Source organism: Achromobacter sp. D10 (assembly GCF_035282245.1).
GTDB lineage: Bacteria > Pseudomonadota > Gammaproteobacteria > Burkholderiales > Burkholderiaceae_B > Achromobacter > Achromobacter insolitus.
Genome location: NZ_JAYJLE010000010.1, coordinates 1 through 230,686 on the forward strand (window position 1 = coordinate 1; position 230,686 = coordinate 230,686).

The window sequence follows — 230,686 nt, forward strand, 5'->3', positions numbered from 1 at the left end:
GTTGGTCTGGAAGGCAATGCCATCGATGACCGACACGATCTCGGAAATCTTGCGCGAGCTGGCGGAAATGCCTTGCATCGTGCTTACCACTTCCGACACTGCCGAGCCGCCACGCTCCGCCACGTCCGAGGCGCTGGCGGCCAGTTGATTGGCCTGGCGGGCATTGTCGGCATTCTGCTTCACCGTGGAAGCCAGCTCTTCCATCGACGCCGCGGTTTCTTCCAACGAGGCGGCCTGCTCTTCGGTACGGCTGGACAGGTCCGTATTGCCTGCGGAAATCTCGCTCGAACCGACGGTGATCTCGTCCACGCCGCGACGCACCGCCGATACGGTGCGCGTCAGGCTCTCCTGCATGCGCTTGAGAGCGGCAAAGAGCTGACCGATTTCGTTGTGCGAACGCACTTCAACGCGGCTGGTCAGGTCTCCGGCGGCAATCTTGTCGAAATGCTGGCCAGCCTCCACCAAGGGGCGCACCACCAGACGACCAAACACCAGACGGGCAAGAATCATCAACAACACCGCCAGGCCGACAGCGACGCCCACCGCCACCATGGCGAGGTTGAAATTGGCTTCAGCTTCGTCAATCGTGGCTTGCTGTTGATCGCCGATGTACTTGCCGAACTCACTGATCGCTTCGATGAATGCGGCGCTTCGCGGCGTGCCGTACTCGTTGTTCACCATGTAGAAGGTGGAATAGTCTTCGCTGCGCAACGCCTCGACCATAGTGTCCACGCCATCATCGATGTACGAGCGATAGCGGCGCACCAGGTTCATCGACAGCTGGCGGCCCGTGTCGTCCTGCAGCATGTTCTTCTGGAAATCGGCGAAGCGGCTACGCACCCCGGTCAGCAGGTCGGTTGCCCCCTTCAGTGCCGCGGCCGCATCCCGGGCCGAGTTCTCCCCGCTGCCCCAGCCGGATTCCTGCAGGTGGCGCGCCGCAACCATCAACGCAACGCGCGCGCGCAGCATGTCGCTATTGATCACCTCGACCTGCTTGGAACGCTCGGTCAGCGCATTGACCTCGCGGATCGACTCATAATTGCTCTGCAGGAAATATGCGGCCAGGCCGCCAACCGCCGCGATCAATACCGCAAAAAACGCCATGACCCACAGCAGCATCGTGCCGACGCGGGCATCGCGCAACCGCAGCTTGCGCTTTACCTTGGGCGCGCGCGCGGCCTTCTTCTTGCCGACCTTGCCGGATTTCGCACCGGATTCGAGACTCGCTTCCATATTATTTCCCCATCCCTCAGGAACTACTTTGACCAAATGAAAAACCACCCGGTGGACATGCCTTGTTACACAGGGCATGCACTCCGGGCGACGTACATCGCGGCGCGCGCCGCGATGCTCCCCGCTGGACTACAGGGCCTTACTTGCCCTGAGGCTGCAACCCGGTCGGTTCACCCGGACCCGGAATGTAGATGGTCTGCACCTCGGGCGCCGCTGCGGGCGGCACCCACTCCTGACGCATGTCAGGAGCAGGCGCGGGTCCCAGCAGCTTCTGGCGTTCCCAGGGTTCCAGCAAGATATTGGTGCTATCGACGAGGCGCAGCAGACGGCCGTCCTGGCCGAACTGCAACAGCGCTTCCTTGCGGCTGTACAAGCCGTCGGCGACGAAAGTGATTTTGTAGGCCCAGAGCGCGAGGGTCGTGCCGTCGGTCTGCTTATAGAGTTTGTCGGGCGGCGCGGTGAGCGCGCGCGAAGCCTCTTCCAGCGTCGTCTGCCCCGGAGTCAGCGTCGACAGCTTGTCCGGGTCGAAGTTGTGCCCCGCCGCCGTGCAGGCGGCCAAAAGCACCGCAATCGCGGCCGCAGCCAGAAGATGTATATAACCTCGCATACCCTACCCATTTACCGGCCAGGCCGGTGTCAGAAAGATTCCCAATCGTCATCCGAGGGCGCAGCCCTGCGGCTGGATGCCGCGGCAGGCTTGATCTCCGGCGTGGCCGCGGCACGCACCGCAGGACGGCGCAGCGGTCTTGCCGCGGTCGCGCCTTCGGCCGATGCCGGCTTGGCACGCGTGGAGTGCGTCAAACGTACGGCGGGCGCGGCCTTTGCATCCGCAGAGGGCGCTTCCGGCTGCGCGGCGGGCGTCGCCGGAGCCATCGGAGCGGCCACGCGCGGCGCGGGGCGCCGGCCAGCAAGTTGATGTGCGGGGACTTCGATCACTTCACCCGCGTTGATCTTGAACACCGCCACCGCTTCGGCCAGGCGTTCCGCCTGTTCCTGCAGGGAGCCGGCAGCCGCAGCCGCTTCTTCCACCAACGCCGCGTTCTGCTGTGTTACCTCGTCCATCTGCGACACGGCACGGTTGACCTGATCGATGCCGCTGGACTGCTCTTCGGACGCAGCCGAAATCTCGCCCATGATGTCCGTCACGCGCTTCACCGATGCCACGATCTCCTGCATGGTGGCCCCGGCACGCTCGACCTGCTGCGAGCCCGCCCCGACCTTGGCAACGGAGTCCTCGATCAGGCCCTTGATTTCCTTGGCCGCCTGCGCGCTGCGCTGCGCCAGCGAGCGAACTTCGCCCGCCACCACCGCAAAACCCTTGCCCTGCTCACCCGCGCGCGCCGCTTCCACCGCGGCATTGAGCGCCAGGATGTTGGTCTGGAATGCAATGCCGTCGATGACCGAGACAATCTCGGAAATCTTGCGCGAGCTGGCCGATATCTCCTGCATCGTATCGACCACTTCGGACACTGCCGAACCGCCACGCTCGGCCACGTCCGACGCGCTGGCCGCCAGCTGATTGGCCTGGCGGGCGTTGTCGGCATTCTGCTTTACCGTGGAGGCCAGCTGTTCCATCGATGCCGCCGTCTCTTCCAGCGAAGCCGCTTGCTCTTCCGTGCGGCTGGACAAATCCGTGTTGCCCGCAGAGATCTCGCGCGAGCCCACGTTGATTTCGTCCACGCCGCGACGCACCGCCGATACGGTGCGCGTCAGGCTTTCCTGCATGCGTTTGACCGCCGCCATCAGCGTGCCGATTTCGTTGGTGGAGCTCACCTCGACGCGGACGGTCAGGTCGCCGCCGGCAATCTTGTCGAAACTCTCGCTGACCGCGCGCAAGGGACGCAGGACCACGCGATTCATGAACAGGAACGCTGCCAGCCACACCGCGACGATCACCACCGCCAGCACGGCATATACGACCGCCATTGTGGCCGCCTGCGAACGGGCAGACGACACCATCTCTTCGCTATAGGAGGTAATACCCTGTGCGAACTCGGTCAGTTGTTTGGAAAATGCACCGCTTGCGGCACCGGCCCGCGTGTTCTTCAGGTCCAGGTAGGCAGCCGAATCGCCCTTGTCCAGCGCGGACATCATGGCTTGCAGCGCATCGGCAAAGCCATTGAAAGACGAAATAAGGTCGCCTTCCGTGGTCTTGCCCAGCGCCGTGGTCTTCGGAATGGCCTTGAAGGTTTCCATCTTCTTCTTGGCGTCGGCAACCAGTTGCTGCACCGTGCGCGTGTTCTCGCTGGCGCCGCTGGCGTCACCAGTGGCGCGTTGCGCAGCGGCAATGTCAGCGCGTATGGTGGCGCGCAGCATCTGCGTATACGCGTCCTTGATCAGGGTGGCCTGCTGGACGCTCAGAGTGTCCAAAGCGTTGATCGCCTCGGCATTGGACCGCATGCTGTTCCACCCGAGGACGATGGCGACAAGCGCCGCCAGCGCCACAGCCAACTGAGCGAGCATCAAGCCCGTGCGCACCTTCAGATTGCTAAACATTTCTATTTTTTCCGGTAGTCGTCCTGGCGGTATTCATGTGGCCAAGCCGTAAATAGGGGTAGCTTTACTGCTGTGCTGCGCTGACGGATCACTCCGTCAGAAAGACTCCCAATCGTCGTCCGACGGCGGTGACCGTCGGCTCGCCGGCGGTGCCGCAGGTGCGGCGTCCGTGGCGCGAGCGGGTCGGCTGGCCGACCGGCGTAGCGGACGAACCGTGGTCGCCGCTGCCGCCGCGGGTTTGGGGCGGGCAACTTGCGTCAGGCGTGGGGCGGGCGCTGCCTGTGCAGCGGATTCCGCCGGCTTCGGCGATTCCGGCTTCGCGGCTTCGGCTGGCGCTTGGCCAGCCGCCGTGGCAGACGGGGCCGGCATACGCGGTGCGCTGCGTTGGGCCGCCAGTTGCTGCGCCGAAACCTCGATGACTTCGCCCGCATTGATCTTGAATACGGAGACGGCCTCCGCCAGGCGTTGCGCCTGCTCCTGCAGGGAACCAGCAGCCGCGGCCGCCTCTTCCACCAGCGCCGCGTTCTGCTGCGTCACTTCATCCATCTGCGACACGGCACGGTTGACCTGATCAATGCCGCTGGACTGCTCCTCGGACGCGGCCGAGATCTCGCCCATGATGTCCGTCACCCGCTTCACCGAGGCCACGATTTCCTGCATGGTTGCGCCAGCGCGCTCGACCTGTTGCGAACCCGCGCCCACCTTGGTGACGGAATCCTCGATCAGCCCCTTGATTTCCTTGGCCGCCTGGGCGCTGCGCTGTGCCAGCGAGCGGACCTCGCCCGCCACCACCGCAAAGCCCTTGCCCTGCTCGCCCGCGCGCGCCGCTTCCACCGCGGCATTGAGCGCCAGGATGTTGGTCTGGAAGGCAATGCCATCGATGACCGACACGATCTCGGAAATCTTGCGCGAGCTGGCAGATATTTCCTGCATGGTGCTCACCACTTCCGACACCGCCGAACCACCGCGCTCGGCCACATCCGACGCGCTGGCCGCCAACTGGTTGGCCTGGCGGGCGTTGTCGGCATTCTGCTTCACCGTCGAGGCCAACTGCTCCATCGACGCAGCAGTTTCTTCCAACGAAGCAGCCTGCTGCTCGGTGCGGCTGGACAAATCGGTGTTGCCCGCGGATATCTCGCGCGAGCCCACATTGATCTCGTCCACGCCACGGCGCACCAGCGCCACAGTGCGAGTCAGGCTTTCCTGCATGCGTTTGATCGCGCCAAACAATTGACCGATTTCGTTGGTGCTACGTACCTCGATGCGACCAGTGAAATCGCCGCCGGCAATTTTCTCAAAGTGATCCCCCGCTTCACGCAGCGGCCGCAGCACGGTCCGGCTGATGAAAAGCCAGCACCCGAGCGCCAGGGCCAGGGCGATCGCCAGCATCACGATGGTGACGGTGCGTGAAACGCCGTGGGCCGCTTCGGCCTGCACGACCAGTTCGTCAGTGCTGGAATCTATGTGCGCGAGCACGCCGCCTACGGCCTCACGCAGCGCCGTATTTGCAGCGCTGCCAGCATCGTTCAGATCCAGGTATTCCTGTACGGCCATGGTCGACAAGGCCGCTGCCTGACGCCGGACTACGTCGTCGAACTGTTTGTAGGCGCCTTCCAGCTTTTGGTTCAACGCCTCGGACCCTTCCAGACGCGGAGCTTTGCGGTATGCGTCCAGGGCCTTGGCGCCTTCCTGCATCAAGCCTTCAGCGCGTTTGGCCTGCGAGGTCGCCTGTTCGGTCTTTCCTTGCTGCAGGTCCATCAGAGACGTCGCCAATAGCAAGCGGCCGCGCAGGAACAGGATATAGGCGCGGTTCAACTGCGATGCTTGCGTGGAGTAGGCATCGTTGACCCGTTCCAGCTTTTCATTGCTCGAGTTCAGCCCCATCCATGCAACACCGTTGGATATGAACATGGCGCCCGTAAAGAGCAGCAACACCAAGACTAGACAGGTGCGGACTTTCAAGTTGACAAGCATGGAATACCTGAACGTTAAGCGATATGAAACGACTATTTCCTACCCTGCACGCACACACGGACGCCCCGGCTCCTGGCCAGCAGCGTCCGCAACGGCGCAACTATCCGCACCCAATGGCGCGTTTTTGAACTTGCCGAACGACTACTTACGGCTGAAAAGACTCGATCCCTGAATGGTCATGAAAGCTGCCGAAGCCGCTTGCAACGCAACCTGGCGCAGCGCAAGCTGGCTGGCGCCCTGGTAGTAATCCAGATCTTCCAGATCCGACAGCGACTTGGAATACGACAGCCCCTTTTGCGTACCGGTAGCGTCCAAGGCGTCCAATTCGTTCATGCGGGCGCCGACCGAGGCTTGCACCGTCAGCACGTTGTCGTAGGTGTTCGCCAACTTTTTGTTGGCGGTGGCGAGAGCATTATTCAATTTTGCAGTCGCCACCGGATCGCCACTGCTGGGGGCTTCTAAGGCAGCGATAACATTGTCCAGCGTGGCGAACACATCCATATCGATGTTCTGAACGCTCTCAACATTGATCACGTCGCCGCCTTGAGGAGCTCCCTTGATGGCCACTGATACGCCGCTGCCCAAATCGATCGTGGCGCCATCGGCATAAGCCGTTGCTGGCGCTCCGGCAGCCGGTACGGTCGCACTGGAACCATCAGGATTCGTGGTAGTAACTCGATATCCGATCGCTCCGGTGGTCGCATCGGTTTCAAACTGCACCGCGAATTTCTTACCCGTGTTAGTCGAGCCCGGGGTCACGGATGCCGAGCCGAATTCGGCTGTTCCGGTGTTGCCGCTGCCAGCAGAGGTAACAAATGCCTGCGAACCCGGGTTGGCGCGGCCGAAGATATCCTTCCCCAAATCGCTCGTCGAAAGCTGCCGGCTCTGATCAACCTGGATGGTACGTTCGCCGACGGAATTGCTATAGATGATCTTGCCTGATGCATCCTTGGAATACGGCATCACGCTGCCGTCATTGCCCGAGAACAGATACTGGCCATTGCCGTCGGTCGTGTTTGCCAGACCCAGCAATGCATCGCGCGTACTCTTCAGTGCCGTGGATAGTGTCTGGCGGTCGCTGTCAGACAACACCCCGCCAGCTTGGACGATGCGGGTCCGCGCTTCCTGCAAGGCATTCGTCACTGCGGTCAGCGTATTGCTTTCCTGGCCCAGATTCGTATTGGCCGTCTGGCGATTCATGCCATACGTGCTGTTCATGCTCTGCGTCTGCGCCACGCTGATAGCTTGCGCCGCCGCCAAGGGGTCGTCCGCCGGGCTCAGGTTCTTGCGCCCGCTGCCGACCTGTTCGACCAGGCGGTTCATGTCGGATTCCTGAGAGAGAACGCCTTTCAGGCCGTTCGAGTACATCATTGAGGTGCTCAGGCGCATGGTGAAGCTCCGATATTTTCTTTATTGGTCACGATTCAATAATCCGATCAGCCGCGCAGGCCCAGCAGCGTGTCGAACATGGTGCTGGCCACATCAATGATGCGGGCGCTGGCCTGGTACTGCTCCTGGTACAGCGACAAGCTGACGTACTCTTCGTTCAGGTTGACGCCCGAAACGGCCTGCTGGGCTGCCAGTTTCTGCGTGATCAGATTGGCCTGCGCGGTGGCCGCGGACTTGAGTTGCTGCGTCTGAACGCCTACCGTGTTTACTACCTGCCCGAACATGTCGTTCACGCTCATCGTGCCGTTGCCCAGCACCTTGCTGTTCTGCAGCTGCGCCAGCTTGAGCGCGTTCTTGCCGTTGGCGTCGCCACCTTCCAAATCGGCCGCCGCCACCTTGTACGGATCGCTGATCAACACGGTCAGGTCGCGCGCAGCATCACGTGTGGGCGCCAGCGACCATTTGTCGCCGGCCTGGGGCGGCGCGCTGATGGTCAGGGTCACGCCCATTTCGCTATCAAGATTCAGGGTGCCCGGCGTCCCGGTGGCCGGACCGTTATAGACCTGCGAACCTTCGGGCATGCGCAGCACGCGGTAGTTCGTGCCGTCGAACGAGACTTCGTATTCTTTGGCGTTGATATTGTTTAGGTTCGTGAACTCGCCTGTGAGCGTCGCGTTGCTCTTGTTCTGGGCATTGGGCACGCCTTGAGGCGACCCGATGCCGAAGAAATCGGTGCCCGGATTGCCGTTCTGGTCCAGGCCTTGCTTGTGCTGCTCGTTGAAAGACAGCGCCAGACCGACGGCCATCTGGCCCAATTGGCTTTGCATCACGTCCAGCGACGAGGAGCGGAACTGCAACAGGCCACCCAGCGAACCGCCAGTGACTTCCGCATCATTCAATTCCACCGCGACCGTCTTGCCCGAACCCGCGGGCAGCGTATAGGCAATGGCCGTGCGGCCAGCATCCTTGGCGGACGCAACTGCCTGCAGCGGATAGATGGTATTGCCCGACAGCAGCGCCTGGCCGCCGTTGGCGAGCGAAATATTGATCTTGTCGCCCTGCTCGTAGGTGGTGATGCCTACCAGCTGGTTCAGCTCCATGACCGCCTGGTCGCGCTGATCAAGCAAATCGTTCGGGGGGCTGCCACCCGCCTTGCGCGTTGCCAGCGAGATCTGCTGATTCAGGTCGTCGATCCGGGACAGGTAGCTGTTGACCTGCTCAACCGTCGTGGTGATCTGCGTGTTCAGGCCGATGCGCTGATTCTGCATTTCCGTGTAGGCGGAGCGAATCTGGGTAGCAAGGCTGTTGGCCTTGCCCAGCAGATCCTGGCGCGCTGCGGGGTCGGCGGGCTTGCTAGCCACCGCATTCATGCTGGTGAAGAAGTTGGTCAGGCCCGGGGCAATGCCCACCGTGCGATCCGCGAACAGGTTGTTGATCGCCGAAACCTGGTCGTACTGCGTCTGGAGTTGAGCGCCGCTGCCTTGCGCACCGACCAGTTGCTTGTACAGGAAACTGTCGTAGCTGCGCACGACCGTGTCGACCTGCACGCCACGACCAATGTAGCCGTTGCTGGTAGCCTGAGCGCCAGCCGTGGAAACCATGACGCGCTGGCGGTTGTAACCGACCGTGGTGGCATTGTTGATATTGTGGCTGGTGGTGGCCAGCCCTGCCTGAGCGGCGTTCAGCCCGCCCAGCGCCAATTTATACATATTCATGCTGACAATGCCCCGTATTTAACCGCAACTGATATACCTGGATACTCCATTAACGGCAGGAGATAGTCCGAATTTAGAGTCCTTCCAACATCTGGCGAGAAATTTCCACGTTGGACGCCGCCCCGCGCAATTGGCTCATGACGCCGATCAGTTTCTGCGCATACTTGGGGTCCGTCGCATAGCCGGCGTCCTGGATCCTGCGCGCCGCCTCGATCTCGTTGCGGGCTTGCGTGACAGCTTCGTAGCGCGGGCTGTTGCCGATCAGGCGCGCATAGTCGGCGAAGGATTCCTCATAGGATGCATAGGCCCGGAACGGTTGCGTCACCTTTTTCGCGACACCGTCCTCGTACTCGGTGGTAAGGACGTTGACGACCCTGCCCTTCCAGCTGGCCCCAGCCTTGATGCCGAACAGGTTGTAGCTGGTGCTGCCGTCCTCATGTTTGATCTCGCGTTTGCCCCAACCCGATTCCAATGCCGCCTGGCCCATGATCAGGCGCGCGGGCACGCCGCTTTGTTGCGATGCCAGATTGGCAGCGCGCGACATCTTGGATACGAACGCGACGACATGATCCGGTGCGCCTTCCGCCGCGGCCAAAGCCCGGCTTTGGGCGCTGTTATTGCGCATCACGTTCAACAATGCAGAGACTTCACGCGAGCCGGCCGAACGGAAATCAAGATCCGCGCCCTCGCCTAGACGCTTGACCGTGTCTGCCCCGAGATCGCCCGGCTTGCCTTGCTGCATCTGCGCCAAAATGGCGCCGGACAGCCCAATGCCAGGCGATGCAAGATGCAGCGCAAGTTGCTCGTCCGCCATGGATTGCAGCATCTGCGTCTGTTGCGAATCGAACAACCCTTCTTTGGGCGTGGCCTCGCGCATGCGCTTGACCATCATCTGCAGGAACAGGGCCTCGAACTGCTTAGCCACCTGCTTCTGCTGCTCGGTACCTTCGGGGTCCTTCTTGACGTCGCGTTTCAGATCCGACAGGCGACCCATGTCAAAGACCGAATCCTGGCGGCTGGCGCCCCGCGCCGCATCATTGGTGTACGCCATGGCCGTCAGATGATTTCCAATTCGGCGCGCAACGCGCCGGCGGTCTTCATGGCCTGGAGGATCGCCAATAGATCCTGCGGCGTCGCACCCAGGGCGTTCAGGCCCTTGACCACATCGGCCAGATTGGCGCTGGTACTCACCCGCTGCAAAGACCCGTTATCCTGGCGCACCTCGATCTGGGTATTGGGCACCACCACCGTCTGCCCTTCCGTGAAAGGCGTGTCAGGCTGCGACACCTGGTTCTGGCGGTTGATGATGACCGAAAGGTTGCCGTGCGCCACGGCCGCTTCTTCGATCATGACCGTGCGATTCATGACCACCGATCCGGTGCGCGCATTGATGATGACCTTGGCCACCGTGGGCGCACGCGCCACCTGCAGGTCTTCCACTTGCGACAGGAAGCGCGCCTGCGAGGCCTGTTCCATGGGCGTGCGCACCTGCACCACCCGGCCGTCCAACGCGGTCGCGGTGCCTTGGCCAAACTTGCGATTCAGCGCCGCGACGACATTCTGCGCGGTGCCGAAATCCGTGTTGTTCAGTTCCACATAAATGTAGCCATCGCGCGAGAACGTCGTGGGCACACCGCGCTCCACGATGGCGCCCGCACTGATGCGACCGCCGTTCAACTGGTTGATCTGCACACTGGAACCGCCGGCCGAAGCGCCTGCACCGCCCACCAGAATATTGCCCTGGGCGATGGCGTACACCTGGCTGTCGGCCCCCTTGAGCGGCGTCATCAGCAGCGTGCCGCCGCGCAGGCTCTTGGCGTTGCCCATGGAAGACACGACCACGTCCAGCGTCTGGCCCGGGCGAGCGAATGCCGGCAAGGTGGTGGTGACCATGACGGCCGCCACGTTCTTCAGCTGCATATTGCTGCCCGCCGGCACCGTGATACCCAGTTGCGACAGCATATTGGTCAAGCTTTGCTGCGTGAACGGCGTCTGGCGCACTTGGTCGCCGCTACCGTCCAGGCCGACGACCAGCCCATAGCCGATCAGTTGGTTGCCCCGCACGCCCTGGATCGATGCCAGGTCCTTGAGCCGCTCGGCCTGAGCAGCCCCGGCGGCGCCCAGCAGGCTGGCGGCGACGCAGACGCGTGCCAACATACGAAAGAGGAAAGCGGAGTGTTTCATTTCAGAAGGGCGAAGCGATCAGGAAGAAGCGTTGCAGCCAGCCCATGGTCTGGACTTCGTCCATGACGCCTTTGCTGCGGTATTCGATGCGCGCGTCGGCCACCTGCGTCGACGACACGGTATTCGTGCCGGTGATCGAGCGCGGATCCACCACCCCGGAAAAGCGCACGAACTCGCTGCCTCGGTTGATGGCTATCTGCTTTTCGCCCGCGACCTGCAGATTGCCGTTGGACATCACCCCTACCACCGTGGTGGTGATGGTGCCAGTGAAGGCGTTGTTTGCGGTGCTGTCGCCCTTGCCCTGGGACACATTGCCGCCTTTGGCGTCGGTGTTCAGGTTGGCGTTGGCCCAGCTGTCCATGAAGGACGGCGCCGCAGCGATGCCCAGACTGGCGCTGCCGCTGCGATTGGTGTTCGTTGCGACGTTCTTCGAGGCGTTCGTCTTCTCGTTCAGGACGATGGTGACGATGTCTCCCACGTTGCGCGGACGGCGGTCCTCGAACAACGGATAGTTGCCGTAGGTGGTCGGCTGATAGATTGAGCCCGTGGGCTGCGCCATGGGCGTGGGCGGAGGCGGCGGCGCAGCCGTGGTCGGCCCGGTCACGATGGGCTCGGGCGGGATCATGGCGCAACCGGCCACCAGCAAAGCCAGTGCCGTACTCGATACCAGGCGCAGGACAGACATGGACATCACAGTTGGGTCAGGCGGGCCAGCATTTCGTCCGAAGTCTTGACGGCCTTGCTGTTCATTTCGTACGCGCGTTGAGTCGTGATCATGTTGACCAGCTCTTCCGCGACGTTGACGTTGGAGGTTTCCACATAGTTCTGCATGATGGAGCCCGCGCCGTCCACGCCCGGCTGGAGCAGGTTCGCAGGACCGGAAGCGTCGGTTTCCAGATACAGGTTTTCGCCTACGCTCTGCAGGCCCGTCGGGTTGATGAACGTGGCGATCTGCAATTGGCCGATCTGCACGTTAATGCCGGCGGCGCCCGGCTGCGTCACCGAGACCATGCCGTCCTTGCCGATCGTGATGGTCAGCGCGTTGTCGGGGATGTTCATGGGCGGCTGGATCACGTAGCCGCTGACCGTCGTCAACTGGCCGTTCTGGTCGCGCTGCAACGCGCCATCGCGCGTGTATGCCTGGGTACCATCCGGCAGCTCGACCTGCAGGAAACCGCGGCCGTTGATGGCGATGTCCATCTCGCTGCCGGTGTTGTTCAGGTTGCCCGTGGTGTGGATCCGTTCGGTGGCGGCAACACGTGCGCCGGTACCAAGTTGCAGGCCGGACGGCAGTTGGGTGGCATCACCCACCTGCGCGCCAGGCTGGCGCAGCGTCTGATACATCAGGTCCTGGAACACGGCCCGGCCACGCTTGAAGCCGTTGGTGGAAACGTTGGCCAAGTTGTTCGAAATCACGTCCATGGAGGTTTGCTGCCCCTCCAGACCTGTCTTGGCGATCCACAGCGAACGCATCATGATGAAATACTCCTGGTGGCGCGGCCCGGCCGCGCGCGAAAAATTGATCTAGGTTCAGTTGCCGTATCAGGCGCTTACCGACAGGATGCCGTTGGCGCGTTCGGCATTGCGGTCCGACTGCTGGATCACCTGCATCTGCTGCTCGAAGCGGCGCGCGTTGGCGATCATGCCGACCATCGCCGCCATCGGATTGGTATTGCTGCTCTCCAACACACCCGACAACAGCCGCAGGCCGGGGTCAGCAGGGGCCGGAGGCGCCGGCTGGCCATTGACCGGCGCCAGGCGGAATACACCGTCGTCGCCATGCACCAGTTGCTCGTTGGGCGGGCTGGCCAGCTTGATCCGGCCCAGGTTCAGGATGTTGTTCGGCGCATCTCCGGCACCGATGGCGGTAATGGTGCCATCCGACGTGATCGTCAGCGCGGCTTGATCCGGCACATCGATGGGACCGCCTTGATCCGACAGCACCGGCTGGCCCAGCGACGTCTGCAGCAGGCCATTGATCCCGACCTGCAGGCTGCCCGCCCGTGTGTACGCCTCGCCTTGCGGAGTCTGAACGGCGATCCAGCCGCGTTCGCTGGACAGCGCCACGTCCAGATCCCGGCCCGTGGTCTGCATATTGCCCATCTGGAAGCTGTTGCGAGGCGTGGACGCCACCGTCGAAACACGCGTGGGCAGACTCACTCCGTCCGTGACCGGTACCGAGCGGTACAACGCGATCTGCTCGCGAAAGCCCGGCGTGTTCACGTTGGCCATGTTGTTGCTCAACGCGGCCTGATGCTCCGTGATGCGTGCCGCGCCGTTCATCGCGGTGTAGATAATCCGATCCATTTCCTATCCTGTCGCCATCGTCGTCGAACATGCACCCAATGCACCCAAGCCAACGCTCCCACAGGAGCGAGGCGCCGCGGATCCGGCTTCGCCGGTCCGCCAGCGCGCCCCCTCGAGGGGGAAGCGCCAAGGGCGCTTCGGGGGTGGGTTCACCCCTATTTCAGGTTCATCAGGACTTGCATGATTTCGTCCTGGGTCTTGATGGTCTGCGAATTGGCCTGATAGGTGCGCTGGGCGATGATCATATTGACCAGCTCCTTGCTCATGTCGACGTTGGACGCCTCCGTCGCCTGGCCAACGACCTTCGACATGCCGTTGCTGCCCGGCTGCCCCAGGATGGGCTGGCCCGAGGCCGAGGTTTCGGTCCAGGCGTTGTTGCCCACGGGTTGCAGGCCCTGCAGGTTGGAGAAGTCCGCCAACACGATGGTGCCCACGACCTGGGTCTGGCCATTGGTATAGCTGGCCACCAGGCTGCCGTCACCGCCAATATTGATGCCGCTGAACTCGCCAGAGCTATAGCCGTCGGGCTTCGCCACCAACTTGTATGCGCTGCCGTACTGCGTAGTGCCGGTGTAGTTCATCGCGATACTGATGGGATCGGCCGGGGTGGTGGTACCACCGGGATTGTCGAATTCAAGTGTCACAACAGGAGCGCTGGTCAGCGTGCCCGCTTTGTTAAACGTAAACTGAGCCGTTGTGGACCACGTACCTGCGGCATCGACGCTGCTGGGACGCATGGGTTCGCCATCAATCGTGTAGTACACATCATAGGCACTGTTTCCCGCAGCGTCGGCCGGACGCTTCACGAAGTACTGCATGACCTGGTGGGAATTACCCAGCGAGTCGAACACAGTCATGGGCGAAGCATTCGTATAGGTCGTACTCAACTTGGGGTCAAACGGCCGACCCGGCTCGATGACGGCAGCCGTATAGTCCTTGTAACCAGGCATCTTCGACAGATCACCGGCGGTCACAACACCGCCAGCACCCACGGTAATGCTATTGCCACCTTCGGTAATGACTCCGGGTGCCGGCGGCTGGCCCGTCGTCAGATTGACGAGCATCGCCTGACCCGCGCCATTGCGACTAAATTCATACGCCACACCGCCCATAGTGACCGTCCCCGGCACGGGATCAGCCGTCTGCGTATCTGTCAAATAAACGACCTTGGCGTTAGCATCCAGGTTAGCCACGGTGGTCCCCGAAGAAGTCGCCTGGGGCGCCACGTTGGCCATCGGCAGTTGCAACTCAACCGGGTTCGCGCCGATCGCGCCGGCCGGATAGCCCGTCAGGCGATAGCCCTGCGCGTTGACGATGAAATTGTTCTTGTCGACCAGGAACTCGCCATTACGGGTGTACATCACGGCACCGCTCTGGTCAGTGACGCGGAACATGCCCTTGGCGCCGTCGATCGCGATGTCGTATTCGCCGCCTCCACCATTCACCGTACCCACGGAGAAACGCTGGCTGATGGCGGCTACTTTCACGCCCAGGCCCACGCGCGAGCTGGCGTAGACGTCGGCGAACGAAGCGGTCGACGACTTGAAGCCGACGGTGCCGGAGTTGGCGATGTTGTTGCCGATGACGTCGAGGTTCTGCGCCGCGGCATTCAAGCCGCTCAATCCTTGTCCGAAACCCATGTTTTTTCTCGCTAATCTTTAACTAGGGAAGCCGCCGCGCCTGCGCCGGCACCGATACATTGCGTACGCCCGCCTCAGGCGCCGATCACCTTGCGCACGTCCAGCATGCTGGTCTGGCCTTCCAGGCCCAGATCCAGTCGCAGGCCGTCGGTCGAGTAGGCCACGCTCTTGACCATGCCGTAGCTCAATACTTCCGCGTTCACCTTCTTGCCATCGGCGTCGGTGGCCAGCACCGAGACGGTGTAGGCGCCCGGCTCCAGCGCGACTCCGTTGTCGTTCTTGCCGTCCCAATCCAGCGTGTAAACGCCCGTCTTCTGATCCACCGTTTCAATCGTGCGCACAACCGCGCCGTTTGCGTCGGAAATGCGGATCTGGACCTTCTGCGCATCGCCCTGCAGATCCAGGCCGTAGGGAGTGACCACGCGCGCCGCGGGATCGTCGGCGTCCACCCCGACCTTGATCTTCGAACCCGGAATGAGGACACCCTTGCCAATCATGGAGACGGCGTTCATCGACTGGGACACATCGATCTGCCCGCTGATGGCGAGCATCGTGTTCTTCAGGTTGGTGATGCCTTCGACCGTGGAGATCTGCGCCAGCTGCGAGGTCAGCTCGGCGTTCTGCATCGGGTTCAGGGGATCCTGGTTCTGTAGCTGAGTCACCAGCAGTTTCAGGAACTGGTCCTGAAGGCCTTGCGCCGTGCTGCTGCTGTTTGCGCCGGTCTGGGCCAGGCCCAGGCCAGTCTTGCTGGTCGATTGATCGATAGTGGTCATGGATTCACGAGCTCGGGAAATTAGGACTGGCCGATGGTCAGCGTCTTTTGCATCAACGCCTTGGCGGTGTTGAGCACTTCGACATTCGCCTGGTATGAACGCGACGCCGCGATCATGTTCACCGTTTCGGCGACGGGATCGACGTTGGGCATGCTGACGTAGCCCTGGGCATCGGCCAGCGGATGCTGCGGGTCGTAGACCTGCTTCAAAGGCGATTGGTCTTCAATCACGCCAGCCACGCGCACACCACCGATCTCCTGGCCGGGGGCCTGTCCGACCGGCGGATTCACCTGGAACACGACCTGGCGGGCGCGATAGGGCTGGCCGTCGGGGCCGACCACGCTGTCGGCGTTGGCCATGTTGCTGGCCGCCACGTTCATGCGCTGCGATTGCGCGCTGAGCGCCGAACCGGCGATATCAAAAATGCTCAACAAGGACATTGCCTGCCGCTCCGTTTAGAAAATCAGTCCTGAATTGCGGCCATCATGGTCCGGATGCGGCCAGACAGCATCTGCATCGTGCTTTGGTAATGCAGGGTGTTATCCGCGAATTGCACGCGCTCGATATCCATATCCACCGTGTTGCCGTCCAGGCTGGGCTGGTAAGGCAGGCGATAGAGGAGCTCCGTCGGCCCCTGCGACACGGCCTTGGCCGGGATGTGGCGGGTGGAGGTCAAGGTGAGCGAGGTATCGGGCAGGCGCTTGCTGCCTTCCATGGCGGTAGCCATGGCCGTCTTGAAATCGAAGTCTCGCGCCTTGTAGTTGGGGGTGTCGGCGTTGGCGATGTTCGACGACAGCACTTCCTGGCGTTGCGCGCGCAGTCCCAGGGACTGCTGGAAGAACCGGAAATCTTCGTTAAGCCTGTCTAGCATCGTGGTGCCTTGGTGCGTTGCAATTCGGAAAGCAAGGGACGCCGGACAGACCGTTATCCCATTGGATGACGGCATCATAGGGGCCGGGGGCTAAACCCAAACAGCCAAATAACCCGTTATTTCTCATCCAATTCACGTATTGCCGAATGGAGCAGACTCCTACAATTCACCCATCATGAAAATCTCCGCTAGACGACTCCGTGCGCGCGCAGCCTGCCTGACAGCCCTGTTGCTGCCCCTGGCTGCCGCACAGGGGCAGGAAGCTGCCACCCAAGCTCCAGAGGCAATCGCCCTGGCCGCGCAGACTTACCTGCTCGACCAGTTGGCCGGCTTGCCCGGACAGCCGTCGATCGCCATCGACCCGCCCCGGGTCGAGCGCCTGGCACCTTGCGACGCCATGTCCCCATTTATGCCCTCAGGCATGAAACTGCGCTCGCGCATGACGGTGGGCGTGCGATGCAACGCCCCCAGACCCTGGACGACCTACGTACAGGCGACCGTGAGCGTGCCGGGCTACTACTATGTCGCGACCCGCATGATCGCCGCTGGCCAGGCCCTGACGCCTGATGATCTGACGCCCCGTGACGGCGACCTGGTCGCCTTGCCTCCGGGCGCGGTAACCGATCCGCAAATGGTGGTCGGCATGACGGCGGCACACAGAATCAATGCGGGACAACCGGTAAGGGGATCCTCGCTGCGCAATGCGCAATCCGTCGTACGCGGCGCCAATGTCCGCATCAATGCGCGCGGCAATGGCTTTGTGGTCAGCAGCGAAGGCCAGGCGCTCGAGAATGCGGCGCCCGGCGCCACCGTGCAAGTACGGACGGCGGGCGGTCAGGTCGTCAGCGGCGTGGTGCGTAATGCCAGCCTCGTGGAAATACAGCTGTAACCGCTGTTACATGTCGTATTGCACCCTTGCGCCGCTCTCCCCTAAAGTTCCGACCGGACCTGTCGTTACAGAGGCATAAGTAGGCGAATCCGTCGCACAACCGACCCAGGACGCCCTGCGGAGATAATCTTGAAGATCAATTCCACCACCAACCGCCCCCTATCGGCCGACGCCGTAGCGCCTCGCGCTGACGCCGCGGTTGCTCAGGCTTATGGCGCCGGCAGCGCCAGCGGCTCCAGCAGCTCGCAGGTGGCGCTGAGCTCGGCATCACGCAAGATGCTCGCGCTGCAGGACGGCTCCAATGACATCAACGTCGAACGTGTTGCCGCCATTCGTGCGGCAATCGCCTCGGGTCAGCTCAAGATCGACACCGGCCGCATCGCCGACAGCCTGATCGCCAGCGCCCGCGACCTGCTGAAGTAACCCCGCAACATTCCGATCCGAGCAGCATGACCATGAGCACTGTCGATTCCCTGCAATCCTGCATGCGTCAGGAAGACGCCCTGATCACCGAGTTCTCTTCCATCCTGGAAGAAGAGACCGAGGTGCTGGTGGGCCTGGGAAGCGTCGGCACGCTGCAGGAAATCACGGAACGCAAGGGGGACATTGCCCGCAAGCTGGTGGATCTGAGCCAGGTCCGCGACTCCTTGCTTGCCGAAATCGGTTTGCCCGCTGGCCATACCGGCACCGAACAAGCAGCTGTACTGCATCCGCAGCTGTCCGGCGTCTGGCAGGCCCTGCTGAGCAAATCGGCATCCGCCAATGAAATCAATATGCGCAACGGCGCACTGATCGACGTGCACCTGCGCTACACGCAGCAATCGCTGGACGCCCTGCGTAGTATGGGCGCAGCCGGAGGCGCCCTGTCCACTTACGACGCTCGCGGCCGCGGCGCACGCAGCGCCCCGGGCCGCAAGCCCATCGTGGCCGGCTGAAGGCCGGAACCCGGGGCTGGCGCCCTACGGGAACCCAAGCAACAAGCTCCCGCGATCGGCACCTCGCCCATCCGTCAAAGCTTGCGGTCAAGCTCCCGTCATTTCCAGCATCGCATACATCTTCAACAAGGCCACCGGCAACATGCGGCCGGACAGCTTGCGCTCGGTGCCCATGACGCCTGACAAGGGCCCTCTCAGGATCTGCGCCGCGGACGTGTGCGCCAGCTGCCAGCATGCGGCGCCCATCTGGCCCGCCATCAGCGATTGACGCGCCAGCGCATGGGCGCCGTCCACGGCCGGCAAGGCTTGCCAAGCGTTCGCCATGTAGCGGAAGCCGGCCTTGGCCTCTTCCTGCAAGACCAACCAGCGCGCCACGGTGGCGGCATCCGCCTGGGAAGCAGGCAGATTCGTCAGGCCGAACAGCTGTCCGGACACCTCGCCGCTGACCGTGTCGATCAGGCGCGCGCAGACCAGCCGCACAGGTTCATTCCCGCCCTTCCCTCGCAGCGTCACCTCGGTACCCGAGGCCCACAGCGCCAGGGGCACACGCTTGCCACCCTGCACGCTATGCAATCCCGGCATGTCGCCGGGTTGACCAACGGGAAGGTAGCCCACGCTCTTGCCGACCGCATTCAGATTGGTCGGGCAATCGTCCTGGACCACCCGCAGGCTTCCGGCACTACGTGCCACCCATGCAACACCTTGCTCGCTCAAGGGTTGCCACAAGGCCGGCGTGCCCGCATCCAGCATGTGTACGACCGGCACTCGCGCCAGCTTTTCAGTCAGCCAAGCCACACGCGTGTGCAGCGCAAACGCGGGATCCGGCTGGGCCGGCGCCGTCGGCGCGAATGCGGACAGCATGCCGTGCGGCAGAACCAGTTGCTGCGCAGGCGCGGCCAGCGCCGTACCGCGATCGCTCATCAGCAGCGTGCCCAGCAACGCTCCGCCGGGCAGGCCGTCTCCGTTCATGGCCGCCTTGCCATGCATGGCAAGCAGATGGCGTCCGCAAACGGAAGAGAACTCGCGGCGCGCCATTGCAAGTGGCTCGTCGCCCAGCCCAACCAGGCTGGAACCCGAACTATCGCCGACGTAGTCGCGCCAGGACGCCCGCGCCTGCACGCATGCGGGATCGCTTTCCAGCCAGGCAATGGCATCGTCCAGGTTTTGCGCGGCTTCCACCGAGCTTGCGCCGCCCTGCGGGCGCAGGATGGCCGAAGCCAACAACTGCCGCTTGCGGGCGGGATCGACGTTCTCGGATTCGCGCGAAGCGGGCATCAGCGACGCCAAGTCGGCTTCGCTGGGGGTATAGAGGGCGCGGGCGCGCTCTACCATCGAGAAAGCGCGGTCGATCAGCACGTCGGCGCGAGCCAGCTCCATGTGTTCGGGCACTTTCTGCCCTACTGACATATAGTGAATCGGCAAGCGATGGCGGATTGCGGTGTCCAGCGCCGCGCCCAAACGGGTGGCCTCGTCGAGCTTGGTAATGATGCAGCCAGCCACGTCCTCGCCCACGCCGTTGCGGTAGGCGTGCGCGACTTCATCCAGCGTATCGCCCTGGCTCGCGGCATTCAGCACCAGCAGCCGGCGGACCGGCTTGCCTGCGTTGCACAGCATCGCCGCTTGTTCCGCCACCTGGCGGTCGCGCTGGCTGATGCCGGTGGTGTCGATCAGCACGATCTTGCGGCTGCCCAATTCGGAAAGGATACGTCGAAGTTCGCCGGCATCGCGCACCGAATGAGCAGGCACGCCCATCAGGCGACCGTAGATCTGCAACTGCTCCAACGCCCCGATCCGGAAGTTGTCGGTAGTCAGCATCGCGACCTGGTCGCGGCCCTCGCGCGCCACGCAGCGCGCGGCCAGCTTGGCCAGCGTGGTCGTCTTGCCCACACCGGTCGGACCAACCAGCGCGTACACCCCGCCCGCCAGAAATTCATCTTCGGACCGCAGCACAGGCAGGTGAGTTACCAACTCATTGCGCGCCCAGCTGATCGCTGCTTCCGGCGTCATTCCTTCCGGCAGGCGTTCAACCAGCGTGCGTACCAGCTTCGTGCTGAATCCCGCATCCATCAGGCTACGGAACAGCGCCGCGCCTGCAGGCTCCCGTCCAGGTCCCTGGCGCCCCCCCCAAAGCAGGCCGTCCATGCGGCTTTCCAATGCACCGCGCAGCGCACTGATGGCGTCCTGCAAGCCGGCTGCGGCATCCGAGGGCAAGGCGGCGGACGGCGCCATCGGCGGCTGTCTCAGCGGAGCATCCGGCGTGCGGGCCATGGAAGGCACGGGTGATGGCTGAGAGCCCGCAGGCACCGCCGCCGACGTGGCCGCCTGCAGCACTGGCGCTTCGCGCAGCGGCGGCAAGGAAGGCAACTCGACGCGCACAGGTGCGGCGGGCGACGGCACAGCGGCTGCCGGCGGCGCTTGAGGCGCCTCGCCTTCCTCTTGCATGGACGAGGCGTAGGCGGTCTGGTAAGCCGCGATCGACCGCGACGGCGCCGGATAGGCGCCCTGCGGCAAGGCAGGCGCCGGCATCGGCGGGCGCGCCGCGGAATCCAATGCATCGAAGCGCATGCCGGCCGGCGAGCCGGCAGGCATCTGCGGGCGAGTATCAGTCGGCCGGGAATATCCAGCTTCCTGGCGCGGCGCCGCCTCCTGAGCGGCCTCGTCAAAAGCCCCCTCGACGGTGGCCAACACCTCCACGCCGCCATCGACGCTGCGGTTTGACACGATCAACGCGTCCGGCCCCAACACCTGCCGGACCTGGCGCATCACATCACGGCTGTTCGCGCCAAAAAAACGGCTTATTTTCATGCCCCGTTACCTCCGCCGATCAGCGCGGTCACACGCACCATGCGCTCATCGGGAATTTCCGTATTCGACAACACGCCCAACTGCGGCAAATGATGCCGCAGGAAGCGCGACAAAGGCGCGCGCAAGACCGGCGAAACCAGCAGCACCGGCGCGTTGCCTTGCGATTCCTGGCGTTCGACAGCCGCTTGAGTTTCGCGCAGCAAGGTATCCGCGAGCCCTGGCTCCAGGCCGCCGCTGGTCGTCATCGCCTGGGACAACACGCGCTCCAGCTTCACATCCAGGCCGATCACCCGCAGCTCGCCCTCGCCCGGGAACCATTGCTGCGTGATCGCGCGGCCCAGCGAACGGCGCGTCAGGGCGATCAGTTCGTTGATATCGGGCTGACTGCCCGAACCGGCGGCAAGCGCGGCCAGGCGCGGGCCGTGTTCGGACAAGGTATCGATGATGGTGCGCATGTCGCGGATCGGCACTTCTTCCGACAGCAGGCCTTGCAACACCTTCTGCAACGCCGTAAGCGACAGCGTCTTCGGTACCAGATCCTCGACCAGCTTGGGCGCATCGCGGCCAATACGGTCCAGCAGTTGCTGAACTTCCTGGCGGCCAAGCAGGTTGGAGCCATGGCGGTGCATCAGGTGATTCAAATGCGTTGCGACCACGGTGCCGGCATCCACCACCGTATAGCCCGCCACTTGCGCCTGGTCGCGCAGGCTGCCGTCGATCCAGAGCGCGGGCAAGCCAAAGGCGGGATCCGTAGTGGGCGTGCCCTTGATCTGCATGGTCACGCCGCCCGGGTCAATGGCCAGCCACTGACCCGGCATCGCCACGCCATGGCCGACTTCCACGCCGGACAAGAGGATACGGTAGTCGTTCGGCTTGAGTTCGAGGTTGTCCCGGATATGCACGACCGGGGGAAGAAAGCCCACGTCCTGCGCGAATTTCTTGCGCAGGCTGCGGATGCGATGCAGCAGCTCGCCGTTTTGCGCATGGTCCACCAGCGGGATCAGGCGGTAACCCACCTCGAGGCCCAGCTGGTCGACCATGGACACGTCGTCCCAACTGGCCTCGGCCGCGGCAGCCTGTGCCTGGGTAATGGCTTGCGGCGGCACTTCCGCTGCGGCCGCCGCCGCGGCCGACTGCCGTTTGTGCAACATCCAGCCTCCCCAGCCCAGCGCACCGGCCAGTGTGAGGAAGGCGACGTGCGGCATATTGGGAATCAGACCCATGATGCCGACGATGCCAGCAGTCAGGAACAGCACGCTGGGATTCGAGAACAACTGGCTGAGAATCTGCTGGCCAATGTCCTGGTCCGTCGACACGCGCGACACCACCACGCCGGCGGCGGTGGAGATCACCAGCGCGGGAATCTGCGCCACCAGGCCGTCACCGATCGTAAGCAGCGTATAGACGCGCGCCGAGTCGCTCATCGACATATCGTGCTGGGCCACGCCGACGATCAGGCCGCCGATGATGTTGATCGCCATGATGAGCAGGCCCGCGATGGCGTCTCCGCGCACGAACTTGCTGGCGCCGTCCATCGAGCCGAAGAAATCGGATTCCTGCGAGACTTCCGCGCGGCGCTTGCGTGCCTCATCCTCGCCAATCAGGCCGGCGTTCAGGTCCGCGTCGATTGCCATCTGCTTGCCTGGCATTGCATCCAGGGTAAAGCGCGCGCCCACCTCCGCAATACGGCCTGCGCCCTTGGTGATGACGATGAAGTTGATGATCGTCAGGATCACGAAGACGATGATCCCCACAGCGAAATTGCCGCCGACCAGAAAGTGGCCGAAGGCTTCAATGACCTTGCCCGCCGCATCCGGCCCAGTGTGGCCGTGAAGCAGCACGACGCGGGTAGAAGCGACGTTCAGCGACAGGCGCAGCAGCGTGGCAAACAACAGCACGGCCGGAAACGCGGCGAAATCCAGCGGTTTGCGCGTGAACATGGCGACCAGCAGGATCATCACGGACAACGCAATGTTGAAAGTGAACAGCAGGTCGAGCAGGAACGTGGGCAGGGGCAACACCATCATGCCCAGCACCATCACGATCAGGATGGGTCCTGCCAGAAGCCGCGCATGCGTGGCCCCGCTACTCTTCAACATGGTGAGCAAAGCGCTCATTCCTTAAGCTCCTTGTGCTGCGGTTTTGGCTTGCGGGTCCAGTTCGGCCGGCACGGCCAAGCGGGTCGGGGCCGTCGGTTCGGCGCCCCAACCGGCTCGCCAGGAGCGCAGCTGGAAGACCCACGCCAGCACTTCTGCCACCGCGGTATAGAGTTCGGCCGGGATTTCCTGCCCCAGCTCCACGTGTTGATGCAATGCGCGCGCCAGGGGCGGCGCTTCCAATGTCGGGATGCGGTTCTCGGCCGCCAGTTCGCGGATTTTGGCGGCGATCAGGCCTGTGCCCTTGGCCAGCACGCGCGGCGCTCCGCTCTTTTCCTCGTCGTACTTCAGGGCGACGGCATAGTGCGTGGGGTTGGTCACCACGACGTCCGCCTTGGGCACTTCGGCCATCATCCGGCGCCGCGCCGCCTGCCGCTGCTGCTGCCGGATGCGCGCCTTCACGTGCGGGTCGCCTTCGCTTTCCTTGTGCTCCTGGCGCACGTCTTCCTTGGACATGCGCAACTTCTTCAGATGGCTCCAGATCTGCCATGGCACGTCGAGCATGACGATGATCATCAGGGAGGCCACGATAAAGGCGCAGCACAGCGCCACCAGCGTCATCGCCTTGATCAGGGCCGCCGAAGGCGCCACGTGCATCAGGCTCAGCATATCGTCGTGATAACGCCAGATGACCCAGACTGCCACACCCCCGACCAGCATCGCCTTGGCCAGCGCCTTGATCAGTTCCACCACCGTCTGTGACGAGAACATCCGTTTCAGGCCGGACACCGGACTGAGCTTGGAAAAATTGAACTGCAGCGGCTTGCCCGAAATGACGATGCCGCCCAGCAGCACGCTGGAGAGCACCGCAATGACGGCCAGCAAGCCGAAGATCGGCATAAGGACCAGCAAGGCCTCGCCGAACCCCTCGACCGCCCGCTCGACCATCACCCCGGGATCGGCGACGATACGCTGGTCGAAACCCAGACCGTTGCGCAATACGCCGCTAAGGGTCCGGTAAAGCGACCCGCCGCCGACCCAGATCGCGCCCACGCCCGCAGCCAGCATCATGAACGTTCCCAACTCCCGGGAACGCGCAATCTGCCCCTCCTCGCGCGCCTTTTCCAGGCGCCTGGGAGAGGCGGCTTCGGTTTTTTCGAGGTCGCTTTCTTCGGCCATGCTCTGCGGTGTTGTCGCGGCTCGCTGATTTCTGGATTGACGAGCTGCCCGCCGAGATTCTAGGGGTACCCCAGCCTTGGCGATAAGCCAAGAAACGGGGGGAAAGCGGCGCTATTCCCGGATGCACGGCAGGCCGGGTGCGACGGCCCGGCCAGGAATGCCTCGAGGCTCAGGAAGGCCCGTGGTTTCACCCCACTGTGGCGACTTGACGGCCCCCGGCGTCCCGTTCTTCCAGCGCGGCCTGAAAGCGTCCATAGTCCAGGCCTATCCGCACCGCGCCCCAGTGTTCCGGCCCCAGATATACCGGAACGGAAATGTCGTTGACGATCTCGCCCGTATCCCGCGAGTAGGTCTGGAACAGCATAGTGCCAGTGTTCTCGGCCAGGCGCCGGCCCACCGGGTCATCGAAAATGCGTTTGTGCCGCGTCCGCGCGATATCCTGCTTAGGGTCGCCCGTGGGCGCGTGGGAAAAGCGGCTGTTATGAGCCGGCGCATAGCCCCGGTTGTCGACCAGGATGGTATAGATCCCTCCCGGCACGCTCTCCAGCACACTGTCGAGCAGACGGGTCAGAGGCTCGTCGATCCCCCGGTCGTACCCCGTGTGGTAGCGCGCAGGCTCACTACCGGGAATGCGCTGGTAATGGCGGTCGAACACATCCGCTCCGCGCGCCCTGGCATCTTCCAACAGGTGGACGGCTGCATCACGGAAGGCCTCGACGGCATCGCACAAGCCGTCAAAGGCTGTCTTGCCGGTACGCACGTCGGCCAAAACCTCCTGTACGCTTTCCGTTTGGCGACGGATGCGGTCGATTTCCGCGGACATGCTGGCCACGCGCTCCAGCACGTTGGCGCTCAGGGCCGCGATCCGGCTTACTTCCTCGCTCATGCCATGATTGGTGGCGTCCACCTCGCCCACGGCTTGGACTACCTCGCCCACCTGGCGGTTCATACTGTCAAAATCGCGCACAAAGCGCTCGAAACTGGAGCAGGTGCGCTCCAGCACGCCGCCGGACGCGTTGACATCCTCACGCAGGGTTTCCGTTTGGTTCTGAGTCGTATCCACCAATTCCAGCATCTCGGTGGTATGGCGGCCGATATCGGTGGTGGCCGAATTCACTCGCTCGGCCAGACGCCCGACCTCGCTCGCCACGACGGAAAAACCACGGCCCGCATCGCCAGCCCTGGCCGCCTCGACCCCGGCGTTCAAGGCCAGCAGCTGGGTCTGCAAAGCAATGTCTTTGATCAGCTTGCTGATGGCGCCCACCGATCGCGCGCGGGTCGTCAAATGGCTGACCACTTCGGTGAACGCCGCCATCTCCCGCGTCATGCGTTCCACTCTTTCTTTGACATCAGCCAATTCGGCCTGCGCCTGTCGCGCCGCGAGCAGATTCTGACCCGACACCTCGGCAATTTCGCGCGCGTGGGTGGAAGTCGCCCCCGACAAGGCCGCGATCTGCGCCCCGCTGGCCGCCAATGCCTGAGCGGCGCGAGCCTGCTCCTGCGCCAGCATCGAACAATGTCCTGCCTGGAATTGCGTGCGCGCGGCATTCAGCGCGATTTCTATGCTGGATTGCCGCACGGTCATGATGCGGCCGCGGATGCGCGCCATGAACCGGTACAGCGGCCAAATGGCCGGACTGATGGAAAAAGTACGCTCCGACAGCGTCGCGTCGCCGCGATTGAGCCGTCGCAGCAACCGCCACATGCCACCCAGGCGGAATACGGATCTGGCCACGATCAACCTCCTTGTGCCGGCCCGGATCGCCTTCTCTGGGCATCCGTTGCCTGACGCGCTGCGCGCGCCATGTTTCGCTGCAAGGCCCCTGCTTGTTATTCTGGCGGGAAGTCTATCGGTCGGAGGTGGTTCGCGCCCTTAGGGAATACGTTCATGCGCAGGCTGAGCGGTCGAACCCTGCGGCCGCAGGAACGCGCACCGCCGGAGGGCATATCCGGCGGTGCGGTAGAGGCCTAGAAGCCCAGGCTGGCCAGCAGGTCGTCAACCTGATCCTGGCTGGTGACGACGTCGGTCTTGCCTTGGGGACTGATCTGCGGTCCATTGAGCAGGCTGTTGGCTTCGTCGCGGCGCTCTTGCGGTACGTTATCCAGCAGCACCTGCAGCAGTTCGCGTTCGATCGCGCCCACCACGTCCATCATGCGCATGATGACTTGACCGGTAAGGTCCTGGAAATCCTGCGCCATGATGATTTCCATCAGCTGGGACTGCGTCTGCTGCGCCTGCTTCGGTACGTCCTGCAAGTACGCGCGGGTGTCCTTCACCAGTTCGCGAGCCTCGGGCAGTTCCAGGGGCTGGTCATACCATTGCTGCCAGCGCGCATCGAGCGCTTGCGCCGACCGTGACAGGCCATCCTGGATGGGCCCGGCCTGCTCGGTGGCGTTCAGCACGCGATTGGCGGCCTGTTCCGTCATCTGCGCGACATAGCGCAGACGGTCTCGGGCGTCCGGTATGGCGTTTGCGGCATCCTTGATGGCCTGATCCAGGCCCAGCTCGCGCATACTATCGCGCAACATGCGCGTCAGCGATGCGATGCGGTGAATCAGATCGGGGGAATCGCCCGGGCTCTCATGTTCCGTCGTGCTCATGGCGCACCTCAACCGGCGATTTTCTCGAAGATCTTATTGAGCTTCTCTTCCAGCGTTGCCGCCGTGAAGGGCTTGACCACGTAACCGTTGGCGCCAGCCTGGGCCGCAGCAACGATGTTCTCTTTCTTGGCTTCAGCCGTCACCATCAGCACCGGCAGCGAGGCCAGCGCCGCGTCGGCGCGGATCTGCTTAAGCATTTCCAGGCCATCCAGGTTAGGCATGTTCCAGTCCGACACAACGAACTGGAAGCCGCCGTTGCGCAGCTTCTCCAGGCCGATGGCGCCGTCCTCGGCTTCATCGACGTTCTCGAAACCCAGCTCCTTGAGCAGGTTGCGGATGATCCGCCGCATCGTGGGGAAGTCATCCACCACCAGAATTTTTATGCCCTTGTCTACCATCTTCTACTCCAGAAAGAATTTGCCTTGGACCGATCGGGGAACCTTCCGCGTCAAACGCGGTGCCCACGGTCGCCCAGGCGAGTCAGAATGCGTTCGCTTATCGCCGACAACGAAACCACTTCATCCGCCGCGCCTATGGCGATAGCTTCGCGGGGCATGCCGAAGACGACGCAGCTGGCCTCGTCCTGCGCAATCGTGTGGGCACCTGCCCGGTGCATGGCCAGCATTCCGGCGGCGCCGTCCTTGCCCATGCCGGTCAAAATGACCCCGATGGCATTCTTGCCCGCGGCCACGGCGGCCGAATGGAACAACACATCTACCGACGGACGATGGCGATTGACGGGTTCGCTGGCTTCGAGTTCGATCACGTAGTTAGCACCGCTGCGCCCCAGACGCATATGGGTATCGCCGCCCGGCGCCAGGTACACATGACCCGGCAGTACGCGGTCGCCATGCACGGCTTCGCGGACAGTCACGGCACACAGCGCATCCAGGCGCTGCGCGAAAGAGCGCGTGAAGCCAGCGGGCATGTGCTGGGTGATGAGTATCGCCGGACTGTCCGGCGGCAGCGGCTGCAGGACTTCCCGGATCGCCTCGGTGCCGCCCGTGGACGCGCCAACGATGACCAGCTTTTCCGAGCTGGCCAGCGGCCGACGCAACATAGGCGCGGGAGCGGCGGGCGCTGCGTGCGCGGCCGGCGCCCGCAACTTGGCGCGCGATGCCGCGCGTATCTTGTCGGCGATGATCTCTGTGTATTCCAGCAAGCCGTCCCGGATGCCGAGCTTGGGCTTGGTGACAAAGTCGATGGCGCCCAGCTCCAGCGCGCGCAGCGTGATTTCCCCGCCGCGTTCGGTCAGGGACGACACCATGACCACCGGCATCGGCCTCAGGCGCATGAGCTTTTCAAGGAAATCCAGGCCGTCCATGCGCGGCATTTCCACGTCCAGCGTCAGGACATCCGGGTTATGACGCTTGATGAGCTCGCGTGCCACCAGGGGATCGGGCGCGGTCGCAACCACTTCCATATCAGGCTGGCTATTGATGATCTCGGTCATCAGGCCGCGCACCAATGCCGAATCGTCCACGCACAAAACACTAATTTTCTTCATTTGTTGCTGCCTCGTCCTGCTCAGGACTTGCCCGCGCATTCATAGACGGTCTGCCCGCGCAGACGAAAATCGCGGCTGATATAGGTAAAGTTTTCGGAATGTCCGGCGAACAGCAGGCCGCCCGGCTTGAGCAGCGGCACGAAACGCTCCAGGATCCTTGCTTGCGTGGGCTTATCGAAATAGATCATGACGTTGCGGCAAAAAATCACGTCGAACTGTTCGTTGATCGGCCACGCCGGCGCCAACAGATTCAGGGTTTCATAGCGAACCATGTCGGCGATCTCGGGCCGCACCCGGACCTGCCCCGTGTTGGCGCCCCGCCCCTTCAGGAAAAAGCGTCGCAGGCGCTCGCCGTCCATTTTTTCCACGCGTTCGGCGGGGTAGACGCCGGCGCGCGCGCGGCTGAGCACGTTGGTATCGATATCGGTGGCCAGCACCGAACACGCGCTTGCCCGCGGGCCCAACGCTTCCACCAGCGTCATCGCAATGGAATACGGTTCTTCGCCGGTGGAGGCTGCGCAACACCACACCGATACCGGGCCGCCGCGCCGCTTCGCGAAGTCCGCAAGAATGGGAAAGTGATGTGATTCGCGGAAGAATGCGGTCAGGTTGGTTGTCAACGCGTTGACGAAATCTTCCCATTCGGCTGCATTCGGCTCGTTCTCGAGCTGATCCAGATAGCTGCCGAAATCCTGCATGCCCAGCGCGCGCAAGCGCCGCGCCAGCCGGCTGTAGACCATCTCGCGCTTGTGCGTGCCCAACGAAATGCCGGCGTGAGCATGGATCATCTTGCGCACGCGCGAGAAGTCCGCGTCCCGAAAATCGAATTGGCGGTCCACCGAAATGGAGGGTGCCTGGTTTGCCGCTGATGTAGCCACTACCGCCCTCAGTGCCCAAGCGCAAGCGCATCAGGCGCTTGCAGACGTGCATCGGTGTCGGACGAACGGGCCGATGACAGACGATGGGCGGGAATCTCGATGACTTCGCCCGCGTTGATCTTGAACACGGCCACTGCTTCGGCCAGCCGCTGGGCCTGCTCCTGCAGGGAACCCGCCGCCGCCGCCGCCTCTTCCACGAGCGCCGCGTTCTGCTGTGTTACCTCGTCCATCTGCGAGACGGCACGGTTGACCTGGTCGATACCGCTGGACTGCTCTTCGGACGCAGCCGAAATCTCGCCCATGATGTCCGTCACCCGCTTCACCGATGCCACGATCTCCTGCATGGTGGCCCCGGCGCGCTCGACCTGCTCCGAACCCGCGCCAACCTTGGTCACCGAATCCTCAATCAGGCCCTTGATTTCCTTGGCCGCCTGGGCACTGCGCTGCGCCAGCGAGCGGACTTCGCCCGCCACGACAGCAAAGCCCTTGCCCTGCTCGCCCGCGCGCGCCGCTTCCACCGCGGCATTGAGCGCCAGGATGTTGGTCTGGAATGCAATGCCGTCGATGACAGACACAATCTCGGAAATCTTGCGTGAGCTGCCAGAAATCTCCTGCATGGTGCTCACCACTTCCGACACCGCCGAACCACCGCGCTCGGCCACGTCCGACGCACTGGCCGCCAGCTGATTGGCCTGGCGGGCGTTGTCGGCATTCTGCTTCACCGTCGAGGCCAACTGCTCCATCGACGCCGCGGTTTCTTCAAGAGAAGCCGCCTGCTGCTCGGTGCGGCTGGACAGGTCCGTATTGCCAGCGGCGATTTCGTGCGAACCGACGTTGATTTCATCCACACCGCGGCGTACGGATGCCACGGTACGGGTCAAGCTTTCCTGCATGCGCTTGAGCGCGGCGAACAATTGGCCGATCTCGTTGGTATTGCGCACGTCCACGCGGGCGGTCAAGTCTCCGCCAGCGATACGATCAAAGTGATGCCCCGCTTCCTTGAGCGGCAACAGCACGCGACGACGCAGGAAGACGTAGGTGGCAAACACCAGCAACGCCGCGATCACGCCGCCTGCGCCTACGGCCATCAGAACGAACTGATAGCGCACCTGCGCAACTTCATGGGCATCCAGCGTCTTGCTGGCACGCCAGAAATCGAAGCCCTCGATCGCTCGCGCATAACGTCCCTCCAGCGCATCCTGGACCGTCTGGACCTGTTTCTGGTATGCGGGCATGTCTGCCTTTTCCAGGGCAGCCACCAGCGGCGTCAGTCCTTGCCGGACCAGCGCCTCGTAGGATTCGTCGATTTCCTTCAGGGTCTCGGCCGCTTCGGCCGGCCGCGCCAGGCTCTTGTAGTACTCGTATTCGGCCTGCCCCTTGTTCATGGAGGCCTTGGCGCGCTCCAGCAAACCGGCCGCATCGGACGAAAGCCCCTGGGTGAGCAACGTGGGCTGTCCGACGGACTTCACGATGTCCGCATAGTTGGCCGCCGCCGCGCGGCCCAGGCCGGTCATGGAGTCCTTGTAGCTGGAAACGACGCGGCCCACCGCGTCATCCAGTTCCTGCGATTGCTTGATCTCCGCCAACGTGCCATTGCTGATGCGCAGAGACAGCACACCCAGTGCGGCTCCGATCACCAACATGAATGAGAAAAACGCCAGCACCCACAACAGGCTGCTGCGTATCGTCATGTTCGCGAGAAACTTGCGCATCACAAGAACCACTCCCAGATTGAAGTCATTAAAGGAAAGCGCCACATTGGGTTCAATATGGCGCTTCTACCTCCCGAGCTGGCCGATCCGATCAGGATGCGACCTTCTCCACCAGCGCCATTTCATCGCTGGTCATCATTTTTTCGATATCCACCAGGATCAGCATGCGTTCGTCCACCGTGCCCAGGCCGGTCAGGTATTCCGTGGACAGGGTGGCGCCGAATTCCGGCGCCGGACGGATCTGGCCCGAATTGAGCATCAGCACGTCGGACACGCCATCCACCACGATACCGACGACGCGGCGGTCGAGGTTCAGGATGATGACCACGGTCTGCTCGTTGTAGTCGACGCGGCCCAGGTTGAACTTGATACGCAGGTCGACGATAGGAACGATGATGCCGCGCAGGTTCGTGACGCCCTTGATGAACGGCGGAACATTTGCAATGCGGGTCACCGTGTCGGCGTCATAGCCACGGATTTCCTGAACCTTCAGGATATCGATGCCGTACTCTTCGTCGCCCAGCGTGAACACCAGGAACTCGCTGCCGACATCTTCGTTGCGCGCGGATTGCGCTTGCGGTTTGGCTGCCATGAGGTTTATTTCTCCATCAATTCAGAATGGCTTCGGGCTGCGACCAACGCTCGCGGTTGGCGCGCGCAAGCGCAAATACGTCGACGATCAGGGCCACGCTGCCATCGCCGAGGATGGTGGCTGCGGAAATCCCTGGCACCTTGCGGTAATTCGATTCCAGATTCTTCACCACGACCTGATGCTGACCGATAAGGTGATCCACCAGCAACGCGAAACGGCGGTCCTCCGCTTGCATGATGACCGCGATAGCCTGCGTGGGATCCGTCTGGGCATCTTCCACCGAGAACACACGGTGCATTTCGACCAGCGGCAGGTACTCGCCGCGCACATGCATCACACGTTCATTGCCCGCCACCGAATAGATCTGGTCGTTGGTGGGCTGCAGTGATTCAGTCACGTGGTTCAGCGGCAAGATGAAGGTTTCCTCGCCTACGCGCACCGACATGCCGTCCAGGATCGCCAGCGTCAACGGCAATACGATGCGCGTCGTGGTGCCGTTGCCCGGCTCGCACGAGAGCTGCACGTGGCCGCCCATGTCCTGGATGTTCCGACGCACCACGTCCATGCCCACGCCACGCCCGGAAATGTCCGTGACCTTTTCGGCCGTGGAGAAACCTGGCGCGAAGATCAGCTGCCAGATTTCATCGTCCGGTGAATTTTCATTGACCGCCAGGCCTTGCGCGATCGCCTTCTTCAGGATTTTTTCGCGGTTCAGGCCGCCACCGTCATCGCTGACTTCGATGACGATATTGCCGCCATTGTGCTGAGCGGACAACACCAGTTGTCCGACCGGATCCTTGCCTGCAGCGATGCGTCTTTCGGGTGTTTCGATGCCGTGATCCAGGCTGTTGCGCACCAGGTGCGTCAGCGGATCGATGATGCGTTCGATGAGACTCTTGTCCAGCTCGGTCGCGCGGCCATGCGTCTGCAGTTCGATCTGCTTGCCCATCTTGCTGGCGATGTCTCGCACCAGGCGCGGGAAGCGGCTGAAGACGTAGTCCATGGGCATCATCCGGATGGACATGACCGCTTCCTGCAAGTCGCGGGCATTGCGCTCCAGTTGCTCCATGCCGTTGAGCAAGCGATCGTGCAGCACCGGATCGAGCGTGGACGCGGTCTGCGCCAGCATTGCCTGCGTGATGACCAGCTCACCCACCAGATTGATCACCTGGTCGACTTTCTCGACGCCTACACGGATCGAGGTCGACTCCTTGTCCGCATGCGCAGGGGCTGCGGCGGCTGGACGGGCGGCACGGGTCGCTTGCGTGATCGCCTCGGCGGCAGCCGCGGACTCGGCCACTGCGGGTGCCTGCGGAGCCGGAGCCGCGGCAGGCGCAGGAGTGGCGGCAGGCGCGGCGGCCGCCACCGGCGCAAGGGCCGCGGCCGGAGCAGCTTCGTGGCCGATTTCGAGCTGGTCGCCGTCGACGATGAAGCAGCAGACGGCCTCGATATCATCCGGCGTGCAGGTACTGTCCATCCATACGGTCAGCGCGCCATCGGCGCGCTCGCTGGCTTTGACGTTGCCGAGATTGCCCATTTCCTCGAGCAAGGAAGCTGCGTCCTTGTCCGAAACCTTGGTAATGCGCACGCGCAACGGCAGTGTGCCGGTTTCTGCGGCCTGAGCCTGCGGCGCGGCCGCGGGTTCGGGACTTGGCACCGGAGCCGCCTGCGCCGGGGCCTGAACCTGAACCGGCGGCGGGGTCGCAGGCGCGGGAGCTTGTGCCGGCGCGGATTCTGCGGCGGGATCCTTATGCTCCAGCGCAAGCTGCCTCAACACGGCGCAGATACGCTCAAACACGGCTTCATCGGGCTCTTCGGAGGCCCGATAGGCATCCAGTTGGCTTTTGAGCACGTCTTTCGTTTCCAAGAAAATATCGATCATGTCCGTGCGCAGCGCCATTTCGCCACGACGGATCGCGTCCAGGAGGTTTTCCAGCAAGTGGGTCGTGCCCGCCAGCTGCGTAAAGCAGCCGAACGTCGCCGCCCCACCCTTGATCGAGTGGGCCGCGCGGAAAATTGCGTTGAGCTGTTCGATGTCGGGCGCGCCCACATCGAGCTCAAGCAGCAATTGCTCCATTTGCGCGAGCAGCTCATCGGCCTCGTCGAAAAAGGTCTCGTAAAACTGACTGAGGTCCAAACCAGAACTCATGACCCGTACGCCTTCAAAAATGAACCTGCTTACGCGCCGGCCTGCTCGTCGAGCAGTTCAGACGCCAATTCCACCAGCACGTCGGGATCGACGGGCTTGGACAGCCAGCCGCAAACCCCAAGATCCCGGGCAGCCATCTTGCTATCCACGTCGTCTTCGGTGGTCAGCACCAGTACCGGCACATCCACGTATTCGTCTTCCTGGCGCAAACCCTGGATCAGCTCCAGCCCACCCATGACCGGCATGTTCCAGTCGCTGACCACCAGGTCCACGGGATGGCTGCGCGCCATTTCCAGCGCTTCCTGACCGTTGCCGGCCGTAAGAACCTTCCACCCCGCGCCCGTCAACGTCGCCTGGACGATCATCCGCATCGTCGCCGAGTCGTCCGCCACAAGAATCGTTGCCGCCATTGCTATCGAACCCCTTCCGCGGACGGGTTGTTCTCCGTCTCGCCTGGTTTGGTTGCCGTCGTGGCCTGGGCCGCGGCTCGCGCCGCTTCCACCGCCGTTCCCACCTCGCGAGCATCCTTTGCGCTGACATCCGCGGCTGCGGCGTTCTCGCTTTCGATGCGCCGTTGGGTGCTCAGATTGAGCACCACGAGGCTGATACGTCTATTAACGGCCGCGTACGGGTCATCTTTAACGAGGCTCATGCTGGACGACAGCCCCTGGATACGCAGGACCTTGCTTTCGTTCATGCCGCCGGCCACCAACTCCTGCCGCGACGCGTTGGCACGGTCCGCCGAAAGCTCCCAGTTGCTATAGGCGCGTTCGCCGCGCGCATACTGCGAGGCGTCGGTGTGCCCCGAAATACTGACCTTGTTGGGCAATTCGTTCAGCACCGGCCCAAGTTCCCGCAGGATGTCACGCATGTATGGCTGCACTTCCGCACGGCCGGTAGCGAACATGGGACGGTTCTGGTTATCGATAATCTGGATACGCAAGCCCTCAGTGGTGAGGTCGATCAGCAGTTGCGGCCGGAAAGTCTTCAGCACAGGGCTGGTTTCGATAACGTTTTCGAGGCGCTTTTTCAAATTCTCGAGGCGATGCTGCTCGCGGCGCTCGGCATCGCCCATGGGCTGAGCCTCGACCCGGTTGCCCTGCGCGCGGCGCACATCGCCTTCGCTGCGCAAGGGGTCGCTGCCGCCGCCCGGCACCGCACTGGTTTCGGCCGAACTGCTGGGCCCGCCCGTGATGGCCACGCGCAACGGCATGCGGAAGTACTCCGCTATACCCTTGAGCTCTTCGCGCGGCACGATGCTGACCAGCCACATCACCAGAAAGAACGCCATCATCGCCGTGATGAAGTCGGCGTAAGCGATTTTCCAGCTGCCCCCGTGATGCCCGCCGCCATGGACCTTCTTGCGGCGGATCACCACACGGTGGTTGTTTACCGTGCTCATGGCCTGCTCCGTCAGGCCTTGCCGGGGGTCGCGGACTTGGCTTGCCGGACGTGCTCTTCCAGCTCACCGAAGGTCGGACGCACCGCGGAGAACAGCACCTTACGGCCAAACTCGACCGCCAGTTGGGGCGGATAACCGTTCATGCTGGCCAACAGCGTGGTCTTGATGCATTCCAGAATCTTGGTGGCTTCGTCGCTGCGGCGCTCGACGCGCGAGGCCAGCGGACCCACGAAGCCGTAAGCCAGCAAAATCCCGAGGAAAGTGCCCACCATCGCCTTGGAAATCAGGTCACCCAGGATAGCGGGGGGCTGATCCACGGCGGCCAGCGCCTTGATCACGCCCAGCACCGCGGCCACGATACCGAAGGCCGGCAGGCCGTCGGCCATCTGCTGCAGGGCACGCACAGGCACCTCGCGTTCATGGCGGTAGGTCTCGATTTCCTCGTCCATGAGGGTTTCGATTTCGAACGAACTCATGTTGCCGCTGATCATGATGCGCAGGTAGTCCGTGATGAACTCCATGAGCTTGGCGTCTTTGGCGATGCGGGGATATTCACTGAAGATCGGGCTGGATTCAGGGTCCTCGATATGCGATTCGATCGCCATGAGGCCTTCGCGGCGCGCCTTGTTCAGCAGCACGTACAGGAGCGCCATCAGCTCCATGTATACGTCCTTGCCATAGCGCGAGCTCTTCAGCGTGTCCGGCAGCGCGGCCTTGACCAGCATCAGTGACTTCTTGCTGTTGCTGGCGAGGAAAGCTCCGAAGGCCGCCCCGAAGATCAGGGTGAGCTCGAACGGCTGGTACAGCGCGCCCAGGTGGCCGCCCAGCGCTATGAAGCTGCCGACGACCGACACGGCCACCACGAGAAAACCGATAACAATCAACACATCAGGCCCCTGCCAACGAAGTCAAAAAAAAGCCCCCACGCCGCGCCTTCGGCTTGCTGCCCCCCAAGGGGGCGTTTTTGCCTTGGGACGGCCCGGCGGCAAAAATGCCCCCACGCCGCGCCTTCGGCTTGCTGCCCCCAAGGGGGCTTTTTGCCTTGGGGCGGCCCGGCGGCAACAATGCCCCCCCCACGCCGCGCCGTCGGCTTGCTGCCCCCAAGGGGGCTTTTTGCCTTGGGGCGGCCCGGCGGCAACAATGCCCCCCCCACGCCGCGCCGTCGGCTTGCTGCCCCCAAGGGGGCTTTTTGCCTTGGGGCGGCCCGGCGGCAACAATGCCCCCCCCCCACGCCGCGCCTTCGGCTTGCTGCCCCCAAGGGGGCTTTTTGCCTTGGGGCGGCCCGGAGGCAAAACAACGGCGTCAATGATCCCCTGTTCCCCCCGGGCCAAAAAGGCGGGTTACGGGGGGTTTTCCAGGGCTTTTGATGTATTTGGATACCGCAGGTCAGAGCCGGGCGGTATTCGCAGTGGGCGCGGCACGGGTGCCGGCGCGCGCCTTGGCCGCGGCGCGTGTCTTGCCGGCGCGGGGTGGCGGACGGCAGATCGCGCACACGAAATCCGACTGGGGATCGTGGGCATGGGCGATGAAATGCCCACCGCACTGGCGGCAGGCGGACATTTGCAGCATGCCGCTATCGAAAAATCGCACCAGCATCCAGGCGCGGGTGAAGCTCAGGACGGGCTCCGCGCCTTCGGCGGCATCGGTACCGGCGTTCTCGAGATAGAGGCGATACGCGTCGATGGTGGCGCGGATGCCCTTGCTGCTGGTGCGCGTATTCAGGAACGAATACACGTTATAGAAGAGCGAGGAATGGATGTTCGGCAGCCAGGTCATGAACCAGTCGACCGAGAAAGGCAGCATGCCCTTGGGTGGCGAGCAACCGCGGATTTCGCGGTACAGGCGCGCCAGGCGGTCGTGGCTGAGACTGGTTTCAGCCTCCAGCACCTGCAGCCGGGCTCCCAAAGTGATCATGGAGCTGGCAAGCAGGATGTCATCCGCTTCCTGCGAAACGCTCTTGGTGGCCATTACATGTGTTCCGGATGGAATGATCAGGCCGTCAGGCCAATTCTTCGACCGGCTGCTTGGCCAGCAGGATGGTTGCATGCGCTTGTTGCAGCGCACCACCCAGGACGTCATGGGTCAGGGCGGACAGCAGGCTGTAGTCGTCGAAGCGGAAGCGGCACAGAAGCGAGCTGGAGCTGGCGAGCTTGACCAGTTGGGCCGGCGATAGACGCATCAGGATGTCCGCGACTTCATTGCTGAACCCCAAGCGGAACATCGATGCCGCGTAATCGTCGCGCAGCATGCGTTGTGCCAGTAACAAATATGACAGATTCACTTCACGAATGTCTGTCAGCAATGAATTTTCGACTTGTTGCACGCCCAACTCCCTATTCCCTATCCCGCCGATGGGGGCTTGTGTAAGCAAAAGCTCGGGAAATCCCGCCGCTTTTGCATCCGATACACCTCGCATTGATGCGAAATGTATCATTTGTTCGCAATTTAAGTAAAATTTACCACAGGTGATGTCATTTTCTATGACTTATATGACAAAACTTTGTTGATGTTGCGCAACTTACCGTTTCAGATACAGCTTGACATAAAAATTTCAGACAAATTTACGTCAATTTGGCAAATAAGCATTCAAAACATTGCGTACTTTGAGGAATGAAATGCCCTTATTTGCCGACAATGGCACCTTGCAGATCACTCAATCCAGCTAGCTTTAGCGCAGCCGCGCGTTTGTCGACAATGTCGCGAATTGACAACAACCGACAACGCGTCACGATGGACACCGCCAGACATTCCCGCAATGCCCCACGCAGATGACAGCCTGGTCGAATATGCCCCGCTAGTGCGGAAGCTGGCCCTGCAATTGCTCGCCAGACTACCGGCCAGCGTAGAACTCGACGACCTGATACAGGCCGGCATGATCGGCCTGTTGGACGCCGTGCGCCGTTACCAGGAAACCGCGGACGCCCAGTTCGAAACGTATGCCACCACCCGCATCCGCGGCGCGATGCTGGACGAACTCCGCGGCCAGGACTGGTTGCCGCGCAGCGTGCGCGCCAAGGCGCGCAAGATCGAGCAGGCGATCCAGCAACTCGAACAGCGTTTGATGCGCGCGCCCAGCGAAGCCGAGATCGCGCAACAGCTCGCCATGCCGCTGGACGAGTACCAGACGCTACTGCACGACGCCCAAGGCGTGCAGATCGTGCATTACGAAGATTTCACTACTGAGTCCGACGCTGCCGGCGGCCCGTCCGACTGGGCAGCCACCCTGAACCATGGGGCGGCCGGCGGTAATCCACTGGACTCGCTCTTGGCCGGCGACTTCCGCCAGGCGCTGATCCATGCGATAGACGCCCTCCCCGAGCGCGAAAAACTGTTGCTGTCGCTCTGTTACGAACAAGGGCTGAACCTGAAGGAAATCGGCGCGATCCTGAACGTGACCGAGGCGCGGGTGTGCCAGCTGCGGTCCCAGGCGACGGCGCGGATCCGGGCGAAGCTCAAGGAGCAGGCCTGGCAGGAATTGCCGCAGGATGGACAAATCGCGCAGGTGATTTAGGCCTGAGCGCATCCGCGCGCACCAGCAATCTGCTGCGCGCAACCGCCGCCACTAAAGAAGTGCCAGCAAAACGGACGCAACGAGCGTCCGTTTTGCTTTGGGTGCCGAAAACGTTTTGCTTTGGTTGCCGAAAACACATCGACCGTTCCGGACGACGCCTGCCTACTTTCCTCCGGGGACAACGAGGATGGATGGCCCTATAGAGGGATGCCCCCCGTAGATGGGTAGCCCTATACCCAGCAAAGGGGTAGTCCCATACATAGCCACCCAATATAGCCGCCCCGACTTGGTCCCCCGACATGGGGGTCGGACCTCACCCGCTGAGGCATGACCAGCGCGCCCGGGAAGAACAACAAGGTGGAAGAAAAATTTCGACTTTCGCGAAATAGCGCTAAAGATTGATTTTGGAGTGCCGTAATCCTGGCAACGGAGAGATTCCTAGACACCAAGTCGACGAACTTTCCCGTTAACACCAGTGGGCGGCCTTGCTGCCCAGTTTGAAGAAGCCTTTCTCTCTTGGGAGCCTGAACATGGCTGCAGTTATCAATACCAACTACCTCTCGCTGGTTGCTCAGAACAACCTGAACAAGTCGCAATCTTCCCTGGGCAGCGCCATCGAGCGCCTGTCGTCGGGCCTGCGCATCAACAGCTCCAAGGACGACGCCGCTGGCCAAGCCATTGCCAACCGCTTCACGGCCAACGTCAACGGCCTGACCCAAGCCGCCCGTAACGCCAACGATGGCATCTCGATCGCTCAAACGACCGAAGGCGCACTGAACGAAATCAACAACAACCTGCAACGCATCCGTCAGTTGTCCGTGCAAGCGGTCAGCGGCACCAACTCGGATTCCGACCTGCGCTCGATCCAGGACGAAATCCAGCAACGTCTGGACGAAATCGACCGTGTGTCGACCCAAACGCAATTCAACGGCGTTAAGGTCCTGTCGGCCGACAACAAGCTGACGATCCAAGTCGGCGCCAACGACAACGAAACCATCAGCATCGATCTGAAGCAAATCACCGCCGGCACGCTGGGCCTGGGCAGCTTCAGCGTCGCGGGCCCGACTGTCAACGCATCTGGCGCGATCACGAAGGCAGACGGCACTGCCGCCACCTCCGTGGGGGCGGCCGAATTCAAGAAGGTCTTCGGCAACGATACCCAATTCACGGCATCTGCGGTCAGCTTCGGTAGCGGCGCTCAGGCTGACTTCGCCCAAAAGCTGGGTGTTGCCTCGGGTAGCATTTCGCTCGGCGCTGATCTGAAGTCCGATGGTCGTGGCAACTGGTATGCCACCGTGACCGTCACCCCCTCTACGGCTACTGAAGTCGAAAACTTGGCCAGCCGCGGCATAACGGTCGGCGCGGATGGCAATGCCCTGGCATCTGGGGCCGCCTCCCAGTTCTACATCGCCGTGAACCCGCAATCGACCACTTCGACGGGTACCGCTACCGCCGCGTACACGCTCACCAGCAGCGACCTCAGCGTGGCCGCCATGACCACCGGCTCCACCGCCAACCCGCTGGCCAAGCTGGACAAGGCGCTGTCGGACGTCGACTCCCTGCGCGGTGAACTCGGCGCGGTCCAGAACCGTTTCGAATCGACGATCGCCAACCTGAACAACACCATCACCAACCTGTCCGCCGCCCGTTCGCGTATTCAAGACGCCGACTACGCCACGGAAGTGTCGAACATGACCAAGGCCCAGATCCTGCAACAAGCTGGTACCTCGGTTCTGGCGCAAGCCAACCAAGTGCCGCAAACGGTTCTGTCGCTGCTGCGTTAATCACGCCGCAACGCCTGACGCTCGGGTAGACGCAGAGCTGAAAGGCTTTGCTCTCCAGGCACCGACCGAGGGCCCTCACGCCCTCGTCGAGACTAACAAGCCGGCATACGCCGGCTTGTTTTATTTTTTTAGGTACGGCACCCAGTTTGCATGGGCCCTATTTGCTCACGACGGACATGAGCAACGAAGCCGCCAAGTCCGAGGTGTCCGGGCACGGTATTCACCCGCGTCGCAATCTAGCCCCATTTTTTCGGACTGTTCTCCCTTTTCACGCGGTCCATTTGGCTCATACTCCCGATTGCACGCCTTTGTATCCATAGTTTTCCAACATGACCGCGACGCCCTCCGATCCACACGCTACGCAGCACGGCAGCACCCCGGATCCAGATACCCAGGCGCCGATGGATGCGCAGACCCAACGTCTGCGCGACGAGAACCGCGCGCTGCGCGAATTACTTGTTGCCCAGGCGCAGGCCACGCCCTCCCCGCAGGAGCCTGGCCCGCTGCGGCGGGTGATTTGGTGGTTGATTTCCGCGCCCGGCGCCGCGCTCGTCGGCTGGCGCGCGTTGGTCGGACGCGAAGACGGGCGACCTCTCACGGGCAAACGCGTGGGGTATGCCACGTTGACGGTGCTGTACACGCTGGCGATCTACGGAGCGCTGGTGCTATTGGTAGTGTCTTGGAGTTCGCCGAATACGACGTCTTCCAGTGCTACGACAGCTAGTCCGGTACGAGTACCGCTGCTCCCTCCGCCCCTTAACGGGGAATCCGTGTCGACACAGCCAGAGTCGGCACCGGTAGCCCCGTCGTTGCCGGCTGCGAAGTCGGAACCGGAGCCAGCAGCCTCGATACCCAAGTCGGAAGCCACACCCACCGAGCCACGCGTCGCCCCGCCTACGCAGCCTGAGCATGCGTCCATGCAACGTGTAGCCACGAACGCGGGCGACGATCCTGGCACCGCGCCCAAATCCATCCTGCGCGTGACCGAGATCCCCGCAGAAAACCCTATGGCCTGGATTGACGAGCTGAAGAAGGAGTTAGCACGTTGCTCAACGATGGGCTTTTTCGAGCGTCCAGACTGTTCGTGGGCCGCACGCAAGCAATTCTGCGAACCTAACCACGCATGGGGCACTATCAACGAGTGCCCAAACCGGCCCTGAGGGTACGAGCCTTCGCTAAGGAATCGCGTATGAGGGCAAACTTACTGAGTCTGAGCGGCGCTGAACGACCCTGATTCTGGCTTTCGCTAGCGGGTGAAAAGCCACACCGATCAACGACACACAAATAACCGACGTCCAGCGCGCCAGTGCTGAAATCATCCCTATCTGCGGGCACGTCGGGTCATGAACACCCCTATCCTGTCTGCTGCCCGGCTTTTTACGCTACGCAGACATGGACCTCACACACCGCATATATCTCCAGCCTCCACCGCAGCGCCGAGTCGTTCCGGCGGTCATTCAACGCACTACAGCGAATGTTCAAGCATTGCTATTTATATCCGAACGGATATAATAATGAACAGAAAGCTGCTGTACTGGGAGGGCTCCGCCAAGAAGGACTTCAAGAAGTTCCCGATTGAAGTCCAGAAAGACATGGGCGTGGCACTATTCGTCGTTCAGCTTGGAGGCGAACCGGTTTCGGCCAAGGTCTGGAAAGGACTGGGACCGCGGGTGTATGAGATGGTCGACGACTATCTTGGCGATACCTTCCGGGCGGTCTATACCTTGCGGATGGGTGATGCGGTCCACGTGCTGCATGCTTTCCAGAAGAAGTCCAAATCCGGCATCGCCACACCGCAGCCGGATATCGAACTCATCGAAAAACGCTTGAAGGCCGTATTGGCCCGGCATGAGTCCGGCAGGAGTAAGCAATGACACGTAAAGACCATTCCCACGGTACCGACAACGTCTTGGAGGACCTGGGGTTCGAAGACGCCGCCGAACTATCCGCCAAAGCGGCGTTGGCGCTCAAGCTAAATAAGCTGATCGACGAGCGCGGGCTCAGCCAGATCGACGCCGCTACGCTTACCGGCATGACCCAGCCCAAGGTCTCGCAGGTTCGGCGCTACAAGTTGCAGAATATCTCGTTGGAGCGCCTGATGCGGGCATTGGTGTCACTGGACCAACACGTGGAGATCGTGGTGGAGCCGGCGCGACGGACGCATGCGCCAGGTATTACCGTCGCCGCCTGAAAATCGCATTTCTTTGCCAAGAATTCCGTGCATTAAGATGCGCTCCACGAGATAATTCGGCGTCGGCCTGTACCGCCTTCTACACACTAGGACACCCCCAGCATGGACGCTTCGATCAGCAGTACCGTCAATACCGCCCTGGCCTTGAATGACGCGAACCTCATGCAGGAAGTGCAGGCGCGCGTGCTGAAGAAGGCGATCAATGCGCAGGCGGATACGGCCCTGACCTTGATGCAGTCGCTACCCGTGCTGGCCGTGGATGCCACGCTGGGGTCGCGCATCGATACGCACGCCTGAGCGCAGCGCAGACCTGAACGCAGCGCACGCCTGAACGCAGCCCACAAAAAAAAGCGCCGGTCCCTATCCAGGGCCGGCGCTTTTGCTTTACCGGGCAGCAGCATGGCTGCCCGGCGCTTTACTTCTTCTTCATCGGCGGCAAGTCGGTGCAGACGCCTTCGGCCACTTCGGCCGCCATGCCTACCGACTCACCCAGGGTCGGGTGCGGGTGGATGGTCTTGGCGATGTCGACGACGTCGGCGCCCATTTCGACCGCCAAAGCCAGTTCGCTGATCAGGTCGCCAGCGTGGGTACCCACGATGCTGCCGCCCAGGATGCGATGCGTTTCGGCGTCGAAGATGAGCTTGGTGAAGCCTTCGTCGCGGCCATTGGCGATGGCGCGGCCGGAGGCGGCCCAGGGGAACACGCCCTTCTCGATCTTGATGCCCTGCTTCTTGGCTTCGTCTTCGGTCAGGCCCACCCAGGCCACTTCCGGATCCGTGTAGGCCACCGACGGAATGACGCGGGCGTCGAAGAACGACTTCTGGCCTGCGGCGGCTTCGGCGGCGACGTGGCCTTCATGCACGGCTTTGTGGGCCAGCATGGGTTGGCCGACGATGTCGCCGATGGCGTAGATGTGCGGCACGTTGGTCCGCATCTGGCGATCGACTTCGATGAAGCCGCGGTCGGTCACGGCGATGCCTGCGCGGTCGGCGCCGATCTTCTTGCCGTTGGGGCTACGGCCCACGGCCTGCAGCACCAGGTCGTAGCGCTGCGGTTCCTTGGGAGCGCCCTCGCCTTCGAAGGTGACGTAGATGCCGTCCTTCTTGGCTTCCGCGCCCACGGTCTTGGTCTTCAACATGATGTTGTCGAAGCGGTAGGCGTTCTTCTTCTGCCATACCTTGACCAGGTCGCGGTCGGCGCCCTGCATCAGGCCGTCCAGCATTTCCACGACGTCCAGGCGCGCGCCCAGCGTGGAGTACACCGTGCCCATTTCCAGGCCGATGATCCCGCCGCCGATGATGAGCATCTTCTTGGGCACTTCACGCAGCAGCAAGGCGCCGGTGGAGTCGACGATGCGATCGTCCTGGGGCAGGAACGGCAGCTTCACCGATTGGCTGCCCGCGGCGATGATGGCTTGCTTGAAGCGCAGGGTCTGGGTCTTGCCGTCGGCGGCCTTGACCGTCAGGTGGTTGGGGTCGGCGAATTCGCCGACGCCATGCACCACGGTGACCTTGCGCGCCTTCGCCATGCCAGCGAGGCCTCCGGTCAGCTTGGCGACCACGCTGTCCTTGTAGCCACGCAGCTTGTCCAGGTCGATCTTGGGCTCGCCGAAGCTGATGCCGTGGGCAGCCAGTTCGCGGGCTTCGTCGATGATGGCGGCGTTGTGCAGCAGCGCCTTGGACGGAATGCAGCCCACGTTCAGGCAGACGCCGCCGAGCGTGTCGTAGCGTTCCACCAGGACCACGGACAGGCCCAGGTCGGCAGCGCGGAAGGCGGCGGAATAGCCGCCGGGACCGGCGCCCAGCACGAGCATGTCGTACTCGCCGTCGGCCGTGCCCTTGAAGCTTGCCGCTGCAGGCGCTGCGGCCTGGGCGGCCGGAGCCGGGGCGGCCGGCTTCGGCGCCTCGGCGGCCTTGGGAGCTTCCTTCGGAGCTTCCTTGGCTGCCGGCGCGGCAGCGTCCGACGCTTCCACTTCCAGCACGACCGTGCCTTCGGCGACCTTGTCGCCGACCTTCACGTTGATGGACTTCACCACGCCGCCCTGGGACGCGGGGATTTCCATCGAGGCCTTGTCGGACTCGACGGTGATCAGGCTTTGTTCGGGCTTGATCGTGTCGCCCACGGCGACCAGCACTTCGATGACTTCGACTTCCTTGAAGTCGCCGATGTCCGGCACTTTGATTTGAACGGTATTGCTCATGGGGCTCCCCGTTTACAGCGCGATGCGGCGGAAGTCGGCCAGCAAGGCGCCCAGATAGGCGTTGAAGCGCGCGGCCGCGGCACCGTCGATGACGCGATGGTCGTAGGACAGCGACAGCGGCACGATCAGGCGCGGCACGAACTGCTTGCCGTCCCAGACGGGCTTGTGCGAGGAGCGCGACACACCCAGGATGGCCACTTCAGGAGCGTTGATGATGGGCGTGAACGAGGTGCCGCCGATGCCGCCCAACGACGAGATCGAGAAGCAGCCGCCCTGCATTTCGGCGGGCGAGATCTTGCCTTCGCGCGCCTTCTTGGACAAGTCGGTCATTTCCTGGGCGATCTGCAGGATGCCCTTCTTGTCGGCATCGCGGATCACCGGCACCACCAGCCCATTGGGCGTGTCGGCGGCAAAGCCGATGTGGTAGTACTGCTTGAGCACCAGGTTGTCGCCGTCCAGCGAAGCGTTGAACTCGGGGAACTTCTTCAAGGCAGCGACCACGGCCTTGATCAGGAAGGCCAGCATCGTGACCTTGATGCCCGACTTCTCGTTTTCCTTGTTCAGCGTGACGCGCAGCGCTTCCAGGTCGGTGATGTCCGCTTCGTCGTTGTTCGTGACGTGCGGGATCATGACCCAGTTACGGTGCAGGTTCGCGCCGGAAATCTTCTTGATGCGCGACAGCGGCTTGGCTTCGATGGGGCCGAACTTGGTGAAGTCGACCTTCGGCCACGGCAGGAGGCCCAGCGCGGCGCCATCGGCGGAACCGCCCGCGGCGGCCGCGGCCGGGCCGGCAGCCAAAGCCTGCTTGACGAAACCGCGCACGTCGTCGGCGGTGATACGGTCCTTGGGACCCGAGCCCTTGACCTTGCTGAGGTTCACGCCCAGTTCGCGCGCGAACTTGCGCACCGAAGGCGAAGCGTGGGGCAATTGGCCGGGCTTGAGGTTAGCGTCTTCCAGCGCGGCAGCGGGTGCCGGACGCTGCGCGGCGGGCGCAGGCGCTGGCGCGACCTCTGCCTTGGCAGCGGGCGCGGCGGCAGCTTCGGCCTTGGCGGCAGGCGCGGCAGCGGCGGGCGCGGCGCCCTCCACCACGACGACGACCGAGCCCTTGGCGACCTTGTCGCCTACCTTGACCTTCACTTCCTTGACGACGCCGCCTTGGGAAGCGGGGATTTCCATCGAAGCCTTGTCGGACTCGACGGTGATCAGGCTTTGCTCGGCCTTGATCGTGTCGCCCACCGCGACCATGACTTCGATGACTTCGACTTCCTTGAAGTCGCCGATGTCCGGCACTTCGATGTTCACCGGGCCGGAGGCGGCAGCCGGTGCGGCGGCGGCTGCCTGCTGCGGAGCAGCCTTGGCTTCGGCCTTGGGAGCCTCTTCCTTGGCGGGCGCGGCAGCCGGGGCGGCAGCTTCGCCTGCGCCCGACGCTTCTACTTCCAGCACGACCGTGCCTTCCGCAACCTTGTCGCCTACCTTCACGCTGATCGACTTCACCACGCCGCCTTGCGACGCGGGAATCTCCATCGAGGCCTTGTCGGATTCGACGGTGATCAGGCTTTGTTCGGCCTTGATCGTGTCGCCCACCGCCACCAGCACTTCAATGACTTCCACTTCCTTGAAGTCGCCGATGTCGGGAACCTTGATTTGCACGATGTTGCTCATGTCTCTTTACCCTCAGGCGTATTGCGGGTTGGCTTTGTTCGGATTGATGCCGTACTTCTTGATGGCTTCAGCCACCTTGGCGACCGGCACCTTGCCTTCGTCGGCCAGCGCGCGCAGCGCGGCGACCACGACGAAGTGGCGGTCCACTTCGAAGTGCTCGCGCAGCTTCGCGCGGAAATCCGAGCGGCCGAAACCGTCGGTGCCCAGCACCTTGTATTCGCGGCCCTTGGGCACGAACGGGCGGATCTGGTCGGCAAAGAGCTTCATGTAGTCGGTCGACGCGATGATCGGACCTTCCGTCTTGGCCAGCTGTTCCGTGACGTAAGCCACCTGCGGCTTCTTCTCTTCGGGGTGCAGCATGTTGTGGCGTTCGGCGTCCAGGCCGTTACGGCGCAGTTCCGTGAAGCTGGTGACGCTCCATAGGTCCGAGGCCACGCCCCAGTCGGCTTCCAGCAGTTCTTGCGCGGCCATGACTTCGCGCAGGATCGTGCCCGAGCCCATCAGCTGCACGCGGTTCTTGCCCTTGCCGTGCGACTTGAGCTTGTACATGCCCTTGATGATGCCTTCCTCGTCGCCCTGGGTCAGACCGGGCTGCGGGTAGTTTTCGTTCATCACCGTCAGGTAGTAGTAGACGTTTTCCTGGTCTTCCACCATGCGCTTCAAGCCATGCTGGATGATCACGGCCAGCTCATGGCCGAACGTCGGGTCGTACGACACGCAGTTCGGGATGGTGGACGCCAGGATGTGGCTGTGGCCGTCTTCGTGCTGCAGGCCTTCGCCGTTGAGCGTCGTGCGTCCGGCAGTGCCGCCCAGCAGGAAGCCGCGCGCCTGCATGTCGCCTGCCGCCCAGGCCAGGTCGCCAATGCGCTGGAACCCGAACATCGAGTAGTAGATGAAGAACGGGATCATGATGCGGTTGTTAGAGGAGTACGACGTGGCCGCCGCGATCCACGAGCTCATCGCACCCGCTTCGTTGATGCCTTCCTGCAGGAGCTGGCCGTCGGCCGCTTCCTTGTAGTACATGACCTGGTCCTTGTCGACCGGGGTGTACTTCTGGCCTTCCGGCGCGTAGATACCGATCTGGCGGAACAGGCCTTCCATGCCGAACGTGCGCGATTCGTCGGCCAGGATCGGCACGACGCGCGGACCCAGTTCCTTGTCGCGCAGCACCTGGTTGAGGATGCGCACGAAGGCTTGGGTGGTGGAGATTTCACGGCCTTCGGCGGTGGGCTCCAGGACGGCCTTGAAGGCTTCCAGCGCGGGAGCCTTGAGCTGCTCGTCGGCCTTGGCGCGGCGGTGCGGCAGATAGCCGCCGAGCGCGGCGCGGCGCTCGTGCAGGTACTTCATTTCGGGCGAATCGTCGGCCGGCTTGAAGTAAGGCAGATCGGCCAGCTTGTCGTCCGGGATCGGAATGCCGAAACGGTCGCGGAATTCGCGGATCGAATCCAGTTCCAGCTTCTTCTGCTGGTGGGTCGGGTTCTTGGCCTGGCCGACATGGCCCATGCCGTAGCCCTTGATGGTCTTGGCCAGGATGACGGTGGGCTGGCCCGTGTGGGTAGCGGCGGCGTTGAACGCGGCGTACACCTTGTGCGGGTCATGGCCGCCGCGGTTCAGGCGCCAGATGTCTTCGTCGCTCATGCGCGACACGGCCTCCAGCAGCTTGGGGTGCTTGCCGAAGAAGTGCTCGCGCACGAACTTGCCGTCATTGGCCTTGTACGCCTGGTACTCGCCGTCGACGGTCTCTTCCATGATCTGGCGCAGGATGCCTTCCTTGTCGTGCGCCAGGAGCGGATCCCAGTAGCCGCCCCAGATCAGCTTGATCACGTTCCAGCCCGAGCCGCGGAAGTCGCCTTCCAGCTCCTGGATGATCTTGCCGTTGCCGCGCACCGGGCCGTCCAGGCGCTGCAGGTTGCAGTTGATGACGAAAATCAGGTTGTCCAGCTTTTCGCGAGCAGCCAGGGCGATGGCGCCCAGCGATTCGGGTTCGTCCATTTCGCCGTCGCCGCAGAACACCCAGACCTTGCGCTTGCTGGTGTCGGCGATGCCGCGGGCGTGCAGGTACTTCAGGAAGCGGGCCTGATAGATGGCCATCAGCGGGCCCAGGCCCATCGACACCGTCGGGAACTGCCAGAAGTCCGGCATCAGCTTCGGATGCGGGTACGAGGACAGGCCCTTGCCGTCCACTTCCTGGCGGAAATGGTTCAGCTGGTCTTCGGTCAGGCGGCCTTCGAGGTAGGCGCGGCCGTACATGCCGGGCGAGGTGTGGCCCTGGAAGTACACCAGGTCGCCGCCGTGGTTTTCGTCTTCGGCGTGCCAGAAATGGTTCTGGCCGCAGCCGATCATGGTGGCCAGCGAGGCGAAGGAGGCGATGTGGCCGCCCAGGTCGCCGCCGTCCGGCGGGTTGTGCTTGTTGGCCTTGACCACCATGGCCATGGCGTTCCAGCGCACGTACGAGCGGATGCGCGATTCCAGCTCCAGGTTGCCCGGGTGGGCCGGCTCCAGGCCGGGGGGAATCGTATTGACGTACGCGGTGTTCGGCGAGAACGGGATATGGGCGCCGGAACGACGCGCTTCGTCGATCAGGCGTTCGAGCAGATAGTGGGCGCGCTGCGGTCCTTCACGATCAAGGACTGCCGCCAGGGCTTCGAGCCACTCCTGGGTTTCAAGGGTGTCTTCGTCGTTGGCGGCCTGTGCGGCGCCAGCCTGGGCGTAAGAGGACATCGTGTGTCTCCTGTTGGGTTTGTTCGTGACCGCACCCGCTTTACTTGTCTACTCGCGGACATTGCATGGTAGCCGGGATCATCCGGGCTACCATGTCAATGCATGGGGTCGGGGTGTTCTAGAGACCTGCTACTGGGTCGGTTCCCTATCAGCGGGCATTCTAAGAAAGAAGGTTAACCGGTCGCAAGAAAAATTTCATGTTGCGGTACGGCATTTCATAATGCGGAAAATTTAAAGCAAGCTGAACGCGTTGGCGTCATACTTTTAAGCAGGTACTCCAAAAGGACGAGTCGATTCCCGGCAAATCCCTGCCAACACGCACTAAAATGCGCGGTCTATCCGGCCCGAATTCCATGTCCAGCGCGCCCAAATCCAATATTCCTACGCCGTTCCACGATCACGCCCGCACTCGCAGACGCGGGGTGTACTGGGTCACGCCAGCCATGGTGCTGATTCTCTATATCTGTGTAATGGCGGTGTTTTTCTGGCTGCAGCGCATCCATGACGACAGCGTCATGTTTGTCACCATTGACCAGGAAATGCGCCAGCAACGCCTGATCTGGGTGGTGCTGGCCCTGTCCTGCGTGATCGTCATCAGCCTCTTGATGCTGTGGCGCTATACCCGCTTCCGCTCGGCGGCCGAAGCCGCCCTGATCGCCGAAACCGGATTCCGCCGCGCCATGGAAAACTCCATGTCCACCGGCATGCGCGTGCTGGATATGGAAGGCCGCATCGCCTATGTGAATCCCGCGTTCTGTCGCATGATCGGCTGGAACGAGGCCGACCTCATCGGCCGCAGCCCGCCCTTCCCCTATTGGGTGCCCGGCCGCCACGAACAGCATCAGCACACGCTGGACGTGCTGATGTCGGGCAAGACGCCCAGCAGCGGCCTGGAAGTCGAGGCACAGCGGCGCGACGGCTCGCGCTTCACGGCGCGCATGTATGTGTCCCCCCTGCTGGACCCCAACGGCAACCAGATCGGCTGGATGACCTCCATGACCGACATCACCGAACCCAAGCGCATCCGCGAGGCCCTGACGGCCGCGCACGAGCGCTTCATGACGGTGCTGGAAGGACTGGATGACGCCATCTCGGTCACCGCCGACACTCACGACGGCCTGGAGCTGCTGTTCGCCAACCGCACCTACCGCCGCGTGTTCGGCGCCCAGACCGGCGGCCACGACGAACTGCTGGCCGGCCGCCGCGGCCGTTTCACCGACGAATCCGTGGAAGTCTTCGCGCCGTCGGTGCAGCGCTGGTTCGAGGTGCACCACCGCATGCTGGCCTGGACCGACGGCCGCCGCGTGCGCATGCAGGTCGCGCGCGACATTACCGAGCGCCGCGTCCACGAGGAAGCCTCGCGCGTGCAGCAGGAGAAGATCCAGCTCACCAGCCGCCTGACCACCATGGGCGAAATGGCCTCGTCGCTGGCGCACGAACTGAACCAGCCGCTGACCGCCATCGCCAACTACAGCATGGGCGCCGTCGCCCTGGTCAAGGCCGGCCACACCAGCCCCAACATGCTGCTGCCCGCGCTGGAAAAGGCGGCCTCGCAGGCCGAACGCGCGGGCAAGATCATCAGCCGCATCCGCGAATTCGTGAAACGCAGCGAACCGCGCCGCCAGCGCGTCGCGATCAGCCGCATCGTCGACAATGCCATCGGCTTTGCCGAGATCGACGCCCGCAAGCGCCGCATCCGGATCGACCGGTTCGTGCCGTCGAATGCGCCGGACGTGCTGGCCGACCCCATCCTGATCGAGCAGGTCCTATTGAACCTGCTGAAGAACGGGCTGGAAGCCATGGAAAAGAGCGAATCCGACGAGCTGAAGGTCGCCGTGATCCTGCATGAACAGCACATCGAGGTTGCCGTGGTCGACCGCGGCCACGGCCTGGCCGAGCCCGAGCGCCTGTTCGAACCCTTCTTCAGCACCAAGACCCAGGGCCTGGGCATGGGGCTGAATATCTGCCGTACCATTATTGAATCGCATCACGGCCGCTTGTGGGCGGATCCCAATCCCGCCGGCGGCACCATTTTCCGCTTTACCCTGCCCTGCGCTGCACCCCAGTCGCAGGCCCAGAACGATCAGTCCGAGGAGTTGCACGCATGAACACGCCCCACCTGTCGAGCACGGTTTTCATTGTTGACGACGACGAAGCGGTCCGCGATTCGTTGCGCTGGCTATTGGAGGCCAATGGCTATCGCGTTCGCGCTTACGCCAGCGGCGAATCCTTCCTGGAAGACTACGACGCCAGCCAGGTCGGCGTGCTGATCGCCGACGTGCGCATGCCCGGCATGAGCGGCCTGGAACTGCAGGAACAATTGATCGCCCGCAACGCCCCGCTGCCCATCGTGTTCATCACCGGCCACGGGGACGTGCCGATGGCCGTGTCCACCATGAAGAAAGGCGCGGTCGACTTCCTGGAAAAGCCCTTCAATGAATCCGATTTGCGCGAGATCGTGGCGCGCATGCTGGAGCAGGCCACGCAGCGCGTGACCAAGCACCAGGCCCAGAAAGACCACGAAGCCATGCTGGCGCGCCTCACCGCGCGCGAGCAGCAGGTGCTGGAGCGCATCGTCGCGGGCCGCTTGAACAAGCAGATCGCCGACGACCTGGGCATCAGCATCAAGACCGTAGAGGCGCACCGCGCCAACATCATGGAAAAACTCGAAGTGACCACCGTAGCTGATTTGATGAAAGTAGCCCTGGCCAAACCCGAGGCGACCGCATGACCGCAAGGATTATCGACGGCGCGGCCCTCTCGGCGCGCATTCGCGAAGAAGCGGCCCAGCGCGTTGCCGCCCTGGCTGCCAAGGGCACCCGCCCCGGCCTGGCCGTGGTGCTGGTGGGTGAAGATCCCGCGTCCCAGGTGTACGTGCGCAACAAGGTTGCCGCCTGCGAAAAGGCCGGCCTGCATTCCGTCAAGGAGCAGTACCCCGCGGACATGACCGAGGCCGAACTGCTGGCCCGCATCGCCATCCTGAATCAGGACCCGACCATACACGGCATCCTGGTGCAGTTGCCGCTGCCCAAGCACATGAATTCCCACAAGGTCATCGAAGCCATCGCGGCCGAGAAGGATGTGGACGGCTTCCACATCAGCAACGCCGGCCTGCTCATGACCGGCCAGCCCTTGTTCCGCCCCTGCACGCCCTACGGCGTGATGAAGATGCTGGAATCGGAAGGCGTGACGCTGCGTGGCGCCGAGGCCGTGATCGTGGGCGCCAGCAATATCGTCGGCAAGCCCATGGCGATGCTGCTGCTGCAGGCTGGCGCCACCATCACCATCTGCAATTCCAAGACGCGCGACCTGGCGGCCCAGACCCGCCGCGCCGACGTGCTGGTCGTCGCCACCGGCAAGCCCGGCATGATCGACGGCTCGATGATCAAGCCCGGCGCCGTCGTGATCGACGTGGGCATCAACCGCGGCGCCGACGGCAAGCTCTGCGGCGACGTGGACTTCGCCTCGGCCAAGGAAGTGGCAGGCGCCATCACGCCCGTCCCGGGCGGCGTGGGCCCCATGACCATCGCCATGCTGCTGGTCAACACCATCGAAGCGGCCGAACGCGCCGCGGCCTGACGGCCGGCGCGCCCGCGGCCGGCCTGGCCGCGGGACGGGTCTTGCGATCTGCCCTTGCGTTCGGGCAGATCGCCCTCACCTGATTCTCATGCCCTTGCCGGCGCCCGGGCGCCGTTCACCCCTTTCCAGCCTGTAACACCATGACCCAGAATCCCCTGCTCGCCCCTGTCTCCGACCTCGTCGACTACGCGGCCGTCAAGCCCGGGCACATCGTGCCCGCGGTCGAGGAACTGCTGGGCATCGCCCGCCAGGCCGTGGACCGCGCCGCCGACCCTGCGCTGGCGCCCACCTGGGAAGCGGTGGTTGAACCGCTGGATACCGCCTCGGAGCGCCTGTGGCGCGCCTGGTCGGTGGCGGGCCACCTGAATGCGGTGGTCAACACCCCGGAGTTGCGCGAAGCCTACAACGCCGCCCTGCCCCTGGTGACCGAATTCTCCACCTGGGTCGGCCTGCACGAAGGCTTGTACAAGCAATATCAGCGCCTGGCCGCCGCCCCCGATTTCGCGTCATGGACGCCGGTGCGCCGCCGCATCGTGGAAATGGCGTTGCGCGACTTCCGCCTGAGCGGCGTCGAGCTGCAAGGCGCCGACCGCGAACGCTACGCCGCCATTTCCGATCGCGAAGCCCAGGCTTCGCAGAAATTTTCCGAGAACGTGCTGGATTCGATCGACGCCTGGTCGCTGCTGATCGAGGACGAAGCCCGCCTGGCCGGCATTCCGGCCGACGTACGCGCCGCCGCCCGGGCCGCCGCCGAGGAAGACGGCAAGCCGGGCTGGAAGCTCACGCTCAAGATGCCGTGCTACCTGCCCGTGATGCAGTACGCCCAGGACCGCTCGCTGCGCGAGGCGCTGTACCGCGGCTACGGCACGGTGGCGTCGGAGCACGGCGACGGCAAGTTCGACAACTCCCCTCTTATCGAAGAACTGCTGGCGCTGCGCGCCGAGGAAGCCGGCCTGCTCGGCCTGGGCACCTTCGCCGCGCTGCGCCTGCAGACCCGCATGGCCCGCGATGCCAAGGAAGTCACCGTGTTCCTGCGCGACCTGGCCGCGCGCGCCAAGCCCTACGCCCAGCGCGACCTGGCGGAATTGAAAGCCTACGCCACCGGCGAACTGGGGCTGGATGACCTGCAGCCCTGGGACGTGGCCTACGCTTCCGAGCGCCTGCGCGAATCGCGCTACGCCTATTCCGAAGATGAGGTAAAGCAGTATTTCACCGAGCCGCGCGTGCTGTCGGGGCTGTTCGAGGTCATCGAAACCCTGTTCGACGTGCGCCTGGCGGAGACGCCGGTGTCGTCCTGGCATAGCGACGTGCGCGGCGTGCGCGTGGAAAGCCCCAAGGGCGAACTCATCGGTTATCTGTATCTGGACCTGTATGCCCGCGCCGGCAAGCAGAGCGGCGCCTGGGTCGACAGCGAGCGCACGCGCCGTGTCGTGGGTGGCAAGCTGCAGACTCCCATCGCCTACCTGACCTGCAATTTCTCGCGCCCCAACGGCGACAAACCCGCCGTCCTGACGCATGACGACGTCATCACCCTGTTCCATGAAACCGGCCATGCGCTGCACGCCCTGCTGTCCGAGGTGGACGAGCCCGGCGCGGCCGCCTTCGCCAGCGTGGAGTGGGACGCCATCGAACTGCCCTCGCAGTTCATGGAGAACTTCTGCTGGGAATGGGCGGTGGTGCAGAAACTGTCCGCCCACGTCGACACGGGCGAGCCCCTGCCGCGCGCGCTCTATGACCGCCTGGTCGCCGCCCGCAACTACCAGAGCGGCATGCAGACGGTGCGCCAGATCGAGTTCGCCCTGTTCGACATGCTGATGCATGACCGCGCCAAGGGCGCATCGATCAGTGAAGTGCTGGCTCTGCTGCAAGAAGTGCGCCAGGAAGTGGCGGTGCTGTTTCCGCCGGCCTGGCATCGCCTGCCGCATGCCTTCTCGCACCTGTTTGCGGGCGGCTACGGCGCGGGCTACTACAGCTACAAGTGGGCGGAAGTGCTGTCGGCCGACGCCTACGAAGCCTTCGAGGAAGCAGCGACGCGCCAGGCGGGCAACGCCCTGGGCACGCTGGACCCGGAAACCGGCGCGCGCTTCCGGCGCGAAGTGCTGGCCGTGGGCGGCTCGCGGCCGGCGGCTGAATCCTTTGCCGCCTTCCGCGGCCGGGCCCCGCGCATCGATGCCCTGCTGCGTCACAGCGGCATGACGTCCACCTGATCATCCGGCCCCCGGTGCTTGACCCGACGGCCCGCCCTAGGCGGGCCGTTTGCTATGGCGAGGCGGCATCGTCAACCGGCCGGCGCGCAGACATCACCAGCCAACGCCCATGCACGGACTGCACGGAGCCGGCCTGCTTCCAGTAGCGGCGGGTCTCCTCGTCTTCCGCCAGCCGCAGCCTGCGCCCGTAGTACAAACGTGATGGCACCGCCAGCACGTGCTCCATCATGCGCTTGGGTTTGTTCTCGTCCACCTCATGCAAGGTGATGTCCGTAAAGCCGTAGTGCTTGAACAGCAAATGCAACTGCGGAAAGTTCCAGGGAAAGTACGTGACGTAGTCCTCGCCGCGCTGCCGCCCCACCATGGGCCGAAACCCCGAATGAAAGCCGCGCAACAGGAATTGCAGGCGCGACCGGAAGTACCAGGTATTGGGAGTCGTGACGATCAGGGTGCCGCCCGGACGCAATGCGCGGTAAAAGCTCTGCATCAGCACGCCCGGGTTGGTCAACAGGTGGATCGCCTCGCAGCAAACCACGGCGTCATACGATTGCGCCACCGCCAATGGCGTTTCCAGATCGTGTTCGGTGAAGCGGCGGTAACCGCCACCGGCCCGGGGAAACTCCCACAGGCCCACTCCGTCGATATCGACCTGGCGGCCGCTTGCCGCCGGCAGCATGTCGCCCAGCCAGCCGAGCCCGCAGGGCGCGTCCAGCACCGTATCGGCGAGACGGCTGCGCAGGATGTCGAGCACGACGGGATAGTACGGATAGTAGGGATAGCCCAAGGAATTCCTGGCCGGCATGTCCATATGTGGCGCCTCTAGACGATGAAATCTGACACAGCCCTGAATGTAGCGGGAGCCATGGCGCCGGATCAGGCGACTTCGCCACTTCCAAACAGTAATCCGACAAAGCTTTACAAGTGGACGGGCGGTCGCGGCATCGCCGCTTGCGCCAGGACAAGCTGCCCCGGATCTGCTCGGCCGCCGCGCGCCGCCCAGCCCTCGCCTTGCGGGTAGAATCAAAAGGTTTACCCCCTACCGGCCCTTGGACTCATGCGACACCTCATTTCCGGCCGCGCCCTGCGCGGTCTGCTGCTGACCCTGTGCGTGTTTCTCGCTGCCTGCGGCGACAGGAACGTCGATTGGACCCTGTACAACGTGAAGGGGCACCTGCCCGACCTGAAGTTCTCGCTGCCCGGCGCGGGCGGCAAGACCGTCAGCAGCGATGATCTGAAGGGCAAGACCGTATTGCTGTTCTTCGGCTATGCCAGTTGCCCGGACATCTGCCCGACCACCATGGCGCAATTGACGGCCGTGCTGCAGAACCTGGGCGACAAGGCCAAGGATGTGCGCATTCTGTTCGTGAGCGTGGATCCGCACCGCGACACGCCGGACATCCTGCAGGCCTATGTCAACGCCTTCAACAACAACGCCATCGGCGTGACGGGCGACGAAAAGCAGATCGCGGATCTGGCGCGCCGCTATCGCGTGGCCTACCAGATCGAGAAGCCCCGTCCGGGAGACGACGCCAACATGTACGAAGTCACGCACAGCCGTGGCGTGTACATATTCGACAAGGACGGCAAGGCCCGGTTGCTGGCGTCCGATACCGACAGCATCGACGCCATGACGAAAGACGTGCGCCAGTTGATCGATCTGACGTCCTGAGCGCCGGCCGCCGCGGCTGGCAATGTTGCCAGCCTGCGCCATACACCAGTTGTTACAACCGCCGTGCGCGGGGCGTGGGTATCATCTAGCCACACTGCCCCCTTTTACTTCCAGCAAGGAGTACGCGCATGAGCATCATCATCATGATCATCGTCGGGTTCGTCGTGGGCCTGATCGCCCGCGCCATCATGCCCGGAGACCAGAACATGGGGATCATCATGACCACCATCCTGGGTATCGTCGGCTCGGTCGTCGCCGGCTTCCTGGGCCAGTCGCTGGGTTGGTACGCCCCAGGCGAACCCGCTGGCTGGATTGGGTCGGTCGTAGGCGCTATCGTGGTTCTGTTCGTGGTGGGCCTGATCGCCAAGAAACGCGCCTGACGCCCTGCAGGGTTGAAATCAAAACGGGCCGATCGATTGATCGGCCCGTTTTCTTTTGCCCTTACTGCTGCTGCGCTTGGGCGGTCACGGTGCGTTCGGTCCAGCCGCCGCCCAGCACCTTGTACAAGGTGACCAGGTTGGACAGCCTGGCCCGGCGCGTATCCACCAGGGCCTGCTGCGCGCTATACAGCGAACGCTGCGAATCCAGCACGCTCAGGTAGTCGTCGATGCCTTGGCGGAAACGCTGGTCCGAGGCGTCGTAGGCGCGCTGGTTGGCGGCCACCAGGAGCCGCTGCGCCTGGATTTGCTCGTCCAGGGTGCCGCGCCCGGCCAGGGCGTCCGCCACTTCGCGGAAACCCGTCTGGATCGACTTCTCGTACTGCGCCACCTGGATGTTCTTCTGCACCTTGGCCAGATCCAGGCCGGCGAGCAGCGAGCCACCCGCGAAGATCGGCACGGTGATCTGGGGCACGAAGCTCCAGGCGCCCGAGCCGCCCTCGAACAGGCCGCCCAGGCTGGCGCTGGCCGTGCCGGCCGAGCCCGTCAGGCTGATGGTCGGGAAGAAGGCGGCGCGCGCCGCGCCGATATTGGCGTTGGCGCCCTTCAATTGATGCTCGGCCGCGCGGATGTCCGGGCGACGGGCCAACAGGTCCGACGGCAGGCCGGCGGGCAAGGTGGTCGGCAGCATGGCATCGTCAAGCATGACCGCGTTGTCCAGCGCCGCCGTCAGCTCGGGCGACAGTGGCTGGCCCACCAACAGGACCAGCGCATTGCGGTCCTGCGCGGCCTGACGCGTGTATTGCGACAGGTTACGCTCGGCGGTGCGCAGCGACACCTCCGCCTGGCTCAGGTCCAGCGCCGTGGACAGGCCCTGGTCGTAGCTCTGCTGCGTGAGCTTGAAGGAATCCTGCTGGCTCTTGAGCGTGTCGCGCGTCAGCCCGACAAGTTCCTGGTCGGCCCGCAGGGTCAGGTAGGCGTTGGCCACTTCGGCGATCAGCGTCAGCTGGGTCGCCGTGCGGGTTTCGTCCAGCGCCAGATAGGATTCCAGCGCCTTGTCGCTCAGGCTGCGGATGCGCCCGAACAGGTCCAGCTCCCAGGCCGACATGGCGGCGCCGACCTGGTAGCTGTGGCTGGTGGTCGCGCGCCCGCTGGCACTCAGATCCGCCGGCGTGCGCTGGGCGGACTCCTGGCCGGCGATGCCGATGCTGGGCATCAGGTCGGCGCGCTGGATACGATACTGGGCGCGCGCCGCCTCCACGTTCAGGGCCGCCACGCGCAGGTCGCGGTTGTTGGCGAGCGACTGTTCGATCAGCTTTTCCAGCAACGGATCCGCGCCGAAGAAATCGCGCCAGCCGATGTCCGCGGTGACCATGCCCCCCGCATCGGCGGGCTGGGCCGCCTGGTAGGACGGACCCGTGGGATAGGCCGCATCGATCGGCGCGTCGGGCCGTTCGTACGTGGGGGCCAGCGAGCAGCCCGCCAGGGCCGCCGCCAGGGAAACAGACAGCAAGGTTCTCATCGGGAATGTCATTGCGGTTGGCCCTCCGTCGAGACGCCCTGCGTGCCATTGGCGCTGGTGTCGTGCTCGTCGACGTTTTCGCTCATGCGCTTGACCTTGAAGACGCGCAGCATGATCACGAAGAAGGCCGGAACGAAGAAGATGGCGAGGAACGTGCCGGTCAGCATGCCGCCGATCACGCCCGTGCCGATGGCGTTCTGGCTGCCGGAGCCCGCGCCCGAGGAGATCGCCAGCGGCGTCACGCCCAGGATGAACGCCAGGGACGTCATCAGGATGGGACGCAGGCGCTGCCGCGCGGCGTGGATGGCCGATTCCGTCAGGCTGGCGCCCGCCTCGTAGTGCTCCTTGGCGAATTCCACGATCAGGATGGCGTTCTTGGCCGCCAGGCCGATGGTCGTCAGCAGCCCCACCTGGAAGTACACGTCGTTGGACAGGCCCCGCAGCATGGTGGCGAGCAAGGCCCCGATGATGCCCAGGGGCACCACCAGCATCACCGCGGACGGGATGGTCCAGCTTTCGTACAGCGCCGCCAGGCACAGGAACACCACGATCAGCGAAATGGCGTACAGCGCGGGCGCCTGGGCACCGGACAGGCGTTCTTCGAACGACAGGCCGGTCCATTCAAAGCCCACGCCTACCGGCAGCTTGGCCGCCAGGCGTTCCATTTCCGCCATTGCCGCGCCCGAGCTGTAGCCCGGCGCCGCCTGGCCCTGGATGTTGTAGGACGGCACGCCGTTATAGCGGTTGAGCTTTTGCGGACCGTAGCTCCAGGTGGCCTTGGCGAACGCCGAGAACGGCACCATATCGCCTGCGTTATTGCGCACGTACCACTTGTTCAGGTCTTCCGGCAGCATGCGCGAGGAAGCCTCGCCCTGCGCGAACACCTTCTTCACGCGGCCCCGGTCGATGAAGTCGTTGACGTACGACGAACCCCACGCAGTGGCCAGCGTGCTGTTGATGTCCGACACAGCCACGCCCAGGGCGCGCGCCTTCTCGCGGTCGATGTCCAACTGGTACTGCGGCGCGTCTTCGATACCGTTGGGACGCACGCCACGCAGGACCGGGCTCTTCGCGGCCTCGCCCAGCAGCTGGTTGCGCGCGGCAAGCAGCTTCTCGTGGCCCACGCCTGCGCGGTCCATCAGCTGGAAGTCGAAGCCGGTGACGTTGCCCAGTTCCATCACGGACGGCGGCGGCACCACGAACAACTGCGCGCGGCGCTCGGTCTTGGCGAAATGCGCGTTGGCGCGCTGCGCCACGGCGCCGGCCTTCAGTCGGGCGTCGCCGCGCTCTTCCCAGTCACGCAGCTTGATGAACAGGATGGACGCGTTCTGTCCACGGCCGCCGAAGTTGAAGCCGTTGACCGCGAAGACGGAAGTGACGGCGTCCTTTTCCTCGTTCAGCAGGTAGCGGGTGGCATCGTCGATGACGGCCTTGGTGCTTTCCGCGGTGGCGCCGGCAGGCGTCTGGATCTGGGCGAACAGGATGCCCTGGTCCTCGTCCGGCAGGAACGCGGTCGGGATGCGAGTGAACATCCAGCCCATGGCGATGACCAGCGCCAGGTAGACCACCATCAGGCGCTTGGTGCGGTTCAACCCGCGCGCCACGCTGTTGGCGTAGCCGTGGCTGCTGCGGTCGAACATGCGATTGAACCAGCCGAAAAAGCCTTTCTTGGAACCGTGATGGCCCTTGGGAATAGGCTTGAGCAAGGTGGCGCACAAAGCCGGCGTGAACACGATGGCCACGATCACGGACAGCACCATGGAGGACACGATGGTGATGGAGAACTGGCGATAGATCACGCCCGTGGAGCCGCCGAAGAAGGCCATGGGAATGAACACGGCCGCCAGCACCATGGCGATGCCGATCAGGGCGCCCGTGATCTGCGACATGGACTTGCGGGTGGCTTGCTTGGGCGACAGGCCTTCCTCGGCCATCACCCGCTCGACGTTTTCCACCACCACGATGGCGTCGTCGACCAGCAGGCCGATGGCCAGCACCATGCCGAACATGGTCAAGGTATTGATGGAATAGCCGAACGCCGCCAGAACGCCGAACGTGCCCAGCAGCACCACCGGTACCGCGAGCGTGGGGATGATGGTCGCGCGGAAGTTCTGCAGGAACAGGTACATCACCAGGAAGACCAGGATGATGGCCTCGATCAGCGTCTTGAACACCTCGTGGATCGACAGGCTGACGAACGGCGTGGTGTCGTACGGATAAACGACGTCCATGCCCGGCGGGAAGTAAGGCTTCAGGTTATTGATGGTGTCGCGCACCGCCTGGGCCGTATCCAGCGCGTTGGCGCCCGGCGCCAGCTTGATCGCCAGGCCGGAGGCCGGCTTGCCGTTGTAGAAGCTGTCGATGGCGTAGGTCTGCCCGCCCAGCTCGATGGTGGACACGTCGCTCAGGCGCACCTGCGAGCCGTCGGAATTTACCTTGAGCAGGATGCGGCCGAAGTCTTCCGGCTTCTCAAGGCGCGAGGGTCCGATGATGGTGGCGTTCAACTGCTGGCCACGCACGGACGGCAGGCCGCCCAACTGGCCGGACGACACCTGCACGTTCTGTTCCTTGATCGCCGTCACGACGTCGACCGTGGTCAGGCCGTAATTGACCAGCTTGGCGGGATCCAGCCAGATGCGCATCGCGTACTGCGAGCCGAACAGCTGGAAGTCGCCGACGCCCTGCGTGCGGCTGATGGGATCCTGGACGTAGGAGGCGACGTAGTCGGCCAGGTCGTCCTTGGTCATCGAGCCGTCGGTGGACACGAAGCCCGCCACGATCAGGAAGTTCTTGGTGGCCTTGGTGACGCGTATGCCTTGCTGCTGCACTTCCTGCGGCAGGAGCGGTTGCGCCAGCGACAGCTTGTTCTGCACCTGGACCTGCGCGGTGTCAGGGTTGGTTCCCTGCGTGAAGGTCAGGGTGATGGACATGCTGCCGTCGGAGTTGCTTTCCGAGGAGATGTACTGCAGGCCGTCCAGGCCGTTCATCTGCTGCTCGATCACCTGCACCACGGTGTCCTGCACGGTCTGCGCGGACGCGCCCGGGTAGGTCACCGCGATGCCGATGGCCGGCGGCGCGATGTTGGGGTATTGGGAGACCGGCAGCTTCAGGATGGACAGCGCGCCGGCCATCATCAGCACGATCGCGATCACCCATGCGAAGACCGGTCTATCGATAAAAAACTTTGCCATGCAAGGCTCCCTGACTACTACTGCTTAGCCGCCGCGGCGGCTGCTTGCGGCTGCTGGGCCGGCTGCGCGGCGGCGCTGGCTTCCGTGGCGACCACTTCCGCCCCCGGGCGCACCATCTGCAGGCCTTCCACGATGACCTTGTCGCCAGCGGCCAGGCCGTCGGTGACCAGCCACTTGTCGCCGATGGCGCGGTCGGTCTTCAGTTCGCGCAACTCGACCACGTTCTTGGCGTTGACCACCAGCGCCGTCGGAATGCCGCGCTGGTTGCGCGTGACGCCGCGCTGGGGCACCAACAGACCGTCGGCGGCAACGCCGTCGGCCAGGCGGGCGCGCACGAACATGCCGGGCAGCAGGCGGCGATCCGGATTGGGGAACACCGCGCGCAAGGTGACCGAGCCCGTGCCCTGGTCCACCGTGACTTCCGAGAACTGCAGCTTGCCGGGCTGGCTGTACTGCGACCCGTCTTCGAGGGTCAGCGTCACCAGCGCGGCCTGTTCGCCATCGGCCTTCTTCAGTTGGCCGCTGGCCAGCGCGTTCTGCAGGCGCAGCAACTGGACGCTGGATTGGGTCACATCGACGTAGATGGGATCGATTTGCTGCACCGCGGCCAGGGCCGTGGTCTGGTTGGCCGTGACCAGCGCGCCTTCGGTCACCGCCGAACGGCCGATGATGCCATCGATGGGCGACAGCACCTTGGTGTAGACCAGGTTGATGCGCGCCGTGTCCAGCGCGGCCTTGGCCGACAGCACGTCGGCGGCGGCCTGGTCACGCGAGGCGACGGCGTTGTCATAGGTTTGCTGGCTGACCGCCCGCGTGGCGACCAGCGGCTTGTAACGTTCGGCCAGCAAGGCGGCGGTCTTTTGCTGCGCCTGGGCGCGGGCCAAGGCGGCCTTCTGGCTGTCCAGGCTGGCCTGGTAGAGCGCGGGATCGATCTGATAGAGCTGCTGCCCTGCCTTGACCTCGCCGCCTTCCGTGAAAAGGCGCTTCTGGACGATGCCGTTGACCTGGGGACGCACTTCGGCCACACGGAATGGCGAGGTGCGGCCGGGCAGTTCGGTGGTCAGAGAAACGGGCTGCGTGGCGAGCGTCACAACCGTTACCTGGGGCTTGCCCGCCTGGGGAGCGTCTTGCTTCTTGCCGCAAGCGGCCAGCGTGAGAGCCGATGCCGTCAGCGTGACAACCGCCGCGCTGCGCCACATAGCGCTTTTCTTATCCATAGATTGCATTCCCGATTTCAACAAAAAAAAAGCCCGCCCCGGATCGCATCTGTGCGTTCCGCGCGCTTCGATTGGGTGGATTTGCCTCGAACACGCAGGCTGGGCTTTGTCGCATTGCTGCATTGCAGAACTCGCATTCTGCGTTATCCCGCCCCAGAAACAAAGAGGCATGTTGAGAAAACATCATTCCATTTATGGGACAATGGCATCACCATTGAATATGACAAAATTCCGGCATGAAACGCTTGCAAGGCATGGAACTTTTCGTCGAAGTCGCTAAAACGCGCAGCTTCAGCCGCGCTGCGGCGATGCTCGGCGTACCGAAGTCGACGCTGTCCCGCCAGGTGGCCGAACTGGAGCGCTCCGTCGGATTGCGGCTGCTGAGCCGCACCACTCGCAAAGTCGAGCTGACCGATGCGGGCCGGCTGTATTTCGAGCGCTGCCAGCGCATCGTGGCCGAAGCGCAGATCGCCCATGAAGAACTGCAGAAGCTGGTCGATACGCCGGCCGGGCCCCTGCGCGTGAACATGCCCGCGGATTTCGGCACGGACTTCCTGGCTGAATCGTTCATGGAATTTTCCGGCCGCTACCCCGACGTCACGTTTTTCCTTGATCTGGCCAATCCGGACCACGCGCAGCGCGTGTTCCAGACCTGCGATATTTCGATCGAAATCGGCGAACTGCCCGATTCGACGCAGATTGCGAGGTTGCTGGGCATGCTTCCCGCCCATCTGTACGCCTCGCGCGAATACCTTCAGAAGCATGGTGAACCGCAGCATCCCAGTGACTTGACCCGCCACGAATGCATCGAGTTCCGCGCCAAGGGCGCGGGGCAGGTCACGCGTTGGCCTCTGACCGACGGCCGCCAGCACATCGAATTCACGCCTGGCAACCGCTTTTCCGTCAACGGAGTCGCCATGGCGCGCCGCCTCGCCACGCTGGGCGCGGGCATCGTGGTGCTGGTGGGTGGCCAGCCGGCCGAATTGCAGGCCGGCCAATTGCAGCGCGTGCTGCCCGGCTGGCAACTGGGTCCGTTCCCGGTCTATGCGGTAACGGAGACGCGGCTGCTGCCCGCCAAGACCAGGATCTTCATCGAATTCCTGATGGAGCGCCTGGGCGACATCGGGCAAGCGAAGGATACTCCTGCTTTCATGAAATAAGCGGGCGTCGGAAACAGACTGAAAAATTTAAGCTGGGCCGACAACACCTGTCGGCCAATTCGGCTAATCCAATGCCGGAAAGCGCGTCAGAAGCGCTCGTCCTCGCGCAGGTAGCGCCACTGTCCCAGCGGCAGGTCGCCCAGCGAAACCCGGCCGATGCGCACGCGCTTCAGGCCGATCACCTTCAGTCCGACCAGCTCGCACATGCGGCGGATCTGGCGTTTCTTGCCTTCGCGCAGCACGAAGCGCAGCTGGTCGCTGTTCTGCCAGCGCACCTGCGCCGGCTTGAGCGGCTTGCCGTCCAGGGACAGCCCGTGGTTGAGCAACGCCAGCCCGTTTTCGGATAGGTTGCCCTGCACCCGCACCAGGTATTCCTTGTCCACGCTGGAATCTTCGCCGATCAGGTGCTTGGCGATGCGGCCGTCCTGGGTCAGCACCAGCAAGCCTTGCGAATCGATGTCCAGACGGCCGGCCACGGCCAGCCCGTCCAGGTGCGCACGCTCGAAACGCTGCGGCGCGCGGTCGCCCGCAAAGCGCGAACGGGAGTCGATCAGGGCCACCGCGGGCGTGTAGCCTTTCTCGGCTTGCCCCGACACATAGCCCACCGGCTTGTTGATCAGTATGGTGACGCGCGAAGTCTGGCGCGCCTGCGCGGCGCGCTCCAGCGTGATGACCTGGTCGGGGTAGGCGCGAGCGCCGAGTTCGGACACCACGATGCCGTCCACCCGGACCCAGCCGCGTTCGATATAGGTGTCGGCCTCGCGGCGCGAACACAGTCCACGCTCGGACATGAGCTTGGAGATACGTACTTTTTCCATGGCCGGTATTGTATGCGGACGCCATCCGGCCCAGTTCCATCCGGCCCTTTTCTTTACCCAGCGGGGCGGTAGTCCGATGGCGCCATGGCATCCAGCGGATACAGCGGCCGGCTGCGGCGCTCATAGGGAAACAGCGCGAAATCCGAACTGGTGACGCCCGCGCTGGCGCACTCCACCAGCGCCTGCGATATCGGCTCGAACACCGGCCTGCAGTACATGCGGGACTTCACCAACACGAAACGGGCCCGCCGCGGATCCAGACCCATGCTCTCGAACACCCCCAGGTCCCAGGGCTCGTGGGTTCTCTCGGTGATCACCAATTGCGCCGCACCGATGTCCAGCACCGCGCTGCGGCCCATGCATGCCGTCTGCCCGGTGTAGGTCGGGCCGGTAATGACGTATTCGCCGTTGGTCACTGCGCGGACCACGCCCCGCAGCCGCACGGGCGCCGCCGGCCGGCCTATGGCGGGGATCGGCAGTTTGTTCCCCACCGGCAGCTCCACCTGGCTGCCCTCGCCCGCCGCGGCCAGCGCCTCGACGGCTTCGGGATCGCAATACAGGCCCGCGATGATCCCCGTCAACCCGGCCTCCACCGCCGCGACCAGCACTTCCATGGTGTCACAGGTGCCGCCGGACATGCAGTTGTCGCCGTGGTCGAGCAAAAGCACGGGTTTATCCGCGCCGCGCGCCAATTCGGCCGCCCGGGCCAGCGACTCGCCCAGGGGTTCGCTGTCGTAAAAATAGCCGTCGCGCTCGGCCCAGATGGTCGTGGCCATCGCGGCCGCGGTCCGTTCCGCCTGCTCCTGCGTCCCCGAACCCACCACGACGACGCTCAGGCAGGGATCGGGTATGTCGGCCAGCGCAAAACCCGCCAGCACGGACACGCCCAGGATGCCGCCCTCCTCCTCCGCGCGGCGCGCCGCCCGCACCGCGTTGCGCATGGCTCCCTGGCCGGTGGCGCTGCGCAGGGTGTGCGTCATCAGCGGCAGGCGGCGCCAGGCCATCACCGGACGCGGACCGCCATTGAGCCAGTCGTACAGGATGCGGCCCGCATGCTCGCCGGTCTCGTACATGTCCACGTGCGGATAGGTCTTGAAGCTGATGATGACGTCGGCGTTGGCCATCATCTTGGGCGTGACATTGCCATGCAGGTCCAGCGCCACCGCGATGGGCACGTCCGGCGTCTGCCTGCGCAGGCGTTCGAGCAGGTCGCCCTCGCCATCATCGGTGGTCTCGGCCACCATGGCGCCGTGCAGGTCCAGCAGGATGGCGCCGCAGCCCCGCGCGCCGGCCACGATCGCGTCGCACAGCTCGCGATAGGCCTGCGCCGACACCCGGCCGCTGGGGTAGGCCGTAGCGGAAACCGGCGTAACCAGCGTCGCGCCGTTTGCCTCGGCGATATCGATGAAGGCCGACATCGCCGTGCGCTTGCCTTTGTTCTCGTCGTAGGCCCGATCGCCAAAGGCGGGACCGTCATTGCCAAACGCGGACAGCGGCGTGGGCACCGGCGAGAACGTGTTGGTCTCGTGGTTAAGGCGGGCGATCATGACCTTCATTGTCCGGCTCCTTGCGGCTCAGTTGTTCTGCGATGGCCCCGGGCGCAGGCCGCCCAGGCCGAGTTTTTCCATGGCCTCGCTGGCCTCGATGATCATCGCGGCCACTTCCGCCACACTGACGCGCAGGCCCGTCGCCCGGGTCCGCATGTGTTCATAGGCGGCGCGCTCGTCCAGGCGCTGGTGGTCCATCAGCACGCGGATGGCCTTTTCGATGACGCGCCTTGCCTTGATCGTGCTTTCCAGCTTGTTGATCTTGGACTGCTGGCGGCCCTGGAACTGCTTGGCGGAGCGCGCCAGCACCAGGGTGCTGAGCACCCCCGCCGAGCGGAAGGGCCGCGTCAGCACCCCGTGCGCATTGGTCTTGAGCAGCTGCTTCAGCGTGGTCGGGGTTTCGTACTCGGACAAGGCGATCAGGGTGGCCTCGACCTCGCTGGCCGACCAGGCGGCGCTGTTCCGGCCGCATTGCGACACCTGGAAGAAGATAACGTCCACCCCTGCCGGCGGAACATCCGGAAACGGCCAGTGCAAATGGATGCGGCACCCGATGCGCTTGAGTTGTTCGACCAGCACGTCGCGGTCCTCGCCCGGTGGATACACCACCGCGACGGCCACGCTGCGCAAGTCCTCGTAAAGGCGGCGTAGGCTATGGTCCATGGCTATTTCAACCAGAACTCGTCCAGGCCGAACGCGGTGAGGTAGGGGTCAGGCTTCACCGGTTCATCGCTTTCCCAGACGATATCGAAGCGTCCGTCCTCACGGCACACGCCGATGCGCGGCGTCAGCACGCTATGGTTGTTTTCCGACAGCACGGACATCAGCCCGTCCGGCGCGTCGAACTGCACCTGATGCACCGCCTGCACGAGCTTGCGGGTGTCCATGCTGCCCACACGCTGCAAAGCGCGCGCGAAAAGGTGTATCTGGCTATAGCAGGTTTCCGCGTAGACACTGGCCGGATGATCGCCGAAGCGCGCGCGCCATCGCGCCAGGAAGTGCGCATTGGCCGGCGTGTCCACCGTGTTGAAGTACGTGGCGGCCGTGATGTGTCCCACGCAGCGCCGAGGCCCGATCTCCGCGACCTCGGATTCCGCCATCGTCAGGCTGGCGATGGGGATATGCGCGGTTTCCGTACCCTCGGCCTGGCAGACCTCGTGATAGCGCTGGTAGAAACGCTGGGCGTCCGCGCCGATAAGAGTGGAAAACACCACGTCGGGCTGGATGCGCCGGATGTCCGCGACGACATCGTTGATCTCGCTGTCGTCGCAGCCCAGCGGCAGATAGGTTTCGTCGAGAATCTCGCCGCCGTGTTCCTCGACGGTTTCGCGCATGATGCGGTTGGTCTCGCGCGGATAGATGTAGTCCGCGCCCACCAGGAATATGCGCGAGCCGCAATTCTGGATCAGGTAAGCCGCCAGCTGCATGCTGCCCTGGTTGGGCGCCGCACCGGTATAAATCACATTGGGAGAATATTCGAAGCCTTCGTAGACCGATCCATACCACAGCAGGGAATTGCTGCGCTCCACGACGGGGAGCATCGCCTTGCGGCAATGCGAGGTGCAACCGCCGAAAATGACGCTGACTTCGTCGTCCAACAGCAGGCGGGCCGCCAGCCGGCGGTATTCCTCGGCATCGCTGCGCGGGTCGTACACCACCGGCGCAAGCGGCCGGCCCAGTACGCCGCCCAGTTCATTGATTTCCTCCACCGCCAGCACCGTGCCGAAGAAATGCTGCGATTCCGTGGTGCCGGTGACACCGCTGCGCGAGTAGAGCACGCCGATGCGCCAGCCTGGCCGGTCCTGGTCCTGGGGCGAGGTCATGATGAGATCCTTGAGCGGGTATTGCGCATGTGCATCATTGCAAACTCCGGCCGCGTGCGGTTCATACTTTCAGATGAGCAATGATATTGCCCGCGGCCTCGGGCGCGCCAGCCACCCCTTCGTCGACGATACTGCCCTGCTTGAGCACCAGATAGCGGTCTGCCACGTCCAGGGCAAACGCCACGTTCTGCTCCACGATGAACATCGTCGTGCCGTGCCGTTCGCGCTCCCAGGTCAGCGCGCGTCCCAAGCGCTCGATCACCGAAGGCTGCAGCCCTTCGGTGATTTCGTCCAGCAGCAAAAGCGCGGGCCGCTGCATCAGCCCGCGCGCCACCAGCAGCATTTTCTGCTCTCCGCCCGACAGAGTGCCGGCGTGCTGGCGCAAGCGGGCCGTGAACACCGGGAACAAATCGGCGATCTCGGCAAAGCGCTCGTCGAACAGCTGCTCGCGCGCCAGGCCCAAGCGCAGATTGTCGCGGATGCTCAGGTCGGGAAACAGCGGCTGCTCCTGCGCCGCATAGGCAACGCCGCAGCGCGCCACTTCGTGCGGGCGCAGCCGGGTGGCGTCCACCCCGCCCACGCTGACGCGGCCCCGCTGCTTGGGCAGGTAGCCCATGACGGTCTTAAGCAGGGTGCTCTTGCCCATGCCGTTCTTGCCCAACAAGGCCACGCAGGCGCCGCGCTCGACCGTGAGCGACACGTCGTGCAGCACCATGGCCCGCTTATAGCCGCTGGACACCTCTTCCAGGCGCAACGCCGGCGCCGCGATGCTCGTCATTGCCCTGCTCCTTGCGCGGCCGGCGCGCTGCCGGCGTAGATGGTACGCACCAGTTCGGACTCCACGACCTCGCTAAAGCCCCCGTCCATGACGATGCGGCCCTGGTGCAGGACCACGATGCGGGTCGCGATTTCCTTGACGAAGTCCAGGTCATGCTCGACCAGCAGGCAGCACAAGCCATAGCGGTGAGCCAGCGACGAGAGTATGCGGCCTATCTGCAGGCGCTCGGCTTTGCTGAGGCCGGCCGTGGGTTCGTCGAGCAACACGATGCCCGGCTCCAACGCCAGCACCATCGCCAGTTCCAGCGCCTGCTGCTGTCCGTGCGACAGGTCGCGCGCCACGCTGTCCAGGCACTGGTCCAGCCCGGTCACGCGCAGGGTTTCCAGTGCATAGGGTGGCAGGTCCAGCGTGGCTGAACGGCGCCACCAGGACGGCCGTTCGCGCAGCGTGGTCGCGATACGCAGGCTCTCGGCCACGGTCAGCGTGTCAAAGACATTGGCGTTCTGGAACTTGCGCCCCAGGCCATGGCGCACGCACTGCTCGGGGCCGTCGCGCTGCACCTCATGGCCATAGAGTTCGAGCCGCCCGCGGGAACGCTCCGCGCCGTCGGCAATGCAACGCATCAGCGTGGTCTTGCCCGCGCCGTTGGGGCCGATCAGCCCCACCAGTTCGCCACCGCTGGCTTGCAGGTCTATCCCTTCCAGCACTTTCAGGCTGCCAAAATGCTTGGACACGCCCGCCAGGTCCAAGGCCCGGACAGCGCCGCCGGATGGCCGCGGCGCCGTGGCGCGTTCGCCCAGCGCGGGCGCCGCCGGCCTTGCGGCGCGGCCGCGCCAAGGCGACGTCAATAGAGGCAGCAGGCCGCGCGGCAGCAGCAGAATCACCAGGACAAAGGTCACGCCCAGCAACAGTTGCCACACGAACGGCATGTTGCCGCTGAGATAGGAGCCTGCCACATTGATCAGAATGGCGCCCAGCACCGGGCCCCAGATGGTGCCGCGCCCGCCCAGCGCCACCCAGATGATCAACTCCGTGCCGAAGACGAAGCCCGTGAGTTCTGGCGCCACCACGCCGCTGAACGCGCCATAGCCGAATCCCGCCAGACTGGCTACCGCCCCGCAGACCACCAGCAGCGCGATCCGCCAGTGGGCCGTGTTCAGCCCCAGATAGCTGCAGCGCGCCTCATTGTCGCGCAGCGCAACGAGAATGCGGCCGCCGTCGCTGCGCACCACCGCCCAGGCCATCAGCGCGACCGCCGACAGGCCTCCTGCCGCGATCACATACCAGGCTTCCAGCGACAGATCGAAGGTTTCGTAGCCGGTCAGGCCGGAGGACGAGCCGGTAAAAGTGCCGCCGGACAGCACCAGCTGCATCAGCACAATGGGCAGGACCAGCGAAATCACCGTGGCGAAGAACGGCGAAGCCCCGCGATAGAACGACAGCCAGCCGGTCACCAGCGCCAGCACCATCGCGGCGCCCACCGCCGCCAGCGCGGCCAGCACCGCGATGGCCGGCGAAAACCCGTAATGCGTGAAAGCGAGCCCGGCGGCGTAGGCGCCCACCCCGAAAAAAGCGGACTGTCCGAAGGTAAGGTAGCCGGTATAGCCCCACAGCACATCCACGGTGACGGCTGCCACCGCGAAGAACAGCGCCTTGATCAGGACGTTCAGGAGATAAGTGTCAAAGAGCCACGGCCCCGCAGCCGTCAGGACCAGGCACAGGCCTGCCAGGCCCAGCAGACTGCGGCCACGCGAGGCGCGTGCCGAGGCGCCGGTATCGCCGCCGGCCAGCGTTTGGGGAATCAATGCGCGTTCAGTCATGGGCGAATCCTTGGGGACGCAGGCGCAGCGTCAGAGCGGCCAGCACGGCAATGGTGACGCCGCCCAGGATCGGGCTGACGTAGACGCTCACCAGCACCTGGCAGGCGCCGTAGACCAGGCAGGTCAGCATGAGCGCGGTGATCGAATGGCCCGACACCATGACCAGCATGAAGGCGCTGACCAGCCACGGCAGGCCCATGTTTGGATCCACGCTGGACAGCGGCGTGATCAGCGCGCCGGCCAGCGCCCCCAGCCCCGCGCCCAGGCCGAACGTGGTGAAACGGATGCGCTCGGCATTGATGCCCAGGCCGCGCGCCAGGTCTTCGTTCATGATCACGGCCCGGGTCCGCACGCCAAAGCGCGTGCCGTTGAGCAGCAAGCTCATGGCCGCATACATCAGCAGCGCGCCGGGCACCAGGAAAAGCCGGTACGCCGAATACTCCGTGCCCAGGAAAGACACGGCGCCCTGCACCGGCGAATCGACGAACTGCACCTCGCGGCCGAAGGCCATGGTGATCAGTTGGCCTATCACGATACCCAGCCCCCAGGTGGCCAGAATGGCGTCCAGCGGCCGTTTATACAGCGGCTGCACGATCAGGCGTTCCACGCCCATGCCCACCAGCACGCCCACCGCCAGCGCGAAGGGCAAAGCCAACCAGGGATTCAACCCCAGCTGCGTCACCACCAGGCTGGCATAGCTGCCCAGCGTAAGAATGGCGCCGTGCGCGAAATTGACGATCTTCATCACGCCAAAGATGATCATCAGGCCGGCCGTCACGATGAACAGCATGGCGGCCGTGCTCAGGATGTCCAGCAGCAAACCCATATCGCTCTCCGGCGCCGCCGGCGGGACCGGCGGCGCGTGTCATGGCATGGCCGTCATTTCAGGTCCGGGCATTGCGCGCCCGGATCGACCTTGTCGAAGGTCTGCAGGATCTTGATGGAGCCGTCCTGCTGCACCTGGCCCAGACGCATGGTGAGCGCCGCATGGCGCTGGCGGTCCATGGTCACCGGGCCGCGCGGGCCCTCGAAGGTAACCGTGCTCAGGGCCTGCACCACCTTGGGCGCGTCGGTGCCGCCGGCCTTTTCAACCGCGGCCTTGTACAGGTAGAAGGCCTCATACTGGGGCGCGGAGAACTCATTGGCGGTCTTGGCGTCATTGCCGAACTTGGCCTTCAGCCCGTCCAGGAATTTGCGGTTCTGCGGCGTATCGATGCTGGTCAGATAGGAGGCCGACATGTACATGCCCACTGCCGTGTCGCCCATGGTCTTGGCGGTGCCCTCGTCGATTGCCAGGTTGCCATAAGGCATGGACAGGCCCGCCGCCTTGACCTGCTTGGCCAGGCTGACATTGGGGCCGCCGCCCGCCGTCGAACTGATCAGCGCATCCGGGTTGGCGGAACGTATCTTTGACACCACCGGCGTCCAGTCGGAGCCATCGATGGGCAGGTATTCCTCGCCCACGACGCGGCCGCCCTGTTTTTCGATGTATTCCCGCGTGAACTTCAGCATGCCGCGGCCAAAGGCGTAGTCGCTGCCGACCAGGAAGAATGTCTTGGCCTTGCGGTCCTGCATGAAGTGGTCCACGACCGGCGCAACCTGCTGCTCGGGCACCCAGCCATTCACATGCAGCCACCGGTTGCACGAACGGCCTTCATAGAACGAGGTGTAGATATAAGGCACCTTCCCGCGCGAAACGATGGGCAGCGCCGCATTGCGCGCCGCGCTGGTCTCCATGGCGATTATGGCGTCGACCTTCTTCTGGAACACCAGGGTGTCGTAGGCCTTCTGCGCCCCGACCGCACCGGAGGCATCGTCGGCAATCTCCAGCACGACCTGCCGGCCCAGGATGCCGCCGGCCGCGTTGATCTCGTCGGCCGCCAATTGCGAGGCCTGGACGACGCCAGGCGCGACCACGCTATTGGCCCCGGACAGGCCGACAGGCACGCCGATGCGCAGCGGTTCTGCGGCATGCGCGCCGGCCAGGCCGGCCAGCAAGGCGACAAACGACAGGGGGATCCGGCAGCGGTTGAATAGGTTTTTCATGGGTTTTCTCCTTGGGGGGAACGGCCGAGGACGGTCGCTCAGCGTTGCCGCAAGCTTGCGGCGGCGCCCAACTGCTCGTCATAGATATCGCGGCGCCTGTCGCGCAGCACGTGGTTGAAATCGTTCAATTGGCGCGCCCGGCGGGAGGCCCTGACGTCGATGGGCGCGAGCAGGACTTCCTCCTGGTCGATGCTGGCGGGCCCCGCGGCGGTCCACCCCTGTGAACCCACGATCAGGCTGCGGCCCACGAAGGGCTGGCCACGCTCGGTGCCGACCCGGTCGGCGCATACGACCGTGAGGCCATTGCTGTGGGCCCCGCCCATGGTCAGTGCATGCGCCATGACGGGTCCGTCGCGCGTCTGTCCGGGCATCGGCACCCAGTTGGTCGGCACGGCCACGATGTCCGCGCCGCGCACTGCCAACAGCCGGTACACCTCGGGGAACCAGCCGTCGTAGCAAATCGCCACGCCGATGCGGCCCAATTCGGTATCGAACACCGGCAGTCCCAGGTCGCCGGCTTCGAAGTACAGGTTTTCGTCGCCCCACAGGTGCAATTTGCGATAGGTCCCCAGATAGCCCTCGGGCCCCGCAACCAGGGCGGCGTTGTAGAGGCGGCCGCCACTGCGCTCGGCGATGCCGGCCACCAGATAGACGCCCAGGCGTTGGGCCGCCGCAATCCACGCCTGCGAGCTGGGGCCTTCGGGCACCGCTTCGGCCAGGGCGTAGGCTTCTTCGCGGCTTTCGAACATGTATCCCGTGTTGGCCAGTTCAGGCAGGACCACCAGCCGCGCGCCCTTTGCGGCGGCCTGCTCCACCAATTCGATCGACCGTGTGATGTTGGCGGCGACTTCACCAATGACGGGCTCCATCTGCACGCTGGCCACCCAGGTCACAGTGGCGGGGGAACGTTGCGGGTCCGACGCTTGCATGCGAGCTCCATACTCAGAAATTGAAAACGAAAAAGCCCCCGACCACGCGTTGCGTGCAAGTCGGGGGCTTTCATAGCCAGACTGAATGTTCGGGCAGCAATTATTGCTGCGGGGTACTGCAAGCCTTTCCGGTCTATGCTGACCGTGTGCGAATAATAGGGAGGCGCGGGTTCCCGGGACAATAAGTGCTTTCCCGGACGATGCGCCGGCCTGTCCGGGCGCGGAATGGGCGCGATCGGCGCGCTGCGTCATTGCGACGCATTGGGCCGTCCCGCCCGCCTTGGCATAATACGCAGCCATGATCAAACCCGCAGCACATCATCCCCCTCTCGCCGCAGGCTGGCTGGCCAGCGCGCCGCCCATCCTGCCCCCTGCTCCGCGCCACTGGCTGTTCCGCCCCGGCGCGCTGACCGCCGGATTGCGCCAGGTTGGCCAGGTGCGCCTGCGCGTGCTGGCCGAGTATGCCGATGGAGCGCCGCTGGACGAAGCCCGGGCGATGGGCATCCCGCCCGGCACGCCGGTGTGGATACGCGAGGTGCTGATGTCGGTGAACGGCGTGGACAGCGTGCCGGCACGCAGCCTGACGCCGCTGGGCGCATCCCACGGCGCCTGGCAAGGCATGCGCCGGCTCTTGACCCGCCCGTTGGCCGACATGCTTTACCACGACAGCACGGTCGTGCGTTCGCCGTTTGCCTGCCGCCGGCTGGCCTCGCCGGTACCGTTCCATGGCACCGCACTGGGCGTGTTGCCCGCCGCCCGGCGCGACTGCGACGGCGGCCGCATCTGGGCACGCCGCTCGGTGTTCTGGCGCCAGGGCCAGCCACTGCTTGTGGCCGAGTGCTTCCTGCCGGCGTTCTGGGATCTGGTTGCCGAACAGCCGGTGCCGCCGCTGGTGCCGCACCAGCGCACGCCGCGCTGAAGCGGCGTCCTCAGCCCTCGTAGCGGCGGCCGAGCTCCAGCAGCTCGGGCGTGCCGATCACGGCGTTCAAGCCGTCGAAATCCAGCATGCCCGCACGCCATGGCGCGGTGGTGCCGTGGGTATGCAGACTGGCGTAATAGCCTTGCAGGGTATGCGCCACGGCCCGCGCCGTGCCCCCGGGGAAAATGACGATGCGGAACCCCAGCGCGGTCAAGGCATCGGCGCTTTGCACCGGGGTTTTCCCCCCTTCGACCATATTGGCAAGCAGAGGCACGCGATGGGCGAAGCGGCTGCAGGCCGCCTGCATCTGTTCGGGCGTGCGCAGCGCCTCGATGAAAAGCGCGTCCGCGCCCGCCTCCAGGTAGGATTCGGCCCGGTCCAGCGCGGCATCCAGTCCTTCCACGGCCAGCGCGTCGGTGCGCGCCAGGATCAGCGTCGAAGTCCGCGCCCGAGCGTCGACCGCAGCCTGCAGCTTGCCACGCATTTCCGCGGCGGGAACCACGGTCTTGCCGTCCAGATGGCCGCAGCGCTTGGGAAAGGTCTGGTCCTCCAGCTGGATCATGGCGGCACCCGCTCGCTCCAGGCCGCGCACGGTGCGCTGCGTATTCAGCGCGTTGCCAAAACCCGTATCGGCATCCACGATGACCGGCGTGGCTACCCGCTCGGTGATGCGGGCCAGCGTGTCCTCGACTTCGCTGTACGTGGTGAGCCCGATATCCGAACGACCCAGCCGCGTATAGGCGATAGACGCGCCAGACAGGTACAGCGCGCCGAAACCCGCCTGTTCGGCGATCAGGGCGGACAAGGCGTCGTAGATGCCGGGAGCCAGCACGGCGCCCGTAGCCAACTGTGCTTGCAGATTCAGGTTTTGCATGGTCTGAAAGATCCTAGGAAAGCTGGCGGCCCAGTAGCGATGCAGCGGTTGCCGCAGCGATATGGCCGCCCGCCACGGCACTGAGCAAGCCATTGCCGGACAGATAGCCGGACACATCGTTGCCCGACACGCCGCGGGCCGCGCCGCCCGCCGCCAGCAGATTGGGCAAGGCGTTGCCCGACTGGTCCAGGACGCGGCAATGCGCGTCGATGTCCAGGCCGCCTTGCGTATGAAACAGCGCGCCGGTGACCTTGATGGCGTGGTAAGGCGCTTGCAGCACGCGTTCGAAGCGGCGTCCATGCGCATCGGCCAGGCCCGGCGCTACTCCCGCGAGCGTCGCGCGCAGCGTGTCCGCGTCGCAGCCGATCATTGCCGCCAGCGCCGTAGCGTCCGCGCAGGTCCTGAGCGCGTGACCCGCCTCGGCCTCGACGAAGTCCGGAAAGCCTCGGGCCAGCGCCAGCGTGCGATCGTCGAATACATTCCAGGCCACGCCGCCTGGCTGCGCCAGCACATGCACGGCGGCCTCGGAATAGCCGTGGGTTTCGTCGTGGAAACGGCGTCCGGCGCCGTTGATCTGGACGCCGCCGTCCATCATCACGGCCCATGAAATCAGCGCGCCCTGCGGCGTGGCCCAGGAACCGTGGCCCTGGTACCCGCCCAGATCGGCCAGCCGCGCCCCCAGTTGCGCGCCCCACTCGATGGCGCTGCCATCGTTGCCCACATGGCCGCCATAGACGGCCCCGCGCATGGCCGGCAGATACTTGTCCACCATCTCCGAATTGCCGCCAAAACCATTGCACGCCAGGATAAGCACGTCGCACCCGATCACATCCATGGACCCGTCCGGCCGCTCGCAGCCCACCGCCGTGATGCGACCGTCGCCATCCGTCCAGATCTGCCGAGCCAGTGCGCGGGTCAGCAGATAGGCGCCGGCGCCAGTCGCGGCGCGCTCCAGCGCGGCCACCAGGGCCGCGCCGGTGCGCTCCGGCAACGTATGCATGCGACGGGCGGAATGGCCCGGGTACAGAAAGCCGTCCAGTACCTCGAAGACCAGCCCGTGGCTTGCCAGCCCATCCATCGCGGCCGCGGCCGCCTCCGTGTAGGCGGCAACCAGATGCGGGGCGGCCGCGCCGCCGGCCTTGGCCTGGATGTCGTCGGCAAAACGCTGCGCGTCGTCCTCAATGCCGGCGGCTCGCTGCACCGCCGACCCCGCCGCAGGAATGAAGCCGGACGACAGCGCGGTGGAGCCGCTGGGCGCGGCGTCGCGTTCGATCAGCACCGTCTCGATGCCGGCGTCGGCCAAACGCAGTGCGGCGGTCAAGCCGCAGGCGCCAGCGCCGATGATCGCCACCGGCACATGCATCTCATCCGCGCCGGGCGCCTTGCCCCGCAGGACCTGCGGCGCGCTCACGAGGCCAGCCTGTCCAGGAAGTCCTGGCAGGACAGCACGTCCGCTACGGTGCGCAAGTCAGCCAGGGAGGCGTCGTGCATTGCCGGCGTGGGCGCGGCGCAGCCATCGGCCAGCACCGCCACGTGATAGTCGCGCATATGGGCGTCGCGCGCCGTGCTCGCGACGCCGCCGTTGGTGACGATGCCGGCAAGCACCACGCTGGAAATGCCGGCGCGCCGCAGCACCCAGTCCAACTGGGTATTGAAGAAAGCGGAATACGCCACTTTCCAGACCGATACATCCACCAGCCCGTCCAGTTCGGCCACATTGGCCTGCCCTTTGGAGCCGGCGACGAAATCGCCCTTGCGCAGGAAGGGCCGCAACTGGCGCAGATGCGGCGAGATCATGGGTTCGCCATGTGCGTCCGGCCACAGCGTGAATTGGCTGGCTGCCACGAAACCGCCCCGTGCCTTGAGCGCGCGGGCCACGGGCGCCACGCGCGCGGGCAAGGCGCGTGCCTGCGGGCTGACCGCGCCACCGCGGTCATAGGCGCCGCCGGGCGCCAGGAAGTCGTTCTGCAGGTCGATGATGACCAGCGCGGTGCTGCGGGGATCAAAGGCCGACATTGGCGCTCTCCGGGGAAGGCTGGCGGGCAATCAGCAGATTGCCCAGCGAATCGACCTGGCCGGCAAAGCCCGGCTCGATCCATATCGTGGTGTCCGGCTGTTCAAGAATGGCGGGACCGCCCACTTCGGCGCCCACCGGCAGGTCCAGCCGCGCATAGCGCACGGCGTCGTGCCACTGGCCGCCATGAAAGACCGCCTGCGTTCCCAGCGCAGCCGGCATCTCGCTGCGAGTCGGCGCCAGCAGCGCCAGGTCGAACTTGGGTCGCTGGCCGATACGCGCATAACGCAAGTTCAGGATGCGCACCGCGATACCGTCCAGGCTGCGCCCGAAGGCGGCGCGGTAGGCCCGGTCAAAGGCGGTTTCGATCCCCGCGCGGTTCAGTTCGTCTCGGCCGATTTCGACCCGCACGGTATGGCTTTGGCCTACGTACAACATGTCCAGCTCGATGCTTTCGCGTATGCCTTCAAAGCTCACGCCCGCGGAATCCAGCCGCTCCTGGCAAGCCTGGGCCAGGCCGTCGATGCGAGCCAGCAGGTCCTCGGCATCCAGTGCGCTCAGCGCCACGTTCAACGTCTGCACGCCGTCGTGCCGCATGTCGGCCATGACGCAGCCCAGGGCCGAGGTCACGCCGGGGTAGCGTGGCACGATGCCGCGCACCGCATCCACTTCGTTCATCATGGCGCAGACGTGCAACGCGCCGCCGCCGCCAAAGGGCATGTAGGCGAACTTGCGCGGGTCATGGCCACGTTCGATGGACACGACGCGGATCGCGCCGGCCATCTTGGCATTGGCCACGGTAAGAATGGCTTCGGCCGCGGCATGCACCTCCAGGCCCAGCGGTTTGGCCACGTGCTCCTCGATGGCGGCTCGCGCCAGCGATACGTCCATGGTGGCCAGCAGACCGCCGCCCAGCGGACGCTCGGCCGCGATGCGGCCCAACAGCACGTTGGCGTCGGTGACGGTGGGCCGGGTATTGCCCCGGCCATAGCAGGCCGGCCCCGGCACGCTGCCGGCTGACTCCGGGCCCACCTGGAGCAGGCCGCCCGCATCCACGCTCGCGATCGAGCCGCCGCCCGCGCCTATGGTTTCGATCTGGATCATGGGCGCGCGCACCACCATGCCGAAATCGATGGCGGTCTGGGCCGAGAGCGAAGCCTCCCCGTCCGCCACCAGCGACACGTCGAACGAGGTGCCCCCCATGTCGCCGCTGACCACGTTGGGAAAGCCGGCGGCCCGCGCGATGGCGGCGCAGGCGATCACGCCCGCGGCCGGACCGGAAAGCGCCGTGCGCACCGGCACGTCGCAGGCCGTCTGGCGCGACATCACGCCGCCATTGCTCTGCACCACCAGCAACTCTCCGCCGAAGCCGTTTTCCTTCAGGTCCGACTCCAGCCGGGTCAGGTAACCGCCCACCACCGGCTGCAACGAGGCATTGAGCACCGCCGTGGAGCAGCGTTCGAATTCACGGATTTCCGGCAGCACCTCGGTGGCTGCCGTCACGTTGCCGTTGGGCCAAAGCGCGCGCACGCAGGCCGCTGCCTGCGCCTCGTTGATCGGGTTGGCATACGCATTGACAAAAAACAGGCAGACCGCGTCGCACCCCTGCTCCAGCAACTGGCGGGCCGCGGCCTCGACCTGGGCGAGGTTCACCGGCGTATGCACGGTGCCGTCCGCCAGCACCCGCTCTTCGACTTCCAGGCGCAGATCGCGGGGAACCACGGGCTCGTAGTTGCCGCGCAGGCCCCAGGTCTGCGGCCGGTCGCGCCGCCGCATTTCCAGCACGTCGCGAAAACCCGCGGTGGTGATGATGCCGGTGCGCGCCACCTTGCGCTCCAGCAATGCATTGGTGCCCACCGTGGTGCCGTGCACGATGGTGCCGATGGCGTCGGCCCCGTCGGCCACGCGGGCAATGCCGTTCATGAAGCCACGCGCTTCCTCGCCACGCGTGGAAGGCACCTTTACCACGCGAGCGGTGCCGCCCGCCTCGTCCAGCACGAATATGTCGGTGAACGTGCCGCCCACGTCCACGCCCACCACCAAGCCTTGTGCCGCGCTCATGCCGCCTGCTCCTTCAGATTGCCGCTTACGTAACCCATTTTGCGGTCGTGCTCGCGCGCTTGCTGCGTGCGCGCGGCGGGCTCGCCATAGCCGCCCCCGCCGGGCGTTTCCAGGCGCACCCGATCGCCGCGCTTGAGCTGGATGCCCAGCATCTTTGAACTCATGGGCGGAGAATGCCAACCGCCGTCCTGCTGATAGCGGAAGACGTTCAGCGCCGCCTCCTTGCCGCCGGCAATGCCCTTGGGCGCGCTCTTGCCGCGTTCACCGAAGATGAATGCCTCGGCGCTGTCTTCCAGCAGTTCGATTTCATAGATTGCGCCCAATCCGCCCCGGTGCGCGCCGTCGCCCGCCGAATCCGGACGCAGCGCCCATTGCGTGAAACGCACCGGGTAGGCCGCTTCCAGGATTTCCAGCGGCGGGATGGTGGCCGTGGAGATCGGCGCGTTGCCGTGGCTGAGGCCGTCGCCATCGGAATGGCCGCCGTGGCCGCCGCCAAAGAAGCTGAACATCACCCAGCGCTGGCCGCGCCGCGCGGGATCGCTGCGGTAGCCGGCGATCGACAAGGCATTGATGGTGCCGTAGGCCTGGGCCAGCGCGCGCGCCGGCTCTGCCTGGGCCATGGCGCAGAAGATGACGTCGATCATGCGCAGGATGGTCTCCGTATAGCCGCCGACCGGGCGCGGACGGTCCGCCGAAATCACCAGGCCTTCCGGCAGCACCACCTCCACCGCATCCAGCACGCCGGCATTGGCCGGCACATCCGGGAACAAGTGCTTCAACGCGACGTAGCACGCCGCGATGGCCGTGGCGCGCGAAATATTCACCGGGCCGGCGCAGGCCGGCGAAGTGCCGGTGAAGTCCAGCATCAGGCGGTCGCCCTGGACCTTGAGCTTGAGCGCGATGCGCAGCGGCTCATCGCGCACGCCATCGTTGTCCAGCATGTCCTCGAAGGCGTACTCACCGTCAGGCAGCCGCGAGATGTGATCGCGCATCAGGCGGCGGGCTCGTTCCCGCAGCGTGTCCAGGGACTCCAGCACAGTGGCGTCGCCGTACTCGTCGAGCAGCCCGTCCAGCCGGCCCGCGCCCAGTTCCAGCGCCGCGAGTTGCCCGTTCAGGTCGCCCCACAGGCTGTCGGGCAATCGAGTGTTGGCTTTCAGGATAGCCAATACGTCCTGGTCCAGCACACCCGCGCGCACGATGCGCACCGGCGGTATCTGCACAGCCTCCTGCCAGCATTCCGTGGCGGCGGGGTTGTAATTGCCGGGCACCGCGCCGCCCACGTCGTGCCAATGGGCCGCCGACGCCAGGAAGCAGAACAGCCTGCCGCCGCGGAACACCGGACGCACCAGCTTGAAATCGTTGGCGTGGGTGCCGCCTTCATAGGGGTCGTTGAACAGCCAGACATCGCCGTCGACCATGCCGCCCCGCTCGGCGGCCGCCTTGGCCGCGGCCTTGACGGCAAAGGCCATCGCGCCCACGAACACCGGCAGCCCGGACTTGCCCTGTATCAGCGTGGCGCCGGTGGCCGCGTCGTACATGCCATGGCACGCGTCGTGGGCTTCGGCAATGATGGGGTTGAACGCGCTGCGATACAGCGTGGCGTCCATTTCGTCGGCGATCTGTTCCAGGCGGCCCTTCAGGACCGCAAGTGTGACGGGATCAAGCATGATGTGATTCCTAATGAGTCTTGCGCTGTTTCAGCAGATTCAGCAGTCCGCCGGCCTGCACCATTTCCAACAGGAAGCCGGGCACGGTGTCGCACTGCAACGCCGCGGATCCGCCCGTGGCGCGGCGGATCCGGCCGGCGGCGGGGTCCAGGACGATGCGTTCGCCCTCTTGCAGGGTTTCGGCCTGCTCGCAGGTCAGCAGCAGCAGGCCTACGTTGAAGGCATTGCGGAAATACAGGCCGTTGAAGGACGGCGCCACCACCGCGGCAATGCCCAGGCGCACGAGCGCCGCGGCAGCCTGCTCGCGCGAGGAACCGATGCCGAAGTTGGGACCGGCCACCAGCACGTCGCCCGGCCGCGCGTTGGCGGCGAATTCGGGCCGCACCCGTTGCAGGCAATGGCGGGCAATCTCGTCGATGCCGAATTTCATGTAGGCGCCCGGCGCCAGCGCATCGGTGTCGATATCCGCGCCCACCCGCCAGACGCGGTGCGTCGTAGACTGCTCGGTCATGCCATGAACTCCCGGGGATCGGCGATGCGGCCGGCGACGGCCGAGGCTGTCACCGTATAGGGCGAGGCCAGGTAGACCTGCGCCGTCTCGGAGCCCATGCGTCCTTTGAAATTGCGCGCCGTGGTGGAAATGACGTTGGCACCATCGGGAATCGAGCCGCCGTAGCCCGCGCAGGCGCCACAGGACGTGGCGAACACGTCCGCGCCAGCGTCGCGCAGCACCTGCATCACCCCTTCCTGTTCGGCCAGGGCCTGATCCTTCTGGCTGGCCGGCGCCACCATCAGGCGCATGCCGGCAGCAAGCCTGCGGCCGCGCAGCACGCTGGCCGCGGCGCGCAAGTCCTCCAGCTTGGCCCCGGTGCAGGCGCCGATGTAGGCCACCTCCACCGGCACATTGCCATACTGGTCCACGTCGCGCGCATTGGCCGGACTGTGGGGCGCAGCAACCTGCGGCGCCAGCGCCGCGGCATCGAAATCGTGCCATTCCGCCTGCGCGCCTTCGTCGCTGCGCCAACGCCCCAGGTCCAGCTCGCCGGTAACACCGGCCTCCCGCAGATACGCGGCGGTGGTTTCATCCGGCGCGATCAGGCCGACCTGCGACCCGAGTTCCGCGCTCATGTTGGACAGCGTCATGCGCTCCTGCATGGACAGCGCGCGCACTGCCTCGCCGCAGAATTCCACCGCCTGGTAACGGCCGCCGTTCATGCCATAGCGGCCGATCATGCGCAACATCATGTCCTTGGCCGTCACGCCCGCGGGCAGCCGGCCGTTCCAGCGCATCATCAGGGTCTGGGGCACCTTCACCCAGATCTGCCCGGTGACGGCCACGCCCAGCATTTCAGTGCTGCCGATGCCGAACATATAGGCGCCGAAGGCGCCGCCAGTGGGCGAATGCGAATCCCCGCCGACGCAGAACATACCAGGACGGATATGCCCATGCTGCGGCACCACCACGTGGCAGATGCCGACCGAGTCATACACATTGGGCAGTTGCTGCCCCGCCGCCCAGTTGCGGGCAATGCGCACGATGCGGCGCGACTCGTCGTCGGATTCGGGCACATAGTGGTCAATGACCAGCACCACTTTCGAGGGATCCCACAACGTCGCGCCCAGCTCCTGCAGCATGGGCTGCAGGCGGCGCGGACCGCTGGAATCATGGAACATGGCCAGGTCTACCGCACAGGTGACGATTTCACCCTCGGCGACGGAAGAACGGCCGCAAGCCGCCGCAATCAGCTTCTGGGCCAGCGTTTGAGGCTCAGCCATGGCTACATCCCGAGGTAAGCGCGGCGCACGTCGTCGCTGGCCAACAATTCCGGACAGGCGCCGCTATAGCGCACCGCCCCGTTTTCCAGCACATAGGCGCGCTGTCCCGTTTCCAGGGACTGGCCCACATTCTGTTCGACCAGCAAGATGGCCAGCCCCTCGCCATGCAGGCGTCCGATCAGGCCGAAGAGCTCTTCGACCATCAGCGGCGACAAGCCCAGCGAGGGCTCGTCCAGGATCAGCAGACGCGGCTCGGCCATCAGGCCGCGCCCGATCGCCAGCATCTGCTGTTCGCCGCCCGACATGGTGCCGGCCAGTTGCCCCAGGCGTTCGCGCAAGCGCGGGAAGATCTGCAGCACCTTGTCCAGGTTGGCCGCGCGCCGTTCGCGCGCCCGCGTGAAGGAACCCAGCTCCAGGTTTTCGCGCACGCTCAGGTTGGGAAACACCCGCCGCCCTTCCGGCACCTGGATCAAGCCCGCCTTGACCACGTCGCGGTAGTGGCGGCCGGTCAGGTCCTGGCCCTCGAAGCGCACCGCGCCGCCCCAGGGCCGGCAAAGGCCGCACACGGTGTTGTTCAGCGTGGACTTGCCAGCGCCATTGCTGCCCAGCAGCACCACGATCTCACCCTCGTCCACCCGCAGGTCGACGCCGCGCAGCACTTCCATGCGGCCGTAGCCGGCGCGCAGTCCCTGGACTTCCAGCAGCGCGCTCATGCCGGGGCCCCCTGCGCGGCCAGCCTGGCCGCCGCGCCCTGGCCCAGATAGGCCTCGACCACCGCCGGGTCGCGAGTGACCTCGCCCGGCGTGCCGGAGGCGATCAAGCGGCCCTGCGCCAGCACCCACACATGTTCGGCCAGGCTCATCACCGCGCGCATCACGTGTTCGATCATCAGCACGGTCACGCCGTCGTCGGCCAGCTTTTTCACCACCGGTATCATCTCGTCGATCTCGCTCGGATTGAGCCCCGCCAGCACCTCGTCCAGCAGCAGCAGGCGCGGCCGCGTTGCCAGAGCGCGCGCCAGTTCCAGGCGCTTGCGTCCCGCCACGGTCAGGTCCGCCGCCGGCCGGTCCAGCAAGGACTGCAGGTTGACCCGCGCCGCGACGGCCTCGGCCGCTTCCAGCGCCTCGCGGCGGTTGCCCAGCCGCAAATGCGCGCCCACCGCAATGTTCTGCCGCACCGTCTGCGCGCCGAAGGGCTGCACGATCTGGAAGGTGCGGGTCAGCCCCAGCCGGGCTGACTCGTGGGGCGGACGGCCGGTAATGTCGCTGCCCGCGAAATGCACCGAACCGGAACCCGGCTTGAGAAATCCGGACAGCAGGCCGAACAACGTGGTCTTGCCCGCGCCATTGGGACCGACCAGCGCGGTCAGCGAACCCTGGCGCACGTCCAGGCTCACGTCCTGGACCGCCTTCAGGCCGCCGAATGTGATGGAAAGATTGCGCGCTTGCAGAAGGATCTCAGACACGGACGCGCTCCTTTGCCCGGAACAGGCCGCTCAGCGCCTGGCCGCTGCCAGTAATGCCGCGCGGCAGGAACATCACGATCACGATCAGCACCACCCCGTAGATGACCATGCTGATGCCCGGCAATTCGCCGAACAGGTTGCGCGTGAGGTCGCTCAACGCGTGCAGGGTGACCGCACCGAGCACGGGTCCCCACAGGGTGCCCAGTCCGCCCACGATGGCGCCGACCAGCGCTTCTACCGACACCGCCGAGCCGAAGGCGATGCCCGGGTCGATGTACTGGAACACCTGCACGTAGAAGGCGCCCGCCGCGCTCATGAAGGCCGCCGACAGCGCGATCCCGCCCAGCTTGACGCGCAGCGGATTCACGCCGACGGCGCGCGCCGCGTCCTCGTTGTCGCGCACGGCCTGCAGATAAGCGCCAAAGCGCGAATGACGCAGCCAGGCCGTGACGGCCAGCGCCAGCAGCACGAAGGCCAGCAGCAGATAGATGTAACCCCGGCGCGAACCGAACTGCATGTTGGCCAGGCCTTCCTGCAGCGGCACCATCAGTCCCACCCCGCCCCCGGTGAACGACACCGACAGCGCCAGGATGCGGAACACTTCCGCGAACGCCAACGTCACCAGCGCGAAATAAGAGCCTTTCAGGCCGTAGCGGAAGGTCAATCCGCCCACCGCCAGTCCGACCAGAGCGCCCAGCGCGATCGCCATGGGCAGCGCCAGCCAGGGATTGATGCCGAGGTTCAGCTGCCCCAGTGCCTGCGCATAGGCACCCACGCCGAAGAACAGCGCATGGCCGAACGACAGCTGGCCGCCATATCCGCCCAGGATGTTCCAGGCCTGGGACAGCAGGGCCGCGTACAGCGACATCATCACGAACGTCAACGCCACGCCCGATTCGGTCAAGGCGGCCGCGGCCGCCAGCGCCGCGCCGAACAACGCGATAGTCAATAGATCCTTGCCCATGGTCAGCCCCTCGCCCCGAACAGCCCCTGCGGGCGAAACAGCAGCACCGCGATGAAGATCGCGAATATGCCCATCTGGCCCAGCGAGTCGCCCAGGAACAGGCCCCCGATGGATTCCACTACCCCGATCAGCAAGCCGCCGACCAGCGCGCCTACGAAACTGCCCATGCCGCCCAGCACCACAATGGTGAAGGCCACCAGGACGAAACCGCCGCCTACCTGCGGATTCACGTAATAGGCGGGCAACAGGAAGCACGCCGCCGCTCCCAGGCAAGCCATGCCGATGCCGAATGACAGCGCGTAGACCTTTTCCACGTCGATGCCCATCAGCTTGGCGCCCTGCTTTTCCTTGGCCACCGCGCGGATTGCCCGGCCCAGGTCCGTGCTGCGGATGATCCAGAACAGCACCGCGGCCACCGCCAGCGCGCCGCAGAAGGCGATGATCTTCGGCAAGGCGATCATCGCTGGCCCGATCTCGACGGTAGCAAGCGTGTAGGCCGTGTCGATGGTGCGCGTGTCCGACTTGAACCACACCAGGGCCAGGTTTTCCAGCACGATGGCCAGGCCCAGCGTCACCAGCAGGATGTTCTCGTCCTTGCCGTGGCTGGCGCGGTTGATCACATAGCGCTGCAGCGCATAGCCCAGGACGAACATGCCGGCCACCACCAGCGGCAACGCGGCATAGGGGTCGATGCCCAGGCGATCCTTGAGCAGGTACACGGCATACAGCGCCACCATCAACGCCGCGCCATGCGCGAAGTTGATGATGTGCAGCACGCCGTAGATCAAGGTCAGGCCCAGGGCGATCAGTGCGTACACCGCGCCCGTGGTCAGGCCATTGAGCACCGAGGAAAAAAGGATGGCGGGATCAAGCACGCTCAGGCCTTCAGCGGGAAAATGGCGTCGGCCTGGCGGTAATCGGCAGGGATGACCACCTTGATGTCCCCGCCGATCACTTGCGTCAGCAGGGGCTGCGCCCCTGTGTTCTGGCCGTTCACGAACTTGGTCGGACCGTAAGGCATGAGGTGATCGGCGAACGTGCTGGCAGCCAGCGCGTCGATGATGGCGGCGCGATCGGCCGACTTGGCGCGCTCCAGCGCATCGGCCAGCAACAGCACCGAGGTATAGGTCATGAACACCTCGTAGCTGAAGTAAGCGCCCTTCTCCTCCACGCGCGCCTTCAGGGGCGCCACGCGGGCATCCTTGGGATTGAACCAGTGGTTGCAGTCGAGGATGCCGTTGGCGATGTCGGGGAATTCCTTCAGGAACTTGTAGCTGGAAGCCGCGCCGCCCAACACGGAGTAGATCGCCTTGGGCTGCACCTTCTGCTGCTTCATGGCGCGCAGCAGCAATGCGTATTCGTTGTAGTAGTTGGCCGGGATCACGATGTCCGGATTGAGGGACTTCATGCGCAGCACAATGTTGTTGAAGTCGCGCGTCGGGTTCGGGTGCTTGACCACGTCTTTCACTTCGAAGCCGTGCTGCGGCAGCGCCTTGGACAGCAGCGCCGCGGTGCCGGTGCCAAACAGCGAATCCTCGTGCACGATCATCACGGTCTTGGCCGGCTTGCCCGCCGCATCGTTGAGCGCCGCCAGGTCCGTGATGGCGCGTTCGCTACAGGCGCGGTAGCCCGGGCCGAAGCGAAAGGTGTTCTTCAGGCCGCGCTCGACGATCTGATCCGCCACGCCCACATCCACCACATGCGGCAGGTTGTACTTGGCCGCGGTCTGGGTGGTAGCCAGGCAGATTGCCGATGCGTAGGCGCCGACGATGGCCGACACGCCCGCTTCGTTCATCTTCTCGACTTCGGCGGATCCCGCCTCGGGCCGCGACTGCGCATCGCCCAGCATGGCCTCCAGCGGCGCGCCGCCCAGCGACTTGATGCCGCCGGCCTTGTTGATGTCCTCGATCGCGAGCAGCGCGCCCAAGCGGCATTGCTGGCCCGAATAGGCCAGCGCGCCCGTCACCGGATGCAGGATCCCGACCTTCACAGGCTTGGCGCCCTGGGCGCGGACCACCCACGGCGCCGACACGAGGGCGGCCGCGGCGGCGGATTGATAGAGGAAAGTGCGGCGCGAATTCATGGGCGATCTCCGAGGGTTCAATGGAATTGGGCGGACAGCTCTTCGCTGACCCAGACCTTGGCGTCGATGCTGCCGACGCGTGACAGCTGCAACTGGTACTGATAGCGATCCGGCCGGTACAGGCCCTGCAGCAATTGCACGGGCCGCTCGTCCACATCGCGCACGATGCGCGTCACGGCTAGCAGCGCCGAACCCACGGCCACGTCCAGGTGACGCGCCACCTGCGCATCGGCCAGCCGCGCCGAAATGGTCTGCGTGGCGCCGCCGAACTCCACGCCGGCTGCCTCCAGCAGCATCAGCAAGGGTTCGCGCTCCAGGTCTTCGCGGGTGAAATCGGCCACCGCCTGCGGCACATAGGTAGTGATGTGGGACAACGGGCCGGCCTCGGTGCTGCGCACGCGCAGGCTTTTGTGCACGGGCGCGCCGGGCGCGAGGTCCAGCGCCTCGGCCACGACCGGCGGCGCCGACACCAGGGTGCTGTCCAGAACCCGCACCGAGGTGCGCAGGCCCATGTTGACGATGTTTTCCAGCAACCCGGTCAGATGCGCCTTCTGCTGCGGATTCGATTTAGGCGCGCTGGACGGGCTCGCCGGCGCGCGCAGCGGCCAGGTGCCCAGGCCGGGCCGGCGCGACACCAGACCGTCGGCGACGAGCATTTCCATGGCTTTGCGGATGGTGATGCGGGCCACGTCGAACTGGTCTGCCAGCGCGTGCTCTCCTGGCACGCCATCCTGATCGAAACGCCCCTCCTGCACCTGTTCGCGCAGGACGAGATAGATCTGGTGGTACTTCGGAAGCGGTAGTGAGGTTCCCATGACGGGAACTCTATGAGTGTCCTAATGTACCGTCAATGGAACAAATGCAATTGAGGGTTGTTCTATCGGGAAAACACTGAGGGGGCCGCCTCGATGCGATTGCGCCCGCGCTGCTTGGCGTAATAGAGGGCGCGATCGCTGCGGCTGAGGGCCAGTTCGGCGTCCGCGTCCAGCGTGTGCATGGTCGAAATGCCGATGCTGACGGTCAGGGGGATGTGGCGGTCGTCGCCGAGCGAAAACGGCGCGGCAGCGATGCGTTGCTGCACGCGGGTGGCAAAGGCGTGCGCGCGTTCGATGTCGGTATCCGGCAGCACCACGGCGAATTCTTCGCCGCCGATGCGCCCCACCAGGTCGACCGCGCGCAACTGGGCCCGCAGCGTATTGGCGAAGTGCTGCAGCACCCCGTCCCCAATGGCGTGTCCCCAGGTGTCGTTGATGCGCTTGAAATGGTCCAGGTCGCACATCAGCACGGCAGCGCAATCGCTGCCCTGCCGCTTGATGCGAGCCAGTTCCGCCGCAATGCGCGACATGAAGTGGCGCCGGTTCGGCAGCGTGGTCAGGGCATCGGTGGCGGCGAGTTCTCGCAATTCGAAATCGGCCCGCTTGCGGTCCGTGATGTCGGTGACGAAGCCATGCCATACGACGGTGCCGTCCGGCCCCTTGCGGGGGCTGGCATCTCCCTGGCGCCAGCGCAGGCCCTGCTGCGGCAGGCAGACGCGGAACTCCAGGTGCCACGGCGTCTGCGCCGCCGCCGCGGCCTGCAGGGACGCGTGATAGGTAGCCAAGTCCTCCGGATGGACGCGCTGCTCGATCGCCGCGGGACTGACGCGCACGTCGTAGGGCGTGAGTTCGAACATGTCCCAGATGCCCGCGCTGACATACAGGAAGCGCGACCCGCCCTCGGGCCGCTGGCCGCACTGGAACACCATGCCCGGCACGGCGTCGGTCAGGTTTACCAACAGGTCGGCCGTGCGCCGCAGGCGCTCGGACATGGCGCGCATGGCGCTGATGTCGGTGGTGGTGCCCATCATGCGCAAGGCCCTGCCCTCGGCATCGCGGCTGACGACTTTGCCCCGGCTGCAGATCCACTTGTAACTGCCGTCCTTGCAAAGGATGCGGTGTTCGACCTCGTAGCTTTCGGTCTTGCCCTCGAAATGCGCCTGCATGGCGGCGCGCACATAGTCGGCGTCGTCCGGGTGCAGGCGCTTGTAGGAGTCTTCGATGCGATTGGTGACTTCGGATTCGGCGTACCCCAGCAACGCCTTCCAGCCCGGTGAGTACGTGATCTCCCCGGTTACGACGTTGCGGTCCCAGATGCCGGTGCCGCTGCCCGCGATGGCCATGGACAGATTGCGCGCCTCGTCCCGCCAGCTGTCTTCCGCTGCCCGTTCCTCCGCCAGGGCCTGGCGCTTCTCCACGGCGGCGGCCGCCAGTTCGGCAAAATCGCGCAGTGCGTCCAGGTCATCGTCAGCGAATTCGCGTGGCGCCCCATGCAGGAGGCGAAACGTGCCCATCTGCCGGCCATCGGCCGCGCGCAGCGGGCAATCCACGGAAAAAGGAAGGGATCCCGGTTCGGCGCAAGCGGCGGGTAGCGCGCCTGCGTGGGCCTGCCAGACGCCATCGGCATCGCTGCAGGCCACCAGCACCATATCCACGCCGAAATGCCGCCTGGCCAGGCGCGCAAGCCGGTCCAGGGGACCGTCGAGCCCGGTTTGCACATTTTCCGCGCAGCCGGCGCGCGCAGATGCAGGGGGAACGTCACCTGGTGTGGGCATTTCTGGACCTGATTCAACACGGATTATCGGTATGGTCATGCCGGTGACCATGACTGACATTCTGTCACGCTCTGCACCAAAATAGCATCATTTTGAACGATATGATCGCCAGCCTATGGAACACCCTATCCGCGTGCCCTCAGGCTGGCTGCAACAGGCCAGGCTTCTGCTCCTGGCCTTCCTGCTAAGCCTCTGTGGCGGCGCCGCCGGCGCCCAGCCATTCGACCTGCAGGCGGAGAACGCCCGCTACCGGCAATGGCTGGCGGACTTCCGCGCCGACCTCCTGCGCCTGCGGCAGTCTCCCGACCCGGCCGCGGCCGATATTGACAGCCTGTTCGCGCGGACCATCGTGCCAGGCTCCCGCGCCACCCAGCTAGTCAAAACGCTGGGCGAGGCGCGCGGCGACTCCACCAGCGGCGAAATCCACTTTGCGGGCTTCGCGCGCGTCTTCCTGGCCGCCCTGGCCGACTCGGTGGTGGCGGGCGACGGCGGCGACTTCCCCGAGACCCAGGCCAAGTACCAGAAACATGTACTGCGCGTCCGTTACATGCATGTGGACGGCGACGGCCGGCTAGAGCCCTATTTCAACAATCCGGAAGTCTTCAAGCCCTACCGCCTGCCCCAGGCCGGCACCCTGGAGCGCAATGCCTATCCCTTCCTGCTGTTCGAGGACCGCGACGGCAAATTGCGGCTGGGCGGCGTATCCAGGGAGTTCTGGGACCTGGTGAAGTTCATGGATGCGCTGCAATATGCTTGAACGCCTTGCCCTTGCCCTGAGCGCCATCGCCTATGCCGGCGGCGCGGCGGCCTGCGGCCCCGCTCCCGTCGATTTCACCGCGTCCGTGGCGCTGAAGGCCGTGCCCGTGTCGGCCGGCCTGGGCGACGACCGCGTCCTGCTGGGCCTGCATGGCGAACGCGTTGCCGCCCGTAACACGCCGGTCTGGGTGGACGAGACCGGCGACCCGCTGCCGCGGACCTGGATGGACAAGGTCGATTGGTCCGCCTACCAGCTGGACGGCGTCGATCAGGCGCCCGCGCGCCTCTATTTCGATGCCGACGGCCGGCTGTGCCGCGCCGAACGTTATGAGCTGCCGCCGCGCAACGCCCAGGGCGCCGCGCCCTTCCTGTCCGGCGGCTACGCGCTGGAATACGACGCCGCGGGCGCCCTGACGCGCGTGGTCGAATACGAGCAGACGGAGTACCGGCGGCCCGCCGCCTACGCGGCAAGCCGCCAGACCTGCCTGCGACGCGACGCCCGGGGCGCGCTGAGCGCCTTCATCAACGAGGGTTGCGGCAGCGCGCAAGAGCCGCAAGGCGGCCGCTTCTATGCGCGCGACGCCGACGGTCGCCTGCTGCGCGCCATCGACAGCACCGCGCAGGGCGGCGCCTTCCGGGTCCAGGCCTATGACGCCGAAGGCCAGCCGCAGCAGCGCTATCTGCGTCGCTACTCTCCCGGGGAAAGCGACAGGTCCTATGCCGATATCGAGACTGCGGCGCGGGACTCCCGCCCCTACGCGCTGAAACGGGAAGAACTGGGCAGCCTGTCAGCCGAGGTTCCGGGCAACGAGTGGCGCATCGTGCGCATCGCCGACGAAATACCGGTGAACGACTCGGACATGCAATCCTGGGATCCCCGCACGCAGACCATCCTGGCCCAGGGCGTAACCGACCCCAAGGGCCGCGCGCCGCTCGCGGCGGACGTTCAGGCACGCGTGTGGCAGGCCATGAACGACAAGCCCGGCCGGATCTTCTGGTATTCAGACCCCATGAGCCGGGTGCTGCTGGTGCCCGCGATGGACGAGGCCCGCTGGCGGGCCTGCGCGGATCCGGCGAACCCGTCCGCCGACGCCTGCGGCTGAGGCGGCCGGCGCGGCACGCCTAGCGCCAGGTTTCCGGCTCGATGCTGACCTCGCCCTTGTCGGCCGAGAAGTACACCACGCCATCGGAGATGTTGGCGTTCAGCCGCATGGTGCGCTCGGCCAGCTGGGCCAGGGCCTTGCTCTGGTCGGACGGCAGGTTGACGATCTTCAGGTTGCGGGTGCGTTCCAGCTTGTTCTTCACACCGTCCCACCAGATCTTGCTGGCGGAGCCGCCGTAGCAATAGACGATGACTTCCTCGGCGCGGCCGCAGGCGCGCAAGATGCGGCGCTCTTCGGGCTGGCCGACTTCGATCCACAGCTTGACCGCGCCGGTCAGGTCCTTGACCCACAGGTCGGGCTCGTCGGTGTCGCTCAGTCCCTTGGTGAAGGCCAGTTCCTCTTGCGCATGCAGGGCGTAGGCGACCAGCCGCACCATCATGCGCTCGTCGGTTTCCGAGGGGTGGCGGGCGACCGTCAGCGAGTGGCTGCCGTAATAGTGGCGGTCGGTGTCGGCGACGTTGAGCTCGGCCTTGTAGATGGTGGCGCGCAGGGCCATGGCAAAAATCCGTTGAATGTGGCGAATTGCTGAAGGCCGCCATGATAACGCCTGCCGCACCGTACCCGATGGCCGCGCGCGCCCTCGCTGCGGCGCTACACTGAATCTCTGCGTTTCGCCCCCCTTGTCACCGGACCCCGCCCATGACTCCCAACGCCGCCCTGCTCGCCTTTACGCTGGCCGCCGCCATTCTGACTATCACTCCCGGCATGGATAGCGCCCTGGTGTTGCGCACCGCGGCCGTGGAAGGCAGCCACCGCGCCCTCATGGCGGGACTGGGCGTCGCCACGGGCTGCCTGGCATGGGGAGCGGTGGCCGCATTCGGCCTGGGATCGCTGCTGCTGGTATCGACCCTGGCCTACGATGCGTTGCGCATCTGCGCCGCGCTGTATCTGTTCTATCTGGGCGTGAAATTGCTGTGGGGCGCGCGGGCCGGCAAACAGGCCGCCCATGGCGCCGCCGCCCGGCCCGCGCCGGCCGCGGCCGCCAGCGCCAGCGGCTGGTTCATGCGCGGCTGCCTGACCAACGCCCTCAATCCCAAGATCGGGATTTTCTACATCACCTTCCTGCCGCAGTTCATTCCGGCGGGCGCGGACGTGCTGCGCTTCAGCCTGCTGCTGGCGGGCATACACGCCGTGCTGGGCATTCTATGGTTCGCCGTGCTGGTGGCCGCGACGCGCCCGCTGGCACGCTGGCTGTCGCGGCCCGCCGTGATGCGCGGCCTGGACCGCATGACGGGCGCGGTATTCATCGCCTTCGGGCTGAAGCTGGCGCTGGAGAAGCGCTAGCCCGCTGGCCCGACATGCCGGCGCGGCGCCCGCCGGCATGCCTCTCCCTGCCTCAATACACCCCGATCGGGTGGCGGGCCACGAAATGGCCCTCGCCCACCGCGACCAGCGGCTCCACCAGGGGATCGTCGCCGAGCTTGCGCATCGGGCTGGGGATCTCGTCCACCAGCAAGGACCGCTCGCGGTGGCGGCGCTGCGGATCGGCGATGGGCACGGCCGCCATCAACTTCTTGGTGTAGGGATGCTGCGGATTCTCGAAAATGGCCCGGCGCGGGCCGATTTCGACGATCTGCCCCAGATACATCACCGCCACCCGATGGCTTACGCGTTCAACCACCGCCATGTCGTGGGAAATGAACAGGAACGACACGCCCAGCTCGCGCTGCAGGTCCAGCAGCAGATTGACGATCTGTGCCTGGATCGACACGTCCAGCGCCGAGACGGACTCATCGGCGATCACCACCTTGGGGTTCAGCGCCAGGGCGCGGGCGATGCAGATGCGTTGGCGCTGGCCGCCCGAGAACTCGTGCGGATAGCGGTCGATCATTTCGGGCAGCAGCCCGCATTTGTCCATCAGCCAGCGCACACGGTCCTGCGCCGCCTTGCCGCGGGCCACGCCGTGGATCAGCAAGGGCTCCATGATGGAATAGCCCACGGTCATGCGCGGGTCCAGCGAGGCGAACGGGTCCTGGAAGATGAACTGGATGTGGCGGCGCAGCGTCTGCATGGCGCTGCCGCGCAAGGCGCCGATGTTCTTGCCGTCGAATTCGATGCTGCCGGCCTTGCTCTTGACCAGTTGCAGGAGCGAGCGGCCCGTGGTGGTCTTGCCGCAGCCGGACTCGCCCACCAGCGACAGGGTCTCGCCCGGATACAGGTCGAAGCTGACTTTCTCCACGGCGTGCACCCGCTTCTGCACCCGGCCGAGAATACCGCCGGTGATATCGAAACTGGTCGTCAGGCCGCGGACTTTCAGCACCGGACCGTTCTCGCGCCGCACGGTGGAAGCCGCCGCCACCGGCTCCGCGGGCGCCTGCGGCCGGGATGCGCCGTCGTCCACGCGCAGCAGCGGAAACGGCGCGGGCTCGTCCGTGCCCTGCATGGCGCCCAGGCGCGGCACCGCCGACAGCAGCGCGCGCGTGTAGGCATGCTGCGGACGCGCAAAGACTTCGTCCGAACCGCCCTCCTCGACCTTGTCGCCGCGGTACATGACCAGCACGCGATCGGCCACTTCGGCCACCACGCCCATATCGTGCGTGATGAAGATCACGCCCATGTCCATTTCCTCCTGCAACTGGCGGATCAATTGCAGGATCTGGGCCTGGATGGTCACATCCAGGGCCGTGGTCGGCTCGTCGGCGATCAGCAACTGGGGCTTGCACGACAACGCCATGGCGATCATGACGCGCTGGCGCATGCCCCCCGAAAGCTGGTGCGGATAGCGGTCCAGGATGGCGCGGGCCTCGGGGATGCGCACGCGTTCCAGCATGCGCAGCGTCTCGGCGCGGGCCGCGGCCGCGTCCAGCCCCTGGTGCAGTTGCAGGGCCTCGGCAATCTGGTTGCCCGCCGTGAAGCTGGGATTCAGCGACGTCATGGGCTCCTGGAAGATCATGGCCACGTCCGCGCCGCGCACACGCTGCAGCGTGCTGTCGGGCGCATTGAGCAGGTCCAGCACCTCGCCGTTGCGCCGGCGCAGCAGCATGCCGCCATTGACGATCCGGCCGCCGCCGTATTCGACCAGGCGCATCAGCGCCAGCGACGTGACCGATTTGCCGGAACCGGATTCGCCCACGATGGCCAGGGTTTCGCCGCGGTCGACGTGGAAGGAGACTTTGCGCACCGCTTCCACGGTGCGTTCGGGCGTCTTGAAGCGCACGGTCAGGTCATTGACCTGGACGACGCGCTTGGGGTCCATTGTTGTTGCCATGGTGATTACTTTTCCTGGCGCGGATCAAGCGCGTCGCGCAACCCGTCGCCCAGCAGATTGAAGCCCAGCACCACCAGGAAAATGGCCGATCCGGGGAAGATCGACATCCAGGGCGCCTGGGTCATGAAGTTCTTGGCCGTGTTCAGCATCGACCCCCAGGACGGGTTCGGGGGTTGCAGCCCCAGGCCCAGGAACGACAGGCTGGCCTCGGCGATGATGGCGGTGGCGATGGTGATGGTGGCTTGCACGATCAAGGGCGGCATCACGTTGGGAAACACGTGCCGGCCGATGATGCGCAGGTCGGATGCGCCCAGGGCGCGCGCGCTCTGCACGTAGTCCTCGTTCTTGACCGCCAGCACCTGCCCTCGCGTGAGCCGGATGAACTTGGGCGCGGCCGAGACACCGATGGCGATCATGGCATTGGTCAGGCTGGGGCCGAGGAAAGCGGCCAGCGCAATGGCCAGGATCAGGAACGGAATCGCCAGCAGCGCTTCCGTGGCGCGCGAGATGACGCTGTCGGTCCAACCGCCGAAATAGCCGGCGGCCAGGCCGAACGGCACACCCACCGCCAGCGCGATCAGGACGGACACCAGACCCGCCATCAGGGAAGCGCGGGCACCATAGACCATGCGGCTGAAAATGTCGCGGCCCAGTTCGTCCGTGCCCAGCCAGTACGATGCCGAGGGCGCCTTGCGGATGGTGGTGAAGCTGGTCTGGAAGGGATCGTGGCTGGCGATCAGCGGCGCCAGGATGGCCACCACGACAAAGAACAGCACGATCCCCAGGCCCAGCATGGCGATGTGATTACGTTTGAATTTGGCCCAGGCGCGATTGCGGCTGCGGGGCGGCGTGACGGCAGCGGCCGTTGCAGGAATTGCGCTCATGAGTGCCTCAGGCGGGGATTGACCAGGATGTAGAGGATGTCGGCCAGCAGGTTCATGATGATGAAGCCCACCGCCACGCAGAGCACCACGCCCTGCACCACCGCGTAGTCGCGCGTAAAGACCGCGTCGACCACCAGCTTGCCGAAGCCCGGAATGGTGAAGACTTGCTCGGTCAGCACGGCGCCGGCCAGCAATTCGCCGAACAGTAGCGTCACGAGGGTGACGATGGGCATCAGCGCATTGCGCAAGGCGTGGCGCAGCACCACGCTGCGCGGCGACACGCCCTTGGCGCGCGCGGTGCGCACATAGTCGGCCGACAGAGCTTCAAGCATGGCCGACCGCGTATGTCGCATCAGGTAGGCGGCGATGGCCGTGGACAGGACCAGCGACGGCATCAGCATGGTCTTGATCGACAGCCAGAAATCCTCCGAGGGCGACACATAGCCCGAGGCCGGCAGCAGCTTCCATTGCACCGACACCACCATGATGAGGATGATGCCGAGCCAGAAGTTGGGAATGGACATGCCGGATAGCGCGGCGATATTGGCGCCCATTTCTACGGGCTTGCCCTTGCGCACGGCAGCGATGATCCCCATGGGAATCCCGATCAGCAGCGCGAAGAACATGGCCATGGCGGCCAATTGCAGCGTGACCGGCAGCTTCTGGCCGATCAGCGTGGTGACGGGCACGTCCGTGCGCAGCGATTTGCCTAGGTCGCCCTGCACAACCTGGGCGGCCCAGGCGGCGTACTGCACGGGCAGCGGATCGTTGAGACGGTATTTTTCCCGCAGGTAGTCCAGGACGGCCGGATCGCGTTCTTCGCCGGCCAGGGTCAACACCGGATCGCCGGGCAGGATTTTCTGCAGCATGAAGACGATCATCGACACCAGTATCAGTGTCGGTATCGCGACGATCACGCGGCGCAAGATGAGTTTAAGCATATGAGAAACCGTAAGACAGGAACGGCGGACGGGGGCCGGAGAATAAACCGCGGCGCCCCGCCGCCGCAAACGACAACCGGACGCGCAAGGCGCGTCCGGCTGGCGCGGCGCGTAACTGCCGCGCCACGATCACTTCTGCGCGAACGTCACGCCTTTCAGGCGGATCATGCCGTCGGGATAGGGAGTGAAGCCCTTGACCTTCTTGGCCATGGCGAAGGGCCAAGGCTGGTAGTAGTTATACACCCCGGGCAATTCGTCCTGGATGATGACTTGCGCCTGGTCGTAGATGGCGCGGCGCTTGGCCTCGTCCGGCACGGTGCGGGCTTCGTTCAACAGCTTGTCCACTTCCGGGTTGCAGTAGTGGCCATCGTTCAACGCGCCCTTGCAGGTGACGAAAGCATGGATGTTGCCGTCGGGATCGACCCGGCCCGACCAACCCAGCATCACAACCTGGAAGTTGCCGCCGGCCGATTCCTTCTGCAGGGCAGCGTATTCGGTCGGACGCAGGGATAGATCGAAGCCCGCCTCGGACGCCATGGCCTGCACGATCTCGGCGATCGACGAGGTCGTGGTGTTGTTGCCGAACATGACCTCGGCCTTCACGCGTTCAAAGCCCGCCTGCTTGAGCAGGGCCTTGGACTTGGCGACGTCGCGCTGGGTCGGAGGGAATTTGTCGCTGTGGTAGGGACTGGCCGGAGGGAACGGCTGCTGGGCCGGATCGAAGATGCCGCCGCCGGCCACTTCACTGATGGCCTTGCGGTCGATGGCGTACTGGAACGCCTGGCGCACCAGCTTGTTCTTGAACGGATTGTCTTCCGCGCGCTTGCCATTGGCCACGTTGAACATGAACTGCTGGAAGCCCAGGCCCGCCACCGGTGCGAAGGTCAGGCTGGCGTCGGACTTGACCTGCGGCACGTCGGATGGATTCAGGCGTTCCAGCATGTCCAGGTCGCCCGCGCGCAAGTTGGACAGGCGCACGGTGGTATCCGGAATCGGCAGGAAGGTCACGCGCTTGAAGGCGAAATCCTTGGCATCGTAGTACTGGTCGAATTTCTCGAGCACGATACGATCGTTCTGGATGCGTTCGACGAACTTGTAAGGCCCGGAGCACACCGGCTTGCGGCCCACGGCCGCGACGTCGTCCGAGAACGTCTTGGGCGAAAGCATCATCCCCGCGCGGTCGGACAGCTGGGCCAGCAAAGTGGCGTCGGGCTTTTTCAGCGTCAGCACCAGGGTCGTGGCGTCGGGCGCGTCGACCTTTTCCACCGAAGCCAGCTCGCCCTTGCGCAGGCTGTCCGGCAAGGACATGGCCCGCTCCAGGTTGGCTTTGGCGGCAGCGCCGTCGAACTTGGACCCATCGTGGAACAGCGCGTCCTCGCGCAGCTTGAAGGTCAGCACCTTGTTGTCCGGGCTGAATGACCACGAGGTGGCCAGCTGCGGCACGAAGTGCAGCTTGGGATCGATATCGATCAGCTTGTCGCAAAGCGACGTGAACACGATGCGGCCCACATACGTGCGCGCCCGGTGCGGGTCGAGCACGTCCGGATCTTCCTGCAGGCCGATCCGGATGTTCTGGGCAGAAGCCGCGCCCGCGGCCAGCGCCAGCAGGCTGGCGCCGAAGGTCAAGGTCAAGCGCTTCATTGTGTTTATTCCCCTTGTGGTTGCAGTGCGTACATATTTTGCCGCCGGGCCGTCCCAAGGCAAAATGCGCCCCCTTGGGGGGCAGCTAGCCGAAGGCGCAGCGTGGGGGCTTATTAGAAGCCGACCGCCTGACCGTCGCGCCGGCTGTCGCTGGCGGCAACGTAGCCAAGCTCGTTGTCGTTTTCGGACATGCGCCAGATGAACTGACCCGCGCCGAAATCCATGTACGGATCGTCGACCGACTTCAAAGCATGCCCGAGGTCTTTCAGGCCCGCAATGGTGGAAGCCTTCATATTGGTTTCGATGTCGAGGGTGAAATCGCGGTTGACCTTCCAGCGCGGAGCGCAGCAGGCGGCCTGCGGATTCTGGTGGTAATCCAGCATGCGTACCACGGTCTGCATATGGCCTTGCGGCTGCATGTCCCCGCCCATCACACCGAAGCTCATGACCGGCTTGCCGCCGCGGGTGAGGAAGCCCGGGATAATGGTATGGAACGGACGCTTGCCGCCTTCGACCACGTTGGCCGACTTCGGATCCATCGAGAAGCCCACGCCGCGGTTCTGCATGCTGATGCCGGTGCCCGGCACCACCACGCCCGATCCGAAGCCCATGTAGTTGGACTGGATGAACGAGATCATCATGCCGTTTTCATCGGCGGCGGTCAGGTAGATGGTGCCGCCGGCATGCGGACGGCCGGCCTCGAAATGCGTGGCGCGGTCCAGGCGGATCAGCTTGGCGCGGCTGTCCAGGTAGGCGTCGGACAGCATCTGTTCCGGCGTCACCTGCATGGAGCGCGGGTCGGCCACATACTTGTACAGGTCGGCGAAGGCCAGCTTCATGGCCTCGATCTGGATGTGCTGCGACTGCACCGAGTCCACGGGGATGTCGGCCATGTCGAAGCGTTCGACGATGCCCAGCGCGATCAGCGCGGCGATGCCCTGCCCGTTCGGCGGGATCTCGTGCAGCTCATAGCCGCGATAGGACTTGGAGATGGGCTTGACCCATTCCGGACGGTAATTGCGCAGGTCTTCCAGCGTCATCGCGCCGCCGCATTCCTTGCTGAAGGCGGCGATGCGTTCGGCCAGTTCGCCTTCGTAGAAGTCGCGGCCCTTGGACGCGGCGATGCGCCGCAGCGTGTTGGCGGCATCGGGGAAGCGGAAGTGTTCGCCGACCTTGGGCGCGCGGCCTTCGGGCAGGAAAGCCTGGGCATAGCCCGGTTGCGACTTCAGTTCCTCGGCCGCGGCGGCCCATTTGTGCGCAACCACCGGCGGCACGGCGTAGCCGCGCTCGGCGATCTCGATCGCGGGTTCAAACAATTGCTCGAACGGCAACTTGCCCAGCTTTTCGTGCAGCGCAGCCCAGCCGGCCACCACGCCCGGCACTGTTACTGCATCCCAGCCGCGCTTGGGCTGGATCGCCAGGCCGTCGGCGCCCACGCCGTGCTTGCGTTTGAAGTATTCCGTGCTCCAGGCAGCCGGAGCCACGCCCGACGAGTTCAGGCCGTGCAGTTCCTTGCCGTCCCAGACAATGGCGAAACAATCCCCGCCCAGCCCGCAGGACACGGGTTCGACCAGGACGATGGTGGCGGCCGCAGCGATGGCGGCGTCCACGGCGTTGCCGCCCTTGAGCAACATGCGCAGGCCCGCTTGCGCCGCGAGAGGATGCGACGTGGACACCACGTTGCGGGCAAACAGCGGAATGCGGACGGAAGGATACGGGTTGCCCCAGTCGAAGGATTTCATGTGGGTAGTCTCATAACGGTTAAGCGGCCGAAGTTACTCCCGTGGTTTAATTAAATCAATTTGATTTTTTGTTCCGTCATAAAAGAATTTTTTATGAGTACGATCCGCTTCCTGCGTACCTTTCTGGCGGTCGCGCACCACGGTTCCTTCTCGGAAGCGGCCGAACAGGTGGCGCTGACGCAGGCCGCCGTCAGCTTCCAGATGCGCTCTCTGGAAGCCGAGCTGGGGCGCGAGCTTTTCGACCGCAGCGGCCGGCTCGCCATCCTGAATGCCGCTGGCCGGGAATTATTGCCGGAAATCAAGCACTTGCTGGATCTTTACGACCGCATGCGGCTGCCGCGCACCGTGCCTGGCGAGCTGGCCGGATCCGTCGCCGTCGGCAGCATCGTGTCCTGCATGGGCACCCTCTCCAAGGTCGTGTCCGGCCTGAAGATGCGGCACCCCAAGCTGGACGTGCGGATCCTGTCGGGCAAGGCGAGCGAGCTGGCGGGCAAGGTCGAAGATGGCGAGCTGGACGCGGCATTCCTGGTGGAAGCGGGCCGCAAGATGGCCAGCACGCGGTGGACCGCGCTATATGAAGAACAGTTGGTGGTGATCGCTCCGCACTCGGCGCCGGGCGGGGACGCCCGCCAGGTGCTCGCGCAGAACCCCTTCCTGCGCTTTGACCGGACCCAGCGTACCGGGTTGCAGATAGACCGGCTGTTGCGGCGACTGGCCGTGCCGCTGAATGAATTCCTGGAACTCAACGCTATTGAAACGCTGGTCGAGCTGGTGCGCCAGGAGGTCGGCGTCACCCTGCTGCCGCTGATCAACGGCTCCAACTGGCAGCACAGCCCGGAGCTGCGGATTCTGACCCTGCCGCCAGACCTGGGGCCGATGTCGCGCGCCATCGGTATGCTCGAACGGCGCGAACACGCGCGCCAGGGCATTACGGCGGCGATCTGCGCGAGCTGTACCGCTGTGTTCCGTGAACGCGACGGGCAGACTGCCGCCTGAACCAGGCTGAACGTGAACCGCGAGCCAGGGGTGCCGGCCAAGGAACGAAGGGCCTGACACTGATGGCGCCCAGGTTTTCTGGACGCAACCCAAGTCTCCATGCGCTTCATCAAACCGGGATTTCCGCCCCTTTTTCAATAGATTGACTAGGGGCTGCTTTTCCTATACTGCATCACGAAATTTTGAGCCGACTCCCGGCCCTTCCAGATGCCTCGCGCGCTGACAGGACGGGGCTCCTTCTTGAAAGGCATTGACGTGAAGGCAGTTATTTTGGCCGGAGGCCTGGGCACCCGGATCTCCGAAGAAACGCATTTAAAGCCCAAACCCATGGTGGAGATAGGCGGAAAGCCTATCCTATGGCACATCCTGAAGATGTACTCGCATCATGGCATTCAGGACTTCGTGATCTGCTGCGGCTACAAGGGCTACGTCATCAAGGAGTACTTCGCCAACTACTTCCTGCATATGTCGGACGTCACTTTCGACATGAGCACCAATCGCATGGAAGTTCACCAGAGGCACGCCGAACCTTGGCGAGTGACGCTGGTCGACACTGGGGAAAGCACATTGACGGGCGGACGCTTGAAGCGTGTGCGCGACTACGTCAAGGACGATGCCGCTTTCTGCTTCACCTATGGAGACGGCCTGAGCGACGTGGATATCGGCGCGGCCATCCGTTTTCACCGCGAAGCCGGCCGCCTGGCGACAGTAACGGCGGTGCAACCGCCGGGACGCTACGGGGCGCTGAAGCGCGAGGGCAATCTGGTGACGGGATTCACGGAAAAGCCCCGTGGCGACGGCGGCCTGATCAATGGCGGCTTTTTTGTGCTCTCTCCCGCTTGCCTGGATCGAATCGAGGGGGACCAGACCAGCTGGGAGGGCGACCCACTGACTTCGCTTGCGCGCGACGGCCAATTGATGGCGTTCGAACATGAGGGCTTCTGGCAACCCATGGACACCTTGCGGGAAAAGAACCTGCTGGAGGACCTATGGGCGTCGGGTCAGGCTCCGTGGAAGGTCTGGGCGTGAAACAGCCGGACGATATCGTCTTGGCTAATCCCGACCCCGCCTTCTGGCAAGGCCGGCGGGTACTGCTGACCGGGCACACAGGGTTCAAGGGAAGCTGGCTCACCCTATGGCTGCATCGCCTGGGCGCCCAGGTAACGGGTATTGCGCTGGCTCCGGCCGGCGAAACAACTCTGTACGAGTTGGCGGGGATCGACGATATATGCGACAGCCACTACATCGACATCCGCAACGCCAACGCCTTGGCTAGCCAGATCCGTCAGTCCAGACCCGAGATTGTTTTTCACCTGGCCGCGCAAGCACTGGTGCGAACCGCGTACGAGGATCCACTGGAAACTTACGCCGCCAACGTCATGGGCACCGCACATGTGCTTGATGCAATGCGCGGCTTGGAAAGCGTAGGAACCGCGGTGATGGTGACGACGGACAAGGTCTACCGCAACTTGGAACATGCCTATCCTTACCGCGAGGACGATGTGCTAGGCGGGCGTGACCCCTACAGCGCGAGCAAGGCGGCCAGCGAACTGGTGATAGCCAGCTACCGCGACACCTGGCTGTCCCCCCAGGGTGTCGCAATGGCTTCGGCGCGGGCAGGCAATGTAATCGGCGGTGGCGATTGGGCGGCCGACAGGTTGATTCCTGATGCGATCCGCTGCTGGCAGTCAGGTCAAACCTTACCGATACGCCGCCCTCAGGCGATTCGGCCATGGCAACATGTATTGGAGCCGGTAAGCGCCTACCTGCGCCTGGCTGAGCGCCTTCATGCGCGGTCAGCGCCGGCTACCGCATACAACTTTGGCCCGCACACGCACGAGGCGGCTACGGTGCGTCAGGTGATCGCCCTGGCGCGACAGGCCTACGGCCGTGGAGACATCCATTGGGGCGACGGCACCGAAGGGCCGCACGAGGCTGCCTGGCTGGCATTGGAGATCGCCAGGGCGCGCGAAACACTGGACGTATACCCGCGCTGGGACTTGGATACTTCGATCCACAGAACCATGACTTGGTACCGCAACCAGCACGCGGGCGAGAATGCCCGTGCGCTATGCGAGACCGACATTCAGGCTTTCGAGGCACTGGGAGTAGCGCCATGAGTCGTTTCACGGTCACCGAAACCGGCATCGAAGGCCTGCATGTCGTCGAGCGCCAGCGCCTGGGGGATGAACGAGGCTTCCTGTCACGGTTGTTCTGCGCGGGGGAACTGGCCGCGGCCGGCTGGCGCATACCCGTTGCTCAAATCAATCACACCTGGACCAAAATCAAAGGCACGGTGCGAGGCATGCATTTCCAATGCTCGCCGCACGCCGAGATGAAGCTCGTGAGCTGCCTGCGTGGCGCAGTATGGGATGTGGCGCTGGACCTACGGGCCGGGTCGCCCACCTTCATGCAATGGCGCGCAGTCGAACTATCGGCCGACAACGGCCGCGCCTTGCTCATTCCCGAGGGATTTGCGCACGGTTTTCAAGCACTGAACGATGACTGCGAACTGCTGTACATGCACTCCGCGCCATTTGCCGCCGTTGCCGAGGGAGGCATATCAGCCACGGACCCTGCACTCGCAATCGAATGGCCCCTACCCATCGCCTTGCAATCTGAGCGTGATCAGATGTTTCCCAGGCTGCCCACGGGCTTTACCGGATTGGACCTGATTCAATGAATTGCCGTCATTGCGACGCCGTGCTGCGTCATGCATTCCTCAACCTGGGCTTCGCACCGCCCTCCAACGCTTACTTGAACGCCGGGGATCTCAATCAACCCGAGACCTATTTTCCGCTGAGCACCCGCGTCTGCGACCAGTGTTGGTTGGTGCAAACCGAGGACTACGCGAAGGCAGATGAGCTATTCGGCCCGGACTACGCTTACTTCTCCAGCACGTCCAGCGGATGGCTGGCCCACGCGCGCGAGTATGTGCAGGCCATGACCCAACGTTTCGGACTGCATAAAGGGAGCTTTGTGATCGAAGTCGCCTCCAACGACGGCTATCTGCTCAAAAACTTCGTCGCCGACGGCGTTCCCTGCCTGGGCATCGAACCGACGGCCAGCACGGCGGCCGTGGCTGAAAGCTCTGGCGTGCCGGTGCTGCGCGAGTTCTTCGGCGAGACATTGGGCCGTCAGTTGGCCAGCGAGGGGCGTCGGGCCGACCTGATCGCGGGCAACAACGTATATGCCCACGTGCCCGACATTAACGATTTCACGCGGGGCCTGGCCGCCGTCCTCAAGCCCGAAGGCACGATCACGCTGGAGTTTCCGCATCTACTGCGCCTGATTCAGAACAACCAGTTCGATACCATCTATCACGAACATTTCTCATATCTGTCCATACATGCGGTACAGCGGATATTCGAAACCTACGGGCTGCGGATCTACGACATAGAGGAACTGCCCACGCACGGCGGCAGCGTGCGTGTCTACGGTTGCCACGCCGCAGCAGCGCTTGAACAACGGCCCGACGTCGAGCGAGTGCTCCAAATGGAAATCGAAGGAGGCATGCTCGACCTGGCCACCTATCAAGGCTTTCAGGCGCGCGCCGACCGGGTCAAGAACGATCTGCTGGCTTTCCTGATCGAGCAGAAACGCCTGAACAAGACCGTAGCGGCCTACGGTGCGGCGGCCAAAGGCAATACTCTGCTGAACTACGCAGGCGTAAAACCCGACCTGCTGTCCTTCGTATGCGATGCAGCACCTGCCAAGCAAGGCATGTATCTACCAGGCAGTCACATCCCAATTCTTGCGCCGGAAGCGCTGGCCTTGCGACGGCCCGATTATGTGCTGATCCTACCGTGGAACATCGCGGCGGAAGTCAAGGAACAGAACCGCAGCCTTGCCGAGCAGGGAACGAAGTTCGTATTGGCAGTGCCGCAATTGGAGATTGTGTGAAATCCCGCATCTACTACACCAAGCCGTCCATTACCGAACTAGAAGTGCGCTACGCTACGGATGCCGCAGCTCATGGCTGGGGAGATCGTTGCTACGAGTATATCGGGCGATTCGAGCACGCATTCCGGGAGCATCTGGGAGTCGAGTATGCGATTGCGACCTCAAGCTGCACCGGAGCCATGCATCTGGGAATGGCAGCGCTTGGAATCGGTCCGGGAGATGAGGTCATCATGGCCGATACCAACTGGATCGCAACGGCTTCGCCAATCGTGCATTTAGGAGCCAGACCGGTCTTTGTCGACATATTGCCCGATACCTGGTGCATAGACCCGGCCGCAGTGGAAGCCGCCATCACCCCTCACACCCGCGCCATCGTGGCGGTTCACTTGTATGGCAACCTTTGCGACATGGATGCGCTGCTGACGATCGGCGCGCGCCACGGCATCCCCGTGATCGAAGATGCCGCTGAAGCGATCGGGTCTATTTATCATGGCAAGCGTGCCGGTTCGATGGGGAGTTTTGCCTCATTCTCGTTTCATGGCTCCAAGACCATGACAACGGGCGAAGGAGGCATGCTTGTCACTCGGGACGCCGATTTGTACGAACGCGCTCTAACATTGAGCAATCATGGCCGCGCACGAAGCGAGACGAAACAATTCTGGCCCAGCGAGGTCGGATACAAGTACAAGCTCTCCAACATTCAAGCGGCTCTCGGCTGCGCGCAAATGGAGCGCATCGACGAATTGATCGCACGCAAGCGCGAAATCCTGGCGACATACCGAAACGGGTTAAGCGGGCTCGACGGAGTATCGATGAACCCAGAGCCTGCTGGCACGATCAATGGCGCATGGATGCCGACAGTGGTCTTCGACGAAGGCACCGGGGTCGGTCGGGAACAACTGCAAGCCTCCCTGGCCGCCGAGAATGTGGACGCGCGAGTGTTTTTCTGGCCGCTATCCAGTCTGGAAATGTTCAAATCCGTACACGATAATATCCACGCGTGGTCCATCCCGCAGCGCGCGATAAATTTGCCCAGTTATCACGATATGGATTCCGCGCAGATGGCGCGGGTAATCGACGTGCTCCGCCGGATGCTCCGATGAAGGCCGAGAACGCCGGTTACCTTATATGGGGAAGCGCGGGCCACGCGCTAGTGCTAGCTGATTTGCTTTCCTTGAAGGGTGAAAGCGTCATCGCCTTGTTTGACAACAATCCAGATGCCTCATCCGTGATCGACGGTGTGCCGCTTTACCATGGGGCGCAGGCCTTGAAGAAGTGGGTTGAATCGCAGGACGCCCTTCGAGGAGGCCAGGCAGCCGTCGCCATCGGAGGAAGCCGAGGACAGGAAAGGCAGAGCATCTCGGATCTATTACGAGACACTGGCTTCACGTTGCCCTCTTTGATCCACCCGACCTCTTATGTCGCGCCTTCGGCGCAGATTTCGGATGGCTGCCATTTGCTGGCAAACAGCATGATCGGATCTGGCGTGCGCATGATGCGCGACTGCATTATCAACAGTTCCGCAAACATCGATCATGAATGCATGCTCTCCCGAGGGGTGCATATTGCCCCAGGCGCAACGCTGTGCGGCTGCGTTTCGGTGGGTGAAAACACCATGATTGGAGCAGGCGCGTGCATTCTCCCAAGAGTGAGGATCGGGGCCCATTGCATCGTTGGTGCAGGCTCCGTGGTGCTAAAAGACGTACCAGATTTTTCCGTTGTGGCCGGCAACCCGGCCAGAACCATTAAATACACCCGTAAACAATAGACAGATTATCAATGGACGATTCAGCAATTTTCAGAGCTTCACGCACCCAAGAAATTCAACGAATGGGAGAAGATTCGGATCTTGGAAGAAAAACATCTTCGTGGCTAATGACCGCAAATAGTCAGAAGTACTCCTATCACTTCGATTGGATGGGTTTGCCGATCATTCAATACCCCCAGGATATCGTGGCAATGCAGGAATTGATTTGGGAGGTCAAACCAGACCTGATCATAGAGACTGGCATTGCGCGGGGAGGATCGCTGGCGTTCAGCGCGTCCATGCTTGCTCTGCTGGACATGGCGGACGCCATCGAAACCGGCACGATGATCGATCCGAAGCAGTCAAAACGAAAAGTACTTGGGGTGGACATTGACATCCGCGACCACAACCGAGCCGCCATCGAGGCTCACCCCTTGGCATCGCGCATCCAAATGATCCAAGGTTCCAGTATCGCCTCTGAAACGGTGGCGCAAGTGCTTGCGGCCGCTGCGGGCTATAAACGGATCTTGGTATGCCTGGACAGCAACCATACGCATCAGCACGTTCTTGCGGAGCTGGAGGCGTACGCGCCCTTGACCAGCCCCGGCAGCTATTGCGTCGTATTCGATACCGTAATCGAAGACCTGCCCGCCTCCATGTTTCCTGATCGCCCCTGGGGTCCTGGCGACAATCCGAAGACGGCAGTATGGGAATATCTTAAGTCGCATGCTGAATTCGAGATCGACCGAACAATTCCCGACAAGTTGCAGATTACCGTGGCGCCGGACGGCTTCCTCAAGCGCCGCTAAGCATTTTTCGCAAGGGGCGCCAACTCAAGCGAACTGCTGAGTTGGCGCTGAAATGCGGCGACCGATGAGGTCATGAAGCGAATTCTGGCGCGCAGGCCTTCGCCAGGCAACGTGTGCTCGCTTCACGCACCTGCTCGCTTTTCAGCCCAGACGGCAAACATTTCACGATAGGCTGCTTCCAGCTTCCCAATGAAAGCGGTCTGATCCATGAGATCGCTCTTCATGAAGCGCTCCGGTAAAGTTCGGCGTATATCAGCCAGCGCTTGCACATCGGACGCCAGCGCTACGGCCTTTTGCACATAATCCGCGTCATCCGCCGCGATCCATTCAGTATGGCCAAGGCTATGTAGGGGCGCAGATCCTATCCGTCCCACGCTGGGCCGATCAGCCAAGGTAACATAGGGAACCCCCGCGCATAGCATATCCAATAGGGTAGTGCCAGCATTGTGCGGGAAGCAATCGAGCCCTATGTCTGCATGACGCAACGAATGCCAGGGGGGACTTGTGTAACTCATCAGCAGCCGATGCGCCGGAATGCCCTGCTCGGCGAACTTTGCCTGCATTGTGATGCAGGTTTCCGGGTCTGCGAAATCCGAGCTATTGAGTACCAGTCGCGACCGAGGAACGGCAGCTAGAATCCGAGCCCAGCAACGGATCACATGTTCGTTGATGCGAATGATGCGCGAAAGGCTGATGAAGGTAATGAAACCCTCTGTCGCCGCTGGCAGCGGGCCCGGCTCGGGTATATCGGCCCAATGCGGCTGGTAGACAGTCCAGCTGCCCTGCAGGCGCCAGATCTTTTCGGCAAATAATCGCTCCGAACCTTGAGGACACAGCGCTTCGTTGCCCAGAAAATAATCGATGGCCGAGACACCCGTGGTGCAGCCGTAGCCCAGCCAGGTCAACGAAACCGGAGCAGGTTTGCGGGCGAAAACCCCCAAACGATGGCCGCCCGTGTGGCCAGACATATCCACCAAGATGTCGATGCCGTCATCTCGAATGCACTGGGCGGCCTCATCATCCTTCATTCCGTAGATGGACACCCAATGATCGGCCATCTTGCGAAAGCGCGCGGTGGCGGAGTCCTCCACCCCCATATTGGCATAGGCATAGACTTCAAAGTCCGACTTGTTATAACCGGCAAAAATCGGCTCCAGAAACCTCGCAACTGCGTGGTCTCTAAAATCCGCGGATACATAGCCGATCTTTAGCTTTCTTTTCAGGCTGCGTGAATTCCGGTGCGCTTTCCAGCTTGTGTAGTGCGGTCGGCAGAGCTCGTTTTCGAATGCCTGGTAGTCCTGGAAAATCTGTTCGGCGCTGCGGTCGGGATCGTAATTACCAAAGAACAAGAGGTTGTGGTAAATCGCTGCCCGGTAATCGCCGACCGCGTCGGCACGGTTCAGTAGCTCGCGGCAATGGGCGATGCCCTCGCGGATCTTGCCCTGGCGCGTATAGACGGCAACCAAATTGACGCCCATTGTGCGAAATGCCGGATCAGCTGCGATCCCATGGGTCAGATACTGCTCCGCCGCCGCAATGCGAGCCGAGTGCAGGCAGGCCAGCGCGACCGCATTGATCAGTTGTCCCGAACTGGGCAGCCCATGCATTGCGAGCCGGCCTACACGGATGGCTTCATCGTTATAGCCAGCCCGCGACAGCGCAATAGCGAGCTGCTCCCCATAGCATGGATCTGCCCGAAAGCGATCACGCATCTGGTTGAGGATGCCGAGCGCTTCGTCGTGCCGTCCCAGCCCCGAGAGGCTGCGCACCAATGCCGTCCAGCCTTCGACGCGAGCTGGCCGCTTTTCAATCTCGCGACGGGCCAGCGATTCGACCTGGCCGTAGGCCAATTCATCCAGCAGTCTTTGCAGACGATCCAGCCGCGCCTGCTCCTGCGGCGTGCCGGGTTCAGAAGGAACCTGCAGTGCGCAATCGGCCAGGCAGGCCTGGAAGTAAAGCGACCAGCAGGCAGACTTCCCGTGGTGTACATCGAGAGTCCGTCCGAGCAGGTCCAGCCATGCGACTTTCGAGCCGGCCAGCAGTCCCGATTTCCAGAGTTTGGACAGGACTCCGGTACGCACAACTTCTTCGACGCTTACGAAATCAGGCAAGCCGTGAGTGCCCAGTTGAACCCGATCGAAGGTTCCGGCGAGGAATGCGTCTGCGTCGATCCGCCCAGCGCAGCCGGCCACGTACCCTCGCTCATGATCCGACAACTCAGGATCGACCGCAACGCCCCAGAAGTTCCACTGTGGCAGAGCCGGCGTCGAACCGCCGCTGCCCTCTGCCAGGTCATCGGTTAGAGACGGGTACCCGTGCACCAGCGAGGGCGCCAGATACAGGCGCCTGTCTTCCAGCCCGTCGCAGGGGCCGGCGCCGAGGCAGTAGTGCAGCATGTCCGCGGCGAACAGTGGACGCAGGAAAGACAGTACCTCGCTGCGGGAAAGCCCGGAAGCATTCGACCATTGTTCAACCGACAGGCTGCGCGGCCAATTGGCAGCCAGCGTTTCCAATAGCCGGGCGTCATTGGCGCCAGCGATTGTCCAGGCGCGTCCCTGATAATTCCGGTAGATCTGGCCGGCCTGGGCCGGCCGCCAATCGCAGGGCTCGAAGTAGCCTGCCCAACGCAAATCAGCCAGGCGTTCCAGGTTTGGTTGAGTCCGAATGCCGGTCCCAAGATCAGCACGCACCAGCAGCGTATGGCGCCGGGCACGCCCACTGGCGAAATCCAGGTACTGTTGTCGGGTGGCATCTGCCTGGCCAAGCCCCAGCAAGCTGTTGGTAGTCCGCACGCCATCGCCCCAATGTCGGGCCACGTCCAGCTGAGGATGGGCATCGCCTACGCTGACCAGCCCTGCCTGAAGGGCGCGTTGAGCAAATTCGACGAAGTAGCTTCCCACCGCTGTGGGACTATTGAGTATGACTTCCAGACGGCCGCGCTGGATGTCAGCTTTCAGGGTGTCAGCTGCCTCGCGCAGCGCCGGCGCCAACGGATTCGCACTAGCCAGGCCGTCTTCGAACAGGCTCAGAGCCGCCAACGCCTGATCGCGCAGCAACTCCTGGGAGGCGTCTGATGAGGTGTTGTGCAAATGCAGCAGCACTGCGTCGCGCACAATCTCGAATGCTTTGGCGCCGGGATAGACGGGATATCCCATGCAGGCCAAACCGAAGGGCGAAAGCAGGCCCTCGCAAGTTTGCAGCAGGAAGGTGGCCGCCTCTGCGGGAAGGTAGCCGTACAGCTCGGGGACGAGAATATAGTCGAATCGGCCCAAACGCCCGTCGATCTGGTCCAGGCTGGTGAACAGGTACCGGAGGTTGTCCGGCGCGGCATAAGCTGTGGCGGGTTCGGACGCGCCGATGCTTACTATCAGGAATTGCGCCAGCGGGTACGTCAGGGCGAGCGGCGTCAACGCGGGCTCGGATCCCATGCCGATGCATAATACGCGCGCCTGATCTATTGCCGGGGCTTCGATGCCATACAGGTAGGCAGCTGCGCGCAATCGATCCAGGCTGGGTAAGGTGGCAACGGGTGTCGTGGGCATGATTCGTGCATCACAATAGAAATACGAAATTCCGAACGATGATACAGAGCAGACCACTCGGAGAAAGCCTTGAAAAGCGGCCTAAGATAGGTGTTCGGCATGCAATCGAACATTGGCAGAGGCGTTGCGCTTTATCTGGCGATGCCGAAGCGCACCCGGCTTAATGCCTATAGAGGCACCAAGCCGGGCTGGCCAGAGCCACGGCTAGCAAACCCTTCAATAGCCGCAGGCTTAAAGCCCCATCGCCGGATCCGTCACCGACGGGCGGCCGGTTTCGACGCGGCCGGCAAAGCGGCGCAGGTAGGCCGGGTCTTCGGCCAGGCGCGCCGTGAAGTCGTACCAGCCCTGGCTCCCTTCCAGCGGCCAGTGCTGTTCGACCTGGCCGCCCGCGGGCACCGTGAACTTCCAGCGCTCGTGGTTGGCATAGTAGGCATTGGGCGCAACTTCGAAGGTGCAGGGATCCTTGCCGCCGTTGATGAAACTGACGTAGACGTCGCCCTTGGCGATTTCGTAGCAGACGCGGATCTCCGGGGCCAGCACCGATGTGCGGGCCAGGGCCAGATCGCCCGCGAAATGGCGGTGGTAGCCATTGGGTCCCAGCACCCACAGATCGTACTTGCCGCCATCGGCGGCCGTGTCCCAGCTGCCCTCGAGCTGCTTGTCCGGTTCCACTGTGTAGCGGCGCGGCAGACGGTCCAGATGCAGGCGGTCATAGACGTGGAACACCGCCGCCTGCTTGCCCGTGTTGGAGAACACGAGGCGCATGGCGCCCGTGCCGGGCTGCGCGCGCCCGCTGGTGTGCAGCTCGTAGGGCAAGGCGCGGGAGTAACGCACGCCCTGCTCCTGCACCGGCTTGGCCTGCGTGCTGGGATCCGGCAACGGCACGGCGTTCAGCGCTTCCTGCGCGCTGCGCTCGCTGTCCGATCCGGCGCGGGTCAGCAGATTCAGGTCGGGCAGCTTTTCGTTGTTGGGCGTGGCGAAGTTGAACGCCGAGGTCAGGTCGCCCAGCACCGCGCGGCGCCAGGGACTGATGTTGTCTTCCGCCACGCCGAAGCGGGCTTCCAGGAAACGCAGTACGGACGTGTGGTCAAAGGCCTGGGAATTGACCCAACCGCCGCGGCTCCACGGCGACACCACGTACATGGGCACCCGCGGCCCCGGACCGTAGACGCGGTCGTCCGCGGCGTCCTGGGCGGAAGCACGGGTGTGGCGCTCCAGGTCGGTGTTGACGGTGGAGGCGCCGGCCATCGAGCCGTCCGGGTTCAGCGAGGGCGCCGCGGGCGGCGGCACGTGATCGAAGTAGCCGTCGTTCTCGTCGAAGTTGATCAGGAGCACCGTTTTGCTCCAGACCTCCGGGTTGGCCGTCAGCGCATCCAGCGTTTCCTGGATGTACCAGGCACCCTGGATCGGGCTGGATGGGCCGGGGTGCTCGGAGTACGTGGCCGGGGCCACGATCCACGACACCTGCGGCAACGTGCCGTTGACGGCGTCCTCGCGCAGGGCCTTCAGGAAGCCGCCATCGGGCATGGTGTTGGCCGTGCCCTTGTAGAACGGATTGGCGGCGTCCATGGACGGCGTCCAGGCCGGATACGGCGCGCCGTTGGCGCTGTTGCCGGCCAGTTCATTGGCCCGGCGGTACTGCTTGAAGCCCGCCAGCGGGTTATCGCCGAAGTTCTCGGGCAGGTTCTGGTAGACCTTCCAGGTCACGCCAGCTTCCTGCAGGCGCTCGGGATACGTCTTCCAGGTCCACCCGGTGGACGAGGCGCCCAGGCTGTCCCACTGGTTGCGGGTCGAGGGGCCGTTGCCCAGGGCCAGCGGATCATTGGTGCCGGTCCAATGGAACAGGCGGTTGGTGTTGGTGCCGCCGTGGGTAGAACAGTGGTAGGCATCGCACAGGGTGAAGGCTTCTGCCAGCGCGAACTGGAACTCCACCTCTTTCTGGCGGTAGTAGCCCATGGACTGGTTCTGCTTGTAGCGCGGCCAGTGGTCCATGCGGCCACCGTCCCAGGCCATTTGCGCGTCCAGGTAGTCATGCGGCGTGCCGGCCACGCGCTGGGCGTTGCCCTGGGTGCTGTCCAGGTGATACGGCATCACGACGCGGGTGCCGTTGCTCTGCTCCCAGACCGAACGCTGCTCGGGCAAGGGGATGGTGATGCGGTCGCCGAAGCCGCGCACGCCCTTGAACGTGCCGAAGTACATGTCGAAGGAGCGGTTTTCCTGCATCAGGATGACCACGTGCTCGACGTCGTTGATGGTGCCGGTGCGGTTGTTGGCGGGAATGGCCAGCGCGCGGCGGATGGCCGGCGGGAACATCGACAGCGCGGTCAGGCCCGCGGTCGAGGCGGCGGCATTGCGCAAGAAGCGGCGCTTGCCGGCGTGGACCTGGTCTTTATCGAACGTCACGGATTCTTTTCCTATGGATCTGGAGGGAACGCGGCTCAGGGCGCGCAACGCAATTCAGGTTTCACCGGCTCGGGCTTCGGCGTTTCGGGCTGGCCCGTGCCAGGGTCCGTGCCGCTGTCGCTATCGCCGTCATCGCCGCCGCAGGCAGCCAGCGTGACGCTCAGCATCAGCACTGCGCCCAGGCGCAGGAAACCGCGCAAGATCATGGACATGCTCATTTTTTTATCCTCGGTACATCAGCGGAACAGTTCGGAGACGGACTTGCCGGACAGCGCGAGCGACTTCACTTCGGCTTCGGTGAGCGCGCGCGACCAGTAGGCCAGGTCGTCGAAATACATCGTGTAGGGACCCTTGGTTCCAGCGCAGCAGATACCGTAGGTGCCGCGTCCGTCTTCATTCAGGCCCAGGTGCGGCCCATAGACCCCGGCGATCTTGCTCAGGTCGACCGAGCCCGTGCCGATGGTGCGCTGCGAGAACCCCAGCTCGCTGTCATAGACGGAAGCCGTCAGGGTCTTGGCAGCCTTGTCCACGGTCATCGCGATATAGACAGGCTTGTTCGGGGTGAACTTCACGTTATTGATGTCCACCCGCGAACCACCGCCAGCGAGGTTGAAATACAGCACCGGGCCTGCCCATTGGGCGATGGTGATGCCGGGATTGCCGCCCGAGTTGTAGTCTTTATTGCCCAGGATGGAGCGGTCGTTGGCGTTGCCGTCGGACTGGTACCAGAAGCCGATCGTGAAAGCCTGGGCCGCGTCCAGCATGCCTGCGGGATAGTCCAGTTTGAACCCGCCCAGGGGCGCCGCGCTGCGGTCGTTCTTGAACATCTTGCCGAACACGCCCACATCGGCGTAAGCGGGCGCCTGGGTGCCGTCGAACGGCGTGATGGCGCCACCGCCCGCGGCGACGTCCGTCATGTTGCCTTCGAAGGGGAACAGCATCGCCAGGCCGGTACGCAGCGACGCCAGGAGCGGCAAGGGCTTGCTGTAGGCCACGGTGGTGCGCGCGGCGCTGACCGCGCTGCCGACCGCTACGCTGTAGTTCAGCGCATGCACGCCCTCGGTCTCGAACGTGAAGCCGCGGTCGACGTATTCGGCGGCCGTGCCGGGCAGGCGCGCGATCTCGGCGCCGTCGCGGCTGATCACGATGTCGCCTGCCGGTTCGCCCACGCGCACCCAGCTCAGCGTCACGCTCTTGTTGTCGGTCGAGGTGCGGGCCGCGGTGTGGCGCAGCGCCAGCTTGCCGGTCAGGGTAGTGCCGGCCATGTCGTAGTTGGCGGCGGCGGGCAGGACCTTCAAGTGATCCAGTACCGTCGGCGCCACGTCGGCAGCGCTGGGCAGCGCGTACCAGTTGCTGTCCCACAAGCCGTCGAACGAGGCGTCGTCGGCGCTGCCGCCCAGCAGCGCCGGCTGGTTCGCAGCCAGCAGAATGGTCTTGTTCGAGGACAGCGGACGGCCATCGCTGGCGCCGTTCTGGCCCAGGCCATGGCTGGATGCCACAACCACCAGCCAGTTCTCGCCCGGATGCTCCGCCTTGCGGTCGGCGATCTGCTTGGTCAGCGCGCCGATGGCCGCGTCGGTCTGGCGGATCACGCTGTCGTAGGATGAGCCGAAACCGTTTTCCGAGGCCGCGCGTTCGGGCGCGCCGAATTGCGCCACCACCACGTCATAGCCCTCGGCGATGCGGTCGCGCGCCTGCGCCGCAACGCAATCGTCCCCGCCGGCACAGTCGGTCAGCGACTGCAGATAGCCCGCGTCCCGATCGCCGGCGATCAATCCAGCCAGCAGGGTCGAATTGAAGGCGGCGGCGGTGCGCGCCTCGGGGCGCGCCTGCTTGACGCGCTGGAACAGGGTCGGAGATTGAAGCGCGGCCGCTTGCACGCTGTACCGCACGCCGTGCTGGTCGGCCCACTGCCCCGTCAATAGCGTGGCCCAACCCGGCGCCAGCAGCGTTGGCTGCTGCGTCGGCGCGTCCGTCACGCCGCCGGTCCACGCACGCGTGGCATTCAATTGAGCGATGTTCGACAACGACTTGTCGGCCACGCCTCGGCGCATCGCGTCGTAAGTGAGGCCGTCCACGCCGATGAACAGCACCTTGTCCGCGGGCGTCGTATCCGGTTCGGTCACCGGGGGCTGGGTCGGCGGCGCTTCGGTATCGTCGTCATCATCACTGCCCCCGCAGCCCGCCAGGGCGCTGGTCGCCACCACGGCCGCGCACCATCTTCTCCAATTCAATGCTTGCATGCTTCTCTTCTCGTGTCATGAACAGGGTTTACGCTGGGCCACATGATGGCCAGCGAAGGTGAAAGCCCCGTGAAACAAAGAAGAGAAACCTTGATCGACGGATCAGGATTCTTTTGCGCCGGACGCGCAAAAAAAAGAGCGGCTTCCGAGAAGAAGCCGCCCCGCGGCGTGGAATGGCGTGACGGACCCGCGAGCCCGCCGCGTGCTTCAGGCGCCGATCTTCACGCCGGTCAGATAACCCACCGACGCGCCGAAGCCGTCCTTGTAGTTGGCCTTGACCAGGGGCTCCAGCGTGGGACGCACCACCGAGTGCACGCTGCCCCAATCGGCCGCGTGCTGGAAGTTGCTGGTGATATAGGTCCAGCCATTGATTTCGTCCACTGCCTGCAGGCCCGTCGACTCCGCGGCCACCGGGCATGACAACAGGCGCGACAGCTGCTTGGTGTCCACGTTGTAGGCCCACAGGAAATTGTTGACGTGGCCGCCGCTGTCCTCGCCTACGAACAGGGTGCGCAGCTTCTCCGAAAACTTTAGGTTGTCCGGGTTGGATATCTTGTCGGCGCCGTGGGTGTTGCCCAGCGCATCGCGCGCCGCCAGCACGTCACCGATCAGTTCCGGCACCGCGGCCATGTCCACCGGCACCCAGGCGCTGTCGATGGCGTTGCCGTCGGTATCGACCTGGCCTTCCTTCATGTGCAACTGGTAGACCGCGCCGGCCGCGGGGCCTTCCACCTTGAAACCGGGCGACAGGCCGTCGGTCATCGAGCTGTCCACGCGGGACATCGCGCTGTAGGCGATCTTGTCCTTGATGTTGACGGTGGTGCCTTCCATCTTGGAGAAGGCGAGCGTGCCGCCCGCCAGGGCCGCGTAACGGTGCGTTTCCAGGAAGGCCGCGGCCACGTTGCGGCCGGACTGCAGCTTGACCCAATTGTCCTTGCCGGAGTAGCGGATCTTGGTAAAGGCGGCATCCAGCGGGTCGGTCGTGCGCACGTCCATGATGTCGGCCGACGTCAGCTGATCGGCCAACGCTTTCACTTCGGCGCTGGTCGCATGGCCCAGCTTGATCCAGGTCAGCGTGCCGGCGCCGGGTCCCGTTCCCGAAGTCTGCGCCCACTTGGCCACGTACAGCGTGCCGGCGGACAAGTCCGCCTTGCGGTCGGCCACGAACATGAACAGGCCGCCATTGGTGGCATCGTCGCCCATGAGCGCGGTGCGCTGGTCTGGCATGACCTGGACCAGTTCATGCGAAATACGGCCCATGCAGTAGTGCTTCTTGATCGTGCCGGTGCCGTCCGGATTGACAGTCACTTCGGGCATGTGGCCGTAGTGGTACGGATTGGCCTTGGCTGGATCGCCGTACACATTCTGGCTGTAGGTCTGGAACGATGAGGAAGCCTTGGCCGTGGTGGCGTCCGGTTCGTACTCTTCGCTGGACAGGTGCGTGTTCCAGGGCGACAGGCTGGCGCCACAGGTGATCCACAGGCCATGCACGGAAGACGTGTCCACGGTGTGGTACTTGACCAGGCTGAGTTTGCCCGTATTGGGGTCTTGCGACAGCGTCAGCACCGCGATCTGCGACGGCAGCAGGCCATACATGTCCTTGCCGGCCTGATCCATGGACTGGTATTCGAACTGCACCACTGCGTACAGGGCATTGCCGGCCACACCCGCCACCTTGGTCGGTTCCGACAAGGACAGCAGCGACATGCCGTCCGGACAGTTCGAGAAGAACTGCCGCGCCTTCGCCGGCACCGAGTTGTCAATGATGGGCGCGCCCGCCAGGTTGAAGTATCCGCCGGCAATCACCGTCCCGCCCTTGCCGTCCGGAACCGCGTCGCCCGTCATGAAGAAAGGCTCGTAGCCCAGCTCGACGCTGCGCTTGGAGCCATCGCTGAACGTCAGCTCCAGCGCCGAGGCAACGGTGGTACGCGCCATCAGTTCGGGCTGCGACAACGAAGGCGCGGCCATGGACGTGAAAGAGGCGGACTGGAACGTGACCGGCGTGACGGGCGGCTCGCTGCTATCGTCGTCATCGTCGCTGGAATTGCAGCCGGCCAGCAGCGCGGCCAGGCTGACGCCGCCGATCGGCAGCATCGGCGCGCCTCCCAGCATTTTCAGGAGTCGGCGGCGATTGGCTTGGTTCAGGTCTTGCATGCGGGTGGTCCCTGTTGAAGTGGAGGGCTGTCCGGCTTGGGCATCCGGACCTCAGCGCATGCTAGACACGAGGCATGTACGAACGATGACAGGGACTGGCGCGGCCGTTGCGGCGCGCGGCGCGTCGGCTGGCGATCGCGCGCCTGTCACATAAGGCCGATATAGTCGGCGCGGTTGCAACCCTTCCCGCTCGTTCCATGCCCTTGTCCCTGCGCCCGAACCTGCCCGCCGCCTTCCGCATTCTTGCCGTGCTGGCCCTGGCCGCCGGCCTGGGGGTGTGGGCCTCGATCCTGCTGGCGCCCAGGCCCGCCGTCCTGCCCCCCGCCGTGTCGGCAGCCACGCCGCGCGCCGCTGACAACACCCCCGTGGCCCTGTGGTTCGGCAAGGACGAAGCCATGCGCACGCAAATCACGGTGCTGGGCGTGATCGCCTCGGGCGCGGGCGGCGCCGCCGTGCTCAGCGTGGACGGCGGCCCGCCCCTGGCCTGGCGCACCGGAGGCGAAGTGGCCCCCGGCATCGTGCTGCGCGAGGTTGCCGCGGACGCGGTGACGGTGGAGCAGGCCGGGCGTGCAAGCCGCCTGCCTGCGCCCGCCTCCCTGCCTGCGCCCGCCGGAATCTCGCGCGAAAAGTAAGCGGCGTCGGCGGCGTAAGTATTGCTGTCATATTTCATGTCCACAATCCTCCGCTTCTACTGAAAGACCGGAGTCATCAAGTGCGTCAGCTACCGCGCGGGCTTGCCCGCCAGCAAGGTTTCACCCTCATCGAGATCATGGTGGTGATTGTGATCATGGGGATACTTGCGGCGCTGATCGTCCCCCGCGTGCTGGACCGCCCCGATCAGGCCCGCCAGGTCGCCGCGCGCCAGGACATCGCGGGCATCATGCAGGCGCTGAAGCTGTATCGCCTGGACAATGGCCGCTACCCCACCACCGCCCAGGGCCTGCGCGCCCTGGTGCAAAAACCCGAAGGCGTGAACAACTGGCGCGGCTACCTGGACAAGCTGCCCAACGATCCCTGGGGCCACCCGTACCAATACCTGAGCCCCGGCGTCAAAGGCGATATCGATGTGTTCTCGTTCGGCGCCGACAACAAGCCCGGGGGAGAAAGCGGCGATGCCGACATCGGTTCCTGGGAACTCTGAGCGCGGCTTCACGCTGGTCGAAGTCCTGGTCGTGCTCGTGATCGTGGCGATCGCCGCCAGCATGGTGAGCCTGTCCGTCGGACGTGGCGAAAACAGACTGCGCGGCGATGCCCAGCGCCTGGCGGACGCTTTCACGGTGGCCCAGAGCGAGGCGCGCAGCGATGGCCGCCCCATCCGCTGGCTGGCCAGCGGCCAGGGCTGGTCCTTCGAACGCCAGGGACGGCTGCCGGGGCTGAGCGCCGAGGAAGACAGGCCTCTGCCCCTGGACCGCATGGAACGCGACGAGGTATTGCGCCCGCAGTCCTGGTCGGCCGCGCCGGTGGAACTGCGGCTCGATCCGGACCAACCGCTGGTGTTCAACACGGAATGGGTCGCCGCGCCCATCACCCTGACACTGAGCGCGGGCACGTCCCGCGTCATCCTCCTGCGCGACGCCGCGGGCCGCTATGAGATCCGCTGAGCCGCCCCGCCCGCCCGGCCGACAACGCGGCTTCACGCTGATCGAGGTGCTGGTGGCACTGGCCATCATCGCCGTCGCCATGGGCGCAGCCCTGCGCGCGACCGGCGTCATGGCGGAGAACAACCGCGCCCTGCAGGACAAGACGCTGGCATTGCTGGCTGCGCAGAACGCGCTGACCCAGCTGCGGCTGGAACAGGTGTTGCCGCGCGCCGGCACACGCAGCGCAGCCTGTCCGCAAGGCGGCCGGGCGCTGCAATGCGAAATGGAGTTTACGAATTCGATGAACCGCAGCTTCCGCCAGGTGTCGATCAAGGTGCGCGATGCGGGCGCCTCGCGGACCGGCGCCGTGCTGCTGCAACTGGACGGCCTGTTGTCCAGCCTGCGATAGCCATGCGCCGCCCTCTCCCGACCCAAGCCGGCTTTACGCTTATTGAAGTGCTGGTAGCGCTGGCGCTGATGGCGCTGGTGAGCCTGATGGCCTGGCGCGGCCTGGCCAGCGTGTCCGGCGCGCGCGAGCGGATCGAGGCGCAGGCCGATGACATTGACGCCATCGTCCGCACGCTGGGCCAGATGGCGCGCGACATCGAACTCTCTTACAGCGGCCCCGGCTTCGACCCCACGGGACTGGACGCGCAGGCCTACACCAGCGGCCTGCGCCTGCTGCGCCGCGCGGGCGGGGGACCGGTCTTCGAGATCCTGCGTCCCGACCCGGACGGCAACGGCCAGTGGCAGCGCGTGCATTGGCAGGTGCGCAAGGACGGCCTGTGGCGCGCCAGCGGGCCGTCGGCGGCCCGCAGTCCCCTGCCGGCCGCGGGCGACGGCATACTTCTGCTGCCCGGCACGCGGACCCTCGCGCTGCGCGCCTGGGTGCCCGGCACGGGCTGGGTCGACGGTGCAGCCAGCCTGGCTGCCCCCCCCACCGGCCTGGAGATCACGCTGGAACGCGGCTCCTCCGCCTCTCCCGAACGCTACACCCGTGTGCTGGAACTGCCATGAACGGCGTCCGCGAATCCCGGCGCGAGCGCGGCGCCGCCGTCATCAGCGCGCTCATCATCGTTGCCATCGTCGCTGCCTTGACCACCGGTCTGTTCCAGCGCCAGACCGCCAGCACGCGCCGCGTGGAAAACGAAATGGCGCGGGTGCAAGCCCTTGCCATGCTGGCGGGCGGCATAGACTGGGCTCGCCTCATCGTGCGCGACCACGGCCGGCGCGAATCTATCACGCGCGGCGACCAGATCTGGGCCACGCCGGTCCTGGATACACGCATCGAGCGGCCTGGCGACGAACGCATCGCCGTGTTCTCTGGTCGCGTTCAGGACGAGCAAGGCAAGTACAACCTCTACAACCTCGCCACCAATGGCGTGCCTCAACCCGAGCAGGAGCAGGTATTGCGCCGACTCCTGAATGCGCTGCAATTGCCGGACACCTTGGCCGCGCGCATTGTGGAGGTGATGTCGGCCGCGCAGCCCGTGGCGCCGCCAGCCGACGTTCCCTCCGCGCCGCCGGGGCGCCCTGCCCCCGAGGCGCGCGCGCCCTTGCCGCGCGGCGTGGACGAAGTGGCGGCCTTGCTCGCATTGGATCCGTCGGTACGCAATGAACTGCGTCGCACGATGACGGTGCTGCCTGTCTCCACCAGTGTCAACGTCAATACCGCGCCCGCCGAGGTCATTGCGGCTCTGGTGCCCGGCCTGTCGCTGAGCCAGGCCCGCACTATGGCGGGCGAACGCGACCGCGGCAACTGGTTCAACAATGGCGGCGACTTCGCCAACCGTCTGACAGGCGCAGGCATCAAGGCGCCCGCGCCCACGGTGGTCACCACCAGCGCATGGTTCCTGGCCAGCGGCACCGTGGTCTATGAGCGGGCGCGCATCTCGATGCAGGCGCTGCTGCGCAGCTCGCCGCCGGCAGCCCCCGACACCTTATGGACTAGAGAAATTCCTTGAAGAACATTCTGCGCATCGCGTTGCCGCCGCTGGACGAACTCAGCGCCGGCTCGCTCCTCCCCTATGCCTGGTTCGACCGCCGCGGCCGCTGCGCCCGCCAGGGTGAGTTGACGCTCGAAGCGCTGGGCCATGCCTATCCCCACGCCGCCTGCGAAGCCGTGCTGCACCCCGACGACGTGATCGCCGCCAGCGTGCAGATCCCCGCGGTGGCGCGCGCCCGCTTTGCGGCCGCGGTGCACAGCGCCCTGGAGCCGCTCGTGCTCAGCGACCTGGACGCGCTGGCCATCGGCCACGGTCCGCGCTCGGCCGGCGGCACGGTGCCGCTGGCCTGGGCCGCGCGCGAACCCGTGCGCCGAGGCTGGAGCCTGTTAAATGCGCAGGGTTTGCGCACGCAGGCGCTCATCGCGCCACAGGCGCTGGGGGCCGACACCACGGCGCCGCTGCGCGACCCGACCGACCCGCGCTGGCTGGCGCCCACGCCTTCGTGGTCGCTGGCCATGCCCCAGCTGGCGCCGGCCCGTGTCTCGGCCTGGCGCCCCGCCTGGCGCTGGGGCGCGGCCGCGGCAATCGTCTGGATAGGCGGGCTGAACCTGTACGCATCGCAACTGCAAGCCGAAGCCGACGCGTTGCGCAACGGCATGCATGCGCAGGTCCTGGCCGCGTTCCCCGACCTGCCAGTGGTCCTGGACCCGCCGCGCCAGGCGCAGCAGGGCCTGGACGCCCTGCAAGCGAACCGCGGCGCGGCCAACGCCGCCGACTTCCTGCCCCTGGCGCGGGCCGCTGCCCAGGCCCTGCCTTTCGCCGCCGACAAGGTGGCCCGCCTGGGCTACGCCGACCAGGCGTTGACGCTGCAGCTGGCCGATGCCGGCGAGCAATCCCAGCGCGTCGCCGAAACGCCCGCGCTGATCCAACAAGCCGCCGCCCTGGGCCTGAAGCTCGAACGCGGCGACAACGACACCACCTGGCGCATCGTGCGCGCGCAACCATGAAACTCCTCGAAGCCTTGCACGCCGGCAGACAATCGCTGGCCAAGCACCTCACGCCCGTCCTCACGCTTGCCGGCCAACGCTACCAGGCGCTGGCCCCTCGCGAACGACGGCTGCTTGCCTCTGCCGCAATGCTGCTGGGAGCAGCCCTGGTCTTCGTCAGCCTGATCGAGCCGCCCTTGAACACACTGCGCAAGCTGCAATCCGAATTGCCCGCGCTGCGCGGCCAGGCGGCCACGGTCGCGGACCTGACCGCGCAGGCCGCCGCCTTGCGGCGCAAGTCCGCCACCCCCTCCGGCGTCATGCCCAACGCCACGGAACTGGGCGCTTCGCTGGAACGCGCCGGACTGTCCGCCGAACTCTGGGTGCTGGAGCAGCCCGAAGCCAGCGCCGGCGTGCTGCTGACCTTGAAGCAGGCGCCTTCCTCGGCGCTGCTGCGGTGGCTGGACGGCGCGACGCGCGACTGGGGCCTGGCTGTAAAGCAGGTGGAACTCACCCGCGCCGCCAACGCCAACGGCAGGCCGCTGCCCGGCCAGGTCAATGGCAAGGTCACCCTGACGGCGCCGCAAGCGGAGCGGGGCTGAAATGTCCGGGTTCCGCCTCTCCAAACGTTCCGCCGCGCTGTGCCTGGCCTGCGCCGCCTGCGCAGCCGCTGCGGCCCTCGTCGTCCTGCCCGCGCGCTGGCTGCTGGCGGTGCTGCCCGACCAGGCGCCGGTCACGCTGGGGGACGCCAGCGGCACCTTGTGGCGCGGCAGCGCCTGGATCGCGCTCGGACCGCCCGGCGCGCGCCGCATGCTGCCGCAGCCCTTGCAATGGCAGTGGCGCTGGGACGCGCTGGCCTTGGAAATCTCGCACCCCTGGCTGCAAGGCCCCTTGCGCGCCAGTCCCGGCTGGAACGGCCTGTCGGTGCCCGCTCAGTCCCTGCGCGCGCCCGCCTCCATCCTGGCTGCGCTGGGCGCGCCGTGGAACACCATCGCGCCCCAAGGCACGCTGGAAATCAGCTGGCAGCCGCTGCGTTTGGGCGCGGCCCTCCCCGCCGGCGCCCTGGCTGAACTGCGCTGGCGCAACGCCAGCACCGCACTGGCCCCCGTCGCGCCGGTGGGGACGTATCTGCTGCGGGTGCAAGGCGGCAAGTCCGGCGCCACACTGGCGCTGAGCACGGAAAGCGGCCTGCTGGATGTGACCGGCCAGGGCAGCGCCAGCGGCCGGGGCGGCCTGAAATTCCAGGGCCAGGCGACCTATGCCGGGTCCGCCCGCGAAGCCGAGCGCGCGGCCCTGGACGGCCTGTTGTCGGCGTTGGGTAGGCGGTCGGGCGACGTGACGACGTTCGGCACCTGATTCCGGATCGTTGGGCTTCGGATTTGGCCGAAAAATGTACGTTTTTAAGTGCAAAATCTAGCCAGGGAGCCTGCCATGGCCACCCGCTGATCGACGGTTTCGCTTCGTGACCGCCAAACCCGCCATCAAGCTCACAGCCCACTTCGAGCGCAAGCTCGAGGAAATCGAAGCCTTCCTCACCGGGGCCAAGGTTCCACACGCTTTCGACGCGCTGCTGGACGAGTTAGCCGATGTGGTCATTCCGAATCTCGCAGCCTTTCCCGCCGCCATGGGGCGCTCGTTCCTGGAACGGCCCGTGCGTTCCGTGGAAGCCGCCAATGGAGTGGCTCGCGTGGCCCGGCAGCTCAGTACGCTTTCCGAGGATGCCGAACTGCGCGAGTATGTCTACGCGCAGTACCTGACTCTATACGCCAGGGTCGGGCATCGAATCTTCCTGCTCTCGATCCGGCATCACCGCCAGCTGTCGTTCGATTTTCCGGATCACTGGCGAGGGTAAGAACTAAGCGTCCCGCGTCACCCGCAGGATCTCCTCCGGCGAGGTCTGCCCGCTCTCCACCCAGCGCTGCCCGTCCTCGCGCATGGTCCGCATGCCTGACGCGGCAGCCGCGCGGCGCAGTTCGCGTTCGTCGCGTCCTTCGTGGATCAGCCGGCGCGCCTCGTCGTCCACCGTGAAGAGTTCGTGGATGCCGGAACGCCCGCTGTAGCCGGTATGGTTGCAGGCGTCGCAGCCCACCGGATGAAACACGCGCGCGCCGTCCTGCAGGGCGGGCTTTTTGCACGCCGGGCAGAGCTTGCGCACCAGACGCTGCGCCAGCACGCCCAAGAGCGATGACGCGAGCAGGAAGGGTTCCACGCCCATGTCGGTGAGCCGGGTCACGGCCGACACCGAGTCGTTCGTGTGCAAGGTGGCCAGCACCAGGTGGCCCGTCAGCGATGCCTGCACCGCGATCTGCGCGGTTTCCAGGTCGCGGATTTCGCCGATCATGATCACATCGGGATCCTGGCGCAGGATGGCTCGCAGCGCCAATGCGAAGCTCATGTCGATCTTGGCGTTGACCTGGGTCTGGCTGATGCCGGGCAAGTCGTATTCGATCGGATCCTCGACTGTCAGGATATTGCTGGTGGATGCGTCCAGGCGGCTTAACGCCGCATACAGCGTGGTGGTCTTGCCGCTGCCGGTGGGTCCGGTTACCAGCACGATGCCGTGCGGCTGGCGGATCAACCGGTCCAGCTGTCCCAACACGCCCCCATCCATGCCCAGCTTCTCCAACTGCAAGCGCCCCGCTTCCTTATCCAGCAGCCGCAGCACGGCGCGTTCGCCATGCCCGGTCGGCAAGGTGGAAACGCGCACATCTATCGGCCGCCCGCCCACGCGCAGCGCAATGCGCCCGTCCTGCGGCAAGCGCTTTTCGGCGATGTCCAGATGCGCCATGATCTTGATGCGCGAGATCAGCGCGGCATGCAGCGCCTTGCGCGGCGACACCACGTCGCGCAAGGTGCCGTCGACCCGGTAGCGCACCACGGAGTGCGTCTCGAACGGTTCGATGTGGATATCGCTGGCGCCGTCGCGCGCGGCCTGCGCGAACAATGCGTTGATCATGCGGATCACGGGCGCGTCGTCCTGGGCCTCCAGCAGGTCCGCCACCTCGGGCATGTCCTGCATCAGGCGGTCCAGGTCGATCTCGTTCTCGGCCACGCCCATGACCGATGCCGCGTCCTCGGAATGGCTATAGGCCGCGGTCAGCAGGGTTTCCAGCGCCTCGTCCTCGACCTGAGCCAGTTCAATGTCGCCATGGCAGCGCCGGATCTCGCGCACCGCCCATTCCGGCGTGCGCGGGCTGACCGTCAGGCGCGCCTGTCCGCCGCGCAGCGACAGCATCGCCCGTTGTGCGCGGGCCCAGGCATATGGCAGGGGATGCGCGCTCATAGCAACGTATCAGGGTCCACGGCCACGCTGTGCATCAGCGTGCGCGACACACGGATGGCCCCGGAAGCATCGCGGCCCTGCTCCATGCCGGGATACTGCCGCACCGCGAAGGACTGCGCCGTGACGGGCGCCGGCCGCCGCAGCGTTTCCGCCTGATGTTCCGGCCGCAGGTCGTACGCATTGTTCGAGACCGAGGGCGCCGAACCGGGCTGAGGCAGCATCGGCGCCTGCATGTCCGGCAGCAGCCAGTGCTGGCCGGGCTGCACCGCGCCCTGCGCGCGGCGCATGTAGTCGTAGCGGTCCATGGTGACGCCGGCAGTGCGATTGGCGTCGCGCACCACGTAGGGCCGCAAGAACACCATCAGATTGGTCTTGGTGCGTTTGCGCGAGTCGTAGCGGAACAACGAACCGATCACGGGCAGCGAACCCAGGCCGGGCACGCTGTTGGTCGTAAGCGTCACGTTGTCTTCCAGCAGGCCGCCCAGCACAATGATCTGGCCATCATCGATCAGCACGCTGGTGTCGATGGCGCGTTTGTTCGTGACGATGCCGGTGGTGGAATTGGAACGGCTTTCATCGATGCTGCTGACTTCCTGGTAGATGTCCAGCTTGACCGCGCCGCCTTCGGAAATCTGCGGGCGGATATTCAGCTTCAGGCCGACGTCTTCGCGTTCGATGGTCTGGAACGGATTGGTGCTGCCATTGCTGCCCGAAGTCACGTACTGACCGGTCACGAACGGCACCGTCTTGCCCACCAGGATACTGGCCGATTGGTTATCCAGCGTCAGGAGGTTGGGCGTGGACAGGATGTTGGCCTCGCCCGAATTTTCCATCGCGCGCGCCAGCACGCCCAGGTTGATCACCTTGTTGCCCAGCACGTCGACGGTGCCCTTGACCACGCCCAGGCTCAGGCCGCTGCCCAGGCCGTCGATGGTAGTGGGGCCTTTGCCGGTAATGCCGCTGCCGCCCAGATTGGTGCCGCCGATGAAGCTGGTGCCGTCGCTATTGATGTTGCCGGCGCCCGTCATCCACTGGATGCCGAACTCCGCCGCCTTGGCCTCGCTGACTTCCACGATCAGGCTCTCCACCAATACCTGCGCGCGGCGCTGATCGAGCTGATCGATGACCTCGCGCAAGCTGCGGTAAAGCGGTTCAGGCGCCGAGATGATGAGTGAATTGGTCGCGGGATCCGCCTGGATGGTGGCCCCGCCCGCCGAGTACGACACGGCTTGCGAACTGTTGTCTTCGCGGGCGATGCGCTCCTGCTCGCCCGACAATCCGCCCTTGGACGACGCGGACATGCCGGACATGCCCTGCACTGCCTGGCCGGCCATGCCCGCCGACGCGTTCTGTGCGCGTGCGCCGCCCTGGGCACCGGCGCCGGCGGCGGCGCCCCCCGTGGCGCCCGGCGCGGAATTCGCCTGCCCGGTCAGCAGGCCGCCCAAGACCTCGGCGATGCGCGTGGCTTGCGCGTTGCGCATGTAGACCACGTGCAGATTGCCGGCGCGGTTTTGCTGCGCGTCCAGCTTCATGATCAGGTCGCGCGCAAGGCGCGTGCGCGCAGGGCTGCCGGAACGCACCAGCACGCTATTGCTGCGCGGGTCAGCCACCACGGCAATGCGCTGCGTCGGGTCGCTGCTTTGCGTATCCAGCAATTGCGAGGCAAGAATGGCGATGTCGGTCGCGATGGCCGAGCGCACCGGCACCACGTCCGTGTCGATCGAGCTGGGGACGTCGATGCGCGCAATGACCTGCGCGATCCGTTCCAGGTTATCGGCGTAGTCCGTGACCACCAGCGTGTTGTTGCCGGGATAGGCGTTGATCGGATTGTTCGGCGGCACCATGGGACGCAGCACCGGCACCAGGTTGGCGGCGTTTTCGTACTTCAGCGGAAACACGCGCGTCAGCATTTCCCCACTGCTGCCCTTGGCAAACGCGGCGACGGGCACCGGCCCGCGTCCCGCGCCGCCAGCCGGCGCGCCGCCCACGGCTTGCGCGGGTCGTCCATTGCCCACCACCGCGCTGCCCTGCAGCTTGGCATCGGCCTCCGGCACCACGCGCGTCACGCCATCGACGTCGACAATGGCAAAGCCCTGCAGACGCAGCGCGCCCGTTAGCATGGACAGCGCCTGCGCGCTGTCCACGGGGCGGTCCGACACCAGCGTAAGCTTGCCCTTGACCCGCGGGTCCACCAGGAAGTTGCGCTGCGTGAACAACGACAAGGCGCGCAGCACGGCGGGAATGTCGGTGTCGACGAAGTTCAGACTGACGCGGTTGTCGGTCTGTTGAGCATGAACCGTGGTGGCCGCGGGTCCGAGCTGGCTCGCGGCAAGCAGTACCGCGAGGCTGAATTGCGCAATTTGACGCATGACGGGATAGGTGCCTGAGACGTGAAATCGTGTGAAAAAACGTGAAAGCGCGTCGGAGTATACGGGGTGACAGTGCAACACTACGGTCATAATCCGCAGGCATCGTAGCGGCCTTGAAACCCTTTAAATTCGGGGCTTTGCGCGTTTTGCAAATGCGCGCGGCCCGTGCTTTGCAAATGCCTTCCTTCCGATACGAAGCCACCGACGCGTTGGGAAAAATCGTGCGCGGCACGATCGACGCCGACAGCGAGCGCGGCGCGCGCAACCAGTTGCGCGGCCGCGGCCTGCTGCCGCTGTCCACGTCCCTGGCCGCGCGCGCCGAAGGAATCGGCGCGTCGCTGCGCACACGCCTGTCGGACGCCGATCTGGCCTGGCTGACGCGTCAACTCGCCAGCCTGCTGGCCGCTAGCCTGCCGCTGGACGCCGCCCTCAGCGCCACGTTGGAGCAGGCTGAAAAAAAACACATCGCCGCCACGCTGGGCGGCGTGCGCGACGACGTGCGCGCGGGGCACAAGCTGTCCACCGCCCTGGCCGCGCGGCCACGCGACTTCCCGGAGATCTACCGGGCGCTGATCGGCGCCGGCGAAGAATCGGGCGACCTGGCGCAAGTGATGGAGAAGCTTGCCGACTACATCGAGGAACGCAATGCCCTGCGCAGCAAGGTGCTGACGGCGTTCATCTACCCCGCGGTAGTGGCGTGCGTGTCGGTGATCATCGTGATCTTCCTGCTGGGCTATGTGGTGCCCCAGGTGGTGTCCGCGTTCAGCCAGGCCAAGCAGGAACTGCCGCTCTTGACGCGCATCATGCTGGCGCTGTCCGACTATGTGCGGGAATGGGGCATGGCGACGGGCGCCGCGCTGGCGGCTGCGGTGGCGCTGTGGCGCTACGCGCTGCGCGCGCCTGCCGCGCGGCGCGCCTGGCATGCGCGATTGCTGCGGCTGCCCTTGGCCGGACGTTTCGTGCTGGGCGTGAACGCCGCCCGCTTCGCATCCACGCTGGCCATCCTCTCAGGGAGCGGCGTGGCGCTGCTGACGGCATTGGAAGCGGCGCGCCGCACGCTGGGCAACGATGTGCTGCGCCAAGCGGTGGACGAAGCCTCGGCGCGGGTGCGGGAAGGCGCGTCGCTCTCGGCATCGCTGGGCGCGCAGAAGGTATTTCCGTCGCTGCTGGTGCACCTGATCGCCAGCGGCGAAAAGACCGGCCGCCTGCCTGAACTGCTGGACCGCGGCGCGCAGAACCTGTCGCGCGACCTGGAACGGCGCGCGATGGCCATGACCGCCCTGCTGGAGCCGGCGCTGATCCTGCTGATGGGGGGATTCGTGCTGCTGATCGTGCTGGCCGTGATGAGCCCGATCCTGGAAATGAATCAGCTCATCAGGTAGGCCGGAAAATGCGTTCGCGGCTGCCGGCGGATCCGGCCAGCCACAAATGCCTTGGAACCTACAGCGCCTCTTCGTCGCTTTCGCCCGTACGGATGCGTATGGCCTGTTCGACCGGCGTCACGAAGATCTTGCCGTCGCCGATCTTGCCGGTGCGGGCGGCCTTGACGACAGCTTCGATGGCGGCTTCGACCTGGCTGTCGGGCAGCACCACTTCGACGCGGATCTTGGGCAGGAAGTCCACCACGTACTCGGCGCCGCGGTAGAGCTCGGTATGGCCTTTCTGGCGGCCGAAACCCTTCACTTCGGTAACGGTCAGGCCGCTGACGCCGACTTCGGCCAGCGCTTCGCGGACTTCGTCGAGCTTGAAGGGTTTGATGATGGCGGTGACTTGTTTCACGTTGGTCGTCCTGGGTTTTTGATCTGTAGCGGCGCCCTGGCTCGGCATGGCTGCAGGGCACGTTGGATAAGAGAATACCACCCGCCAGGAAGCCCGAGCGCCGGGCCCCTCCTGGCGGGAAAGCCCGGTTCAGGTTTCGTCAGGAATACGCTCGGCGTCGCGCATCCACACCGCCGACTCGGAGTCGCTGGGCGCCCGCCAGTCGCCGCGCGGCGACAGCGAACCGCCGGAGCCGACCTTGGGCGCATTCGGCACGCAGCTGCGCTTGAACTGGCTGAGCCGGAAGAAGCGGTCCAGGAAGATCTTCAGGTTGCGCTTGATGGCCGCCAGGTCGTACTGGTTGCGGGCCACGTGGCCTCCCTCGGGCCAGGCGCCCGCCTCCCTGTCGCGCCAGGCCGCCAGGGCCAGGAAAGCCACCTTGGTCGGCGCGAAGCCGTAGCGCAGCGTGTAATACAGGTTGAAGTCCTGCAGCTCGTAGGGACCGATGGAGTCTTCGCTTTTCTGCACCGGTTTGTCGTCCGCGCCGCCCGGCACCAGCTCGGGGCTGACATCGGTGCCCAGCACGTCCAGCAGGACTTCAGCCCCCTCCTCGCCCAGGCGGCCGGATTCGGCCACCCAGCGCACCAGGTGGGTGATGAGCGTTTTGGGCACACTGGCATTGACGCTGTAGTGTGACATGTGGTCGCCTACGCCGTAGGTGCACCAGCCCAGCGCAAGCTCGCTCAGGTCACCCGTGCCGATGACGATCGCGTTGTTGAAGTTCGCGATGCGGAACAGGTGGTTGGTGCGTTCGCCGGCCTGCACGTTTTCGAACGTAATGTCGTAGACCGGCTTGCCGTCCGCGTAGGGATGGCCCAGGTCCTTGAGCATCTGCAGGCAGCTGGGCCGGATATCGATCTCGGATGCCGTGCACCCCACCACCGCCATCAGCCGGCGCGCCTGCTGCAGCGTGCGGGAGCTCGTGGCGAAGCCCGGCATCGTGACGGCCAGGATGTTGGAGCGCGGCAGGTCCAGCGCGTCCATGGCCTTGGCGCAGACCAGCAGGGCATGAGTGGAATCCAGTCCGCCGGAGATGCCGATGACGACCTTGGACATGCGGCTGGCCGACAGGCGCTGGACCAGGGCCTGGACCTGGATGCTGTAGACCTCTTTGCAGCGGGCATCGCGGCGCTGCGGATCGGCCGGCACGTATGGGAAGCGGGCCACGCGCCGCTCCAGCGCCAGCTCGGCGTCTTCCAGCGGCGGATCCACGGGAACGGCCACGCTGCGGAATTTGCGCACTTCGTCCTGGTGGCGGCGCACGGACTGGCCGAAGGTGGTCTGGCGCATCCGCTCGCGCGAGAGGCGTTCGAGGTCCACGTCCGCGAACAGCAGATGGGAATGGCCGAGGAATCGTTCCGATTCGCCCAGCAGTTCGCCGTTTTCGTAGATCAGCGCCTGGCCGTCCCAGGCCATATCGGTCGAGGACTCGCCCCGCCCCGCGGAGGTATACATGTAAGCAGACAGGCAGCGAGCCGACTGTTGCGCCACCAGCTGGTGGCGGTATTCGGACTTGCCGACCACGATATTGGAGGCCGACAGGTTCACCAGCACGGTGGCGCCAGCCAGCGCGGCGAAGGAGGACGGCGGAATGGGCACCCAGACGTCTTCGCAGATTTCAACGTGGAACTGGAACAGCGGCAGCTTTTCCATCTGGAAGATCAGCTCGGACCCGAAAGGCACGGTCTGTCCCAGCAGGTTGATCTCGGAGGCGGTGGCGCAATCCCCGGCGCTGAACTGGCGCGCTTCGTAGAATTCGCCATAGTTGGGCATGTAGCTCTTTGGCACCACGCCCAGCACGCGCCCCCCCGCGGCAACCACGGCGCAATTGAACAACTGGTGGGCCACGCGCAGCGGCGCGCCGACCACGACGGCGATATCCATCTCGGCGGTTGCCGCCACCACCTGCGCCAGCGCCGCCTCGCACTCGTCCAGCAAGGCCTTCTGGTGGAACAGGTCGTCACAGGTGTAGGCGGACAGACCCAGTTCGGGAAACGCCGCCAGCACCGCTCCGCCCTGGGCGGCCTGCTGCGCCAGCGCGATCGTCTGGGCGGCGTTGAACGCGGGGTCGGCGACCTTGCATTCGGGCACGCCGACGGCTACCCGGGCAAAGCCGTGGGAATAGAGGTTGAAGAACGGGTTCGACATCGGGTCTATCGCCTGGGATTTCAACGCCTGGATTATCTCACGGGGCTCCCCGCCAGCCCCGCCCCGGCGCCCGCCCGCGCCCGCGGTCCCTCAGCGCGGCATCTTCGCGTCCGTCAGTCCGTGCCCGGACGGCGCGGCCAGGCCCGGGCGGCCGCCCTCGACGGCCAGCGCCGCCTGCAAGGTCCCTTCGCGCAGGTGGGTACCCATCGCGCCGATGTCGGCGCCGGACGGCTGCTGATACAGGCGCAGGCCGAGTTCGGGCAGGATCGCCAGCAAATGGTCGAAGATGTCGCCCTGGATGCGCTCGTATTCCACCCAGGCCGTCACGGCGGTAAAGCAATAGACCTCGACCGGAATGCCCTCGGAAGTGGGCTCCATCATGCGCACCATCATCGCCATGTCCTGGCGGACCTCTGGATTCTGCTTCAGGTAGGCCAGCGCATAGGCCCGCAAGGTGCCGATATTGGTCAGGCGGCGGCGGTTGGCCGGCACGCTGGCAAGTTCGCCCATGGTCTGGTTGGCCTGGGCGATGTCGTGGGTCTTGGCCTGCAGGTAATCATGTAACAGGCGAAAGCGCATCAGCTGGCGGGCCTCTTCGTCGCTCAGGAAGCGCACGCTGGCCGCGTCGATGCGGACGGTGCGCTTGATGCGTCGCCCGCCCGATTCGAACATGTGCCGGTAATTGCGATAGCTTTCCGAAAACAGCTTGTAGGTAGGCACCGTCGTGACGGTGTTGTCCCAGTTCTGCACCTTGACCGTGTGCAGCGCGATATCCTTCACGAAGCCATCGGCGTTGGATTGCGGCATCTCGATCCAGTCGCCGATGCGCAGCATGTCGTTGCTGGTCAGCTGGGTGCTGGCCACCAATGACAGCAGCGTGTCCTTGAATACCAGCAGCAAAACGGCGGACAGCGCGCCCAGGCCGGAGATCATCCACAGCGGCGAGCGGTCGATCAGGATCGAAAGCACCAAAACGGTGCAAACCGCCATCAGGATGAGCTTGCTTATCTGGATATAGCCCTTGATGGAGCGGGTCTGCGCGCGTGTGGTGGCGGAATACGTGTCCTGCCAGGCGCTCAGCACCCCGGAAAACGCCACGAACACGCAGATCCAGGCGCCGGCGTGCGCCAGCCGCCCGACGATGGTGACGGCCCGTTCCACATGCGGCACCAGGCCGATCCCCATCGACACCACCGCGAACGGCACGGCGTACCAGAGGTTCTGGTACGCGCGGCGGCGCTGCAGGGCCTTATCCCAGTCCCCCCTGCCGCTCAGCACCAGCACCCGGTGCGCCAGCAGCAGCACGACCCGGGCCACGACCCACTGGACGAACAGCGCCGTCAGGATCAAGGCGGCGATCCCGATGAGCGTCTGCGCCCAGGCTTCGCGCGGCAGATGGGTATCCAATTGGGTGACCAGCTCTTCCCATTCCAGGGGCATAGACTCTCTTCCTGCTCTAAGGTCTTGAAACTAATCCAGGATTATCCGACAACTGGCCCGGCCTGGAGGTTCACCGCCCGCGGACCGGCGCCCGCCTTCGCCCTCCGCGCGCCAGGCCCTATAATTCCGCCCATCATGGCAAACACTCCCTCCCCCGATCAAAACCAGTTCGCCAACAAGGCGCAGGCCTGGTCCGCCCGGTTCTCGGAACCGGTTTCCGAACTCGTAAAGCGCTATACGGCGTCCGTGGATTTCGACAAGCGCCTGGCGCGCTACGACATCCAGGGTTCCCTCGCGCACGCGGACATGCTGGCCGCCCAGGGCATCATCGGCGCCCAGGACCTGGCCGACATCCAGCGCGGCATGACTCAGATCCTGTCCGAAATCGATGCAGGCAGCTTCCAATGGCTGCTCGACCTCGAAGATGTGCACCTGAACATCGAAAAGCGCCTGGTTGAACTGGTGGGCGACGCGGGCAAGCGCCTGCACACCGGCCGTTCGCGCAACGACCAGGTCGCCACCGACATCCGCCTGTGGCTGCGCGCCGAAATCGACAACCTGCTGGACCTGCTGCGCCAGTTGCGCCGCGCCCTGGCGACCGTGGCGCTGGACAACGCGGGCACCATCATGCCCGGCTTCACGCACCTGCAGGTCGCCCAGCCCGTCACGTTCGGCCACCATCTGCTGGCCTACGCCGAAATGTTCGGCCGCGACGCCGAGCGCCTGGCCGACTGCCGCCGCCGCGTGAACCGCCTGCCGCTGGGCGCCGCCGCACTAGCCGGTACGTCCTACCCGATCGACCGCGAGCGCGTCGCCAAGACCCTGGGCTTTGACGGCGTCTGCCGCAATTCGCTGGACGCCGTGTCGGACCGCGACTTCGCCATCGAATTCTGCGCCGCCGGCGCGCTGATCATGACGCACGTCTCGCGCCTTTCCGAAGAGCTGGTGCTCTGGATGAGCCCGCGCGTGGGCTTCATCGACCTGGCCGACCGCTTCTGCACCGGCAGCTCGATCATGCCGCAGAAAAAGAACCCCGACGTGCCCGAGCTCGCCCGCGGCAAGACCGGCCGCGTCAACGGCCATCTGGTCGCCCTGCTGACCCTGATGAAGGGCCAGCCCCTGGCCTACAACAAGGACAACCAGGAAGACAAGGAAGGCCTGTTCGACACCGTCGACACGGTGCGCGACACGCTGACGATCTTCGCGGACATGGCTGGCGGTATCAAGGTCAAGGCCGACAACATGCGCGCCGCCGCCCTGCAAGGCTTTGCCACGGCCACCGACCTGGCCGATTACCTGGTCAAGCGTGGCGTGCCCTTCCGCGACGCCCACGAAGTGGTCGCCCACGCCGTCCGCGACTGCGAACAGCGCGGCTGCGACCTGGCCGATCTGTCGCTGGACGAGCTCAAGGCCTACCACGCCAGCATTGGCGACGACGTGCATCAGGTCCTGACCCTGGAAGGCTCCGTGGCCGCCCGCAAGCACGTGGGCGGCACCGCCCCCGAGCGCGTGGCCGAGGAAGCCAAGCGCGTGCTGCAGGAAACGGCGAAGTAAGCCTGCGTTCCACAGGAAAAAAATCATCGGCCCCGAGGAATCGGGGCCGATTTTCATTGCTGCGCCGGACTGGCGGAGCTCGCGATCTCAGGCAATCGAAACGTCCAGACGGCGACCCAGCTGCCCGAGCGCTGATTCGACTTGCTCGATCCGGGATGCATGCCGCACATTCAACAAACGGTCCACTTGTGGCATGTGCACTCCCATGCGCCGCGCCAGCTCCGCCTTGCGCACGCCCTGCAGAATCATCTCGTTCGACAGAAAAACCTTGCTGGTAATCAACACAGGTAAGGTTACGCCCCGCTGGCCCGTAGCAGGCTTGGAGGGCATGGGAATGGGGCGGCGCGCCTCGAAATAGATCTCCAGCGCAGCTTCGAGCGCCTCTTCCGCATTGAGCGCGGCCTCATCCACGTCCTGCCCCACGGTGAGCGCTTCAGGAATATCGGGAAACTGGACTAGCCACGTATCGTTGGTGTCGCGAGTCAGGATGTAGGGATAGGTCAGCATTCAGGCTCCGTGTGATCAAAGTGCCGGGCACGGCTATCGGCGTGACGGGCATCCTGCGTGGGGCGCAAAACGTCATTTCAGACCGAGCTGCTTCTTGATTTCGTTCACTAGATGTTTTCCCATCCGTCAGCGTAGAGAGGGCCAGGACAATACAGGGCCGGACTGCCCCATTTATCGGACCAGGAGATACAACGGTCTGCCGCTAGACGATCCGCAGCGATTCGCCCAGCATCTCCAGCACCGCGTCCACCTTGGGCAGCAGTTGCTTGCTCAGCGGCCAAAGCAAGTACAGCGGCAATCCCTCGGTAGCCAGTTGCGGCAGTACCTCGACGACCCGGCCATCGCGCAAAGCGTCAGCCGCCAACCACGTCGCCAGTTGCGCGATGCCGAGCCCTGCGGCCACGGCATCGACCTGGGCTTCGGCGCTGTCCAACACCATGACACCCTCTATCGGTCGCAAGCTGACCGGCCCCGCGCCTTGGACTATCCGCCAGGATGCCGGCTCCCCGTCCGCGCGCCCGTATGCCACTGCGTCATGGCGCATGAGATCGTCGGCGGTTTGCGGCACGCCGCGGCGCGCCAGGTACTGGGGCGACGCGCAGAAAACCACGCGTTCCGAGCCCAGGTAACGATGCCCCAGACCGGGCGCCCAACGCTGCGGCCCGCCGATGCGCACCGCCACGTCTATGCCCTCATCGGCCAGATCGACGAAGCGGTCCGTGAACGACACTTGCGGCCGCAACTGCGGATGCCGCTGGGCGAACTGCAGCAGCAGCGGCAGCGCCACGCGGCGGCCGAAGGTCGCCGGCAGATCCACACGCAGCCGCCCTGCCGGCTCCTGCCGCTCAGCCGCCAATACGGCTTCGGCGTCCTGCAATTCAGCCAGCACGCGCACGCAGGTGCGGTAGTAAGCGCGACCCGCGTCCGTCAGCGCCAAGCGGCGGGTGCTGCGCTCGAACAACCGGGTTCGCAGCCGGGCCTCCAGCCGGGCCACGCTCTTGCCCACGGCCGAGGCGGTGAGGCTGAGCCGGTCGGCAGCAGCGGTAAAGCTGCCTGCGTCTGCCACGCAGACAAAGGCTTCGATGCCTTTCAGTCGTTCGGAAGGAATCATCGGGCTACCAATTAAGGAATCTAGTTCCTTAATATAAGGAAAAAATACCGTAGATAAGAAATTTGATCTCCAATATCGTACAAGGCTCTCCAGCCTTCTACGCATTCCATGACTGAATCTTCCTTGCCTTCGGCCTGCGCCCCAATCCGCTCGGGCACGCTGGCTATCAGCATCCTGGCCGCCGCCGCCTTTGTCATTGTGTCCACGGAGTTCCTGATCGTCGGGCTGCTACCCGAACTGGCCCGCGACCTCTCTATCTCCGTATCGGCCGCCGGCCAGCTCGTCACCCTGTTCGCCTTCACCGTCATGTTGGCCGGGCCGCTGTTGACGGCAACGGTGTCGCACTGGGAGCGCAAGCGCCTGTTCATCGCCATCCTGCTGCTCTTCGCCGCGTCCAACGCCTTGGCTGCGGCAGCGCCCAACATCTGGGTACTGGCACTGGCGCGCTTCATTCCGGCGCTGGCGCTGCCGGTGTTCTGGGGGACGGCCAGCGAAGCGGCAGCGCAACTGGCCGGCCCGCGCCGCGCCGGCCAGGCGGTGGCGCGCGTCTACCTCGGTATTTCCGCCGCGCTGCTGTTCGGCATTCCATTGGGCACGCTGGCGGCTGCGTCCATCGGCTGGCGCGGCAGTTTCTGGGCGCTGTCGGGGCTTTCGCTGGCATTGGCGGCGCTGATGCTTACCTGCATGCCTGCCCTGCCGCGCCCACCCCGTGTCGGTTTGCGCGAACAGGCGCGCATCCTGCGAGACCCACGCATGCTGGCCCACATCGGGTTGTCGGTCGCGGTGTTCACTGCGATGTTCGCTTCCTATACCTATCTGGCCGACGTGCTGGAACGCATCGCCGGCGTACCGCCTGGGCAGGTGGGATGGTGGCTGATGGGGTTTGGCGCGGCCGGCCTTGCCGGCAACTGGCTGGGCGGGCTGGCGGCAGACCGTCATCCTCTGGCCGCGACCCTGGCGTTCACGCTGATGCTGGGCCTGGGCATGATGGCAGCCGTGCCCCTGGCGTCCACGCCGGCCGGCCTGCTGCCGGCGCTGGCCGCCTGGAGCATCGCCAACACGGCTCTGTATCCGGTTTGCCAGGTGCGTGTGATGAAAGTGGCGCCCCACGCGCAGGCCATGGCGGGAACCCTGAACGTATCGGCGGCCAATGCCGGCATTGGCGCCGGCGCAATGCTGGGCGGCTTGGCCATCGCGAAATGGGGCCTGGGCAGCGTGGGCTACGTGGCCGCGGCCATGGCGCTCCTGGCGGCGCTGGCGGTTCCGGTCATTGCGCGCCTGCGACCCTCGCCGGCGGCGCCTTGATCAGGAATTCCTTCAGGCTCGCCACGTTGTTCTTTTTGAAGATGCGGTTTTTGTAAGTGACCACGGTGGTGGGCGACAGGCCCAGCTCGCGACCCACCTCCTTGGCGGTATGGCCCTGGCGCAGCAGGTCCGCCACCTGGATTTCGCGCAGCGACAAGCCGCTGCACCAGGACGCCGCGCGCGGCGGCTCCGCTTGCGCGCGGCACAACTGATGGTGGCGGCGCGCAAGCGCGATCAGCAAGGGCGCGCGCCCGCGCAGCAATTCGGTCACGTTCGGCGAATGCGTGCGCGAAAAATACAGGTTCAGGTAGCTGATGCCTTCGCTGCGAGACCCGATAAGCGAAATCTTGCTGGCAAACCCCGGACGCTCGAACAGCAGGCGGCGGTACTCGTCGTCCATGATCCGTTCGGGAGACGCCGTCTGGACGACCAGATCGGGATGTTGCTCCGGCCGGCATGCCATGTCGCGCAGCAAGCCGTAATTCGGATCGCGCCGGTAGAACTCGTTGTCCACGAATACGTTGGTGGTCCACTCGATCAGGGACTGGTTCAGCAGGCTGGCCGCCGACGAATACTGCACCGAGCCCTCGTGGCCGTAGAACACGTGCGACACATGGTCGGCCGCCACCGTTTCGCGCAATGCGAGCAGTAGCGCGGCATGGAACATCGGGCCGCCAAGATCCATGACGGCGGACTCGGCCCAGCGGTCAGGTCCCCCGCCCGCGGGCATGGGGTTGCTTGTCTCTTCCATGGTGTCGTTTTCCCCGCTTGCGCGTGTTTTCCCGATTCTAAGGTCATCCTCCGCCGCCGCGGTGTCCTCTTCCGTGAGGACATGACGGGTCCGCGGCGCGCTCCTAGAGTGGGGGCTGCAACAAACCTCATCGAACTAGGGAAAACGATGAAAGAGCTTCCCATCTATCCATACGTCAGGCCCGACGAAATGGACCGTCCCCGCCGCGATCCGCATCCGGTGGCCGTCGTCGGGGCCGGATTGACCGGCCTCACGCTGGCCCTGGATCTGGTGCGGCGCGGCATTCCCGTTGTCGTGCTGGATGACGACAACACCGTAGGCGTGCGCGGCTTGGCCTCGCGCGGCATGGTCTGGGCGCAGCGCACGCTGGACATCTTCGACCGGCTCGGCATGGCTGGCGACGTGGTCGGCAAGGGCGTGCGCTGGAACGTGGGCCGCGTGCTTTGCCGCGACCTGGCGGTGGCCTCCTTCACGCTGCAGGACCAGCCTGACATGCGGCACAACGGCTTCGTCAATCTGCAGCAGTACTACCTGGAAGCCTTCCTGGTCGAGGCGCTGATGCGCGAACCGCTGGCGCAACTGCGCTGGCTGAACCGCGTCGCTGGCGTCGAGCCGCAGGCTGACGGCCCCGCCACGCTGCACGTGGAAACGCCCGATGGCGCCTATCGTTGCCGCGCTCAATGGGTGGTCGCCTGCGACGGCGCCAAGAGCGCGGTGCGCGGCATGCTGGGCCTGAGCCCACGCGTGTACGACCAGACCGAAGACCGCTGGATCATCATCGACATCGTGCTGCGCGACACCACGTGGCCGGAAGAACGCTGGACCTGGCTGGACGCCGGCAGCAACCACGGCCGCGCGGTCTGGCGTCACAAGATGGCCGACGACACCTGGCGGCTGGATTTCCAGTTGCGCACGGACGAAGACCCCGCCGAGGCAGCCACTGACGCCGCCATGCGCCAGCGCGTCTGGGACCTGCTGGGCGAACGCGTGGAATTCGACATCGCCTGGCATGGCGTCTGGGCGTACCGCCATGAATGCCTGGACAGCCTGCGCCACGGCCGCGTGCTGTTTGCGGGCGATTCGGCTCATCTGGTCGCTCCCTTTGGCGCGCGCGGCGGCAATGGCGGCATCCAGGACGCCGACAACCTGGGCTGGAAGCTGGCCCTGCACTTGCAAGGCCGCGCAGGCGCATCCCTGCTGGATACCTATAGCCTCGAGCGCAAGCACGCGGCGATGGAAAACATCCGCCAGGCGCGCCGCTCGTCGCGCTTTGTCTACCCGGGCGCAGCGCGCTCGGCCGCGCTGTGGCGCGACGCCATCATCGACCTGGCGCCGCGCCACCCGGTCGCGGCCCGCATGATCAACACGGGCCGCCTGTGCATGCCAGCCGTCTATCCCGCATCGGCGTTGTCGCTCGGCACCCACGCATTGGCCGGGCGCGCGTTGCCCAATATCGTGCTGCGGCAGGCGGATGGCCTGACCCTGCATGGGCTGCTGGGTCCCTGGTTCACCGTCCTGGTCTTTGGCGATGTCTTGCCCGCCGGCGCACAGGAAGGCGATGGCCTGGTGCGCTGGGTCGCCGTTGCGCCGCTGTGCGATGAGCGCGGACGCGCCGCCCTGGCGCATCAGCTGGGACTGGCGCTGGACGGCCAGGCGTGGCTGCTGCGTCCCGACCAGCACGTCATGGCGGCCGCCACTTCCGAAACGAGCGATCCCCGGGCCGTGCTGGCCCGGGTCGCCGCCGCGCTGGACGCCGCCGGCGCCTGTCCCGTATCCCCGCCCGAGGCCCGCGGCCTCTACCGATCAACCGGAGGCGCCAGCCATGCCGCTATCCCAGCAACAGCTTGATGACCTGCTAGAGCGCCTCATCGCGCTGACCAACGTGCCCGATCCCGCGGCCCAGCGCGACAGCCTTGCCCGGCTGTCGCTGCTGCTCATCGAGGCAGTGGACGACGCCGCCCGGGTGCAGGACGCCGTCGACGAAATCCTGGCGGCCCAACCGAATGCGCCCGCCTTGAATATTCCATGAACCACGGAGACGGCGCCATGACGCTGACACAACCCCAAACCCACCCGACCATCCAGGGCCTGCACCACTTCGCCTGGCGCTGCCGCGACGCGGAGGAAACCCGGCGCTTCTACGAAGACATCCTGGGCCTGCCGCTCGTGCACGTCGTGAAGGAAGAACGCGTCCCCTCCACTGGCGAGCATTGCCCCTTCGTGCACCTATTCTTCGAATTCGCGGACGGTTCGCACATCGCCTTCTTCGACCTAGGCGACAACGGCCTGACCCAGCCCGATCCCGGAACGCCGCGCTGGGTCAACCACTTCGCCATGGAAATGCACGGCGAAGCCGAGCTGGAACGCATGCGCGTACGGCTGCAAACGCATGGCATCGACGTCGTGGGACCGACCGACCACCACTTCATCCGCTCTATCTACTTCTTCGACCCCAACGGCATCCGGCTGGAGCTGACCTCGCGCCTGCCCGTGGACGACTACGTCGCCCGCAAGCGGCGCAGCGCTCACGAGGAACTTGCCGCCTGGACCCGCGACAAGGCCGCCGGGCTAAGGCCCGGCGCCACCGGCACCAGCAGCCAGCAGCGCAGCCAAGCGCATGCCGACTGAACCGCCCGACCTCTCATCCCATAAAGGAACCCCATGAGCAAACCCTTCGCCTCCCAGGCCGACTTGGCGGAAAAGAAAATCTCCTTCGAACGCCTGTCCGACAATGCCTACGCCTACGTGGCCGACGGCGATCCCAATTCAGGCGTGATCATCGGCGACGACAGCGTCATGGTCGTCGATGCCACCGCCACCCCAGCCATGGCCCAGGGACTGATCCGCGCCATCCGCGGCGTCACGGACAAGCCCATCCGCCACGTGGCGCTGACCCATTACCACGCGGTGCGCGTGCTGGGCGCATCCGCGTTCGCGGCCGAAGGCGCCGTAAACGTGTTTGCCAGCCGCGGCACCCATGAGCTCATCGTCGAGCGCGGCCAGGCCGACATGGATTCGGAGATCGGCCGCTTCCCGCGCCTGTTCCAGTCCGCCGAGACCATCCCGGGGCTGACCTGGCCCACCGTGGTCTTCGACCGCGAGCTGACCGTGTTCCTGGGCGGCCTGGAGGTACGCATGCTGCATCTGGGGGCCGGCCATACGCGCGGCGACTCCATCGTCTGGATTCCGTCGCAGGGCATCTGTTTCTCGGGGGACCTGGTGGAGTTCAACGCGGGCGTCTATACGGGCGACGCCTATCTGGCCGACTGGCCGGCCACGCTGGACGCGCTGCAGGCCCTGGAGCCACGCCAGATGGTGCCCGGCCGCGGCCCGGCGCTCACCACGCCGGCTGCCTGCCGCGAGGCCATCGGCTACACGCGCAGCTGGGTGGAAACGCTGTACGGCTGCGCCCGGCAAGGCGTGGAGCAAGGCAAGAGCCTGAAACAGGTCTACGAAGACACGCGCCGCGTGATGGACCCCGAGTTCGGCCACGTCGTGATCTATGAACACGCGATTCCCTTCGACATCTCGCGCGCCTACGACGAGGCCAGCGGCATCGTCGACCCGCGCGTCTGGACCGCCCAGCGCGACCGCGACATGTGGGCCGAGCTCACCGCCTGAACCTTCTTCCCCATAAGGAACAACTGAAAATGAAACTCGCCACCCTGAACAATGGCGCCCGCGACGGCGTGCTGGCCGTCGTGAACCGGGACCTGACCCGCATGCGCGCCGTGCCGCACATCGCCGCCACGCTGCAACAGGCGCTGGACGACTGGGCCCGCAGCGCACCGCTGCTGCAGGCCGAGTACGAGGCGCTGAACGCCGGCGACGGCGCCAGCCAGCCCTTCGATCCGGCCGGCTGCGCCGCGCCCCTGCCGCGCGCCTACCAGTGGCTGGACGCATCCGCCTACCTGAACCACGTGGACCTCACACGCCGGGCGCGCGGCGGCGAAATGCCGCCATCGTTCCTGACCGATCCCCTGATGTACCAGGGCGCCTCCGACGACTTCATGGGCCCCTGCGAGGACATCACGGCGGCCAGCGAGGAACTGGGCGTGGACCTGGAAGCGGAGATCGTCGTGGTGACCGACGACGTGCCGCTGGGCGTGGACGCGGACACGGCGCTGGCGCACGTGGCGCTGCTGGGCCTGGTCAACGACGTCACCCTGCGCAATGTGGTGCTGCCCGAACTGGCCAAGGGCTTCGGATTCCTTCAGGGCAAGCCTGCCTCGGCGCTCTCGCCCGTACTGGTCACGCCCGACGAACTGAAGCCCTATTGGCGCGGCGGCAAACTGCACCGCGCCATGCAGGTATGGCTCAACGGCAAGCAGATCGGCCAGCCCCAGGCGGGCGAGGAAATGCAGTTTCATTTCGGCGAGCTGATCGCGCACGCGGCCCGCACGCGCCGCCTGGGCGCCGGCACGTTGGTAGGCAGCGGCACCATCTCCAACGCCAGCGACGCCGCCGGCGTGTGCTGCCTGGTTGAAGCGCGCGTACGGGAAAAGCTGCGCGACGGCGAAATGCGCACGCCTTTCCTCAAGCACGGCGACCGCGTGCGCATCGGCATGCGCGACGATGCCGGCCACAGCCTGTTCGGCGACATCGACCAGCAGGTCCGCATCCCGGGCACGAGGCCCATGCCCTGCGCCGCGTCGCCCGCCCCGCGCGAAGCCGCCACCGCCTGAACGGGAGTCCCTCATGGCTGAATCGCCCGCCCTCACCTTGCACAGCTATTGGCGTAGTTCCGCGGCCTACCGCGTGCGCATCGCCCTGGCCTTGAAAGGCCTGCCGTACCGGCAGGTCACGTGGCACATGGTCAAGGGAGAGCACCAGCAGCCCGCCTACCGGTCGATCGCGCCGTTCGGCCTGGTGCCCATGCTGGAGATCGACGGCCTGCGCCTGCAACAGTCGCTGGCCATCATCGAGTACCTGGATGAGCGCCATCCCGGCACGCCGCTGCTGCCGGCAGATCCGGCGCTGCGCGCCCAAGCACGCGCGCTGGCGCAACTGATTGCGTGCGAAATGCACCCGCTCAACAACCTGCGCGCGCTCAAGCGCCTGCGCGCGCAGTTCGGCGCGGACGACGAACGGATCCACGACTGGTACCGCCATTGGTGCGCGGAGGGCTTCCAGGCCTTCGAGGCGGCGCTGCCCTCGGCGCCCAGCGGCGCGTACGCGTTGGGCGCCGCCCCCACGCTGGTCGAGTGCACCCTCATACCGCAGGTCTACAACGCCTTGCGCTACGGCGCGGATCTGGAGCCCTATGCGCGCGTGCGCGCCATCGTGCAGGCCTGCGCCGCCCTGCCCGCCTTCGAACAGGCCCGTCCGGAAAACCAGCCTGACGCGCCGCAAAGCGCAGCAGCCCAGGCGGCGCCATTCCAAAGCGACAGCCCCCCAACAAGAAGCTGAACCCGCCGCATACCCCAAGGAGACAAACATGCAGACAGACATTCCCGCCGACGGCGCCGCCGTCGCGCCAGCCGGCCGCTCCGGCGCGGCCGGCCCGCTGGTCAGCGCCGACGACCGCAAGGTACTCGCCGCCACGCTCGTCGGCTCGGCCATCGAGTGGTACGACTATTTCATCTATGTCCAGGCCGCGGGCCTGGTGCTGGGCTCGCTCTTCTTCGCGCCATTCGCCAAGGAAAACCCAGAGCTGTCGCTGATCCTGTCTTTCGCCACAGTCGGCGTGGCCTTCCTGTTCCGGCCGCTGGGCGCCATCGTCTGTGGCCACTTGGGCGACCGCTACGGCCGCAAACGGGTGCTGGCCGCCACGCTGATCCTGATGGGCGTGTCCACCGCGCTGATCGGAGTGCTGCCGACCTATGCGCAGATCGGCGTGTGGGCGCCCGTGATGCTGGTGACGCTGCGCGTGCTGCAAGGCTTTTCGGCTGGAGGCGAATGGGGCGGCGCGGCGCTCATGGCGGTCGAACATGCGCCCGAGGACCGACGCTCGCTGTTTGGCGCCTTCCCGCAGATCGGGGTGCCGCTGGGCATGATTGTGGCCACCGGCGTGCTGTGGTGCATCACCGCCGCCGTAGGCCCCGAGAACTTCATGGCGTGGGGCTGGCGTGTGTCCTTCCTGCTGTCCATCGCGCTCATCATTGTCGGCGTCTTCATCCGGCGCGCCGTAGAGGAATCCCCCGTGTTCCTGCAGATGCAGTCCCGGCGCAGCCATTCCTCGGCGCCGCTGGGCACCCTGCTGCGCAAGCATCCGCGCCAGATCCTGCTGACCACGCTGATCTTCGTCGGCAACAGCACCGCGGGCTACCTGCTGGTCGGCTTTTTCATCAGCTACGGGAGCCGGGCCTTGCACATGCCGGCGCAACAGGTGCTGATGATCTGCACCCTGGCCGCAGCCTGCTGGCTGGGCACCACGCTGCTCGGTGGCTGGCTGGGCGACCGCATCGGCCGCGTGCGCACCTTCCAGCTCGGCTATGTGCTGCTGGCGCTGTGGGCCATACCGATGTGGTCCTTCATCGAGTCCGGCGACGTCAGGCAATTCGCCTTCGCCCTGGCCGTGCTGTCGGTGCCGCTGGGCCTGACCTACGGCCCCCAGGCCGCGCTGTACGCCGAGATGTTCCCGGCCGACGTGCGCTATTCCGGCGTGTCGGCGGGCTATGCGCTGGGTTCGATCCTGGGCGGCGCCTTCGCCGCCATGATTGCGCAATCCATCATCACCGCCACGGGCCAATCCTGGCTGGTGGGCGTCTACGTCATCGTCATGGCGGCGGTGTCCTTCGTGGCCGTGACCCTGGTCCGGGACCGTCCCGGCATCACGCTGCACGCCGAATGACCGCCGTCTCTCACGCCACCGCCCGACGCACGCCATGAGCACCATCATCCGCCAGAACGATCTGACCGAATCCATTGCCAGCGCGCTCCAGTACATCAGCCACTACCACCCGGCCGACTACATCGCGCACCTGGCCCGCGCCTACGAAAAAGAGGCCAGCGCCCCGGCCCGCAACGCCATGGCGCAGATCCTGGCCAGTTCGCGCATGGCCGCCATCGGCCGGCGGCCGATCTGCCAGGACACCGGCATCGTCAATGTGTTCCTGGAAGTCGGCATGGACGTGCGCTGGGAGGGCTTTACGGGCAGCTTGGAGGACGCCGTCAACGCCGGCGTGCGCCAAGCCTTCCTGGACCCGGACAACCCCTTGCGAGCCTCGGTGGTGGCGGATCCGCTCTTTGGCCGAGGCAACACCCGCGACAATACCCCCGCCGTCATCAGCATGCGGATCGTGCCGGGCGCGAGCGTAGCGGTGACGGTGGCGGCCAAGGGCGGCGGCTCGGAGAACAAAGCCCGGCTCGCCATGTTGAATCCGGCCGACAGCGTCATCGACTGGGTGCTGGCGCAAATCCCCGCCATGGGCGCGGGCTGGTGCCCGCCCGGAATGCTGGGCATCGGCGTAGGCGGTACCGCCGAGAAAGCGGTACTGCTGGCCAAGGAAAGCCTGATGCAGCCCCTGGACATGCATGACTTGCAGGATCGGGTCCGGCGCGGCGGCGCGCTGGCGCCCGAAGACGCCCTGCGGCTGGAACTTTACGACCGCATCAACGCGCTGGGCGTGGGCGCGCAGGGTCTGGGCGGCCTGACCACCGTGCTGGACGTAAAGATCAGGACCTATCCCACACACGCCGCCGCCAAGCCCGTGGCGCTGATTCCCAACTGTGCGGCCACGCGCCACGCGAGCTTCGTGCTCGACGGCTCGGGTCCCGTGCATCTGGATCCGCCGTCGCTGGAAATCTGGCCCGAGCTGGGTGCGGACCGTGAGCCCGCCGCGGGCCGTCGGGTCAACCTGGACACCCTATCCCGCGAAGAAGTCGCGTCCTGGCGCGCGGGCGAAACGCTGCTTCTGAGCGGCAGCATGCTGACCGGACGCGATGCGGCGCATCAGCGCATCCGCGAGATCCTGGCCCGCGGCGAGCCTTTGCCAGCCGACTTCCGTGGCCGCGCCATCTACTATGTGGGCCCCGTGGACGCGGTGCGTGACGAAGCCGTGGGCCCGGCCGGCCCCACCACCTCGACGCGCATGGACGCTTACACGGACATGATGTTGGAATGCACCGGCCTGCTGACGATGATAGGCAAGGCCGAACGCGGCCCGCAGGCGGTCGAGGCGATCCAGCGCCATCGCGCGGCCTACCTGATCGCGGTGGGCGGCGCCGCGTATCTCGTTTCCCGCGCCATCCGCCGCGCCCGCGTCGTCGCGTTCGAGGACCTGGGGATGGAGGCGATCCACGAATTCGAGGTCACCGACATGCCCGTGACCGTGGCGGTTGACGCCCACGGCGGAAACCTGCATGTGTCCGGACCGTCGCAATGGCGCAGGACGCCTGAGGCCAGGCCCTTGCGCGCCTTCAAGCCAGCTTGAACTCCACCACCGCCCCGCCGCTTCCGTACAACGGCGCATACTCCAGCACATTGGCGCCCTGGAATTGCTCGCCCAGCGCGCCCAGCAGCCAGGACATGTGCTTGAAGCCCATCTCGGCCTTGGCCTGCCCGGCGTACTCGGGCATGAGCGCGCGCAGTTGCCCGGCATCGCCGCATTCCAGCAAGGCAAGCATGCGACGGTTCCAATCGTCGTCGCTGCGGGAAATCACGTGGTCCGAGTCCGGCGGCACCGGCTCGCGGAACATGGTGTTCGACAGCCCGCCTATGCCGATCACCGCCGCCCGTTTGTTCTGCATGGCCGCCGCCTGCACGGCGATGCGGCTCAGTTGCTCCGTCTGCGCGTTGTCGTGGTAAAGGTTGTTGGCCGCCAGTGTCACCGGCAGCGCCTCAGAGCCGAAGCCCATCAGCGAGCTGACCGTGATCGTGCCCGTGTCGATGGGAAACTGGTCATAGTCCACGCCGCGCGCATGGATGCCGGCAGCGCGGCAGTCTTGCACGCACGCTTCGGCCAGGCCCGTGTCGCTGGCGATGTCGAACGACAGTTCCCCGAACTCGTGCCAGTTCTCGTCCACATGCACGCCCGTGCTGCGCTGGCGCGTGATCCATAACTGGTCCAGCACCGCCATCCACTGCGTCGAATACACCAGCACCACGTCGGGGCGGGACGCGGCCAGCGCCATGCCGGCCTTGCGCAGCGCCTGATTCAGGCGTCCCCAGGGCGCCACATCGCTGCGCAGCTGGGGCAGCGGGCTGCCGGGAACGAGGAATGCGGAAACGATGGCCATGGAATGTCTCCTCGGGATCTAGGACGCTACGCCGGCGGTTTCTTCAAGCCGGGACAGACCGGCCTCCCGCAGATTCCATTCCATGACCGCGTTGCCGGTTCCGATCACGGTGCCGTACCCATGGAACTTGCCCGCCAGCTGCGGATAGCCCATGGCCGCGTGCATCCACGTGAAAGCGCCAGACTTCACTTCGGCGAACGCCTCGTCGATGAACTGCGGCAACAGCTCGAAGACATCTGCCATCCTGCCCTTGCGCATCAGTTCGATCATGCGGATGTCCCACAAATAGCCGTCGTAGCGCGCCGGATGCTCCTTGGACATGTCTTCAGGCACCTCGGGCTGTTCATGGAAATGCCAGTGCGACAGGGTATTGCTGGCCAACAGGACCGCGCGCCGCCCGCTCTTGCGTATGGCTTCCCGGGTGGCCTTGCCCAGCAGGTCCATTTCCTTGAGCCCCTCTTTGGTGTCGAGGTAGTACGGCGTATTGTTTGCCGACAGCCCGACCACCGGAATGTCCCACTGTGGACGCACCATGTGCAGCGTGGTGATGGTGCCGTAGTCCACCCGGAACTTGGGGTTGCGCATCATCTTTGTGACGAGGCCCAGCTTGCGCCCTTCCTCGCAACACGCCTCGGCCAGTTCGACGTCCACGTCCATGCCGAAGTCGTAGCGGAACAGGTCGGGAAAGATAGGATCCACCGAGCGGCCCGCCAGGCGCGGCACTCCCAGGAAATGGTGGCCGACCTGCGTGATCCAGTGCGGCGAATGCACCAGCAGCACGTCGGGCCGCAGGCGTTCGATGCTCTCGCGCACGTGGTCGTAGGCCCAGCGCAGGCTTTCCCAGCCGCCGCGCGAACGCGGCTCGTTCTGCGGCGGATTTTCGCCATAGACAAGATGTGGCGGATGGGGGGCCAGGAATCCGGAAAGAATTTCGCCGTCCTTCATTGCCTACTCCTTTGCGAGCGCAGTGGGAACCCGATTTCGATCGTTGCGGTTGGCATGCCGATTTGTACGTATACGTACTTGATTTCAGTATCGATTCGACCTGGTCCGCTGTCAATCCGCCATGCGTGTTCAAAGGCTAGGGAGTTTCCCGAGCAGGCACAAAAAAAGAGCAGCAGTTGCTGCTCCTTGAAAAAGGCCCTCCGATAATCCCCCCCATCAGGACAAGCCTGGATGGCCGGGATTTTCGTGGCGCCGGCGGGGCGATTAAGCCTGGGCGGTATTTAACGGCAAGCCTTGCCAAAAACATATCCCTGAAATTGGGTATTTCGCGCCGGCGGCGGCACGCCTCGCCGCAGCTCGGCAAGCCGCCCGGCAACGCCAATCCATAATTAGCCACATCCTGAAACAAGCAGGGGCATGCAGCCGGCGCGGGCTCCGATATCATCGCGGCTCTCTGCGCCCCGCAAGCCTGTTCATGAATCCCTTGCCTGCCCCACGCCGCGTGTCCTCCCGGCGCCTGCCCCGCCTGATCGTCCTGGCCACTCTCGGCGCGCTGGCCGCCGGCCTGGGTCCCGCCGTTCATGCGCAGACCGCGCGCAAGCCCTCTCCGTACGAAAACGCCCGTCCATTGAGCGCTGATGAGCGCGCCGCGCAGCAGGCGGAGGATGCCAGGAAGGCCGGCCCCGCCTACCTGAGCCAGATCCGCACGCAGGCCGAGTTCCAACAGCTTGCGCGGATCTACAACCCCGGCACGCCGCTGGAGATCCCGCACGTGCTGTTCGTGATCGACAGGAAGCAGCGCGACCGGATCTACTACGTCAATACGCCGCGCTATTCGCTGCACGAGAACTTCGCGCGCGAACATCGCCTCCTGCCCGCGGGCGACAAGGCCACGCTCATCGCCCAGTACAAGGACCCGCAGCGGCGCCTGCTGTTCGGCACCTTGAGTTGGCAACGCGACCTGCCGGGCTACACCTATGAATTCTGGGAAGGCGACCGCCTCACCCCCGAACTGCTCAAGCTGACGGGCGAAAAGCTGCAGGCCAGTTTTTACGAGCCGGTCCGCTTCAAGGCCAATTCCACGCTGCACGAACAAATCGCGCAACGCGCAGGCCTGGACGCCGTGACGCAGGAAGCGCTGCTGCGCGAGCAGACCTTCCTGCCGCTGAATACCGGCCAGGCCCAGGGCCGCCTGCGCATCGTGGCGTCCGTGGACGACACGCCGGATCTGGCGCCCACGGACATCCTCGTGCTGGACGAAGTCCCCGTCGCCCTGCCGCCGGTCGCCGGGCTGGTCACGCAGCGGCCCTCCACCTTGCTGTCCCACGTCAACCTGCTGGCCAAGGGCTGGCGCATTCCCAATGCCTATGTGCGCGATGCCGTGGCGGCGCTGCGCGAACATGACGGCCACTGGGTCGAGCTGACGGTCACCAGCACCGGCTATCAGTTGCGCCGCATCGCAAAGCCCGAAGCGCCGCCGCCCAAGGCTGCCCTCCCGCTGCCCAAGCCCGATCTGACCGTCAAGGCCATCAAGCCGCTCACCGGCATGGTCACCCGCGACAGCCGCCATTGCGGCGTCAAGGCGGCAAACCTCGGCGCGCTGAAATCCGCGCTACCGCCCGCAGCGGTGGTGCCGGACGGTTTCTGCATACCCTTTGCGCAGTACGCGGCATTCATGGCGCAGCTGCACGTGCCGGAACGCATCGCGGCGCTTGAGCAACGGCCCGACTTCGCCCGCGACGCCAATGTGCGCCGCGCCGAACTGGCCGCGCTGCGCCAGGACATCATTCAGGCGCAGCCCGGCCCTGCGCTGGCGGCCGCCTGGCGCGAACGCTGGCAGAAGCAATTGCAGGGGCGCGGCGTGTTCGTGCGCAGCTCGTCCAATTCCGAAGACCTGCCGGGCTTCAGCGGCGCCGGGCTCTACACCACCGTTCCCAACGTGACGCAGCCCGAAGCGCTGACGCAGGCAGTGCAAACCGTGTGGGCGTCGGTCTACAACTATGAAGCCTACGAAGCCCGGCGCGCGGCCGGCATCGGCCAGGACGGCGTGGTGATGGCGGTGCTGGTGCAGCAGGCCGCGGCATCGGAAAGTTCCGGGGTGATGATCACGCGAGATCCCTTCGACGCCTCTCGCCGCTACGTCACCTACCTTTCCGCCAAGCGCGGCCTGGGCATCAAGGTGGTGGAAGGCAAGCGCCAGGCCGAGCAGCTGATGTACTCCAGTTGGTCCAAGGCGGTCCAGGTGCTGAGCCGCTCCGCCGAAGACACCCAACTGGTGGCGGACGCCGCGGGCGGGGTGCGCGAGGTGCCGATCGAAGGCTCGCGCCAAGTGCTCAACGATGCCCTGGTGGCGCGGCTGGCCGCCGTGGGCAGCCATATCAAACAGCGCCTGGGCGGCGTGGACCAGGACATCGAATGGGCCGTGCAGGGCGAGAACATCCTTATTCTGCAGGCCCGCCCATACATCGACGGCAGCCGCTGAGGCGTCAGTCCGGGCTGGCTCCCGACGCCTGCACCACCTGCTTCCACTGCATGAACTCGGCCTGTTGGCGGGCAGCCAGTTCGGCCGGGCCATCATGCATCATTGTGACCCCTAGCTGGTCGAACTTCTGTTGCAGCGCCGCGTCCGCCAGGACTTTGCGTATCGCCTGGTGCAGGGTGTCGATCGACGCGCGGGGCGCTTCTTTCGCGCCGTAAAACGCGACCCACAGATCGCCGCGGAACCCCGGTATGGCTTCGTTGATGGCAGGAACGTCGGGCAGCAGCGCATTGCGCTTTTCGCTGCTGACGCCCAACGCGCGCAGTTTGCCGGCCTTGATGCCTTCAACCGCCGACGGCAGGCTGGCGAACAGCATGGGCACCTGATTGCCCATCACGTCCGCCATGGCGGGCGATACGCCGCGATAGGGAATGTGCTGCATGCGCAGTCCGCCCATCTGGTCCAGCATGACGCCGAGCAAATGGTTCAAGGTTCCCGCGCCGGCCGAGGCGTACTGGTACTTTTCCGGATTCGCCTTCACCAGGGCCATGAACTCATTCATGTCCTTTGCCGGAAACGCCGGGTTCACGCACAGCACATTGGGCACTTCTCCCACCGCGGCGATCGGCGAAAAGTCCTTGATAGGGTCGAATTTCGCCTCTTTATAGACCCAGGGCACGATCAACTGGTTGCTGTTCGCCGTGAACAAAACGGTATAGCCGTCTTGAGGTTCGCGCAGGAATGCCTGCGTGCCCACTACCCCGCCCGCGCCCGGCTTGTTGATGACCACCACGGGCTGACCGAGTTCTGCTCCGAGCTTTTCCGCCATGATGCGCGCTACGATGTCCACCGTGCCGCCGGCCGCCGTGGGCACGACGACATTGATCGGCCGGTCAGGAAACGCCGCATGCGCCTGCCCCCAGCCCGCCACGGCCGCGGCGGCGCACAGGGCCAGCATGCCCTGCTTCACTCTTTTGAATCCCATTTCACTCCCCTTGCTGCGTCAGCAGCTGATGTAGTTTGCGGCCAGCGTCGAGCAAGGCGGCATCCTTGCCCAGATCACCAACCAATTGCATGCCCAAAGGCAGTCCCGCGCGGTTGAACGCGGTAGGCAGGTGCAGGCATGGCCATCCCAGCACCGACCAGATCTTGTTGTATGAAGCGTCGCCGGTATGTTCCAGCCCATGGGGCGCGGGTCCTGGCGTGCTGGGCGTAAGCACGAGATCGGCGCCGCCGTACCACGCATGCCAGTTGCCGCGCAGCGCCGACTGGACCGCGCGCATCTCGTCGTACTGCCCGGCTCCGATGCCCAGGCCATGCGCCACCGCCTGGCGCAAGGCGCCGCTCAGCGCGTGCCCCTGGCGTTCCACCACCGGCGCCAGGCTGCGCGCGAATTCGTAATGCATGATCACATCGTGCGCCTGCAACAGGAGCGCGGTTTCCCGCTCGGCTTGCACCGGCAGGCACTGAACGCCATGCGCAGCCAGTACGGCCAGGGCGCGTTCGATCTCGGCGCGGCTCTCTTCGCACAGCGCCGCTCTCGGGTTATGCAGCTGCACGGCCACGGTCAGCTGCCGCTTGTCCGCGGCTTTCTCCGCGGCCGGTGCTCCTGTGCCGCCGATGAGCACGTCGGCGATGGCCTGCGCATCCGCCACGCTGTTCGAATACCAGCCTATGGTGTCCAGCGATTCACAGGTGAGCTTCATGCCGTCCCGGAACACGCGGCCGATGCTGGGCTTGAATCCCACCACCCCGCAATACGCCGCGGGACGGATCATCGAGCCCCCCGTCTGCGTGCCCAGGGCGGCGGGCACCATGCCAGCCGCCACCGCGGCCGCGGAACCGCTGGAAGAGCCGCCGGGCGTGTGCGTCGGCGCGTGAGGATTGCGAGTCGGCCCCGGTGTCCTGAAGGCAAACTCGGCGGTCACCGTCTTGCCGACCGGAATCGCGCCGGCCGCGCGCAGCATGCCCACGCAGCAAGCGTCGAACGCCGGCGAGCCCGGGGTCAAGGAAGGCGCGCCGAAACCGGTGGGCATGCCTGCCACGTCTATGACGTCCTTCACGCCTATCGGCACGCCAGCCAGCGCGCCAACGGCGCGGCGCTCCGGCTCCATACGCTCCAGGGCCGCGGCGGACAGCACGTGGCTCCACGCGCGCACGGCGGGCTCTTGCCGCTCGATGGCGGCCAGGCTCTGGCGCGCCGCCGCGTGGGCCGTCGTCTCGCCGGCCCTGACCCCTTGGGCAATGGCAATGACTGAAGCGGGAAAGGGAGCGAAAGACATGAGGCGAATCCGGGATGCCGGCAGAACGAATCGATGCGGCATCTTAGGAACTCGACTAATCTCTGTCCAATTGGTAATTTGGCGTTGATTATGTCGAAATCAGAATTAATCTTTCTGGACGGCCGGCTACTGGTCCTGTTCTGCACGCTGGCGGAAGAACTGCATTTCGCGCGGGCCGCCGCGCGCCTGTTCATGACCCAACCGCCCCTGACGCAGCAGATCAAGCGGCTGGAAGCGATTGTGGGCGTGCCCCTGTTCGAGCGCACCACGCGCTCGGTCGCGCTAACACCCGCCGGCGAAATCATGTACGAACGGGCCCGCAAGATCGCCGCCGATACCCAACTGATGCTGCGGCAGGCTCGCCGCACGGCCCGCGGCGAGACCGGTACGCTGGTAATCGGCATCACGCCCAGCGCTGCCAGTTCGCCGCTGGTATCGGCGCTGAGTCACTATCGCGATGCGCACCCGGAAGTCCGGATCGACCTGCGCGAGATGAACTCCGTGGACATGGAGGCCGCGCTGCGGTCACGCGTGGTGGACGTGGCGCTGATGCGTCCGCACCCCCTGGACGCTGATATCCTGACGCGCGTCATCTACGAAGAGCCCTTGCGCGTGGCGTTGCGCCGCGACCATGCGCTGGCGCACCAGCGGGATGTTTCGCTGGAAGAACTGCTGGAGTATCCACTGGTCGGCTATCGACAGGACATCTCGCCCTACTTCCGCAACATGATCCAGGCGCTGTTCGCGCGTGCTCAACTAAAGCCCGAAATCGCGCAGGAAAGCGTCATTCCCACGCTGCTGACATTGGTGGAAGCGGGCATCGGACCGGCGCTCGTGCCCCAATCGTTGTCCCGCATGCGATCGGACTCATTGTGCTTTCTGCCGTTGCGCGACGTGGCGGGCGCAATCGCGCAGGTCGTGGTGGCCGCAATGCGCAAGCAAGGCAACCCCGCGGTCGAAGGATTCAGCGCGGCATTGGCGCAGGCCGTGGGCCGGCGCTAAACCCGGCCGGAAGGCACAACGGGACGCCGCGCAAACGCGGCGTCCCGTTGCGGCGTTCCGCCCTGCTCAGATATGCAGCGCGTGGCCCAGTGCCTTGAGCGCGGCTTCCTGCACCGCTTCGCCCAGGGTCGGATGCGCATGGATGGTGCCCGCCACGTCTTCCAGCGTAGCGCCCATTTCCAGCGACTGCCCGAAAGCCGCCGACAGTTCCGACACGCCACGCCCCACCGCCTGCCAGCCCACGATCAGGTGATTGTCGCGGCGCGCAACCACGCGCACGAAGCCATCGGTCGATTCCAGCGTCATCGACCGGCCGTTGGCGGCAAATGGGAAGGACGCCGTCAGGCAGTCCAGCCCCGCGCTTTCTGCCTCGGCCGGCGACAGGCCCGCCACAACGACCTCAGGATCGGTGAAGCAGACCGCCGGGATCGCGGCGGGCTGGAAGTGGCGGCGCTTGCCCGCCACCAGCTCGGCCACCATTTCGCCCTGCGCCATGGCGCGATGCGCCAGCATCGGCTCACCCGCGATATCGCCGATGGCCCAGACGTCGCGCATGGAGGTACGGCACTGGTCGTCGATGCGCAACGCGTTGCCCTTGCGGTCCAGCTGCAGGCTTTCGAGCCCCCAATCCTGCGTGCGCGGGCGCCGTCCCACCGCGATCAGCACGCGATCGGCAGGCAGCAAGGTCTCTGCGCCCGTGGCATCCTGCACCCGCACCGCGTTGCCGGCGCCATTCAGGCCCAGCACTTTACGGCCCAGGTGCAAGGCCACGCCCATTTTCGCCAAGGCAGCGGCCACGGGCTTGGTGAGTTCCGCGTCGTAGGTCGGCAGGATGCGATCCTGCGCCTCCACCACGGCGACTTCCGCGCCGAGCTTGCGATACACCGTGCCCAGCTCCAGGCCGATGTAGCCGCCGCCCACCACCACCAATTGCTTGGGAATGCTGGAGGGCGAGAGCGCCTCCGTGGATGACACCACCATGCCGCCAAACGGCATGGACGGCAGCGGCGTCGGCTCGGAGCCCGCCGCCAACAGCAGATGTTCGCATTGGATGCGTAGGGCGCCGGACTCACCCGCGTCCACTTCCACCGTCTTGCCATCCAGCAGCCGCGCCCACCCGCGCACCACTTCCACGCCATTCTTTTTCAGCAGGGCGGCCACGCCGCCGGTCAGCTTGCCGACGATGCCGTCTTTCCAGGCGACGGTCCGGGCCAGGTCGATGGCGGGCGCCGATACGGAAATGCCCAGGTCCGAATTGCCCGCGTAATGGCGCGCCTTGTCGAATTCCTCGGCCGCGTGGATCAGCGCCTTGGACGGTATGCAGCCAATATTCAGGCAGGTGCCGCCCAATTGCGCGCCTTCGACCAGGATGGTCGGCACGCCCAGTTGACCTGCGCGGATGGCGGCCACGTAGCCGCCGGGACCGCCACCGATCACCAGCAGGGTCGTAGTCTTTGTGATCTGGCTCATGCTCACTCCACGAAAAGCAGCGCGGGTTGTTCCAGCAGCGCGCGCACCGCCTGGATGAAGCGCGCCGCGTCCATGCCGTCCACCACGCGGTGGTCGAAGGACGACGACAGGTTCATCAGCTTGCGCGCGACCACGGCGCCATTGCGGATGGCCGGCCGCTCGACGATGCGGTTCACGCCCACGATGCCGACCTCGGGATGGTTGATGACCGGCGTGGTGACAATGCCGCCCAAGGGCCCCAGGCTGGTGATGGTGATGGTCGACCCCGACAGTTCGTCGCGGCTGGCCGCTCCCGTGCGCACCGCCTCGGCCAGCCGGACGATCTCGGCCGCCATGGACCAGAGATCCCGCGCTTCGGCATGGCGCATGACGGGCACCATCAGCCCGCCGTCGCTCTGCGTCGCAATGCCGATATGGACCGCGCCATAACGCGTGACTACGCCGGCCTCGTCGTCGTAACGCGCATTGATCTGCGGGAAATCGCGCAGCGCCACCACCATGGCGCGCGCAAGCAGCGGCAATAGCGTGAGCTTGCCGCGCGTGGCGCCCCACTTCTGGTTGAGGCTGGCGCGCAGGTCTTCCAGTTCGGTCACGTCGATTTCCTCGACGTAGCTGAAGTGCGGAATGCGGCGCTTGGACTCCGCCATCTTCTGCGCAATCTTGCGGCGCAGGCCGATGACCGGCACGTTTTCCTCGTCGTTGCGTTCGGCATAGGCTACGCCGCCCCGAGCCTGGCCGCCCGTGCCCTGGCCCTGCAGATAAGCGTCGAGGTCTTCGTGCAGGATGCGGCCGGCCGGGCCGCTGCCGTGCACGTAGCGCAACTCGATGCCCAGGTCCCAGGCGCGCTTGCGCACGGCAGGAGAAGCCAGCGGCTTGTCGCCCGGTTGGCGCGCCACCGCTGCGGGCGCCTGGCGTGCTGGCTGTGCCGGCGCCGCGGGCGCGGGTTTTGCCGGCGCCACGGGCACAGGCGCCTCGGCCTTCGCGGCCTGCGCGGGCTCGGGCGCGGGCGCCGACGCAGCGGGCTGCGCCGCTGCGGGCGCTGCGGCCGCCTTGGCTGGCGGCGAATCCCCGCCCGGCTTGAGATTGCCTTCACCTTCCACTTCCAGGCGGATCAGCTCGCCGCCCACGGCCATGACCTGGCCTACTTCTCCGCCCAGCGCGACCACGCGGCCGACCACCGGCGCGGGAATCTCGACCGTGGCCTTGTCCGTCATGACGTCGGCCAGCGGCTGGTCCTCGGCCACCATGTCGCCGATCTTCACATGCCAGGCAACCAGTTCCACTTCCGCGATGCCTTCGCCGATGTCGGGCATCTTGATGACATGAATACCCATCTCTCAACCCTCCATCGCGCGCTTGAACGCTTCGCCGACCCGGCGCGGGCCGGGGAAGTACGCCCATTCCTGCGCATGGGGATACGGCGTATCCCAGCCGGTCACGCGCTCCACGGGCGCCTCCAGATGATGGAAGCAGTGTTCCTGCACCAGCGAAATCAGCTCGGCGCCAAAGCCGCAGGTGCGCGTGGCCTCATGCACCACCACGCAGCGCCCGGTCTTTTTGACCGAATTGACGATGGCGTCCAGGTCCAACGGCCACAGGCTGCGCAGGTCGATGACTTCGGCGTCTATGCCGGTTTCTTCCGCGGCGGTCAGCGACACATGCACGGTAGTGCCGTAGGTCAGCACGGTGAGCGCATTGCCCGGCCGCACAATGGCGGCCGTGTCCAGCGGCACGGTGTAGTAGCCGGTGGGCACCACGCTGCCCGGCCGTCCGGTCCAGGGCGTTACGGGCCGATCGTGATGGCCGTCGAACGGGCCGTTGTACAGCCGTTTGGGCTCCAGGAAAATCACGGGATCGTCGTTCTCGATGGCCGCGATCAGGAGACCCTTGGCGTCATAGGGATTGGAGGGCATCACCGTGCGCAGCCCGCACACTTGCGTGAACATGGCTTCGGGACTCTGGCTGTGCGTCTGCCCGCCATAGATGCCGCCGCCACAAGGCATGCGGATGGTCATGGGCGCGACGAACTCGTTGACCGAGCGGTAGCGCAGGCGAGCGGCCTCGGACACGATCTGATCCGAGGCGGGATAGAAATAATCGGCGAACTGGATCTCGCAGACGGGACGCAAGCCGTAGGCGCCCATGCCCACCGCCACGCCGACGATGCCGCCTTCGGAGATGGGCGTGTCGAACACGCGCGAGCTGCCGTACTTGGCCTGCAGGCCCTCGGTGCAGCGGAACACGCCGCCGAAATAGCCGACGTCCTGCCCGAACACCACGACATTGTTGTCGCGCTCCAGCATGACATCCATGGCCGAGCGCAAAGCCTGGATCATGGTCATCGGCGCGGAGGCCGGACCAGCGTTGTTATCGATAGCCATGATCACACTCCGAGCTGCTGACGTTGCCGGCGCAGATGCTCCGGCATGTCCTTGTACACGTCATCAAAAATGCTGGCGGCGCTGGGGACGTGGCCGTCCACCAGCGTGCCGTAGCTTTCCGCTTCCTTCTGGGCCGCCAGGATCTCGGCGTCGAGTTCGGCCTTGACGGCTTCGTGCTCTTCGTCGGACCAGATGCCCAGCAGGACCAGGTGTTTCTTGAAGCGCGCTATCGGGTCGCCCAGCGGGAAGTGGCTCCAGTCATCGCCGGGGCGGTACTTGGAAGGATCGTCGGACGTGGAGTGCGGGCCGGCGCGGTAGGTCACCCATTCGATCAGAGTCGGCCCCAGGTTGCGACGGGCGCGCTCGGCGGCCCATTGCGATGCGGAATAGACCGCCAGGAAATCGTTGCCGTCCACCCGTAGCGACGCGATGCCGCAGCCCACGCCGCGGCCCGCGAAGGTCGCGCCTTCGCCGCCGGCAATCGCCTGGAAGGTGGATATGGCCCACTGGTTGTTGACCACGTTCAGGATGACCGGCGCGCGGTAGACGTGCGCGAAGGTCAGCGCGGTATGGAAGTCGGCTTCGGCCGTGGCGCCATCGCCGATCCAGCCGGAAGCGATGCGCGTGTCGCCCTTGATGGCCGAGGCCATGCCCCAGCCCACCGCCTGGATGAACTGCGTGGCCAGGTTGCCGGAAATGCTGAAAAAGCCGCGTTCGCGGTCCGAATACATGACCGGCAGCTGACGGCCCTTGAGCGGATCGCGCTCGTTGGACATCAGCTGGCACATCATCGTGACCAGCGAGGCGTCGCGCGCCAGCAGGATGCTTTGCTGCCGGTAGGTCGGAAAGCACATATCCCCCTGCTCCAGCGCCATGGCGTGGGCCGACCCGATGGCCTCCTCGCCCAGGCTTTGCATGTAGAAGGAGATCTTCTTCTTGCGCTGGGCGGTCAACATGCGCGCATCGAAGAGGCGTGTCTTCAGCATGTTGCGCATGCCGGCGCGCAGTTGCTCATGGCTGAGTTCCGGCGCCCACGGTCCGATGGCGCTGCCGTCGTCGGCGATCACCCGGACCAGGCTGTAGGCCAGTCCGCCGGTATCGACCGCGGCAACATCAATGGGGGGTTTGGGCACATCGCCGGGCGGCGACAGGTGCAGGTAGGAAAAGTCGGTCTTGCAACCCGGGCGCCCTGTCGGCTCCGGGACGTGCAACTTCAACGGCCCATATTGGCTCATGTATTGTCTCCACGCTTGATCGTGTCATGCGCATTCTTCTTACCAAGACACTGCCCAAGGGGATGACCTCGGACATTGCCATCGTCGGCCGGGCAAAGGGATGAACATGCACGACCGGCAGCCAGAGTATCACAGGGGAACGCTCTATACTTCCTGTCCCTGATTCCCTGGAAACCGACGTGCCCGGATTGACCGCCTCGAAATGGTTCAGCTGGACCGGCATCGCGTTCGCGGCGCTGTATCTCGCCATCGTCATCCTCTGTGTCGCCGGCGCGCTGTCGGCCGACAGCGACGACAAGGGACGATTCGTGCTGCTGCAACTGCCCCTGGCGCTACAGCTCGCGCTGCTGCATGACCTGAACATGGACCACCTGCTGGGCGACCTGTCGTGGGTCGGGGGCTACCTGCTGATCGGACTGCCCACGCTAGCCCTCTTCTACTTCGCAGGCTGGTGCCTGGAACGGCTGCTGCGCTTGGCCTTCCGGCCGTTGCCGGGACGCCGCTAGGCGAAGTTCCATAAAAAAACCGGCCTATGGCCGGTTTTTTCACTTGGATTGCGATGTCCGCATCAGACCGGACCGGTCCATTCGGTGACGAACTCGCGATAATCCGGGCGGTTGGCCGGCGGCACGGCGCAAGCCGGGGTGCCGATGGCCAGGAAACCCAGGAAGCGGTAATCCAGGGCATCCAGGCCCAACGCATTCTGCACATCTTCCACGTAGGTGCCGATGCCCGTGCTCCAGAACGCGCCATAACCCAGCATGTGCACGGCGTTCAGCAAATTCATGGTGGCCGCGCCGGTGGCGAGCAACTGCTCCTGCTCGGGGATCTTGGTGTTGTCGTGCGCGATCTTCTGCGCCACCGCGATGAACAGCGGCACGCCGGCCATCCATTCACGCACGGACTTTTCCTTTTCGGGCGTCATGCGCGGATCGCCGCTGCGCTTGACGGCGTCCAAGGCCAGATCGGCCAGCTTGCCGATGGCCTCGCCCTGGATCACGACGAAACGCCATGGACGCAGGGCGCCATGGTCGGGCGCCGACATGGCCGCCTGCAGGATCTGTTCGAGTTCCTCGGGCTTGGGCGCCGGGGCACGGAGAAACTTGAAGGAACGGCGCGTGTTCAGGGCGTGCAGCGGGGTGGCGGTCGGGCTGGCGTTCTGGGTGGTGGTCATCGGATCAGGCGTCAATGAGAAAGAAACACAATTCATATTACGCCACTCCGCCGACGCGGACCGTCATCCCCCCGAGCCGCCAGAGGTCATTCAATCTGGATGCCGACTTCCTTAATGACGCCCGCCCAGCGCGCAAGCTCCGCGTTGACGAACTGGCCCAGTTCGGCCGGGCTGCTGGCGCCGGGCGTCGCGCCCTCGCCCTTGAAGCGGGTCTGCAGGGCCGGCACGGCCAACGACCGCGCCACCGCCTTGTTCAGCACGTCCACCACTGCATCGGGCGTGCCCTTGGGCGCCATCAATGCATTCCAGGTGTTGATCTCGTAGCCCTTGAACATCGGGTCCTCGGCCACGGTGGGCACATCGGGCAGTTCCGCCGACCGGTCCCGCGTGGTGACGGCGAGCGCGCGCAGACTGCCCGCCCGCACCTGCGGCAAAGCCGCGGGCAAGGTAGCGAAGCTGAACTGCGTCTCGCCGCTCATGACGGACGAATTGGCCAGCGAGCCGCCCCGGTAAGGCACGTGCTGGATCTGCACCTTGGCCTCGGAGGCGAACATCGCCCCCGCGACATGTACGGGCGAGCCGTTGCCGCTGGAGGAATAGTTCAGATCGCCCGGCTTCTCGCGCGCAAGCTTCACCAGGTCCGCCACCGACGCCACGGGCAGCTTGGGATTGGCGACCAACACCAGAGGGATGGAGGCGATCATGCTGACCGGCGTGAAGCCGCCCACCGGGTCATAGCCCAGCGACTTCTTGTATACGACCGGATTGATGCCGTGGCTGGACACGGTGGCCATGAACAGGGTGTAGCCGTCTGGCGCGGCCTGCTGCACGGCGGCCGCGGCGATGTTGCCCGCGGCGCCGGCTTTGTTCTCGATGATGACAGGCTGCTTCAGCTCCTTGCTCAGCTGCTCGCCCAACGCCCGCGCCAGGATGTCCGTGGTGCCGCCGGCGGCATAACCCACCACGATGCGCACCGGCTGGCTGGGATATGTGCCCTGCGCGTGCAGCGGCCCCGCGCATATCCACACCGCCAGGCCCGCCAGGCCTGTCCTCAGATGAACCGCTTTCATGTCTGTCTCCTCGTCGCCGCGCTTGCTGCGCGATCTATGGCCGGGCCGTCCGCAATGGGATCGGTGGCCGGGTTGATCCGGTCCGGACGCGGATTCAGGACGCAAAGCCTCTCCCGGCCGCGCCGGCATCGGCGCGGACCTGCAAGCCGCGTAGGGAATCCGGCCCGCGGCCGGAGATCAGGTGCCGGTAAAGACCGGCGCTCTCTTTTCCGCAAATGCCTTGCGGCCTTCGCGGTAGTCATTGCTTTCGAAACACTGCAACACCAGGCGCCGCATGGCCTCCACGTCCACCTCCGGCCCCAGCTGCTGAAGCTGGCGGATCATCTTCTTGCCAGCCCGCAGCGTGAGCGGCGCGTTGGCCTGGATCTGGGACAACATGGTTTCCAGCACCTGGGGCATCTCGTCCGCCGGCGCCGCGCGGCGGATCAGCCCCAGCTCCTTGGCCTGGTTCGCGTCGTAGCGCGCCGCCGTCAGGAAGATCTCCAGCGCATTGGCCGGGCCTACCGCGGTCACCAGGTTGCGGATCGCGGTCAGGCGGTAGCCCAGGCCCAGCTTGCCGGCGGGAATGGCGAACGTGCTGTTGTCGGACGCGATGCGGATGTCGCAGCACAGCGCGATGTTCAGCCCGCCGCCGATGCAATAGCCCTGGATGTACGCAATCGTGGGTTTGTCGTAGTCATACAGCGCCAGCTGCGCCGCTTCCGCCACGCGCTCATACTCCACGACGGCGTCTTCGCCGCTGCGCAGCGTGTCGAACTGCGAGATGTTCGCGCCGCTGACGAACGCCTTGCCGCCCGCGCCCTGCAGTACCACCGCCCGGATCTCGGGGTCCCGGCGAAAAGCTTCCAGCACGACCGGCACCGCTTCCCACATCGCGAAGGACACCGCGTTGTGGCGCTGCGGATCGTTGAATGTCAGCCAGCCGATCGCGCCGCGCTTTTCAGCCACGATGTTGTCGGTGATGTCGCCCTGCAGGATGCGTTGGATGGTCACGGTTGCTTTCCTTGTATGACTGTCTGGTGCCGTTGAATGCCATTGGTCAGGTGCACGCGCATGGCAAGGCGCGCGGCCTCGCTGTCGCCGGCGACGATGGCGTCGAAGATGCGGTGGTGTTCACGTTCGATCTCAGGCACGCGCTCGGTGCCAGCGCTGGTGTAGCGCAGCGTGCGCACGGCGCCGCGAAATACGTGTCGCAGGTGCGCCAGCAGACGCACGAAATACGGGTTATTGGTGGCCTCGCCCACGGCCATGTGGAAGTCCAGCGCATGGTCGGCGCCGGCCTGCCAGTCATTGCCCGCGGCATCGACCCGTTGCAGGGCCTGGCGCAGGGTTTCGATCTGTTCGGGGGTACGGTGCAGCGCCGCCTGCGCCGCCGCGCCGGACTCCAGTTCGACCCGCAGCTGGAATATGTGCGCCAACGGTTCGGGCTGGAGCAGATCCTCGGGCGCGATCTCGAAATTACGCGTGCCCACGTCCTGCGCCACAAAGGAACCGACGCCACGCCGCGTGTCGACATAACCGGACAGCTTCAACCGCGCGATCGCCTCGCGCACCACGTTGCGGCTGACGGCGAACATCTGCGCCAGCTCGAACTCCGTGGGCAGGCGCTGGCCGGGCTCGAATTCGCGCAGCACGATCTTCTGGCGGATCTGCGAAGCGATCTCGTCCGGCAGGTTGTCGGGGCGTCCCAGGCTGGAAAAGACCTGGTCGGCAGCGGCGTTGGATGGGGCGTTCATGTGGGGCTGTCTCCGTCTGGGCCGCTGGATACGCTGGCGGCCTTGGCGGCGATATTATCCTCGGTGCCTGGGCGTCGCCCTCAAATCACGCCTTCGCGCGCCAGTTGTTGCAGGTCGGCGGGCGCCAGGCCCAGCATGCCGCCGTACACGTCGCCATTGTGCTGGCCGCGCTCCGGCGCGGGGGCCATTTCCCCGGGCGCCGATCGGCTCAGGATCATGGGCTGCCCCACCACCGAAATCGCCCCCAGCGCAGGGTGCCGGATCTCGCGGCTGAGCTTCAGGTGACGCACCTGCGGATCCTCGAAGGTCTGGTCCATGCCCAGGATCGGGCCGCAAGGCACGCCCTCCTTGTTCATCAATGCGATCCACTCGGCGGTGGGCCGGGTGGCGGTGCGCGCGCCGATCGCCGCGTTCAGCGCGGGACGGTTGCGCGCACGCAGCGGCACCGAAAGAAAACGCTCGTCCTCGATCAGTTCGGGCAGTTCCAGCACGCGGCACAGCCGCGCGTAGATGTCGTTGCCCATGGCCGCGATATTCATATAGCCGTCGCGGGTGGGGAACACGCCGGTCGGGCTGCTGGTGGGATGGTCGTTGCCACTCTGGCCAGGCACCTCGCCATTCATGAGCCAGCGCATCGCCTGAAAATCCATCATCCAGACCTGCGATTGCAGCAGCGAGGTCTGCACCCACTGGCCCTGCCCCGACACCTCGCGTTCCAGCAGCGCGATGAAGATGCCTATGGCGCAAAACAGGCCCGAGGTCAGGTCCGCCACCGGAATTCCGGCCCGCATGGGTCCACGGCCGGGTTCGCCCGTGACCGACATCAGTCCGCCTATGCCCTGCGCGATCTGATCCAGCCCCGGCCGGCCGGCATAAGGGCCGTCCTGCCCGAAGCCGGAGACGCTGGCGTAGACGATGCGCGGATTGACCTCGCGCAGCGTCTCATAGTCGATGCCCAGCTTGAACTTGACGTTCGGCCGGTAGTTTTCAACCACCACGTCAGCCTGGCGCACCAGGTCCAGAAACAGCGCCCGGCCCTGCGGATGCTTGAGGTTCAGCGTGACGCTGCGCTTGTTCCGATGCGTGTTCTGGTAGTCCGCGAACTGGGCGGAGCCGCCCGGCTTGTCGTCCTGCTCGTCGCCCGGCTCTTCTATCTTGATGACGGTGGCGCCCCAATCCGCGAACTGGCGCACGGCGGCGGGGCCGGAACGCACCCGCGTCAGGTCCAGAACGGTAAATCTGCCCAATGGCTTGGAATCCATGCTTGTCTGCCTCTCTGCCCGGCTCCCCCATGGTGTGAATCCGGGATGCCTGACCATTATTTGTTGGATGTTGGACATCTTACATGCTGAGATCAGGCACAACAAGACACCGCCGCGCGTTTGGCGCGGCGGGTTTTCCCTAGGGCCTGCTCCAGGCCCTTTTACCGTCAATAGGTTGTGCGGGGGCGCGGAAGCCGCCGTTAAGGGGCTTTCCCCGGATCCGCCATGCTCAGCCCAGGTGCGTGTGCCGCTCCTGGCGCTCTTCGACCTGCATTTCGCTCAGGCCGTGCAGAATGCCGCAGTCTTCCGTGTCGGGCCTCGCCGACAGGCAGCGCTGGCGCAGGTCGGTCAACTGCGTCTTGAGCTGGGTCAGTTCGGCGATGCGCTCGTCCACATGGGAGATGTGTTCGTCGAAAAGCTCATTGATAGGACCGCAACCGCTCTGGTGGTTATCCGCCAGCGACAAAATGGCCCGGATTTCGTCCTGCGTCATGTCCAGCGCGCGGCAATTGCGGATCAGGCGCAGCCGCTCCAGATGGGCCTGTCCATAGCTGCGGTAGTTGTTCAGGCCCCTGTCCGGGGCCGGCAACAGCCCTTCTTTCTCGTAATACCTGACGGTTTCGACCGTGGTTCCGGCCGCTGTGGCCAATTCGCCGATACGCATCGCTGCCTCCCGGATCGCATCCGATTGATATAGGGGGTTGACCCTATAGTAACTCCAAGGTGTGGAATAGCTACACCACCTTATTTCAAGGCAGAGGACGATGTCTTTACCTCCGGTCAAAAAACACGAACATATGCCCGACGGGCAAGACGGCGCCTGCTGCGCGCACGACACCTGCGGCGCGCCTGCCGAGAACGAACGAGTTCACGCCGGCCACGACCATGCCGCGCATGACAATGGCAGCCACCACCATCACGACGCACACGCTCACGCCAGCCACGATCACGCCGGCCACGACCACACGGCCCACGGTCACGATCATCCCCACGCCCATGCCCACGGCCACGCCGCCGGAAGCTGCTGCGGCCACGGCGAAGGCGGCCAGCCCTTCAGCATTTCCGGTTCCGGCGCGGCCACGCTCACCGCCGGCCCCGGCCAGGCGCTGGCACGCCTGCGCATCGGCCAGATGGACTGCCCCACCGAGGAAACGCTGATCCGCAAAAAGCTGGACAACCTGGACGGCGTGCATGCGCTGGACTTCAACCTGATGCAGCGCGTCCTGACGGTGGTGCACGCCGAAGGTGCGCTGGACCGCATCATGGCCGCTATCAAATCGCTGGACATGACACCCGAGCCCCTGGCCGATAGTGTTCCCGGCACGCCCGCTCCCGCCGCGAAGCCCGTGAACTGGTGGCTCATCGGAGGCGCGGGCGTCCTGGCCGCGCTGTCGGAACTGTCCCACTTCGCGGGCTGGCCGCTAGGCGTCACCGCAGCCCTGGCGGTGGCCGCCATCCTGGCCTGCGGCGTCAGCACCTACCGCAAGGGCTGGATCGCCGTGCGCAACGGCAACCTCAACATCAATGCCCTGATGAGCATCGCCGTCACCGGCGCCGTGCTGATCGGACAATGGCCCGAAGCGGCCATGGTGATGTTCCTGTTCAACGTGGCCGAACTGATCGAAGCCCGTTCCCTCGACCGGGCACGCAATGCCGTGCGCGGACTGCTGGACCTGGCGCCGGAAACGGCCACCGTGCAGCAGGCAAATGGCCAATGGCTGGAAGTGCCCGCCGCCAACCTGCAAGCGGGTGACATCGTCCGAGTGCGCCCGGGCGAGCGCATCGCCGCCGACGGCATCATCGTCAGCGGCAGCTCTGCCGTGGACCAGTCCCCCATCACGGGCGAAAGCCTGCCGGTGGAAAAAACGCAGGACGATCCGGTCTACGCGGCCACGGTGAACGCGGCAGGCTCCTTCGAGTACCGGGTCACCGCGGCAGCGGGAAACACCACGCTGGCGCGCATTATCCATGCCGTCGAACAGGCCCAAGGCGCCCGGGCGCCCACGCAGCGCTTCATCGACCGCTTTTCCCGCATCTATACGCCCGCCGTGGTGGGCATCGCGCTGCTGGTGGCGGTGCTGCCGCCCCTGCTGTGGGACCAGCCCTGGTTCGACGCCATCTACCGCGCCCTGGCGCTGCTGATCATCGCCTGCCCCTGCGCCCTGGTCATTTCCACGCCGGTCAGCATCGTCAGCGGACTGACCGCCGCGTCGCGCCGCGGCATCCTGGTCAAGGGCGGCGTGTACCTCGAAGAAGGCCGCAACCTGAAATGGCTGGCGCTGGACAAGACCGGCACGCTCACGCATGGCAAGCCGGTGCAGACCGACATCCAGGATTGGGACGTGTCCGACCAGACCCGCCATCCGGCCGCGCTGGTCGCGGCGAGCCTGGCGGCGCGTTCCGACCACCCCGTATCGCTGGCCGTGGCCAATGCCGCGCGCGACACCGGCGCGGCATTGCTGGACGTGCAGGAATTCACCGCCCTGCCCGGCCGCGGCGTCAGCGCGGCACTGGACGGCGTGACCTTCCAGCTGGGCAACCGCCGGCTGATGCGCGAGCTGGGCGTGTCCAGCCCCAAGCTGGAAGCGCGCCTGGACGAGCTGGAACGCCAGGGCAAGAGCGCCATCGCCTTGAGTGACGGCAGCCGCGTGCTGGCCGTGGCCGCCGTGGCCGACACCGTCAAGCCGACCAGCGCCACCGCCATCGCCGACCTGCATGCGCTGGGCGTGCGCACGCTGATGCTGACGGGCGACAACACGCCCACGGCGCAGGCCATTGCGCAACAAGTCGGCATCGACGAAGCGCGCGGCGATCAACTGCCCGAAGACAAGCTGGCCGCCATCGAAAGCAAGCTGGCGGCGGGCGGCCGCGTGGGCATGGTGGGCGACGGCATCAATGACGCGCCCGCCCTGGCCCGCGCCGACATCGGCTTCGCCATGGGCGCGGCGGGCACCGGCACTGCCATCGAAACGGCCGACGTGGCCCTGATGGACGACGACCTGCGCAAGATCGGCACCTTCCTGCGGCTGTCGCGCGCCACACACCGCGTGCTGGTACAGAACATTGTGTTGGCGCTGGGCATCAAGGCCGTGTTCCTGGCCCTGGCCATGACCGGCAACGCCACGCTGTGGATGGCCGTCTTCGCCGACGTAGGCGCAAGCCTGCTGGTGGTGGCCAACGGTCTGCGGTTGCTGCGGGCGGCGCCTGCCGCCCACTGACACCCGAGAAGCCTGCGCCCTTGCGGCGCAGGCAGCGCGCCGGCCTCAGCCGGCCTGTTCTTCTTGCGGCCAGTCGCGCAGCACCGGCGCATCCGGGGCACCAGGCCCCACATCACGCAGATGGTCGCGCTGCAGCAAGGCCATGCGATAGGCATCGCGGTAGGCGCCGTTGGAGAAGAACTCTTCCTTCAGCAGGCCTTCGATCTGGAAGCCGCAGCGTTCGTAGATATGCACGGCCGCGGTGTTGTCCTTGTCCACCACCAGATAGACCTTATGCAGGTTCAGCACGCGAAATGCGTAGCCAACCGCAATGCGGGTCGCCGCCTTGGCGTAGCCACGGCCCTGGTAGCTGGGCGCGATGATGATCTGGAACTCGGCGCGACGGTGGATGTAATCGATTTCCACCAATTCGACCAGGCCTGCCGGCTGGCCGGTGTCATGCTCGATGATGAAACGCCGCTCGTTCTGGTCATGCAAGTGGCGGTCATACAGGGCAACGAGTTCGTCGTAGGCCTCGTAAGGCTCTTCGAACCAATAACGCATGATGACGTCGTTGTTGTTGATCTTGTGCACGAAGTGCAGGTCGCCGCGCTCCAGCGGGCGGATTTTGATATCGGAAATGACCGACATAGATACCTCCAAACGTGTATCTATTTTATTCGCAGTGTCTCCCCCCTCTTTCGGAAATGTCCTATCGCTCTACTGGGAGCGATGACGCATCATGTTTCCAATATTCGCTATTTTTTACTAGTTACGAGCTTCAGGCGTTCCCGTTCCGGCGCCGGCCGCACGCATGAGGAGGGCTGACGCCATGGAACTCAAGGAACGGGATCTTCTACTGACTCTGGCAGACACTGTGCACAAGCTGGCTCACGCCGTCGCTCTCAGCCATGCGCAGCTGGAAGCCCTGCGCACCGTAATGATCGGCGTGCACGCCGCGCTCTACCGCGTGCCCGAACTGCAATCCCATATCGAGCAATCGCTCTGCGGCTCCATCGAAGGCGATTTCGTCCAGGCTCTCGGCACGCCCCAAGGCGACGACATCCTGCAACAGCGCGAAGCGTGGCTCGCCTCCCTTATTCCAGCCGACATCTGGGAAAAGGTGCGCCCCCGTCCCCATACCTGACCCGCTGCCGGCACGCCGCCAGCATTCCCGCGCAGACGCCACCGGCGTCTGTTTTTCCATAACGAAACGTAATGCTCCGAGACTTGAAAGTGCGCACCTGCATACTCGCACTGCTCTTCCTGTTGTCCGGCACCATGCTGGTGTCCAACGGCACCTCGTGGCTGAGCCTCAGCACCAGCAACCGCAACCTGGCCCACGTCAACGACGCCTACTCGCTACAGGCCACCGAGCTCAACAACGCCTACCTGCTGTTGCTGCGCGCGCGCGTGCTGCTCGCCAACAGTTTCATGGACCTGGAACAACAGCACCACAAGGACGCGGCTGACGAACTGAAAGCCTCGATCGATCTCCAGTCCGATGCCAATGCCCGGCTGGATGCCTTCATCCGGGATCCCCATCTGGAAGGCACCGACAGCCTGGTTGCCGAACTTGAAAAAGCCACGAAAAGCTACCGCGACGTGACCAATGCGCAAATACGCGCGCTCACGCTCCGCGATCTGGAGGCCTACCGCTCGCTGGAAGCGGACTCGCGCAGCGTCACCCTCACCTTCAACGCCGCGGCCATGCGGTTCCTGGATTTCCTCGACAAGGCGACCACCACCATGGTCGATGATGCCCAGGTCGACTACAAACGCGCCCGCACGGTGGTCCTCACCATGATTGCGATTTCCCTGGGCCTGACACTGCTGGCCTGGCTGTTCATGCGCGGCGTGGTCTTGCGCCCCCTGCAGGAAGCCGGCGCCTGCTTCGAGAAAATCGCCGAAGGCGATTTCACCGGCCGCGTCGACGTTCGCAACAGCAACGAAATCGGACAGATGTTCGCGTCCATCAAGCGCATGCAGGAAAGCCTGACCCGCACCGTGTCCGCAGTCCATCGCGGCGTGGAAGAAATCACCGTGGGCGCGCACCAGATCGCCGCCGGCAACCAGGACCTGTCCAGCCGCACCGAACAACAGGCCGCCTCCCTGGAGGAAACCGCCGCCTCCATGGAAGAACTGGCAGCCACGGTCAAGCAAAACGCGGACAACGCGCGCCAGGCGAACCAACTCGCAGCCACCGCCTCCGACGTGGCGCAGCGCGGCAGCGCCGCCGTGGCGGAAGTCGTGCGCACCATGCAAGGCATCACCACCAGCTCGGGCAAGATCGTGGAAATCGTCTCGGTGATCGACGGCATTGCCTTCCAGACCAACATCCTGGCCTTGAACGCCGCCGTGGAAGCCGCCCGCGCGGGCGACCAGGGCAAGGGCTTCGCCGTGGTCGCAGGCGAGGTGCGGTCGCTGGCGCAAAGCAGCGCCCAGGCCGCCAAGGAAATCAAATTGCTGATCACCGATGCCGCCACCGCCGTCGAAGCGGGGTCCGGCCAGGTGGAGCAGGCCGGCTCCACCATGCAGGACATCGTCTCATCCGTAAGCCGCGTGGCCGACATCATGGGCGAAATCAGCGCCGCATCCGAAGAACAGGCCACCGGTATCGAACAAGTCAACCGCGCGGTCTCGCAGATGGACGAAGTCACCCAGCAGAACGCCGCACTGGTCGAACAGGCCGCAGCGGCCTCCGGGTCGCTGGAAGAGCAGGCGGAGGGGCTGCGCAAGGCGGTCAGCATCTTCAAGATCAACGCCTCGGACGTCATCGATGTGTCCGCGCAACAAGTGGGCAGATCCACCTCTGCGGCGTTACACCACGCCGCCCCGGCCAAATCCGCCGCCAGTGAGCGCCCGGCCCGCAGCCCGCGCGCAGCCACGCCAGCCCTGAGCGCAGCTACCGCGGGCAAAGCCGAAGATCCCGACTGGGCCTCGTTCTGAACGCCGCTCGTCTCAGGAGCCGGCAAACGCCGGCAGGCGCAACTCGATCCGCCGCGCCACTTCGTTCGCGGCGGACGACAGCGGACGGCCCAGCCGCAGCAGCATCTGGCATTCAGGCGCGCTCAAGATCGGATGCGCGATGGGCAGCGCTACCAGCTCGCCGCTTGCCAGTTCATGGTGCACGCCCAGGTTGGGCATCAAGGTCACGCCAGCCCCCGTCATCGCATACTGCTTGAGCACGCGCAACGAATTGGTGGTGAGGCTGGGCGTCAGGTGTATGCGCTCCGTGAATTCCAGCAGGTCCACCGCCTGGCGCAAGCCATAGGGCGCGGACATCAGGGCGAAGGGATACGGCAGGATGTCCGCGATGGTCAGCGGGTCTCGCCGCGAGGCCAGGGCGTGGCCTCGGCCTGCCAGCAGGCACACCGGATGCTTGCGGCTGGCGCGACAGCGCAGCCGCGGGTCCACCGGCGGGTTGTAGGCCAACCCGATGTGGGCTGCATCCGTCGCCACCGCTTCGACCACTTCGTTCACAGAGCCCACATTGACGCTGATGTTGATCTGCGGATACTCGATGCAGAACGGCCCCATCACGTGCTCCATCAGGCCGTCGATGAACCCCTCGCTGATCATCAGCTGCACATTGCCGCGCTGCATGCCGCGCAATTCCTGCAGGCGCGCGTTCAGATGCTCCTGCTGGGCGCGGCACCCGCGGTGGTATTCCAGCAGCATGTCGGCCGCCTCGGTGGGCGTCAGCCCGCGCGAACGCCGCTCGAACAGCTGCACGCCCAGCTCTTTTTCAAGCAGCTGTATCTGCCGACTGATGACGGAGGCCGCCGTATCCAGCTTGTCCGCGGCGCCTCGTATCGAGCCGCAGGCCATGACCTCGTTGAAGTACTTCAGGCGAACCTGGCTGATGTCCTGCATATCCCGCGTTCCTGGGGCGCTCGTCGGCGCCGGTTGAAGATGAACCCAGCGTTGCCTATAGGGCAACGATAATTTATCACCCTGGTCATTGTTCGGAACGCCGCAGTCTTCCAATAATGGCGGCCCGGCAGCCATCGGGCTGCCAGCGCCAACCCCAGCAACCGCGGGCGCCAGACCCGCGCGAGGAGACATTGCAATGCCACATCCGACCACGCCGGGCGCGGACCCGCGCCTGGCACCGCTATACCGCAAGATCACGTGGCGCCTGCTGCCCTTCTTGCTGCTTTGCTACGTGTTCGCCTACTTGGACCGCATCAACATCGGCTTCGCCAAACTGCAGATGCAGCAAGACATCGGGATTTCCGACGCCGTCTACGGCCTGGGCGCCGGCATCTTCTTCCTCGGCTACGTGCTCTTCGAAGTGCCCAGCAATCTGCTGCTGACCCGCATCGGCGCGCGCCGCACGATCAGCCGCATCATGGTGCTGTGGGGTCTGACCTCGGCCTCGATGCTGTTCGTGCAGGGGGAATGGAGCTTCTACGTCCTGCGCTTCATGCTGGGGGTCTTCGAAGCCGGCTTCGCGCCCGGCATGATTTTCTACCTGACCTACTGGTACTCGCAGTCGCGCATGGCCGGCGTCATGGCGGTGGTGATGCTGGCGGGTCCGATCGGCGGTATCGTCGGCGGCCCCGTGTCGGCCTGGATCATGACCGCGTTCTCTGGCGCGCACGGCCTGGACGGCTGGCAGTGGATGTTCCTGCTGGAAGGCTTGCCCTGTGTGCTGCTGGGTGTGATCGCCTACCGCTACCTGGATGACAAGCCCACCGAGGCACGCTGGCTCAGCGCCGAGGAAAAGGCGCTGCTGGCGGCCGACCTGGAGACCCGGGGCACGCACCAGAAGCATGCCTTCAAGCAGGTACTGCGCGACCCCGTCATCTACGGCATGGCCCTGACGTACTTCTGTCTGATCTGCGGCATTTATGCCGTCAGCTTCTGGCTGCCCACGCTGCTCAAGCTGGCGGGCGTGCAGGACACCATGGAGATCGGCCTGTACTCCGCCATCCCGTACATCGCGGCGGCCATCTTCATGCTGTGGTTTGCACACAGCTCCGACCGCATGCAGGAACGGCGCTGGCACACGCTGGTGCCCGCTCTGCTTGCCGGCGTGTCCCTGTGCATCGCTACCGCGGCGCCGACGCAATTCGCGCTATCCCTGACGGCCATCACACTGGCCACGGGCTTCATGTGGGCCTCTTACACGGTATTCTGGGCGATTCCTTCGCAATACCTGAAAGGAGAGGCTGCGGCCGGCGGCATCGCCCTCATCAACAGCATCGGCCTGCTGGGCGGATTCCTCAGCCCGTCGATCATCGGCTGGTCCAAGGAGGCCACCGGCACGCTGGCAGGCGGCCTGTATGTGATTTCCGCCTTGCTGGTGGCGGGAGCCTTGCTCCTGCTGGTCAATCGTCCGCCCCGTTCCGCGCCCGCCCGCGCCTGAAGTCCCCACCCACAGGAAACGATCATGCATATTCTGGTTGCTGGCTTCCAGCATGAAACCAACACCTTCGCGCCCTCGAAGGCCGGCTATGAAAACTTCGTGCGAGGCGAAGGCTTTCCGGCCATGGTGCGCGGCAAGGACATGCTGGCGCTGCGCGAGGTCAACATTCCCGCGGGCGGCTTCATCAACGCGGTGCTGGCCGAAGGCCATACGGTGGAAACCGTCATCTGGGCGGGCGCGAGCCCCTCGGCGCACGTCACCCGCGATGCCTACGAACGGATCGCCGGCGAAATCCTGGAAGCAGCCCGCAGTGGCTCCTACGATGCGGTCTACCTCGACCTGCACGGCGCCATGGTCGCCGAACACGTGGACGACGGCGAAGGCGAACTGCTGGCGCGCATGCGCCAGATCGTCGGCCCCGATGTACCCGTGATCGCCAGCCTGGACCTGCACGCCAACGTCACCGCGCAGATGCTCCAGGAAGCCGATGGGCTGGCCGCGTTCCGCACCTACCCGCACGTGGACATGGCCGCGACCGGCGAGCACGCGGCGCGTCTGCTGCAGGCGCGCATCGCAGCCGGCGACCACTGGCGCCGCAGCCAGCGCCGCCTGCCGTTCCTGATTCCGATCAACGGCATGTGCACGATGCTGCAACCCTCGCAAGGCGTGTATGAACTGCTCGAGCGGCTGGAGCAAACGCCGGGCGTCGCCTCCATCTCGTTCGCTCCCGGCTTTCCGGCGGCGGACTTCCCCGAATGCGGTCCGGTAGTGTGGGCCTACGGGACGGATGCGGCGGCGGTCGAAAGCGTGACCGAAACCCTGTATCAGCGCGTGCTGGAACTGGAACCGCAATGGTCGCCCGACTTCCTCGAACCCGCCGAAGCCGTGCGGCGCGCGCAGGCGCTGGCGGCGGGCGCGTCGCGTCCCGTCGTCATCGCCGACACACAGGACAATCCGGGCGCCGGCGGCGACGCCAACACCACGGGGATGCTGCGCGCCCTGGTGCAAGCCAATGCCCAGAACGCCGCCCTGGGGCTGTTCTACGACCCGGAAGCGGTGCGCCAGGCCCGCGCGGCCGGGGTCGGCAGCAAGCTGCGGCTACGCCTGGGCGGCCAGTCGGGCGTGGCGGGCGACTCGGCTTTCGAGGGCGAGTTCGAGGTGGAAACGCTGTCACCTGGCAAGCTGCGCTTTGACGGGCCGATGATGAACGGCATGGACGTGGATCTGGAAGCGGTGGCGGGCCTGCGCATCGGCGGCGTGCGGGTAGTGGTCAGCGCCACCAAATCGCAGATGCTGGACCGCAACCTGTTCCGCGTGGGCGGGGTGCAGCCCGAAGAAATGGCGATACTGGTCGTGAAGAGTTCGGTGCACTTCCGCGCGGATTTCCAGCCCATCGCCCATGAGGTCCTGGTGGCCAAGGCGCCCGGCCCCATGCAGGCCGATCCGGCCGACCTTCCCTGGACCCGGCTGCAACCGGGAATCCGCGTGCGTCCGCAAGGCAAGCCGTTCTCCTATTGAGTCCAGCCAAACCGCGCGCCGCCGCGGTTTGGCTTTCGGGCGTTGCGGTGGCAGACTGGCGGCATGAAGAAGCTCTTCACACTTGCCTACCCCTGCCTCGGCGCGCCGGACTCCGAGTTCATCGAAGAATTCCGGCGGCAGCATGATGGCCAGCACCCGCTGGCCAAAGCGCATTTCACGATGGCGTTTGGTTGCGCCGGCATCGACGAACAGGCCTATTTGCTGCACCTTGAAGAAGTGGCCCGCAAGCAAGGTCCTATCAGCTTCGCATGCCGCTACGCCATGCTGGGCGCGGACGCGGCGCACGCATATGCGTACCTGGTTCCCGACGAAGGCTACAGCTCGCTGTCGCGCCTGCACGATGCCTTGTACCGCCAGGTGCTTGCGCCGACCCTGCGCCTGGACATTCCCTATGTGCCGCACATCACCATTGGGTCTTCCACCAACCGCGCGCTGATGAAATCGCTGTGCGACGAACTGAACCAGGGCGGGCTGGAAATCCGCGGCTCGGTGGACAGGTTGACGATGGTCGCGCTGGAAAACGGCGTGCTGACCGACCTGACATCGGCACGGCTTTCCGGCTGACGGGCGGCGCGCCGCCCCTTTGGGCGCGGCGGCTTACTTGAGCTTGGGTTGCGGGCTGACGAAATCCTCCAGCGTCAGGCCCTTTTCCTTCAGGATGGCTTCCAGCAGCGGCTGCAGCTTGCCCAGGCTTTCCTGGACCGTTTCGCGCACGGTATCAACCACCACCTGCGTGCTGCGCTCGATCTCGATATTGACGAAATCGCCCACCTGTTTGTCTTCGAACACCGTCATGCGGCGGGTTTCGGGAATCAGCCAGACCTCGAACCAGCCTTCGGCGCGATTGACTTCCGACACGGTGAGGCTGGCGCCATTGATGGCGATATAGCCCTTGGCGAACACGTACTTGCGGAAAGCCTCCGGAATGCTGAAGCGCATCAGTCGGTTGGTATCCGAGGACTTCACCATCACCACTTCGGACGTGAAATCGACATGGCCGGACAAGGGATGGCCGCCGATCTCGGCGCCGTCCTTGGCGGCGCGTTCCACGTTGGCGCGGTCGCCCTCGTGGTAGCTGCCCAGGGTGGTAATGGCCAGGCTTTGCAGCATGACGTCGAAGGTCGCCTGGTTCTCGGACAGGATCTCGGTGACAGTCAGGCAAACGCCATCCGTCGACACGCTGGCGCCAATGGCCAGGTCCACGCAGAAACCAGGGGGGAAATCCAGAGTGAAAGTGCGCAGGCCTTCGCGATCCGCGATCTTGGCGATCTTCGCGGTGCCTTGAACAATACCGGTGAACATACGGATCCTGAATGCGGGGCGGCGCGCCCCTGAAGCAAAACATCAACGTTAACCGATATTTTGCCAGGGGCCGCGCGACCCGCGCGCCAGGATCAGTGGCGGATGGCGATCGTCTTCAGGGTGGTAAAGCCATACAGCGCTTCAAAGCCCTTCTCGCGGCCGTAGCCCGATTGGCGCGAACCGCCGAAGGGCAGTTCCACGCCGCCGCCGGCGCCGTAGTTGTTGACGAACACCTGGCCGGCGCGCAGCTTGCGCGCCAGGCGCAATTGACGGCCGCCGTCGCGGGTCCAGACGCCAGCCACCAGGCCATACAGCGTGCCGTTGGCGATTTCCAGCGCCTCTTCCTCGGTGTCGAACACCATGGCGGCCAGCACGGGGCCGAAGACTTCTTCCTGCGCCAGGCGGCTGTTGGGCGGGACGTCGCGGAACAGCACGGGCGGCTGGTAGAAGCCGGCCTCGGGCGTGCCTTCCTTGAGCTTGCCGCGCGCCGCAACCTTCAGGCCGTCGGCCTCGGCTTCCGCCAGGAAACCGCGCACGCGGTCCTGTTGGCGGGCGTTGATCAGCGGACCCACGTCCAGATCGGCCGCGGCCGGACCGGTGACAGTGGCCGAGAATGCGTCGGACAGGCGCTTGAGCACGGTCTCGTATACGCCGCGCTGGATCAGCACACGGCTCCCGGCCGAGCAGGTCTGGCCGGCATTCTGGATGATGGCGGCCAGCAGCACAGGCATGGCGGCGTCCAGGTCGGCATCGTCGAACACGATCTGGGGCGACTTGCCGCCCAGCTCCAACGTTACCGGCACGTGGTTTTCCGCGGCGGCGTGCGCCACCATCTTGCCCGTTTGCGGGGAGCCAGTGAAGGAGATGTGGTCGATGCCCGGATGGGCGGACAGCGCCGCGCCGGCTTCATGGCCATAGCCCGTGCAGATGTTCAGGGCGCCGGCGGGCAGGCCCGCGTCAGAGGCGATTTCCGCCAGCTTCAAGAGCGACAGGCAGGCATCCTCCGCCGGCTTGACCACGCATGCGTTGCCCGCGGCCAGCGCCGCGCCCACGCTGCGGCCGAAGATCTGCAAGGGGTAGTTCCACGGCACGATGTGGCCGGTGACGCCGTGCGCCTCGCGCACCGTCAGCACGGTGAAGCCGGGGGTGTAGGGGATGGTTTCGCCGTGCAGCTTGTCGACCGCGCCGGCATAGAACTCGAAGTAGCGGGCCACGGCGGCGGCGTCGGCGCGAGCCTGCTTGATGGGCTTGCCCGTGTCGGCCGACTCCAGCTGCGCCAGCTCTTCCTGGCGGTCCAGCAGCGCGAAGGCGATGCGCATCAACAGGCGGCTGCGCGCGGCGGGGGCCATCTGGCCCCACTCGCCCTCAAACGCTTCCCGCGCTGCAGTGACGGCGCGGTCCACATCCGCGGCGCCCGAGCGGGCGATCGCCTCGAAGGGCTTGCCATCGGACGGGTTCAGGACGGGAATGGTTTCACCGGTGGCGGCGGCCACCCATTGGTTGGCGATAAAGTTCTTCTGAGTCACGATGTGCGGAGTAAAGTAGCGGCCGGACGGCCGGTTGCGGGATGGATTCGTCTCCAGGCGTGGCTGCCGGCCCGGGGCCGCAACCGCGCCGCTCGCGGTGTCGCGCGAGTCGCGTTTTGGTATCGAGCCAAGGTACGGGAGCGGCCCGCAACTTGTCAATTGGATTGACAGCTTTTGTCCCAAGAGTCAGGATATTTTCCAACGACCTGGGGTAATCCCTAATAATTCAGCGGGCTTACTGCCACCCCGCGCCACCCCGGATTTGTCATGGCGACTGACAAGCCCGGCTAAATGAGTAGGAGCGCCGATGAGCAATGTGCGTGATCCGCAGCTTGAATCGCTGCTGGAAGCCGTGAACCGCCCCCGTCCCGAATTGGACGTGCTGGCGGAAGTGGCGTCGGGCCTGGGCTATGTGCGCGCCGAACGCTTTGCCGAACGCGTCTACGAAAGCCTCTTCTATGCCATCGCCACCGGCAAGATCGCGCCCGGCAACAAGCTGCCCACCGAGCTTGAACTCGCCGCGCTGTTCGAGGTGTCGCGGCCCGTCGTGCGGCAGGCCCTGGACCGGTTGCGCGAGGACCAATTGGTAGATTCCATCCGCGGCTCGGGTACCTATGTGCGCGCCAAGCCGGAACTGATGGGCGGCATGCCCGCGGTGGACCCCGCGCGCCGCGTCGGCCACATCCTGGAAGGCCTGGAGCTGCGCATGGTGATCGAACCCGAATGCGCCTTCCTGGCCGCCCTGCGCCGTACCGACGAAGACTTGCGCGAAATGGACCGCATGCTGACCGGCTACGAAGAGGCCGATGCCTCAGGCGCCATCGCCCACCATCACGACTACGGCTTTCATCGCGCCATTGCGGCCGCCACCAGCAACCAGCGCTTCGTGCAAGTGCTGAAATCGTTGGAGTACGACGTCAGCCACGCCGTCAACGTCATGCGCCATCTGGTCCACAGCCAGCCCTGGAAGCGCACCCGCGCCGCCATCGAGGAACACCGCCACATCTATCGGCTCATCCGGGAACAGGATGCCGAGGGCGCGCGCAATGTCATGCGCGCCCATATCGAAAAAGCCCGCAGCCGCATGCTGAACAGCGGCTCGGAACATTAAGCAGGAAGCCTTTTGAACATGTCATCGCAACGCCCATCCCTGAACCTGGACCAGCAACTCGTCATCGTCACCGGCGCCAGCCGCGGCCTGGGCGCAGCCATTGCGCGCGCCTTCCTGCGCGAGGGCGCCAAGGTGGTCATCAACTATCTGAACAGCGCCGACCGCGCGCAAGCCCTGGCGGCGACGGCGCCCGAACGCGCCCTGGCGGTACAGGCGGACGTGCGCGACCCTGCTGCCGTCGCCGCCATGTTCGCCCAAGCCAGCGCACACTTCGGCCAGCCCGTGGGCACGGTCGTCAATAACGCCCTGCCCGCCTTCCAGTTCAATGGCGACGCTCGACCGCACGCCGACACGTTGGACTGGACGCATATGAATGCGCAGCTGGAAGGCAGCGTGCGCGCCGCGCTCAACACCACTCAGGCCGCTTTGCCCGCCATGCGCGCCGCGGGCTATGGACGCATCATCAATGTGGGCACCAATCTGGTCCAGAATCCGGTGGTGCCATACCACGACTACACGGCGGCCAAGGCCGCGCTACTGGCTTTCACACGGACGCTGTCGCACGAACTGGGCGCGGACGGTATCACCGTGAACATGGTGTCGGGCGGCTTGCTGCGCACCACCGACGCCTCCGCGGCAACCCCTGACGTGGTTTTCGACATGATTGCCACGGGCACGCCGCTGCGCGAAGTCACGACGCCCGAGCAATTCGCCGACGCCGTGCTGTTCTTCGCCAGCCCCTGGTCGCGCGCGGTGACGGGCCAGAACCTGATCGTCGACGGCGGGTTGGTAAAGGGCTGATTGGTAAAGGGCTGATCCGTCAGGCCTGAAGGCGCCGCGCGCTGATTTCGACGGCGGCGTACTTGATGCCCTTGAGCGCGGCGTCCTCCGTCACGAAGGTGGAGTCACCCACGCCTATCCTGGTCCAGTCACGGCCAGGCGCGGTGCGCACCCAGGCCTCGTAACCTTGCTGGGCGGCCAGCGGCCTGAGTTCATATTCGAGTTGGTGGCCGTTGAGCCTGATCACTCCGGTTCTCATGATGGACTCCCTTCGCGCTAGCGCCGGCCTGCAATGGCGCAGGCGTGCGCCACGCTACGTCCCGGGCCCGTCATGGGCGCCCCCCGGTAATCCTGCGCCCGCACCACCTCTGATACGCGCTGGCCGTCCGCCATCCATTGGCGGGCGACGCTCACGACATCCGTGAATTCGGGTTGCGGCCCATCCAGCAGCCAGCCAACGATGGGGGCGCCGGGCATGCCGGCCGCGCCAGGAGAAACCTGTTCCAAATCAAGGGGCTTCATACTCCTCTCCGTTCAGGGAACTGTTAGCGCAGCGTAGAGGCCCTTCGACGCCCAGTCATTAGGAAACCGCAAAAAGTAGAACATTTTGTATACCAAGCTATATCGCTCTCCGACGGGATCGCTCCAGCATGGGCCACAGGTCCACTGGACATAGACGCTCACATATCAACGATTTTTCGGCGCAACTTGAGGCAGGCCGGCTTGCCCGGAAATCCGCGCCTCGCGGGTCGCCAACCATAGCCCCGCTTACATCTTTATCAAATGGGCTGCTACACCAAAAGACTAGGCCGCCCTAGAATCCGCTCATCGCCCCAAGGGCTGAGCAGGAGCCATCCATGAGCCGCATGATCGCCAAGAAAATCCTCACCGCAGCCATCTGCTGCATGTTCGTTGCCGGCGGCGCCATGGCCGCCCCTCCCGAAGGCAAAGGCAAGCCTGACAATGCCGGCCAGGGACAAGGCAATGGCAAAGGCAATGGCAAAGGCAATAGCAACGGCAACAAAGGCGGCGGCTCGGGCAAAGGCAATAGTGGAAATGGCAACTCGTCCAAAGGAAGCGGCAGCAATTCCGGCGACGTCAATGTGAGCTTGCGCCACGCCGGCATCACCATTTCGACCGCCCGAGGCTACGCGCAGGAGTATGGGTTGTCGGGCTACGGCTCGCTGCCGCCAGGCATCCGCAAAAACCTCGCCCGCGGCAAGCCTCTGCCCCCGGGAATTGCCAAGAAAATGGTTCCGGGCCCCATGCTTGCACGGCTTCCCGTCTATCCAGGCTACGAGTGGCGAGTCGCGGGGTCGGACCTCATTCTGGTCGCGGTGGCCACCGCCGTGGTGGCCGATGTGCTTTTCGATGTATTTGACTGACCCCGGCCGCGCATAATCAAGCGCAGTCATCGCGGCGCTGGGCAACCAGGCCGCGCTATTGCGTTGGGCTCCCCGCTTGTTTCATACTTTCCGTGCATTCATCTACTTTTGGAGGGATCACAAATGTATGACGACATCCAAAAGCTGGGCGCAAAAGCCGCCCGCGATGGGTTGACTCTTTGGGATTGCCCCTTTTACCGCGCCGAGGCCATGCCGGGCCATACTGGCGAATCGATCACGGAGTGGCGGCTGAAAATCGACGCATGGGAATGCGGATTTCTAAGAGCAGTCGAGTCGCGCAGTCCTCTCCCCAGTTGCCGTCCTCCGCCTGCTCGCCGGCCGCATGCGATGTAGCGCATCCGGCCGCGCGGCACGCCGCTTGCTACGCCCCCTCTGCTGCAGCGCTCCGTTGCTTTCTCGTGCACGACCGTGGCAACGGGCGGTCTGACGCCTGGCGCGGGATCTTTACCCTCGCCAGGGCGCTGCGGCACATGCGCGAAAAACGTTCGCGCGTTCCGTTGACCGCTCCCCTGGAGGCGAGCCTGCAAACGACGAGGGTCCGCGACATGCCAAAACACTACTCTCATACCGATGCCGACAAGCTCCGACGCGGCCAGCCCACGGCCGACGCGCCGCCAGGCGGGCCGGAGAACCCCGACCCGGATACGAATTCCGGCTATCCCGCGGGCGGAAAGGAGTTGCCCGAAGGAAAGGACGCCTATGGGCGTGACCGCAAGACGCAGGAACAAGCCGGAAAAACGAGACCGGAGGGCAGCCCCCCTGGCCGGCGATCCACCGCGAGCCGATAGTTTGGAACCGGACGCGAACGAGTTCAGGAAACACGCGTAGACAGTCGATGGGTGGCTGGCTCATGGGTGGCTGGCTCGTGGGCGCCGACCTCAAGGCGCAAGGGAGCAAGGCGACACGACCGGGTATCATCTGGCCTTGTCCCTGGCGCCCGCCAACCATGCCCGGACAGGCAGCCAGATCAGTCGCTGACACGGGTTTGGGTAGGCAGCCCACGAGCGCCGCATCAATAACCGGTCTACGCGAAACATGAAATTAGCCACTTGGAACGTGAACTCCCTGAACGTGCGCCTGCCGCAGGTGCTGGACTGGCTGGCCGCCAATCCCGTTGACGTCCTGTGCATCCAGGAACTCAAGCTCACGGATGACAAGTTCCCCGAGGCGGCCTTCACCGAAGCCGGCTACCACGCCGTCTGGGCTGGCCAGAAGACCTATAACGGCGTCGCCATCGTGTCGCGCATGCCTGGCACGTCCATGGCGCGCAACATCCCCGGCTACGAAGACCCGCAACAGCGCGTGCTGGCGCTGACCTTTCCCAGCCCCGAAGGCGATGTCCGCGTCGTCTGCGCCTACTGCCCCAACGGCCAGTCCGTGGGCTCCGACAAGTACGCCTACAAGCTGGACTGGTTCGAAGCCATCCGTGGCTGGCTGGCGGAGGAAATCAAGCAGTACCCCAGACTGGCGGTGCTGGGCGACTACAACGTCGCCCCGGCCGACGAAGACGTGCACAACCCCGAGAAGTGGGAAGGCCAGGTCCTGGTATCCGAACCCGAACGCAAGGCCTTCCGCGCCCTGCTCGACTTAGGGCTGGCCGACTCGTTCCGCCTGTTCGAACAACCCGAAAAGTCCTTCAGCTGGTGGGACTATCGCCAATTCGCCTTCCGCCGCAACGCCGGCCTGCGCATCGACCACGTCCTGTTGTCGCCCCCCCTGGTCAAGCGTTGCGTGGCCTGCGTCATCGACAAAGAGCCCCGCCGCAACGAGCAGCCCTCCGACCACGCCCCGGTCGTCGCCACCCTGGAATTCGCCTGACGTTTTTATTCAACGGCTTATTGCGCGCGCCGGGAATATTCCTGTATAGTTTTGGTCTTGCTTGATTGGGGCGGTAGCTCAGCTGGGAGAGCGTCGCGTTCGCAATGCGAAGGTCGGGAGTTCGATCCTCCTCCGCTCCACCAAAATCCTGGCACGGGATATTCATGCATGGATGTTCTTACATGAATGGATGTTCTTGCATGACGGCCTTCGGACCTGTCCGCCAGACGATTTTGAACAAGCACTGAAGCAGTACCTGCAGAGCCACGGCGGCTCTGGCCGGAAGAAAGCCAACTTGAAGAAGTTGGCTTTTTTTTTCGCCTGAATGCCCTGGCGCGAGCGAAACCGTCAAAGGTTTGCGTCGGTGCGCACCACGGTTGCCGCCTCGCGCAGCGCATTCAGGAACAAGGAGGCGGCGGCTGCCGCGCGCGCATCTCGCCGGGTCATGATGCCCACCGGATGCAGCCGTGCCTGCAATGCCAGCGGCAGGATCGCGAGCTGCCCGTTTTCGGCAAGCGCTCGCGCCACCCGCAACGGGATGGCCGACAGCAGCGAGGTCCGCTGCAGCAAAGACACAATGGTCAAAATGGCGCTGGATTCGATGGCGACCTGCGGAAAGCCCGCTCCTCGCGCCGAAACGGCGGCGGCAACCATGCTGTAGAGGGCGGCATTGCGCGATGGCAGCACCCAGCGGCAACCGTCCAGGGCGGCGCCGCTCAGCCGGCTGCGCGAGGCCAAGGGATGCGCCGGTCCGCAGACGACCGCGGTCGCCTCGTCATACAGGATCTCGCATTGCAGGTCCGCATCCGCGCCCTCCACTCCCAGCCGTCCCACCACGCAATCCAGTTCGCCCGCGCGCAAGGCTGGCAGCAACTGCTTCTCCAAGCCTTCGGACAATTCGATGCGCAACGCCGGGTGGCTTGCCTGCAGGCGCTCCACCGCCAAAGGCACCAGCAGGTGCGCCACCACCGGGAAAATACCGGCCCGCACCTTGCCCGTCGCGCCATTGGCCGCGGCAGCGAGTTCGGCATGGGTCGCATCCAGCTCGTTCAGCAGCAAGCGCGCGCGGTCGATCATCAGCAGGCCCAGCGCCGTCGGCACGACCCCATGATGCGAACGTTCGAACAGGGCCTGCCCGGCCAGCGCCTCGGCTTCGCCCAGCAGCTTGCTCAGCGCCGGCTGGCTGAGGTGCATCGCCTCGGCCGCGCGGTGCAGATTGCCCACCCGCCCCAACTCGTCCAGCAACACCAGATGGCGGATACGCAGGCGTGACCGCAGTTGCTGCAAAGTGGGGATTTCCGACATGGGTTGGATCCGGAAATTGGTTATCGATTGATAAGGAATCGCAATTATCCAGTTATCGCCAACATGCCCATACTAGGGTCATCCCGCTAGCCGGGCCATATCCAGAAAAAGGGGAATAGCCATGTATCGTCGTCTTGCCGCGCTGGCGCTGGCCTGCGCCCTGGCGCCTTGCGCCGCCCTCGCCGACATCCGCATCGGCGTGATCGCCAGCAGCACCGGACCCGGTGCTTCCATGGGCTCGCTCTACCGCAGCACCGTGCCGCTGCTGCCCAAGACGCTGGGCGGCAGAGCCGTGGAATACATTGCCCTGGACGATGCGACCGACCCGTCCTCCGCGGTCAAGACAGCGCGCAAGCTGGTCACCGAGAACAAGGTGGACGCCATCATCGGGCCGAGCAATGTGCCGACCTCGATGGCGGTCACGGAAGTCGCTCGCGAGGCGCGCACCCCGCAATTGTCCCTGGCGCCCATCGTGCTCAGCCCGGACCGCGCCGAATGGATATTCGTGGTGGCGCACGGCATCGACCTGATGGTGGATTCGCTGACCGCCGACATGACCAAGCGGGGCGTGAAGACGGTGGCATACATCGGCTTTTCGGACGCCTGGGGCGACGCCGTGTATCGCGCGCTGCAGGAGTCGGCCGCCAAGCGCGGCATCAAGGTGCTCAGCAATGAACGTTATGCGCGCACCGACAACTCGGTCACGGCCCAGGTGCTGAAAATCGTATCGCTCACTCCGGACGCGGTGCTGGTGGGCGGCTCGGGCACGCCGGGCGCCCTGCCCCATCTGTCGCTGCGCGAGCGCGGCTACCAAGGCGTCCAGTACAACACCCACGGCGTCATCAACAAGGAGTTCCTGAAGCTCGGAGGCAAGGGCGTGGATGGCGTCATCGTGCCCAGCGGCCCGGTGCAAGTGGTTGAACAACTGCCCGCCGACAGCCCGATCAAGCCGGTGGCCGGCCGTTACGCCCAGCAGTACGAATCAACCTACGGCGCCGATTCACGCAACGCTTTCGCGCCCTATACCTACGACGCCTACCTGCTGCTGGACGCCGCCGTCGCCAAGATCCCCGCCGACGTCCCGGCCGGCACTCCAGCCTTCCGCCAGGCATTGCGCGACGCGCTGGAAAGCCTGCAAGGCACGGTGGGCACCCAGGGCATCTACATGATGTCGCCCACCAACCACAACGGCCTGGACGAGCGCGGCGTCGTGCTGATGCAAGCCCGCTCCGGCGCCTGGCAGTTCCTGCCCTGAACCGCCTCTTTTGCAGCAGGAGTCCGCATGACCGGCGTACACATCCCCTACGGCGTGTATTGGAGCACCCCGTTTTCCCGTTGGCAGGGCAGCCTGTCACGTCTGCACAGCCTGCGCTTCGCGGCCTGGACCGCGCGCCGCGAACTGGAACGCCGGGGCATCGCGCCCACGGCGCTGCAAAGCGCGGTGCTGGGCTGCTCGGTGCCGCAACAGGGGTCGTTCTACGGCCTGCCCTGGGTAGCCGGCATGCTCGGCGCGCCCCAACTGGCGGGACCCGTGGTGTCGCAGGCCTGCGCCACTTCCGTGCGGGGCCTGGCGACGGCCGCAGCCGAACTCATGCTCGGCAACGCCGAGACGTCGCTGGTCCTGATGGCGGACCGCGTGTCGAACGGCCCGCAGCTCTACTATCCCGACCCTGCAGGCCCTGGCGGCTCGGGCACGCACGAAAACTGGGTGCTGGACAATTTCTCGCACGACCCGTGGAGCGGCCTGTCCATGCTGCAGACTGGCGAGCGCGTGGCCGAGCGCCATGGCATACCCACGGACGAACAGAATGCGGTCACGCTGCGCCGCTACGAGCAGTATGCGCAGGCCTGTGCCGATGGACTACGGTTCCAGCAGCGCTACATGACGCTGCCCTTCGAAGTGCCCGATGCGCGGTACGCAAAGATCGCGACGGTGATGGAAGGCGATGAGGGCATCCACGCCACCACGGCGGACGGCCTGGCGCGCCTGGCCCCGGTACTGCCTGGCGGCACCATCACCTACGGCGGGCAGACGCATCCGGCAGACGGCAACGCAGGCATGATCCTCGCGACCGCCGAGCGTGCCCGCGAGCTGTCGCGCCGCCCCGAGATTGGCATCGAGATTCTGGCCTTCGGCCAGTCGCGTACCGAAAAGGGCTACATGCCGCAAGCCCCCATCGAAGCCGCCAGCCGCGCGCTGGCGCGCGCCGGCCTGGCGGTCGCGGACTTGCATGCCGTGAAGACACACAATCCCTTCGTGGTCTCGGACATCGCGTTGGCGCGCGCCACAGGGTTCGACGCCATGGCCATGAACAACTATGGCTGCTCGCTGGTGTGGGGCCACCCCCAGAGCCCGACCGGGCTGCGGTCCGTCATCGAACTCATCGAAGAACTGGCCGAACGCGGCGGCGGCCTGGGCCTGTTTACCGGCTGCGCGGCCGGCGACAGCGCCATGGCGGTGGTGCTGCGGGTGGACGCTGCGGGAGGCGCAAAATGAGCAGCGTCAATCTGGAAAATGTGCCGCGCATTCCGGCACTGCTGGCGCGCGCGGCCCGCGACCATCCCGAGCGCACCGCGCTGGTCTGCGGCACGCACCGCGTCGGCTACCGGCGCTATGCGACGCAAACCTGGGCAACGGCCCACCGCCTGCGCGAGACAACGCGCTTGGGCGACCGGGTCGCGACGCTGCTGGGCAATTCCGACCTGGCCTGCGTGATGACGCTGGCGCTGCAATGCGCCGGCAACCAGCACGTCCCTCTCAACCCTCTTTATACGGCCCGCGAACTGGAATTCATCCTGCGGGACGCGCAACCCGCGCTGCTGGTCGCCGACGGCCCTTGCTCTGCCGTGGCCGCCCCGCTGGCGGCGGCGCTGGGCATCCGACTGGTCCTGGAAGATGAGGCCCGCGCGTGGATGAAGCCAGAGCCCGGCATGGCGGACACGCCCGTGGACGACGCCGATGCCCAAGCACCGGCCTTGCTGCAATACACCGGCGGCACGACCGGGCAGCCCAAGGGGGTAATCCTCGGGCGCGACGCCATCGCCACCAATGTGCTGCAGCGGGAGCTGGCCTTGCCCACCCGATACGGCGCCGACAGCGTGCTTTGCGCCATGCCGCTATTCCATTCCTATGGCATGGCCATGGGCCTGTTCCTGGCCGTCAGCGCCGCGGCGACACTGGTGGTGCTGCCGCGCTACCGGCCGGACGATGTCTGCGATGCGATTGAACGCGAGCGCATCACCTTGTTTCCCGGCAGTCCCACCATCTATACCGGCCTGCTTGGGCATGCGCGCTTCGCGCTCACCGACTGGTCCAGCGTGCGTGTCTGCTATTCCGGATCCGCGCCATTGGCCGAAGAGGTGCATCGGCGCTGGGAGGCAGCGGTGGGCGCGCCGATATACGAAGGCTACGGCCAGACCGAAGCGGGCCCCATCCTCACCTACAACGGCCCGGCGGGAACCCGCCACGGCTCCGTGGGCACGCCGGTCGCATGCACCGAGGTGCAGGTGGTCGATCTGGAATCGGGCACGATGGTGCTGCCACCCGGCCAGCGCGGCGAAATCCGCGCGCGCGGACCGCAGATCATGCAGGGTTACCTGGCCAGGCCCGACGCCACTGCCGAAGCCCTGCGCGACGGTTGGTTGTACACGGGCGACATCGGCGAATTCGCGGAGGACGGCTTCCTGTACATCCGCGACCGCAAGAAGGACCTGGTGATTTCCGGCGGCTACAACATATACCCGCGCGAAATCGACGAGGTGCTGTACCTGCATCCGGACGTGGCCGAAGCGGCGGCGGTGGGCTGGCCGGACAGCTATCGCGGCGAGGTCATCCGCGCCTTCGTGGTCCTGCGGCCGGGCGCGGCCGTTGACGAACCCGGCCTGATCGCGCACTGCCAAGCCAACCTGGCCCGTTACAAAGTGCCGGCGGTCATCAGCATTCTCGACGCCCTGCCCTATACCGGCGCCAACAAGGTCGACAAGAAAGCGCTGCGCGCCGCCTAGCGTTTCCGCGGCCGGCGCCCTCAGCCGGGGCGCCAGCCCCTCAAACCGGATCCTGGTCCAGCCTGCGCACTGCCGCGCTCAAGGTCGAGAAATCGAATTCCTTGCGCCCACGCAGCAGGCAGCGCATCAGCACCGTCGTAATGACGGGCACCACCGCGGCCAGCAGGAAGGACTCCAGCAGGAACGAGGGCTTATCGCCCGGCGCCGGGAAGAAGAACAGGCCGGCCGCGAGGCCGGAGATCGTGGCAACGGTGGCGGTCAGGCCGTCGTGCTTGCGGCTGAACAGGCCGTAGAACACCGGGAACGCGGCGGCGGAGCAGAGCAGATCGGCCAGCAGGAACAGGTACAGCACGCTGTAGCCCTGCGAGGCCACGATCATGACCGGAATCGCCATCAGCAGCACCAGCCAGCGCGCCAGACGCTTCATGGTCATGGACTTGGCGTTGGGCATCAGGCGCCGCAGATCGACCGCGATAATGCTGGAAACCGCGCTGATCGCCGTGTCGGCCGTGCTCATGACCAGCGACAGCCCCAACGGAATCAGCGCGATCACGAACCATGCGGGCGCATGCGGCATGATGACGCTGAACAGCGCGATGGAACTGTCGCCCTGGGGCGCGAGGCCGACGAAAGCCAGGCCGAACAGCCCCATCAGGAAAATGAACGGCGCAACCAGCACTCCGCCCAGCAGAAAACCGTTGCGCATGGACCGGGCGTCGCGCGCGGCGTAGATGCGCTGCCAGTTGCCCTGGTGGAACACGCCGGTCAACAGAATGGCAACGAAAAAGGTCAGGCCGGCCTTGATGCCCACCGGATCGGTCAGGTCCAGCAACTGCGGCGCCTTGGCCTGCAGGGCCTCGATGGTGGGCATGGCTCCGCCCGCGGCCTGCCAGCCGACCAAGCACAGAATCACCAACAGCGGCACGATGACCATCATCTGCACCTGGTCCGTGAAGATCGACGAGCGCAGCCCGCCGTAGGTGGTGTAGAGCAAGGTGGTGCCCATCACGATGGCGGCGGTGGCCCACAGCGGCACGGGCGCCAGCATGGTGACCAGCTTGGCAATCGCCGTGACTTCGGCCGACAGCGCGATGAAGAGATAAAACAGCATGATGAACAGCGCCAGCCCGTACATGGGACGGCCGTAGCGCGCCATCAGGAACTCCGTCAGGGTGTGCCCATGCGGGATCAGTTCGCGCATGCGCCGCCCCAGGGGAATCATGACCAGGCGCGGCGACATCGATCCCAGCGCGTAGCCGATCACTGCCGCCAGCCCTCCCCAGGTCGCCGCCTGCGCGGGCGAGAACAGGATCCAGGCGCCCAGCGTCGAGGCCATCAGCGTCAGGATGGTGCCAAAGGCGCCCTGGCTGTTGCGGGCGACGATGTAGTCCTCCAGCGTGCCGCGCTTGCGCCGCGTATACAGCACGCTGGCCAAGGCGAAGCCCCCCGAGAACAGCAGCAGCCACATCAGGGCGGTTGATTGGGTCAACATGGAATCGGTCCTCCCGCTGCCGGCTGGCAGCCGGACGCGCAACGCCGCGGCCCACGCGTGGCGCGCAAGCCGCAAAATGAATGAAAGTCTAGGGAGGGCGCGCGGACTGCGCGATGTCCTTCCCTTCGCCGGCATTACCCGGATCAGGTTCAAAGGGTTACCGCGATGACGCGGAATCTCAGCCCTTGCAGGGCTCCCCCAGGAATTGCCGCAAGATTAGGAGAGCGGCACGGCAATGTCAACGCGCGCGGCACGGACGCCGGCGTCGGCTTTTGTGCTAAGTTCGCCCGCGAGCGGCGTCCGTTTGCCTGTGCGCCGCTGGAATCGTAGAGCCCGACCATGTCTATCGCGTCTTTCACCGCCTCCGCCCGCACCGAACCGCCATGCTGCATCTGAACCTGTTCATCTTCGGCTGCGGCCACCATCGCGCCGCCTGGCGCCACCCCGATTCCGCCGCCGAACGGCTGGGCGACATTGCCTACTACGAAGAACTGGCGCGCACCGCCGAGCGCGGGAAGCTGGACGCCATCTTCTTCGCCGACGGGCAATCGGTCGACAACATCGGCGACGGCCCGCGCTGGTACCTGGAACCCTTGACCGCCATGGCCGCGATCGCGCGCGCCACGTCCCGCATCGGCTTGATCAGCACGGTTTCCAGCACCTTCTTCACACCCTTTCACGCGGCGCGCATGGTGGCTTCGCTGGACCACATCTCGGGCGGGCGCATGGGCTGGAATGTGGTCACCTCCATGTTCGACGCTGAAGCGCGCAACCACGGCTACGAGTCCATGCCCGGGCACGACTGGCGCTACGCGCGCGCCGAAGAATTTGTCGACGTCGCGCTCAAGCTGTTCGACTCCTGGGAAAAAGACGCCTTGGCCATCGACCGCTCGGGAGACTACGGCGTGCCTGCGCGCGTGCACAAGATCGCGCACCACGGCGAACACTTTCTGGTCGACGGCCCCCTGACGGTGCCGCGTCCGCCGCAGGGCCGCCCGGTGCTGTTCCAGGCAGGCGCGTCGGACCAGGGCCGAGACCTCGCCGCGAGGCGCGCCGAGGCGATCTACGCAGTCGCCTACGACCTGCCCGCGGCGCAGGCCTATTACCGCGACATCAAGCGCCGCGTACAGGCCGCCGGCCGCGAGGATTTCGTGCCCATCATGCCGGGCCTGGTCACCTACGTGGGTTCGACCGAGGCCGAAGCCCGGGCCAAGCAGCGCGAACTGGACGTCCTGCTGCCCAGCGACGCGTCGCTACGCCAGCTGGGCATGTTCGTGCTTCAGGACTGCTCCGCCTGGGAACTGGACGCGCCCGTGCCCGTCCTGCCGCCCCTGTCCGAGTTCACCGGCCCCAAGGGCCGCTATGCCACCATCCTGCGCATCATCGAAACCGAAAAGCCCACAGTACGCCAGCTGCTTGGCCGGCTTGCGGCCGGTGGAGGTCATTGCACCATGGTGGGGACGCCCGAACAGATCGCGGACAAGATGGAACACTGGTACCGGAACGAAGGCGCCGACGGCTTCAACCTGATGCCGCCATCGCTTCCCGGCGGCATCGACGATTTCGTCGAACACGTCATCCCCGTGCTGCAGCGCCGGGGCCTGTTCCGGACCGAATATCAACATCGGACATTGCGCGGGCACCTGGGCTTGGACGGCGGGTGAAAGCGGCGTAGGCAAGCCGCTGCGGCGTTACAGATGCAGCGCCACAATTTATCCAAATGTACGGAATTGGCCACCAACATTTTCTTCATACATATCAAGGGAAACTGCGGTGGCGCGGGCCGGATAAAAAAAAGAAAACGCTCTCAACGTTGTACACAAGCAATGAATCGCAGGTTTTATTTTGTGTATTCCGTAACAAAATAAACGCCGTTAAGTCTTTCGTCAGAGAGCCGATAATTTAATTCGACCCCAATATCCATATCCCGAACCATTATGTAGTTTTCAGTTTCATTTCACCCCGCTCACATGCCTAAGGTTACGTCTGGGCTGTCTTCATCGGTACAGAAGGCAGGCGATTCAAGCCATAGAACGGGATTTATTATGAAACTAACAAGAACTTTGCTTGCTGGCGCCATTCTGGCTGGCATGGCTGGCACCGCGTACGCAGAAACCTCGGTGACGCTTTATGGCGTGGTCGACCTGGGCATGACCTACCAGCGCGGCAAGGTCGGCACCACCGATTCCAACCGCGGCCTGTATGGCGGCGACTATCAGTCCCGCATCGGCATGAACGACGGCATCCAGAATGGCTCGCGTTGGGGCCTGCGCGGCGTTGAAGATCTGGGCGACGGCCTGTCGGCCGTCTTCACGTTGGAAAGCGGCTTTACGGCCAACAACGGCAACCGCTCGCAAGGAGGCCGCATGTTCGGCCGCCAGGCAACCGTCGGCCTGAGCCACACCGAATGGGGTCTGCTGGAATTGGGCCGCCAGACCAACATCGCGTCCAAGTACTTCCGCAACATCGATCCGTTCTCGCTGGACTACCTGAACGCCAACATGGGCATGGCCTTCAGCGCGGCCAACACCGTCCGCTATGACAACATGGTCATGTACCAGACCCCGAACTGGAACGGCTTCCAGGGCGGCGTGGGCTACTCGTTCTCGACCGACGACGTCGAAGGCCCCACCGGCTTCAAGACCAAGGAAAACAACCGCGCATGGACGGCCGGTGTGAAGTACGACAACGGCCCCCTGAACGTGGCCCTGACGTATGACGTGCAGTACCGCAAGCCGAACCAGCCTCAGCCGCAGCAGTTCATCATCGGCGGCGCGTACGACTTCGAAGTGATCAAGCTGGCGCTGGCCTACGGCCGTTCCGAGGACGGCGTGTTCGCCGGCCAGGACTTCGCCCTGATGGGCGGCCGCCAGCAATCCGGCGGCGTCGCCCGCGGCCTGGGCTACACCAACGACCGCTTCACCTGGGACGGCCTGCGCATCAACTCGTACATGGTCGGCCTGAGCGCTCCGATCGGCGGCGCAAGCAACGTGTTCGCCTCGTGGCAACGTGCCGACCCCAACAAGAACCTGTACGCGATGGACGTGTACAGCCTGGGCTACACGTACGATCTGTCCAAGCGGACCAACCTGTACGCCTTGGCGTCCTACGCTGATGGCGCCGCCTTCATCAAGGGCGACAAGATGAGCACGGTGGGCTTCGGCATCCGCCATCGCTTCTAAGCAGGTCATGGACTGCCCCAACTGAGCAGAGTCGGGGCGTCTCCTCTTTTGGCCATCCGTGCATCGGGTGGCTTTTTTTTTGGCCGCTTCCAGCTTGGGGCTATCTGCCCTTGCCTGCCCGCCTGGCGCGCTATCCGGGCAAGGATGCGGGGTCGCGACGCTCGGCCCGCGCCGCGGCACGGCCACGGGACGCGGACCGCTTTCTGGAGCGCTCCGTCACGAACCAGTCGTAGAGGATGACGCCGGGATGGCGCAGCAGCGCCGCCCCCAATGCGCAAATGCCGATAGCCGCCAGGCCAATTGCGATCCAGTGCATCAGCGCCCCCCCTGCTCGAGCTGCAAGCGCAGGATGCGCCTGAGTTCCAGGATGGCTTGCGGCGTCTCTTGCACGCTGTGCGAGAAACTGATGATCTTCTCGGATTCGGCGCCGTCCAGGTGCGCGCTGCGATACGGGACGAGGCCGTCGTCGGAATCTTCCAGCGCCACGCCAGGCGTGTTGTTCGCAATGATGCTGTGGTAACGCACCGCCGGCGAAATCGGCATGGTCGCGGTCAATCTCACGAATCGGTCCTTTTCGCTCAGGTTGTCCACGCCGTTGGGCACCCGGATCGAGGATTCGGGCCGGGGCGGCCCATCGGTGTCGGCCAACCGGTTGAGCTTGGCGAACTGCCTGACCACCGTGGCAGGCAGCGTGATCAAGTTGGACAGCCAGCGCGACAAAGTGTTCTCGGCAAAAGGCGTGCCCCGGTGCGGAGCCGCGATGAACACCGCCCGCGTAATGCCGGGAAAGGCATCGAAGCTCAGCACCGGATCGAACTCGGCGTGCGCCTGGGCGAGCCGCGCTTCGTCGAGATTGGCATGGTCGCGCAGCGCGTCCCACAGCACGGTGCCGGACGAGGACACCAGCAGCCGGCTCAACACGCCGCCCATGCTGTGCCCGATGACCACCATGTCGCGCGACGCCTGCGCCGCGCCCGTGGGATCGAAATGTTCGAGCGTCTGGCTCAGCGCGTCGCGGATGGCCCGGTTGTTCAGCGCCAGGGGCGTATTGGTGGGGTAATAGACCTGCCAGATCTGATAGTGCTGGCGCAGGGTTTCGTCGCCCAGCACCTCATTGGCGACGTTGATCCACGCCTCGGGACTGCTCGCCAGACCGTGCAGCATGATGATGGTGCGGCGGTCCGGATCGTAGGGCTGCAACAGGTAGACGTGCGGCGCCTCGATGCCCTCTTCCTTGCCCAGCACGTTGCGCAACGCCTGCGTGGCGAAGCCCGACCGTGCCAGCCACAGCCCGTAGCCGGAGGTGAAGTTGGCGGCCAGGGGCACCGTCGTGCCAGCCAATGCCACCGTATCCCGCTTATAAGGGTCGTAGGCAGCGAGGGTCGCTTCGCGCGTGGCCATGACCTGTTCCAGCGTGGCGCCGGGAAAGCCCATGATGACCGTCACCGCGGGAAATGGCGTTTCGCTATAGGGCGTCTTGAAGGTGTCGGCATCGTTCACGCGGCGCGCCGTCACCGCCACCAGCTCGGCGCCGAAACCGTCGCGCCGGTACATGCTGCGCAGGCCCTGAAACGTCAGGGTAGACGCCGGCACCAGCTCGTGCGGGAACTGCTTGCCGCCAGGCAGCTTGACGTCCGACATCTCGCCCAGCACCTGCCACGGCCCCGCCGCCATCCTGGCTCCAGGCGCCGGCGGGCGGCCGCGATGCTGCTCGAACAGGCGAGTGACGGCCTGCTGCACCGCATAGTTGTAGTAATCCCGCACCTGGGTCTGGCGATCCTCGAAGGCGCGGTCGCTGGGGGAACGCGGCGTGAAAAACAGATAGGCATAGGCGGCCCGCGCCGTCTGCAGATAGGCATCCAGCAACTGGTCCTGCTCGTCCTGACTGGCGGGACGCTGCTTTTCCGTCGCCAGCGCCTCCATCAGCCAGACCTCGGACAAGGTGGCCAGGCGCCGTTCGCTGTCCAGGCCCTCCATGGTGGCCAGCGAGCGGGTGCACGCGTCTCGGTCCTTGCGGCAGTCCTGCGCGTTCAAGCCCAGCACGGCCATGGACTCGCGCGCGGAGGCGCTAAGCCGCCCGGTGGTGAGCACGTCGCCGCGGCGCTGGGCAATGTAGTCCTGCGTGCTGACGGAAGACACTTTGACGCCCGCGCAGCCCGCGCACACGGCAAGTCCCAGGATCGCGCAGGCTTTTGCGCCCGCTTGCCAGAGGCCGTTCATGGCGGGGTTCCCGCCGACTCCGGCAAGCGGATGGCCCGCGAAAACACAACCGGATCCGACCCGGGCAAGGCGGGCTTGCCGACATAGGCCTGCTCACGCAGCGTGGAAAGAGGCTTGCTGGTGTCCAGCCCGCCATGCTCGTAGAGATACTCTGGCAAATAGCCGGACAGGAGAATGCGGTAGTCCATGGGCAGGCCCGGCACGATCGCGCGCACCATGCGGTAGACCAGCGTCGTGCAATTGGCGGTTACCGTGTGATAGAAGCGCGGCTCGTCGGCCAGTTCATTCGCGGTGCGCACATAGGACAAGAACAATTCGCGCATGGCAGGCACGGGCATGTCGACGGCGTAGCGGTACACGCGCTCGTCGCGCGGTCCGGCTCGCACGTAAAGTATGTCGCGCTCCTGCGCCGCGATCACGCTCAGCTCGAACTGCTTGAAGAAGCCGCCGATCTCGGAAAACTGCTCGCCGCGCTCCTTGCGGATCTCGACCGAGAACACAACCTGGCGGCCGTCCGTGAAGCCAAATGAGACCAGCGTATGGGCGATGGCCGGGCTGCCCCAGTACGACAGCACCATGTCCACCGTGGCCAGCTCGTTAAGGTTGTACTGCTGGACTTCCCAGCGGGGCGTGTAGCGCGTGTCCGTATCGGCCTGCCAATCGAAATTGCGCACGCTGTCCAACGTGACGATGGACCCGGATATGCTACCGCGCAGCGTGCGCGCCACGTCGTCCGCCCAGATACGGTCATTGGACGGCGCCAGGGTCTGCCACCAAATACACAGCGCGGCCATGCCGATCAGCCAGGTCCCGATGGCGCGCCGGGTACGCCCGCGCCACAGCACCACGGCCGAATATAAGCACAGCGCGGCCCAGGCCAGTGCGGCCGCCCCTTGGAGGAACGCTCCGCCCGGCACGCGATAGGCCAACGCCAGGCAGCCCCACGCCGCGGGCAGGATGAGCAGCAGGCTTAACGCGATGCGCCAGGCGATCGTCCGCCAGCCGCGCCGGGCAGGATTACATGCCGCCATGCTGCTGCACGATTTCCAGGACGCCGTTGATCACGAACTGCACCGCCATGCAGACCAGCAGAAAGCCCATGATGCGGGAGATGGCCTCCACCCCGCCCTGGCCGATCACGGCCACGATGCGCCCGGCCGAGCGCAGACATATCCAGAACAGCAGACCCAGCAGGGAAAACACCACGATGGGCGTCACCGCGAGCACCCACGGGGAATAGGCCTGCGTCACCGAGGCGTCAAGCGTGGCCGCGCCGCTGATGATCATGGCAATCGTGCCCGGCCCCGCCGTACCCGGCATCGCCAGTGGCACGAAAGCGATGTTGGGCGTCTGCCGATTGGCCTGCGCGTCCGCCACGTCGGCTTCGGCGGCGGTTGACGGCGCGGAGGGAAACACCATGCTGAAGCCGATGCTGGCCACGATCAGCCCACCGGCAATGCGCAGCCCCGGAATCGAAATGCCGAAGGTGTGCATGATCCAGGCGCCGGCATAGTAGGTCACCACCATGATGCCGACGACATAGAAGGCCGCCTGCTTGACCTGGCGCTCGCGCTCTTTGTAGGGGATCTGCTGGCCCAGCGACAGCAGCAAGGTCATGGAGGTCAGCGGATTGGCCAGCGGCAGCATCAAGGCCAGCCCCAGGCTGACCAGCTTTCCCAATTGAACCAGGTCGTCAGTCATAGCGAATTGCGCGGTGTGCGGCGCGGCGCGTCACGGCGGCTCGGATGATGTAGCAATGGTGTAATGTACTATACATTACACAATTTCAGCCAGAATCATGGCCGGGCGAAACGCCAGGGCCATGCCGCGACAAGGGGGCGAAATGAACTCGATTCAAAACGATACGGCGCCGCGCGCGCTGACCAGCCGGGGCGAAGCGCGCCGGGAACGGCTGCTGGAAGCCGCCACGCAATCCTTGCTGGAGCACGGCTACGCGCAGACGTCCATCCAGCGCATCGTGCGCCAGGCGGGCGGCTCGGCGGCCACCGCCTATCAGTTGTTCGGCAGCAAGGAAGGCTTGCTCGTCGCCGTGCTCGAACACGAACTGAACAGCATGCGCGCAGCCGTGTTTCCGCCGGCCTTGCTGGATCAGCCCGTCGGCCCGGCCCTGCATGAACTGGCGCGACGGCTGCTGAGCTATGCGCTGCAGCCCAAATCGGTCGCGCTGTACCGCTTGATCGTCTCGGAATCGCATCGCCTGCCACAACTGGCCGAATCATTGCGGCTGGCGGTAGCCATGCAACTCCACGCGCCGCTGGAGCAATGCCTGAAGCAGGCCTGCGAACGCGGCGAACTCCGCATCGACGATCCGCGGCTGGCCGCGCGCACCCTGGGCAACCTGATCAATGGCATTGCCTCGCACGCGCGCTTGACAGGCGGCCGGGCCGAGGGCCCGGACGACGAAGACCTGGCCACCTGCCGCTATGGCGTGGATACGCTGTTGCGCGCTTTCCGGGCGTAGGAGCGACGCAATTCGCCCCACCCCTGGCGCGCCAGCAGCGTCGCCGGCCACAGCATGCAGGCCGCCGCCAACCACAGGTTGGCCCGCAGTCCCAGAGCGTCCACGCTGGGCACGCCCAGCAGCGAACCCGCGGCAATCCCCAGGTTGAACACCGCGACGAAAAGCGAGGTTGCGGCTTCCACGGCATCCGGCGCCGCCTTCATCATCCAGGTCTGCAACGAAACGGACACGGCGCCATACGCCAGCCCCCACAGCAGCAGCAAGACCGCGGCCGCCGGGCGCAATTGCCCCAGCCCGCTCAGCAATAGCAGGATCGACAGCAAGCTGGCAGCGATCACGAGCAAGGTCGCCGCGGGGCGCCGGGCGGCTGCGGCGCCGCCCAGGAAATTGCCGGCCACGCCCGCTGCGCCGTAGGCAAAGAGCAGCGGTCCGATCCAGCCCTCTCCGAAGGCCGCATGGATTTGCAGCAGCGGACGGACGAAGGTATAGGCCATGAAATGGCCGGCAACCAGGAACAGTGTGATGAGCAGGCCGCGCCTCAGGCCCGGATTGGCCAGTTGCGACGCCAGTTGGCGTGGCTGCAGCGAGCGCGCTGCGGGCAAGGCCGGCAGACCCAGCAGATTCAGCAACAGCACCGCGGCGCACAACGCGGCCATGGCGCCGAAAGCCGCGCGCCAGCCGGCCAGTCCGCCAAGGAAGGCGCCCAGCGGAACCCCCAGTACCGACGCCACCGCGACGCCGCCGAAAATGATGGACGTGGCCAGTCCCACGGCGCTCGGGCCGACCAGCCTGCTCGCCAGCCCGCCCGCGATCGCCCAGACGCCGCCGATGCAAAAGCCCACCAACACCCGAGCCGCCAGGAACCACGGCATGCTGGGGGCCCACGCGCTGGCTGCGTTGGCGCAGACCAATAGCGCCAGCAAACCGCAGAGAATGACGCGGCGGTCGGCCCCTTTGGCGCCCAGGACCACAAGCGGGGCGCATAGCGCCGCCAGAATCGCGGGCACAAACAGCATGAAACCGCCCATCCCCACCGACACCTCGAGCGCGCCAGTGATGGGAACGAACAGCCCCACCGGCAGCATTTCGGTCGTGACCACGCAGAAAGTCGCCATGCCGACGGCAATGACGCCAAGCCACGCGCGCCAGGCCGCCGGCTGGTTGCTGGAAGAGTCAGGGATGGCGCTTTCTGGCGCTGGGCAACTGCGGGTCATTGTGTAGGGTCCTGATAAGGGCTCATGCCGAGCCGACCCCTAGGCAGTCTACTGTTTCCAATTCGCTGATAAAGTAGGACATTCAATAAACAATAGGGACGAATCGTGCGCAATTCACCCTCTCCGATGGCCCGCTTGGACCATATCGGCGACCTGCTCGCCTTCGTGCGCGTGGCCGACACCCAGAGCTTTACCGCCGCGGCCGAAAAGCTGGGCCTGTCGCGCTCGGCGATAGGCAAGTGCATCGCGCGCCTGGAGCAAGGCCTGGGCGCGCGGCTGCTCCATCGCAGTACCCGCAGCGTCAGCCTGAGCGATGAGGGCCGTGTTTTCTATGACCATGCGCAACGCATCCTGTCCGAGGTGGACAACGCCACCGACGCAATGGCCAGCCGCAAGCTGGCGCCGCGGGGACGGTTGCGCATCGACCTGCCCGTTTCGCTGGGACGGCTGTACATCATGCCGCTGTTGCGCGACTACCTGCGCGAATGGCCCGAGGTCGAGGCGGACGTCAGCTTCTCGGACGACTATATCGACCTGGTGCGCGACGGCGTGGATGTCGCCATCCGCATCGGCGGCGAAACCGATAGCCGGCTGGTGCGAAAAGTGCTGGCGCCGCACCGCCTGATCACGTGCGCCTCGCCTGGCTACCTTGAGCGCCATGGCGCTCCCGCCAGCCCGGACGATCTGGCCGGCCACCAGACCATGGCCTACACCCACGCTGGCGCGCTGGTGCCGTGGCGCTTTGCGGTCAACGGTCAGGAACGCGGCGTCCACGTCGCCGGACGCCTGCGCCTGGGCAATACCGAGGCCCTGCGCGACGCCGCGCTGGCGGGCGAAGGCATCGCCCAACTGGGCGCTTTTCTGGTCGGCGAAGACTTGCGCGCAGGCAGGCTCGCACCGGTGCTGGAATCGGCGGCGCCTCCCGGAGCGCCGGTCTGTGCGGTCTATCCGCACCGGCGCCACCTGGCGCCCAAGGTGCGCGTGCTGATCGACAGCCTCGCGAGCGCCTGGAGCCGCGGCGCGCCCTGGGCCGTCGACGCACCGCGGCGGCCATGGACAGGCGCCTGATCCACTATGATTGCCGGCATTGCCCCGCAAGGCGCAATACCGGATACCCAGGGACGCTGCCAGGCACGCCCTTGCCTGCGCCCCGCCATTTCCCCCGGAGTTTTACTTGAGCGACATCTATCAATTCAGCCGCGGCACGGCCCCGCTGCTGATCTCCATCCCCCATCTGGGCAGCATGATCCCCGATTCGCAACGCGCGCAGATGACGCCGCTGGGCCTGCAATCGGGCGACACCGACTGGCACCTGGACACGTTGTACAAGTTCGCCGAGACGCTCGGCGCTTCCGTCATCGGGGCGCGCTATTCGCGCTACGTGGTGGACCTGAATCGCCCGCCCAACGATGAAAGCCTGTATCCCGGCCAGACCAAAACCGGCCTGTGTCCCACCCACACCTTCCGTGGCGACCCCCTCTACCGCAACGAGGCCGTCCTGACCGACGCCGAACGCGAACACCGGCTGCAGGCCTACTGGAAGCCCTACCACGCAAAGTTGTGCGAGGAAATCGACCGCATCAAGGCCGAGCACGGAACCGTGCTTCTGTGGGAAGCGCACTCGATTGCGAGCGTGCTGCCGCGCCTGTTCGAGGGCAAGTTGCCCGACCTGAACATCGGCACCGCCGACGGCGCGGCCTGCGCGCCAGACATCCTGGCGGCCGTCGAAAGCCGGTTGTCCGGCAATGCCGCCTACACCTGGGCCGTGAACGGCCGCTTCAAGGGCGGCTATATCACGCGCCACTACGGCAATCCGGCAGACAACGTGCACGCCATCCAGCTGGAAATGTGCCAGTCCACCTACATGGACGAGACACATCCCTACGCCTACCGCCCCGAACTGGCCGGCCGCGTCATCCCGCTGGTCGAAAGCATGGTCGAGTCCGCCCTGAATCAGACCCAGGCGCGCCAGCGCTGACCGCCAACCGCAAGGCGCCGTGCGCGCCTCGGCCAGCCGTCCCTTTCCGAAAACCGCCCCAGGCGCCCGCGTGGCCCTGGGGCGGTTTTCTTTGCTGGCCGCCCCGGGTATACCCCAATTTTTCACATCACAGTCTCAAACGTAGTATCTCAACAGCGCTACGTAAAACATTACGAGCCATAATGAAAAATACGTGGAGACAAATAATGAAGACATGGAGACCCGCCGCCTACGGCGCGCTGGCGTTGTGCGCCCTGTTCACGACAGGCGCGCGCGCCGCCGATCCCGACACGTTCAAGATCGGCGGCGTGGTGTCGCTGTCGGGTACTTACGGCATCTTTGGCGAAGACATGCGCAAGGGCGTCACCATCGCCATCGAACAGCGCGGCGGCAAAGTGCTGGGCAAGCCCATCCAGGTCACCTGGGAAGACGATGAGACCAAGCCGCAGCCAGCGGTGCAGAAAACCACCCGCCTGATCTCGGACGGGTCGCAGATGATCTTCGGCGCGGTCAGCTCGGCCAGCACGCTGGCCATCATGAACATTGCCAAGCAGCGCAAGATCCCCCATCTGGTCACCATGTCGGCCGACGACAAGATCACGGTGCCTGGCGGTTCGCGCTACACCTTCCGCACCTCCAACACGCTAGGCATGGAGCAGCGCATGGCGCTGGCCTACTCCAAGGAGCAGAAACTCAAGCGGGTCTACGGCGTGACGGCCGACTACCAGGCCACGCGCGACAGCTGGGACTGGTACCGCCGCGAAGCCGAGAAGGCCGGCATCGAGATCGTGGGCGCGGACTTCCCGCCGCTGGGCAATCGCGACTATTCATCCATCGCCGACAAGATCGCGCGTTCCAATGCCGATGGCGTGGCGCTGTTCATGACGGGTTCGGACGCGGTCACGATGGTCAAGCAGGCCGGCCAGATAGAACTGGGCAAGACGCGCAAGATCTTCGGCCCGGTCATCGCCGACGAGACCATGGCCGCCGGCGTCGGGCCCACCGCGGTCGGCGTGCAATCGGGCGTGAGATATCACTTCACGGTCGAAAACGAAGCCAACAAGGCCTTCGTCGCGGCGTTCCGCAAGAAGTACAACGAGTTCCCCTCGGCCGCCGCGGGCGAAGCCTATGACGGCATGAGCTGGTGGCTGGACGTGGTGGACCAGACCGGCACCTGGGACAAGGAAAAGTGGGTCGAGGCATTTGCGGCCAGCGTGCGAGACAACTCCGTGGAAGGCAAGAAAAGCATGCGCGCCTGCGACCACCAGGCGATGCAGAACGGCCTGTGGGGCGTGGTCGATACGGGCAAGCCGCCGCAACCGGCCTACGTCATGGACATCGTCAAGGTGTTTCCGCCGGAACAGGTATTCGAACCCTGCGCGGGCTGAGCCGGTCGCGCCATGTCCTCGCCGGTCCAGCGGACCGGCGCCCCCGGCGCGCTCGCGCCGCCTGACGGATTTCTGCCATGTCCACCGTGATCATCGGCCTGAGCCTGGGAATGCTGCTGTTCCTGCTGGCATCCGGCCTTACGCTAATCTTCGGCATGCTGGGCGTCATCAACTTCGCCCATGGCGCCCTGTACATGCTGGGCGCCTACCTGGCCTTCGACATCCAGTTGCGCACAGGTTCATTCATCGCCGGCCTGATCGTCGCAACGGCGGGCGTCGGGCTCGCCGGCCTGGCCATCGAACGGCTGGCGCTGCGGCCGCTGTACAGCCGCCCGCATTTCTACCAGCTGATCCTGACTTTCGGCTTCATCCTGGTCATCAGCGAAGCCGTGAAGTTCGTCTGGGGCCTGGGGTATCAGGAAACGCCGATGCCGGCGCTGCTGTCGGGCACGGTCGACCTGGCCGGCAGCACCATTCCCGTCTATCGCCTGTTCGTCATCGCCTTCGGCCTGCTGGTATCGGCCGCGCTGTTTTTCGTGCTGGAGAAAAGCACCTTCGGCATGCTGGTGCGCGCCGCCAGCAGCGACGGCGAAATGGTGCGCATCCTGGGGCTGCCCGCCGCCACCATCCGCAGCGCCGTATTCGGCGTGGGCGCGGCGCTGGCCGGACTGGCGGGCGCCATCTCCGCCCCGCTGTTCCCCATTGAGCTGGGCATGGCCACCAACACCATCATCGACTGCTTCATCGTCGTGATCCTGGGCGGGCTGGGCAATATACGCGGCGTGGTCGCCGCATCGCTGCTGATCGGCATGGTCCGCGCGGTGGGCTACACCTTCATGCCCAGCTGGGTGGACATCCTGACGTTCGCCATGCTGATCGCCACCCTGCTCACCCGTCCCCAAGGACTGTTCTCCCGTCAAGCGAGGCTGGCATGACGACTTCCCGCCAAGATGCCGCCATGGCGGCCGGCGTGGCCGCCGCGGTGATCGCGGTGCCCTTCTGCACGCAAAACGATTTCCTGTTGAACCTGAGCATCCTGATCATGGTGTGGTCGATATTCGCCGTGGGCTTCGACCTGGTGTTCGGGCTGCTGGGCATGGTGTCCTTCGGTCATGCGGCCTTCCTCGGCACGGGCGGCTATGCGCTGGCGCTGGCCACGCAGCGCTACGGCCTGTCGTTCGAGGCCGGCCTGGCGCTCGCTATCCTGGCCGGTGCGGCCTGCGCCTGGATCTTCAGCGTTTTCGCGCTGCGGGTCTCGGGAATCTTTTTCGCGCTGGTCACGCTGGCGCTTTCGCAGCTCATGTACATCCTGGCCGACAGCAAGCTGCGTGAATGGACCGGCGGCGCGGACGGCCTGCCCGGCATCGGCCGGCCGGAACTCGCCGGCATCGACTTCTTCGACACCGTGAACTTCTATTGGTATGTCGCCGCCGTGTTTGCACTGGTGATGGCGCTGATGGCCATGCTGCGCGCATCGCCCTTCGGCCGCGCGGTGGCAGGCGTGCGCCAGAACGAAATCCGGGCGGCCCAACTGGGCTACAACGTGCAACGCCTCAAGCAGATTACCTTCCTGGTGTCCGGCGCCGTCGGCGGCCTGGCGGGCGGGCTGCTGGCCGCGGTGCTGATGTACATGAACCCCCAGATGTTGCACTGGACCACGTCCGGCGACGTCATCATCATGACCTTGCTGGGCGGCGCCGGCACGCTATGGGGGCCGGTGGCGGGTGTACTGCTGTTTGAAGCCCTGAAGGAATGGCTCAGCGGCTGGACGCCCTATTGGTACGGCATCCTGGGGCTGGTCTTCATCCTGGCCACGCTGTATTTCCCGCAAGGAGTACTGGGCGCCCTGCAGGCCCGCTGGAATCGCAAGCGTCCCGCGGTGCCCGCGCCTGCCAGTCCGCCCACGCCCGGCGTGCCGCTGACCCCGCGCGAAGGGAGCCCCTCATGAGCAACGTCGCCCTGCAGTGCGAACAGGTCAGCGTGAACTTCGGCGCGCTGCGCGCCATCGAGGACTTCAGCTACGCCTTCGAGACTGGCCGCGTCTACGGCCTGATCGGCCCCAACGGCGCGGGCAAGACAACCCTGCTCAACGTGCTGTCCGGCAACCTTCCCGGCCACGGAGGGCGCATCCGGTGCCACGGCACCGACATCTCGCGCCTGCGTGCCTATGAACGCGCCAGGCACGGCATCGGCCGCAGCTTCCAGATCACCAAGATCTTCCCCGAGATGACGGTGCTGGAGAACCTGCGCATCGCCGCGCAGATCAGCCACTCTCACCTGCTGCCCTTCTGGCTTGCGCCGCGCTATGACCGCCGCCTGGCATCCACCATCGACGCCATGCTCGAACTGACCGATCTGGCAGCTTGGCGCGACACCGTGGCGGGTACTTTGTCGTATGGCTTGCAACGCGCACTGGAACTGGGCCTGACCCTGCTGCCGAACCCGCGCATCCTGCTGCTGGACGAGCCCCTGGCCGGCGTCGGCCACCACGAAATCGCCGCCGCCACCCGCCTCATCCGGCATGCCGCCACCGGCCGGACGGTGCTGCTCATAGAACACAACATGGACGTGATCATGACGCTATCGGAACACATCGTGGTGCTGTCCAACGGCCGCAAGGTGGCCGAGGGGCCGCCGGCCGCGATCCGCGACGACGCCACCGTGCGCGCGGTCTACCTGGGCGAAGAGGTGGCGGCATGATCGAACTGCAGCATGCCAGCGTCCATTACGGCCAGGCGCTGGCGCTCAAGAACATCGGCCTGCGCGCCGCCCAGGACGAAATCGTCGCCATCGTGGGGCGCAATGGCGCAGGCAAGTCCACCGTGCTCAAGACGCTGATCGGGCTGTTGCCCCTGTCCTCGGGCAGCCGCCTGCTTGCGGGCCAGGACGCCACGCGCCGGGCAGTCGAACAGATCAGCCGCGGCGGCATCGCGCTGGTGCCCGACACACGCCGCATCTTCCCCAACCTGACCGTGCGGGAAAACCTGCGCATGGGCGCGCTCGCGCACCAACCAGGCTACTGGACGCAGGAGCGGGTGCTGCAAGTCTTCCCGCGGCTGGGCGAACGCATCGGTTTTCATGGCGACCAATTGTCCGGCGGCGAACAGCAGATGCTGTCGATCGCGCGCGCCCTGCTCGGCAATCCGCGCGTCCTGCTGCTGGACGAGCCGACGGAGGGCCTCGCGCCGCGCATCGTCAACGAACTGATCGAGGTATTCGCAGAGGTCCACCGTCAGGGCACCGGCATCGTGCTGGTCGAACAAAACCTCAAGGTGCCGGCGCGGCTGGCGCACCGCCAGTACGTGCTGGACCACGGCGAAATCGCCTGGAGCGGATCGGCCGCGGACGTCGAGGCCGACCGCCACATCATCGAATCCATCCTCACCACGGGCATCCAAGCATGAGCAACGACACCACCTACATCGCGGGCGTGGGCATCACCCGCTTCGATAAACAGCCGTCCAGGAGCGTCAAGGATCTGGTCAGCGATGCGGTCACCCAGGCATTGGCCGATGCGGGCTGCGATGCCGCCGACCTGCAGGCGGCCTACTTCGCCACCGCCGGCCAGGGTTCCATCGAGGGCCAATACATGGTGGCAGGCCAAGTGGCGCTCAAGGCCATGGGCATCGTCGGCATACCCGTCATCAACGTGGAAAACGCCTGCGCCAGCTCCAGCACCGCGCTGAACGCCGCGCACCTGTACGTGGCCTCGGGCGCGGGCGACATCTGCCTGGCCGTCGGCGTGGACAAGCTGTATTCCGAAGACAAGGCCAAGAGCTTCGCCGTGTTCGACGGCGCCTGGGACGTGCATGACGCGCCGGCGCAGATGTCCCGCCTGCTGGCGCTGGCGCCCGACGTGACGCCGCCGCCCGGGTTCGAGGAGCCGGGCAAGCGCAGCGTGTTCATGGACATCTACGCGAGCCTGGCGCGGCTGCACATGAAGACCTTCGGCACCACTCAGCGCCAGCTTGCCGCGGTGGCCGCAAAGAACCACATGCATTCCACCCGCAACCCGCTGGCCCAGTTCCAGTACCCGATGACGATCGAAGAGGCCCTTGCCGCGCGGCCCGTGTCCTGGCCGCTGACGCTGCCCATGTGCGCCCCCATCAGCGACGGCGCCGCGGCCGCCATCGTCTGCAACGCCCAGGGCTTGAAACGCCTGCAGCGCGCCCGCGCCGTGCGCCTGCATGCGAGCGTGCTGCGCACCGCCACCGATCGCCCGGCTGACCGCTACGACCTGCACCTGTGCCACCTGGCCGCGCTCGAAGCGTACGAACACGCCGGCGTCGGCCCGCAGGACATGTCGCTGGCGGAAGTCCATGACGCTACCGCGTTCGCCGAAATCCAGCAGACGGAGGCCTTGGGCTTCTGCGCATTCGGCGAAGGCGGGCCGATGGCCGAATCCGGCGCCACCAGCCTGGGCGGCCGCATTCCCATCAACGTGTCGGGGGGCCTGCTGTCGCGCGGGCACCCCATTGGCGCAACCGGCCTGGCGCAAGTCCATGAAATGGTGATCCAGCTGCGCGGCGAGGCCGGCGCCCGCCAGGTCGAAGGCGCGCGCTTCGCCATCGCCGAAAACGGCGGCGGCTTCAATGGCGTGGAAGAGGCGGTGACGTGCATCACCCTGCTTGGCCGCTGACCCGCGTTCCCCATCAATCCAGAGACCGCCATGCATCTCAGCTCTCTCTTTCACCGCAGCGCCGCCACCTACGCCGACCAGCCCGCGCTGGCCGCCGGCACCCGTGATCCCCTCAGCTACGCCCAGCTCCAGGCTCGCGTGCAGGCGTTGGCCGGCTGGCTGCGCGGCCCGCTGGGCCTTACGCCCGGCCAGCGCGTCATGCTGGCGTTGCGCAACCATCCCAGCTACATCGAATCGATGCTGGCCATCTGGCACGCCGGCCTGTGCGCCGTGCCCGTCAATGCCAAGCTGCATCCCAACGAACTCGAATACATACTGCGCGACTGCGATGCGCGCCTGTGCCTGTCCCAAGGCGAGCTGCTGCAAGCGCTGGCTCCCGTTGCCCGCGGTCTCGAAGCAACGCGCGTAATCGACGTGGAATCCGCGGATTACGCGGCGGGCGCCATGGGCCCGCCACGGGCGCTGGAAACGCGGCCGTCGCAGGAACTGGCCTGGCTGTTCTATACCAGCGGCACTACCGGCAAGCCCAAGGGCGTGATGCTCAGTCATGCCAACCTGGTCGGCATGTGCCTTAACTTCTACGCCGACGTGCAGTCGGTGCAGCCCGGCGACACCATGGTGCACGTGGCGCCGCTGTCGCATGGCGGCGGTCTCTATAGCATTCCGTACTGGCTGCATGGCGCCTTGCAAGTCGTCCCCGACAGCGGCGGCCTGGACGAGGACGAGCTGTCCGGGCTGCTGGCGCACTACCGCAACGTCAGCCTGTTCGCCTCGCCCACCATCGTGCAGCGCATGGTGCGCCACGCCCGCCAGGCAGGCGGCCCGCCGCCCGGTCTGCGCACGCTGATCGTGGGCGGCGCGCCGTTCTACGTCGAAGACATCAAGGACGCCGTGACCTGCTTTGGCGCTCGCGTGGCGCAGATCTACGGACAAGGGGAAAGCCCCATGTCTATCTCTGCACTGTCCGCGGCCCAGGTGGGTGCCGCCGTGGCCTGCAACGACGACGCGCTGCTGGGCTCGGTTGGCTATGTGCAGTCGTCCATGGAGGTGGAACTGCGCAACGCCGCCGGCCATAAGGTGGCTCCAGGCGAACTGGGCGAAGTCGCCGTCAGCGGACCGACCGTCATGCAGGGCTATTGGAACAATCCACGCGCCAGCGCCGACACGCTCGTGGATGGCTGGCTGCGCACGGGGGATATCGGCATCCTGGACGAACGCGGGCTGCTGCACCTGAAAGACCGGTCCAAGGACGTCATTATCAGCGGCGGAACCAACATCTATCCGCGCGAAGTGGAAGAGACGCTGATGCGCCACGAAGCCGTGCAGGAGGTATCTGTGGTCGGCAGCCCGGATCCTGAATGGGGCGAATCGGTACTGGCCTTTGTGGTACTGAAGCCGGGCGCCCAGGTCTCGGACCAGGAGCTGGACCGCCTGTGCCTGGCGTCCATCGCGCGCTTCAAGCGGCCCAAGCGCTACGTCTTTCTGGAGGAACTGCCAAAAAACAGCACCGGCAAAGTGTTAAAACGCGAACTCCAACAACGCGTGCTTCCGACTCCATGACCCAACCCTCGCCCCTCTTTGGCCGCACGGCTGTCAGTCAAACCGAAAAGGCCTATTGCGCCCTGGAGGAAATGATCGTCACCGGCGAACTGCCGCCGGGGAGCCAGTGGTCGGAAACCACCCTGAGCGAGCGCGTCGGCATCGGCCGTTCGCCGGTGCGCGACGCGCTGCAGAAACTGGCATTCCAGCGCCTGGTGGAAATCGCGCCGCGCCAGGGCATTTTCATTTCCGAGATCGACTACCAAGGGCAGTTGAAGATCATCCAGGCGCGGCGCGAGATCGAGCGGCTGATCGTGGCCCAGGCGGCGCAGTGGGCCGACGACGCCGAGCGCGCCGAACTGGCGCGGCTGGCCCGTGAGCTCGAAGACCTGAAAGCCGTGAACGACATGCGCATGTACATGCGCCTGCATTTTTCCCTGACCAGCCAGATCGGCGCCGCCTCGCGCAACAGCTACGCGGCCGAGTTCCACGCCATGCTGCAGACGCTGGCCCGCCGCTTCCTGTACTTCCATCAGAAGCGCCATCCGGACCTGGTACAGATCTGCGAGCTGCACATCCAGCAGATCAACGCCATCGTGGAGGGCTCGGTGGAACGCGCCATCGCCACGGCGGAAGCGCGCAATGACTATGCCGAGAATCTGGCCCGCAACATCCTGATGGAGCTGATCGTCACTTCGGCGGTCACCATCAGTTCACCGCCGCGCGGCCGCGGCGGCTCCGACTGAGCCGTCAGCCTGGCCAGCGGCCTCAGCGCGCCGCTTCGGCCTGGTGCTGCCACGCGCCGGTGCTACGCCCCTCTTCGGCCAGGAATTCCACCAGCGTCGGCAAGGCGGCGTCCATCGGGCGGTTGGCCTGGATGCGCATGACGTAGCCCCAGGAACCGGGCATGCGCAACTGCGGCACCAGGGGCACCAGCCGACCGCTGGCCAGTTCCTCGTCGATGAGCGGCGCGCGCCCCAGCGCGATGCCGACTCCGGCGGCAGCCGCCGCGGCAACCGTGCTCAGCCCGCTCAGCACCATGGGTTCCTGCCAGTCGGTTTCGGCCAGGCCCAACCTTGGACTCCAGGTCCGCCAGTCGGTTTCGGGGCTGTCCACGTGTTTTTCCTCCAGCCAGCGGTGGCGCAGAAAGACGCTGGGGTCGCCACGCTCGGCTGGATCCACCAGCGCGGGGCTGCAGACGGGCACCACTGTCTCGGTCATGAGCGGAATGTCGCCAGGTTCGGCAATATGCGGCCCCATGGCGCGCACGTGCAGGAATGCCAGGTCGATGTCCTGGCTTTTCCAGGCCGGGTCCTGGCTGGCATGCAGATACACCTGGATGTCGATGCCGGGATGCAGCTCGATGAAACGTCCGATACGGGGCGCCAGCCACATGGCGGCCAGCGAGGGATTGGCGGAAACGTTCAGGGTATTGCGCCGTTTGCCCCGGGCGGAAGCCCGCACGTTGCGGCAGGCGGTCTCCAGCAGGGTCAAGGCCTGTTGCACGGAAGCCAGCAGGTCGGCGCCCGCCGCAGTGGTTTCGGCGCGGCGCACCGTCCCCCCTCGGCGCAGCAGCGCAACGCCCAGATCGGCCTCCAGCGCGCGCAACTGATGGCTCACGGCGCTCTTGGTGACATGTAGCTCGGCGGCGGCGCGGCTCAGGCTGCCCAGACGGGCGACGGCCTCGAAGGCGCGCAGGGCCGCCAGGGGTGGGGTATGGTTGGGGAGATCGGCCATGGGTCAAGTCTAGCTCAACCCATGATTGAAAAACTATCGCTTTCGCCAGGGCGCGGGATCAGTGACCATGCAAACACTGAAAGGAGTTTGCTATGTATTTCGATTCGCGCCTATGGCAGTTGACGGCGGGTTTGCGCGCCGGCATGGCGGGCGGCATTTTCCTGGGACTGCTGGCGTTGGCGGCCGGCATCGCCCGCTACGTGTTCCTGGGCCAATTGCTGGCCCGGGTGTTCGATGGCGCCGCCTGGCAGGACTGGATCGCGCCCGCGCTATGCGCCGCCGCCATGGTGCTCTTGCGCGCCTTCCTGGACCACTGGCGCACCGTGCAGGCCAACCGCTGCGCGGCCACGGTCCAGCATGCGCTGCGCGCCCGGCTCTATGACCGGATCGTGGCCCTGGGGCCGGCCTGGTTCGCCAACCAGCGCACCGGCGGCGTGATGCTGACGGTGGTGGATGGGGTCGAGCAATTGCAGGCCTTTTTCGGCCAGTACCTGCCACAAGTGGCGATTGCCGCCGCCGCCCCCTTCGCCATCTTTGCCGTGATTGCGTTCTGGGACGTGCCCACTGCGCTGGTGTTCCTGGCGGCGGCGTTGTTTGCGCTGTTCGGCCCGATGGCGGTGCACATGCTGGACCGCCGCGCCAGCCTGGCCCGCACGAAGTCGCTGAATGATTTCGGCGAGGACTTCCTGGATGCGGTTCAAGGCCTGCCGACCCTCAAATCCTACGGTCAGGGCAAGGCCTGGGGCCAACGCCTGGCGGCCCGCGCCCGCAGCCTGTCGAACAACACGTTCTGGGTGCTGTCGGTCAGCCTGCTGACCCGCGGCATCAGCGATCTGGGCGTGGCGCTGGGTGCGGCGCTGGCGCTGACGCTGGGCGCCTGGCGCGTGGCCCACGGGGACATGAGCGTGGAAGCGCTGTTGATCGTGCTGATGGCCGGCACCGAGATTTTCCGACCGCTGCGCGACCTGCGCTCGGTGCTGCACCGGGGCATGCTGGGCCAGTCGGCAGCCGCCAGCATCCATGCGCTGACGGACGCCCAGCCCCTGACGCCCGCGCCCACGGTCGGCGGCAAGGCGCCCGCGCGGCTCGCCCCCACCATCGAATTCGACAACGTAGCCTTTTCCTACACGCCTGACCGCCGCGCCCATCAAGGCCTCAGCTTCCGCATCGCCGCAGGCGAACGCGTCGGCGTGGTCGGCCCCAGCGGGGCCGGCAAGTCCACCATCGTGCGCCTGCTGCTGCGCGAATGCGTGCCCCAGTCGGGCAGCATCCGCATCGGCGGCCAGGACGTGAACGAACTCGACACGCAGGCGTTGCTGTCGCATATCGCGCTGGTCAGCCAGGACATCACGCTGTTCCACGGCACCATCGACGACAACCTGCGGCTGGGCCGCCCCGACGCCACGCCTGAGCAGGTGCGCGCCGCCGCACGCGCCGCCAACATCGACGACTTCATCATGGCGTTGCCCGACGGCTACGCCACCCGCATCGGAGAACGCGGCCTGCAGCTGTCCGGCGGCCAGCGGCAGCGCGTGGCGATTGCCCGCGCCCTGCTGCGCGACGCGCCCATCCTGATCCTGGACGAAGCGCTATCCTCGGTCGATACGGAGAACGAAGCGCTGATCCAACAGGCGCTGGACCGCCTCATGGCGGGCCGCACCACGCTGATCCTGGCGCATCGGCTGGCCAGCGTCATCGGCGCCGACCGCTGCCTGGTGCTGGACCAGGGGCGGATCGCGGAATCCGGTCCGCACGCCGAGCTGATGCGTCAAGGAGGCCTGTACCACCGCCTGATGCACGAACAGGCCGCGGCGCACCGCAATCCCTCGGCAGGATCCGCCGCCGCAGCGACAGCCGTTACCACGGCGGCGCCGGACCGCGACGGCACCGGCCAGGAGTCCGGCGCGCAAGGCCCTGCCCTGCGCGCGCTGGACGAGGATGCCGCCCAGGTCGGCTGGCGCGCCACCCTCGGCACGCTGCTTTCCGTGGTGCGGCCATGGCGCGGCACCCTGACGGCCACCATCCTGCTGGGCGTGGCGCGGGTCGCGGCCTACATCGGCGTTGGCGTGTTCAGCGCGTTGATCGTCGCGGCCATCCGCGACGGCCGCGACTGTTCCGCCCTGATTGCTGGCCTGCTGATCGCCGCGCCCCTGGCCGCCTTGTTCCACTGGCTGGAATCCTGGCTGGCGCACGCCATGGCCTACCAGTTGCTGGCCGATATGCGGGTCAAGCTCTACGACAAGCTGGAACGGCTGGCGCCGGCGTACCTGCTGCAGCGCCGCTCCGGCGACCTGGTCGCGCTGGCCACGCAGGATGTGGAGATGGTCGAGTACTTCTACGCCCATACGATCGCGCCAGCCATCGTTTCGGTGCTGGTCCCGCTATCCGTGCTGGGCTTTCTGGGAATCTACAGCTGGCCCGTGGCGCTGGCGTTGCTGCCCTTTCTTGCCTATGCCCTGGTGTCGCCGGTGCGCGGACGGCGCAAGGTCGATGCGCTGGGAGACAAGGCGCGCGAGGCCTTGGGCGAGATGAGCGCGCACACCACCGACACCATCCAGGGCCTGGCCGACCTGACCGCCTTCCAGGCCACCGGCCGCCGGCGCGACGAGTTCCTGCGTGTGGCGGATCACTACCGGACGCGCCGCCTGGACATCCTGGACGATCTGTCTCGCCAGACCGCGGGCTTCGAGATCGCGATGGGCCTGGGCGGCCTGGCGGTAGCGGTCGTGGGCGCGCTTCAGGTATCGGCAGGCGTGCTCTCGGCCGGCATGCTGCCCCTGCTGGTGCTGATCGCTCTGGCCACCTTCTTGCCTGTGTCGGAGATTTCCCAGGTCAGCCGGCAATTGGCCGACACCATCGCGGCCACCCGCCGCCTGCACGTGGTCGCCAACGAACCCGAGCCCGTGGTCGACGGGCCGCGGCCAGCGCCGGTCTCCGCGCACGGCCTCTCGCTCGCCTTCGAGCACGTCAGCTTCGCCTATCCGGGCAAGCGCGACGACACATTGCGCGACCTGAGCTTCAAGGTGCCCGCGGGCGCCACCGTGGCCGTGGTGGGCGCGTCCGGCGCAGGCAAGAGCACCGTGGCCAGCCTGCTATTGCGCTTCTGGGATCCGCGCTCCGGCCAGGTGAAGCTCGATGGCGTGGACCTGCGCGAAATGCAGCTGGACGGCCTGCGCGAGCGCGTGGCGCTGGTAACGCAGGACACCTACCTGTTCAACGACACGCTGGAAGGCAATATCCGGCTGGCGCGGCCGGAGGCCAGCCCCCAGGACCTGGCGCGCGCCCTGGAACAGGCGGCGCTGGCCGACTTCGTGCGCACCCTGCCGGACGGCCTGGCCACGCGCGTGGGCGAACGCGGCATGCAACTGTCGGGCGGCCAGCGGCAACGTATTTCCATTGCCCGCGCCTTCCTGAAGAATGCGCCGGTGCTGATCCTGGACGAAGCCACTTCGCACCTGGACACCTTGTCCGAGATGCAGGTACGCGGCGCACTGGACGTGCTGATGCGGCACCGGACCACGCTGGTCATCGCCCACCGCCTGTCGACGATCCGCGATGCCGACCTGATCCTGGTGCTGGAACGCGGCACCCTGGCGGAGGCCGGCACGCACGACCAATTGCTCAAGCGGCAAGGAGTCTATGCGCGGCTGGCCAGCCACCAGGGTGGCTACGCCGTCAGTACCGCAACGTCTCTACCGACTTAGCGTTGGCGCGCACTTCCGCATCCGTGAACCAGACCCGCTTGCTGCCGAAACTGGTGTAAAGGTCGAACTGGTCGCGCGCGTGGGGTGACGGGGTGCCGTCCGGGGCGACAAAACCGCTTTGTCCCGGCGCAACCACGTCCACCGCGCGCACGCCCTTGCCATCGAACACCGTCATGTTGTTCTCGGTGCCGCGGTTCTGGGTGGCCGGGAAGCTCAATACGGCCTTGTCGTCCGCCTGCGGCACGCCCAGGAAGTTCTTGGGCGCGAACACCATCGGAGGCGCAGGTATGCGCCACTGGGCGGGATCCTCGCCGTAGGCCTTGCGCAAAGCCGCCAGCGCGTCGTCCAGGGCCGCCAGCGTTACATCCTGGGGTCGTTGGCCGTTGAAGAAATCGTACTGCTGCGGCACGCCCGCATCGCGACCCGCCAGCGCATTGAACAACACCTTCACCCCCACCGTCAGGTTGACCGACCCGGTAGCAGGCGCCGCCTGCGTCGGATAACCGGTGGCGCTGTACCACTTGAAGAAATCGGCGGGCATCTCGTCGGCCAGCGTGCGCTTGAGCATGGCGCGCAGCCAGGCGTCCATCACCGCGGGACCCGTGTGGTCGTAGTAACCCGGTTGCTTGTCGCTGGTACCCATGCCGTCCCACGATGCCAGCCCGGCAACCAGCCGCGCCCGCGCGTCATCCGCGGGCAGCCCTTGCACCGCCTGCTGCAGGAACGGCAGGAAATGGCGGCGGTTCACGTCGGCATAGCTGGTCGTGCGGATCAGGTCCCACATCTGTTGCGCGCTGACCTTGCCGCCATTGGCTGTCATGGCCTTCAGGCGCGTCTCGATCTCGGCGTAGCGATCCGCCTGGCCCCATACGATGGCGAACAGGTCGGTGGAGGGATAGCCGCGCATGGGCTGGTTATTCCAGTTGGCGATAAAGCCCTGGCGCGGGTTGTACACCTGCGGGTTGGTCGAGAAAGGCAGCATGCCGTCCCAATCCATCTCGCCGGTGCCAGGCACGGGCAGGCGCGGATCGTGGCCCGGACGGCGTTTGGGGTAGAACCCCGTATGCGCGTAGCCGATATTGCCCTTGTCGTCCGCGTAATACCAGTTGATGGTCAGGGCGTGGCGCGCGGCCTGCTGTTTCCACTGGTCCCAGTTGCGGGACTGCGCCTTGTGGGTCCAGGCCATCAGCGATTGCAGCTCATAGCCCTCCCAGGCGCGTGCCTTGGCGTAGGCCACGCGCTGCTTGTCGTCGAACTTCGTGACGATGCCGTGCACCGTGCGGTAGACATCCATCACCACCGGCTGCGCGTCCTTGACCTCGATGAGCTCGGTGCGCTTTTCCATCGTCTTCCAGACGCCATCATGGAAATAGCGGGTGCGGTCGTTGGGATCCAGCTTTTCGGCGTAGATGTCCACGTCATCGCCAAAGCCGGCAGTCGAGCCCCAGGTCACGTGCGCATTGTGGCCGAACAAGATGCTGGGATAGGCAAACGGCGTATTGCCGACCACGTCGAATCCGGCCCCGTGCAACCCGATCCCGTAGGTATACGCCGGGTTCCACCAGCCGAACTGCGGTCCGTTCAGCAGGATGGCGCGCGCGTCCTTGGCATGGTCGCGGCCCACGATCCACATGTTGCTGGTCGTGGGAAAGCCTGCGATGCCCGGTTGCCCCGATTCCGCAAACTGGGCCAGCAGTCGCGCCGGCAGCGCGGCAGGCGCTTCGTCCAGCACACCGCGGGTTTGCGGATCGCGCGCCACGCGTTCCAGCATGGGCGGCGTGCCCTCGTAGCGCGGCAACGCATAGGAGAGCCTGGCGGAAGGACGAGCGGCGTCCGGTTGGTACACCCCCTCTTCCTCCGGCACGGTGGTGGGCGCGCGGCTGTCGGTCATCCAGCGCAGCTGGTTGAAGATCTGCATGGCGCGCTCATCGCCGTGCTTGTCCTTCAGCGCGGTCAGCAGCGCCAAATTGTCGATCTCGCTATTGGCGTCGGAGAAGCGGTTGGCCATGGTGCCCACGAACACCATCGCCACGTCGTAGGCCGTCCAGTCCGCCGGCTGGAAGCGCAGGTCGTTGAATTCCTTGGGCATCAGTCCGCCAGGCTCGGCGCGCACCCGCGCGATCCAGGCATTCATGCCGGCCGCGTAGCCGTCCAGGATCTGGCGCTCCGATGCCGGCAACGCCGCGAGCTGGCGCTGGATGCGCTCTGGCGAGAAATTTCCCCGGATGGACTTGTCGAACGCTACCATGGGCTGTCCAAGCACTTCAGCCACGCGGCCCTGGGTGCTGCGCCGCGCCATCTCCATCTGGAACAGGCGATCCTGCGCCACCGCGTAGCCATAGCCATAGAAAATGCCATACACGGTGTTGGCGTACACGTGCGGCATGCCATAACCATCGCGCCGTATCGTGACCTGTCCGCTGGTGGCTCCAGCGGGACGCGCCGAGGCACCGGCCTGCGGCGAAGTCTTCTGCGGGATTTCCTGGGCCTGGGCATGAGCGCCCACGGCCGCACAGGCCGCCAGGATGGCGGCCGACAACAAGTGCTGCTTCATTTGAATCTGTCTCCGTATTTGACGAGCCGCGCGGCGGTGCGAGTCCCGTGCGCGGCGTAGCGGCGCCTCTTGCGGGCACCGTCTGCGGCCCATCATACGAACAGCACTTCTATAATTCCAATGCATTTATTTCATAATATTTATGCGGCACGAACATGGATTTCCAGAAACTCAAGCACTTGCTCGCGGTGGTGGAGCACGGCACCTATTCGCGCGCCGCGGAGGCGGTCAACCTGTCGCAGCCCGCGCTCAGCCGCAGCATCCAGGCACTGGAAGCCGAATTGGGCTTGCCCCTGCTTGACCGCGACACCCGCCGCGTGCGCCTCACGCCCTATGGCGCCTGCGTGGCCGAACGCGCGCGCCGCATGCGCTATGAAGAAGCGGAATTGCAACGCGAGCTCAAGGCCCTGCACAGCGGCGAATCGGGAACCCTGTCTATCGGATTGAGCCCGGCGCCGGCCTCCCTGCTGCTCTCCCCTTTCCTGGCCCACATGGCCGAGCGCCATCCGCAGGTGCGCGTCGGTGTCGAACTCGGCTCCACCGCCGCGCTGCTGGCAATGCTGCGAACAGAACGCATCGACGCCATGGTCTGCGACGCCCGCATGCTGTATGACGCGGCCGACCTCGAAACCCGTTCCCTGCCTCCGCTGCGCGCCGGCCTGGTCTGCCGCAAGCGCCACCCCATCCTGGCCCACAAGCGGCCCGGCATCGAACAGATACGGCAGTACCCGGTGGCCTCCAGCACGCTCAGCCCCGAAGTTTCATTGCGGCTTGCGGAAACGCTGGGACCCGGCGGCGCTCCCGAACAGATGGTCACCCACCGCTGCGAAAACCTGGACGCGCTGGTCGAGCTGGCGCTGCACTCGGACGCCCTGCTGCTGGGCGTGATCTGCGTCACCCGCCAGCAACAGAAGGCCGGGCTGCTGGTCGAAGTGCCCATTCCGCCCGACCCGCAGCGCCAGGGCCACTATGCGCTGGCGCGGCTGGCGGGGCGCACGCCATTGACCGCGCAGGACGCGCTATATGAATTCACGCGGGGGTATTGGGATGGGTTTGTGTCGCAGCCGCAAGAACGATGATCCTATACAATTAGAAATCATTCCCATTAGCGTTTGAACGGAAGCCCCCTTGCGCCCTGCCGACCTTGCGTCCTCCGACGATTTCGTCAGCCTGTATCGAGAGCATCACGGCTGGCTCGTGCAGATGCTGCGCCGCCGGCTCAGCGGCAACGCCGAAAACGCCGCTGATCTGGCGCATGACACGTTCGAACGCGTCATGCGCAGCGAATCGCGCGCCGCGTTTGCAGAACCCCGCGGCTTCCTCACCACCGTCGCCAAGCGTCTCTTGATCGACCAGTCTCGCCGCCGCGCCGTGGAACAAGCCTACCTGGAAACGCTGGCCTCGCGCAGCGTGGCCGTCGAACCCAGCCCCGAGACCCACGCCCTGGTGCTGGAGGCACTGAACGCCGTATGCCGCATGCTGGAGCAACTGCCGCCACGGGCACGCCGCGTCTTCGTGCTGGCGCAGGTGGAAGGACTGCCCTATCGCGACATTGCCCAACAGCTCGGCGTTTCAGTGGCGGCCGTGCAGCGCGACATCGTCAAGGCCTGGGAACATTGCTACGCGGTGCTGTACGCATGAACGCCGCCCAAGCCGAACGGCTGCATCCCGACATCATCAAGCAGGCGGCGCGCTGGATGATGCGAACCGGGGACGCCCCCGATGCGGCCACCCAGGCCGCCTGTGCGGCATGGCGTCAGGCAGACGCGCGCCACGAACTGGCTTGGCAGCGCCTGCAGGGTATCGGGCGCGAGGTCAATACCATCAATGCCAGCAAGGTGTCCGAGGGCGCCGCCAGCCAGACCATCCTGCGCTACTGCGAGCAGCGTTCGCGCCGCAGCGTCATGAAATGGGCGGCGGGCGGCATTTGCCTGGGCACGCTGGCATGGGCGGGCGCCCGCGAAGGCTGGTGGGACGGCAGCACCGTCTATCGCACTGCCACCGGCGAGCAGCGGACCATGACGCTGCCCGACGGCACTGTCCTGACCCTGAACACCGACACCGCAGTGGCGCTGCGCTACGACGCGCAGCAGCGTCGGATCAAGCTGCGGAGCGGCGAGATCCTGATCGCGACGGCATCGGATACCGCGGGGCGCCCCTTCCGCGTGCAGACCCGCAACGGCCTGCTCACGCCGCTTGGCACGCGCTTTGCCGTGCGCGAGCTGGACGACAGCCGTGGTTCGACGCGTGTTGCCGTCTTTGAAGGCGCTGTCCGCATCGAATCCGCCGCGCGGATCGTGCACGCAGGCGAACAGACGGACTTCGACGGCCGCACGGCATCCCCTGCTTTCACCGTCGCCGGCAAGGAGCCCGCCTGGGCTACCGGCATGCTCGTCGCAAACCGCATGCGGCTGGATCACTTCCTGGCGGAACTGGGCCGCTACCGGGTCGGCGTCCTGCGCTGCGCCCCCCAGGTGGCGAACCTTGAAGTCACCGGCGCCTTCCGGATCGACGACACCGACAAGGCGCTGCAGGTGCTGGCCGGCGTGCTGGACCTGAGGCTGCGGTACCGCACACGCTACTGGGTCAGCGTCGACCGCGCCTGACCGGGCGACACGGTCCGCATGGATCCCGGGCCGGCAGAAAATTTGTAACGACGGCGAAGATTATCGGATGTGGTTCGTTAGACATAGAGACAGACCCGAGGCGCCCGCGGTCTGGCCCGATCAATCGACGAACCAGGAAGCTCTCATGGCAGCACGCCATACATCCTCTATTCTTGCCGCGCCCCAGACGCCCGGGGCGGGTACGGCCCGCTTGCGCCTAGCCGTCCATCTTGCATTGGCCGCAATGGCCTCGCTCGCCGCGCCCGTCACGTCCTGGGCTCAGCCCGCCACCGCGCAGGGGATCGCCTTCGCCATTGCGCCCACGACGCTGGACGCGGCGCTGGGCCAGTTCGGTGTCGCCGCCAACGTCACCGTGGCCGCGTCGCCAACGCTGACCCTCGGAGTGATGACGCAAGGCCTCACGGGCCGCTACACCGCCGAACAGGGCCTCGTGCGCCTGCTCGCGGGCACGGGACTGCAGGCAGTGCCCAACGCCAACGGAGAAGGCTATCACCTGCGCCGCATTGCGCAGGGAGAAGCGACCACGCTCGCGCCGGTCACGGTAACGGGCATGGCCGATCCCGCCGTCACCGAAGGCACGGGCAGCTATACCAGCGGAATAGTGACGATAGGCAAGGGAGAGCAGAGCCTGAAAGAGATTCCTCAGTCGGTCACGGTGGTGACACGCCAGCGCATGGATGACCAGAACGCCAACACGCTGGACGACGTGTTGGCCAACAGCACCGGCATGACGCTCTACAAGAGTCCGATGGGTGGCAACTACGTGTTCTCGCGGGGTTTTCGCGTCGACAGCTATCAATTCGATGGCGTCAACCGCGCGTTCTACTACCCCCAGGCCAACAGCTTCACGAGCAGCACGGTGATTCTGGACCGCGTGGAGATCATTCGCGGCGCCACCGGCTTGCTGCAAGGCGCCGGGTCGCCCAGCGCAGCGGTCAACCTGGTGCGCAAGCGCCCGCTCGCCGAAAACCAGGTGCAGCTGATGGCCAGCGGCGGCTCGTGGAACAACTACCGGGCCGACATCGACGCGACCGGCCCGCTGAATGCATCGGGCTCCTTGCGCGGCCGCGCCGTGGCCAGCTACAACGACCGCGATTATTTTTACGACAACGCCGACAGCCGCACCGGCGTGCTGTATGGCGTGCTGAGCTACGACCTGGGCCCCGCCACCACCTTGACCGGCGGCGTCAGCTACGAGGAGCTGCGGTCCACGCCGTTCTTCCACGGCCTGCCCCATTACGCCAACGGCGACGACATCGGGTTGAAGCGTTCGACCTCGCTCTCGCAGGACTGGAACCGCTGGAACGGCAAGCAGACGACCGTGTTCGCCGAGCTTGCGCATCGCTTCAACCAGGATTGGTCGCTGAAACTCACCGGGACTTCCACCCAGGAGTCCAACGATTCCAAATACGCCTTCACGGAAGGCGCGGTCGATCCGGCCACCGGGCTTGGGCCGACGATGTACGCGGGCATATTCGATTTCTCGACGCACAACAAAGCCCTCAACCTGGACGTGGACGGCGCCTTCGAGGCCCTGGGCCGCAGGCATTCGGTAAGCGTCGGCGCGAGCTACAACGAACTGACCAGCAAAAACGATTTTGCGACAGCGCGCCTGAACCGGGGCGTGAACGTGTGGAATCCGGATCATCACGTGCCCGAGCCTACCGATCAGTGGTTGCGCGAGAACGCCTACCGGGGAGCCGCGACCATCATCAAGATGAAGCAGACCGGCGTCTATGGCGTCGGCCGGTTCCAGCTGGCCGACCCGTTGACGCTGGTGGCGGGCGCCCGCGTCAGTTGGTATGAGAACACCGGCAATTACCGGGATGGCGGAGACCGCTACACCGATCCCTATAAGGAGAATGGCGTCGTCACGCCGTACGGCGGCCTGATCTACGCCTTCAATCCCCAGTGGTCGGGCTACGTCAGCTTTGCGGAAATCTTCGAACCGCAAAACGCCGTGGACGCGTCGGGCCAACTGCTCGACCCCATACTCGGCAAAAACTACGAAGCGGGCATCAAGGGCGAACTGCTCGACGGCCGGGTCAACGCCTCGCTCGCGCTCTTCCGCGTCGACCAGAAGAATCGAGCCCAGCAGGACCTGGTCAGCGCGTGCACGGTGGGCGATATCTGCTATGTGTCCAGCGGCAAGGTGCGCAGCCAGGGCGTGGACGCCGAAATCAGCGGCGAGGTAGCGCCTGGCTGGCAACTGTTTGCCGGCTATACGTTCAATACCCTGAAGTTCCTGAACGACACTGAAGTATCAAGCACCAATTTTGGGCGCACGGTGACACCGAAGCACATCCTGCGGCTCTGGTCGGACTACCGCCTGCCAGGCGAGTGGTCGGCATGGACCTTGGGCGGCGGCGTCAACTACCAGACCGGCAGCTACACGGAAACCCGATCGGTCCGCGTGTCGCAGGCGCCCTACGCCGTCTGGAATGCGCGCGTCGGATACAAGATCAACAAGCACTGGTCCGCGGCGCTGAACGTGAACAACCTGTTCGACAAGACGTACTACCAGACCATCGGCGCGCCGGGATGGGGCAGCTTCTATGGCGAGCCCCGCAATGCAACGCTGACCCTGCGCGGAACCTTCTGACACGCAGCGCCCGCTTCGCTCATTCTTCGGGGTCCTGCCAGGCCGCCTGCGTAGTCAACCAATGCGCAACGGCCTGGACCGGCGCCGAGGGCGGCCGTCCGGCGTACATGGCCAGGTGATAGGTGTGCCCGTCTATTACCGGGCCGAAGGGCTGCACGAGATGGCCGGCCTCCAGTTCCTCGGCAACCAAGGCCAGGCTGACCAGCGCAACGCCGTGGCCAGCGACGGCCGCTTGTATTGCATGCCCTTCATCGGAAAAGCGCAGCTGGCTCGCCTGGCGAGGCTGTGCCCGCTCGGCGGCCGCAAACCAACGTTCCCAGGTTGGATTCTCCGGCCTGCGCCGCTTCCAGTCGAAACAGATCAACGGCACACGAGCCAAATCGTCTGGCGATCCGATGCCCAGCCGTGGATTCGCCACGGGCGCGAACCTGTCGGTGAACAGGGGCTGTGCGACCAGCCCCGGATATGGCCCTCGGCCGTAGCGGATCGCGATATCCACCGCCGTCGACCGCAGGTCGACGATGTCATCGCTGGCCTGCAACTGCAGGTCGATACCAGGATGCCGGTTGCGGAAATCGGCCATGCGCGGCACCAGCCATTTCACGGTGAATGCGTTTGTCGCGGAGATGGTCACCTGGACCCGCGCGCGCTGCTGGGTCAGCCGCGCCAGTGTCGCCTCGAAAGCATCGAACCCGTCGCGCAGCACGGGATAAAGCTGCGCCCCCGCGTCGGTCAGCGACACCCTGCGCACATGGCGATCGAACAGCGCAAGGCCGGTCTGCGCCTCCAGAGCGCGGATCTGGTGGCTGACGGCAGTCGGCGTGACCGCCAGCTCGCGAGCGGCGGCCTTGAAGCTACCCAGTCGTGCGGCGGCCTCGAATACGCGTAGTCCGGAAAGCGGCAGGGATCGGCGTTGCATGATCGAGATTACAGATGAGTTTTTCTCATCTTATAGCTGACAAATGAACCTTTGTCACCATGCTCGCCCGTCCCTACAGTGTGGGCATGGATTGGCGATTTTCACACCGGTCCTCTCATCAACCATAAGTGAAGGAATTCGCATCATGCTACAGCGCGTCATCACCCAGCCCGACAACTACGAGCCCTTCCTGCTGTCGCAGGGCATCCAATTCGGCAACCTGTTGTTCATCTCCGGCCAGGCGGGCGCCGGCGACGATGGAAAGATCGTCGACGGCGGCTTTCTCGCGCAAGGCGAGCAAGCATTCCTGAATTTGCGCCGAGCGCTGGAAGCAGGCGGTTCAAGCTTGAAGGACGTCATCAAGGTCACCATCTTCGTCACCGACATGGGGTATTTCAAGGACGTGGTAACGCTGCGCCGCCGCTTTTTCTCGGCTCCCTACCCGGCCGACACCATCGCCGAAATCAAAGCGCTCTACGACCCGGCAGCCATGATCGAAATCGAGGCGATCGCGGCCGTGCGCCCTCAGGAGGGCCGCTGACATGAGCACGCACACAGGATTGTTCGCGCCGCTGCAGCTGGAACGCGGGCTGGGGCTGCCGAATCGACTCGCCGTCGCGCCCATGACTCGGGTCAGCGCCACGGCCGATGGCCGCGCCACCGCCCTGATGGCCGACTACTACGCCGCCTACGCTGCCGGCGGCTTCGGCCTTGTGATTACGGAAGGCATCTATACGGACAAGGCCCATGCGCAGGGCTACCTGTTCCAGCCCGGCCTGGCCGACGACGCGCAACGCGATGCGTGGCGGACCGTGGTGGATCGTGTGCATGCTCATGGCGGCCGGATCATCGCGCAACTCATGCATGCGGGCGCGTTGTCGCAGGGCAACCCCCATCGCGCCACCACGCAAGGCCCGTCCGCTGTACTACCCAAAGGGCAGCAGATGACGTTCTATCGAGGCACGGGGCCGTACCGGATGCCCGAAGCGATGTCGGAAGAAGATATCTCCGTAGCGGTAGCCGGCTTCGCGCAGGCAGCGCGTCGGGCGCAGGAAGCCGGGTTCGACGGCGTCGAGATACACGGCGCCAACGGATATCTGCTGGATCAGTTCCTCACCACCTACACCAATGCGCGTAACGACCGCTACGGTGGCAGCCTGGACAATCGCCTGCGCCTGACCCTGGACGTGATCCAGGCTGTCCGAGCGTCCACCGCGCGGCACTTTGTCGTGGGGGTGCGCAGTTCGCAAGGCAAGGTGAACGACTTCACGCACAAATGGGAAGGCGGCGAGGCCGATGCCGCGCAGATCTACCGCGCATTGGACGCGCAGCCCATCGATTATCTGCACACGACGGAGTTCGAGGCCTGGCGTCCCGCTTTCGGTGCACAGGGTCCCAGCCTGGCCGCGCTGGCGCGGCGGCACGTGCGCGTTCCGGTGTTGGCCAACGGCTCGCTGCATGATCCGATCCAGGCCGCCGGCATGATTTCGCGAAAGGAAGCGGATTTCGTGTCGCTGGGCCGCGGCGCGCTCACGCATGCCGACTGGCCCGCCAGACTGCGCGCCGGCCAGGCGCTGGAAGCCTTCGATCGCGGATTGCTCGCGCCCATCGCCGACCTTGCCAATGCGGCGCGCCATCGCGGCAAGCTGCAATTCGCCTGACATGAGCGGCGGTCGCCTGATGCACCCTGGCCACGTCCGGCGAACCATGCGGTCGCGGGCGCGCCTAGGGCGCGACCGCAATCGCGATTTTTCCGCGGATGCCGTTGTTGGGGCTTTCCAGCCGGGCATGGGCCAGCGGAACATCGGCAAGCGTATAGACGGCGCCCACATGCGGCCTCAACTGCCCCCGGGCGACCAATGCGCTCAACTCATCGAGCTTGCCGCGGTTCTGCCTGGTGAAGACGAAGTGATAGCTCGCGTTTTTACCCCAGGCCTGAATCAGCCCCTGCGGCTGCGCAATGTCGACGATCGAGACCACCCGGCCCAGTTGGGCAAGTGAGTCAGGACTGCGCGACAAGGTGGCGCCGCCGATGGTATCGAACACAACGTCCACGCCGCGGCCTCCCGTCATCCGCATGATGGCGTCGGCATAGTCTTCGCTTTCGTAGTCGATCACGACATCGGCCCCCATCGCCCGCGCGAACTCGGCGTTTGCCGCGCGCACGGTCGTAAATACCCTGGCGCCCATGGCTTTCGCGAGCTGGATTGCCACGTGGCCAACGCCTCCCGCGCCGCCATGCACCAATATGTCCTCCCCCACTCGCAGCGCCGCGCGCACCACTAGCGCCTCCCACGCCGTCCCGCCAACCAGGGTCAGGCTTGCGGCCTCCAGATGGCTCAGCGAGGGAGGCTTCATTCCGACAATGCTCTCTGAGGCAACGTGATATTCCGCATAGCTTCCCGACCCTTCGAAGATTTGCGGCGTGTACCAGACCTCGTCTCCCGGCGCGAATGCCGTCACGCCGGCGCCGACCTCTTCCACAACGCCCGATACGTCGTGCCCAGTGATGGCGGGCAGTGGCACGAGGTCGGGATAGTCCCCGCGCCGCACCTGGTAGTCCAAGGGATTGATGGAGGTTGCGTGGACTCGGACCAGGACTTGCCCGGGATTTGGCACGGGAGTGGGCACATCGCGCAGCTCGAACGATTCCGGGCCGCCAAATGCTTTAAGTACGATCGATTTCATTGGGATCTCTCATTTCGGTAAATAGGGATATCGGGATTTTCCGATATTGTGGGGCAAAAAAATTACAACTCTTTCCCGATGACCTGGGCCAAGGCGCTGATGGCGCCTTCGTTGCGCTTGTAATAGGTCCACGATCCGATGCGCGTGGCTTCGACCAGTCCGGCTCGCTGGAGCGTGGCAAGGTAATCGGAGACGGTGGATTGCGACAATCCGACGCCTTCCTGGATGCTGCTGACGCACACGCCCACCGTATGAACGTCGCCCTCGTCCTGCGGGGGAAAGCTGTTCACGGGGTCCTTCAAGCCTTTCAGGATTTCAAGGCGTGTGCGGTTAGAGAGGGCTTTGAAGATTTCAAGCAGATCCATGGGCGGATTATATCGGGAATTCGCGATATATCAATTTGCGTCCACCGACCGCATGTCGCAAGTCGTCTCGGACGAGGAGCAGACGCCACGGAACCACGCCCTCCCCCGCGTGCGGTCCTTGGGCGCCAGCGGCTCGAATTTGTCGCTGTTGCGCATCTCGTAGTCCAGCAGCAGCCAATCGCCCTCGCAGGCGACTATGCCTCGCAGCGTGGCCCTTTCGGTAAGCCAGTCGTCGCCCAGATCGAGCAAGCGCTCACTGGCGGCATCCGGACGGGCATATCCGCGCGCCGACTGGATGCCGACCTGGGCATCCGCGGCCTCGATCCAGCCCTCTCCCCGGTATACGGGGCGCGGGCGGCCGGATTCACCGGCCGTCATGTCGTCGCTGGCGTTCCTGATCCTGAGCCAGCCGTCGCGCGCTTCGGTCACGTCGAAAGTGACGCTGTAGTAGTCGATCTCGGGATCGGGCCCCTCACCGCGCGTGGTCGGCAGCTCGCCCACCACTTCGGCCTGGGCGGAAGCCTCGGCGCGCACCGGGATGCCGGGCTTGTCGTTGGTCGTCCAGCCGGAAAAACCGCATGCTGTCGGAGCCGCAGGGGTCCACGCAGCTACGCCCGGAGCGGCTTGAGCATGGATGGCGGGGGAAAAGCTCAGCATGGCAAGCGCCAGCAGCCTGCTGCGAGCAATCATGAAGTTCACTACCGGCTCCTGGTCGAGTTCAATTGCGATTGATCCAATCCTGCGTGTCCTGGATGAACCAGGGCAGATTCAATTTTTCTCCTTCGCCGGACTGTATGGTCAAACGCTGATCCGCGGAGTCAGGAGCCCTGTGGGCGCCCGTTGCTGAGGAAGGCGGCCGGCTGCGATATTCCAGGTCGGTCCGCTCGGGCGGCTTGCTCGCGCAAGCGGCGATCAACGCGCACGCAGCCGCCACTAGTACGAGCCGCGGCGCTGGACTAAGGATCTTCATGATGTGCTGATTCCTGCTGGGGTAGCACGGGCCAGTGTGCCGGAAATTCATGGGCTGCAGCCCATACCTTACTCGCAATGAGCGGGATGCGCCGGCGCCTGCAGCGGCATATTGAAGTAGACGACCCGCTCCGTCTCCGTGAACCCGAGGCGCGAGTGGGCCGCCTGGCTTACCGCGTTGTCCAGCTGCGTGTCCGAGGCCAGCTCTTTGCAGCCCCTGTCCCGCGCCCAGCCGCGCACAGCGGCGATCAAGGCCCTGGCCGCGCCCAGCCGCCGGGCCTCGGGCACGACGTATAGCCCTTCCAGAAAGGCGACGGGGCTGGAATTCGTTCCATTGACGTAGTCGGATCGGATTGAAGCCTCGGCAAGACCGACAGCCTGCCCGGCGTCGGATCGCACCAGGAACTGCGCGTACCTGGTCGGCGACGAGACCTGATCGGCCATTTCCTGCAGATGCTCGCTGGCCGAGGCGTCGGGCCAGAGCGCCATGCGCAGCGCGAGCCAGGCGGCATCCTCGGAGGAAGTGATTGCGGCAGCTTTCATGGGGAGAGTCCATATTCTGCGTAACGCGCCAGAATGTAGCATCTCCGCGCTTCTACTCTTGCACCGCCACTGTGTAGTTCAGCGCCAGTCTGCCGCCATCCGCGTAAACGGTCTGCCCGGTCACGTAGCTGGCGTCGTCGCTGGCCAGGAACACTGCGACCTTGGCGACTTCGTCGGTCGACCCCAGCCGCTGCATCGGGATGCGCGACAACACGGTCCTGCGCGCCTCCGGATTGCTGGTGATCGTGGCCAGGATCTCTGTATCGATGCTGCCGGGCCCGATGGCGTTGACACGGATGCCGTGCGGGGCCAGGGACAGCGCCATCGACTTGGTCATCTGCCGCACCGCGCCCTTGCTGGCGCCGTAAGCCAGCTGATCCGGCATGGCCAGCTCCGCCGTCATCGAAGACAGCGTCACGATGGCGCCGTTGCCACGGCCGCCCGCGACCATGGCGCGCGCTGCGGCCTGCGCCACCAGGAACGTGCCGCGCACGTTCACATTCATGACCGCGTCCAGGTCCTCCAGCTTCAGGTCCAGGAAGTCAGCCGCGCGAATCACGCCGGCATTGCAGACGCAGATGTCCAGGCCGCCCCAGCGCCGCACGCACTCGTCGGCCAGCGCCCGGGCATCGGCCGGGTCGGTCACATCGGCCACCATGGCCGCGGCGCGTTCTCCCAGCGAGCGGGCCGCGGCCGTCAGTTCGGCCTCCTTGCGGTCGGCCAGCAACACATAGGCGCCCTCAGCCACGAAACGTCGCGCGATCGCCAGCCCGATACCTCCGGCGGCACCGGTGACCAACGCCACCTTGTCCTGCAATCTCATCTCACACTCCTACGTAGGCGGCCACCAAGTCGGGCCGGTCGGACAGTTCCGCCGAGCTGCCGCGCCAAACCGTCACGCCCTTGTCGAGGATGACGTTGCGATCCGACAAGCGCAGCAAGGCCGTGGTGTTCTTGTCCACCACGATCATCGACAGGCCTTCGGCTTTCAATTGCGCCAGGACGCGCCAGATCTCCGCGCGCACCACGGGCGCCAGACCTTCAGTGGCTTCGTCCAGCACCAGCAGGCTGGGGTTGGTCATCAGCGCCCGGCCCAGCGCCAGCATCTGCTGCTCGCCGCCGGATAGCTGGGTGCCCAGGTTGGCGCGTCGTTCGCGCAGGCGCGGAAACAGTTCGTACACGCGCTCCAGCGTCCAGGCGCGGGAGCCGCCACGGCCGATGGCGGTGGCGATGAGGTTTTCTTCCACCGTCAGAGTCGGGAAAATCTGGCGTCCCTCCGGGACCAGCGACAGGCCCATCCGGCCGATCCGGTACGGGGCCAGTCCGCGCAAGGAGCGCTCGCCGTAGCGTATGCTGCCCTGGCTGGCCGGCAGCAGGCCGAACAGGCATTTGATGACGGTGCTGCGGCCCATGCCGTTGCGGCCGATCAGGCCCACGACCTCGCCCTGGCCCACGTCCAGGTCTACGCCGAACAATGCCTGGCAATGCCCGTAGGCCGCCGTCAATCCGCTGATGCTCAACATGGCGGCTCCTTATGCGTCGGCGTCGTCGCCCAGATAGGCGCGGCGCACGTCCGGATGGTTGCGTATCTGGTCCGCGCTGCCGGTGGCGATGATCTTGCCGTAGACCAGCACGCTGATACGGTCGGCCAGCGCGAACACGGCGTTCATGTCATGTTCGACCAGCACGATGGTGTAGCGGCCTTTCAGGCTTTGCAGCAAGGCGATCACGCCGGCGCTTTCCGCCGCGCTCATGCCAGCCATGGGCTCGTCCAGCAACAGCACGGAAGGCTCGCCCGCCAACGCCATGGCAATCTCCAGCTGGCGACGCTGACCATAGGCCAGGCTGTCCACCTGGGCCTCGGCCACGTCCTCCAATCGGCAGGCCCGCAGCGCCTCTTTGGCAGCGTCCACGACGTCGGCGCAATCGCGCAAGCCGGTCCACGCCGACAAGCGCCGGCGGCGCTTGCGCAGCGCCGCAAGGCAGGCGTTGTCCAGCACCGTATAGCTGTCGAATACCGAGGTCACCTGGTAGGACCGCAACATTCCCTGGGCCACGCGCTCCTGCACCGTGGCACGGGAAACGTCGGCGGCGCCCAGGCGCACGGACCCGCCGTCGGGGCGAAGCTCGCCCGACAGCAGGTTGATCAGGGTGGTCTTGCCCGCGCCGTTGGGGCCGATCAGCGCGTGCAGTTCGCCGGGCGCCACGTCCAGCGATACGCCGTCCGTGGCCTTGAGGCCGCCGAAGCGGCGCACCAGGTCCTGCGTGGACAGTCCGGCGGGTCCGGCGGCAGTTTGCATATTCATGCCGAAGCCTCCTTGGCCAGCGCGTCCGGCGGACGACGGTCCTTCTGACCCTCCGCGGTCGGCGGCTGGACCGTCGGCGCGGCGGGCGGGGGACGCCGCAGCCAGGAAAGGGAATTGGAGTAGCCGCCCTTGGCCACCATGGCGATGATCACCACCGTCGGTCCCATCAGCAGCATCCAGTGCTGCGTCATGCTCTTGAAGGCCTCTTCCAGCAGCAGGTAGGCGACGGCGCCGAAGATCGGGCCCAGCACACTCCCCAGCCCGCCTATCACGACCATGACGATAAGCTCGCCCGACACCGGCCAGGACATATAGCTGGGCGATGCGAAGGCGGTCAGGTTGGCCAGCAGCAGCCCGGCCACCCCCGTCAGCACGCCCGATGCCACATAGGCAGTCAGGCGCACGCCAAACACCGAATAGCCCAGTGCGTCCACGCGCCGCGGATTGGCATGGGTGGCGCGCAGGATCATGCCGAAGGGCGAGCGGCGCAGGCGCAGCATTGCCAGGCTGGATGCCAGCAGCAACCCCCAGGCCGCC

Annotated in this window: 205 protein-coding genes, 1 tRNA gene and 1 riboswitch (1 of these 207 cut by a window edge); of the genes, 87 read left to right on the plus strand and 119 right to left on the minus strand. The window is 65.3% G+C overall.

Going from position 1 to position 230,686, the window contains the following annotated elements; genetic code table 11:
* The 15 genes from VCS63_RS21930 to flgB all read right to left on the minus strand — a co-directional run.
* The coding region (locus VCS63_RS21930; protein ID WP_323881026.1) for a Tar ligand binding domain-containing protein at positions 1–1,233 on the minus strand (1,233 nt) is incomplete at its 3' end.
* A gap of 139 nt (positions 1,234–1,372) precedes the next feature.
* Positions 1,373–1,840, minus strand: a complete 468-nt coding sequence (locus VCS63_RS21935; protein WP_042793290.1) for a hypothetical protein — start codon at positions 1,838–1,840, stop codon at positions 1,373–1,375.
* A gap of 29 nt (positions 1,841–1,869) precedes the next feature.
* Positions 1,870–3,729 carry a methyl-accepting chemotaxis protein gene (locus tag VCS63_RS21940; protein WP_308022016.1) on the minus strand — a complete coding sequence of 620 codons (1,860 nt, stop codon included), beginning with the start codon at positions 3,727–3,729 and terminating at the stop codon, positions 1,870–1,872.
* A 96-nt stretch (positions 3,730–3,825) separates the two neighbouring features.
* Positions 3,826–5,703 (minus strand): methyl-accepting chemotaxis protein, encoded by a 1,878-nt coding sequence (locus VCS63_RS21945; RefSeq protein WP_308022015.1) that lies wholly within the window; start codon positions 5,701–5,703, stop codon positions 3,826–3,828.
* Positions 5,704–5,844: 141 nt separating this feature from the next.
* A complete protein-coding gene (gene flgL / locus VCS63_RS21950) occupies positions 5,845–7,092 on the minus strand; it encodes a flagellar hook-associated protein FlgL (RefSeq protein ID WP_175198918.1) in 1,248 nt (415 codons plus the stop codon).
* A 47-nt stretch (positions 7,093–7,139) separates the two neighbouring features.
* Complete coding sequence (gene flgK / locus VCS63_RS21955) at positions 7,140–8,807, minus strand: flagellar hook-associated protein FlgK (protein WP_323881027.1); 1,668 nt, start codon at positions 8,805–8,807, stop codon at positions 7,140–7,142.
* A gap of 73 nt (positions 8,808–8,880) precedes the next feature.
* Entirely contained in the window at positions 8,881–9,858 is a 978-nt protein-coding gene (flgJ, locus tag VCS63_RS21960) for a flagellar assembly peptidoglycan hydrolase FlgJ (RefSeq protein WP_076813044.1), read from the minus strand.
* A gap of 5 nt (positions 9,859–9,863) precedes the next feature.
* A complete protein-coding gene (locus VCS63_RS21965) occupies positions 9,864–10,991 on the minus strand; it encodes a flagellar basal body P-ring protein FlgI (protein WP_063642533.1) in 1,128 nt (375 codons plus the stop codon).
* A gap of 1 nt (position 10,992) precedes the next feature.
* Positions 10,993–11,682, minus strand: coding sequence for a flagellar basal body L-ring protein FlgH (locus VCS63_RS21970; protein ID WP_063642534.1), 690 nt, complete (start codon positions 11,680–11,682; stop codon positions 10,993–10,995).
* A complete protein-coding gene (flgG, locus tag VCS63_RS21975; protein WP_042793282.1) occupies positions 11,682–12,467 on the minus strand; it encodes a flagellar basal-body rod protein FlgG in 786 nt (261 codons plus the stop codon). The genes VCS63_RS21970 and flgG overlap by 1 nt, the downstream gene beginning before the upstream one ends.
* A 66-nt stretch (positions 12,468–12,533) precedes the next feature.
* On the minus strand, positions 12,534–13,298 hold the full coding sequence (locus VCS63_RS21980) for a flagellar basal body rod protein FlgF (RefSeq protein ID WP_323881028.1): 765 nt from the start codon (positions 13,296–13,298) through the stop codon (positions 12,534–12,536).
* A gap of 155 nt (positions 13,299–13,453) precedes the next feature.
* Entirely contained in the window at positions 13,454–14,938 is a 1,485-nt protein-coding gene (locus VCS63_RS21985; RefSeq protein ID WP_238913853.1) for a flagellar hook-basal body complex protein, read from the minus strand.
* Positions 14,939–15,012: 74 nt separating this feature from the next.
* Entirely contained in the window at positions 15,013–15,711 is a 699-nt protein-coding gene (locus VCS63_RS21990; protein ID WP_042793279.1) for a flagellar hook capping FlgD N-terminal domain-containing protein, read from the minus strand.
* Between the two features lie 20 nt (positions 15,712–15,731).
* Positions 15,732–16,151 (minus strand): flagellar basal body rod protein FlgC, encoded by a 420-nt coding sequence (gene flgC, locus VCS63_RS21995; RefSeq protein ID WP_063642537.1) that lies wholly within the window; start codon positions 16,149–16,151, stop codon positions 15,732–15,734.
* A gap of 23 nt (positions 16,152–16,174) precedes the next feature.
* On the minus strand, positions 16,175–16,582 hold the full coding sequence (gene flgB, locus VCS63_RS22000) for a flagellar basal body rod protein FlgB (protein ID WP_042793278.1): 408 nt from the start codon (positions 16,580–16,582) through the stop codon (positions 16,175–16,177).
* A 175-nt stretch (positions 16,583–16,757) separates the two neighbouring features.
* Here flgB and flgA point away from each other — a divergent pair, with 175 nt between their 5' ends.
* The 3 genes from flgA to VCS63_RS22015 all read left to right on the plus strand — a co-directional run bounded on the left by flgA (position 16,758) and on the right by VCS63_RS22015 (position 18,406).
* Positions 16,758–17,471, plus strand: coding sequence for a flagellar basal body P-ring formation chaperone FlgA (gene flgA / locus VCS63_RS22005; RefSeq protein ID WP_063642538.1), 714 nt, complete (start codon positions 16,758–16,760; stop codon positions 17,469–17,471).
* Positions 17,472–17,600: 129 nt separating this feature from the next.
* Entirely contained in the window at positions 17,601–17,894 is a 294-nt protein-coding gene (flgM, locus tag VCS63_RS22010) for a flagellar biosynthesis anti-sigma factor FlgM (RefSeq protein WP_042793276.1), read from the plus strand.
* A gap of 32 nt (positions 17,895–17,926) precedes the next feature.
* On the plus strand, positions 17,927–18,406 hold the full coding sequence (locus VCS63_RS22015) for a flagella synthesis protein FlgN (RefSeq protein WP_042796978.1): 480 nt from the start codon (positions 17,927–17,929) through the stop codon (positions 18,404–18,406).
* Positions 18,407–18,493: 87 nt separating this feature from the next.
* Here the strand turns inward: VCS63_RS22015 and flhF are convergent, their stop codons facing one another.
* From flhF to flhD, 16 genes are all read right to left on the minus strand, one after another.
* Complete coding sequence (flhF, locus tag VCS63_RS22020) at positions 18,494–21,211, minus strand: flagellar biosynthesis protein FlhF (protein WP_323881029.1); 2,718 nt, start codon at positions 21,209–21,211, stop codon at positions 18,494–18,496.
* Positions 21,208–23,328 (minus strand): flagellar biosynthesis protein FlhA, encoded by a 2,121-nt coding sequence (gene flhA / locus VCS63_RS22025; RefSeq protein WP_042793274.1) that lies wholly within the window; start codon positions 23,326–23,328, stop codon positions 21,208–21,210. Before flhA ends, flhF begins: the two co-directional genes overlap by 4 nt.
* 3 nt (positions 23,329–23,331) lie before the next feature.
* Positions 23,332–24,486 carry a flagellar biosynthesis protein FlhB gene (flhB, locus tag VCS63_RS22030; RefSeq protein WP_042793273.1) on the minus strand — a complete coding sequence of 385 codons (1,155 nt, stop codon included), beginning with the start codon at positions 24,484–24,486 and terminating at the stop codon, positions 23,332–23,334.
* 187 nt (positions 24,487–24,673) lie between these two features.
* Positions 24,674–26,221: a methyl-accepting chemotaxis protein gene (locus tag VCS63_RS22035; protein WP_323881030.1), complete on the minus strand. Its 1,548-nt coding sequence runs from the start codon at positions 26,219–26,221 to the stop codon at positions 24,674–24,676.
* A gap of 233 nt (positions 26,222–26,454) precedes the next feature.
* Positions 26,455–27,087 carry a protein phosphatase CheZ gene (gene cheZ, locus VCS63_RS22040; protein ID WP_042793272.1) on the minus strand — a complete coding sequence of 211 codons (633 nt, stop codon included), beginning with the start codon at positions 27,085–27,087 and terminating at the stop codon, positions 26,455–26,457.
* 8 nt (positions 27,088–27,095) lie between these two features.
* The gene (gene cheY, locus VCS63_RS22045; protein ID WP_042793271.1) at positions 27,096–27,485 is read right to left on the minus strand and encodes a chemotaxis response regulator CheY; all 390 of its coding nucleotides are present in this window, start codon (positions 27,483–27,485) and stop codon (positions 27,096–27,098) included.
* A 50-nt stretch (positions 27,486–27,535) separates the two neighbouring features.
* The gene (locus tag VCS63_RS22050) at positions 27,536–28,594 is read right to left on the minus strand and encodes a protein-glutamate methylesterase/protein-glutamine glutaminase (protein WP_042793270.1); all 1,059 of its coding nucleotides are present in this window, start codon (positions 28,592–28,594) and stop codon (positions 27,536–27,538) included.
* A gap of 20 nt (positions 28,595–28,614) precedes the next feature.
* Positions 28,615–29,472: a CheR family methyltransferase gene (locus VCS63_RS22055; RefSeq protein ID WP_063642541.1), complete on the minus strand. Its 858-nt coding sequence runs from the start codon at positions 29,470–29,472 to the stop codon at positions 28,615–28,617.
* An 8-nt stretch (positions 29,473–29,480) separates the two neighbouring features.
* Complete coding sequence (locus VCS63_RS22060; protein WP_042796976.1) at positions 29,481–31,184, minus strand: methyl-accepting chemotaxis protein; 1,704 nt, start codon at positions 31,182–31,184, stop codon at positions 29,481–29,483.
* 91 nt (positions 31,185–31,275) lie between these two features.
* Positions 31,276–31,776 carry a chemotaxis protein CheW gene (cheW, locus tag VCS63_RS22065; RefSeq protein WP_042793268.1) on the minus strand — a complete coding sequence of 167 codons (501 nt, stop codon included), beginning with the start codon at positions 31,774–31,776 and terminating at the stop codon, positions 31,276–31,278.
* 16 nt (positions 31,777–31,792) lie between these two features.
* Positions 31,793–33,925 (minus strand): chemotaxis protein CheA, encoded by a 2,133-nt coding sequence (gene cheA, locus VCS63_RS22070; RefSeq protein WP_323881031.1) that lies wholly within the window; start codon positions 33,923–33,925, stop codon positions 31,793–31,795.
* Positions 33,926–33,954: 29 nt separating this feature from the next.
* A complete protein-coding gene (locus VCS63_RS22075) occupies positions 33,955–34,335 on the minus strand; it encodes a response regulator (RefSeq protein WP_042793266.1) in 381 nt (126 codons plus the stop codon).
* Positions 34,336–34,337: 2 nt separating this feature from the next.
* Positions 34,338–35,327 carry a flagellar motor protein MotB gene (motB, locus tag VCS63_RS22080; RefSeq protein ID WP_042793264.1) on the minus strand — a complete coding sequence of 330 codons (990 nt, stop codon included), beginning with the start codon at positions 35,325–35,327 and terminating at the stop codon, positions 34,338–34,340.
* Positions 35,328–35,338: 11 nt separating this feature from the next.
* Positions 35,339–36,214, minus strand: coding sequence for a flagellar motor stator protein MotA (motA, locus tag VCS63_RS22085; protein ID WP_042793263.1), 876 nt, complete (start codon positions 36,212–36,214; stop codon positions 35,339–35,341).
* 499 nt (positions 36,215–36,713) lie between these two features.
* Positions 36,714–37,295, minus strand: a complete 582-nt coding sequence (gene flhC / locus VCS63_RS22090) for a flagellar transcriptional regulator FlhC (protein WP_063642543.1) — start codon at positions 37,293–37,295, stop codon at positions 36,714–36,716.
* A gap of 31 nt (positions 37,296–37,326) precedes the next feature.
* Complete coding sequence (gene flhD / locus VCS63_RS22095; RefSeq protein ID WP_013393369.1) at positions 37,327–37,650, minus strand: flagellar transcriptional regulator FlhD; 324 nt, start codon at positions 37,648–37,650, stop codon at positions 37,327–37,329.
* Positions 37,651–38,082: 432 nt separating this feature from the next.
* Between flhD and VCS63_RS22100 the strand changes: the two genes are divergently transcribed.
* From VCS63_RS22100 to VCS63_RS22125, 6 genes are all read left to right on the plus strand, one after another.
* A complete protein-coding gene (locus tag VCS63_RS22100; protein WP_063642544.1) occupies positions 38,083–38,838 on the plus strand; it encodes an RNA polymerase sigma factor FliA in 756 nt (251 codons plus the stop codon).
* A gap of 530 nt (positions 38,839–39,368) precedes the next feature.
* Positions 39,369–40,622, plus strand: coding sequence for a FliC/FljB family flagellin (locus VCS63_RS22105; protein WP_323881032.1), 1,254 nt, complete (start codon positions 39,369–39,371; stop codon positions 40,620–40,622).
* 329 nt (positions 40,623–40,951) lie between these two features.
* On the plus strand, positions 40,952–41,782 hold the full coding sequence (locus tag VCS63_RS22110; protein WP_323881033.1) for a hypothetical protein: 831 nt from the start codon (positions 40,952–40,954) through the stop codon (positions 41,780–41,782).
* Positions 41,783–42,136: 354 nt separating this feature from the next.
* The gene (locus VCS63_RS22115; RefSeq protein ID WP_175201716.1) at positions 42,137–42,496 is read left to right on the plus strand and encodes a type II toxin-antitoxin system RelE/ParE family toxin; all 360 of its coding nucleotides are present in this window, start codon (positions 42,137–42,139) and stop codon (positions 42,494–42,496) included.
* Positions 42,493–42,813 (plus strand): helix-turn-helix domain-containing protein, encoded by a 321-nt coding sequence (locus tag VCS63_RS22120; protein WP_175201715.1) that lies wholly within the window; start codon positions 42,493–42,495, stop codon positions 42,811–42,813. Before VCS63_RS22115 ends, VCS63_RS22120 begins: the two co-directional genes overlap by 4 nt.
* Positions 42,814–42,915: 102 nt before the next feature.
* Complete coding sequence (locus VCS63_RS22125; protein WP_063642554.1) at positions 42,916–43,110, plus strand: putative motility protein; 195 nt, start codon at positions 42,916–42,918, stop codon at positions 43,108–43,110.
* Between the two features lie 118 nt (positions 43,111–43,228).
* On the opposite strand, the gene lpdA (VCS63_RS22130) is transcribed toward VCS63_RS22125, so the two are convergent.
* The 3 genes from lpdA (VCS63_RS22130) to aceE are packed head-to-tail and all read right to left on the minus strand — an operon-like array spanning position 43,229 to position 49,396.
* On the minus strand, positions 43,229–45,013 hold the full coding sequence (gene lpdA / locus VCS63_RS22130; protein WP_063959812.1) for a dihydrolipoyl dehydrogenase: 1,785 nt from the start codon (positions 45,011–45,013) through the stop codon (positions 43,229–43,231).
* A 12-nt stretch (positions 45,014–45,025) separates the two neighbouring features.
* Entirely contained in the window at positions 45,026–46,675 is a 1,650-nt protein-coding gene (aceF, locus tag VCS63_RS22135) for a dihydrolipoyllysine-residue acetyltransferase (protein ID WP_323881034.1), read from the minus strand.
* Between the two features lie 12 nt (positions 46,676–46,687).
* Complete coding sequence (aceE, locus tag VCS63_RS22140; protein WP_063642557.1) at positions 46,688–49,396, minus strand: pyruvate dehydrogenase (acetyl-transferring), homodimeric type; 2,709 nt, start codon at positions 49,394–49,396, stop codon at positions 46,688–46,690.
* A 353-nt stretch (positions 49,397–49,749) separates the two neighbouring features.
* Here aceE and VCS63_RS22145 point away from each other — a divergent pair, with 353 nt between their 5' ends.
* From VCS63_RS22145 to VCS63_RS22160, 4 genes are all read left to right on the plus strand, one after another.
* On the plus strand, positions 49,750–51,504 hold the full coding sequence (locus VCS63_RS22145; protein WP_013393358.1) for a PAS domain-containing sensor histidine kinase: 1,755 nt from the start codon (positions 49,750–49,752) through the stop codon (positions 51,502–51,504).
* Positions 51,501–52,127, plus strand: a complete 627-nt coding sequence (locus VCS63_RS22150; protein WP_042793256.1) for a response regulator transcription factor — start codon at positions 51,501–51,503, stop codon at positions 52,125–52,127. The genes VCS63_RS22145 and VCS63_RS22150 overlap by 4 nt, the downstream gene beginning before the upstream one ends.
* Entirely contained in the window at positions 52,124–52,975 is an 852-nt protein-coding gene (folD, locus tag VCS63_RS22155; RefSeq protein ID WP_323881035.1) for a bifunctional methylenetetrahydrofolate dehydrogenase/methenyltetrahydrofolate cyclohydrolase FolD, read from the plus strand. Before VCS63_RS22150 ends, folD begins: the two co-directional genes overlap by 4 nt.
* Positions 52,976–53,115: 140 nt before the next feature.
* Positions 53,116–55,182 (plus strand): M3 family metallopeptidase, encoded by a 2,067-nt coding sequence (locus VCS63_RS22160; protein WP_323881036.1) that lies wholly within the window; start codon positions 53,116–53,118, stop codon positions 55,180–55,182.
* A gap of 52 nt (positions 55,183–55,234) precedes the next feature.
* Here the strand turns inward: VCS63_RS22160 and VCS63_RS22165 are convergent, their stop codons facing one another.
* Positions 55,235–55,990, minus strand: a complete 756-nt coding sequence (locus tag VCS63_RS22165) for a class I SAM-dependent methyltransferase (protein WP_174564764.1) — start codon at positions 55,988–55,990, stop codon at positions 55,235–55,237.
* Positions 55,991–56,236: 246 nt separating this feature from the next.
* Between VCS63_RS22165 and VCS63_RS22170 the strand changes: the two genes are divergently transcribed.
* A complete protein-coding gene (locus VCS63_RS22170) occupies positions 56,237–56,851 on the plus strand; it encodes an SCO family protein (protein WP_042793253.1) in 615 nt (204 codons plus the stop codon).
* A gap of 128 nt (positions 56,852–56,979) precedes the next feature.
* Complete coding sequence (locus VCS63_RS22175; RefSeq protein ID WP_013393352.1) at positions 56,980–57,231, plus strand: GlsB/YeaQ/YmgE family stress response membrane protein; 252 nt, start codon at positions 56,980–56,982, stop codon at positions 57,229–57,231.
* 61 nt (positions 57,232–57,292) lie between these two features.
* On the opposite strand, the gene adeC is transcribed toward VCS63_RS22175, so the two are convergent.
* The 3 genes from adeC to VCS63_RS22190 are packed head-to-tail and all read right to left on the minus strand — an operon-like array spanning position 57,293 to position 63,140.
* Entirely contained in the window at positions 57,293–58,762 is a 1,470-nt protein-coding gene (adeC, locus tag VCS63_RS22180) for an AdeC/AdeK/OprM family multidrug efflux complex outer membrane factor (protein ID WP_063959809.1), read from the minus strand.
* Positions 58,759–61,941, minus strand: coding sequence for an efflux RND transporter permease subunit (locus VCS63_RS22185; protein ID WP_063642560.1), 3,183 nt, complete (start codon positions 61,939–61,941; stop codon positions 58,759–58,761). Before VCS63_RS22185 ends, adeC begins: the two co-directional genes overlap by 4 nt.
* A 17-nt stretch (positions 61,942–61,958) precedes the next feature.
* Positions 61,959–63,140, minus strand: a complete 1,182-nt coding sequence (locus VCS63_RS22190; protein ID WP_088607698.1) for an efflux RND transporter periplasmic adaptor subunit — start codon at positions 63,138–63,140, stop codon at positions 61,959–61,961.
* 272 nt (positions 63,141–63,412) lie between these two features.
* On the opposite strand from VCS63_RS22190, the gene VCS63_RS22195 reads away from it, so the two are divergent.
* Positions 63,413–64,318, plus strand: a complete 906-nt coding sequence (locus tag VCS63_RS22195; RefSeq protein ID WP_042796973.1) for a LysR family transcriptional regulator — start codon at positions 63,413–63,415, stop codon at positions 64,316–64,318.
* Between the two features lie 86 nt (positions 64,319–64,404).
* Here the strand turns inward: VCS63_RS22195 and VCS63_RS22200 are convergent, their stop codons facing one another.
* From VCS63_RS22200 to VCS63_RS22240, 9 genes are all read right to left on the minus strand, one after another.
* Complete coding sequence (locus VCS63_RS22200) at positions 64,405–65,136, minus strand: pseudouridine synthase (RefSeq protein WP_042793249.1); 732 nt, start codon at positions 65,134–65,136, stop codon at positions 64,405–64,407.
* Positions 65,137–65,189: 53 nt separating this feature from the next.
* Complete coding sequence (locus VCS63_RS22205) at positions 65,190–66,692, minus strand: M81 family metallopeptidase (RefSeq protein ID WP_323881037.1); 1,503 nt, start codon at positions 66,690–66,692, stop codon at positions 65,190–65,192.
* A gap of 18 nt (positions 66,693–66,710) precedes the next feature.
* Positions 66,711–67,346 (minus strand): ANTAR domain-containing response regulator, encoded by a 636-nt coding sequence (locus VCS63_RS22210; RefSeq protein ID WP_042793247.1) that lies wholly within the window; start codon positions 67,344–67,346, stop codon positions 66,711–66,713.
* Positions 67,347–67,348: 2 nt separating this feature from the next.
* On the minus strand, positions 67,349–68,506 hold the full coding sequence (locus VCS63_RS22215) for a transporter substrate-binding domain-containing protein (RefSeq protein ID WP_042793246.1): 1,158 nt from the start codon (positions 68,504–68,506) through the stop codon (positions 67,349–67,351).
* Positions 68,507–68,567: 61 nt separating this feature from the next.
* On the minus strand, positions 68,568–69,284 hold the full coding sequence (locus tag VCS63_RS22220; RefSeq protein ID WP_082884736.1) for an ABC transporter ATP-binding protein: 717 nt from the start codon (positions 69,282–69,284) through the stop codon (positions 68,568–68,570).
* The gene (locus tag VCS63_RS22225) at positions 69,281–71,104 is read right to left on the minus strand and encodes an ABC transporter permease subunit (protein ID WP_280134333.1); all 1,824 of its coding nucleotides are present in this window, start codon (positions 71,102–71,104) and stop codon (positions 69,281–69,283) included. Before VCS63_RS22225 ends, VCS63_RS22220 begins: the two co-directional genes overlap by 4 nt.
* The gene (locus tag VCS63_RS22230) at positions 71,097–71,930 is read right to left on the minus strand and encodes a branched-chain amino acid ABC transporter permease (RefSeq protein WP_042793245.1); all 834 of its coding nucleotides are present in this window, start codon (positions 71,928–71,930) and stop codon (positions 71,097–71,099) included. The genes VCS63_RS22225 and VCS63_RS22230 overlap by 8 nt, the downstream gene beginning before the upstream one ends.
* Positions 71,931–71,983: 53 nt before the next feature.
* On the minus strand, positions 71,984–73,150 hold the full coding sequence (locus VCS63_RS22235; protein ID WP_042793244.1) for a substrate-binding protein: 1,167 nt from the start codon (positions 73,148–73,150) through the stop codon (positions 71,984–71,986).
* A gap of 38 nt (positions 73,151–73,188) precedes the next feature.
* Positions 73,189–74,079, minus strand: a complete 891-nt coding sequence (locus VCS63_RS22240) for a nitrilase family protein (protein ID WP_042793243.1) — start codon at positions 74,077–74,079, stop codon at positions 73,189–73,191.
* A gap of 298 nt (positions 74,080–74,377) precedes the next feature.
* Here VCS63_RS22240 and VCS63_RS22245 point away from each other — a divergent pair, with 298 nt between their 5' ends.
* On the plus strand, positions 74,378–74,998 hold the full coding sequence (locus VCS63_RS22245) for a chorismate--pyruvate lyase family protein (RefSeq protein WP_088607699.1): 621 nt from the start codon (positions 74,378–74,380) through the stop codon (positions 74,996–74,998).
* 10 nt (positions 74,999–75,008) lie between these two features.
* Here the strand turns inward: VCS63_RS22245 and VCS63_RS22250 are convergent, their stop codons facing one another.
* From VCS63_RS22250 to VCS63_RS22315, 14 genes are all read right to left on the minus strand, one after another.
* A complete protein-coding gene (locus VCS63_RS22250) occupies positions 75,009–75,872 on the minus strand; it encodes an isocitrate lyase/PEP mutase family protein (RefSeq protein WP_323881038.1) in 864 nt (287 codons plus the stop codon).
* A 13-nt stretch (positions 75,873–75,885) separates the two neighbouring features.
* Entirely contained in the window at positions 75,886–77,283 is a 1,398-nt protein-coding gene (locus VCS63_RS22255; protein ID WP_323881039.1) for an FAD-dependent oxidoreductase, read from the minus strand.
* The gene (locus tag VCS63_RS22260) at positions 77,280–77,888 is read right to left on the minus strand and encodes a cysteine hydrolase family protein (RefSeq protein ID WP_042793239.1); all 609 of its coding nucleotides are present in this window, start codon (positions 77,886–77,888) and stop codon (positions 77,280–77,282) included. The genes VCS63_RS22255 and VCS63_RS22260 overlap by 4 nt, the downstream gene beginning before the upstream one ends.
* Positions 77,875–79,947 (minus strand): hydantoinase/oxoprolinase family protein, encoded by a 2,073-nt coding sequence (locus VCS63_RS22265; RefSeq protein WP_323881040.1) that lies wholly within the window; start codon positions 79,945–79,947, stop codon positions 77,875–77,877. Before VCS63_RS22265 ends, VCS63_RS22260 begins: the two co-directional genes overlap by 14 nt.
* On the minus strand, positions 79,944–81,614 hold the full coding sequence (locus VCS63_RS22270; RefSeq protein ID WP_063959803.1) for a hydantoinase B/oxoprolinase family protein: 1,671 nt from the start codon (positions 81,612–81,614) through the stop codon (positions 79,944–79,946). The genes VCS63_RS22265 and VCS63_RS22270 overlap by 4 nt, the downstream gene beginning before the upstream one ends.
* A gap of 10 nt (positions 81,615–81,624) precedes the next feature.
* On the minus strand, positions 81,625–82,125 hold the full coding sequence (locus VCS63_RS22275; protein WP_063642569.1) for a 3-isopropylmalate dehydratase: 501 nt from the start codon (positions 82,123–82,125) through the stop codon (positions 81,625–81,627).
* Positions 82,122–83,390, minus strand: coding sequence for a 3-isopropylmalate dehydratase large subunit (locus VCS63_RS22280; protein WP_323881041.1), 1,269 nt, complete (start codon positions 83,388–83,390; stop codon positions 82,122–82,124). The genes VCS63_RS22275 and VCS63_RS22280 overlap by 4 nt, the downstream gene beginning before the upstream one ends.
* 2 nt (positions 83,391–83,392) lie before the next feature.
* Positions 83,393–84,103, minus strand: a complete 711-nt coding sequence (locus VCS63_RS22285) for an ABC transporter ATP-binding protein (RefSeq protein WP_042793234.1) — start codon at positions 84,101–84,103, stop codon at positions 83,393–83,395.
* Positions 84,100–84,855 (minus strand): ABC transporter ATP-binding protein, encoded by a 756-nt coding sequence (locus tag VCS63_RS22290; protein WP_042793233.1) that lies wholly within the window; start codon positions 84,853–84,855, stop codon positions 84,100–84,102. Before VCS63_RS22290 ends, VCS63_RS22285 begins: the two co-directional genes overlap by 4 nt.
* A complete protein-coding gene (locus tag VCS63_RS22295) occupies positions 84,848–85,819 on the minus strand; it encodes a branched-chain amino acid ABC transporter permease (RefSeq protein WP_063959801.1) in 972 nt (323 codons plus the stop codon). The genes VCS63_RS22290 and VCS63_RS22295 overlap by 8 nt, the downstream gene beginning before the upstream one ends.
* A 2-nt stretch (positions 85,820–85,821) precedes the next feature.
* Complete coding sequence (locus tag VCS63_RS22300) at positions 85,822–86,694, minus strand: branched-chain amino acid ABC transporter permease (protein WP_042793231.1); 873 nt, start codon at positions 86,692–86,694, stop codon at positions 85,822–85,824.
* A 2-nt stretch (positions 86,695–86,696) separates the two neighbouring features.
* Entirely contained in the window at positions 86,697–87,902 is a 1,206-nt protein-coding gene (locus tag VCS63_RS22305; RefSeq protein WP_042793230.1) for an ABC transporter substrate-binding protein, read from the minus strand.
* Between the two features lie 17 nt (positions 87,903–87,919).
* On the minus strand, positions 87,920–88,717 hold the full coding sequence (locus VCS63_RS22310) for a GntR family transcriptional regulator (protein WP_042793229.1): 798 nt from the start codon (positions 88,715–88,717) through the stop codon (positions 87,920–87,922).
* A 62-nt stretch (positions 88,718–88,779) separates the two neighbouring features.
* Positions 88,780–90,492 carry a sensor domain-containing diguanylate cyclase gene (locus VCS63_RS22315; protein WP_175201702.1) on the minus strand — a complete coding sequence of 571 codons (1,713 nt, stop codon included), beginning with the start codon at positions 90,490–90,492 and terminating at the stop codon, positions 88,780–88,782.
* 115 nt (positions 90,493–90,607) lie between these two features.
* On the opposite strand from VCS63_RS22315, the gene VCS63_RS22320 reads away from it, so the two are divergent.
* Together VCS63_RS22320 and VCS63_RS22325 are read left to right on the plus strand one after the other, a co-directional pair.
* Positions 90,608–91,249, plus strand: a complete 642-nt coding sequence (locus VCS63_RS22320) for a hypothetical protein (RefSeq protein ID WP_323881042.1) — start codon at positions 90,608–90,610, stop codon at positions 91,247–91,249.
* Positions 91,242–92,351 (plus strand): hypothetical protein, encoded by a 1,110-nt coding sequence (locus VCS63_RS22325; protein WP_323881043.1) that lies wholly within the window; start codon positions 91,242–91,244, stop codon positions 92,349–92,351. Before VCS63_RS22320 ends, VCS63_RS22325 begins: the two co-directional genes overlap by 8 nt.
* 19 nt (positions 92,352–92,370) lie before the next feature.
* Here VCS63_RS22325 and VCS63_RS22330 read toward each other — a convergent pair whose 3' ends face one another.
* Positions 92,371–92,907, minus strand: a complete 537-nt coding sequence (locus VCS63_RS22330; protein ID WP_042793227.1) for a YaeQ family protein — start codon at positions 92,905–92,907, stop codon at positions 92,371–92,373.
* 143 nt (positions 92,908–93,050) lie between these two features.
* Here VCS63_RS22330 and VCS63_RS22335 point away from each other — a divergent pair, with 143 nt between their 5' ends.
* Positions 93,051–93,695, plus strand: a complete 645-nt coding sequence (locus tag VCS63_RS22335; protein ID WP_323881044.1) for a LysE family translocator — start codon at positions 93,051–93,053, stop codon at positions 93,693–93,695.
* 52 nt (positions 93,696–93,747) lie between these two features.
* On the opposite strand, the gene VCS63_RS22340 is transcribed toward VCS63_RS22335, so the two are convergent.
* From VCS63_RS22340 to ggt, 5 genes are all read right to left on the minus strand, one after another.
* Entirely contained in the window at positions 93,748–95,607 is a 1,860-nt protein-coding gene (locus tag VCS63_RS22340) for a dipeptide ABC transporter ATP-binding protein (protein WP_063642575.1), read from the minus strand.
* Between the two features lie 17 nt (positions 95,608–95,624).
* The gene (locus tag VCS63_RS22345; protein WP_042793225.1) at positions 95,625–96,503 is read right to left on the minus strand and encodes an ABC transporter permease; all 879 of its coding nucleotides are present in this window, start codon (positions 96,501–96,503) and stop codon (positions 95,625–95,627) included.
* Positions 96,500–97,444 carry an ABC transporter permease gene (locus tag VCS63_RS22350; protein WP_042793224.1) on the minus strand — a complete coding sequence of 315 codons (945 nt, stop codon included), beginning with the start codon at positions 97,442–97,444 and terminating at the stop codon, positions 96,500–96,502. Before VCS63_RS22350 ends, VCS63_RS22345 begins: the two co-directional genes overlap by 4 nt.
* A gap of 129 nt (positions 97,445–97,573) precedes the next feature.
* A complete protein-coding gene (locus VCS63_RS22355) occupies positions 97,574–99,085 on the minus strand; it encodes an ABC transporter substrate-binding protein (RefSeq protein ID WP_323881045.1) in 1,512 nt (503 codons plus the stop codon).
* 113 nt (positions 99,086–99,198) lie between these two features.
* The gene (gene ggt / locus VCS63_RS22360) at positions 99,199–100,827 is read right to left on the minus strand and encodes a gamma-glutamyltransferase (protein WP_042793222.1); all 1,629 of its coding nucleotides are present in this window, start codon (positions 100,825–100,827) and stop codon (positions 99,199–99,201) included.
* A gap of 93 nt (positions 100,828–100,920) precedes the next feature.
* Here ggt and VCS63_RS22365 point away from each other — a divergent pair, with 93 nt between their 5' ends.
* The 8 genes from VCS63_RS22365 (at position 100,921) to VCS63_RS22400 (ending at position 108,282) form a co-directional block, all read left to right on the plus strand.
* On the plus strand, positions 100,921–101,823 hold the full coding sequence (locus tag VCS63_RS22365; RefSeq protein ID WP_175201698.1) for a LysR family transcriptional regulator: 903 nt from the start codon (positions 100,921–100,923) through the stop codon (positions 101,821–101,823).
* A gap of 255 nt (positions 101,824–102,078) precedes the next feature.
* Positions 102,079–102,852, plus strand: a complete 774-nt coding sequence (gene rfbF, locus VCS63_RS22370) for a glucose-1-phosphate cytidylyltransferase (RefSeq protein ID WP_175201697.1) — start codon at positions 102,079–102,081, stop codon at positions 102,850–102,852.
* Positions 102,813–103,943 (plus strand): CDP-glucose 4,6-dehydratase, encoded by a 1,131-nt coding sequence (rfbG, locus tag VCS63_RS22375; protein WP_175201696.1) that lies wholly within the window; start codon positions 102,813–102,815, stop codon positions 103,941–103,943. Before rfbF ends, rfbG begins: the two co-directional genes overlap by 40 nt.
* On the plus strand, positions 103,940–104,506 hold the full coding sequence (locus VCS63_RS22380; protein WP_175201695.1) for a dTDP-4-dehydrorhamnose 3,5-epimerase family protein: 567 nt from the start codon (positions 103,940–103,942) through the stop codon (positions 104,504–104,506). The genes rfbG and VCS63_RS22380 overlap by 4 nt, the downstream gene beginning before the upstream one ends.
* Complete coding sequence (locus VCS63_RS22385; RefSeq protein ID WP_175201694.1) at positions 104,503–105,726, plus strand: class I SAM-dependent methyltransferase; 1,224 nt, start codon at positions 104,503–104,505, stop codon at positions 105,724–105,726. Before VCS63_RS22380 ends, VCS63_RS22385 begins: the two co-directional genes overlap by 4 nt.
* Positions 105,723–106,829, plus strand: a complete 1,107-nt coding sequence (locus VCS63_RS22390) for a DegT/DnrJ/EryC1/StrS family aminotransferase (RefSeq protein ID WP_175201693.1) — start codon at positions 105,723–105,725, stop codon at positions 106,827–106,829. Before VCS63_RS22385 ends, VCS63_RS22390 begins: the two co-directional genes overlap by 4 nt.
* Positions 106,826–107,494 (plus strand): acetyltransferase, encoded by a 669-nt coding sequence (locus tag VCS63_RS22395; protein WP_175201692.1) that lies wholly within the window; start codon positions 106,826–106,828, stop codon positions 107,492–107,494. The genes VCS63_RS22390 and VCS63_RS22395 overlap by 4 nt, the downstream gene beginning before the upstream one ends.
* A gap of 11 nt (positions 107,495–107,505) precedes the next feature.
* Positions 107,506–108,282 (plus strand): cephalosporin hydroxylase family protein, encoded by a 777-nt coding sequence (locus VCS63_RS22400; RefSeq protein ID WP_175201691.1) that lies wholly within the window; start codon positions 107,506–107,508, stop codon positions 108,280–108,282.
* A gap of 122 nt (positions 108,283–108,404) precedes the next feature.
* Here VCS63_RS22400 and VCS63_RS22405 read toward each other — a convergent pair whose 3' ends face one another.
* The 5 genes from VCS63_RS22405 to VCS63_RS22425 form a co-directional block, all read right to left on the minus strand.
* A complete protein-coding gene (locus VCS63_RS22405) occupies positions 108,405–111,824 on the minus strand; it encodes a methyltransferase regulatory domain-containing protein (RefSeq protein WP_175201690.1) in 3,420 nt (1,139 codons plus the stop codon).
* A gap of 231 nt (positions 111,825–112,055) precedes the next feature.
* The gene (locus tag VCS63_RS22410) at positions 112,056–114,227 is read right to left on the minus strand and encodes a phosphocholine-specific phospholipase C (RefSeq protein WP_323881046.1); all 2,172 of its coding nucleotides are present in this window, start codon (positions 114,225–114,227) and stop codon (positions 112,056–112,058) included.
* 35 nt (positions 114,228–114,262) lie between these two features.
* Entirely contained in the window at positions 114,263–114,445 is a 183-nt protein-coding gene (locus tag VCS63_RS22415) for a hypothetical protein (RefSeq protein WP_042793219.1), read from the minus strand.
* A gap of 18 nt (positions 114,446–114,463) precedes the next feature.
* The gene (locus tag VCS63_RS22420) at positions 114,464–116,470 is read right to left on the minus strand and encodes an alkaline phosphatase family protein (RefSeq protein WP_323881047.1); all 2,007 of its coding nucleotides are present in this window, start codon (positions 116,468–116,470) and stop codon (positions 114,464–114,466) included.
* 207 nt (positions 116,471–116,677) lie between these two features.
* Positions 116,678–118,624 (minus strand): PhoX family protein, encoded by a 1,947-nt coding sequence (locus tag VCS63_RS22425; protein ID WP_112965390.1) that lies wholly within the window; start codon positions 118,622–118,624, stop codon positions 116,678–116,680.
* 197 nt (positions 118,625–118,821) lie between these two features.
* On the opposite strand from VCS63_RS22425, the gene VCS63_RS22430 reads away from it, so the two are divergent.
* From VCS63_RS22430 to VCS63_RS22475, 10 genes are all read left to right on the plus strand, one after another.
* Positions 118,822–119,256 (plus strand): hypothetical protein, encoded by a 435-nt coding sequence (locus VCS63_RS22430; protein WP_063642701.1) that lies wholly within the window; start codon positions 118,822–118,824, stop codon positions 119,254–119,256.
* An 80-nt stretch (positions 119,257–119,336) separates the two neighbouring features.
* Positions 119,337–119,765 carry a type II secretion system major pseudopilin GspG gene (gene gspG / locus VCS63_RS22435; RefSeq protein WP_042793217.1) on the plus strand — a complete coding sequence of 143 codons (429 nt, stop codon included), beginning with the start codon at positions 119,337–119,339 and terminating at the stop codon, positions 119,763–119,765.
* Positions 119,737–120,225 (plus strand): type II secretion system minor pseudopilin GspH, encoded by a 489-nt coding sequence (gene gspH / locus VCS63_RS22440; RefSeq protein WP_042793216.1) that lies wholly within the window; start codon positions 119,737–119,739, stop codon positions 120,223–120,225. The genes gspG and gspH overlap by 29 nt, the downstream gene beginning before the upstream one ends.
* The gene (gene gspI / locus VCS63_RS22445; protein ID WP_323881048.1) at positions 120,212–120,613 is read left to right on the plus strand and encodes a type II secretion system minor pseudopilin GspI; all 402 of its coding nucleotides are present in this window, start codon (positions 120,212–120,214) and stop codon (positions 120,611–120,613) included. Before gspH ends, gspI begins: the two co-directional genes overlap by 14 nt.
* 2 nt (positions 120,614–120,615) lie before the next feature.
* On the plus strand, positions 120,616–121,221 hold the full coding sequence (locus VCS63_RS22450) for a PulJ/GspJ family protein (protein ID WP_164794525.1): 606 nt from the start codon (positions 120,616–120,618) through the stop codon (positions 121,219–121,221).
* A complete protein-coding gene (gene gspK / locus VCS63_RS22455; RefSeq protein WP_323881049.1) occupies positions 121,218–122,168 on the plus strand; it encodes a type II secretion system minor pseudopilin GspK in 951 nt (316 codons plus the stop codon). Before VCS63_RS22450 ends, gspK begins: the two co-directional genes overlap by 4 nt.
* A complete protein-coding gene (gspL, locus tag VCS63_RS22460) occupies positions 122,165–123,157 on the plus strand; it encodes a type II secretion system protein GspL (RefSeq protein ID WP_323881050.1) in 993 nt (330 codons plus the stop codon). The genes gspK and gspL overlap by 4 nt, the downstream gene beginning before the upstream one ends.
* Complete coding sequence (gspM, locus tag VCS63_RS22465; RefSeq protein ID WP_323881051.1) at positions 123,154–123,738, plus strand: type II secretion system protein GspM; 585 nt, start codon at positions 123,154–123,156, stop codon at positions 123,736–123,738. The genes gspL and gspM overlap by 4 nt, the downstream gene beginning before the upstream one ends.
* Position 123,739: 1 nt before the next feature.
* Positions 123,740–124,492: a type II secretion system protein N gene (gene gspN, locus VCS63_RS22470; protein WP_323881052.1), complete on the plus strand. Its 753-nt coding sequence runs from the start codon at positions 123,740–123,742 to the stop codon at positions 124,490–124,492.
* Between the two features lie 106 nt (positions 124,493–124,598).
* A complete protein-coding gene (locus VCS63_RS22475) occupies positions 124,599–124,988 on the plus strand; it encodes a type II toxin-antitoxin system RelE/ParE family toxin (protein WP_175201684.1) in 390 nt (129 codons plus the stop codon).
* Positions 124,989–124,991: 3 nt separating this feature from the next.
* Here VCS63_RS22475 and gspE read toward each other — a convergent pair whose 3' ends face one another.
* Together gspE and gspD are read right to left on the minus strand one after the other, a co-directional pair.
* Complete coding sequence (gene gspE, locus VCS63_RS22480) at positions 124,992–126,419, minus strand: type II secretion system ATPase GspE (RefSeq protein ID WP_063959788.1); 1,428 nt, start codon at positions 126,417–126,419, stop codon at positions 124,992–124,994.
* Positions 126,416–128,788 (minus strand): type II secretion system secretin GspD, encoded by a 2,373-nt coding sequence (gspD, locus tag VCS63_RS22485; protein WP_175201683.1) that lies wholly within the window; start codon positions 128,786–128,788, stop codon positions 126,416–126,418. Before gspD ends, gspE begins: the two co-directional genes overlap by 4 nt.
* A 176-nt stretch (positions 128,789–128,964) precedes the next feature.
* Here gspD and gspF point away from each other — a divergent pair, with 176 nt between their 5' ends.
* Positions 128,965–130,170: a type II secretion system inner membrane protein GspF gene (gene gspF, locus VCS63_RS22490; RefSeq protein ID WP_063642702.1), complete on the plus strand. Its 1,206-nt coding sequence runs from the start codon at positions 128,965–128,967 to the stop codon at positions 130,168–130,170.
* Between the two features lie 58 nt (positions 130,171–130,228).
* Here gspF and VCS63_RS22495 read toward each other — a convergent pair whose 3' ends face one another.
* From VCS63_RS22495 to VCS63_RS22505, 3 genes are all read right to left on the minus strand, one after another.
* Entirely contained in the window at positions 130,229–130,567 is a 339-nt protein-coding gene (locus tag VCS63_RS22495; protein ID WP_013393295.1) for a P-II family nitrogen regulator, read from the minus strand.
* 129 nt (positions 130,568–130,696) lie between these two features.
* On the minus strand, positions 130,697–132,754 hold the full coding sequence (locus VCS63_RS22500; protein ID WP_323881053.1) for an NAD(+) synthase: 2,058 nt from the start codon (positions 132,752–132,754) through the stop codon (positions 130,697–130,699).
* 90 nt (positions 132,755–132,844) lie between these two features.
* Positions 132,845–134,194 carry a mechanosensitive ion channel family protein gene (locus VCS63_RS22505; protein WP_323881054.1) on the minus strand — a complete coding sequence of 450 codons (1,350 nt, stop codon included), beginning with the start codon at positions 134,192–134,194 and terminating at the stop codon, positions 132,845–132,847.
* Positions 134,195–134,329: 135 nt separating this feature from the next.
* On the opposite strand from VCS63_RS22505, the gene argH reads away from it, so the two are divergent.
* Positions 134,330–135,748, plus strand: a complete 1,419-nt coding sequence (argH, locus tag VCS63_RS22510; RefSeq protein WP_042793208.1) for an argininosuccinate lyase — start codon at positions 134,330–134,332, stop codon at positions 135,746–135,748.
* An 87-nt stretch (positions 135,749–135,835) separates the two neighbouring features.
* Here the strand turns inward: argH and VCS63_RS22515 are convergent, their stop codons facing one another.
* The gene (locus tag VCS63_RS22515; RefSeq protein WP_042793207.1) at positions 135,836–136,255 is read right to left on the minus strand and encodes a type II toxin-antitoxin system HicB family antitoxin; all 420 of its coding nucleotides are present in this window, start codon (positions 136,253–136,255) and stop codon (positions 135,836–135,838) included.
* 202 nt (positions 136,256–136,457) lie between these two features.
* On the minus strand, positions 136,458–137,366 hold the full coding sequence (locus tag VCS63_RS22520; RefSeq protein WP_301875524.1) for a LysR family transcriptional regulator: 909 nt from the start codon (positions 137,364–137,366) through the stop codon (positions 136,458–136,460).
* Between the two features lie 108 nt (positions 137,367–137,474).
* Here VCS63_RS22520 and VCS63_RS22525 point away from each other — a divergent pair, with 108 nt between their 5' ends.
* Complete coding sequence (locus VCS63_RS22525; protein WP_323881055.1) at positions 137,475–138,671, plus strand: MFS transporter; 1,197 nt, start codon at positions 137,475–137,477, stop codon at positions 138,669–138,671.
* Here the strand turns inward: VCS63_RS22525 and VCS63_RS22530 are convergent.
* Positions 138,634–139,422, minus strand: coding sequence for a helix-turn-helix transcriptional regulator (locus VCS63_RS22530; protein ID WP_076812901.1), 789 nt, complete (start codon positions 139,420–139,422; stop codon positions 138,634–138,636). The genes VCS63_RS22525 and VCS63_RS22530 overlap by 38 nt on opposite strands.
* A gap of 147 nt (positions 139,423–139,569) precedes the next feature.
* Here VCS63_RS22530 and VCS63_RS22535 point away from each other — a divergent pair, with 147 nt between their 5' ends.
* From VCS63_RS22535 to VCS63_RS22570, 8 genes are read left to right on the plus strand one after another with little or no spacing between them, the layout of a single operon-like run.
* On the plus strand, positions 139,570–141,270 hold the full coding sequence (locus VCS63_RS22535; protein ID WP_063960357.1) for an FAD-dependent oxidoreductase: 1,701 nt from the start codon (positions 139,570–139,572) through the stop codon (positions 141,268–141,270).
* On the plus strand, positions 141,245–141,451 hold the full coding sequence (locus VCS63_RS22540; RefSeq protein WP_149064748.1) for a DUF2783 domain-containing protein: 207 nt from the start codon (positions 141,245–141,247) through the stop codon (positions 141,449–141,451). The genes VCS63_RS22535 and VCS63_RS22540 overlap by 26 nt, the downstream gene beginning before the upstream one ends.
* Positions 141,448–142,050, plus strand: coding sequence for a VOC family protein (locus tag VCS63_RS22545; protein WP_323881056.1), 603 nt, complete (start codon positions 141,448–141,450; stop codon positions 142,048–142,050). The genes VCS63_RS22540 and VCS63_RS22545 overlap by 4 nt, the downstream gene beginning before the upstream one ends.
* Before the next feature lie 33 nt (positions 142,051–142,083).
* Positions 142,084–143,043 (plus strand): MBL fold metallo-hydrolase, encoded by a 960-nt coding sequence (locus tag VCS63_RS22550; protein ID WP_042793201.1) that lies wholly within the window; start codon positions 142,084–142,086, stop codon positions 143,041–143,043.
* 29 nt (positions 143,044–143,072) lie between these two features.
* On the plus strand, positions 143,073–144,107 hold the full coding sequence (locus VCS63_RS22555; protein ID WP_063642592.1) for a fumarylacetoacetate hydrolase family protein: 1,035 nt from the start codon (positions 143,073–143,075) through the stop codon (positions 144,105–144,107).
* A gap of 13 nt (positions 144,108–144,120) precedes the next feature.
* Positions 144,121–144,831, plus strand: coding sequence for a maleylacetoacetate isomerase (maiA, locus tag VCS63_RS22560; RefSeq protein WP_323881057.1), 711 nt, complete (start codon positions 144,121–144,123; stop codon positions 144,829–144,831).
* Between the two features lie 28 nt (positions 144,832–144,859).
* Positions 144,860–146,215 (plus strand): MFS transporter, encoded by a 1,356-nt coding sequence (locus VCS63_RS22565; protein WP_323881058.1) that lies wholly within the window; start codon positions 144,860–144,862, stop codon positions 146,213–146,215.
* Positions 146,216–146,249: 34 nt separating this feature from the next.
* On the plus strand, positions 146,250–147,797 hold the full coding sequence (locus VCS63_RS22570; RefSeq protein WP_063960360.1) for a fumarate hydratase: 1,548 nt from the start codon (positions 146,250–146,252) through the stop codon (positions 147,795–147,797).
* Here the strand turns inward: VCS63_RS22570 and VCS63_RS22575 are convergent.
* Positions 147,784–148,602 (minus strand): tRNA U-34 5-methylaminomethyl-2-thiouridine biosynthesis protein, encoded by an 819-nt coding sequence (locus tag VCS63_RS22575; protein ID WP_280134357.1) that lies wholly within the window; start codon positions 148,600–148,602, stop codon positions 147,784–147,786. The two genes, VCS63_RS22570 and VCS63_RS22575, sit on opposite strands and share 14 nt — an antisense overlap.
* An 18-nt stretch (positions 148,603–148,620) precedes the next feature.
* The gene (gene cnbCb / locus VCS63_RS22580; protein ID WP_323881059.1) at positions 148,621–149,547 is read right to left on the minus strand and encodes a 2-aminophenol 1,6-dioxygenase subunit beta; all 927 of its coding nucleotides are present in this window, start codon (positions 149,545–149,547) and stop codon (positions 148,621–148,623) included.
* Between the two features lie 475 nt (positions 149,548–150,022).
* Between cnbCb and VCS63_RS22585 the strand changes: the two genes are divergently transcribed.
* On the plus strand, positions 150,023–152,029 hold the full coding sequence (locus VCS63_RS22585) for a PEP/pyruvate-binding domain-containing protein (protein WP_323881060.1): 2,007 nt from the start codon (positions 150,023–150,025) through the stop codon (positions 152,027–152,029).
* A 4-nt stretch (positions 152,030–152,033) separates the two neighbouring features.
* Here VCS63_RS22585 and VCS63_RS22590 read toward each other — a convergent pair whose 3' ends face one another.
* Together VCS63_RS22590 and VCS63_RS22595 are read right to left on the minus strand one after the other, a co-directional pair.
* Positions 152,034–153,011 (minus strand): Bug family tripartite tricarboxylate transporter substrate binding protein, encoded by a 978-nt coding sequence (locus tag VCS63_RS22590; protein WP_063642597.1) that lies wholly within the window; start codon positions 153,009–153,011, stop codon positions 152,034–152,036.
* 1 nt (position 153,012) lies between these two features.
* A complete protein-coding gene (locus VCS63_RS22595; protein WP_323881061.1) occupies positions 153,013–154,308 on the minus strand; it encodes an amidase in 1,296 nt (431 codons plus the stop codon).
* Between the two features lie 90 nt (positions 154,309–154,398).
* On the opposite strand from VCS63_RS22595, the gene VCS63_RS22600 reads away from it, so the two are divergent.
* Entirely contained in the window at positions 154,399–155,310 is a 912-nt protein-coding gene (locus VCS63_RS22600; protein WP_164794509.1) for a LysR substrate-binding domain-containing protein, read from the plus strand.
* 66 nt (positions 155,311–155,376) lie between these two features.
* Here VCS63_RS22600 and lpdA (VCS63_RS22605) read toward each other — a convergent pair whose 3' ends face one another.
* From lpdA (VCS63_RS22605) to VCS63_RS22620, 4 genes are read right to left on the minus strand one after another with little or no spacing between them, the layout of a single operon-like run.
* Positions 155,377–156,780: a dihydrolipoyl dehydrogenase gene (gene lpdA / locus VCS63_RS22605; RefSeq protein ID WP_164794508.1), complete on the minus strand. Its 1,404-nt coding sequence runs from the start codon at positions 156,778–156,780 to the stop codon at positions 155,377–155,379.
* 2 nt (positions 156,781–156,782) lie between these two features.
* Positions 156,783–158,114, minus strand: coding sequence for a dihydrolipoamide acetyltransferase family protein (locus tag VCS63_RS22610; RefSeq protein ID WP_164794507.1), 1,332 nt, complete (start codon positions 158,112–158,114; stop codon positions 156,783–156,785).
* Between the two features lie 3 nt (positions 158,115–158,117).
* Positions 158,118–159,161 (minus strand): alpha-ketoacid dehydrogenase subunit beta, encoded by a 1,044-nt coding sequence (locus tag VCS63_RS22615; RefSeq protein ID WP_042793191.1) that lies wholly within the window; start codon positions 159,159–159,161, stop codon positions 158,118–158,120.
* A 2-nt stretch (positions 159,162–159,163) separates the two neighbouring features.
* Entirely contained in the window at positions 159,164–160,396 is a 1,233-nt protein-coding gene (locus VCS63_RS22620; protein ID WP_323881062.1) for a 3-methyl-2-oxobutanoate dehydrogenase (2-methylpropanoyl-transferring) subunit alpha, read from the minus strand.
* Between the two features lie 179 nt (positions 160,397–160,575).
* On the opposite strand from VCS63_RS22620, the gene VCS63_RS22625 reads away from it, so the two are divergent.
* Positions 160,576–160,902 (plus strand): hypothetical protein, encoded by a 327-nt coding sequence (locus tag VCS63_RS22625; RefSeq protein ID WP_323881063.1) that lies wholly within the window; start codon positions 160,576–160,578, stop codon positions 160,900–160,902.
* A gap of 62 nt (positions 160,903–160,964) precedes the next feature.
* Here VCS63_RS22625 and VCS63_RS22630 read toward each other — a convergent pair whose 3' ends face one another.
* The 6 genes from VCS63_RS22630 to cadR form a co-directional block, all read right to left on the minus strand.
* Positions 160,965–161,570 carry a nitroreductase gene (locus VCS63_RS22630; RefSeq protein ID WP_042793190.1) on the minus strand — a complete coding sequence of 202 codons (606 nt, stop codon included), beginning with the start codon at positions 161,568–161,570 and terminating at the stop codon, positions 160,965–160,967.
* 86 nt (positions 161,571–161,656) lie between these two features.
* Complete coding sequence (locus tag VCS63_RS22635) at positions 161,657–162,640, minus strand: Bug family tripartite tricarboxylate transporter substrate binding protein (RefSeq protein WP_208025214.1); 984 nt, start codon at positions 162,638–162,640, stop codon at positions 161,657–161,659.
* A gap of 177 nt (positions 162,641–162,817) precedes the next feature.
* Positions 162,818–163,633 (minus strand): enoyl-CoA hydratase, encoded by an 816-nt coding sequence (locus VCS63_RS22640; protein ID WP_323881064.1) that lies wholly within the window; start codon positions 163,631–163,633, stop codon positions 162,818–162,820.
* The gene (locus VCS63_RS22645; RefSeq protein ID WP_042793188.1) at positions 163,630–164,376 is read right to left on the minus strand and encodes a FadR/GntR family transcriptional regulator; all 747 of its coding nucleotides are present in this window, start codon (positions 164,374–164,376) and stop codon (positions 163,630–163,632) included. The genes VCS63_RS22640 and VCS63_RS22645 overlap by 4 nt, the downstream gene beginning before the upstream one ends.
* An 80-nt stretch (positions 164,377–164,456) precedes the next feature.
* Positions 164,457–165,638, minus strand: a complete 1,182-nt coding sequence (locus VCS63_RS22650; protein WP_323881065.1) for a CoA transferase — start codon at positions 165,636–165,638, stop codon at positions 164,457–164,459.
* A gap of 229 nt (positions 165,639–165,867) precedes the next feature.
* Entirely contained in the window at positions 165,868–166,302 is a 435-nt protein-coding gene (gene cadR / locus VCS63_RS22655) for a Cd(II)/Pb(II)-responsive transcriptional regulator (RefSeq protein ID WP_042793187.1), read from the minus strand.
* Between the two features lie 100 nt (positions 166,303–166,402).
* Between cadR and VCS63_RS22660 the strand changes: the two genes are divergently transcribed.
* Positions 166,403–168,856: a heavy metal translocating P-type ATPase gene (locus tag VCS63_RS22660; protein WP_416379207.1), complete on the plus strand. Its 2,454-nt coding sequence runs from the start codon at positions 166,403–166,405 to the stop codon at positions 168,854–168,856.
* 45 nt (positions 168,857–168,901) lie between these two features.
* Here the strand turns inward: VCS63_RS22660 and speG are convergent, their stop codons facing one another.
* On the minus strand, positions 168,902–169,486 hold the full coding sequence (gene speG / locus VCS63_RS22665; protein ID WP_042793186.1) for a spermidine N1-acetyltransferase: 585 nt from the start codon (positions 169,484–169,486) through the stop codon (positions 168,902–168,904).
* Positions 169,487–169,667: 181 nt separating this feature from the next.
* On the opposite strand from speG, the gene VCS63_RS22670 reads away from it, so the two are divergent.
* Both VCS63_RS22670 and VCS63_RS22675 read left to right on the plus strand, forming a co-directional pair.
* Entirely contained in the window at positions 169,668–169,982 is a 315-nt protein-coding gene (locus tag VCS63_RS22670; protein ID WP_042793185.1) for a hypothetical protein, read from the plus strand.
* A gap of 71 nt (positions 169,983–170,053) precedes the next feature.
* Entirely contained in the window at positions 170,054–171,784 is a 1,731-nt protein-coding gene (locus tag VCS63_RS22675; RefSeq protein ID WP_063642609.1) for a methyl-accepting chemotaxis protein, read from the plus strand.
* Positions 171,785–171,796: 12 nt separating this feature from the next.
* Here the strand turns inward: VCS63_RS22675 and VCS63_RS22680 are convergent, their stop codons facing one another.
* Entirely contained in the window at positions 171,797–172,711 is a 915-nt protein-coding gene (locus VCS63_RS22680) for a LysR family transcriptional regulator (protein ID WP_063960371.1), read from the minus strand.
* A gap of 196 nt (positions 172,712–172,907) precedes the next feature.
* On the opposite strand from VCS63_RS22680, the gene VCS63_RS22685 reads away from it, so the two are divergent.
* From VCS63_RS22685 to VCS63_RS22695, 3 genes are all read left to right on the plus strand, one after another.
* The gene (locus VCS63_RS22685; RefSeq protein ID WP_175198878.1) at positions 172,908–174,209 is read left to right on the plus strand and encodes an MFS transporter; all 1,302 of its coding nucleotides are present in this window, start codon (positions 172,908–172,910) and stop codon (positions 174,207–174,209) included.
* Between the two features lie 24 nt (positions 174,210–174,233).
* Positions 174,234–175,727 carry a M81 family metallopeptidase gene (locus tag VCS63_RS22690; RefSeq protein WP_042793183.1) on the plus strand — a complete coding sequence of 498 codons (1,494 nt, stop codon included), beginning with the start codon at positions 174,234–174,236 and terminating at the stop codon, positions 175,725–175,727.
* A gap of 63 nt (positions 175,728–175,790) precedes the next feature.
* Positions 175,791–176,312 (plus strand): 2'-5' RNA ligase family protein, encoded by a 522-nt coding sequence (locus tag VCS63_RS22695; RefSeq protein WP_323881066.1) that lies wholly within the window; start codon positions 175,791–175,793, stop codon positions 176,310–176,312.
* A 33-nt stretch (positions 176,313–176,345) separates the two neighbouring features.
* Here VCS63_RS22695 and VCS63_RS22700 read toward each other — a convergent pair whose 3' ends face one another.
* Together VCS63_RS22700 and VCS63_RS22705 are read right to left on the minus strand one after the other, a co-directional pair.
* Complete coding sequence (locus tag VCS63_RS22700) at positions 176,346–177,050, minus strand: riboflavin synthase (protein ID WP_063642611.1); 705 nt, start codon at positions 177,048–177,050, stop codon at positions 176,346–176,348.
* Positions 177,051–177,142: 92 nt separating this feature from the next.
* Positions 177,143–178,576 (minus strand): aldehyde dehydrogenase family protein, encoded by a 1,434-nt coding sequence (locus VCS63_RS22705; RefSeq protein WP_063642612.1) that lies wholly within the window; start codon positions 178,574–178,576, stop codon positions 177,143–177,145.
* A 307-nt stretch (positions 178,577–178,883) separates the two neighbouring features.
* Between VCS63_RS22705 and VCS63_RS22710 the strand changes: the two genes are divergently transcribed.
* Together VCS63_RS22710 and VCS63_RS22715 are read left to right on the plus strand one after the other, a co-directional pair.
* Positions 178,884–179,687, plus strand: a complete 804-nt coding sequence (locus tag VCS63_RS22710) for a FadR/GntR family transcriptional regulator (protein WP_042793181.1) — start codon at positions 178,884–178,886, stop codon at positions 179,685–179,687.
* An 18-nt stretch (positions 179,688–179,705) separates the two neighbouring features.
* A complete protein-coding gene (locus tag VCS63_RS22715) occupies positions 179,706–180,488 on the plus strand; it encodes a 3-oxoacyl-ACP reductase (RefSeq protein WP_112967066.1) in 783 nt (260 codons plus the stop codon).
* Between the two features lie 19 nt (positions 180,489–180,507).
* On the opposite strand, the gene VCS63_RS22720 is transcribed toward VCS63_RS22715, so the two are convergent.
* Both VCS63_RS22720 and VCS63_RS22725 read right to left on the minus strand, forming a co-directional pair.
* A complete protein-coding gene (locus tag VCS63_RS22720) occupies positions 180,508–180,726 on the minus strand; it encodes a hypothetical protein (protein WP_131798711.1) in 219 nt (72 codons plus the stop codon).
* A gap of 17 nt (positions 180,727–180,743) precedes the next feature.
* Positions 180,744–180,989 (minus strand): hypothetical protein, encoded by a 246-nt coding sequence (locus VCS63_RS22725; RefSeq protein ID WP_308023673.1) that lies wholly within the window; start codon positions 180,987–180,989, stop codon positions 180,744–180,746.
* Positions 180,990–181,333: 344 nt separating this feature from the next.
* On the opposite strand from VCS63_RS22725, the gene VCS63_RS22730 reads away from it, so the two are divergent.
* The 4 genes from VCS63_RS22730 to VCS63_RS22745 all read left to right on the plus strand — a co-directional run bounded on the left by VCS63_RS22730 (position 181,334) and on the right by VCS63_RS22745 (position 183,834).
* Entirely contained in the window at positions 181,334–181,852 is a 519-nt protein-coding gene (locus VCS63_RS22730; RefSeq protein WP_323881088.1) for an anti-virulence regulator CigR family protein, read from the plus strand.
* A 123-nt stretch (positions 181,853–181,975) separates the two neighbouring features.
* Complete coding sequence (locus VCS63_RS22735; protein ID WP_082884739.1) at positions 181,976–182,206, plus strand: CrpP-related protein; 231 nt, start codon at positions 181,976–181,978, stop codon at positions 182,204–182,206.
* Positions 182,207–182,908: 702 nt separating this feature from the next.
* Positions 182,909–183,691 (plus strand): exodeoxyribonuclease III, encoded by a 783-nt coding sequence (gene xth / locus VCS63_RS22740; RefSeq protein ID WP_323881067.1) that lies wholly within the window; start codon positions 182,909–182,911, stop codon positions 183,689–183,691.
* A 67-nt stretch (positions 183,692–183,758) separates the two neighbouring features.
* Positions 183,759–183,834, plus strand: a tRNA-Ala gene (locus VCS63_RS22745).
* Between the two features lie 205 nt (positions 183,835–184,039).
* On the opposite strand, the gene VCS63_RS22750 is transcribed toward VCS63_RS22745, so the two are convergent.
* A complete protein-coding gene (locus VCS63_RS22750) occupies positions 184,040–184,996 on the minus strand; it encodes a LysR substrate-binding domain-containing protein (RefSeq protein ID WP_149064759.1) in 957 nt (318 codons plus the stop codon).
* A 121-nt stretch (positions 184,997–185,117) separates the two neighbouring features.
* Here VCS63_RS22750 and VCS63_RS22755 point away from each other — a divergent pair, with 121 nt between their 5' ends.
* From VCS63_RS22755 to VCS63_RS22765, 3 genes are read left to right on the plus strand one after another with little or no spacing between them, the layout of a single operon-like run.
* Complete coding sequence (locus VCS63_RS22755; protein WP_323881068.1) at positions 185,118–186,251, plus strand: ABC transporter substrate-binding protein; 1,134 nt, start codon at positions 185,118–185,120, stop codon at positions 186,249–186,251.
* Between the two features lie 27 nt (positions 186,252–186,278).
* On the plus strand, positions 186,279–187,493 hold the full coding sequence (locus VCS63_RS22760; protein ID WP_323881069.1) for a thiolase family protein: 1,215 nt from the start codon (positions 186,279–186,281) through the stop codon (positions 187,491–187,493).
* Positions 187,490–189,001 (plus strand): class I adenylate-forming enzyme family protein, encoded by a 1,512-nt coding sequence (locus VCS63_RS22765; RefSeq protein WP_323881070.1) that lies wholly within the window; start codon positions 187,490–187,492, stop codon positions 188,999–189,001. Before VCS63_RS22760 ends, VCS63_RS22765 begins: the two co-directional genes overlap by 4 nt.
* Before the next feature lie 40 nt (positions 189,002–189,041).
* Here the strand turns inward: VCS63_RS22765 and VCS63_RS22770 are convergent, their stop codons facing one another.
* Positions 189,042–190,493 (minus strand): sodium:solute symporter family protein, encoded by a 1,452-nt coding sequence (locus VCS63_RS22770; protein ID WP_323881071.1) that lies wholly within the window; start codon positions 190,491–190,493, stop codon positions 189,042–189,044.
* Positions 190,494–190,596: 103 nt separating this feature from the next.
* Positions 190,597–190,703: riboswitch (TPP riboswitch) on the minus strand.
* 173 nt (positions 190,704–190,876) lie between these two features.
* Here VCS63_RS22770 and VCS63_RS22775 point away from each other — a divergent pair.
* Both VCS63_RS22775 and VCS63_RS22780 read left to right on the plus strand, forming a co-directional pair.
* On the plus strand, positions 190,877–192,157 hold the full coding sequence (locus VCS63_RS22775; RefSeq protein ID WP_063642617.1) for an LLM class flavin-dependent oxidoreductase: 1,281 nt from the start codon (positions 190,877–190,879) through the stop codon (positions 192,155–192,157).
* Positions 192,158–192,538: 381 nt separating this feature from the next.
* Positions 192,539–193,675, plus strand: coding sequence for a porin (locus tag VCS63_RS22780; protein WP_063642618.1), 1,137 nt, complete (start codon positions 192,539–192,541; stop codon positions 193,673–193,675).
* 130 nt (positions 193,676–193,805) lie between these two features.
* Here VCS63_RS22780 and VCS63_RS22785 read toward each other — a convergent pair whose 3' ends face one another.
* From VCS63_RS22785 to VCS63_RS22800, 4 genes are read right to left on the minus strand one after another with little or no spacing between them, the layout of a single operon-like run.
* Entirely contained in the window at positions 193,806–193,991 is a 186-nt protein-coding gene (locus VCS63_RS22785) for a hypothetical protein (RefSeq protein WP_164794498.1), read from the minus strand.
* Positions 193,991–195,895: an esterase/lipase family protein gene (locus VCS63_RS22790; protein ID WP_323881072.1), complete on the minus strand. Its 1,905-nt coding sequence runs from the start codon at positions 195,893–195,895 to the stop codon at positions 193,991–193,993. Before VCS63_RS22790 ends, VCS63_RS22785 begins: the two co-directional genes overlap by 1 nt.
* A complete protein-coding gene (locus VCS63_RS22795; RefSeq protein WP_323881073.1) occupies positions 195,892–196,926 on the minus strand; it encodes a DUF4105 domain-containing protein in 1,035 nt (344 codons plus the stop codon). The genes VCS63_RS22790 and VCS63_RS22795 overlap by 4 nt, the downstream gene beginning before the upstream one ends.
* The gene (locus VCS63_RS22800) at positions 196,913–197,596 is read right to left on the minus strand and encodes a MarC family NAAT transporter (RefSeq protein WP_042793169.1); all 684 of its coding nucleotides are present in this window, start codon (positions 197,594–197,596) and stop codon (positions 196,913–196,915) included. The genes VCS63_RS22795 and VCS63_RS22800 overlap by 14 nt, the downstream gene beginning before the upstream one ends.
* A 142-nt stretch (positions 197,597–197,738) precedes the next feature.
* Between VCS63_RS22800 and VCS63_RS22805 the strand changes: the two genes are divergently transcribed.
* Positions 197,739–198,377 (plus strand): TetR/AcrR family transcriptional regulator, encoded by a 639-nt coding sequence (locus VCS63_RS22805; protein WP_042793168.1) that lies wholly within the window; start codon positions 197,739–197,741, stop codon positions 198,375–198,377.
* On the opposite strand, the gene VCS63_RS22810 is transcribed toward VCS63_RS22805, so the two are convergent.
* Entirely contained in the window at positions 198,338–199,591 is a 1,254-nt protein-coding gene (locus VCS63_RS22810) for an MFS transporter (RefSeq protein ID WP_323881074.1), read from the minus strand. The two genes, VCS63_RS22805 and VCS63_RS22810, sit on opposite strands and share 40 nt — an antisense overlap.
* Positions 199,592–199,696: 105 nt before the next feature.
* Between VCS63_RS22810 and VCS63_RS22815 the strand changes: the two genes are divergently transcribed.
* The 10 genes from VCS63_RS22815 (at position 199,697) to VCS63_RS22860 (ending at position 209,881) form a co-directional block, all read left to right on the plus strand.
* Positions 199,697–200,659, plus strand: coding sequence for a LysR family transcriptional regulator (locus VCS63_RS22815; RefSeq protein WP_254594464.1), 963 nt, complete (start codon positions 199,697–199,699; stop codon positions 200,657–200,659).
* 106 nt (positions 200,660–200,765) lie between these two features.
* Complete coding sequence (gene hutG / locus VCS63_RS22820) at positions 200,766–201,569, plus strand: N-formylglutamate deformylase (protein ID WP_323881075.1); 804 nt, start codon at positions 200,766–200,768, stop codon at positions 201,567–201,569.
* 206 nt (positions 201,570–201,775) lie between these two features.
* The gene (locus VCS63_RS22825; RefSeq protein WP_108912884.1) at positions 201,776–202,957 is read left to right on the plus strand and encodes an ABC transporter substrate-binding protein; all 1,182 of its coding nucleotides are present in this window, start codon (positions 201,776–201,778) and stop codon (positions 202,955–202,957) included.
* A gap of 77 nt (positions 202,958–203,034) precedes the next feature.
* Positions 203,035–203,892 carry a branched-chain amino acid ABC transporter permease gene (locus VCS63_RS22830; protein WP_042793164.1) on the plus strand — a complete coding sequence of 286 codons (858 nt, stop codon included), beginning with the start codon at positions 203,035–203,037 and terminating at the stop codon, positions 203,890–203,892.
* Positions 203,889–204,905 carry a branched-chain amino acid ABC transporter permease gene (locus VCS63_RS22835; protein WP_253637318.1) on the plus strand — a complete coding sequence of 339 codons (1,017 nt, stop codon included), beginning with the start codon at positions 203,889–203,891 and terminating at the stop codon, positions 204,903–204,905. The genes VCS63_RS22830 and VCS63_RS22835 overlap by 4 nt, the downstream gene beginning before the upstream one ends.
* Complete coding sequence (locus VCS63_RS22840) at positions 204,902–205,657, plus strand: ABC transporter ATP-binding protein (RefSeq protein WP_323881076.1); 756 nt, start codon at positions 204,902–204,904, stop codon at positions 205,655–205,657. The genes VCS63_RS22835 and VCS63_RS22840 overlap by 4 nt, the downstream gene beginning before the upstream one ends.
* Positions 205,654–206,361, plus strand: coding sequence for an ABC transporter ATP-binding protein (locus VCS63_RS22845; protein ID WP_042793162.1), 708 nt, complete (start codon positions 205,654–205,656; stop codon positions 206,359–206,361). Before VCS63_RS22840 ends, VCS63_RS22845 begins: the two co-directional genes overlap by 4 nt.
* Positions 206,358–207,596, plus strand: a complete 1,239-nt coding sequence (locus VCS63_RS22850) for a thiolase family protein (RefSeq protein WP_323881077.1) — start codon at positions 206,358–206,360, stop codon at positions 207,594–207,596. Before VCS63_RS22845 ends, VCS63_RS22850 begins: the two co-directional genes overlap by 4 nt.
* Before the next feature lie 30 nt (positions 207,597–207,626).
* Complete coding sequence (locus VCS63_RS22855) at positions 207,627–209,156, plus strand: class I adenylate-forming enzyme family protein (protein ID WP_323881078.1); 1,530 nt, start codon at positions 207,627–207,629, stop codon at positions 209,154–209,156.
* A complete protein-coding gene (locus VCS63_RS22860) occupies positions 209,153–209,881 on the plus strand; it encodes a GntR family transcriptional regulator (protein WP_042793160.1) in 729 nt (242 codons plus the stop codon). Before VCS63_RS22855 ends, VCS63_RS22860 begins: the two co-directional genes overlap by 4 nt.
* A gap of 22 nt (positions 209,882–209,903) precedes the next feature.
* On the opposite strand, the gene VCS63_RS22865 is transcribed toward VCS63_RS22860, so the two are convergent.
* On the minus strand, positions 209,904–210,872 hold the full coding sequence (locus VCS63_RS22865) for a LysR substrate-binding domain-containing protein (RefSeq protein WP_323881079.1): 969 nt from the start codon (positions 210,870–210,872) through the stop codon (positions 209,904–209,906).
* Positions 210,873–210,964: 92 nt separating this feature from the next.
* On the opposite strand from VCS63_RS22865, the gene VCS63_RS22870 reads away from it, so the two are divergent.
* Complete coding sequence (locus tag VCS63_RS22870) at positions 210,965–214,576, plus strand: ABC transporter ATP-binding protein (RefSeq protein WP_323881080.1); 3,612 nt, start codon at positions 210,965–210,967, stop codon at positions 214,574–214,576.
* On the opposite strand, the gene VCS63_RS22875 is transcribed toward VCS63_RS22870, so the two are convergent.
* The gene (locus tag VCS63_RS22875; protein ID WP_323881081.1) at positions 214,548–217,130 is read right to left on the minus strand and encodes a penicillin G acylase; all 2,583 of its coding nucleotides are present in this window, start codon (positions 217,128–217,130) and stop codon (positions 214,548–214,550) included. The genes VCS63_RS22870 and VCS63_RS22875 overlap by 29 nt on opposite strands.
* Before the next feature lie 155 nt (positions 217,131–217,285).
* On the opposite strand from VCS63_RS22875, the gene VCS63_RS22880 reads away from it, so the two are divergent.
* The 4 genes from VCS63_RS22880 (at position 217,286) to VCS63_RS22895 (ending at position 222,359) form a co-directional block, all read left to right on the plus strand.
* A complete protein-coding gene (locus tag VCS63_RS22880; RefSeq protein ID WP_063642632.1) occupies positions 217,286–218,209 on the plus strand; it encodes a LysR family transcriptional regulator in 924 nt (307 codons plus the stop codon).
* A 49-nt stretch (positions 218,210–218,258) separates the two neighbouring features.
* Entirely contained in the window at positions 218,259–218,771 is a 513-nt protein-coding gene (locus VCS63_RS22885; RefSeq protein ID WP_042793156.1) for a sigma-70 family RNA polymerase sigma factor, read from the plus strand.
* The gene (locus VCS63_RS22890) at positions 218,768–219,736 is read left to right on the plus strand and encodes a FecR domain-containing protein (protein WP_323881082.1); all 969 of its coding nucleotides are present in this window, start codon (positions 218,768–218,770) and stop codon (positions 219,734–219,736) included. Before VCS63_RS22885 ends, VCS63_RS22890 begins: the two co-directional genes overlap by 4 nt.
* 145 nt (positions 219,737–219,881) lie before the next feature.
* A complete protein-coding gene (locus tag VCS63_RS22895; protein ID WP_323881083.1) occupies positions 219,882–222,359 on the plus strand; it encodes a TonB-dependent siderophore receptor in 2,478 nt (825 codons plus the stop codon).
* A 19-nt stretch (positions 222,360–222,378) separates the two neighbouring features.
* Here the strand turns inward: VCS63_RS22895 and VCS63_RS22900 are convergent, their stop codons facing one another.
* A complete protein-coding gene (locus VCS63_RS22900; protein ID WP_175201596.1) occupies positions 222,379–223,278 on the minus strand; it encodes a LysR substrate-binding domain-containing protein in 900 nt (299 codons plus the stop codon).
* A 145-nt stretch (positions 223,279–223,423) separates the two neighbouring features.
* Between VCS63_RS22900 and VCS63_RS22905 the strand changes: the two genes are divergently transcribed.
* Both VCS63_RS22905 and VCS63_RS22910 read left to right on the plus strand, forming a co-directional pair.
* Positions 223,424–223,819, plus strand: a complete 396-nt coding sequence (locus tag VCS63_RS22905; RefSeq protein WP_063642635.1) for a RidA family protein — start codon at positions 223,424–223,426, stop codon at positions 223,817–223,819.
* A gap of 1 nt (position 223,820) precedes the next feature.
* The gene (locus tag VCS63_RS22910; protein ID WP_323881084.1) at positions 223,821–224,939 is read left to right on the plus strand and encodes an NADH:flavin oxidoreductase; all 1,119 of its coding nucleotides are present in this window, start codon (positions 223,821–223,823) and stop codon (positions 224,937–224,939) included.
* A 64-nt stretch (positions 224,940–225,003) separates the two neighbouring features.
* Here VCS63_RS22910 and VCS63_RS22915 read toward each other — a convergent pair whose 3' ends face one another.
* The 9 genes from VCS63_RS22915 to VCS63_RS22955 all read right to left on the minus strand — a co-directional run.
* On the minus strand, positions 225,004–225,966 hold the full coding sequence (locus tag VCS63_RS22915; protein ID WP_063642637.1) for a zinc-dependent alcohol dehydrogenase family protein: 963 nt from the start codon (positions 225,964–225,966) through the stop codon (positions 225,004–225,006).
* 62 nt (positions 225,967–226,028) lie between these two features.
* Positions 226,029–226,331, minus strand: coding sequence for an ArsR/SmtB family transcription factor (locus VCS63_RS22920; protein WP_088607706.1), 303 nt, complete (start codon positions 226,329–226,331; stop codon positions 226,029–226,031).
* Positions 226,332–226,361: 30 nt separating this feature from the next.
* Entirely contained in the window at positions 226,362–227,021 is a 660-nt protein-coding gene (locus VCS63_RS22925) for a hypothetical protein (RefSeq protein ID WP_323881089.1), read from the minus strand.
* 28 nt (positions 227,022–227,049) lie between these two features.
* Positions 227,050–227,301, minus strand: coding sequence for a hypothetical protein (locus VCS63_RS22930; protein ID WP_323881085.1), 252 nt, complete (start codon positions 227,299–227,301; stop codon positions 227,050–227,052).
* A gap of 68 nt (positions 227,302–227,369) precedes the next feature.
* Complete coding sequence (gene aac(6') / locus VCS63_RS22935) at positions 227,370–227,843, minus strand: aminoglycoside 6'-N-acetyltransferase (protein ID WP_042793149.1); 474 nt, start codon at positions 227,841–227,843, stop codon at positions 227,370–227,372.
* A 52-nt stretch (positions 227,844–227,895) separates the two neighbouring features.
* Positions 227,896–228,666: an SDR family NAD(P)-dependent oxidoreductase gene (locus tag VCS63_RS22940; RefSeq protein ID WP_149064782.1), complete on the minus strand. Its 771-nt coding sequence runs from the start codon at positions 228,664–228,666 to the stop codon at positions 227,896–227,898.
* Between the two features lies 1 nt (position 228,667).
* A complete protein-coding gene (locus VCS63_RS22945; protein WP_063642639.1) occupies positions 228,668–229,366 on the minus strand; it encodes an ABC transporter ATP-binding protein in 699 nt (232 codons plus the stop codon).
* A gap of 9 nt (positions 229,367–229,375) precedes the next feature.
* Positions 229,376–230,149 carry an ABC transporter ATP-binding protein gene (locus VCS63_RS22950; protein WP_164794483.1) on the minus strand — a complete coding sequence of 258 codons (774 nt, stop codon included), beginning with the start codon at positions 230,147–230,149 and terminating at the stop codon, positions 229,376–229,378.
* On the minus strand, positions 230,146–230,686 hold the 3' portion of the coding sequence (locus VCS63_RS22955; RefSeq protein ID WP_042793144.1) for a branched-chain amino acid ABC transporter permease. Its footprint extends 491 nt past the window's final position; 541 of the gene's 1,032 nt are visible here — the last part of the coding sequence; its start codon lies off the right edge, out of view; it ends in the stop codon at positions 230,146–230,148. The genes VCS63_RS22950 and VCS63_RS22955 overlap by 4 nt, the downstream gene beginning before the upstream one ends.

Bases quoted from the DNA above. Each gene is read 5' to 3' on its own strand.
- gspH (WP_042793216.1), top strand. From the start codon at position 119,737: ATGCCGACATCGGTTCCTGGGAACTCTGAGCGCGGCTTCACGCTGGTC.
- gspF (WP_063642702.1), top strand. From the start codon at position 128,965: ATGCCTTCCTTCCGATACGAAGCCACCGACGCGTTGGGAAAAATCGTG.
- VCS63_RS22680 (WP_063960371.1), bottom strand. From the start codon at position 172,711: ATGCAGGACATCAGCCAGGTTCGCCTGAAGTACTTCAACGAGGTCATG.
- VCS63_RS22685 (WP_175198878.1), top strand. From the start codon at position 172,908: ATGCCACATCCGACCACGCCGGGCGCGGACCCGCGCCTGGCACCGCTA.
- VCS63_RS22340 (WP_063642575.1), bottom strand. From the start codon at position 95,607: ATGGACCCCAAGCGCGTCGTCCAGGTCAATGACCTGACCGTGCGCTTC.
- VCS63_RS22075 (WP_042793266.1), bottom strand. From the start codon at position 34,335: ATGGCGGCAACGATTCTTGTGGCGGACGACTCGGCGACGATGCGGATG.
- VCS63_RS22765 (WP_323881070.1), top strand. From the start codon at position 187,490: ATGAGCAGCGTCAATCTGGAAAATGTGCCGCGCATTCCGGCACTGCTG.
- VCS63_RS22600 (WP_164794509.1), top strand. From the start codon at position 154,399: ATGTCGAAATCAGAATTAATCTTTCTGGACGGCCGGCTACTGGTCCTG.
- VCS63_RS22855 (WP_323881078.1), top strand. From the start codon at position 207,627: ATGCATCTCAGCTCTCTCTTTCACCGCAGCGCCGCCACCTACGCCGAC.
- VCS63_RS22860 (WP_042793160.1), top strand. From the start codon at position 209,153: ATGACCCAACCCTCGCCCCTCTTTGGCCGCACGGCTGTCAGTCAAACC.
- VCS63_RS22310 (WP_042793229.1), bottom strand. From the start codon at position 88,717: ATGGGAACCTCACTACCGCTTCCGAAGTACCACCAGATCTATCTCGTC.
- gspI (WP_323881048.1), top strand. From the start codon at position 120,212: ATGAGATCCGCTGAGCCGCCCCGCCCGCCCGGCCGACAACGCGGCTTC.
- motB (WP_042793264.1), bottom strand. From the start codon at position 35,327: ATGAGCACGGTAAACAACCACCGTGTGGTGATCCGCCGCAAGAAGGTC.
- VCS63_RS22220 (WP_082884736.1), bottom strand. From the start codon at position 69,284: ATGACGAGCATCGCGGCGCCGGCGTTGCGCCTGGAAGAGGTGTCCAGC.
- VCS63_RS22505 (WP_323881054.1), bottom strand. From the start codon at position 134,194: ATGCCCCTGGAATGGGAAGAGCTGGTCACCCAATTGGATACCCATCTG.
- VCS63_RS22235 (WP_042793244.1), bottom strand. From the start codon at position 73,150: ATGAAAAACCTATTCAACCGCTGCCGGATCCCCCTGTCGTTTGTCGCC.
- aceE (WP_063642557.1), bottom strand. From the start codon at position 49,396: ATGTCCTCTTACGCCCAGGCTGGCGCCGCACAGGCCGCCAACGACGAA.
- gspM (WP_323881051.1), top strand. From the start codon at position 123,154: ATGAAACTCCTCGAAGCCTTGCACGCCGGCAGACAATCGCTGGCCAAG.
- VCS63_RS22835 (WP_253637318.1), top strand. From the start codon at position 203,889: ATGACGACTTCCCGCCAAGATGCCGCCATGGCGGCCGGCGTGGCCGCC.
- VCS63_RS22545 (WP_323881056.1), top strand. From the start codon at position 141,448: ATGAACCACGGAGACGGCGCCATGACGCTGACACAACCCCAAACCCAC.
- flgA (WP_063642538.1), top strand. From the start codon at position 16,758: ATGAAAATCTCCGCTAGACGACTCCGTGCGCGCGCAGCCTGCCTGACA.
- lpdA (WP_063959812.1), bottom strand. From the start codon at position 45,013: ATGAGCAATACCGTTCAAATCAAAGTGCCGGACATCGGCGACTTCAAG.
- VCS63_RS22200 (WP_042793249.1), bottom strand. From the start codon at position 65,136: ATGGAAAAAGTACGTATCTCCAAGCTCATGTCCGAGCGTGGACTGTGT.
- flgG (WP_042793282.1), bottom strand. From the start codon at position 12,467: ATGATGCGTTCGCTGTGGATCGCCAAGACAGGTCTGGAGGGGCAGCAA.
- VCS63_RS22265 (WP_323881040.1), bottom strand. From the start codon at position 79,947: ATGAGCGCGGCACAAGGCTTGGTGGTGGGCGTGGACGTGGGCGGCACG.
- VCS63_RS22250 (WP_323881038.1), bottom strand. From the start codon at position 75,872: ATGCAAAACCTGAATCTGCAAGCACAGTTGGCTACGGGCGCCGTGCTG.
- aceF (WP_323881034.1), bottom strand. From the start codon at position 46,675: ATGAGCAACATCGTGCAAATCAAGGTTCCCGACATCGGCGACTTCAAG.
- VCS63_RS22315 (WP_175201702.1), bottom strand. From the start codon at position 90,492: ATGCCCACACCAGGTGACGTTCCCCCTGCATCTGCGCGCGCCGGCTGC.
- VCS63_RS22650 (WP_323881065.1), bottom strand. From the start codon at position 165,638: ATGGATTCCAAGCCATTGGGCAGATTTACCGTTCTGGACCTGACGCGG.
- VCS63_RS22325 (WP_323881043.1), top strand. From the start codon at position 91,242: ATGCTTGAACGCCTTGCCCTTGCCCTGAGCGCCATCGCCTATGCCGGC.
- VCS63_RS22380 (WP_175201695.1), top strand. From the start codon at position 103,940: ATGAGTCGTTTCACGGTCACCGAAACCGGCATCGAAGGCCTGCATGTC.
- VCS63_RS22575 (WP_280134357.1), bottom strand. From the start codon at position 148,602: ATGGCCATCGTTTCCGCATTCCTCGTTCCCGGCAGCCCGCTGCCCCAG.
- VCS63_RS22930 (WP_323881085.1), bottom strand. From the start codon at position 227,301: ATGAAGATCCTTAGTCCAGCGCCGCGGCTCGTACTAGTGGCGGCTGCG.
- VCS63_RS22675 (WP_063642609.1), top strand. From the start codon at position 170,054: ATGCTCCGAGACTTGAAAGTGCGCACCTGCATACTCGCACTGCTCTTC.
- flhF (WP_323881029.1), bottom strand. From the start codon at position 21,211: ATGAAAATAAGCCGTTTTTTTGGCGCGAACAGCCGTGATGTGATGCGC.
- VCS63_RS22165 (WP_174564764.1), bottom strand. From the start codon at position 55,990: ATGGACATGCCGGCCAGGAATTCCTTGGGCTATCCCTACTATCCGTAC.
- VCS63_RS22335 (WP_323881044.1), top strand. From the start codon at position 93,051: ATGACTCCCAACGCCGCCCTGCTCGCCTTTACGCTGGCCGCCGCCATT.
- VCS63_RS22830 (WP_042793164.1), top strand. From the start codon at position 203,035: ATGTCCACCGTGATCATCGGCCTGAGCCTGGGAATGCTGCTGTTCCTG.
- VCS63_RS22205 (WP_323881037.1), bottom strand. From the start codon at position 66,692: ATGAAGGTCATGATCGCCCGCCTTAACCACGAGACCAACACGTTCTCG.
- VCS63_RS22330 (WP_042793227.1), bottom strand. From the start codon at position 92,907: ATGGCCCTGCGCGCCACCATCTACAAGGCCGAGCTCAACGTCGCCGAC.
- VCS63_RS22105 (WP_323881032.1), top strand. From the start codon at position 39,369: ATGGCTGCAGTTATCAATACCAACTACCTCTCGCTGGTTGCTCAGAAC.
- VCS63_RS22905 (WP_063642635.1), top strand. From the start codon at position 223,424: ATGCTACAGCGCGTCATCACCCAGCCCGACAACTACGAGCCCTTCCTG.
- VCS63_RS22690 (WP_042793183.1), top strand. From the start codon at position 174,234: ATGCATATTCTGGTTGCTGGCTTCCAGCATGAAACCAACACCTTCGCG.
- VCS63_RS22920 (WP_088607706.1), bottom strand. From the start codon at position 226,331: ATGGATCTGCTTGAAATCTTCAAAGCCCTCTCTAACCGCACACGCCTT.
- VCS63_RS22775 (WP_063642617.1), top strand. From the start codon at position 190,877: ATGCTGCATCTGAACCTGTTCATCTTCGGCTGCGGCCACCATCGCGCC.
- VCS63_RS22195 (WP_042796973.1), top strand. From the start codon at position 63,413: ATGGAACTTTTCGTCGAAGTCGCTAAAACGCGCAGCTTCAGCCGCGCT.
- VCS63_RS22810 (WP_323881074.1), bottom strand. From the start codon at position 199,591: ATGACCCGCAGTTGCCCAGCGCCAGAAAGCGCCATCCCTGACTCTTCC.
- cheW (WP_042793268.1), bottom strand. From the start codon at position 31,776: ATGGCAGCCAAACCGCAAGCGCAATCCGCGCGCAACGAAGATGTCGGC.
- VCS63_RS22630 (WP_042793190.1), bottom strand. From the start codon at position 161,570: ATGACCACCACCCAGAACGCCAGCCCGACCGCCACCCCGCTGCACGCC.
- VCS63_RS22670 (WP_042793185.1), top strand. From the start codon at position 169,668: ATGGAACTCAAGGAACGGGATCTTCTACTGACTCTGGCAGACACTGTG.
- flhC (WP_063642543.1), bottom strand. From the start codon at position 37,295: ATGGCCACCAAGAGCGTTTCGCAGGAAGCGGATGACATCCTGCTTGCC.
- VCS63_RS22515 (WP_042793207.1), bottom strand. From the start codon at position 136,255: ATGCTGACCTATCCCTACATCCTGACTCGCGACACCAACGATACGTGG.
- VCS63_RS22585 (WP_323881060.1), top strand. From the start codon at position 150,023: ATGAATCCCTTGCCTGCCCCACGCCGCGTGTCCTCCCGGCGCCTGCCC.
- VCS63_RS22060 (WP_042796976.1), bottom strand. From the start codon at position 31,184: ATGCGCAAGTTTCTCGCGAACATGACGATACGCAGCAGCCTGTTGTGG.
- VCS63_RS22620 (WP_323881062.1), bottom strand. From the start codon at position 160,396: ATGAGCCAATATGGGCCGTTGAAGTTGCACGTCCCGGAGCCGACAGGG.
- VCS63_RS22610 (WP_164794507.1), bottom strand. From the start codon at position 158,114: ATGGGTATTCATGTCATCAAGATGCCCGACATCGGCGAAGGCATCGCG.
- adeC (WP_063959809.1), bottom strand. From the start codon at position 58,762: ATGACATTCCCGATGAGAACCTTGCTGTCTGTTTCCCTGGCGGCGGCC.
- ggt (WP_042793222.1), bottom strand. From the start codon at position 100,827: ATGAAATCCTTCGACTGGGGCAACCCGTATCCTTCCGTCCGCATTCCG.
- VCS63_RS22910 (WP_323881084.1), top strand. From the start codon at position 223,821: ATGAGCACGCACACAGGATTGTTCGCGCCGCTGCAGCTGGAACGCGGG.
- flhA (WP_042793274.1), bottom strand. From the start codon at position 23,328: ATGAGCGCTTTGCTCACCATGTTGAAGAGTAGCGGGGCCACGCATGCG.
- VCS63_RS22875 (WP_323881081.1), bottom strand. From the start codon at position 217,130: ATGAAGCAGCACTTGTTGTCGGCCGCCATCCTGGCGGCCTGTGCGGCC.
- VCS63_RS22800 (WP_042793169.1), bottom strand. From the start codon at position 197,596: ATGACTGACGACCTGGTTCAATTGGGAAAGCTGGTCAGCCTGGGGCTG.
- VCS63_RS22170 (WP_042793253.1), top strand. From the start codon at position 56,237: ATGCGACACCTCATTTCCGGCCGCGCCCTGCGCGGTCTGCTGCTGACC.
- VCS63_RS22900 (WP_175201596.1), bottom strand. From the start codon at position 223,278: ATGCAACGCCGATCCCTGCCGCTTTCCGGACTACGCGTATTCGAGGCC.
- VCS63_RS22270 (WP_063959803.1), bottom strand. From the start codon at position 81,614: ATGCTTGATCCCGTCACACTTGCGGTCCTGAAGGGCCGCCTGGAACAG.
- VCS63_RS22865 (WP_323881079.1), bottom strand. From the start codon at position 210,872: ATGGCCGATCTCCCCAACCATACCCCACCCCTGGCGGCCCTGCGCGCC.
- VCS63_RS22720 (WP_131798711.1), bottom strand. From the start codon at position 180,726: ATGAGAACCGGAGTGATCAGGCTCAACGGCCACCAACTCGAATATGAA.
- VCS63_RS22365 (WP_175201698.1), top strand. From the start codon at position 100,921: ATGAGTACGATCCGCTTCCTGCGTACCTTTCTGGCGGTCGCGCACCAC.
- VCS63_RS22530 (WP_076812901.1), bottom strand. From the start codon at position 139,422: ATGGAAGAGACAAGCAACCCCATGCCCGCGGGCGGGGGACCTGACCGC.
- VCS63_RS21935 (WP_042793290.1), bottom strand. From the start codon at position 1,840: ATGCGAGGTTATATACATCTTCTGGCTGCGGCCGCGATTGCGGTGCTT.
- speG (WP_042793186.1), bottom strand. From the start codon at position 169,486: ATGTCGGTCATTTCCGATATCAAAATCCGCCCGCTGGAGCGCGGCGAC.
- flgB (WP_042793278.1), bottom strand. From the start codon at position 16,582: ATGCTAGACAGGCTTAACGAAGATTTCCGGTTCTTCCAGCAGTCCCTG.
- VCS63_RS22695 (WP_323881066.1), top strand. From the start codon at position 175,791: ATGAAGAAGCTCTTCACACTTGCCTACCCCTGCCTCGGCGCGCCGGAC.
- argH (WP_042793208.1), top strand. From the start codon at position 134,330: ATGGCAAACACTCCCTCCCCCGATCAAAACCAGTTCGCCAACAAGGCG.
- VCS63_RS22405 (WP_175201690.1), bottom strand. From the start codon at position 111,824: ATGCCCACGACACCCGTTGCCACCTTACCCAGCCTGGATCGATTGCGC.
- VCS63_RS22120 (WP_175201715.1), top strand. From the start codon at position 42,493: ATGACACGTAAAGACCATTCCCACGGTACCGACAACGTCTTGGAGGAC.
- VCS63_RS22050 (WP_042793270.1), bottom strand. From the start codon at position 28,594: ATGAAGAAAATTAGTGTTTTGTGCGTGGACGATTCGGCATTGGTGCGC.
- VCS63_RS22645 (WP_042793188.1), bottom strand. From the start codon at position 164,376: ATGAACGCCCCATCCAACGCCGCTGCCGACCAGGTCTTTTCCAGCCTG.
- rfbG (WP_175201696.1), top strand. From the start codon at position 102,813: ATGGGCGTCGGGTCAGGCTCCGTGGAAGGTCTGGGCGTGAAACAGCCG.
- VCS63_RS22520 (WP_301875524.1), bottom strand. From the start codon at position 137,366: ATGATTCCTTCCGAACGACTGAAAGGCATCGAAGCCTTTGTCTGCGTG.
- VCS63_RS22870 (WP_323881080.1), top strand. From the start codon at position 210,965: ATGTATTTCGATTCGCGCCTATGGCAGTTGACGGCGGGTTTGCGCGCC.
- VCS63_RS22780 (WP_063642618.1), top strand. From the start codon at position 192,539: ATGAAACTAACAAGAACTTTGCTTGCTGGCGCCATTCTGGCTGGCATG.
- VCS63_RS22790 (WP_323881072.1), bottom strand. From the start codon at position 195,895: ATGAACGGCCTCTGGCAAGCGGGCGCAAAAGCCTGCGCGATCCTGGGA.
- VCS63_RS22210 (WP_042793247.1), bottom strand. From the start codon at position 67,346: ATGGACCATAGCCTACGCCGCCTTTACGAGGACTTGCGCAGCGTGGCC.
- VCS63_RS22240 (WP_042793243.1), bottom strand. From the start codon at position 74,079: ATGCAAGCGTCGGACCCGCAACGTTCCCCCGCCACTGTGACCTGGGTG.
- VCS63_RS22355 (WP_323881045.1), bottom strand. From the start codon at position 99,085: ATGAAGCGCTTGACCTTGACCTTCGGCGCCAGCCTGCTGGCGCTGGCC.
- gspE (WP_063959788.1), bottom strand. From the start codon at position 126,419: ATGAGCGCGCATCCCCTGCCATATGCCTGGGCCCGCGCACAACGGGCG.
- VCS63_RS22145 (WP_013393358.1), top strand. From the start codon at position 49,750: ATGTCCAGCGCGCCCAAATCCAATATTCCTACGCCGTTCCACGATCAC.
- VCS63_RS22395 (WP_175201692.1), top strand. From the start codon at position 106,826: ATGAAGGCCGAGAACGCCGGTTACCTTATATGGGGAAGCGCGGGCCAC.
- VCS63_RS22345 (WP_042793225.1), bottom strand. From the start codon at position 96,503: ATGAGCGCAATTCCTGCAACGGCCGCTGCCGTCACGCCGCCCCGCAGC.
- gspK (WP_323881049.1), top strand. From the start codon at position 121,218: ATGAACGGCGTCCGCGAATCCCGGCGCGAGCGCGGCGCCGCCGTCATC.
- VCS63_RS22915 (WP_063642637.1), bottom strand. From the start codon at position 225,966: ATGAAATCGATCGTACTTAAAGCATTTGGCGGCCCGGAATCGTTCGAG.
- VCS63_RS22215 (WP_042793246.1), bottom strand. From the start codon at position 68,506: ATGACCTCGCCCCAGGACCAGGACCGGCCAGGCTGGCGCATCGGCGTG.
- VCS63_RS21940 (WP_308022016.1), bottom strand. From the start codon at position 3,729: ATGTTTAGCAATCTGAAGGTGCGCACGGGCTTGATGCTCGCTCAGTTG.
- VCS63_RS22795 (WP_323881073.1), bottom strand. From the start codon at position 196,926: ATGGCGGCATGTAATCCTGCCCGGCGCGGCTGGCGGACGATCGCCTGG.
- VCS63_RS22750 (WP_149064759.1), bottom strand. From the start codon at position 184,996: ATGTCGGAAATCCCCACTTTGCAGCAACTGCGGTCACGCCTGCGTATC.
- VCS63_RS22710 (WP_042793181.1), top strand. From the start codon at position 178,884: ATGAGCAATGTGCGTGATCCGCAGCTTGAATCGCTGCTGGAAGCCGTG.
- VCS63_RS22320 (WP_323881042.1), top strand. From the start codon at position 90,608: ATGGAACACCCTATCCGCGTGCCCTCAGGCTGGCTGCAACAGGCCAGG.
- cheZ (WP_042793272.1), bottom strand. From the start codon at position 27,087: ATGAGCACGACGGAACATGAGAGCCCGGGCGATTCCCCCGATCTGATT.
- VCS63_RS22230 (WP_042793245.1), bottom strand. From the start codon at position 71,930: ATGGGTTTGCTGCTGGACATCCTGAGCACGGCCGCCATGCTGTTCATC.
- VCS63_RS22260 (WP_042793239.1), bottom strand. From the start codon at position 77,888: ATGTCGGCCTTTGATCCCCGCAGCACCGCGCTGGTCATCATCGACCTG.
- VCS63_RS22895 (WP_323881083.1), top strand. From the start codon at position 219,882: ATGGCAGCACGCCATACATCCTCTATTCTTGCCGCGCCCCAGACGCCC.
- VCS63_RS21965 (WP_063642533.1), bottom strand. From the start codon at position 10,991: ATGAAACACTCCGCTTTCCTCTTTCGTATGTTGGCACGCGTCTGCGTC.
- maiA (WP_323881057.1), top strand. From the start codon at position 144,121: ATGGCTGAATCGCCCGCCCTCACCTTGCACAGCTATTGGCGTAGTTCC.
- VCS63_RS22850 (WP_323881077.1), top strand. From the start codon at position 206,358: ATGAGCAACGACACCACCTACATCGCGGGCGTGGGCATCACCCGCTTC.
- VCS63_RS22350 (WP_042793224.1), bottom strand. From the start codon at position 97,444: ATGCTTAAACTCATCTTGCGCCGCGTGATCGTCGCGATACCGACACTG.
- VCS63_RS22425 (WP_112965390.1), bottom strand. From the start codon at position 118,624: ATGCAAGACCTGAACCAAGCCAATCGCCGCCGACTCCTGAAAATGCTG.
- VCS63_RS22385 (WP_175201694.1), top strand. From the start codon at position 104,503: ATGAATTGCCGTCATTGCGACGCCGTGCTGCGTCATGCATTCCTCAAC.
- VCS63_RS22570 (WP_063960360.1), top strand. From the start codon at position 146,250: ATGAGCACCATCATCCGCCAGAACGATCTGACCGAATCCATTGCCAGC.
- VCS63_RS22845 (WP_042793162.1), top strand. From the start codon at position 205,654: ATGATCGAACTGCAGCATGCCAGCGTCCATTACGGCCAGGCGCTGGCG.
- VCS63_RS22940 (WP_149064782.1), bottom strand. From the start codon at position 228,666: ATGAGATTGCAGGACAAGGTGGCGTTGGTCACCGGTGCCGCCGGAGGT.
- cnbCb (WP_323881059.1), bottom strand. From the start codon at position 149,547: ATGAAGGACGGCGAAATTCTTTCCGGATTCCTGGCCCCCCATCCGCCA.
- lpdA (WP_164794508.1), bottom strand. From the start codon at position 156,780: ATGAGCCAGATCACAAAGACTACGACCCTGCTGGTGATCGGTGGCGGT.
- VCS63_RS22805 (WP_042793168.1), top strand. From the start codon at position 197,739: ATGAACTCGATTCAAAACGATACGGCGCCGCGCGCGCTGACCAGCCGG.
- VCS63_RS22190 (WP_088607698.1), bottom strand. From the start codon at position 63,140: ATGTGGCGCAGCGCGGCGGTTGTCACGCTGACGGCATCGGCTCTCACG.
- VCS63_RS22110 (WP_323881033.1), top strand. From the start codon at position 40,952: ATGACCGCGACGCCCTCCGATCCACACGCTACGCAGCACGGCAGCACC.
- VCS63_RS22615 (WP_042793191.1), bottom strand. From the start codon at position 159,161: ATGGCTATCGATAACAACGCTGGTCCGGCCTCCGCGCCGATGACCATG.
- VCS63_RS22420 (WP_323881047.1), bottom strand. From the start codon at position 116,470: ATGCAAGCATTGAATTGGAGAAGATGGTGCGCGGCCGTGGTGGCGACC.
- VCS63_RS21980 (WP_323881028.1), bottom strand. From the start codon at position 13,298: ATGGATCGGATTATCTACACCGCGATGAACGGCGCGGCACGCATCACG.
- VCS63_RS22015 (WP_042796978.1), top strand. From the start codon at position 17,927: ATGAGCACTGTCGATTCCCTGCAATCCTGCATGCGTCAGGAAGACGCC.
- VCS63_RS22115 (WP_175201716.1), top strand. From the start codon at position 42,137: ATGAACAGAAAGCTGCTGTACTGGGAGGGCTCCGCCAAGAAGGACTTC.
- VCS63_RS22735 (WP_082884739.1), top strand. From the start codon at position 181,976: ATGTATGACGACATCCAAAAGCTGGGCGCAAAAGCCGCCCGCGATGGG.
- VCS63_RS22565 (WP_323881058.1), top strand. From the start codon at position 144,860: ATGCAGACAGACATTCCCGCCGACGGCGCCGCCGTCGCGCCAGCCGGC.
- VCS63_RS22500 (WP_323881053.1), bottom strand. From the start codon at position 132,754: ATGTCGAACCCGTTCTTCAACCTCTATTCCCACGGCTTTGCCCGGGTA.
- flgJ (WP_076813044.1), bottom strand. From the start codon at position 9,858: ATGGCGTACACCAATGATGCGGCGCGGGGCGCCAGCCGCCAGGATTCG.
- VCS63_RS22245 (WP_088607699.1), top strand. From the start codon at position 74,378: ATGATCAAACCCGCAGCACATCATCCCCCTCTCGCCGCAGGCTGGCTG.
- xth (WP_323881067.1), top strand. From the start codon at position 182,909: ATGAAATTAGCCACTTGGAACGTGAACTCCCTGAACGTGCGCCTGCCG.
- VCS63_RS22555 (WP_063642592.1), top strand. From the start codon at position 143,073: ATGAAACTCGCCACCCTGAACAATGGCGCCCGCGACGGCGTGCTGGCC.
- VCS63_RS22280 (WP_323881041.1), bottom strand. From the start codon at position 83,390: ATGGCTGAGCCTCAAACGCTGGCCCAGAAGCTGATTGCGGCGGCTTGC.
- flgL (WP_175198918.1), bottom strand. From the start codon at position 7,092: ATGCGCCTGAGCACCTCAATGATGTACTCGAACGGCCTGAAAGGCGTT.
- VCS63_RS22125 (WP_063642554.1), top strand. From the start codon at position 42,916: ATGGACGCTTCGATCAGCAGTACCGTCAATACCGCCCTGGCCTTGAAT.
- VCS63_RS22880 (WP_063642632.1), top strand. From the start codon at position 217,286: ATGGATTTCCAGAAACTCAAGCACTTGCTCGCGGTGGTGGAGCACGGC.
- VCS63_RS22890 (WP_323881082.1), top strand. From the start codon at position 218,768: ATGAACGCCGCCCAAGCCGAACGGCTGCATCCCGACATCATCAAGCAG.
- VCS63_RS22700 (WP_063642611.1), bottom strand. From the start codon at position 177,050: ATGTTCACCGGTATTGTTCAAGGCACCGCGAAGATCGCCAAGATCGCG.
- VCS63_RS22840 (WP_323881076.1), top strand. From the start codon at position 204,902: ATGAGCAACGTCGCCCTGCAGTGCGAACAGGTCAGCGTGAACTTCGGC.
- VCS63_RS22950 (WP_164794483.1), bottom strand. From the start codon at position 230,149: ATGAATATGCAAACTGCCGCCGGACCCGCCGGACTGTCCACGCAGGAC.
- VCS63_RS22150 (WP_042793256.1), top strand. From the start codon at position 51,501: ATGAACACGCCCCACCTGTCGAGCACGGTTTTCATTGTTGACGACGAC.
- gspN (WP_323881052.1), top strand. From the start codon at position 123,740: ATGTCCGGGTTCCGCCTCTCCAAACGTTCCGCCGCGCTGTGCCTGGCC.
- VCS63_RS22305 (WP_042793230.1), bottom strand. From the start codon at position 87,902: ATGAATTCGCGCCGCACTTTCCTCTATCAATCCGCCGCCGCGGCCGCC.
- cheA (WP_323881031.1), bottom strand. From the start codon at position 33,925: ATGAGTTCTGGTTTGGACCTCAGTCAGTTTTACGAGACCTTTTTCGAC.
- VCS63_RS22785 (WP_164794498.1), bottom strand. From the start codon at position 193,991: ATGCACTGGATCGCAATTGGCCTGGCGGCTATCGGCATTTGCGCATTG.
- flgC (WP_063642537.1), bottom strand. From the start codon at position 16,151: ATGTCCTTGTTGAGCATTTTTGATATCGCCGGTTCGGCGCTCAGCGCG.
- VCS63_RS22595 (WP_323881061.1), bottom strand. From the start codon at position 154,308: ATGTCTTTCGCTCCCTTTCCCGCTTCAGTCATTGCCATTGCCCAAGGG.
- VCS63_RS21945 (WP_308022015.1), bottom strand. From the start codon at position 5,703: ATGCTTGTCAACTTGAAAGTCCGCACCTGTCTAGTCTTGGTGTTGCTG.
- VCS63_RS22535 (WP_063960357.1), top strand. From the start codon at position 139,570: ATGAAAGAGCTTCCCATCTATCCATACGTCAGGCCCGACGAAATGGAC.
- VCS63_RS22225 (WP_280134333.1), bottom strand. From the start codon at position 71,104: ATGACTGAACGCGCATTGATTCCCCAAACGCTGGCCGGCGGCGATACC.
- VCS63_RS22415 (WP_042793219.1), bottom strand. From the start codon at position 114,445: ATGAGCATGTCCATGATCTTGCGCGGTTTCCTGCGCCTGGGCGCAGTG.
- VCS63_RS22660 (WP_416379207.1), top strand. From the start codon at position 166,403: ATGTCTTTACCTCCGGTCAAAAAACACGAACATATGCCCGACGGGCAA.
- VCS63_RS22430 (WP_063642701.1), top strand. From the start codon at position 118,822: ATGCCCTTGTCCCTGCGCCCGAACCTGCCCGCCGCCTTCCGCATTCTT.
- VCS63_RS22275 (WP_063642569.1), bottom strand. From the start codon at position 82,125: ATGACCGAGCAGTCTACGACGCACCGCGTCTGGCGGGTGGGCGCGGAT.
- VCS63_RS22185 (WP_063642560.1), bottom strand. From the start codon at position 61,941: ATGGCAAAGTTTTTTATCGATAGACCGGTCTTCGCATGGGTGATCGCG.
- VCS63_RS22760 (WP_323881069.1), top strand. From the start codon at position 186,279: ATGACCGGCGTACACATCCCCTACGGCGTGTATTGGAGCACCCCGTTT.
- VCS63_RS22540 (WP_149064748.1), top strand. From the start codon at position 141,245: ATGCCGCTATCCCAGCAACAGCTTGATGACCTGCTAGAGCGCCTCATC.
- VCS63_RS21990 (WP_042793279.1), bottom strand. From the start codon at position 15,711: ATGACCACTATCGATCAATCGACCAGCAAGACTGGCCTGGGCCTGGCC.
- VCS63_RS22925 (WP_323881089.1), bottom strand. From the start codon at position 227,021: ATGATTGCTCGCAGCAGGCTGCTGGCGCTTGCCATGCTGAGCTTTTCC.
- VCS63_RS22160 (WP_323881036.1), top strand. From the start codon at position 53,116: ATGACCCAGAATCCCCTGCTCGCCCCTGTCTCCGACCTCGTCGACTAC.
- VCS63_RS22285 (WP_042793234.1), bottom strand. From the start codon at position 84,103: ATGAGCGCGCTGCTGGAAGTCCAGGGACTGCGCGCCGGCTACGGCCGC.
- VCS63_RS22175 (WP_013393352.1), top strand. From the start codon at position 56,980: ATGAGCATCATCATCATGATCATCGTCGGGTTCGTCGTGGGCCTGATC.
- cheY (WP_042793271.1), bottom strand. From the start codon at position 27,485: ATGGTAGACAAGGGCATAAAAATTCTGGTGGTGGATGACTTCCCCACG.
- folD (WP_323881035.1), top strand. From the start codon at position 52,124: ATGACCGCAAGGATTATCGACGGCGCGGCCCTCTCGGCGCGCATTCGC.
- VCS63_RS21985 (WP_238913853.1), bottom strand. From the start codon at position 14,938: ATGGGTTTCGGACAAGGATTGAGCGGCTTGAATGCCGCGGCGCAGAAC.
- VCS63_RS22725 (WP_308023673.1), bottom strand. From the start codon at position 180,989: ATGAAGCCCCTTGATTTGGAACAGGTTTCTCCTGGCGCGGCCGGCATG.
- VCS63_RS22100 (WP_063642544.1), top strand. From the start codon at position 38,083: ATGCCCCACGCAGATGACAGCCTGGTCGAATATGCCCCGCTAGTGCGG.
- VCS63_RS22295 (WP_063959801.1), bottom strand. From the start codon at position 85,819: ATGGGCAAGGATCTATTGACTATCGCGTTGTTCGGCGCGGCGCTGGCG.
- flhB (WP_042793273.1), bottom strand. From the start codon at position 24,486: ATGGCCGAAGAAAGCGACCTCGAAAAAACCGAAGCCGCCTCTCCCAGG.
- VCS63_RS22730 (WP_323881088.1), top strand. From the start codon at position 181,334: ATGATCGCCAAGAAAATCCTCACCGCAGCCATCTGCTGCATGTTCGTT.
- VCS63_RS22400 (WP_175201691.1), top strand. From the start codon at position 107,506: ATGGACGATTCAGCAATTTTCAGAGCTTCACGCACCCAAGAAATTCAA.
- gspD (WP_175201683.1), bottom strand. From the start codon at position 128,788: ATGCGTCAAATTGCGCAATTCAGCCTCGCGGTACTGCTTGCCGCGAGC.
- VCS63_RS22635 (WP_208025214.1), bottom strand. From the start codon at position 162,640: ATGAAAGCGGTTCATCTGAGGACAGGCCTGGCGGGCCTGGCGGTGTGG.
- flgK (WP_323881027.1), bottom strand. From the start codon at position 8,807: ATGAATATGTATAAATTGGCGCTGGGCGGGCTGAACGCCGCTCAGGCA.
- VCS63_RS22525 (WP_323881055.1), top strand. From the start codon at position 137,475: ATGACTGAATCTTCCTTGCCTTCGGCCTGCGCCCCAATCCGCTCGGGC.
- VCS63_RS22550 (WP_042793201.1), top strand. From the start codon at position 142,084: ATGAGCAAACCCTTCGCCTCCCAGGCCGACTTGGCGGAAAAGAAAATC.
- VCS63_RS22590 (WP_063642597.1), bottom strand. From the start codon at position 153,011: ATGGGATTCAAAAGAGTGAAGCAGGGCATGCTGGCCCTGTGCGCCGCC.
- VCS63_RS22825 (WP_108912884.1), top strand. From the start codon at position 201,776: ATGAAGACATGGAGACCCGCCGCCTACGGCGCGCTGGCGTTGTGCGCC.
- cadR (WP_042793187.1), bottom strand. From the start codon at position 166,302: ATGCGTATCGGCGAATTGGCCACAGCGGCCGGAACCACGGTCGAAACC.
- VCS63_RS22450 (WP_164794525.1), top strand. From the start codon at position 120,616: ATGCGCCGCCCTCTCCCGACCCAAGCCGGCTTTACGCTTATTGAAGTG.
- VCS63_RS21970 (WP_063642534.1), bottom strand. From the start codon at position 11,682: ATGTCCATGTCTGTCCTGCGCCTGGTATCGAGTACGGCACTGGCTTTG.
- VCS63_RS22755 (WP_323881068.1), top strand. From the start codon at position 185,118: ATGTATCGTCGTCTTGCCGCGCTGGCGCTGGCCTGCGCCCTGGCGCCT.
- VCS63_RS22945 (WP_063642639.1), bottom strand. From the start codon at position 229,366: ATGTTGAGCATCAGCGGATTGACGGCGGCCTACGGGCATTGCCAGGCA.
- VCS63_RS22770 (WP_323881071.1), bottom strand. From the start codon at position 190,493: ATGTTGACCCAATCAACCGCCCTGATGTGGCTGCTGCTGTTCTCGGGG.
- VCS63_RS22715 (WP_112967066.1), top strand. From the start codon at position 179,706: ATGTCATCGCAACGCCCATCCCTGAACCTGGACCAGCAACTCGTCATC.